Source organism: Pseudoduganella violacea, assembly GCF_014191875.1.
GTDB classification, from domain to species: domain Bacteria; phylum Pseudomonadota; class Gammaproteobacteria; order Burkholderiales; family Burkholderiaceae_D; genus Rugamonas; species Rugamonas violacea_A.
Map to the genome: position 1 here is coordinate 53,689 of NZ_JACHXD010000006.1, position 226,397 is coordinate 280,085.

Annotated in this window: 210 protein-coding genes, 1 tRNA gene, 1 other RNA gene and 1 riboswitch (1 of these 213 running past the window's edge); of the genes, 136 read left to right on the forward strand and 76 right to left on the reverse strand. The window is 63.8% G+C overall.

What is annotated here, in order from left to right; genetic code table 11:
- A protein-coding gene (locus FHS03_RS12200) for a glutamine--tRNA ligase/YqeY domain fusion protein (RefSeq protein ID WP_183441252.1) crosses the window boundary here: on the reverse strand, nt 1-58 show its beginning. The gene continues 1,709 nt to the left of window position 1, outside the view; 58 of the gene's 1,767 nt are visible here — the first part of the coding sequence; the start codon lies at nt 56-58; the stop codon falls past the left edge of the window.
- 134 nt (nt 59-192) lie between these two features.
- On the opposite strand from FHS03_RS12200, the gene FHS03_RS12205 reads away from it, so the two are divergent.
- The 4 genes from FHS03_RS12205 to FHS03_RS12220 are packed head-to-tail and all read left to right on the forward strand — an operon-like array spanning nt 193 to nt 2,680.
- Complete coding sequence (locus FHS03_RS12205; protein WP_176348552.1) at nt 193-486, forward strand: DnaJ domain-containing protein; 294 nt, start codon at nt 193-195, stop codon at nt 484-486.
- A 39-nt stretch (nt 487-525) separates the two neighbouring features.
- Nucleotides 526-1,029, forward strand: coding sequence for a hypothetical protein (locus FHS03_RS12210; RefSeq protein ID WP_183441254.1), 504 nt, complete (start codon nt 526-528; stop codon nt 1,027-1,029).
- Nucleotides 1,029-1,808 carry a hypothetical protein gene (locus FHS03_RS12215; RefSeq protein ID WP_183441255.1) on the forward strand — a complete coding sequence of 260 codons (780 nt, stop codon included), beginning with the start codon at nt 1,029-1,031 and terminating at the stop codon, nt 1,806-1,808. Before FHS03_RS12210 ends, FHS03_RS12215 begins: the two co-directional genes overlap by 1 nt.
- The gene (locus tag FHS03_RS12220; RefSeq protein WP_183441256.1) at nt 1,808-2,680 is read left to right on the forward strand and encodes a hypothetical protein; all 873 of its coding nucleotides are present in this window, start codon (nt 1,808-1,810) and stop codon (nt 2,678-2,680) included. Before FHS03_RS12215 ends, FHS03_RS12220 begins: the two co-directional genes overlap by 1 nt.
- Here FHS03_RS12220 and FHS03_RS12225 read toward each other — a convergent pair.
- On the reverse strand, nt 2,677-3,630 hold the full coding sequence (locus FHS03_RS12225; protein WP_183441257.1) for a LysR family transcriptional regulator: 954 nt from the start codon (nt 3,628-3,630) through the stop codon (nt 2,677-2,679). The genes FHS03_RS12220 and FHS03_RS12225 overlap by 4 nt on opposite strands.
- A gap of 105 nt (nt 3,631-3,735) precedes the next feature.
- On the opposite strand from FHS03_RS12225, the gene FHS03_RS12230 reads away from it, so the two are divergent.
- The 4 genes from FHS03_RS12230 (at nt 3,736) to FHS03_RS28395 (ending at nt 5,731) form a co-directional block, all read left to right on the forward strand.
- The gene (locus FHS03_RS12230) at nt 3,736-4,956 is read left to right on the forward strand and encodes an MFS transporter (protein ID WP_229426186.1); all 1,221 of its coding nucleotides are present in this window, start codon (nt 3,736-3,738) and stop codon (nt 4,954-4,956) included.
- Nucleotides 4,957-5,042: 86 nt separating this feature from the next.
- Entirely contained in the window at nt 5,043-5,234 is a 192-nt protein-coding gene (locus FHS03_RS12235) for a hypothetical protein (RefSeq protein WP_183441260.1), read from the forward strand.
- 182 nt (nt 5,235-5,416) lie between these two features.
- Entirely contained in the window at nt 5,417-5,596 is a 180-nt protein-coding gene (locus FHS03_RS12240; protein ID WP_183441261.1) for a hypothetical protein, read from the forward strand.
- A 9-nt stretch (nt 5,597-5,605) separates the two neighbouring features.
- Nucleotides 5,606-5,731: a hypothetical protein gene (locus FHS03_RS28395; RefSeq protein WP_260109977.1), complete on the forward strand. Its 126-nt coding sequence runs from the start codon at nt 5,606-5,608 to the stop codon at nt 5,729-5,731.
- Nucleotides 5,732-5,745: 14 nt separating this feature from the next.
- On the opposite strand, the gene FHS03_RS28400 is transcribed toward FHS03_RS28395, so the two are convergent.
- On the reverse strand, nt 5,746-6,327 hold the full coding sequence (locus FHS03_RS28400; protein ID WP_183441262.1) for a sugar O-acetyltransferase: 582 nt from the start codon (nt 6,325-6,327) through the stop codon (nt 5,746-5,748).
- A gap of 193 nt (nt 6,328-6,520) precedes the next feature.
- Here FHS03_RS28400 and FHS03_RS12250 point away from each other — a divergent pair, with 193 nt between their 5' ends.
- Nucleotides 6,521-6,847 (forward strand): hypothetical protein, encoded by a 327-nt coding sequence (locus FHS03_RS12250; RefSeq protein ID WP_183441263.1) that lies wholly within the window; start codon nt 6,521-6,523, stop codon nt 6,845-6,847.
- A 159-nt stretch (nt 6,848-7,006) separates the two neighbouring features.
- On the opposite strand, the gene FHS03_RS12255 is transcribed toward FHS03_RS12250, so the two are convergent.
- On the reverse strand, nt 7,007-8,263 hold the full coding sequence (locus tag FHS03_RS12255; RefSeq protein WP_183441264.1) for a CaiB/BaiF CoA transferase family protein: 1,257 nt from the start codon (nt 8,261-8,263) through the stop codon (nt 7,007-7,009).
- A gap of 162 nt (nt 8,264-8,425) precedes the next feature.
- On the opposite strand from FHS03_RS12255, the gene ugpQ reads away from it, so the two are divergent.
- The 8 genes from ugpQ (at nt 8,426) to FHS03_RS12295 (ending at nt 17,282) form a co-directional block, all read left to right on the forward strand.
- Nucleotides 8,426-9,178, forward strand: coding sequence for a glycerophosphodiester phosphodiesterase (gene ugpQ / locus FHS03_RS12260; protein ID WP_183441265.1), 753 nt, complete (start codon nt 8,426-8,428; stop codon nt 9,176-9,178).
- 101 nt (nt 9,179-9,279) lie between these two features.
- Nucleotides 9,280-11,889, forward strand: coding sequence for an alanine--tRNA ligase (alaS, locus tag FHS03_RS12265; RefSeq protein WP_183441266.1), 2,610 nt, complete (start codon nt 9,280-9,282; stop codon nt 11,887-11,889).
- Nucleotides 11,890-12,077: 188 nt separating this feature from the next.
- Nucleotides 12,078-12,305, forward strand: a complete 228-nt coding sequence (locus FHS03_RS12270; RefSeq protein ID WP_183441469.1) for a sulfurtransferase TusA family protein — start codon at nt 12,078-12,080, stop codon at nt 12,303-12,305.
- Between the two features lie 221 nt (nt 12,306-12,526).
- A complete protein-coding gene (locus tag FHS03_RS12275; RefSeq protein ID WP_183441267.1) occupies nt 12,527-13,276 on the forward strand; it encodes an electron transfer flavoprotein subunit beta/FixA family protein in 750 nt (249 codons plus the stop codon).
- 36 nt (nt 13,277-13,312) lie between these two features.
- Nucleotides 13,313-14,245: an electron transfer flavoprotein subunit alpha/FixB family protein gene (locus FHS03_RS12280; protein WP_183441268.1), complete on the forward strand. Its 933-nt coding sequence runs from the start codon at nt 13,313-13,315 to the stop codon at nt 14,243-14,245.
- A gap of 95 nt (nt 14,246-14,340) precedes the next feature.
- Nucleotides 14,341-16,131, forward strand: a complete 1,791-nt coding sequence (locus tag FHS03_RS12285; RefSeq protein ID WP_183441269.1) for an acyl-CoA dehydrogenase — start codon at nt 14,341-14,343, stop codon at nt 16,129-16,131.
- A 113-nt stretch (nt 16,132-16,244) separates the two neighbouring features.
- Nucleotides 16,245-16,526 carry a ribbon-helix-helix protein, CopG family gene (locus tag FHS03_RS12290; RefSeq protein WP_183441270.1) on the forward strand — a complete coding sequence of 94 codons (282 nt, stop codon included), beginning with the start codon at nt 16,245-16,247 and terminating at the stop codon, nt 16,524-16,526.
- Between the two features lie 138 nt (nt 16,527-16,664).
- Entirely contained in the window at nt 16,665-17,282 is a 618-nt protein-coding gene (locus tag FHS03_RS12295; RefSeq protein WP_183441271.1) for a LysE family translocator, read from the forward strand.
- Between the two features lie 69 nt (nt 17,283-17,351).
- Here FHS03_RS12295 and FHS03_RS12300 read toward each other — a convergent pair whose 3' ends face one another.
- On the reverse strand, nt 17,352-18,098 hold the full coding sequence (locus FHS03_RS12300) for a siderophore-interacting protein (RefSeq protein ID WP_183441272.1): 747 nt from the start codon (nt 18,096-18,098) through the stop codon (nt 17,352-17,354).
- A 132-nt stretch (nt 18,099-18,230) separates the two neighbouring features.
- Here FHS03_RS12300 and FHS03_RS12305 point away from each other — a divergent pair, with 132 nt between their 5' ends.
- On the forward strand, nt 18,231-18,860 hold the full coding sequence (locus tag FHS03_RS12305; RefSeq protein ID WP_183441273.1) for a TetR/AcrR family transcriptional regulator: 630 nt from the start codon (nt 18,231-18,233) through the stop codon (nt 18,858-18,860).
- On the opposite strand, the gene FHS03_RS12310 is transcribed toward FHS03_RS12305, so the two are convergent.
- The 3 genes from FHS03_RS12310 to FHS03_RS12320 all read right to left on the reverse strand — a co-directional run bounded on the left by FHS03_RS12310 (nt 18,857) and on the right by FHS03_RS12320 (nt 20,972).
- The gene (locus tag FHS03_RS12310; protein ID WP_371871660.1) at nt 18,857-19,852 is read right to left on the reverse strand and encodes a proline dehydrogenase family protein; all 996 of its coding nucleotides are present in this window, start codon (nt 19,850-19,852) and stop codon (nt 18,857-18,859) included. The genes FHS03_RS12305 and FHS03_RS12310 overlap by 4 nt on opposite strands.
- Before the next feature lie 151 nt (nt 19,853-20,003).
- The gene (locus tag FHS03_RS12315) at nt 20,004-20,423 is read right to left on the reverse strand and encodes an outer membrane lipoprotein (RefSeq protein WP_050409040.1); all 420 of its coding nucleotides are present in this window, start codon (nt 20,421-20,423) and stop codon (nt 20,004-20,006) included.
- Nucleotides 20,424-20,555: 132 nt separating this feature from the next.
- Nucleotides 20,556-20,972, reverse strand: coding sequence for an NINE protein (locus FHS03_RS12320; RefSeq protein WP_183441275.1), 417 nt, complete (start codon nt 20,970-20,972; stop codon nt 20,556-20,558).
- Nucleotides 20,973-21,189: 217 nt separating this feature from the next.
- On the opposite strand from FHS03_RS12320, the gene rpsP reads away from it, so the two are divergent.
- The 8 genes from rpsP to FHS03_RS12360 all read left to right on the forward strand — a co-directional run bounded on the left by rpsP (nt 21,190) and on the right by FHS03_RS12360 (nt 28,326).
- The gene (rpsP, locus tag FHS03_RS12325) at nt 21,190-21,435 is read left to right on the forward strand and encodes a 30S ribosomal protein S16 (RefSeq protein WP_176348672.1); all 246 of its coding nucleotides are present in this window, start codon (nt 21,190-21,192) and stop codon (nt 21,433-21,435) included.
- 15 nt (nt 21,436-21,450) lie between these two features.
- Nucleotides 21,451-22,008 carry a ribosome maturation factor RimM gene (rimM, locus tag FHS03_RS12330; RefSeq protein ID WP_221208128.1) on the forward strand — a complete coding sequence of 186 codons (558 nt, stop codon included), beginning with the start codon at nt 21,451-21,453 and terminating at the stop codon, nt 22,006-22,008.
- Between the two features lie 9 nt (nt 22,009-22,017).
- Nucleotides 22,018-22,764, forward strand: coding sequence for a tRNA (guanosine(37)-N1)-methyltransferase TrmD (gene trmD / locus FHS03_RS12335; protein WP_183441276.1), 747 nt, complete (start codon nt 22,018-22,020; stop codon nt 22,762-22,764).
- A gap of 108 nt (nt 22,765-22,872) precedes the next feature.
- A complete protein-coding gene (gene rplS, locus FHS03_RS12340) occupies nt 22,873-23,256 on the forward strand; it encodes a 50S ribosomal protein L19 (RefSeq protein ID WP_050409036.1) in 384 nt (127 codons plus the stop codon).
- Between the two features lie 61 nt (nt 23,257-23,317).
- Nucleotides 23,318-23,974, forward strand: coding sequence for a CoA pyrophosphatase (locus FHS03_RS12345; protein WP_183441277.1), 657 nt, complete (start codon nt 23,318-23,320; stop codon nt 23,972-23,974).
- A gap of 46 nt (nt 23,975-24,020) precedes the next feature.
- Complete coding sequence (locus tag FHS03_RS12350; RefSeq protein ID WP_183441278.1) at nt 24,021-24,980, forward strand: CobD/CbiB family protein; 960 nt, start codon at nt 24,021-24,023, stop codon at nt 24,978-24,980.
- Between the two features lie 191 nt (nt 24,981-25,171).
- Nucleotides 25,172-25,501 (forward strand): DUF3579 domain-containing protein, encoded by a 330-nt coding sequence (locus tag FHS03_RS12355; RefSeq protein WP_176348577.1) that lies wholly within the window; start codon nt 25,172-25,174, stop codon nt 25,499-25,501.
- Nucleotides 25,502-25,578: 77 nt separating this feature from the next.
- Complete coding sequence (locus FHS03_RS12360; protein WP_229426187.1) at nt 25,579-28,326, forward strand: M16 family metallopeptidase; 2,748 nt, start codon at nt 25,579-25,581, stop codon at nt 28,324-28,326.
- A 176-nt stretch (nt 28,327-28,502) separates the two neighbouring features.
- Here FHS03_RS12360 and FHS03_RS12365 read toward each other — a convergent pair whose 3' ends face one another.
- Genes FHS03_RS12365 through FHS03_RS12375 form a run of 3 tightly spaced genes read right to left on the reverse strand, consistent with a single transcriptional unit; the run spans nt 28,503 to nt 31,749 of the window.
- Complete coding sequence (locus FHS03_RS12365) at nt 28,503-29,525, reverse strand: lysophospholipid acyltransferase family protein (protein ID WP_183441279.1); 1,023 nt, start codon at nt 29,523-29,525, stop codon at nt 28,503-28,505.
- Between the two features lie 12 nt (nt 29,526-29,537).
- Nucleotides 29,538-30,497, reverse strand: coding sequence for a hypothetical protein (locus FHS03_RS12370; RefSeq protein ID WP_183441280.1), 960 nt, complete (start codon nt 30,495-30,497; stop codon nt 29,538-29,540).
- Nucleotides 30,498-30,522: 25 nt separating this feature from the next.
- Entirely contained in the window at nt 30,523-31,749 is a 1,227-nt protein-coding gene (locus tag FHS03_RS12375; RefSeq protein ID WP_183441281.1) for a hypothetical protein, read from the reverse strand.
- A 559-nt stretch (nt 31,750-32,308) separates the two neighbouring features.
- Between FHS03_RS12375 and FHS03_RS12380 the strand changes: the two genes are divergently transcribed.
- Nucleotides 32,309-32,704: a hypothetical protein gene (locus FHS03_RS12380; protein ID WP_183441282.1), complete on the forward strand. Its 396-nt coding sequence runs from the start codon at nt 32,309-32,311 to the stop codon at nt 32,702-32,704.
- Nucleotides 32,704-32,949 carry a helix-turn-helix domain-containing protein gene (locus tag FHS03_RS12385; RefSeq protein WP_183441283.1) on the forward strand — a complete coding sequence of 82 codons (246 nt, stop codon included), beginning with the start codon at nt 32,704-32,706 and terminating at the stop codon, nt 32,947-32,949. Before FHS03_RS12380 ends, FHS03_RS12385 begins: the two co-directional genes overlap by 1 nt.
- A gap of 22 nt (nt 32,950-32,971) precedes the next feature.
- Here the strand turns inward: FHS03_RS12385 and FHS03_RS12390 are convergent, their stop codons facing one another.
- Nucleotides 32,972-33,712, reverse strand: coding sequence for a GntR family transcriptional regulator (locus tag FHS03_RS12390; RefSeq protein WP_183441284.1), 741 nt, complete (start codon nt 33,710-33,712; stop codon nt 32,972-32,974).
- Between the two features lie 294 nt (nt 33,713-34,006).
- On the opposite strand from FHS03_RS12390, the gene FHS03_RS12395 reads away from it, so the two are divergent.
- The gene (locus tag FHS03_RS12395; RefSeq protein WP_183441285.1) at nt 34,007-36,670 is read left to right on the forward strand and encodes a TonB-dependent receptor; all 2,664 of its coding nucleotides are present in this window, start codon (nt 34,007-34,009) and stop codon (nt 36,668-36,670) included.
- Nucleotides 36,671-36,771: 101 nt separating this feature from the next.
- Complete coding sequence (locus FHS03_RS12400; protein WP_183441286.1) at nt 36,772-37,842, forward strand: acyltransferase family protein; 1,071 nt, start codon at nt 36,772-36,774, stop codon at nt 37,840-37,842.
- Here the strand turns inward: FHS03_RS12400 and FHS03_RS12405 are convergent.
- From FHS03_RS12405 to FHS03_RS12465, 13 genes are all read right to left on the reverse strand, one after another.
- Complete coding sequence (locus FHS03_RS12405) at nt 37,839-39,053, reverse strand: DUF5009 domain-containing protein (RefSeq protein WP_183441287.1); 1,215 nt, start codon at nt 39,051-39,053, stop codon at nt 37,839-37,841. The two genes, FHS03_RS12400 and FHS03_RS12405, sit on opposite strands and share 4 nt — an antisense overlap.
- 82 nt (nt 39,054-39,135) lie before the next feature.
- Nucleotides 39,136-40,446 carry a tetratricopeptide repeat protein gene (locus FHS03_RS12410; RefSeq protein WP_183441288.1) on the reverse strand — a complete coding sequence of 437 codons (1,311 nt, stop codon included), beginning with the start codon at nt 40,444-40,446 and terminating at the stop codon, nt 39,136-39,138.
- Nucleotides 40,447-40,539: 93 nt separating this feature from the next.
- Nucleotides 40,540-41,646: an ABC transporter ATP-binding protein gene (locus tag FHS03_RS12415; protein ID WP_183441289.1), complete on the reverse strand. Its 1,107-nt coding sequence runs from the start codon at nt 41,644-41,646 to the stop codon at nt 40,540-40,542.
- A gap of 4 nt (nt 41,647-41,650) precedes the next feature.
- On the reverse strand, nt 41,651-42,961 hold the full coding sequence (locus FHS03_RS12420; RefSeq protein WP_183441290.1) for an MFS transporter: 1,311 nt from the start codon (nt 42,959-42,961) through the stop codon (nt 41,651-41,653).
- Between the two features lie 47 nt (nt 42,962-43,008).
- The gene (locus tag FHS03_RS12425; RefSeq protein WP_183441291.1) at nt 43,009-43,827 is read right to left on the reverse strand and encodes a carbohydrate ABC transporter permease; all 819 of its coding nucleotides are present in this window, start codon (nt 43,825-43,827) and stop codon (nt 43,009-43,011) included.
- Nucleotides 43,827-44,687, reverse strand: a complete 861-nt coding sequence (locus tag FHS03_RS12430) for a carbohydrate ABC transporter permease (RefSeq protein WP_183441292.1) — start codon at nt 44,685-44,687, stop codon at nt 43,827-43,829. The genes FHS03_RS12425 and FHS03_RS12430 overlap by 1 nt, the downstream gene beginning before the upstream one ends.
- Nucleotides 44,687-46,018 (reverse strand): ABC transporter substrate-binding protein, encoded by a 1,332-nt coding sequence (locus tag FHS03_RS12435; RefSeq protein ID WP_183441293.1) that lies wholly within the window; start codon nt 46,016-46,018, stop codon nt 44,687-44,689. The genes FHS03_RS12430 and FHS03_RS12435 overlap by 1 nt, the downstream gene beginning before the upstream one ends.
- An 18-nt stretch (nt 46,019-46,036) precedes the next feature.
- The gene (locus tag FHS03_RS12440) at nt 46,037-47,050 is read right to left on the reverse strand and encodes an SIS domain-containing protein (RefSeq protein ID WP_183441294.1); all 1,014 of its coding nucleotides are present in this window, start codon (nt 47,048-47,050) and stop codon (nt 46,037-46,039) included.
- A complete protein-coding gene (gene nagA / locus FHS03_RS12445; protein ID WP_183441295.1) occupies nt 47,040-48,152 on the reverse strand; it encodes an N-acetylglucosamine-6-phosphate deacetylase in 1,113 nt (370 codons plus the stop codon). Before nagA ends, FHS03_RS12440 begins: the two co-directional genes overlap by 11 nt.
- Complete coding sequence (locus FHS03_RS12450) at nt 48,149-48,883, reverse strand: GntR family transcriptional regulator (RefSeq protein ID WP_176348596.1); 735 nt, start codon at nt 48,881-48,883, stop codon at nt 48,149-48,151. Before FHS03_RS12450 ends, nagA begins: the two co-directional genes overlap by 4 nt.
- A gap of 3 nt (nt 48,884-48,886) precedes the next feature.
- On the reverse strand, nt 48,887-49,756 hold the full coding sequence (locus tag FHS03_RS12455; protein WP_183441296.1) for a glucosamine kinase nucleotide-binding domain-containing protein: 870 nt from the start codon (nt 49,754-49,756) through the stop codon (nt 48,887-48,889).
- 279 nt (nt 49,757-50,035) lie between these two features.
- Nucleotides 50,036-51,370: a GIN domain-containing protein gene (locus tag FHS03_RS12460; RefSeq protein ID WP_183441297.1), complete on the reverse strand. Its 1,335-nt coding sequence runs from the start codon at nt 51,368-51,370 to the stop codon at nt 50,036-50,038.
- Nucleotides 51,371-51,509: 139 nt separating this feature from the next.
- Nucleotides 51,510-51,836 carry a hypothetical protein gene (locus FHS03_RS12465; RefSeq protein WP_183441298.1) on the reverse strand — a complete coding sequence of 109 codons (327 nt, stop codon included), beginning with the start codon at nt 51,834-51,836 and terminating at the stop codon, nt 51,510-51,512.
- Between the two features lie 139 nt (nt 51,837-51,975).
- Here FHS03_RS12465 and FHS03_RS12470 point away from each other — a divergent pair, with 139 nt between their 5' ends.
- From FHS03_RS12470 to FHS03_RS12485, 4 genes are all read left to right on the forward strand, one after another.
- Nucleotides 51,976-52,893 carry a LysR family transcriptional regulator gene (locus FHS03_RS12470; RefSeq protein WP_183441299.1) on the forward strand — a complete coding sequence of 306 codons (918 nt, stop codon included), beginning with the start codon at nt 51,976-51,978 and terminating at the stop codon, nt 52,891-52,893.
- 93 nt (nt 52,894-52,986) lie between these two features.
- Nucleotides 52,987-53,172 (forward strand): hypothetical protein, encoded by a 186-nt coding sequence (locus tag FHS03_RS12475; RefSeq protein WP_176348601.1) that lies wholly within the window; start codon nt 52,987-52,989, stop codon nt 53,170-53,172.
- Nucleotides 53,154-53,675 carry a hypothetical protein gene (locus FHS03_RS12480; protein WP_183441300.1) on the forward strand — a complete coding sequence of 174 codons (522 nt, stop codon included), beginning with the start codon at nt 53,154-53,156 and terminating at the stop codon, nt 53,673-53,675. The genes FHS03_RS12475 and FHS03_RS12480 overlap by 19 nt, the downstream gene beginning before the upstream one ends.
- A 33-nt stretch (nt 53,676-53,708) precedes the next feature.
- Nucleotides 53,709-55,493, forward strand: a complete 1,785-nt coding sequence (locus tag FHS03_RS12485; protein ID WP_183441301.1) for an ExeA family protein — start codon at nt 53,709-53,711, stop codon at nt 55,491-55,493.
- On the opposite strand, the gene FHS03_RS12490 is transcribed toward FHS03_RS12485, so the two are convergent.
- On the reverse strand, nt 55,487-55,843 hold the full coding sequence (locus FHS03_RS12490) for a hypothetical protein (protein ID WP_183441302.1): 357 nt from the start codon (nt 55,841-55,843) through the stop codon (nt 55,487-55,489). The genes FHS03_RS12485 and FHS03_RS12490 overlap by 7 nt on opposite strands.
- 181 nt (nt 55,844-56,024) lie before the next feature.
- On the opposite strand from FHS03_RS12490, the gene FHS03_RS12495 reads away from it, so the two are divergent.
- The 6 genes from FHS03_RS12495 (at nt 56,025) to FHS03_RS12520 (ending at nt 60,384) form a co-directional block, all read left to right on the forward strand.
- On the forward strand, nt 56,025-56,771 hold the full coding sequence (locus FHS03_RS12495; RefSeq protein ID WP_183441303.1) for a general secretion pathway protein GspB: 747 nt from the start codon (nt 56,025-56,027) through the stop codon (nt 56,769-56,771).
- A 50-nt stretch (nt 56,772-56,821) separates the two neighbouring features.
- Nucleotides 56,822-57,355 carry a molybdopterin-guanine dinucleotide biosynthesis protein B gene (mobB, locus tag FHS03_RS12500; RefSeq protein WP_183441304.1) on the forward strand — a complete coding sequence of 178 codons (534 nt, stop codon included), beginning with the start codon at nt 56,822-56,824 and terminating at the stop codon, nt 57,353-57,355.
- Nucleotides 57,356-57,420: 65 nt separating this feature from the next.
- On the forward strand, nt 57,421-57,627 hold the full coding sequence (locus FHS03_RS12505) for a YjfB family protein (protein ID WP_183441305.1): 207 nt from the start codon (nt 57,421-57,423) through the stop codon (nt 57,625-57,627).
- A gap of 249 nt (nt 57,628-57,876) precedes the next feature.
- Nucleotides 57,877-58,146: a BufA1 family periplasmic bufferin-type metallophore gene (locus tag FHS03_RS12510; protein WP_183441306.1), complete on the forward strand. Its 270-nt coding sequence runs from the start codon at nt 57,877-57,879 to the stop codon at nt 58,144-58,146.
- A 28-nt stretch (nt 58,147-58,174) separates the two neighbouring features.
- Nucleotides 58,175-59,920: an MNIO family bufferin maturase gene (gene bufB, locus FHS03_RS12515; protein ID WP_183441307.1), complete on the forward strand. Its 1,746-nt coding sequence runs from the start codon at nt 58,175-58,177 to the stop codon at nt 59,918-59,920.
- Nucleotides 59,921-59,922: 2 nt separating this feature from the next.
- On the forward strand, nt 59,923-60,384 hold the full coding sequence (locus FHS03_RS12520) for a DoxX family protein (protein ID WP_183441308.1): 462 nt from the start codon (nt 59,923-59,925) through the stop codon (nt 60,382-60,384).
- A 9-nt stretch (nt 60,385-60,393) separates the two neighbouring features.
- Here the strand turns inward: FHS03_RS12520 and FHS03_RS12525 are convergent, their stop codons facing one another.
- The 3 genes from FHS03_RS12525 to fumC form a co-directional block, all read right to left on the reverse strand.
- Nucleotides 60,394-60,678: a DUF883 domain-containing protein gene (locus tag FHS03_RS12525; protein ID WP_183441309.1), complete on the reverse strand. Its 285-nt coding sequence runs from the start codon at nt 60,676-60,678 to the stop codon at nt 60,394-60,396.
- Nucleotides 60,679-60,728: 50 nt separating this feature from the next.
- The gene (locus FHS03_RS12530) at nt 60,729-60,965 is read right to left on the reverse strand and encodes an RNA-binding S4 domain-containing protein (RefSeq protein WP_050409001.1); all 237 of its coding nucleotides are present in this window, start codon (nt 60,963-60,965) and stop codon (nt 60,729-60,731) included.
- A 73-nt stretch (nt 60,966-61,038) separates the two neighbouring features.
- Complete coding sequence (fumC, locus tag FHS03_RS12535) at nt 61,039-62,436, reverse strand: class II fumarate hydratase (protein ID WP_183441310.1); 1,398 nt, start codon at nt 62,434-62,436, stop codon at nt 61,039-61,041.
- Nucleotides 62,437-62,558: 122 nt separating this feature from the next.
- Between fumC and FHS03_RS12540 the strand changes: the two genes are divergently transcribed.
- Both FHS03_RS12540 and FHS03_RS12545 read left to right on the forward strand, forming a co-directional pair.
- Nucleotides 62,559-64,217, forward strand: a complete 1,659-nt coding sequence (locus FHS03_RS12540; protein WP_183441311.1) for a type IV pilus assembly protein FimV — start codon at nt 62,559-62,561, stop codon at nt 64,215-64,217.
- A gap of 364 nt (nt 64,218-64,581) precedes the next feature.
- Nucleotides 64,582-65,805: an aspartate aminotransferase type Ic gene (locus FHS03_RS12545; RefSeq protein WP_183441312.1), complete on the forward strand. Its 1,224-nt coding sequence runs from the start codon at nt 64,582-64,584 to the stop codon at nt 65,803-65,805.
- 181 nt (nt 65,806-65,986) lie between these two features.
- Here the strand turns inward: FHS03_RS12545 and FHS03_RS12550 are convergent, their stop codons facing one another.
- On the reverse strand, nt 65,987-66,253 hold the full coding sequence (locus tag FHS03_RS12550) for a flagellar protein FliT (protein WP_176348614.1): 267 nt from the start codon (nt 66,251-66,253) through the stop codon (nt 65,987-65,989).
- A gap of 173 nt (nt 66,254-66,426) precedes the next feature.
- Nucleotides 66,427-67,254, reverse strand: coding sequence for an HDOD domain-containing protein (locus FHS03_RS12555; protein ID WP_183441313.1), 828 nt, complete (start codon nt 67,252-67,254; stop codon nt 66,427-66,429).
- A 241-nt stretch (nt 67,255-67,495) separates the two neighbouring features.
- On the opposite strand from FHS03_RS12555, the gene FHS03_RS12560 reads away from it, so the two are divergent.
- The 3 genes from FHS03_RS12560 (at nt 67,496) to FHS03_RS12570 (ending at nt 70,489) form a co-directional block, all read left to right on the forward strand.
- Entirely contained in the window at nt 67,496-69,553 is a 2,058-nt protein-coding gene (locus tag FHS03_RS12560) for a M13 family metallopeptidase (RefSeq protein ID WP_183441314.1), read from the forward strand.
- Between the two features lie 9 nt (nt 69,554-69,562).
- Nucleotides 69,563-70,180, forward strand: a complete 618-nt coding sequence (locus FHS03_RS12565) for a class I SAM-dependent methyltransferase (protein ID WP_183441315.1) — start codon at nt 69,563-69,565, stop codon at nt 70,178-70,180.
- A gap of 102 nt (nt 70,181-70,282) precedes the next feature.
- Entirely contained in the window at nt 70,283-70,489 is a 207-nt protein-coding gene (locus FHS03_RS12570; RefSeq protein ID WP_183441316.1) for a CsbD family protein, read from the forward strand.
- A 79-nt stretch (nt 70,490-70,568) separates the two neighbouring features.
- Here FHS03_RS12570 and FHS03_RS12575 read toward each other — a convergent pair whose 3' ends face one another.
- A complete protein-coding gene (locus FHS03_RS12575; protein WP_183441317.1) occupies nt 70,569-72,782 on the reverse strand; it encodes a S9 family peptidase in 2,214 nt (737 codons plus the stop codon).
- Nucleotides 72,783-73,036: 254 nt separating this feature from the next.
- Nucleotides 73,037-74,422, reverse strand: coding sequence for an MATE family efflux transporter (locus FHS03_RS12580; protein WP_183441318.1), 1,386 nt, complete (start codon nt 74,420-74,422; stop codon nt 73,037-73,039).
- Between the two features lie 174 nt (nt 74,423-74,596).
- Here FHS03_RS12580 and FHS03_RS12585 point away from each other — a divergent pair, with 174 nt between their 5' ends.
- The 3 genes from FHS03_RS12585 to FHS03_RS12595 are packed head-to-tail and all read left to right on the forward strand — an operon-like array spanning nt 74,597 to nt 76,587.
- Complete coding sequence (locus FHS03_RS12585; RefSeq protein WP_183441319.1) at nt 74,597-75,277, forward strand: beta/gamma-crystallin; 681 nt, start codon at nt 74,597-74,599, stop codon at nt 75,275-75,277.
- Nucleotides 75,278-75,333: 56 nt separating this feature from the next.
- Nucleotides 75,334-76,269 carry a DnaJ C-terminal domain-containing protein gene (locus tag FHS03_RS12590; RefSeq protein ID WP_183441320.1) on the forward strand — a complete coding sequence of 312 codons (936 nt, stop codon included), beginning with the start codon at nt 75,334-75,336 and terminating at the stop codon, nt 76,267-76,269.
- A gap of 3 nt (nt 76,270-76,272) precedes the next feature.
- A complete protein-coding gene (locus tag FHS03_RS12595; protein WP_183441321.1) occupies nt 76,273-76,587 on the forward strand; it encodes a MerR family transcriptional regulator in 315 nt (104 codons plus the stop codon).
- Nucleotides 76,588-76,630: 43 nt separating this feature from the next.
- Here the strand turns inward: FHS03_RS12595 and FHS03_RS12600 are convergent, their stop codons facing one another.
- Both FHS03_RS12600 and FHS03_RS12605 read right to left on the reverse strand, forming a co-directional pair.
- A complete protein-coding gene (locus FHS03_RS12600; protein WP_183441322.1) occupies nt 76,631-76,924 on the reverse strand; it encodes a hypothetical protein in 294 nt (97 codons plus the stop codon).
- Between the two features lie 119 nt (nt 76,925-77,043).
- Nucleotides 77,044-77,961, reverse strand: a complete 918-nt coding sequence (locus tag FHS03_RS12605; RefSeq protein WP_183441323.1) for a LysR family transcriptional regulator — start codon at nt 77,959-77,961, stop codon at nt 77,044-77,046.
- Nucleotides 77,962-78,062: 101 nt separating this feature from the next.
- On the opposite strand from FHS03_RS12605, the gene FHS03_RS12610 reads away from it, so the two are divergent.
- The 3 genes from FHS03_RS12610 to pncB all read left to right on the forward strand — a co-directional run bounded on the left by FHS03_RS12610 (nt 78,063) and on the right by pncB (nt 80,856).
- Nucleotides 78,063-78,677: an FMN-dependent NADH-azoreductase gene (locus FHS03_RS12610; RefSeq protein WP_183441324.1), complete on the forward strand. Its 615-nt coding sequence runs from the start codon at nt 78,063-78,065 to the stop codon at nt 78,675-78,677.
- Between the two features lie 90 nt (nt 78,678-78,767).
- Complete coding sequence (locus FHS03_RS12615; protein ID WP_183441325.1) at nt 78,768-79,628, forward strand: cysteine hydrolase family protein; 861 nt, start codon at nt 78,768-78,770, stop codon at nt 79,626-79,628.
- Nucleotides 79,629-79,665: 37 nt separating this feature from the next.
- Nucleotides 79,666-80,856, forward strand: coding sequence for a nicotinate phosphoribosyltransferase (pncB, locus tag FHS03_RS12620; RefSeq protein ID WP_183441326.1), 1,191 nt, complete (start codon nt 79,666-79,668; stop codon nt 80,854-80,856).
- A 6-nt stretch (nt 80,857-80,862) separates the two neighbouring features.
- On the opposite strand, the gene FHS03_RS12625 is transcribed toward pncB, so the two are convergent.
- Entirely contained in the window at nt 80,863-81,165 is a 303-nt protein-coding gene (locus FHS03_RS12625) for a hypothetical protein (protein ID WP_183441327.1), read from the reverse strand.
- Nucleotides 81,166-81,322: 157 nt separating this feature from the next.
- Here FHS03_RS12625 and FHS03_RS12630 point away from each other — a divergent pair, with 157 nt between their 5' ends.
- A complete protein-coding gene (locus tag FHS03_RS12630; protein ID WP_183441328.1) occupies nt 81,323-81,565 on the forward strand; it encodes a hypothetical protein in 243 nt (80 codons plus the stop codon).
- 42 nt (nt 81,566-81,607) lie between these two features.
- On the opposite strand, the gene FHS03_RS12635 is transcribed toward FHS03_RS12630, so the two are convergent.
- The 3 genes from FHS03_RS12635 to FHS03_RS12645 all read right to left on the reverse strand — a co-directional run bounded on the left by FHS03_RS12635 (nt 81,608) and on the right by FHS03_RS12645 (nt 85,507).
- Nucleotides 81,608-81,907, reverse strand: a complete 300-nt coding sequence (locus tag FHS03_RS12635) for an antibiotic biosynthesis monooxygenase family protein (RefSeq protein WP_183441329.1) — start codon at nt 81,905-81,907, stop codon at nt 81,608-81,610.
- Between the two features lie 151 nt (nt 81,908-82,058).
- Nucleotides 82,059-84,146: a TonB-dependent receptor gene (locus FHS03_RS12640; RefSeq protein WP_183441330.1), complete on the reverse strand. Its 2,088-nt coding sequence runs from the start codon at nt 84,144-84,146 to the stop codon at nt 82,059-82,061.
- A gap of 149 nt (nt 84,147-84,295) precedes the next feature.
- Entirely contained in the window at nt 84,296-85,507 is a 1,212-nt protein-coding gene (locus FHS03_RS12645; RefSeq protein WP_183441331.1) for an MFS transporter, read from the reverse strand.
- A gap of 89 nt (nt 85,508-85,596) precedes the next feature.
- On the opposite strand from FHS03_RS12645, the gene FHS03_RS12650 reads away from it, so the two are divergent.
- On the forward strand, nt 85,597-86,040 hold the full coding sequence (locus FHS03_RS12650; RefSeq protein ID WP_183441332.1) for a winged helix-turn-helix transcriptional regulator: 444 nt from the start codon (nt 85,597-85,599) through the stop codon (nt 86,038-86,040).
- On the opposite strand, the gene tetR is transcribed toward FHS03_RS12650, so the two are convergent.
- A complete protein-coding gene (gene tetR / locus FHS03_RS12655; protein ID WP_183441333.1) occupies nt 86,037-86,624 on the reverse strand; it encodes a tetracycline resistance transcriptional repressor TetR in 588 nt (195 codons plus the stop codon). The two genes, FHS03_RS12650 and tetR, sit on opposite strands and share 4 nt — an antisense overlap.
- Nucleotides 86,625-86,706: 82 nt before the next feature.
- Here tetR and FHS03_RS12660 point away from each other — a divergent pair, with 82 nt between their 5' ends.
- The 3 genes from FHS03_RS12660 to FHS03_RS12670 all read left to right on the forward strand — a co-directional run bounded on the left by FHS03_RS12660 (nt 86,707) and on the right by FHS03_RS12670 (nt 89,240).
- Nucleotides 86,707-87,879: a TCR/Tet family MFS transporter gene (locus tag FHS03_RS12660; RefSeq protein ID WP_183441334.1), complete on the forward strand. Its 1,173-nt coding sequence runs from the start codon at nt 86,707-86,709 to the stop codon at nt 87,877-87,879.
- Nucleotides 87,880-88,009: 130 nt separating this feature from the next.
- Nucleotides 88,010-88,705, forward strand: a complete 696-nt coding sequence (locus tag FHS03_RS12665; protein WP_183441335.1) for a PEP-CTERM sorting domain-containing protein — start codon at nt 88,010-88,012, stop codon at nt 88,703-88,705.
- A gap of 133 nt (nt 88,706-88,838) precedes the next feature.
- Nucleotides 88,839-89,240 (forward strand): hypothetical protein, encoded by a 402-nt coding sequence (locus FHS03_RS12670; protein ID WP_183441336.1) that lies wholly within the window; start codon nt 88,839-88,841, stop codon nt 89,238-89,240.
- Nucleotides 89,241-89,437: 197 nt separating this feature from the next.
- Here the strand turns inward: FHS03_RS12670 and FHS03_RS12675 are convergent, their stop codons facing one another.
- The 10 genes from FHS03_RS12675 to FHS03_RS12720 all read right to left on the reverse strand — a co-directional run bounded on the left by FHS03_RS12675 (nt 89,438) and on the right by FHS03_RS12720 (nt 102,646).
- Nucleotides 89,438-91,555 carry a TonB-dependent receptor family protein gene (locus FHS03_RS12675; protein ID WP_229426188.1) on the reverse strand — a complete coding sequence of 706 codons (2,118 nt, stop codon included), beginning with the start codon at nt 91,553-91,555 and terminating at the stop codon, nt 89,438-89,440.
- Between the two features lie 111 nt (nt 91,556-91,666).
- Nucleotides 91,667-92,050, reverse strand: a complete 384-nt coding sequence (locus FHS03_RS12680; RefSeq protein ID WP_307729539.1) for a DUF2946 domain-containing protein — start codon at nt 92,048-92,050, stop codon at nt 91,667-91,669.
- Between the two features lie 66 nt (nt 92,051-92,116).
- On the reverse strand, nt 92,117-93,562 hold the full coding sequence (locus FHS03_RS28405; RefSeq protein WP_183441338.1) for an ATP-binding protein: 1,446 nt from the start codon (nt 93,560-93,562) through the stop codon (nt 92,117-92,119).
- Nucleotides 93,559-95,376 carry a DAHL domain-containing sensor histidine kinase gene (locus tag FHS03_RS12690; protein ID WP_183441339.1) on the reverse strand — a complete coding sequence of 606 codons (1,818 nt, stop codon included), beginning with the start codon at nt 95,374-95,376 and terminating at the stop codon, nt 93,559-93,561. The genes FHS03_RS28405 and FHS03_RS12690 overlap by 4 nt, the downstream gene beginning before the upstream one ends.
- Complete coding sequence (locus tag FHS03_RS12695; protein WP_221208130.1) at nt 95,373-96,326, reverse strand: cytochrome-c peroxidase; 954 nt, start codon at nt 96,324-96,326, stop codon at nt 95,373-95,375. Before FHS03_RS12695 ends, FHS03_RS12690 begins: the two co-directional genes overlap by 4 nt.
- 14 nt (nt 96,327-96,340) lie before the next feature.
- Nucleotides 96,341-98,476: an EAL domain-containing protein gene (locus FHS03_RS12700; RefSeq protein WP_183441340.1), complete on the reverse strand. Its 2,136-nt coding sequence runs from the start codon at nt 98,474-98,476 to the stop codon at nt 96,341-96,343.
- Nucleotides 98,477-98,492: 16 nt separating this feature from the next.
- Nucleotides 98,493-98,876 carry a response regulator transcription factor gene (locus FHS03_RS12705; RefSeq protein WP_183441341.1) on the reverse strand — a complete coding sequence of 128 codons (384 nt, stop codon included), beginning with the start codon at nt 98,874-98,876 and terminating at the stop codon, nt 98,493-98,495.
- A 62-nt stretch (nt 98,877-98,938) separates the two neighbouring features.
- Nucleotides 98,939-99,559 (reverse strand): response regulator transcription factor, encoded by a 621-nt coding sequence (locus tag FHS03_RS12710; protein WP_183441342.1) that lies wholly within the window; start codon nt 99,557-99,559, stop codon nt 98,939-98,941.
- Nucleotides 99,556-101,721 carry a sensor histidine kinase gene (locus FHS03_RS12715; protein ID WP_183441343.1) on the reverse strand — a complete coding sequence of 722 codons (2,166 nt, stop codon included), beginning with the start codon at nt 101,719-101,721 and terminating at the stop codon, nt 99,556-99,558. The genes FHS03_RS12710 and FHS03_RS12715 overlap by 4 nt, the downstream gene beginning before the upstream one ends.
- A gap of 127 nt (nt 101,722-101,848) precedes the next feature.
- Nucleotides 101,849-102,646: a hypothetical protein gene (locus FHS03_RS12720; RefSeq protein ID WP_183441344.1), complete on the reverse strand. Its 798-nt coding sequence runs from the start codon at nt 102,644-102,646 to the stop codon at nt 101,849-101,851.
- Between the two features lie 75 nt (nt 102,647-102,721).
- Between FHS03_RS12720 and FHS03_RS12725 the strand changes: the two genes are divergently transcribed.
- Nucleotides 102,722-103,159 (forward strand): T6SS immunity protein Tdi1 domain-containing protein, encoded by a 438-nt coding sequence (locus tag FHS03_RS12725; RefSeq protein WP_183441345.1) that lies wholly within the window; start codon nt 102,722-102,724, stop codon nt 103,157-103,159.
- Between the two features lie 55 nt (nt 103,160-103,214).
- Here the strand turns inward: FHS03_RS12725 and FHS03_RS12730 are convergent, their stop codons facing one another.
- Complete coding sequence (locus FHS03_RS12730) at nt 103,215-103,454, reverse strand: hypothetical protein (RefSeq protein ID WP_221208131.1); 240 nt, start codon at nt 103,452-103,454, stop codon at nt 103,215-103,217.
- 799 nt (nt 103,455-104,253) lie between these two features.
- Between FHS03_RS12730 and FHS03_RS12735 the strand changes: the two genes are divergently transcribed.
- Nucleotides 104,254-104,640 carry a BPSL0067 family protein gene (locus tag FHS03_RS12735; protein ID WP_183441346.1) on the forward strand — a complete coding sequence of 129 codons (387 nt, stop codon included), beginning with the start codon at nt 104,254-104,256 and terminating at the stop codon, nt 104,638-104,640.
- A gap of 66 nt (nt 104,641-104,706) precedes the next feature.
- Nucleotides 104,707-105,120 carry an STY0301 family protein gene (locus FHS03_RS28640; protein WP_371871673.1) on the forward strand — a complete coding sequence of 138 codons (414 nt, stop codon included), beginning with the start codon at nt 104,707-104,709 and terminating at the stop codon, nt 105,118-105,120.
- A 241-nt stretch (nt 105,121-105,361) separates the two neighbouring features.
- On the opposite strand, the gene ssrA is transcribed toward FHS03_RS28640, so the two are convergent.
- The 5 genes from ssrA to ompA all read right to left on the reverse strand — a co-directional run bounded on the left by ssrA (nt 105,362) and on the right by ompA (nt 109,117).
- Nucleotides 105,362-105,722, reverse strand: a transfer-messenger RNA (tmRNA) gene (gene ssrA / locus FHS03_RS12740).
- Between the two features lie 50 nt (nt 105,723-105,772).
- The gene (locus FHS03_RS12745) at nt 105,773-106,732 is read right to left on the reverse strand and encodes a hypothetical protein (protein ID WP_183441347.1); all 960 of its coding nucleotides are present in this window, start codon (nt 106,730-106,732) and stop codon (nt 105,773-105,775) included.
- Between the two features lie 107 nt (nt 106,733-106,839).
- A complete protein-coding gene (locus FHS03_RS12750) occupies nt 106,840-107,526 on the reverse strand; it encodes an HAD family hydrolase (protein ID WP_183441348.1) in 687 nt (228 codons plus the stop codon).
- Nucleotides 107,527-107,579: 53 nt separating this feature from the next.
- On the reverse strand, nt 107,580-108,275 hold the full coding sequence (gene ubiG / locus FHS03_RS12755) for a bifunctional 2-polyprenyl-6-hydroxyphenol methylase/3-demethylubiquinol 3-O-methyltransferase UbiG (RefSeq protein WP_050408969.1): 696 nt from the start codon (nt 108,273-108,275) through the stop codon (nt 107,580-107,582).
- 128 nt (nt 108,276-108,403) lie between these two features.
- A complete protein-coding gene (ompA, locus tag FHS03_RS12760) occupies nt 108,404-109,117 on the reverse strand; it encodes an outer membrane protein OmpA (RefSeq protein WP_050408968.1) in 714 nt (237 codons plus the stop codon).
- Nucleotides 109,118-109,558: 441 nt separating this feature from the next.
- Between ompA and gyrA the strand changes: the two genes are divergently transcribed.
- From gyrA to FHS03_RS12830, 14 genes are all read left to right on the forward strand, one after another.
- Entirely contained in the window at nt 109,559-112,198 is a 2,640-nt protein-coding gene (gene gyrA / locus FHS03_RS12765) for a DNA gyrase subunit A (RefSeq protein ID WP_183441349.1), read from the forward strand.
- Nucleotides 112,199-112,279: 81 nt separating this feature from the next.
- The gene (locus tag FHS03_RS12770; protein WP_183441350.1) at nt 112,280-112,810 is read left to right on the forward strand and encodes a DUF2059 domain-containing protein; all 531 of its coding nucleotides are present in this window, start codon (nt 112,280-112,282) and stop codon (nt 112,808-112,810) included.
- Nucleotides 112,811-112,822: 12 nt separating this feature from the next.
- Nucleotides 112,823-113,911: a 3-phosphoserine/phosphohydroxythreonine transaminase gene (gene serC / locus FHS03_RS12775; protein WP_183441351.1), complete on the forward strand. Its 1,089-nt coding sequence runs from the start codon at nt 112,823-112,825 to the stop codon at nt 113,909-113,911.
- A 48-nt stretch (nt 113,912-113,959) separates the two neighbouring features.
- Nucleotides 113,960-115,033 carry a prephenate dehydratase gene (pheA, locus tag FHS03_RS12780; RefSeq protein WP_183441352.1) on the forward strand — a complete coding sequence of 358 codons (1,074 nt, stop codon included), beginning with the start codon at nt 113,960-113,962 and terminating at the stop codon, nt 115,031-115,033.
- Nucleotides 115,034-115,051: 18 nt separating this feature from the next.
- Nucleotides 115,052-116,173, forward strand: coding sequence for a histidinol-phosphate transaminase (gene hisC, locus FHS03_RS12785; RefSeq protein WP_183441353.1), 1,122 nt, complete (start codon nt 115,052-115,054; stop codon nt 116,171-116,173).
- Nucleotides 116,163-117,065, forward strand: a complete 903-nt coding sequence (locus tag FHS03_RS12790) for a prephenate dehydrogenase (protein ID WP_371871662.1) — start codon at nt 116,163-116,165, stop codon at nt 117,063-117,065. The genes hisC and FHS03_RS12790 overlap by 11 nt, the downstream gene beginning before the upstream one ends.
- Before the next feature lie 27 nt (nt 117,066-117,092).
- Nucleotides 117,093-118,433: a 3-phosphoshikimate 1-carboxyvinyltransferase gene (aroA, locus tag FHS03_RS12795; RefSeq protein WP_183441354.1), complete on the forward strand. Its 1,341-nt coding sequence runs from the start codon at nt 117,093-117,095 to the stop codon at nt 118,431-118,433.
- An 11-nt stretch (nt 118,434-118,444) separates the two neighbouring features.
- Nucleotides 118,445-119,113, forward strand: a complete 669-nt coding sequence (cmk, locus tag FHS03_RS12800; protein WP_183441355.1) for a (d)CMP kinase — start codon at nt 118,445-118,447, stop codon at nt 119,111-119,113.
- Between the two features lie 109 nt (nt 119,114-119,222).
- A complete protein-coding gene (rpsA, locus tag FHS03_RS12805; RefSeq protein ID WP_050408959.1) occupies nt 119,223-120,899 on the forward strand; it encodes a 30S ribosomal protein S1 in 1,677 nt (558 codons plus the stop codon).
- Between the two features lie 19 nt (nt 120,900-120,918).
- Nucleotides 120,919-121,224, forward strand: coding sequence for an integration host factor subunit beta (locus FHS03_RS12810; protein ID WP_050408958.1), 306 nt, complete (start codon nt 120,919-120,921; stop codon nt 121,222-121,224).
- A gap of 101 nt (nt 121,225-121,325) precedes the next feature.
- On the forward strand, nt 121,326-121,631 hold the full coding sequence (locus tag FHS03_RS12815) for a LapA family protein (RefSeq protein ID WP_183441356.1): 306 nt from the start codon (nt 121,326-121,328) through the stop codon (nt 121,629-121,631).
- A 33-nt stretch (nt 121,632-121,664) separates the two neighbouring features.
- On the forward strand, nt 121,665-122,840 hold the full coding sequence (gene lapB, locus FHS03_RS12820; RefSeq protein WP_183441357.1) for a lipopolysaccharide assembly protein LapB: 1,176 nt from the start codon (nt 121,665-121,667) through the stop codon (nt 122,838-122,840).
- 8 nt (nt 122,841-122,848) lie between these two features.
- Nucleotides 122,849-123,793: a D-glycero-beta-D-manno-heptose-7-phosphate kinase gene (rfaE1, locus tag FHS03_RS12825; protein WP_371871663.1), complete on the forward strand. Its 945-nt coding sequence runs from the start codon at nt 122,849-122,851 to the stop codon at nt 123,791-123,793.
- Nucleotides 123,794-123,963: 170 nt separating this feature from the next.
- Nucleotides 123,964-124,437, forward strand: coding sequence for a ComEA family DNA-binding protein (locus FHS03_RS12830; RefSeq protein WP_183441359.1), 474 nt, complete (start codon nt 123,964-123,966; stop codon nt 124,435-124,437).
- Nucleotides 124,438-124,556: 119 nt separating this feature from the next.
- Here the strand turns inward: FHS03_RS12830 and FHS03_RS12835 are convergent, their stop codons facing one another.
- Nucleotides 124,557-126,314: an FAD-dependent oxidoreductase gene (locus tag FHS03_RS12835; RefSeq protein WP_183441475.1), complete on the reverse strand. Its 1,758-nt coding sequence runs from the start codon at nt 126,312-126,314 to the stop codon at nt 124,557-124,559.
- 119 nt (nt 126,315-126,433) lie between these two features.
- Between FHS03_RS12835 and FHS03_RS12840 the strand changes: the two genes are divergently transcribed.
- Entirely contained in the window at nt 126,434-126,976 is a 543-nt protein-coding gene (locus FHS03_RS12840) for a GNAT family N-acetyltransferase (protein ID WP_183441360.1), read from the forward strand.
- 51 nt (nt 126,977-127,027) lie between these two features.
- Nucleotides 127,028-127,930 carry a cysteine synthase CysM gene (gene cysM, locus FHS03_RS12845; protein WP_183441361.1) on the forward strand — a complete coding sequence of 301 codons (903 nt, stop codon included), beginning with the start codon at nt 127,028-127,030 and terminating at the stop codon, nt 127,928-127,930.
- A 59-nt stretch (nt 127,931-127,989) separates the two neighbouring features.
- Here cysM and FHS03_RS12850 read toward each other — a convergent pair whose 3' ends face one another.
- From FHS03_RS12850 to FHS03_RS12870, 5 genes are all read right to left on the reverse strand, one after another.
- A complete protein-coding gene (locus FHS03_RS12850) occupies nt 127,990-128,325 on the reverse strand; it encodes a hypothetical protein (protein ID WP_176348665.1) in 336 nt (111 codons plus the stop codon).
- A gap of 419 nt (nt 128,326-128,744) precedes the next feature.
- A complete protein-coding gene (gene mltB, locus FHS03_RS12855; protein ID WP_183441362.1) occupies nt 128,745-129,872 on the reverse strand; it encodes a lytic murein transglycosylase B in 1,128 nt (375 codons plus the stop codon).
- Complete coding sequence (locus FHS03_RS12860; RefSeq protein WP_183441363.1) at nt 129,869-131,929, reverse strand: transglutaminase TgpA family protein; 2,061 nt, start codon at nt 131,927-131,929, stop codon at nt 129,869-129,871. The genes mltB and FHS03_RS12860 overlap by 4 nt, the downstream gene beginning before the upstream one ends.
- Nucleotides 131,926-132,903 (reverse strand): DUF58 domain-containing protein, encoded by a 978-nt coding sequence (locus FHS03_RS12865; RefSeq protein WP_229426190.1) that lies wholly within the window; start codon nt 132,901-132,903, stop codon nt 131,926-131,928. Before FHS03_RS12865 ends, FHS03_RS12860 begins: the two co-directional genes overlap by 4 nt.
- A 34-nt stretch (nt 132,904-132,937) precedes the next feature.
- Nucleotides 132,938-133,858: an AAA family ATPase gene (locus tag FHS03_RS12870; protein ID WP_183441365.1), complete on the reverse strand. Its 921-nt coding sequence runs from the start codon at nt 133,856-133,858 to the stop codon at nt 132,938-132,940.
- A gap of 73 nt (nt 133,859-133,931) precedes the next feature.
- Between FHS03_RS12870 and FHS03_RS12875 the strand changes: the two genes are divergently transcribed.
- Entirely contained in the window at nt 133,932-134,861 is a 930-nt protein-coding gene (locus tag FHS03_RS12875; protein ID WP_183441366.1) for a histone deacetylase family protein, read from the forward strand.
- A 79-nt stretch (nt 134,862-134,940) separates the two neighbouring features.
- On the forward strand, nt 134,941-135,888 hold the full coding sequence (ylqF, locus tag FHS03_RS12880) for a ribosome biogenesis GTPase YlqF (protein WP_183441367.1): 948 nt from the start codon (nt 134,941-134,943) through the stop codon (nt 135,886-135,888).
- Between the two features lie 7 nt (nt 135,889-135,895).
- On the opposite strand, the gene FHS03_RS12885 is transcribed toward ylqF, so the two are convergent.
- From FHS03_RS12885 to FHS03_RS12895, 3 genes are all read right to left on the reverse strand, one after another.
- A complete protein-coding gene (locus tag FHS03_RS12885; RefSeq protein ID WP_183441368.1) occupies nt 135,896-136,705 on the reverse strand; it encodes a DODA-type extradiol aromatic ring-opening family dioxygenase in 810 nt (269 codons plus the stop codon).
- A 71-nt stretch (nt 136,706-136,776) separates the two neighbouring features.
- Nucleotides 136,777-137,697, reverse strand: a complete 921-nt coding sequence (locus FHS03_RS12890) for a hypothetical protein (protein ID WP_183441369.1) — start codon at nt 137,695-137,697, stop codon at nt 136,777-136,779.
- Entirely contained in the window at nt 137,694-139,898 is a 2,205-nt protein-coding gene (locus FHS03_RS12895) for a M1 family metallopeptidase (protein WP_183441370.1), read from the reverse strand. Before FHS03_RS12895 ends, FHS03_RS12890 begins: the two co-directional genes overlap by 4 nt.
- 93 nt (nt 139,899-139,991) lie before the next feature.
- Nucleotides 139,992-140,212: riboswitch (cobalamin riboswitch) on the forward strand.
- A gap of 93 nt (nt 140,213-140,305) precedes the next feature.
- Here FHS03_RS12895 and FHS03_RS12900 point away from each other — a divergent pair.
- The 4 genes from FHS03_RS12900 to FHS03_RS12915 all read left to right on the forward strand — a co-directional run bounded on the left by FHS03_RS12900 (nt 140,306) and on the right by FHS03_RS12915 (nt 144,058).
- Nucleotides 140,306-142,270 (forward strand): TonB-dependent receptor, encoded by a 1,965-nt coding sequence (locus FHS03_RS12900; RefSeq protein WP_183441371.1) that lies wholly within the window; start codon nt 140,306-140,308, stop codon nt 142,268-142,270.
- Nucleotides 142,271-142,412: 142 nt separating this feature from the next.
- Nucleotides 142,413-143,084, forward strand: coding sequence for a thiol:disulfide interchange protein DsbA/DsbL (locus FHS03_RS12905; protein ID WP_307729540.1), 672 nt, complete (start codon nt 142,413-142,415; stop codon nt 143,082-143,084).
- 1 nt (nt 143,085) lies between these two features.
- Nucleotides 143,086-143,391, forward strand: a complete 306-nt coding sequence (locus tag FHS03_RS12910; RefSeq protein ID WP_183441372.1) for a hypothetical protein — start codon at nt 143,086-143,088, stop codon at nt 143,389-143,391.
- Nucleotides 143,392-143,539: 148 nt separating this feature from the next.
- Nucleotides 143,540-144,058 (forward strand): ester cyclase, encoded by a 519-nt coding sequence (locus FHS03_RS12915; RefSeq protein ID WP_183441373.1) that lies wholly within the window; start codon nt 143,540-143,542, stop codon nt 144,056-144,058.
- Nucleotides 144,059-144,063: 5 nt separating this feature from the next.
- On the opposite strand, the gene FHS03_RS12920 is transcribed toward FHS03_RS12915, so the two are convergent.
- From FHS03_RS12920 to FHS03_RS12950, 7 genes are all read right to left on the reverse strand, one after another.
- On the reverse strand, nt 144,064-144,981 hold the full coding sequence (locus FHS03_RS12920) for a LysR family transcriptional regulator (protein ID WP_183441374.1): 918 nt from the start codon (nt 144,979-144,981) through the stop codon (nt 144,064-144,066).
- A 64-nt stretch (nt 144,982-145,045) separates the two neighbouring features.
- Nucleotides 145,046-145,957, reverse strand: a complete 912-nt coding sequence (locus FHS03_RS12925) for an efflux RND transporter periplasmic adaptor subunit (protein ID WP_183441375.1) — start codon at nt 145,955-145,957, stop codon at nt 145,046-145,048.
- A gap of 22 nt (nt 145,958-145,979) precedes the next feature.
- Nucleotides 145,980-146,180, reverse strand: a complete 201-nt coding sequence (locus FHS03_RS12930) for a DUF1656 domain-containing protein (RefSeq protein WP_050408937.1) — start codon at nt 146,178-146,180, stop codon at nt 145,980-145,982.
- A complete protein-coding gene (locus FHS03_RS12935) occupies nt 146,170-148,431 on the reverse strand; it encodes an FUSC family protein (RefSeq protein ID WP_183441376.1) in 2,262 nt (753 codons plus the stop codon). Before FHS03_RS12935 ends, FHS03_RS12930 begins: the two co-directional genes overlap by 11 nt.
- An 8-nt stretch (nt 148,432-148,439) precedes the next feature.
- Nucleotides 148,440-148,937, reverse strand: a complete 498-nt coding sequence (locus FHS03_RS12940) for a MarR family winged helix-turn-helix transcriptional regulator (RefSeq protein WP_183441377.1) — start codon at nt 148,935-148,937, stop codon at nt 148,440-148,442.
- A 49-nt stretch (nt 148,938-148,986) separates the two neighbouring features.
- Nucleotides 148,987-150,405, reverse strand: a complete 1,419-nt coding sequence (locus FHS03_RS12945) for an efflux transporter outer membrane subunit (protein WP_183441378.1) — start codon at nt 150,403-150,405, stop codon at nt 148,987-148,989.
- 23 nt (nt 150,406-150,428) lie between these two features.
- Nucleotides 150,429-150,683, reverse strand: coding sequence for a DUF4148 domain-containing protein (locus tag FHS03_RS12950; protein ID WP_183441379.1), 255 nt, complete (start codon nt 150,681-150,683; stop codon nt 150,429-150,431).
- A gap of 169 nt (nt 150,684-150,852) precedes the next feature.
- Between FHS03_RS12950 and FHS03_RS12955 the strand changes: the two genes are divergently transcribed.
- The 4 genes from FHS03_RS12955 (at nt 150,853) to FHS03_RS12970 (ending at nt 158,729) form a co-directional block, all read left to right on the forward strand.
- The gene (locus FHS03_RS12955; protein WP_183441380.1) at nt 150,853-151,224 is read left to right on the forward strand and encodes a hypothetical protein; all 372 of its coding nucleotides are present in this window, start codon (nt 150,853-150,855) and stop codon (nt 151,222-151,224) included.
- Nucleotides 151,225-151,334: 110 nt separating this feature from the next.
- Nucleotides 151,335-154,601 (forward strand): heparinase II/III domain-containing protein, encoded by a 3,267-nt coding sequence (locus FHS03_RS12960; protein ID WP_183441381.1) that lies wholly within the window; start codon nt 151,335-151,337, stop codon nt 154,599-154,601.
- 178 nt (nt 154,602-154,779) lie between these two features.
- Nucleotides 154,780-155,571 carry a hypothetical protein gene (locus tag FHS03_RS12965; RefSeq protein WP_229426191.1) on the forward strand — a complete coding sequence of 264 codons (792 nt, stop codon included), beginning with the start codon at nt 154,780-154,782 and terminating at the stop codon, nt 155,569-155,571.
- A gap of 92 nt (nt 155,572-155,663) precedes the next feature.
- Entirely contained in the window at nt 155,664-158,729 is a 3,066-nt protein-coding gene (locus FHS03_RS12970) for a heparinase II/III domain-containing protein (RefSeq protein WP_183441382.1), read from the forward strand.
- 65 nt (nt 158,730-158,794) lie between these two features.
- On the opposite strand, the gene sodB is transcribed toward FHS03_RS12970, so the two are convergent.
- Both sodB and FHS03_RS12980 read right to left on the reverse strand, forming a co-directional pair.
- Complete coding sequence (gene sodB / locus FHS03_RS12975) at nt 158,795-159,373, reverse strand: superoxide dismutase [Fe] (protein ID WP_183441383.1); 579 nt, start codon at nt 159,371-159,373, stop codon at nt 158,795-158,797.
- A 93-nt stretch (nt 159,374-159,466) separates the two neighbouring features.
- Nucleotides 159,467-160,465, reverse strand: coding sequence for a LacI family DNA-binding transcriptional regulator (locus tag FHS03_RS12980; protein WP_229426192.1), 999 nt, complete (start codon nt 160,463-160,465; stop codon nt 159,467-159,469).
- 190 nt (nt 160,466-160,655) lie between these two features.
- Between FHS03_RS12980 and FHS03_RS12985 the strand changes: the two genes are divergently transcribed.
- The 6 genes from FHS03_RS12985 to FHS03_RS13010 all read left to right on the forward strand — a co-directional run bounded on the left by FHS03_RS12985 (nt 160,656) and on the right by FHS03_RS13010 (nt 168,724).
- A complete protein-coding gene (locus FHS03_RS12985; RefSeq protein ID WP_183441385.1) occupies nt 160,656-161,897 on the forward strand; it encodes an extracellular solute-binding protein in 1,242 nt (413 codons plus the stop codon).
- A 29-nt stretch (nt 161,898-161,926) separates the two neighbouring features.
- Nucleotides 161,927-162,904, forward strand: a complete 978-nt coding sequence (locus FHS03_RS12990) for a carbohydrate ABC transporter permease (protein ID WP_183441386.1) — start codon at nt 161,927-161,929, stop codon at nt 162,902-162,904.
- A complete protein-coding gene (locus tag FHS03_RS12995) occupies nt 162,901-163,776 on the forward strand; it encodes a carbohydrate ABC transporter permease (RefSeq protein ID WP_183441387.1) in 876 nt (291 codons plus the stop codon). Before FHS03_RS12990 ends, FHS03_RS12995 begins: the two co-directional genes overlap by 4 nt.
- A 16-nt stretch (nt 163,777-163,792) precedes the next feature.
- Complete coding sequence (locus tag FHS03_RS13000; protein ID WP_371871664.1) at nt 163,793-165,106, forward strand: GH1 family beta-glucosidase; 1,314 nt, start codon at nt 163,793-163,795, stop codon at nt 165,104-165,106.
- A gap of 2 nt (nt 165,107-165,108) precedes the next feature.
- Nucleotides 165,109-166,185, forward strand: coding sequence for an ABC transporter ATP-binding protein (locus FHS03_RS13005; RefSeq protein WP_183441389.1), 1,077 nt, complete (start codon nt 165,109-165,111; stop codon nt 166,183-166,185).
- Nucleotides 166,186-166,270: 85 nt separating this feature from the next.
- Entirely contained in the window at nt 166,271-168,724 is a 2,454-nt protein-coding gene (locus tag FHS03_RS13010) for a TonB-dependent receptor (protein ID WP_183441390.1), read from the forward strand.
- 83 nt (nt 168,725-168,807) lie between these two features.
- Here FHS03_RS13010 and xseA read toward each other — a convergent pair whose 3' ends face one another.
- Nucleotides 168,808-170,166, reverse strand: coding sequence for an exodeoxyribonuclease VII large subunit (gene xseA / locus FHS03_RS13015; protein ID WP_183441391.1), 1,359 nt, complete (start codon nt 170,164-170,166; stop codon nt 168,808-168,810).
- 1,103 nt (nt 170,167-171,269) lie between these two features.
- Here xseA and FHS03_RS13020 point away from each other — a divergent pair.
- From FHS03_RS13020 to FHS03_RS13120, 21 genes are all read left to right on the forward strand, one after another.
- Complete coding sequence (locus tag FHS03_RS13020) at nt 171,270-171,875, forward strand: MotA/TolQ/ExbB proton channel family protein (protein ID WP_176348232.1); 606 nt, start codon at nt 171,270-171,272, stop codon at nt 171,873-171,875.
- An 18-nt stretch (nt 171,876-171,893) separates the two neighbouring features.
- Nucleotides 171,894-172,322, forward strand: a complete 429-nt coding sequence (locus FHS03_RS13025; protein WP_050408927.1) for an ExbD/TolR family protein — start codon at nt 171,894-171,896, stop codon at nt 172,320-172,322.
- A gap of 33 nt (nt 172,323-172,355) precedes the next feature.
- The gene (lpxK, locus tag FHS03_RS13030) at nt 172,356-173,429 is read left to right on the forward strand and encodes a tetraacyldisaccharide 4'-kinase (RefSeq protein WP_183441392.1); all 1,074 of its coding nucleotides are present in this window, start codon (nt 172,356-172,358) and stop codon (nt 173,427-173,429) included.
- Complete coding sequence (locus tag FHS03_RS13035; protein ID WP_107876951.1) at nt 173,410-173,586, forward strand: Trm112 family protein; 177 nt, start codon at nt 173,410-173,412, stop codon at nt 173,584-173,586. Before lpxK ends, FHS03_RS13035 begins: the two co-directional genes overlap by 20 nt.
- A complete protein-coding gene (gene kdsB, locus FHS03_RS13040) occupies nt 173,587-174,345 on the forward strand; it encodes a 3-deoxy-manno-octulosonate cytidylyltransferase (protein ID WP_183441393.1) in 759 nt (252 codons plus the stop codon).
- A gap of 123 nt (nt 174,346-174,468) precedes the next feature.
- Nucleotides 174,469-175,125 (forward strand): adenylate kinase, encoded by a 657-nt coding sequence (gene adk, locus FHS03_RS13045; RefSeq protein WP_183441394.1) that lies wholly within the window; start codon nt 174,469-174,471, stop codon nt 175,123-175,125.
- A 187-nt stretch (nt 175,126-175,312) separates the two neighbouring features.
- The gene (locus tag FHS03_RS13050; RefSeq protein ID WP_183441395.1) at nt 175,313-177,589 is read left to right on the forward strand and encodes a sodium-translocating pyrophosphatase; all 2,277 of its coding nucleotides are present in this window, start codon (nt 175,313-175,315) and stop codon (nt 177,587-177,589) included.
- Between the two features lie 103 nt (nt 177,590-177,692).
- Nucleotides 177,693-178,574, forward strand: coding sequence for a hypothetical protein (locus tag FHS03_RS13055; RefSeq protein ID WP_183441396.1), 882 nt, complete (start codon nt 177,693-177,695; stop codon nt 178,572-178,574).
- Between the two features lie 65 nt (nt 178,575-178,639).
- Nucleotides 178,640-179,398 (forward strand): 3-hydroxyacyl-CoA dehydrogenase, encoded by a 759-nt coding sequence (locus FHS03_RS13060; protein ID WP_183441397.1) that lies wholly within the window; start codon nt 178,640-178,642, stop codon nt 179,396-179,398.
- Nucleotides 179,399-179,461: 63 nt separating this feature from the next.
- Nucleotides 179,462-181,231, forward strand: a complete 1,770-nt coding sequence (ggt, locus tag FHS03_RS13065; RefSeq protein WP_183441398.1) for a gamma-glutamyltransferase — start codon at nt 179,462-179,464, stop codon at nt 181,229-181,231.
- 27 nt (nt 181,232-181,258) lie between these two features.
- Nucleotides 181,259-182,428 carry a patatin-like phospholipase family protein gene (locus FHS03_RS13070; RefSeq protein WP_183441399.1) on the forward strand — a complete coding sequence of 390 codons (1,170 nt, stop codon included), beginning with the start codon at nt 181,259-181,261 and terminating at the stop codon, nt 182,426-182,428.
- A gap of 33 nt (nt 182,429-182,461) precedes the next feature.
- On the forward strand, nt 182,462-186,694 hold the full coding sequence (locus FHS03_RS13075) for a hybrid sensor histidine kinase/response regulator (protein WP_371871668.1): 4,233 nt from the start codon (nt 182,462-182,464) through the stop codon (nt 186,692-186,694).
- 88 nt (nt 186,695-186,782) lie between these two features.
- A complete protein-coding gene (locus tag FHS03_RS13080; RefSeq protein WP_183441400.1) occupies nt 186,783-187,502 on the forward strand; it encodes a response regulator in 720 nt (239 codons plus the stop codon).
- A gap of 107 nt (nt 187,503-187,609) precedes the next feature.
- The gene (locus tag FHS03_RS13085; RefSeq protein ID WP_183441401.1) at nt 187,610-189,238 is read left to right on the forward strand and encodes an AMP-binding protein; all 1,629 of its coding nucleotides are present in this window, start codon (nt 187,610-187,612) and stop codon (nt 189,236-189,238) included.
- Between the two features lie 8 nt (nt 189,239-189,246).
- Complete coding sequence (locus tag FHS03_RS13090) at nt 189,247-191,628, forward strand: bifunctional salicylyl-CoA 5-hydroxylase/oxidoreductase (RefSeq protein WP_183441402.1); 2,382 nt, start codon at nt 189,247-189,249, stop codon at nt 191,626-191,628.
- Nucleotides 191,629-192,453 (forward strand): SDR family NAD(P)-dependent oxidoreductase, encoded by an 825-nt coding sequence (locus tag FHS03_RS13095; protein WP_183441403.1) that lies wholly within the window; start codon nt 191,629-191,631, stop codon nt 192,451-192,453. It abuts the gene before it with no gap.
- 8 nt (nt 192,454-192,461) lie between these two features.
- Complete coding sequence (locus tag FHS03_RS13100; protein WP_183441404.1) at nt 192,462-193,010, forward strand: MarR family winged helix-turn-helix transcriptional regulator; 549 nt, start codon at nt 192,462-192,464, stop codon at nt 193,008-193,010.
- The gene (locus FHS03_RS13105; RefSeq protein WP_183441405.1) at nt 193,007-193,861 is read left to right on the forward strand and encodes an enoyl-CoA hydratase family protein; all 855 of its coding nucleotides are present in this window, start codon (nt 193,007-193,009) and stop codon (nt 193,859-193,861) included. The genes FHS03_RS13100 and FHS03_RS13105 overlap by 4 nt, the downstream gene beginning before the upstream one ends.
- Before the next feature lie 3 nt (nt 193,862-193,864).
- Complete coding sequence (locus FHS03_RS13110; RefSeq protein WP_183441406.1) at nt 193,865-195,052, forward strand: acyl-CoA dehydrogenase family protein; 1,188 nt, start codon at nt 193,865-193,867, stop codon at nt 195,050-195,052.
- Between the two features lie 14 nt (nt 195,053-195,066).
- Entirely contained in the window at nt 195,067-195,471 is a 405-nt protein-coding gene (locus tag FHS03_RS13115) for a RidA family protein (RefSeq protein WP_183441407.1), read from the forward strand.
- 57 nt (nt 195,472-195,528) lie between these two features.
- Nucleotides 195,529-196,266, forward strand: coding sequence for a PEP_CTERM-anchored TLD domain-containing protein (locus FHS03_RS13120; protein WP_229426193.1), 738 nt, complete (start codon nt 195,529-195,531; stop codon nt 196,264-196,266).
- A gap of 21 nt (nt 196,267-196,287) precedes the next feature.
- Here the strand turns inward: FHS03_RS13120 and FHS03_RS13125 are convergent.
- Nucleotides 196,288-196,362 (reverse strand) — tRNA-Arg (locus FHS03_RS13125).
- Between the two features lie 134 nt (nt 196,363-196,496).
- Here FHS03_RS13125 and FHS03_RS13130 point away from each other — a divergent pair.
- From FHS03_RS13130 to FHS03_RS13245, 24 genes are all read left to right on the forward strand, one after another.
- Nucleotides 196,497-198,407 (forward strand): ATP-binding cassette domain-containing protein, encoded by a 1,911-nt coding sequence (locus FHS03_RS13130; RefSeq protein ID WP_183441408.1) that lies wholly within the window; start codon nt 196,497-196,499, stop codon nt 198,405-198,407.
- 105 nt (nt 198,408-198,512) lie between these two features.
- On the forward strand, nt 198,513-199,244 hold the full coding sequence (locus FHS03_RS13135) for a CAAX prenyl protease-related protein (protein WP_183441409.1): 732 nt from the start codon (nt 198,513-198,515) through the stop codon (nt 199,242-199,244).
- A 29-nt stretch (nt 199,245-199,273) separates the two neighbouring features.
- A complete protein-coding gene (gene epsL / locus FHS03_RS13140) occupies nt 199,274-200,512 on the forward strand; it encodes an XrtB/PEP-CTERM-associated polysaccharide biosynthesis outer membrane protein EpsL (RefSeq protein ID WP_229426194.1) in 1,239 nt (412 codons plus the stop codon).
- 16 nt (nt 200,513-200,528) lie between these two features.
- Nucleotides 200,529-201,911: an undecaprenyl-phosphate glucose phosphotransferase gene (locus tag FHS03_RS13145; protein ID WP_050408907.1), complete on the forward strand. Its 1,383-nt coding sequence runs from the start codon at nt 200,529-200,531 to the stop codon at nt 201,909-201,911.
- A 175-nt stretch (nt 201,912-202,086) separates the two neighbouring features.
- Complete coding sequence (locus FHS03_RS13150) at nt 202,087-203,025, forward strand: EpsD family peptidyl-prolyl cis-trans isomerase (RefSeq protein ID WP_183441410.1); 939 nt, start codon at nt 202,087-202,089, stop codon at nt 203,023-203,025.
- A 43-nt stretch (nt 203,026-203,068) separates the two neighbouring features.
- Nucleotides 203,069-203,857, forward strand: coding sequence for a polysaccharide export protein EpsE (epsE, locus tag FHS03_RS13155; RefSeq protein WP_183441411.1), 789 nt, complete (start codon nt 203,069-203,071; stop codon nt 203,855-203,857).
- A 29-nt stretch (nt 203,858-203,886) separates the two neighbouring features.
- Nucleotides 203,887-205,296, forward strand: a complete 1,410-nt coding sequence (gene epsF, locus FHS03_RS13160; RefSeq protein ID WP_183441412.1) for a chain length determinant protein EpsF — start codon at nt 203,887-203,889, stop codon at nt 205,294-205,296.
- 15 nt (nt 205,297-205,311) lie between these two features.
- Nucleotides 205,312-206,178 (forward strand): chain length determinant protein tyrosine kinase EpsG, encoded by an 867-nt coding sequence (gene epsG, locus FHS03_RS13165; protein WP_183441413.1) that lies wholly within the window; start codon nt 205,312-205,314, stop codon nt 206,176-206,178.
- Entirely contained in the window at nt 206,178-207,062 is an 885-nt protein-coding gene (xrtB, locus tag FHS03_RS13170) for an exosortase B (protein ID WP_183441414.1), read from the forward strand. Before epsG ends, xrtB begins: the two co-directional genes overlap by 1 nt.
- Nucleotides 207,059-207,742 (forward strand): exosortase-associated protein EpsI, B-type, encoded by a 684-nt coding sequence (gene epsI / locus FHS03_RS13175; RefSeq protein ID WP_183441415.1) that lies wholly within the window; start codon nt 207,059-207,061, stop codon nt 207,740-207,742. Before xrtB ends, epsI begins: the two co-directional genes overlap by 4 nt.
- Nucleotides 207,743-207,758: 16 nt before the next feature.
- Complete coding sequence (locus FHS03_RS13180; RefSeq protein ID WP_183441416.1) at nt 207,759-209,297, forward strand: hypothetical protein; 1,539 nt, start codon at nt 207,759-207,761, stop codon at nt 209,295-209,297.
- 32 nt (nt 209,298-209,329) lie between these two features.
- The gene (locus tag FHS03_RS13185; protein WP_183441417.1) at nt 209,330-210,061 is read left to right on the forward strand and encodes a glycosyltransferase family 32 protein; all 732 of its coding nucleotides are present in this window, start codon (nt 209,330-209,332) and stop codon (nt 210,059-210,061) included.
- Between the two features lie 3 nt (nt 210,062-210,064).
- Nucleotides 210,065-211,084 carry a glycosyltransferase family 2 protein gene (locus tag FHS03_RS13190; RefSeq protein WP_183441418.1) on the forward strand — a complete coding sequence of 340 codons (1,020 nt, stop codon included), beginning with the start codon at nt 210,065-210,067 and terminating at the stop codon, nt 211,082-211,084.
- Nucleotides 211,085-211,093: 9 nt separating this feature from the next.
- Entirely contained in the window at nt 211,094-212,392 is a 1,299-nt protein-coding gene (locus FHS03_RS13195; protein ID WP_183441419.1) for a flippase, read from the forward strand.
- Nucleotides 212,393-212,661: 269 nt separating this feature from the next.
- Nucleotides 212,662-214,893, forward strand: coding sequence for a heparinase II/III domain-containing protein (locus tag FHS03_RS13200; protein ID WP_229426195.1), 2,232 nt, complete (start codon nt 212,662-212,664; stop codon nt 214,891-214,893).
- 255 nt (nt 214,894-215,148) lie between these two features.
- On the forward strand, nt 215,149-216,492 hold the full coding sequence (locus FHS03_RS13205; protein ID WP_183441420.1) for a phenylacetate--CoA ligase family protein: 1,344 nt from the start codon (nt 215,149-215,151) through the stop codon (nt 216,490-216,492).
- A gap of 104 nt (nt 216,493-216,596) precedes the next feature.
- Nucleotides 216,597-217,112 carry a serine acetyltransferase gene (locus FHS03_RS13210; protein ID WP_221208133.1) on the forward strand — a complete coding sequence of 172 codons (516 nt, stop codon included), beginning with the start codon at nt 216,597-216,599 and terminating at the stop codon, nt 217,110-217,112.
- Nucleotides 217,109-218,179 (forward strand): glycosyltransferase family 4 protein, encoded by a 1,071-nt coding sequence (locus tag FHS03_RS13215; protein WP_183441422.1) that lies wholly within the window; start codon nt 217,109-217,111, stop codon nt 218,177-218,179. The genes FHS03_RS13210 and FHS03_RS13215 overlap by 4 nt, the downstream gene beginning before the upstream one ends.
- Nucleotides 218,176-220,164, forward strand: coding sequence for a heparinase II/III family protein (locus FHS03_RS13220; protein WP_183441423.1), 1,989 nt, complete (start codon nt 218,176-218,178; stop codon nt 220,162-220,164). Before FHS03_RS13215 ends, FHS03_RS13220 begins: the two co-directional genes overlap by 4 nt.
- A 15-nt stretch (nt 220,165-220,179) precedes the next feature.
- The gene (locus FHS03_RS13225; RefSeq protein WP_183441424.1) at nt 220,180-221,490 is read left to right on the forward strand and encodes a nucleotide sugar dehydrogenase; all 1,311 of its coding nucleotides are present in this window, start codon (nt 220,180-220,182) and stop codon (nt 221,488-221,490) included.
- A complete protein-coding gene (locus tag FHS03_RS13230) occupies nt 221,474-222,721 on the forward strand; it encodes a glycosyltransferase family 4 protein (RefSeq protein ID WP_183441425.1) in 1,248 nt (415 codons plus the stop codon). The genes FHS03_RS13225 and FHS03_RS13230 overlap by 17 nt, the downstream gene beginning before the upstream one ends.
- Nucleotides 222,722-223,720 (forward strand): UDP-glucose 4-epimerase GalE, encoded by a 999-nt coding sequence (gene galE / locus FHS03_RS13235; RefSeq protein WP_183441426.1) that lies wholly within the window; start codon nt 222,722-222,724, stop codon nt 223,718-223,720.
- A 32-nt stretch (nt 223,721-223,752) separates the two neighbouring features.
- Nucleotides 223,753-224,922, forward strand: a complete 1,170-nt coding sequence (locus tag FHS03_RS13240; protein ID WP_183441427.1) for a nucleotidyltransferase family protein — start codon at nt 223,753-223,755, stop codon at nt 224,920-224,922.
- Nucleotides 224,919-226,337, forward strand: coding sequence for a mannose-1-phosphate guanylyltransferase/mannose-6-phosphate isomerase (locus tag FHS03_RS13245; RefSeq protein WP_183441428.1), 1,419 nt, complete (start codon nt 224,919-224,921; stop codon nt 226,335-226,337). The genes FHS03_RS13240 and FHS03_RS13245 overlap by 4 nt, the downstream gene beginning before the upstream one ends.
- The last annotated feature ends 60 nt before the right edge of the window (nt 226,338-226,397 follow it).

Consider the following 226,397-nt stretch of genomic DNA (forward strand, 5'->3'; position numbering starts at 1 on the left):
TGTTACGCAGGAAATTCGATGCCGGTACGGGTGCAGCGCTGTTTTTGTCGTTGCTCATGTAAAAAGGACGGGAAAAGAGTCGAATATCGTGCATTTTACCGTACCGCGCGACCATCCAGCGGGACGGCATATGCTTTTCTATAGGATAATTCGTCTTTACACATTATCGGCAATCGGCCCCGGAGTTTCCTTATGGATAATTTATATAATGTGCTCGGTGTCGCGCCCAATGCTTCGGACGAGGAAATCAAGAAGGTTTACCGGTCGCTGGCCATGCGTTTCCACCCGGACCGCAACCAGGCGCCCGGCGCGGACGCCCGCTTCAAGGCCATCGTGAAGGCCTACGAGGTGCTGTCCGACCCCGTCAAGCGCGAAGAGTACAACCAGAGCCTGAACCACCGCATCGTCATCGATCCGGAGGCGGAGGCGTATCAGCTGTGGCGCTCGGTCTTCAGCCTGCACGGCGTGGGCCTGCCCGCCGCCTGAAGCCGCGCCACACAACATCATCCTGAAAGAAAATAAGCAATGAGTAGAGTACACCCTGAATTCGCCTATCAGTCGCGCGAATTGGGCGGCCAGATCGAAGGCATTTTGGGCGATCCGCCCGACCGCAAGAATTACCAGAACATGATCCAGGCCTTGGTGTCTGAATACGCGAGCGGCGCCGGCATCGAAGACCTGAACATGATGGCCTTCGCCCTGGTGGACCATATCGAGTTCCACGACCGGCAAACGATTCTGGAAGAAGCCGGCGATTTCGAAGACGGCGACGCGGCGCGCGTGTTCGCCGCCGCCTCCTGCTCCAGCGAGGCGGAAAAGATGTATGCCGCGCTGGAAGAGAACTACCCCGACCTGGGACGCCAGGCCATCATTACCGCCTTCCTGCACAAGCACCCGCGCCTGTGGTCGGAAGACGATGTGTCGCTCGACCAGCTGGCCGAGGGCGATGACGGCGACGATGGCGATGATGACGACGACGCGGTGAGCGACGATTTCGCCCAGATGTTCGATCAGGAAGGAGAGCAGTGATGTCCGATAACAGCAATCTGCCAGCCATCAGCAAGCAGGTGACGGAACTGGTGCTGGCCGGCTCCCTGAGCCACGCCGAGCAGGCTTTTGCCGAAGCGGCCGAACAGCACGGCGACCTGGCCGTGGTGGAAGTGCTCAACAATATTCCGCCGCATGTGACGGCGCTGCATATGGCCGGCTTCGACGGCGGCAAGCTGTCGCTGGCGACCCTGCTGGTGCCGCCCAAGGCCTGGGCGCAGAGCCTGGCCTATCTGGCCGCGACCTGGCCGGACGATCTGATCGAGGACGATCCCGAGCGCATCGCCGAATCGCTGTTCGCCCATATCCACGGCGTGGTCTTCGGCACCGAGGACGAGGAACGCCGCAATGAGCTGCTGCAGGAAGCATCGGCCACCGACTGGGGCTGCACCGCCTTCGCCATCCTGTTCTCGATGGCGCCGAAAGAGGTGCTGGAACTGGCCGGCGAGATCATCTCCAAAGGCCCGTACATCACCGGCCAGACCACCTCCGACAACGATGTGGTGCCGCTGGCGCTGGCCTTGGCCAAGGCCAGCGAAGATGGCTGGGACCGCGCCCTGTTCGAACTGTTCCCGGACTTCCGCCACAGCGCCGACCTGGCCGATGCCGAATTCAGCGACGACCCGGATGACGAACCGTCCTTCCTGCAGCGCTCCACCAAGGAGCTGCTGTACCGTCTGCGCAAACAGGTGCCGAGCACCCGCAGCACGGCGGCCAAGGCAGGCTCGCGCCGCAGCATGGGCACGGGGATCTTCAACTGATGCTGCCCGCACTCGTACAGGAAAGCCTGCCGCGCCTGACGCGCGCCATCAAGCTGCTGCCGGGCGACGAACGCCCGGACGCGGCGGTGATGCTGGCCGACGAGCTGACCGGCATCACGGCCATGGTGGCCGAGAAGTTCACTAACAACCGCACGGCCGAAGGCATCCAGAAGGCGCTCAACCTGACGGTGGGCGGCGTCTCGCTGGGCCTGGAGCAGCTGCTGGCGGTGGACAGCGACCAGGCGGCGCTCGACTTCCTGGTCGATAACGGCGCCGAAGCGGCCTTCCAGGCGGGCTTCCGCCAGTTGAAGGAGCTCTCGCAGATGCCGGAAGACACGCTGGTGGGCGAGTACGACCAGGACCCGGTGTATGCCCAGCGCCGCCTGCGCGACCTGTTCTTCGACATCTGCTTCACCGATCCGAACCAGAATTGGAACGGCCCGGACAAGTTCCAGACGCAGTTGAAACAGCGCCAGCAAGTGCAGGCCGTGGTGCGCCTGGCGAACTGGCTGCGCCGCCACAACAGCGAAGGCCCGGTCAAGGATGCCGACTTGAATGCGGAAGGCGTGATCGCGCTGTCCATCATCTTCGCCGTCGAAGGCGGCGGCCGGGTGGTGGCGCGCACGGGCCAGAAGGAGTTCGAGCGCTTCGTGAAGGCCGTGCGCAAGCACAAGCCCGACTTCGAAACCGGCTGGGCGGCGCTGGCCGCCGTGGTGCCGGTGCAGCACCACGCCGTGCTGCTCGACCGCATCGACCTGTATCGCCGCACTTGCACCGTGCTGCAGAAAATCCCCGGCCGCACGGCCATGAAAACCCTGTTCGCCGACCTGGAAAACTACGCCGGCTCCGAACTGGAAGCGGACTACGACTAAGTCCGGCCAGCCTGTCCCGCTTTCTTCGGAGAGCGGGATAGCGCATCCATCTCATCCAACTCATTGACCGCTTCGCGCGCCAGCGCGATAAAAGCCGCCACCAAAGGGCTGCGGTCGGTACGCCGCTGCGCCAGCCATAGTTCGGTGGTCGCCGCCGGATCGGCAATCGGACGATACACCACGCCCTCCATATGCATGCGGTTGAAGGAGTCCGGCAGCACCGACACGCCGCAACCGGCCGCCACCAGGCCGATGATGGTGGATGCTTCGCCCGCCTCCATGCCGATCTTCGGCACGAAACAGGCGGCGCGGCACAGGCGGAAAATCTGCGGATAAATCCCCGTCCCCGCGTTCTTCGGATACATCACGAAGGGCAGGCCTTGCAGCTCGCTGATCGCGACCCGCTTCTTGCGCGCCAGCGGAGAGCTGGTGGGCAGCACCAGCACCAGCGGATCGTGGCGCAGCTCGGTGATGGCTATGCCTTCGCCGATCGGCACTTCCGGCGGACGGATGAAACCCAGGTCCAGCTCATGCGCCTCGATGGCGTCGATCTGGTGCAGGGTGGCCAGCTCGCGCAAGGTCAAGGTCACCTGCGGAAAGCGCTGGCGGTACAGATTGATGACGCGCGCGAACAGCGGCGTGAACGGCGTGGAAAAGGTGAAGCCGATGCGCAGCTCGCCCGCCTCGCCGCGCTCGGCGCGCTGCGCCGTCAGCACCGCCTGTTGCGACAAGGCCAGCACGCGGCGCGCATCGGCCAGAAACAGCTTGCCCGCTTCCGTCAGCCTGACCCAGCGCTTGCTGCGTTCCAGCAGGCGCGCGCCGACTTCCGCCTCCAGCGCCTGGATTTGCTGGCTCAGCGGCGGCTGGCCGATGTGCAGGCGTTCGGCCGCGCGCGTGAAGCTCAGCTCTTCGGCGACGGCGACAAAGTAGCGCAGGTGGCGCAGTTCCATGGTTCGGTAATCGTTTTAAAGTATTAATGATGCTTCAAATATATATTGGACAGTAATAGTGCGCAATCCTAAGATAAAAGCATGCTTTTTGATGGAGGCCGTTCCATGTCCCGCACCGCTATCGCCGCAGGGAGTCGCGAGTTCAAGCGCACGAATCGCGCGTTGTTCTTCGGCGGCTTTTCCAGTTTCGCGCTGTTGTACTGCGTGCAGCCGCTGATGCCGGTGATGGCGCAGCAATTCGCCTTGACGCCGGCCCAGAGCAGCCTCTCGCTGTCGGTGGCGACCGGCGCGCTGGCCGTATCGCTCCTGGTATCGAGCGTGCTGTCCGACCGCCTGGGCCGCAAGCCGCTGATGGTGGCGGCCATGGCCACCGCCGCGCTGATGACCTTGCTGTGCGCCTTCGCCCAGGACTACCCCCAGCTGCTGCTGATGCGCGCCGCGCTCGGCATCGCGCTGGGCGGCATGCCCGCCGTCGCCATGGCCTACCTGAGCGAAGAGATCGAACCGGCCTCGCTCGGCCTGTCGATGGGACTCTATATCAGCGGCAGCGCCTTCGGCGGCATGGTGGGGCGGGTACTGACGTCGGTGCTCAGCGACTTTTTCTCGTGGCGGCTGGCGCTGGCCGCCGTCGGCGTCGCCGGCCTGCTGGCGGCGGTCGAGTTCTGGCGCAGTCTGCCCGCCTCACGCAATTTCCGACCGGTGCAGGGCGGCTGGTCCGCCCTGGCCGGCGGCTTGCGCCAGCATCTGGGCGACGATGGCCTGCCCTGGCTGTTCGCGCTGGCTTTCCTGCTCATGGGCTGCTTCGTCAGCGCCTACAACTACATCGGCTACCGCCTGCTGGCCGCGCCTTATCATCTGAGCCAAAGCCTGGTGGGCGCGATTTCCTTCCTCTACCTGATCGGCATTTTCAGCTCGGTCTGGGCCGGCAAGCTGGCCGACAAGCTGGGACGACGCGGCGTGCTGTGGATCGTGATGACGGTGATGGGCGCGGGTCTGCTGCTGACGCTGGCCGATAATCTGCTGCTGGTCGTGGCCGGCATGGCCCTGGCCACCTTCGGCTTCTTCGCCTCGCACTCGATCGCCAGCAGCTGGGTGGGCCGGCGCGCCCGCGCGCCGCAGGCGTTGGCCTCGGCGCTGTACCTGTTCTTCTACTATCTCGGCTCCAGCCTGGTCGGCTGGTTGTGCGGACTGGCCTGGTCGGGTGGCGGCTGGACCGGCGTGGTGCTGCTGCTCGCCATCTTCCTGGCGCTGGCGCTGCTGATCGCGCTGCGTCTGCGCAAACTTCTGCCCATCAGCGGTGCTACTCCCAGCCTCGCCACGACCTGAGCTTGCGCCAGCTCAAAGCGCACTTCCAAATCAATTGTGCGCGAAGGTAGTCTGCCTATACTGTGTAAACAAACAGTGGAGGCTATATGGGCAGCTCAATTAAAGTGACTGCTGAAGATGTTGAGGCAGTAGTGCAATCTCTGCGCGATGGCAATTTGCATTATCCCGGTCTGTCGAAGGAGGGAATAGAAATTGCCTCCCGCGTGAAGATCACCACGAAGGACATTAACGAAGCTTTTAAACGAGCGGTACAGGAGTTATATGAGAGGGAGCGGTAATGAACGCATTGCCGTCCTGCGAAATTTTCTCGCTGCTAGTCAACGATAAGTATGATGCGGCGGGGGCCTTTGCCTAGCTTCTATATAAGCGGCAGAAAAACGAGTTCCTGCACAACTTCGTTTCAGTGCATGGGCGGCCGCCTACGCAGGATGAGCTTGAAATATTTCACGCCGCATGTGGAGTGGAAGCGCAACTGGTTGCCTATCGTGAGCAAGGCGAGATATTGGCAACACGTTTTGCCCAGCAATTCCTGGAAAGGCATCTCCACGATGCCGAGGCCGACGTGCGTACAGCTGAGATCAGCAAACAAATTCATCGCATTGAAGACAAGCTCAACGAGCGGCGCACCCTTAAGGGCTGATTGATGGATGTGGGCGGCAATTTGCTGGTCAGCTTGCTGACCGTGTTTGTGGTGGGTGCGCTGTATCTCGGCTATCAGAATCTGGAACTGATCGGCGTGAAGGCAGGGCAGTACGGTGGCATGCGGGCCGAATAAGCCCACATGCCGCATCAATCCTGCGGCCCGATCTGGCGGATGACGCGGGCTGGATTACCGACCGCGACCACGTTGGCGGGAATGTTTTTGGTCACGACCGCGCCGGCGCCGATCACGCTGTTCTGGCCGATGGTGACGCCCGCCAGCACGATGGCGCCGCCGCCGAGCCAAACGTTGTCCTCGATCACGATGGGTTTGGCCGCCTCGTATTTAGCCATGCGCAGTTCCGGTTCCAGCGGATGCGTCGGCGTCAGTAACTGCACGTTCGGGCCGATCTGCACATCGCGGCCGATGCTGATGGTGCCCACGTCCAGCGCCACCAGGCCGTAGTTGGCGAAAGTATTGGCGCCCACGCTGATATTGAAACCGTAATCGATCATGAAGGGCGGCTTGATGTTCACGCCTTCGCCCACACTGCCCAGCATCTCATGCAGCACGCGCTGCGCCTGGTCCAGATCCCGGCCATACGCCGCATCGTACTCGCGCATCAGCAAAAAGGCGCGGCGGCTGGCGGCGCTCAATTCCTGATCGTCGGCGATATACAGATCGCCGGCCAGCATCTTCTCCTTCTGGCTGCGCGTGTCCTTGGTACTCATGAGAAATCCTTTGGTGGCATGAAAAGCCCTTGATGATAGTCGATGTCGCCCCGGCGCGACGCCGCGCCCGAAAACGCTTGCTGCGCTTGAGGCCGCTCAACGGCGTGGCGGCCGGCGGAAACTCTGGCGAACTCGACAAGTCATAGTCATATCGGCACAACCCGTGCTGCTTTGATGAAGAGGGAGAATCGTCATGCTGCAACAGAACGAAATGCGCGTCCGTTTCAACAGCCTGCAATTTGCCATTGGCCAAGCCGCGCAAGCCTGCTCGGCCGAGCGCAATCTACCCGGCGAGCTGCGCAGCTGCATCCAAAAACTGGACAAGCAATCGGATAACATGGTCGGCCTGATGGCCGGCAGCGACGGCGAGCGCATCCAAAGAATACTGGGCGATATGGAAATCCTTGGCAAGCGCGCCAAAACCGTCTGCAGCAGCGGCCTGCCCGTATCCGGCCAATTGAAATCCGCCGTCAACCAGCTGCACGGCGAGCTCTGCTACTTCCGCGAATGCCTGAACTAAGGCCCCGGTCCGCAAAAGACTTGCGCCAAATCAAACAATGTCCACCCTGGTGTCAGGCACTAAGGTCGGACATTCCTTGATCTATCTCAAACAATGTCCCACCCTGGTGCCTGACACCAGGGTGGGACATTTGCTGATGTAGATCAAACGCGGCGAGGATTAGAGGATGCCTTTGGCGCGCAGGGCGGCGATGTCCTGCGCACTGTGGCCGAGGACGTCGCGCAGGATTTCTTCGGTGTGCTGGCCCAGCAGCGGCGGGGCGGCGCCGCCGTCGGTGGGGGTGGCGGACATGCGCATCGGGCTGCGCACGAGCTTGACCTTGCCGGCCGTGGGGTGCGGGGTTTCGGTGACGATGCCGCGCGCCTGCACTTGCGGGTTCTGGAACACGTCGTGCAGGTCGTTGATCGGACCGCAGGGGACGCCGACTTCTTCGAGCTGGCTAATCCATTCGTCGCGCGTTTTGCTCTTGACCATCTCGGCCAGGATCGGCACCAGCACGTCGCGGTTCTGCACGCGCAGCGGGTTGGTCATAAAACGCGGATCGCCCGCCAGTTCGGTGCGGCCGCCCACTTCGACGAATTTCTGGTATTGGCCGTCGTTGCCGGTGGCGACGATGATGTGGCCGTCGGCGCAGGCGAAGGTTTGGTATGGCACGATATTGGCATGTGCATTGCCCCAGCGCTTGGGCGACTTGCCGCTGTTCAGATAATTACTGCCCATATTCGCCAGCATCGCCACCTGCACGTCGAGCAGGGCCATGTCGATGTATTGGCCTTCGCCCGTGCGGTCGCGGTGGGTGAGGGCGGCCAGGATGGCGATGGTGGAGTACATGCCCGTCATCAGGTCGGTCAGGGCGACGCCGGCCTTTTGCGGGCCGCCGCCGGGCAGGTCGTCGCGCTCGCCGGTGACGGACATCAGCCCGCCCATGCCCTGGATCAGGAAGTCGTAGCCGGCGCGGTGCGCATACGGGCCGTCCTGGCCAAAGCCCGTGACCGAGCAATACACCAGGTCCGGCTTCACGGCTTTCAGCGACTCGTAATCGAGGCCATAGCGTTTCAGCTGGCCGACCTTGTAGTTTTCCAGCACCACGTCGGCGTGTTTTGCCAGTTCACGGATCAGAGCCTGGCCCTCGGGCTTGGCGATGTCGACGGTGATCGAGCGTTTGCCGCGGTTGGCCGCCAGATAGTAGGCCGCTTCGCTGGTGTCCTTGCCTTGCGCGTCCTTGGCGTAGGGCGGACCCCAGGCGCGCGTGTCGTCGCCGCTGCCGGGGCGCTCGACCTTGATCACGTCGGCGCCCAGATCGGCCAGGTTTTGCGAACACCAGGGACCGGCCAGCACGCGGCTCAGGTCCAGAACGCGGAGATGCCCCAGCGCTTTGGCTTGGGCGGCAGGGGAGGGAGTCAGTGATGCGGGCATGGACTTTCTCTATAGGAGGCGATTGCGCCGGTGCGCTAGCTTAACGGTTGCGCGGCCCCGCTGCAACGAATGCACCTTAATATTGTGTCAAGCGTCTTGATGTCAACCGAGTCCGTGCTAAGGTGGTTAATTCCTTAGTGCTGAAAACAAGGATGTTTGCCTATGTGGCCTTACCCAAAAATAGTCGCGCACCGTGGTGGTGGCACGCTGGCGCCTGAGAATACGCTGGCCGGCCTGCGCGCGGGCCTGGCCTACGGCTTCCGCGCCGTGGAGTTCGATGTGATGCTGTCGCAGGACGGCATCGGCGTGGTGATGCACGATCCCGATTTCGGCCGCACCGTCTGGGGCCAGGGCCAGGTGGCCGAAACCAGCGCGGCCGCGCTGGCGAAGATGGATGCGGGCCGCTGGTTCGGCCCGGAGTTCCGCGGCGAGCCGGTGCCGCTCTTCCTCGAATTCGTCGATTACTGCAAGGAGCAGCGCATCTGGATGAATATCGAGATCAAGCCGGTGCCGGGCTTCGAGGAGGAAACCGGCAGCTGGGTGGCGCTGACCACGCGCGGCCGCTTCGGCGCCGAGATCGCGGCGGGCGACCCGGCCGCCATGCCGCTGCTGTCCTCATTCAGCGCGGTGGCGCTGGCGGCGGCGCGCGACGCCGTGCCCGAGCTGCCGCGCGCCTATCTGCTGGACTGCATTCCGGCCGACTGGGAAGTCCAGGCGCGCGAACTGGGCGCCGTCGCCATTCACACCAACCACAAGCACCTGACGCCGGCGCTGGCGCAGGCCATCAAGGCCGCCGGTTTCGGCCTGTTTTGCTATACCGTCAACGAGGCGGAGCGCGCGCGCGAAATTTTCGGCTGGGGCGTGGATGGCTTCTGCACCGACCGCATCGACCTGATCGGCCCTTCTTTTGCCTGAATCCCGTCCCAATATAGCTAGAGGCCGGCGCCCACCGCCGGCCCCTGACTATCACGTATAATCGACCCTTTGCACCAGCCTGCAACTTAAGCCAATACGACATGAAATCATCTGAAATCCGCGAGAAGTTCCTTAAATTCTTCGAATCCAAGGGTCATACGATCGTCCGTTCCAGCCCGCTGGTGCCAGGCAACGACCCGACCATGCTGCTGACCAATTCCGGCATGGTGCAGTTCAAAGACGTGTTCCTCGGCCTCGATACGCGCCCGTATTCGCGCGCGACCACCGTGCAGCGCTGCGTGCGCGCCGGCGGCAAGCACAATGACCTGGAAAACGTCGGCTACACCGCGCGCCACCACACCTTCTTCGAAATGCTGGGTAACTTCAGCTTCGGCGACTACTTCAAGCGCGACGCCATCCAGTACGCCTGGGAACTGCTGACCAAGGTCTACCAATTGCCGGCCGAGAAGTTGACCGTCACCGTCTATATGGAAGACGACGAGGCTTACGATATCTGGGCCAACGAAATCGGCGTGCCGAAAGAGCGCATCATCCGTATTGGCGACAACAAGGGCGCGCGCTACGCTTCCGACAACTTCTGGCAGATGGCCGACACCGGCCCATGCGGCCCTTGCACCGAAGTCTTCTACGACCACGGCGCCGACATCTGGGGCGGCCCTCCCGGCTCGGACCAGGAAGACGGCGACCGCTTCATCGAAATCTGGAACCTGGTGTTCATGCAGTTCAACCGCGATGAACAGGGCAATATGACCAAGCTGCCCAAGCCTTGCGTCGATACCGGCATGGGCATGGAGCGCCTGGCCGCCGTGCTGCAGCACGTGCACAGCAACTATGAAATCGATCTGTTCCAGAACCTGATCAAGGCCGCCGCGCGCGAAACCGGCGCCACCGACCTGGAAAGCAAATCGCTGCGCGTGATCGCCGACCATATCCGCGCCGCTTCCTTCCTGATTGTCGACGGCGTGATCCCAAGCTCGGAAGGCCACGGCTACGTCCTGCGCCGCATCATCCGCCGCGCGCTGCGCCACGGCCACAAGCTGGGCCAGGCCAAGCCATTCTTCTACAAGCTGGTGCAAGACCTGAACATCGAGATGGGCCAGGCTTACCCGGAACTGGCTGAAGCCAAGGACCGCGTGGCCCAGGTGCTGAAGGCCGAGGAAGAGCGTTTCGGCGAAACGCTGGAAAACGGCATGAAGATCCTGGAAGCGCAGCTGGCGAAAGATCCGAAGAACCTGGACGGCGCCACCGCCTTCACCCTGTACGACACTTACGGCTTCCCGCTCGACCTGACCGCCGACATCTGCCGCGAGCGCGATGTGGTGCTGGACGAGGCGGGCTTCACCGCCGCCATGGAAAACCAGAAGAAGGTGGCGCGCGCCGCCGGCAAGTTCAAGATGGCCGCCAACGTGGAATATAGCGGCGAGAAGAACAAGTTCGTCGGCTACGACCAGCTGCAGCACAACGCCAAAGTGATCGCCCTGTACGCCAATGGCGCGCCGGTGCAGGAACTGAAAGCGGGCGAGCAGGGCATCGTGGTGCTGGACACCACCCCGTTCTACGCCGAATCCGGCGGCCAGGTGGGCGACCAGGGTCTGATCCAGTCCGCCGGCGCCAAGTTCGAAGTGGAAGACACCCTGAAAATCCAGGCTGACGTCTTTGGCCACCATGGCGTGCTGGCTTCCGGCGCGCTGAAAGTGGGCGACGCCGTGGGCGCGGAAGTGGACCAGCATCTGCGCGGCCGCACCATCCGCAACCACTCGGCCACCCACTTGATGCACAAAGCCCTGCGCGAAGTGCTGGGTTCCCACGTGGCGCAGAAAGGCTCGCTGGTCGATCCGGACAAGGCGCGTTTCGACTTCTCCCACAACGCGCCGATGACCGCCGAGGAAATCGCCAAGGTGGAAGCCATCGTCAACGCCGAGATCCTGGCCAACGCCGCCACCCAGTCGCACAATATGTCCTTCGACGACGCCGTCAAGCATGGCGCGATGGCCCTGTTCGGCGAGAAGTATGGCGATGAAGTGCGCGTGATGGACATCGGTTCGTCCAAAGAGCTGTGCGGCGGCGTGCACGTGCACCGCACCGGCGATATCGGCCTGTTCAAGATCATCTCGGAAGGCGGCGTCGCTGCCGGTATCCGCCGCGTGGAAGCGGTGACGGGCGAGGGCGCGCTGGCGCTGGTGCAGTCGATGGGGCGCAAGCTGAACGAAGCTGCCGCCGCGCTGAAATCCAATCCGGAAGAGCTGACCGCCAAGATCGGCGCCGTGCAGGACCAGGTCAAGTCGCTGGAAAAAGAACTGGCGGCCCTGAAATCCAAGCTGGCTTCGGGCCAGGGCGACGAACTGGCTACCCAGGCTGTCGACATCAAGGGCATCAAGGTGCTGGCCGCGACCATGGAAGGCGCCGACGTTACCGCGCTGCGCGAAACCATGGACAAGCTGAAGGACAAGCTGAAGACCGCTGCCATCGTGCTGGCCTCGGTCAACGACGGCAAGGTGAGCCTGATCGCGGGCGTCACGGCCGACGCCATCGGCAAGGTCAAGGCCGGCGAACTGGTCAACTTTGTTGCACAGCAACTTGGCGGCAAAGGCGGTGGCCGCCCCGATATGGCGCAGGCCGGTGCACCAAATGCGGGCCCGCTGCCAGAGGCGCTGGCGGGCGTTGCAGCATGGGTTGAACAGCGCGTATAAGAGTGTAAAATGCGGGCCGCGCCCTAGGGGCGGCCCTTTCCGACTCGAATCTCTCGTTGTGAAGTCGCAACGGTGAAAGAACTATTTTGGTGCAGTGCGTCACGCCAGATGTTTTGGAGTAGTATGTCGGAAATCAGTACACATTTTGCGAGATATTGATGAGCGACACACTAGTAGACACCGCGATCATGGAAGTGCATAAAGAACTCGACGCCCGCGGCCTGAACTGCCCGCTGCCGATTCTGAAGGCGAAGAAAGCATTGGCCGAGCTGGAAAGCGGCCAGGTGCTGAGGATCATGGCCACCGACCCCGGTTCCGTGCGCGACTTCCAGGCCTTTGCCAAGCAAACCGGCAATGCCTTGCTGTCGCATGTGCAAAACGGCACCGAGTTCACCTTCCTGATGCAGCGCAAATAAGTCTTTCCGCAGGGCGGGGCGCTGTGGTTGCCCCGTCATGTCCGCCTGTTCTACCCAGTCTTACAATCCATCTTCAACCAGCCTTAAGCCAGTTTGCGCTAATTTTAGAAGCTTCGTACTAACAAAAAATCGCACGATCGTGCTTTAATTTGGTGCGACTCTAAAATTGCTCTTATAATCTAGCCCACTTTTCACATATTCATTTTTCCAAAGGCACAGCTATGAAAGTCTTGGTACCCGTCAAACGCGTGGTGGACTACAACGTCAAGGTGCGCGTCAAATCCGACGGCACGGGCGTTGATATCGCCAACGTCAAAATGTCGATGAACCCATTCGACGAGATCGCGCTGGAAGAGGCGACCCGTTTGAAGGAAGCCGGTAAAGTTACCGAAGTGGTGGCTGTGTCCTGCGGCGTGACCCAGTGCCAGGAAACCCTGCGCACCGGTATGGCGATCGGCGCCGACCGCGGCATCCTGGTGGAAACCGCGACCGAACTGGAACCGCTGGCCGTGGCCAAGCTGCTCAAAGCGCTGGCCGACAAAGAACAGCCGCAACTGATCATCCTGGGCAAACAGGCGATCGACGACGACTCCAACCAGACCGGCCAGATGCTGGCTGCGCTGCTGGGCTGGCCGCAAGCGACCTTCGCGTCCAAAGTCGTGCTGGAAGACGGCAAAGCCACCGTGACGCGCGAAGTGGACGGCGGCCTGGAAACCCTGTCCCTGACCCTGCCGGCCATCATCACCACCGACCTGCGCCTGAACGAGCCGCGCTACGTGACGCTGCCGAACATCATGAAGGCCAAGAAAAAGCCGCTGGATACCGTCAAGCCGGAAGACCTGGGCGTGGACGTGGCGCCGCGTCTGAAAACCCTGAAAGTCGTCGAGCCAGCCAAGCGCTCCGCCGGCATCAAGGTGCCGGACGTGGCAACCCTGGTGGCGAAACTGCGCACCGAAGCCAAAGTTATCTAAGCGCGGCCTGGCCGTCTAACCCTTATAGGAATCATCATGGTCGCATTAGTTATTGCTGAACACGACAACGCCAGCCTGAAAGGCAGCACCCACCACACCGTTACCGCAGCCGCGCAGTGCGGCGGCGAAGTCCACGTCCTGGTGGCCGGCAGCAATGCCGCCGCCGCCGCCGCCCAAGCCGCGCAAATCGCCGGCGTGACGAAAGTGCTGGTCGCCGACGCGCCGCATTTCGCCGATGGCCTGGCCGAAAACGTGGCCGAGCAGGTGCTGGCGCTTGCCGCTCCTTACTCCCACATCCTGGCGCCTGCCACCGCCTACGGCAAGAACATCCTGCCGCGCGTGGCCGCCAAGCTGGACGTGGCGCAGATTTCCGAAATCACCAAAGTGGATGCGCCGGACACCTTCGAGCGTCCGATCTACGCCGGTAACGCCATCGCCTACGTGCAATCGTCGGACAAGGTCAAAGTCATCACCGTGCGCACCACCGGCTTCGACGCCGCTGCCGCCACTGGCGGCTCGGCCGCCACCGAAACCGTGAGCGCCGTTGCCGATTCCGGCAAATCGGCTTTTGTCAGCCGCGAAGTGGCCAAGTCCGACCGTCCGGAACTGACCGCCGCCAAGATCATCGTGTCCGGTGGCCGTGGCATCGGTTCGGCCGAGAACTTCAAAGTGCTGGAGCCGCTGGCCGACAAGCTGGGTGCCGCCATGGGTGCTTCGCGCGCCGCCGTGGACGCGGGCTTCGTGCCGAACGACTGGCAGGTTGGCCAGACCGGCAAGATCGTCGCGCCATCGCTGTACATCGCCGTCGGCATCTCCGGCGCGATCCAGCACTTGGCCGGCATGAAAGACTCCAAGACCATCGTGGCCATCAACAAAGACCCTGAAGCGCCGATCTTCTCCGTTGCCGATTACGGCATCGTGGGCGATCTGTTCGAAGTGGTGCCGGAACTGATCAAAGAACTGGGCTGATTAAGCCGCGCTGCAGAGTGGATTGAACATCAAGAGCCACGCTGGCCTCGGGCACACAAGCCGGGCCACCGTGGCTTTTTTCTTGGAGAGATGAGATGAGCTATCAAGCACCATTGAAAGACATGCTGTTCGTGATGAACGAGCTGGCCGGCCTGGGCGCCGTGAACGCGTTGCCCGGCTGCGAGGACGCCACGCCTGAAACGGCGGAAGCGGTACTGGAAGAGAATGCGAAATTCTGCAGCGGCGTGGTCGCGCCGCTGAACCACGAGGGCGACAAGGAGCCGAGCTTCTGGAAAGACGGCAATGTCACCACCGCCAAAGGCTTCAAGGAAGCCTTCAAACAGTTCGCCGAAGCGGGCTGGCAGGGCTTGCAGCATCCGACGGAATTCGGCGGCCAGGGCTTGCCCAAGCTGGTCGGCACGCCTTGCGTGGAAATGCTGCACGGTTCGAACCTGAGCTTCGCCCTGGTGGCGCTGCTGTCCGACGGCGCCATCGAAGCGCTGCTGACCGCAGGCAGCGACGAGCAGAAAGCCACCTTCCTGGAGCCGCTGGTGACGGGCAAATGGACCGGCACCATGAACCTGACCGAGCCGCAGGCCGGTTCCGACCTGGCCGCCGTGCGCACCCGCGCCGTGCCGCAGGGCGATGGCACTTACAAGATTTTCGGCACCAAGATCTTCATCACCTACGGTGAGCACGATATGGCCGAAAACATCATTCACCTGGTGCTGGCGCGCACGCCGGACGCGCCTCCGGGCGTGAAGGGCATCTCGCTGTTCATCGTGCCGAAGTTCATGGTGAATGCCGACGGTTCGCTGGGCGCGCGCAACGACGCCCACTGCGTCTCGATCGAGCACAAGCTGGGCATCAAGGCCAGCCCGACCGCCGTGCTGCAGTTCGGCGACAACGGCGGCGCCATCGGCACCCTGGTGGGCGAAGAGAACCGCGGCCTGGAATACATGTTCATCATGATGAACGCGGCCCGCTTCGGCGTCGGCATGCAAGGCATCGGCCTGGCCGAGAACGCGTACCAGAAGGCCGTTGCCTTCGCCAAGGAACGCGTGCAGTCGCGCGACCTGGCCGGTTCCGCCGGTCCTGTTGCCATCATCAACCATCCCGACGTGCGCCGCATGCTGATGTCGATGCGCTCGCAGACCGAAGCCGCGCGCGCGCTGGCCTATGTCGGCGCGGGTCTGAGCGATGCCGCACACTACCACGCCGATGCCGACACCCGCGCCGCCAACCTGGCCGTGTACGAGTACCTGGTGCCGGTGATCAAGGGCTGGTCCACCGAGATGTCCGAGAACGTCGCGCGCGACGGCGTGCAGGTGCACGGCGGCATGGGCTTCATCGAAGAAACCGGCGCCGCCCAGCACTACCGCGACGCCAAGATCCTGACCATCTACGAAGGCACGACCGCGATCCAGGCCAATGACCTGGTGGGCCGCAAGACCGTGCGCGACGGCGGCAAGATCGCCAAGGGCCTGATCGCCCAGGTGCGCGCCACCGAAGCGGAGCTGGGCGCGCTGGACGGCTCCGATTTTGCCGCCATCCGCAAGCAGCTGGAACAGGGCAGCAAGGATCTGGAAGCGGTGGTCGACTACGTGGTGGCCAATATGAAGAGCGACATCAAAGCCGTCTTCGCCGGCAGCGTGCTGTATCTGAAGCTGGCCGGCATTGTGCTGGGCGGCTGGCAGATGGCCCGCGCCGCCGTCATCGCCCAGCGCAAGCTGGCAGCGGGCGAGGGCGATGCCGCCTTCTACAAAGCCAAGATCGCCACCGCGCGCTTCTTCGCCGACCATATCCTGAGCCAGTCGGGCAGCCTGCGCAGCGCCATCATCGACGGCAGCGCCGGCGTGCTGGCCCTGGACGAAGACCAGTTCTAAGCGGTTTTCTCGTCGGGTCCAAAAGCAGCCTCCGGGCTGCTTTTTTTTGTTCCGCTTATCCGCCTCGTGCTACATTGCTTGGATAAGTGGCGAAATTAACAGCGGAGTTAACTATGTCAACAACGACAATTCGCTTGCCGGAAGAGCTGAAAGAACGCGTGGACAAGGCCGCTGAGCGTACGGGAAAAACGCCGCACAATTTCATCCTGGATGCCATCGCGGAAAAGGCTGAGCAGGAAGAGTTGAAGGCCGACTTCGAAGCTGAAGCCGGTGTGCGTTTTTCGCGAATCCTGGAGACTGGTGAAACCATATCCTGGGCCGAGATGCGACGCTACCTTAAAGACCGCATGCAAGGCAAGGATGCGGCAATACCAGTGGCAAGCGTGAACTCGTGATCGTGCGCAAGTCACATGGCTATGTGGCCTTGTATGAGTATGTGGATGTAATCGATACGGTCTTTATCCTGGGCTTGCGTAGCCAACGTGAGGCAGGCTACGTCGGCTCCAGAATGTAGTCTCTTTATTGGAATGAGAATGGAACTCGCAACCCTGATGCTGTTCGTGCCGGCTTGCTTTGCGCTGAATATGGCGCCGGGTCCGAATAATCTGCTGTCGATCAGCAATGCCACGCGCTATGGCTTCCGCCTGTCCTGCGCAGCGGGGCTGGGGCGGCTGTTGGCGTTTGCCGGCATGATCGCATTGGCTTCGGCTGGGTTGGCGGTGGTGCTGCATACCTCGGAGCTGCTGTTCTACGGGATCAAGACCGTGGGCGCGGTGTATCTGCTGTACCTGGCATGGCAGTTGTGGCGCGCGGCGCCGGGGCGGGAGGGCGAGGCCGAGGCCGGCGTCGGCTTGCGGCAGCTGGCGCGCCAGGAGTTCCTGGTCGCGGCCGGGAATCCGAAAGCCATCCTGATCTTCACCGCCTTCCTGCCGCAGTTCGTCAATCCCCAGCAGCCAATGGCAATGCAGTTCGCCGTTCTCGGCCTGCTATTCCTGGTGCTGGAGATGGTGGCCATCGCCATCTATGCCTGGATGGGCACACGCCTGCGCCGCTGGTTCGCCCAGCCGAGCGGCAAGCGCATCTTCAACCGCGGCTGCGCGGCCTTGCTGGCCAGTGCCGGCCTTGGCCTGCTGCTGTCGCGCCGCAGCTGATACGGCTTCGTACTTGCGCGCCCGCAGGCGCTTCAGCATCGGGATGCGTAACAAGGTCATGACGCGCGCTTATTCGCGGTGATCGCGCTCGCCGTACTTCCAATAGGCCTTGGCCGCCACGCGATCCGCGTCCATCTCCAGCGTTTGCAGGAAGTGCTGGCGCAGGCGTTTCATGGCGGCCGACTCGCCCGCCAGCCAGACCTGGTCGAAAGGCGATACCGCCGCTTCGATGATGGACTGCGCCAGCAGGGCGCCTGGCGGCAGCTGGGCCGCGTCGGCCAACAGCCAGCGGGCGCGCAGTTCGGCGCGGGTGTTCAGGGGCTGCAGCTCATCGCGGTCGGCCACCTCGACCCACAGCCACGCTTCCACATTCTCGGGCAGGCTTTCCAGAATCGCCATCATGGCTGGCAGGGCGGTGGCGTCGCCGCCCAGCAGCAGCCGGCGCGTGTCCGCGCGCAGCTCGAAGCCGCTGTTGCGCGGGCCGCCGAAGACCACGGCTTCGCCAACTTGCGCTGTCGCCGCCCAGCCGGAGACCGGGCCGTCGGCATGCTCGCCGCCGTGCAGCAGCATATCGATGTCCAGCGTGCCTTGCTGATGGTCGAGGTGGCGGATGGTATAGGCGCGGCCTTCACCGCTCGGAATGAAGAGTTTGCCCCAGGCGCCTGGTTGCGCCACGCCGGCATAGTCGAGGAAGACCTCGATGTCCGGGCCGCCGAGGGTGATGCGGCGCATATGCGGCGTCACGCTGGTCACGGCCACGATTTCGGCCTGGCAGCGCATGGTCAGGGCTTTGGGGATGATGTCGCGTTCAGCCATGGCGGGCCTCCGCGAAAAAAGTTGTTGAGATGTGCATAAATCCGGTCCTGGCTTTAAAATACGAGCAATTGCTCAATGATTGACAGAATATGTGCAATTGCTCGCATTGAAAACTCGCGTTTGGAAAATCAGATGAAATCACTGCCACAGCCCCGTAAAATGCCGCGCCAGGCGCGTTCGCAGCATATGGTGGAGACTATTTTGGAGGCCACAGCTCGCGTTTTGGCCGAGCGCGGCTATGCCGGAACCAATACCAATGTCGTCGCGGAGCGGGCCGGCGTCAGCGTCGGCTCGGTCTATCAGTACTTCCCAAACAAGGATTCACTGATTACGGCGCTGCATGAGCGCCACGCCTCGCAGATGTACGCGGTGGTGGACAAGGTGCTCGATGGCGCCGGGGCGGGCGGCTTGCGCGCGCGGCTGGCGGATATGGTGCGCGCGCTGCTGGAGGCGCACCGCGTGGAGCCGGAGCTGCACAAGGTGCTGGAGAAGGAGTTTCCTTTTTTCGACGCGCCGCACGATGAGAGTCCCGCCGACCATAGCTTCTTCCGCCGTGTGCGCGAGCTGCTTGAAACCCATGCCGGCGAGATCGCGCCGCGCGACCGCGACCTGGCGACGTGGATCGTGCTGCGCACCCTGGAAACGCTGGTGCACGCGGCCGTGATCGACGCCCCCGCGCGTTTCAGCACGGAGGATATCGAGCAGAACATCGTCGACGTGCTGGCCGGCTACCTGATGCCGGGCGCGCCGCGCGCGGCTTAGGCGGCGCCTGGCGTCAGCAGGTCGACCACGGCCTGGTACACGCGCACCGGCTCTTCCGAAATGCGGTTCAGCACATACAGGAAGTGCTCGTCGCCGAACACCGCGTATTCGCGCGTGGGGAAGCCGCGGGCGCGCAACTCTTCGATCTGCTCCGTTCCCAGCCCGATCAGCGATTCGAACTCGTAGTTGCGCGGGTTGAGGTCTTCGCTGAAAGCCAGTGCGCTCAGCTCCTGCTGGATGCCGCGATCGTGCGTGGCGATCGAGCATTTATGGCCGCTGCGCAGCAGCTGCGCGCCGAAGCGGCGGTAAGCTTGCGCCAACTCAGGGCTGTTGCGCGCATAGGCGATGCTTTCCTGCTCCAGCATCGCCCCCTTCACCAGGCGGATGCGGCCCGGATAGCGCAGCAGCATCGGCAGGTCGTCCACGCTGCGATGCAGCTTGGCGGGCATGGTGATGCCGACATTATCCAGGCCGTCTTCTTCGTGCAGGCGGCGGTAGATGGCGTAGATCTGGCTGGTGCGCTCTGAGGCTTCCATTGAAATCATCACCTCGCGGCCGATATTGGCGGCGGCGCGCGCGATGCGGCGTGCATTGCGGTAGCCCAGCTCCTCATCGATCACCGAGCCAAGGTGGGACAGGTCGAAGGAGATCGAACAATTCAAGTCCTGGCGGCCGATGGCCGTGGTCAGCTCCATGAAGACTTCCGTTTCCGCCATCACGAACGCTTCGCTGCGGCAGCTCTCGCCCATATATTCGGCCGACGCCGCGTGGCCGGCCGCATTGATGCGCGCCACCCGCGCCAGCACATCCGTCACCTTCTGCCCCGCCACATAGCGCTTGGCTACGCGCTGCATGAAGGGCTGCAGCAGCGGATCCTTGCAAAACTTTTCCTTGGCTGCCTCATCCAGCGCCAGGGTGCGCAGGGCGATGGCAGCCTGGTCGACCAGCGGCTGCCATTGCGGCGGAAAAGATGGCGGGAGGTTTTCTTGCACGGTTGCTCCTTTTGTGTGGGGTGATCCGTTCAATAATGATGAACTTATGCTAACGCAATATGACATTTGCTGCCGAAGTTCGTATTTACTTGCGGTTCCGAGCAATAAAAAAGCAGCCCGCAGGCTGCTTTTGGCGTGGCGCTGGTGAGGCTTAGTTGCGCACGATGGTGTTGTTGGCTTTCTTGACGCGGTCGCCTTGCAGCATGCCGGGATCGTGGTCGAAGCTGAATTTCTCGGTCTTGCCGTTGTTGTAGCGGACGTTGATGTTCCAGGTTTTCACCTTGTTGACCTTGCCTTCGATTTGCTTGCCGGCGTAGGCGCCGCCGGCGGCGCCGGCCACGGTGGCGAGCTTGCGGCCGGTGCCGCCGCCGACCTGGTTGCCGAGCAGGGCGCCGGCCACGCCGCCGGCGATCATGCCGACCGCGCCGCCTTCGCCATCGCGCTCGGTGACTTGCACCGAGGTCACGGTGCCGCACTCATTGCATTTGGGCGAGGCCTTGCCTGGCTGCGCCACGGCGCCGCCAGCGGCCAGAGCCAGCATCAGCGGCAAAATGATCGAGCGCTTGTTCATGTTTCTTCTCCTGTTGTTGTGACTGGTAATCTGAGTATAGGTGACGAATTTCCAATTGGAATGTATGTCATTAACGTCCGGCAGGAAACGGACGTTGACCCAGGTTACAAGCCGTAACAGTTTGTCTTGGTGTCAGCCGTAGGCGCCGCCGGTGTAGAGCAGGTCGAACAGGCGCGCCAGGGTGGCGATCATGCAGCCGGCGCCCACCATCAGCGTGAGCACCAGGATCAGGGCCAGCGGCCAGCGCGAGTCGGATTGCTTGCCGGAGTCGGGATTGAAGCGGGCATCCCATTTTTCGTCGGACATCAGGCCCAGCACCAGGGCTTCGAGGAAGCCGACCAGCATGGACAGGATCAGCGGCAGCAGCTGGAAGAACCAGTCGGCCTGGGGCCAGGCCAGAAAGACCAGCAGCGACGCCAGCAGGCTGGCCGCATGCAGCCAGCCCCAGGGATCGCGCATGCCGCGCAGATAGAAGCGGTGCAGGCCCACGCCGCCCAGCAGGAAGGCGAGCAGGGTGGCGAAGGTTTTGTTCTTGTGCGAAATCGGCATGGCGCTGTTGCTTTTTCGTGGAAAGCTTGCAGTATCGGCCATATTGCCGCCCCGGGCCAGCATTTTTGCCTGCAAAGCAGTTGCCCCAGCCGCCGGAGTAGGGGATAATCTTGGATTACCTTGTTACTCACCCGCTGTCTTTAATGCTTGCTGGTCGCAGGAAAAGCGCGCTATAATCTGCGGCTTTTTCCGACTCAGCACACTTTTTGGAAATATTATGGTCGTTATTCGTTTAGCTCGTGGTGGCGCAAAAAAGCGTCCTTTCTATAACATCGTTGTAACCGATTCCCGCAATCGTCGCGATGGCCGTTTCGTTGAGCGTATCGGCTTCCACGATCCGATGGCTTCGGGCCAAGCTGTGCCTTTCAGCATGGCGCAAGACCGTCTGGCCTACTGGCAAGGCGTTGGCGCGCAAATGTCGCCAGCCGTTGCTCGTCTGGTTGCCAGCAACAAAGCAGCCTAAGTCTGCATCCCTGGTTTGACCGGCAAGACTGCATCCGGGGTGCAAATCCCCGATGACCTGGTTCAGGTAGGCTTTGTTTCCGGCGCCTATGGCGTGGTTGGTGGAATCAAGGTTCGTCCGTTCTCGGAAGATGCGGATGCCTTGCTGCATGTCGAAACCTGGTGGCTGGATAAACCCGGCGGCCTGCGCGACGTCGACGTCAAGCGGGCCAAGTTCCACAGCGGCGACGTTGTGGCGCAGCTGGTGGGCGTTGTGGACCGGAATGTGGCCGAGTCGCTGAAAGGCGCCTCTGTCTTCATTCCGCGCAGCCTTTTCCCGACGCTGCAGGAAGATGAGTTTTACTGGTCCGACCTGATCGGTCTGGACGTAGAGAATTTGCAGGGCGAACGCCTGGGGCAAGTGACCGATATGATGAGCAATGGACCGCAATCCATCCTGCGCATCACGGGTCCGGCCGCGGCGGGCGCCGAGGGTGAGGCGCAAGAGCGCCTGATCCCGTTTGTCGAGCAGTTTGTCATCACGGTGGACAAGGACGCGAAGAAGATTGTCGTGGACTGGGGCCTGGACTACTAAGCTACTGTCATGCAGTTCGACGTTATCACCCTGTTCCCCGAGATGTTCGCGGCACTGACGCAGTCCGGCGTAACCCGCCGCGCGTTCGAGCAGCAGAAGTGGGGCCTGTCGCTGTGGAATCCGCGCGATTTCACCACCGACAATCACCGCACCGTGGATGACCGCCCTTATGGCGGCGGTCCCGGCATGGTGATGCTGGCCAAGCCGCTGGAAGCGACCATCAACGCCGCCAAACAGCGGCAGATCGTGGCCGGCCTGCCGGCGCCGCGCGTGGTCTTCATGTCCCCGCAAGGCAGGCAGCTGACGCACGAGCGCGTGATGAACTTGAAGCAGGAACCCGGCCTGGTGATTCTGTGCGGCCGCTACGAAGCGGTCGACCAGCGTTTGCTGGACCGCTGTGTGGACGAGGAAATCAGCCTTGGCGATTTCGTGCTGTCCGGCGGCGAGCTGCCGGCCATGGCCCTGATGGATGCCGTGGTGCGCCAGTTGCCTGGCGTGCTGAATACCGACGCTTCGGCGGTCGAGGACAGCTTCGTCAACGGCTTGCTGGATTCGCCGCACTACACGCGGCCCGAGAATTATGAAGGTGTGGCCGTACCGCCCGTTCTGATGGGCGGCAACCACGCCGAGATCGATAAGTGGCGGCGCGAACGCATGCTGGAGGCGACCGCGCGCAAACGTCCCGATTTGCTGGACAAGGCCCGCGCCGCGGGCTTGCTGAGCAAACAGGATGAAAAGTTTTTGGCGGGTTTGTAAACCTGCTGTAGTACCGTGCGGGCAATGTCTGCCCGCGTGTTTAACCCCATCCTCTACTGGGCCGGTTCACTCCGTCGCGCCGGCAAGATGGTTATTGGAGTCTATACAATGGATCTGATTCAACAACTCGAGCAAGAAGAAATCGCTCGCCTGGGCAAGAACATCCCTGAGTTCGCGCCTGGCGACACCGTGGTCGTTAACGTGAACGTAGTCGAAGGCACCCGCAAGCGCGCCCAGGCTTACGAAGGCGTTGTGATCGCACGTCGTAACCGTGGCCTGAACTCGAACTTCATCGTTCGTAAAATCTCGTCCGGCGAAGGCGTTGAGCGTACCTTCCAGCTGTACTCCCCGCTGATCGCTTCGATCGAAGTGAAACGCCGTGGTGACGTACGTCGCGCTAAACTGTACTACCTGCGCGAGCGTTCGGGCAAATCCGCACGTATCAAAGAAAAACTGCCGACCCGTCGCGCAGAAGCGAAAGCAAGCGCGTAATAGCGTTCTGCCGGAATGGAAGGGGTGCCTCTGGTGCCCCTTTTTTCTTTTTGGAGTCAGCATGAGCAAGCCACTCGTCGATCCCAGTCAATGGCCGGTCGATTCCATCGCCGGCGAAGCGGCCGTCCTGCTGGAGCGCCTCGCGCCCGCATGGCTGCGCCAGCGCTTCGCCCAGCCGCCCGCATGGACGCCGGAGCTGCCCGACGAATCGACGCGCTTTCCCCGTCCGACCGCCGCCGCCGTGCTGGTGCCGCTGGTGCTGCGCGAGGAAGGCCTGGCCTTGCTGCTGACCCAGCGCACCGCCCACCTGAACGACCATGCCGGCCAGATCGCCTTTCCCGGCGGGCGCGCCGAGCCGGAAGACGGCTCGCCGGCCGAAACGGCGCTGCGCGAAACGGAAGAGGAAATTGGCCTGGCGCGCCGCCATATCGAGATTATCGGCCAACTACCCGATTATCTGACCGGGACCGGCTACCGCGTCACGCCGGTGGTGGGCCTGGTGCTGCCGCCGTTCGAGCTGCGCGCCGATCCCGGCGAAGTGGCCGAGATTTTTGAAGTGCCGCTGGCCTTCCTGATGGATGGCCAGAACCACCAGCGCCTGTCGGCCGAGCTGCCCAGCGGCCGCCGCAGCTTCTACGCCATGCCTTACGAGGAGCGCTTCATCTGGGGCGCGACGGCGGGCATGCTGCGCAATCTGTTTCATTTCTTGCGCGCATAGGCTATCGTAGCGGGCATTGCGGCATTGCTATCACAAAGGACGTTTGATGACTTTTCTTTCCATTCTTTGCGCGTTGTTGTTGGAGCAACTCAAGCCCCTGCGCGCAGATAATCCCGTCTATGCCGAAATCAAGAGCCTGGCGGTGCGTATGGAAACCTGGTTCAACGCCGGCCATGAGCGCCACGGCCAGATGGGCTGGTTCCTCATGATGGGCGCGCTGATGCTGCCCACCGCGCTGATTTACTGGGTTCTGCTGTACTACAAGCTGTATCTGGCCGCCTTCGCCTGGAACGTGGCCATCGTCTACCTGACCTTGGGCTTCCGCCATTACAGCCATTACTTCACCTCGATCCAGCTGGCCCTGAACGCCGGCGACGAGGCGGCCGCGCGTTCGCTGCTGGCCGAATGGACCAAGCAGGATACCGTGGGCATGGAAGTGAGCGAGATCGCCCGCGTTGCCGTGGAAAAATCCCTGATTACCTCGCACCGCAATGTGTTCGGCGTGTTCTTCTGGTTCCTGATGCCGCTCGGCCCTTCGGGCGCGGTGATGTACCGCGTCTCCGAATACCTGGCGCGCGCCTGGAACGAGCCGGAACATATGCGCAATGAAGCCTTCGGCGAATTCGCCGCGCGCGCCTTCTACTGGATCGACTGGATTCCGGCGCGCCTGACCGCCGTGGCCTTCGCCGTGGTCGGCAACTTCGAAGACGCCATCTACGCCTGGCGCAATTTCGCCCACCGCTGGAAGGATGAAGCCATCGGCATCATCCTGTCGGCCGGCGGCGGCGCCATGGGCGTGCGCCTCGGTTCGCCGCTGGAAAACGCGGCCAAGGTCGCGCCCTCCGACGCCACCACCATCGATATCGGCGATGTGGAGATCGACACGCTGCCGGGCGATGAGCCGAGCGTGCGCGCCCTGCAAAGCACCGTCGGCCTGGTCTGGCGCGCGCTGCTGCTGTGGATGCTGCTGCTGCTGTTGCTGTCCGGCGCGGTCTGGCTCAGTTAAGCGGGACGAACAACCTTTTCGCCGCCGAAGCGGCATACAATACGGCTTTGACGCGGGTTTCCTGCCCCTTGCGGGCATCGGGGCAGGGAAGTCGGCGTTTTTTCGGTGGAAAATCAGGTACTTACCTGTTTAGGTCTTCTATAAGATATAATACCTAAGCTTCTTCCACGTACCCTAGTTACAAGCCGCCTATGGCCAGCGAGTTCTTTATTCTTGGCGTTACCGCCGATGGCAAGCAGTTCCGTCCGAGCGATTGGGCCGAACGCTTGTGCGGGGTGATGTCCTGCTTCCGACCGGAAGGCAGCGGCGGGCGCCACGCCCACTTGCAGTTTTCTCCCCTTGTCCGCCCCGTGCTGCTGAACGGCACCAAGGCCGTCGTGGTCAGCAATGACCTGCGCGAGTTGGAGCCGATGGCCTACCACTTCGTGGTCGCTTTCGCGCGCGACAATAACCTGCAGGTGGTCGATGCCTGCCTGGTGCCGACGCCGGAAGAAGAGGCGCGCGCCCAGGCCAGTGCCTGAAGCGAGCCTTAAGCGCCGCCAATAACATTCGGGAACCGCGCCGGTTCCATAGTAGGATAGGGTTTTGCCTTTCCCGAATGTCCATGATTTCCTTCAAGCCGCGCTTCGGCGCCACCGTCTTGCTGGCCGGCCTGGCCTTCCTGCCACCGGCCTATTCCCAAACCCTGCCGCATGGCGTCGTCAAAGGCCCATCGGCCGAGGGCATCACCGAGTACCGCCTGCCGAACGGCCTGAAAGTGCTGCTGTTCCCGGACGCGTCGAAACCCACCGTCACCGTCAACGTCACTTATCTGGTCGGTTCGCGCCATGAGAACTACGGCGAGACCGGCATGGCCCACCTGCTGGAACACCTGATGTTCAAGGGCGCGCCGCGCAACCGCAACATCCCGCAGCAGTTCGCCGAACGCGGCATGGATTTCAACGGCACCACCTCGCTCGACCGCACCAATTACTACGAGGTGTTCCAGGCCAGTCCCGAGAACCTGAAATGGGCGCTGGATATGGAGGCCGAGCGCATGACCAAGTCCTTCATCTCGCGCAAGGATCTGGATTCGGAAATGACCGTGGTGCGCAACGAGTACGAAAGCGGCGAGAACGATCCCTTCGGCGTGCTGGTCAAGCGCATGCAGAGCGTGGCCTACGACTGGCACAGCTACGGCCGTTCCACCATCGGCAACCGCAGCGATATCGAGAATGTGCGCATCGAGAATCTGCAGGCTTTCTACCGCACCTGGTACCAGCCGGACAACGCCGTGCTGCTGGTGGCGGGTAAGTTTGACCCGTCCCAGACTCTGGCCTGGATCAGCAAATCCTTCGGCGTGATCCCCAAACCGAAACGCAAGCTGCCGCCTTTCTGGACGGTGGAGCCGGCCCAGGACGGCGAGCGCAGCTTTACCGTGCGCCGCAAGGGCGATATGCAGATCGTGGCGGTGGCCTACAAGATTCCGGCCGCCCTGCATGCCGACGCCGACGCCCTGGGCTTCATGTCCGATATCCTGGGCGACACGCCCAATGGCCGCCTGCATAAAGCCCTGGTGGAAAGCGGCAAGGCGGCGCAGATCTACAGCTTTAGCCTGAACGGCTACGCGCCCGGCCTGCAGGTGCTGGCGGCCTTGGTGAAGGCGGGCGAACCGGTGGAGCCGGTGCGCGAGCAGCTGGTGGCGGCGATCGAGAGTTTTGCCGCGCAGCCGCCGACGGCCGAGGAAATGGAACGGGTGCGCCGCAACGTCAGCAACGGCATCGAGAAGGCTCTGAACGACCCGCAGCAGGTGGGCGTGGCGCTTTCCGAACAGATCGCGCTGGGCGACTGGCGCCTGCTGTTCAAGGGCCGCGACGACCTGGAGAAAGTCACGGCGCAGCAGGTGAGCGAGGCCGCCGCCCGCTATCTGAAGCGCGACAACCGCACCGTGGGCCTGTTCGTCCCGGAAGACGCGCCGCAGCGCGCCGACATCCCGGCCGCGCCATCCGTGGCCGAGGTGATGAAGGACTTCAAGGGCAAGGATAGCGTGTTGACCTCGGAAGTCTTCGATCCGAGCCAGGCCAATATCATGGCACGCACCGAACTGAAAACCCTGGGTGGCCTGAAACTGGCGCTGCTGCCGAAGAAGAACCGTGGCGAGTCCGTGTCGGTGGAGCTGCGCCTGCACTGGGGCGACGAGAAGAATATGTTCGGCAAATCGCTGGTGGCCACCGCCACCGCGCAGATGCTGATGCGCGGCAGCAGCCAGTACAGCCGCGCGCAATTGGCCGACGCCTTCTCGCGCCTGAAAATGTCGGGCAGCGGCCCTTACCAGTTCGACACCACGCGGCCGAACCTGGAGCAGGCGCTGCGCCTGGCGCTGCATGTGCTGAAGAACCCCAGCTTCCCGGAAGCCGAATTCGAACAGATGCGCCAGCAGTGGCTCGTGTCCATCGAAGCGGCGCGCAACGATCCGCAGACCGTGGCGACGCAGGCGCTGGAAGAATATCTCGACCACTATCCGAAAGGCGACCCGCGCGCCGCCATGAGCATCGACGAGCAGCTGGCCGGCGTGAAGGCGCTCAAGCTGGCGGACGTGAAAGCGTACTACCGCGACTTCTACGGCGCCTCGCATGGCGAGCTGGCCATCGTCGGCGATTTCGACAAGGCGACCGCCGTCAAGGTGGTGGAGGAAGAGCTGGGCGGATGGCTGAGCAAAGCCGCGTATGCGCGCATCCCGAACAGCAATTCGGGCAAGGCGCCGCTGTACAAATTCATCGACACGCCGGACAAGGAGAACGGCTTCTACACGGCCCATATCGAGCTGGATCTGAACAAGGACGACGCCGACTATCCGGCGCTGGAACTGGCGAACTACATCTTCGGCGACGGCGGCATGAAATCGCGCCTGCTGGACCGCATCCGCCAGAAGGATGGCCTGTCCTACGGCGGCGGCTCCTCGCTGACGGCGGGCGAGAAAGACCGCGCGGGCGGCTTCTCGGTGATGGCGATCGCCGCGCCGCAGAACCTGAAAAAACTAGAAGCGGCCATCCGCGAAGAGCTGGCGCGCGCCGCCAAGGACGGCTTCACGGCGGCCGAAGTGGCGGGCGCCAAGTCCGGCTTGCTGCAGCTGCGCCTGCAAAGCCGTTCGAAAGACGAAGTGATCGCCGCCGCCTGGACCCGCTACCTGTATCTGGGCCAGACCTTCGAACGCAGCGCCCAGCACGAGGCCAAGCTGAAAGCGCTGACGCCCGAGCAAGTGAGCGCCGCCTTCCGCAAAGCCATCGAGCTGGGCAAGCTGAGCGTGGTCACGGCCGGCGACAAGGCCAAAGCCGCAGCCGGCGGCGCTCCCAACAGCGCCAAGTAACCCCACCGTTTGCGCCAAATCAAACAATGTCCACCCTGGTGTCAGGCACCAGAGTCGGACATTCTTTGATCTTTCTCAAGCAATGTCCCACCCTGGTGCCTGACACCAGGGTGGGACATTTTTTGTTTTAGATCAAAGAAGGGGGGCAATGATGCTGCCCTTTTGCGCGGTTGCCTTTAAAACAGGCCGCCGCCACCGGCCATTTGGCGTTGGGCCAGCTCGGCCAATGTGCGCTCCAGTTCCGGAATGGCTTGCTGAAACTCGGGCGCGGCCTGGCGTAGTTGTCCCAGCCAGCCCAGCTCTGACGGTGGCGCTAGGCGCAGCGTTTGGGCGAGCGCTCGGCCAACTTCGGGCAGCAGATACCAATGTTCGGGAGAGCGCCGGATCTGGCGCTCCATATCGCGGAACATGGCGCTTGCCAAAGTACGCATATCGATGTCCAGATCGCCGCAGCGCTCGATCTCAAGTGGTGCGCTCAAGCGCAGGGTGGTTTGCAGGCCTTCTTCGGGACAGGCGTAAATGCCGATGACGACGGCATTGCTTTTCAGCGCAAATAAAGATGCGCCAGCCATGGCCGGCACCAGGTGGCCGAAGAAGGGCACATAGCTGGTATGGCCAGTCACGCCCAAGCTGTCCGGCATAATCGTCAGCACTTCGCCGCGCCGCAATGCACGGATGGCTTTCAATGCAGCGCTGTTGTGATCGTTCGAAATCGGGGCATAGCCATAGCCCAGGCGGCCGAACAGGCCTTCCACATCGCCCATGGGATGGCTGGCCGGGAGTTGATTGTGGAAACTGTTGACGGTCTTAACGCGTCCGATTGTCTGAATCAGCTTGAGGGCGACAATCGTGAAATTTCCATAGTGAGGGGTGAACAGAACCACCGGCCGCTCGCTATTGCGCGCCAGGTCGAGATATTCCTGGCCCTCGACCCTCACATGCCGATACAGGAAGCGCTCCATACCTGACGCATCCAGCCGACCTAAGTGTCGGCGCAATTGCCGCCGCTGGTGCAGCGATAAATAATGGCGCCGGCATAGTTCATGGCAATCTTCCGCCGGCATATGCGGAAAGAGTCGGCGCATGGACTGACTGAAAAGGCGTTGTGCGGCGCCGCCTTTGCGGTAGGTGAATTGTGGTAGGGCCTGGCGCAGACTTTGGCGTGCCAAGAAAAGTAGTTCCGAACCGGTGTACTGCATGCGTGCTCCTGCTTAATGCGAATTGCGCATCTCTGTCAGACGGCTTTTAACAAAGGCATAGGTTTGAGCATCCAACTCCGAACCGGCTTGCCGCCAGGCGTCGAAGTAAGCCTCAAGCTGCTTCAGCTTGTCATTGCGTTCAAGTGCGCGATACTGCCCGCTGGCACGGTATAAGTGCTGCCAGCTTAGTGTCAGTTCCGGGAAAGTCTGCGCCATATTCTGCAAATGCCCGCTCAGCCAACCCATGCATAGGGCAAGTGCTTTGCCGGCGTTGGGGCCGTCGGTTTCGGCGCCTTCAAACTGCTGTAGTTGAAGGCAGGAGGCTCGTTCGGGATTTGGGGCCAGCGTCAGCATGGTTTGCAGGCCAAAGCAATATAGCAGTGGCTCCAACAAGGAAAAGGTACAGGACTTGCCGAGGAAATTCAAAGAGGCGGTCGTGCCATTGCCACGTGTATGCAGTTCCGGGAAGCTGATATATAGCACGGGCGCGCTGCCATCCGTGCGTGCCGCTTTGACGCGTTTAATGACATCGCGTGGCGGCATCGTTTGCAGCGCCTTGATTGGAGAACTCATCGCACTCATGGTATTGACTACGGCCTGGTTTTCAATCAAGACCGAGCGCCGGGCCAAGTCGGCAGGGATATTGCGTAACCATTGCAAGGTGCTCAGATTGAAGGGCAGGGCCAGCATGCAGGAGCCATGCTGCAGCAGGCGTGTGACTTCGATTGCCACAGCTGACAGCTGTGGCGCATCCGCTGGCAAGGCGCCTCGTTGTAACAGCAGCTTATAACTGCTCATGCCGGCTTGCGCCGTACTAAACGCATGCTCTTGCTGCAGGCCGAGGAAATGACGCAAGCCCATTTGCGCTAATTTAACCATACCGGTCTCCCGCTGGTTGCGGATTTCCTCAGCGGGATCTGCGATGGACAGCAGTTTTTCCAGGGGAGCGAGCAGTAGCTTTCGCAAGGACATCGTGAATTTCCTTTCGGGGCGCGTTCTAAAAACTCTGAGGGGAACTGATCGCGGCGGCAAGATCGCGCAGGACACGCAAGATTCTTTTAATCAGGAAAACACCGGTTAACACCAGCGCGGTCGGCCAGAGCAAGTCACGCATCAGATGCAGCACTGCGGATAGGAATTCCGCCTCGCCGCTGAACTCCTGAACGGTCTGCTGCATTTGCTGCGGCAGCTCGGTGAGCTGTCGTAGCAGTTCGCGTAGCAAAAAATGACCAAAGTAAGCGAAGTAGGCTCCGCTCAATAAAGTGTAGACGTGCAGGATCCATATTTGCATGGGGCGTTTATCCTGGCTGTTCGGACGACCAAGTATGCGCAACAGCAGGTTGACGGCATGACGGCGCATCTGTTGATGTAAATTATGTAGGCCGCTCAGGTCGGACAGCAGCCAGTAACCGTCGAATTTGAACATCGGGTTGAGCGTAAACAGCATGGTGAACGTGATCATCCATATCAGTTGCAGGATAAAGCTGTCGCCGCTGGAAAGCGCCCAAGCATCCAGACCAATCAGTAGCACGGCCTGGAAATATACTCCGCCCAGATCAACTACGGCGCGTTGGCGGCGTGTCAAGCGCCAAACAGGGCTCACGTCGGCAAACCAGGCGGGGAAAATCAGATAGAGCCCGATCCCGATGCCGCCATGTTGACAGCCGAAATAACGGCAGGCTGTGATATGGCCTAGTTCATGTAGCAGGCCGCTCAGCACCAGTAAAGTGAGCAGCAATGGAACGGTGCCGGCATTCTGCCAGTTGCTATGTACAGCCTGCATGGCTGCAGGTAGGGTGAGCAGGTGCAAAATGGCGAAGGCCGACAGCAGCATCGCAGCCACGCTTGGCCGGAATAGCCAAGCCAAGCGTTGGCCGAGCCTCGAGGCCAGTGCCGTTGGCAGCAGCTCCATGCTGATGAAGAAGGGGCGAACGCGATTAGTCGTAGGGCTGTCGCGTAGCAGCGCCGGCGGTAAAGTCTGTGCGCCCAGCTCATGCAGCTTGGCGGCGGACATGGGAGGACCGCCTTCGGCCGCAAAGGCTTGCTCCAGTTCGCTATCGCTTGAAGGCCGCCTGAGCAGCGCGAGTATTAATGCACGCGTCCCGGCTGAAATCAAAAAATACCGCCCCTCGCATTCCAGAAGGAAGCGAGGAGCGGCGTGCAAGGTTGTCCCATCATAGGGTGAAATCCGAATGCCGTCTTTGAGGAGGGGGGTAGGCTGCATGGATCAGGGTTGGACGGGAACAAACTACAAATTGCCTTTGTGTATTACCTATGGCGCGGGGTCACGCGTAGCGCAGCCACAAATTATCACTGAGACGGTTGGGGCTGTAACTGCCTCCATCTCAAAACGCGCCTCCAATTCTTCAATGAGGAAAGGAGTGTTTGGCTCTTCGTCAACTACGCGCTGATTTTCTGTACTTACGGTTTGCATGTCTAACTCCAGAAGTAATTCACTCCGACTTATGCCTTCTTACCGCAAGCGGTAACGCACCGGACTTTGCGCTGCCTCATCAGGCTGCCTTGTTGGGCTTTCCGAATCAGTTAGAATAAAGTGTATTACAGACATAATTTATTGTAAAGACATAAAAAATTATTGTTTAACGATGATTAATTCCTATATCTTAAGAAGTGGTCGGCCTGCTGTTAGGCGTCTTTGCAGTAGCTTACAGGGCATCCTTGTTGTATTTGTGGCATTGCAGATACTTTATTTCGCCTTGTCTTGGGGCTCGACAGAGAGCTACTACGTGATTTCTATACGCATGTATTTCTATCCAGAAGGCATGACCTTCGATGAGTTGCTTCATCTAAGCTTTGTTCACCGCTTGATAGGCATCGGGCTTGGACTCCCTGCGCTGGGCATGCTGCTCTACGCCGTTATACAGTTGAATAGTATTTTGGCTTCAATAAAAGAAGGTATGATTTTTTCCCTACGCACCATTGCCGCCATGCAGGCGTTTGCCGGGTCGCTTCTCCTCTATTTGGTGTTGGGCAACCTGGAAAAGCCGCTGCGTGCCTCGCTCCTCAACGCGATGTCGGAGGTGCCGCTGCTGAAGTTTTTTTTCACCCTCAACTCAAATGAGATTTTGCTGGTTCTTTTGTGCGCCTTGTTCTACGTTCTGACTGCCATCATGTATGAAGGCCGTCGTCTGGAGGAAGAAAACAAGGGGTTCGTCTGATGCCCATTATTGTCAACCTCGATGTCATGCTGGCGAAACGCAAGATCAAGTCCAAGGAACTCGCTGCCCATGTAGGAATCACCGAACAAAACCTTTCCCTGCTCAAGTCCGGCAAGGTCAAGGGCATACGTTTTGTCACGCTGGAGAAAATTTGCGAGCGCCTGGCCTGCCAACCGGGCGATATTCTGGAGTGGCAGCAGAGCGAGGGCGCGGAGGAGGACACCGCGCCGGCCGAATTGCTCTAGCAGGAAGGAAGTGGGTTGGAACTCAGGGCGTGCTGAGTTCGGCCACAAAGTCATACATATCGCCGCGGAAGATCGAGCGGCAAAACTCCACCGCGCGGCCATCGCGCAAAAAGCCCAGCCTTTCCACCGCCAGTCCCGCATCGCCTTGCTGCGCCTGCAGCAGCGCCGCCTGTTCCGCGTTCAACAGCAGGGCCGAGAGGCGCTGCAAGGCGCGCACCGGCCGGTTGCCGGCCTTCTCCAGCGCCTCGTACATCGAGACATCGACCGCGTCCAGCGCGGGCAGGGCGGTGGCGACAATCGTCGCGTACTCCAGGCACATCGGCACATCGTCGGCGAAGCGGATGCGGTTGAAGCGGTACACCGGCGCGCCGGGGCTGAGCCGCAGCCGCAGCGCTTCTTCCGGCGTGACCGTGCCTTCCGAGCGCTTCAGCCACACGCTGCGCGGGGTGCGGCCGCGCGCGCGCATGTCCTCGGAAAACGAGGTCAGTTTGGCGAAGTTCTTTTCGATGCGGGTGTTGATGAAATTGCCGGAGCCGGGGCGGCGCACCAGCAAGCCTTCGTCCACCAGGCCGTCGATGGCCTTGCGCACCGTGATGCGTGAGATCGACAGCTCGCTGGCCAGCTGGCGCTCGGCGGGCAAGGCTTCGTCGGGCCCGAAGATGCGTTTGTCGATGGCTTCACGCAGGGCGCGCTGTAATAACTGGTATAGGGGCAGGCTGCTGGTTTGCGCCATGGCCTCCATGATTTGTGCAAGTGATGTCATACCACTTTCTTTCTTGTCTCGTGCGGAGCGCGTGCCTGCGTGGCTCCATTCTTGTCAAACAACGTCTTTCGATAATACCAAAAAAAGACCATGCGACAAGCTGCCAGCCTACCGTGCGTGGCTGCAACACCGCATCTTCACTCTAGGCTTACTAAGTGTTGATAGTGCATTATGTGTTTTTTGTGCAACGTTTGAAAAAAATCTAATAACTGGTAGTGATTTGGTATTGAGTGGGGGTATATTGGCGTGCAATTGGTTTTATGCAATTCCACACAGCACAGCTTAGGAGGAGACATGAAGCGCAATCTGACCCCGATCGCCACTGCGGTCGCCATGCTCGCCGTCGCCAGCGGCGCGGCGGCGCAAACCCCGCCAGCCAGCCCCCAGGTCGACGAGTCGGCGGTGGTCACGGTGACGGGCGTGCGCGCCGCGCTGGCCCAATCGCTGAACCAGAAACGCAATGCCGATTCGCTGGTGGAGGTCGTGACCGCCGAAGATGTGGGCAAGATGCCGGACAAGAGCGTGGCCGATTCGCTGCAGCGGGTGCCGGGCGTGTCGGTGGCGACGGCCGGCGGCAGCGAGGGCGGCTTCGGCGAGAACGACCGCGTCAGCCTGAAAGGCACGCCATCCAATCTGACACTGACCACGCTGAACGGGCATACCGTATCGAGCGGCGACTGGTATGTCTCGAATATCACCAACGGCGGCCGCTCGGTCAGCTACTCGATGTTCCCTTCCGAGCTGATCGGCCGCATCACCGTGCATAAAAGCTCGCAAGCCAATCTGATCGAAGGCGGCGCGGCTGGCAATGTGGACATCGAAACGCGCAAGCCGCTCAGCTTCAAGAAGCCCCTCACGCTGATGGGTTCCGTGGAGGGCGTGTACAGCGAGGGCGCGAAGAAGACCGACGCCCAGCTCAGCGCCCTGGCCAACTGGAAGAACGATGCCGGCAATATGGGCGTGCTGCTGCAAGTGTTCGACGAGAAGCGCAGCCTGCGCCGCATCGGCCAGGAATTCCTGGCTTGGGCCAAGGTCGATAGCGCCCTGGCGCCGGAATGGGTGAAATCCAATCCGGAAGTCAACGGCAAATGGCTGTCGGTGCAAACCGGCACCGCGCTGTTCGAGCAGCAGCGCGAACGCAAGGGCGGCATGCTGGACGTGCAGTTCAAGGTCAGTCCCGATTTCAGCTTCGACATCAGCGGTTTCTATACCCGTCTGGACGCCGACAATATCAACGCCAACTTCATGATGGATGCGGGCCAGCCCCTGTCCAACAACGCCAACCTGGCGGGCAGCGGCGGCATCCGGCCGGCGGCGTGGACGATCAAGGGCGATACCATCACCTCGATCAGTTTCCCGGCGACTTGCCCCGTGGCCGATTGCAGCGATATGGGGACTTCGCTGCAAGACATCATTGCCCGTCCCGGCTCCTACAGCGATTCCAAATTCCTCAATCTGGACTGGCAATGGCGCGCCAACGAGCAGCTGAAGTTCAAGGGCCAGATCGGCACCACGCGCGGCACCGGCTATGCGCGCGATTACGGCTACGAGGCATGGCTGGCCTATGCCGGCACCAGCTTGACCACGTATGGCCTGGACCAGCCGGCCACAGTGATCGTGCCGAACGCGGGCAGCTTCCAGCCGCGCAGCGGCGCCAACTTCTTCAGCGGCTGGGCTTCCGACACCAAGGCCAAGGACAAGGAGAGCTATGGCCAGGTGGACGGGGAATACAAAACGCCGTGGGAAAGCGTGCCCACCCTGCATTTCGGCGCGCGCATGGCCAAGCATGACCGCGATCTGATCTGGCTCGCCGGCACGGTGGCGCCGGCGGGCGGCTTGGCGGCCAACCGCCCCAGCGGCCTGACCACCTTCCCCGACAGTCCCTTGCCGAATCTGCTGAACAAGGGCTGGACCTTCAGCGCCGACTCGATGAAAGCCTGGGGCGACAAGTATGTGAGCTTCGACACCCACGCCTACCAGAGCGAATTCAAGATCCGCGAAAAAGCTTCGGCGGCGTATGTGATGGGCGATCTGAGTTTGGGGCCGGTGCAAGGCAATATCGGCGTGCGTTTCGTGCGCACCCAGATCGATGTGGCCAACGGTTCGCCCAACGACCGCTGGGCGCCGATCGAAACCTCGCGCACGTATAACAATTTCCTGCCCAGCCTGAACCTGCGCACCGACCTGTCGCAGAACGTGGTGCTGCGCGGCGCGGCCAGCCGCACCCTGTCGCGCCCCGACATCGGCGCCCTTGGTTCGCTCAGCCTGAACGATCTGACGCTGGCGGCAAATGGCGGCAATCCGAAGCTGACGCCCATCCTGTCGAACAATGTCGATGCGGGCGTCGAATGGTACTTCATGCCGAAGTCGCTGCTGGGTGTGAATGTCTTCAATATGCACATGGCGTCGTATGTGACGTTCGGTTCATCGACGGCGGATTTCTATAACCAGTCCATGGGCCGCGTCGTCAGCTATACCATGAGTTCCGCGGTGAACACCAAGGCGCGCGTGCGCGGCATCGAGCTGCAGTATGTGCAGGACCTGGGTAATGGCTTCGGAGTAAATGCCAACTATACCTACGCCGACGGCAAGGAAACCGGCAAGGCGCCGCGTTCGGCCTGCGCCGATCTGGGCGACTGCAATATGGTGGGCACCTCCAAGCGCTCATACAATGCCGGGGTCTTCTACGAAAACAGCAAGTTCAGCGCGCGCGTCAACTACAGCTATCGTTCGGCCTTCCTGAATGGCCTGGACCGCAACAGCGCGCTGTATCAGGACGGAATCGGCACGCTGTCGGCCGCCTTCAACTACAATCTGACCGAAAACCTGACGCTGTCGCTGGAAGGCAAGGATTTGAATGATCCAACCCTGAAATCGTATGCCACCACCAAGGACCGCCCGAGCGCCTTCTATAAGAACGGCAAGCAGATCTTCTTTGGCGTCCGTGGCAAGATGTAAGGCGTCGGAAGGGCAATAGTAGTACGGGGCAGGACCGCGCGGAGTCCTGCCCTTTTTCATGCAGGAGCAGAAATGAGAAGTAGAGCAAGGGCGGCGACGCCATGAACAAGCCGCAAAGCCGTTATTTATCGCTGGATGTGCTGCGCGGCCTGACCGTGGCGCTGATGATCGTGGTGAACACGCCGGGCGACTGGGGTCATGTGTATGGTCCGCTGCTGCACGCCGACTGGCATGGCTTCACGCCGACCGACTGGGTATTCCCGACCTTCCTTTTCGTGGTCGGTAATGCCTTGGCCTTTGCGCTGCCCAAGTACGCGGAGCAGGGCGATGGCGCGGTGCTGGCGAAAGTGGGACGGCGCACCGTGCTGATTTTCCTGCTGGGCTTTCTGGTCTACTGGTTCCCGTTCACCGGGCCGCTCGATCATGTGCGCATCCCGGGTGTCTTGCAGCGCATCGCGCTGTGCTTCGGCAGCGCGGCGCTGATTCTGCATTTCTGCAAGGAGAAGGGCGCGCTGTGGTTCAGCATCGCCGCGCTGCTGGCTTACTGGCTGGTGATGGCGCTGTGCGGCGACTACAGCGTGCATGGCAATGCGGCCTATAAGCTGGACCTGGTGGTGCTGGGCAAGGCCCATATGTATGAGGAGGCGGGCGTGCTGTTCGATCCGGAGGGCTTGCTCAGCACCTTGCCGTCCATCGTCAACGTCATCGCGGGCTACTTTGCGGGACGCCTGATCCTGTCCCTCGGCGCCAGCTATGAAACGCTGGCGCGGCTGATGATGGCGGGCGTGGCCTGCGTCGGCGTGGCGCTGTGCTGGGATCTGGCCTTCCCCATCAATAAGAAGCTGTGGACCAGTTCCTATGTGCTGTTCAGCGTCGGTCTGGACCTGCTGATCCTGCCGCTGCTGATCTACGTGATCGAGATGCGCGGGCAGCGCCGCTGGACTTACTTCTTCGAGGTCTTCGGCAAGAACACGCTGTTCATCTATCTGCTGGCGCAGGTGGCGGCGACGGTGCTGTTCGTCACCGATACCTATGGCTGGATGTACCAGCATGTGCTGCTGGCGTTTGCGCCGCCCAAACTGGCCTCGCTGCTGTTCGCGCTGTTCTTCATGCTGGCCTGCTGGCTGGTCGGCTATGCGATGGACCGCAAGCGCATCTACATCAAGGTCTAGAAGCGCAGCTTGAGGCCGGCGCGGTTGGCGGCGGCCACCAGCGCCATCATGGCCAGCGTCATGGCGGCGGCGTTCAGCAGTCCGGGAACGCCCCCGCTGTGCAGGTAGGGCCACCAGATGCGCGGCAGATGCAGCACGGCCGCCAGCTGCTCCCACAAGTCCGGCGCGATATAGGCGAACAGCGCGTTGGCGCCCGCCGGCAGCAGGATGACGCTCCATCCCTGCCACTGCCACACATCGATCACGATATAGAACAGCAGGAACAGGCCAAGCACAATGGCGCTGCAGACCAGGGTATAGCTCTCCGTCGCCTGGATCTTGTTGATGCCGTGGTAGGGCCGCAGCAGCAGGCCGCACAGCAGCAGGCCAAGCGCAAGGAAGAACATGCAGCGGATGCGCTGACGGTGTTCGGCCGACGGCGATACGAACAGATTGCCGACCAGCGTGCCGGCCAGCACATTGGCGGCGGTGGAGCCCAAGACCTCGGGCAGGTTGACGAAGCCGTTCACCATCTGCTGCAGCCCGGCCAGCGCGCCCGCCTTGCACCCCATATACAGCGCGATCAGCATGGCCAGGGCGCCCATCAGCGCCGTGCCGTGGCCGCGCGCGGCCAGGTAGATCAGGCTGCACAGCAGGTAGGCCCAGCCTATCATGCCGAGGATGCCCCACCAGCTATGCTGCAGATACACGCTGCCGAATTCCGCGTTCAGCGTGCCGCGAAAACTGGCGAGCAGGAAGAGCATCAGCAGCGCGCCGGCCCAGAAGCTCCAGCCGTGCCGTGCCGACTGGCGCCACAACAGGATCATCGCCACATAGAACAGCAGGAAGTACCAGGCGCGCGGCAGCAGCGCGTGCGCCGCATCGTAGCGGTAAGCGTTGGCCAGCACCACGCCCGCCAACATCAGGCTGCCCGCACGCCACGCCAGGCGGCCCAGCAGCGGCAGCGAAACATGGCCGACGGATTTGTGCAGCGAGAGTGGAATGGCGATGCCGACGATGAAGAGGAAGCCGGGGAAGACCAGATCGGGCAGGGTGAAGCCATCGGCCTTGGCGCTGGCATGTTCCAGCCAATGCGGCATGCCCGGCATGCCCGCGATATAGTTCACCCAGATCATCGCGAGAATCACGAAGCCGCGAAAAGCGTCAAGGCTGAGCAGGCGCCGCGCCGGTGCGGCGGTGGAGTGGAGGGGCGAAGCGGAGAGTTCAGGCATCAGCAAGCTTCCGTTCTCAAACAGTACAGGCGAAAAAAAGCGGGCAGGGCTTGCGCCTCTACCCGCTGTGCCGGCGCCGCGCTTATTTGGCGGCGGTGGCTGGGCGGTTCACCCACAGAATCCAGTAGCGGGCCAGGTCGTTGCGGCCGTCGGTGCCGGTCACGGTTTCCAGGGTCTTGATGGCATCCTCCTTCTTGCCGGCCAGCGCGTAGGAGACGCCCAGGCGCAGCTTGGCGTCTTCCGCGTTTTTCAGGCCGCCCTTGGCGATACCTTGCTGGATCAGCTCAATACCCTTGTCGAACTGCTCCATGGTCACGTAGGCGTAGCCCAGGTTGACCAGGCCGGTGCCGTCCTTGGATTTCTTGGCCGAGGCTTCGCCGGAAGCGATGTTCTTGGTGTCGTCGGCGGCCTGGCGGTTGGCCTGGTCGCGCACCTTGCGGTGCTTGTCGGCGTTCGGGCCGGTGCCCAGCACGCCCAGCGCGTAGCCGGCGTCCATGGCTTTCTTGGCTTCGGTCGGGAAGCCGGCCAGCAGGGCCAGTTCCGCCATCTCGGTGTACTCTTCCGGCGCCATTTTCGATACGGCGGCTTTCTCCAGACGGAACACGTCCAGCGCGAAGCGGGTCGAGTAGGTGGCCTTGCCCTGGGTGCGGCTCAGCAGGTCCAGCCAGTAGTCGTCGGTCGGATAGTATTTGACCAGGTTTTCCATCGCCACCAGATAGGTTGCCGTGTCTTTCGACTTGGCGCCGATATTGGCCAGCAGTTGCAGCTCTTCCATGCTTGGCGCGGTGTTCGACTGCTGCTTGGCTGCCAGATCCTTCTGCAGTTCGGCCTTGGCGGTGGCGAAGTCGTTGTTGAAGTAGTAGGAACGCAGCACGTGCTGGCGGTTCTTGGCCACGTCGCCGCTTTCCTTGGCATAGCGGTTGAACCAGACGATGGCGTTGGTGTAGTCCTTGTTGTTGTAGTAGGTGGTGGCCAGCGCCTGAATGAAGTCGCCACGCTCTTTTTCGGACAGCTTGCCCGACTCGATCACGGCGGCCAGGCCGGCGGTCATCATCGGCTGGTTATTGGTGGCCGAACCCAGCGCCACGCGCAGGCGGTTCAACACAAAGCTTTCGTAGGCGGACAGGGTCGGCAGCGCCTCGCCCTGTTTGATGCGGCTTTCCACTTCGGCGTAGTTTTTTGCATCCATCAGCGGCTTGATGGCGGCTGGGTCGACCAGTTTGAACAGGTCGGGACGCACGGTATCCTGTTTTGCTGCTTCTGCCGCCGCCGCCGCCGCGGCAGCTGCCTTGTCTTTTTCCTGGGCGTGGGCGGTGCCGATGAAGGCTGGAGCGGCGTTCAGGCCGATGGCGGCCAGGAGCAGGCTGATGCGGGCGATGCGTGACTTGGACATGGCAAAAAAATCCTTAAGACGGAAACAAACTTCTATTGTCCCATAAATTTGGGGCATGACAGGTATTCAAGAGTGCGCAATTGTTACCAAAGCTTACGGGCGCGCATAGGCCCGTCCGGCGCTATTGAACAGCAGGCAGCGCTCGGGCGGCAGATGCAGCGCGGCGCGGCTGCCAGCCTGCAAAGGCGCCCCTTCCGGCGGCTGTTTGGCGGCCAGCATGTCGGGCGCGCCATCGAGCGTGGTATAGACGATGGACAGGTCGCCCAGGTACTCCACATGGCCCACGCCCACGTCCAGCACATTCGCGCCGCCGGTCCCGCAGGCTTGCAAGGCCAGGTGCTCGGCGCGCACGCCCAGGCTCACGGCGTCGCCGCGCTGCGCCTCGCCCGGCTGGACAGCCACTTCCACCAGCGCGCCGCCCGGCAACTGCACCGCCACATGTTCGGCGCCCACGGCGGCGATCTGGCCGGGAATGAAGTTCATCTTCGGCGAGCCGAGGAAGCCCGCCACGAACAGGTTGGCCGGATTGTTGTACAGCTCATGCGGCGTGCCGATCTGCTCGATATGCCCGCCGTTGAAGACCACGATGCGCTCGCCCAGGGTCATGGCCTCGACCTGGTCGTGCGTCACGTAGATCATGGTGGTCTTCAGCTCCTGGTGCAGGCGGCTGATTTCCACCCGCATCTGCACCCGCAGGCTGGCGTCGAGATTGGACAGCGGCTCGTCGAACAGGAACAGGCGCGGCTTGCGCACGATGGCGCGGCCGATGGCCACGCGCTGGCGCTGGCCGCCGGACAGCTCCTTCGGCTTGCGCTTCAGCAGCGGCGTGATCTGCAGGATGCCGGCGGCGCGCTCCACTGCCTCGCGCACGGCGGCAGCCTTGTGGCCGGCCAGCTTGAGCGCGAACGCCATATTCTCGTACACCGTCATATGCGGATACAGCGCATAGGACTGGAATACCATGGCCAGCTCGCGCTGGGCCGGCGGCACGTCGTTGGCCAGGCGCTCGCCGATATGCAGCTCGCCGGCGGTGATCTCTTCCAGTCCGGCGATCATGCGCAGCAGGGTGGACTTGCCGCAGCCCGAAGGCCCGACGAAGACCACGAATTCGCCGTCGCGGATCGCCAGGTCGATGCCGCGGATGACCGGGGTTTTATTGTCGTAATGCTTGACGACGTTTTTCAGGGTGACGCTGGCCATGCTGTCAGCTCGCGGCGGCGGCCTGCTGCTGCGGCGCCGCCTCCGGGCTTTTCTCCTTCGAATTCATGGGAATCAGTTGCGACAGGATAGTCACGGGCACGGCGCTGAGCAAGACCCACAGGAAGAAGGTTTGGTAGCCAAGCGCCATCTGGATATCGCCGCTGATCCATTTGAACAGCACGAAGCCGAGCTGCATGATGCCGGTCGAGAAAGCATAGTGGGCGGTCTGGTATTTGCCCGGCGCGACCACCTGCATCATGTACAGGATCAGGCCGACGAAGCCGAAGCCATAGCCGAACATTTCCAGGCCGAGAGCGATGCCGATGGTGGTCAGGTCGGTCGGCAGGGTGGTGGACAGGAAGTAGAACACCAGGTTCGGCAAGTTCATCGCCAGGATCAGGAAGAGAATGGCGCGCTTCAAGCTAAGCCAGGACGTGAAGTAGCCGCCGGCCACGCTGCCGACGATGAAGGCGATGGTGCCGGTGGTGCCGTACACGGCGCCCACTTCGGCCGTGCTCAGGCCCAGGCCGCCCAGATTGCGCGCTTCGCGCAGGAACAGCGGGCCGATGGTCTGCACCTGCGCCTCGCCGGCGCGGAACAGGATGATGAAGAGGATGGACACCCAGATGCCCGGCTTGCGGAAGTACTCGATGATCACGTCCTTCAGCGTGCGCGCCACGCCGGCCACCGTGTGGTTGTCGGTGACGGGATTGGGCGCGAGCGGCAGCGCCCAGCTGTGGTACAGGCCGAGCGTGATCATGGTGGCCGACAGGATCAGGAAGATCACGGTCCATGCCGGCACCACACCCTGGGTCTTTTCCAGGTAACCGGCCAGGATCACCAGGCCGCCCAGCGAAATGAAGCGGCCGGCGTTGAAGAAGGTGCCGGTCCAGCCGGCGTACTGCGCCTGCTGTTTTTCGGTCAGGCTGGCGATGTAGCAGCCGTCGCAGGCGATATCGTGGGTGGCCGAGGCGATCGCCACCAGGCCAAGACAGACGATGCAGAGCACCATCCAGGCCGGCAGGTGCAGGGCCAGCGCCACCAGGCCGAGACAGACGCCGCCGATCAGCTGGAAGCTGACCACGATCAGCTTTTTGCTGCTGGCCAGTTCGAGGAAGGGGCTCCACAGCGGCTTGAAGACCCAGGCCGCGCCGATATAGGCGGTCCAGTGCGCGATATCGTCGTTCGGCACGCCCATGCTCTTCAACATCATGCCGGCGATCAGCGCCACCGCGAAGTAGGGCAGACCTTGCGCGAAGTACAGGGTGGGTATCCAGGTCAGCGGGCTGCGGCCTGTGGATGTTCGGTTGTCCATTCTGCGTCGTCCTCTATATATGCTTGTGTAGTCGTGGGTTCTGCTGCTTACTTCACGGCCCCGTCCATGCCGCGCATGAAGAATCTTTGTGTGAACAGGAAGGCTGCCAGCGTCGGCAGAATGGTGAGCACCGTGCCGGCAGCGATCACGCGCGTGCTGCTGCCGAAGGTGCCGCGCAAATACAGCACGCCCACCGACAGCGGGAATTCATCCGGCTTGCTCATCACAATGGAAGGCCAGATATATTCGTTCCATGCCTCCACCGCCGTCAGGATGCCCACCGTCGCCAGCCAGGGCGTGATCAGGGGCAGCATGATGCGGCTGAAGATGACCCATTCCGAAGCGCCGTCGACGCGGGCGGCGTCGATCAGATCCTGCGGCACTTCCTCGAAAGCCTGTTTCAGCAGCAGGATAGCGACCGCCGTCACCACGTTCGGCAGGATCACGCCGGCATAGGTATCGACCAGGCTCAGTTTCGTCACCGTGATGAAGTTGACCAGGAAGTTCACTTCGGACGGCAGCACCAGCGTCGCCAGGATCAGGCCGAACACCAGGCGGCGGCCGCGGAAATGCATGCGCGCCAGCGGATAGGCGGCCAGGGAACATAGCACCAGCTTCCAGAACACGGTGAAGGCGGCGATCAGCACGGAATTCTTGAAGAAGGACAGGATCGGAATCACGCGGAACACTTCCTCGAAATTCGCCAGTGAGGGCGACTTCGGCCAGAAGGTGGGCGGGAAGGCGAAGATATTGCCTTCGGTGGACAGCGCCGTCACCAGCGTCCACCAGAACGGGAAGACACAGACCAGCGCGATCGCGCACAGCAGAAAATAGTGGCCGGCGGCCTTGAATGTGCGCGTTTTCATCAGCGGTGCTTGGGCTTCAGATAGCGCAGGCACAGCACGGCGATGCCGACGCAGAAAACGGAGACGACAAAGCTGGCGGCCAGCGCGCGCGGCAGCTTCAGGTGCTTCAGGCCCTGGTCATAGGCGTAGTACAGGGCGGTGAAGGTGGAGTTCATCGGCCCGCCCTGGGTCAGCACGTCGACCTCCTGGTAGGCCTTCAGCGCGGCCAGCACCGACAGGATGGAGCAGACCATGATGGTGGGGCGCAGCATGGGAATGGTGATCTTCCAGAAACGCTGCCAGCGGTTGGCGCCATCGAGGATCGCCGCCTCCTGCATATCGGCGGGCACCGATTGCAAGGCCGCCAGATACATCACCATATACCAGCCCAGGCCGCGCCACAGCGTCACGAACATGATGCAGAACAGGGCCAGCGTATCGTCCGACAGCCAGCCCACGGGCGCGTTCACCAGGCGCAGGGTGGTGAGCACATAATTGAGCGTGCCCTGTTCATGGAACATGAAGCCCCACATGATGCCGACCACGGACACCGTCGTCACCACCGGCACGTAATACGCCGCGCGGAACAGGCGGATGCCCGGCAGGCGGTTATTCACCAGCACCGCCAGCGCAATCGCCCCGACCTGCACGAAAGGCACCATCAGCAGGAACAGCAGTGAATTTTTCAGGCCCGTGACGAACATCTCGTTATCGAAGATGTACTCGAAATTCTCCAGCCCCACCCACCGCGTCGGCCGGATCAGGCTAAAGTCGGTAAAGGCCAGGTAAGAGCCATAGCCCACCGGCCAAAACGAAAACACCGCCAGCAGCACCAGCGCCGGCGCCAGGAACAGCCAAGCCTGCAAGCTTTGCCTACGCATCACAGCCTCCCCACAGTTGAGCCTGTGTCCACCTTGGTGCCTGGCACCAAGGTGGACACAGGCTGGGCTGTATGGCGCTGTTTGGCGAGCTTTTTGTTCCAGATGGCGACGGCGGCGTCGAGCGCTTGCTGGATGTCCTGGCGGCCGGTGACGCCGGCTTCGACGGCTTTGACCAGGGAGCGGCGCAGCTCGTCGTAGTCGGGAATGCCGGCCACGTACAGGGTGCGCGAGTGCGGCATGCTGACGGCGCCGGCGGCGACGGCTTTTTCGGCGGCGCCGGCACGCGGCGGCACGCTGACGAAGAAGGGATCGCGCGCGGCTTTGGCGGCGGCGGGGTAGACGCTGGCTTGGCGCGCGAATTCGAGCTGGTTGGCGTCGTTGCTCAGGTAGCGCGCGAACTTGCCGATGGCCGGCAACTGCTTGCTGTCGACGCCGGCGGGTACGGCGAAGTGGATCAGCCAGCCGCCGTCGGCAATGCCGGTCGGCCCCAGCGGCGCGGGGGCGACGTCGGTGATGGCGTAGATGTCCTTGGCGTCGGCTTCGATGCGCTTGACGGCAGTCGGCGGCGCCAGCAGCATGCCGAGACGGCCGCCTTTGTAGGCGGCGATGGCGGCGGGGAAGTTGTCTTCGGCGAACAGGCTGTCTTTCAGCAGCCCGCCGGCCTTGTAGGTGTCGGCCAGTTTGCGGATCAGGGCCACGTGGGCCGGTGAGTTGAAGACGGCGCGGCCGTTGGCGATCACGGGCAGGCCTTGCTGCATCATCAGGCCGTCGATCTTGGCGAGGGCGGGGCACAGGCCGGCCTTGCCGGTGCGCTCGGCGATCTGGCGCGCGAAGGCGAGCTGTTCGTCCAGGCTGCGCGGCGCGCGCGCGATGCCGGCGGCCTTGAAGATCTCGGTGTTGTAGGTGATGACGGCGACATTGCTGTACATCGGGAAGCCGTAGGTCTTGCCGCCGAAGTTCAGGTCCTGCAGCGCCGCAGGAAGATAGTGGCTGCGCGTTTCGGCGGAAAGCAGGCTATCGATGGGCGTAAGCAGGCCGTCGCGCGCAAATTCGTCGGCCCAGGGCACGTTCAGGTTGACCAGGGCCGGCGGCGTGCCGGCCACGATGCGAGTCACCAGCTTGGTCTGGATCACGTCCCAGGGGAAGTCTACCCATTCCACCTTCACACCCGGATTGGCCGCCTCGTAATTTTTAACGATGCCGTCAAAGTAGGGCGTGAATTTGGGCTTCATGCTGAAGGTCCAGAATTCGATCTTCTGCGCTGGCGCAGCCGCCACGGCGGCCGCGCAGCCCATGGCCATCAATGCGCTCAGCATGGTCTTGATGTTCATTGATGGCCAGGGTGGTGCTTAGTTGGTTTTGGTGACTTTGCTCAGGTGGCGCGGACGGTCCGGGTCCAGGCCGCGCGCCGCCGACAGCTTGGCCGCCATCACGTAGAAGGCCTGGATCGCCACGATCGGATCGAGGTCCGGCGTTGCCGCAACCGGCAGGGTCAAGTCGCGTTGCGCCACGTCGTCCGGCGCGGCCAGCAGCACGCGCGCGCCGCGGCCGCGCATCTCGTCGGCCAGGGCCAGCAGGCCGGCCTGGGTCGGACCACGGGTGGCGAAGATCATCAGCGGATAGCCTTCCTCGATCAGGGCCATCGGACCATGCTTGATTTCCGCGCCGCTGAACGCTTCCGCCTGCAGGGCCGAGGTTTCCTTGAATTTCAGGGCCGATTCCAGCGCCACCGGGAAGCTGATGCCGCGTCCCACCACCATGATGTTCTTGGCCGGGGCCAGCACGTCGATGGCGGAAGACCAGTCGGCCTGGGTGGCTGTCTGCAGGGCGTCCGGCAGCGCGGCCAGACCGGCCAGCAGCTCGGGATCGTTCTGCCATTGCGCTACCAGGCGCGCGCCGGCGACCAGGGAGGTGATGAAGCTTTTGGTGGCGGCTACGCTCTGTTCTTTGCCGGCGCGCAGCGGCATGGCCCATTCGGCGGCCTGCGCCAGCGGCGAGTCGATGTCGTTGACCAGGGCCACGGTGGTGGCGCCGCCGTCGCGGAAGTAGCGGATCGGTTCCACCACGTCCGGGCTTTGGCCGGACTGGGACACGGCGATGGTCAGCGTGTCGCGCGTGATGAGCGGCGATTTGTGCAGCGTGACCAGGGACATCGGCAGCGAGGCCACCACGCGGCCCAGGCGCGCCATGATCAGGTAGGCGATGTAGTTGGACGCGTGGTCCGAGCTGCCGCGCGCCACGGTCAGCGCGGTGGAGAAGGGCGTGCTCCTCAGTTTGCGTCCCAGCTCCGCGTAGCGCTCCGAATCGTTCGCCAATTGGTTGGCGACGCATTCGGCGGCGGACAGGGCTTCTTTAAGCATCATTGAGGTCACAACGTTCTCCTTCGATAATCACGGCTTTCAGTTTCAGGTCCCGATCCAGTACCACCAGATCGGCGTAGGCGCCGCGCGCCAGGCGGCCGCGGTCTTGCAAGCCGAGGTAATCGGCGGCATGGGTGGAAACGCGGGCCGAGGCGTCGGCCAGGTCGAGGCCAAGGCCGACCAGATTGCGCAAGGCCTGGTCCAACGTCAGCGTGCTGCCGGCCAGGGTGCCGTCCGGCAGGCGCACGCCGCCCATGCATTTCTGCACGGTGTGGCGGCCTAGCATGTACTCGCCGTCCGGCATGCCGGTGGCGGCGGTGGAGTCGGTCACGCAGTACAGGCGCGGAATGGCGCGCAGCGCGGTTTTGATGGCGCCGGGATGCACATGCAGCAGGTCGGGAATCAGCTCGGCGTATTCGGCGTGGGCCAGCGCGGCGCCGACCATGCCCGGTTCGCGATGGTGCAGGCCGCTCATCGCGTTGAAAAGATGGGTGAAGCCGACCGCGCCGTGTTCCAGCGCGGCCACGCCGTCGTCGTAGGAGCCGAGCGTGTGGCCGATCTGCACGCGCACGCCGGTGTCGGCCAGTTCGCGCACCAGTTCCAGGTGGCCGGCGATTTCCGGCGCCACCGTGATCACGCGCAGCGGCGCCAGCGATTCCAGACGCTGCACTTCTTCCAGCGTGGCGGCGCGCGCGAAGTTCGGCTGCGCCCCCAGCTTGCCGGAGTTGATGTACGGGCCTTCCAGGTGCACGCCCAGCACGCGCGCTTCGTTCTTGCCGCGCTGCTTGACGGCCTTGCCGATCGCCTGCAGGGCGATGTCGATATCTTCCGGCGGGGCCGTCATGGTGGTGGCCAGCAGGCTGGTGGTGCCGTGGCGGGCGTGGATGGCGGCGATGGCATGCACCGCGTCGCCGCCTTCCATCACGTCCTTGCCGGCGCCGCCGTGTACGTGCAGGTCGATAAAGCCGGGCAGGATATAGTCGTCATGGTTGGCCACCGGGTCCACATGGGCGCCCTGGATGTCCTGGATATGCTGGTCGAACGACAGCGTGCCGTGCACCCAGCCGTTGGGGGTCAGGATATTGCCTTTGATTGCATCGCTCATCTGCGCGACTCCGCTACGAATTCATAATAATCACTGCGGCAGTAGGAGTGGGTCAGCTCCACTGCCGCGCCGTTGTCCAGATAACTCACGCGCGTGATGTGCAGCATGGCCGTACCGGGAGCGATATTGGCCAGCTTGGCCTGTTCGATATTGGCGTTGATGGCGCGGATATGCTGCAAGGCGCGCATCGGCACCGTGCCGTTCGATTCCAGATAGCCGTACAGCGAATCGGTCACATGGTGCGGATTCGGCATGTACATGGCGGGGATGGTGGAGGTCTCGATCGCCATCACCACATCGTCGGCGGTGCGCAGGCGCTTCAGGCGCGCCACCGGCATATTCGGCGACAAGCCCAGCGACAGCAATTCCAGCGGCGCCGCCACACCCACTTCGCGCTGGATCCAGCGCGAACCGGCGGTAAAGCCGCGCTGGCGCAGCTCTTCCGAGAAGCTGGTCAGGCGCGACAGCGGCTGCTCCAGCTTGGGCGTGATATAGGTGCCCGAACCGCGCCGGCGCGTCAACATGCCGCGCTCGCACAGCATGTCGATGGCCTTGCGCGCGGTCACGCGCGAGATGGACAGCATGTCCGACAGCACGCGCTCCGACGGCAAGGCTTCGTTGGCGCGCCAGTCGCCATTGGCGATGCCGTCCGACAGCTTGTTCGCCAGCTGCATATACAGCGGCGTGTCGCTGTGGGCGTCGGGCCTGAAGTCGCTCAACTGAGCTAGCAAGGGCTACTCCTTTAAGTGTTGTTGGATCAGGCGCAGGCCGCCTTCGGCCGAATCGCCATGCGGGGGAACGATGCGCTGCAGCAGATCGACCGGCAGATAGGGACGCATCGGTTCGCCCAGGCCGCCGCACAGCGCGATCGGCAGCTTGTGCGAAGGGTCGAGCGCTTCGGCGATCAGGGCGACCTGCTGGCCGGCGTCGGTCAGGATGGCGCAGGCGGTGGCATTGCTGTCGGCATGCTGCAGCACCAGGCGCGCCAGCTGGGCGTAATTGGTTTGCGTGGCATGCGCCAGCCAGACCTGGATGCGGTCGCGGTTGCCGCCGCAAGCGTCGATCACGGCCTCGGCGAAGGCGCTGCCTTGGGCGCGGCCATCGATGACTTGCTGGATATGGTTGACGGCGCGCAGGCCGATCCAGGCGCCGCTGGCTTCGTCGCCGGCCGGGAAGCCCCAGCCGCCGACTTCGCGCCGCGTGCCGTCTTCCTGCAGGATTTCGCCCACGCTGCCGGTGCCGAGCGCGATGATGACGCCGGGCCGGCCCTGGTGCGCGCCGAGCACGGTGGTGAAGGCGTCTGTTTCGAGCGCCACGGCGCCGTAGCCGGGATTGGCTTCGACGAAATTGGCGGCCCACTGGTGGTTGTGCACACCGGCCAGGCCCAGCCCGACGGCGATCCGGCCGCGCGCGGGCAGCGCCAGTCCGGCGGCGGCGAAGGCCTTGGCGATAGCGTCTTCCACCGAGGCCCAGGCGCTCTTGATACCGTGCAGCAGGCCGGACGGGCCGCTGCTGCCTTCCGCCAGGGTAGCGCCGTCGAGGCGCGCCAGGCGGACACGGGTGCCGCTGCCGCCGCCATCCACGCCGATTAAGAATTCGATCATTTTTATATGGGGAAAAGAAGAGCTGTGGGGCACTATAGGGTTGCAAAACCAGCTTGTCAACAGGTATTTAACTGGTATTGTTAAACATCGAATTGGACTAGGTTTTGGTGTGTTGTATGGATGGGTAAGTAACTGTTTTTAAAGGTTATTTCCCATGGGTAAAATGGTATTATGTGTGGTATGGAATAATGCCACTTTCGGGCCCGGATGAGCCATTGAAAATGCAAAACGCCCGGCGCGCAGGCCGGGCGTTCTGGATAAGGGTAAAACTTAGGACGCTTACTCGCCGCGCCGCTCATGCGAACCGGCGCGGTCCACCAGCAGCAGGCGGTTCGGACTGCTCTTGCCGCGCACATTGACGACGGCATTGCCGGGACCGTTGACCACCACATCGGCACTGCCGGCCAGCAGACCACGTCCGTTCAGGCTGCCCGAACCGCTGAGGCGGGCATCCAGGGTATTTACCTTACCGCTCAGCGTGACGCCGCCGGGGCCGTTCATGGTGACTTTGGCGCTGTTGCACTCCGGGCTGGCGATCAGGTCGCCCGAACCGCGCACCTCGGCTTCCAGCGAATCGCTGACCTTGTTCAGGTGGATATTGCCCGGGCCGCGGCTGCGGGTCAGGGCGCGGCCCACTTGCAGGGACTTGGCGTTCAGGCTGCCCGAGCCGCTGACTTCGGCGTTCAGCGAATCGCTGCTGCCGGACAGTTCCATGCTGCCCGCGCTGCTCATCACCACGCGGCTGGTCTGCGCTTGCAGGCCGCGCGCTTCCAGGTCGCCGGAGCCGTGGATTTCGGCGTCGAACTTTTTGATGCTGCCGGCCACGCAGGCATTGCCCGCGCCCTTCAGCACGGCCGTCACGCTCTCCACCGCCAGCGTGCAGGCTTCCAGGTCGCCCGAGCCGGACAGGCTGGCGCGGATTTCGCGGCTGCGGCCACGCAGCGTCAGGTCGCCGGGGCCGTTCAGCACGGCGTTGATGCGGTTGGTGCGCACATCGCTGACTTCCAGGTCGCCCGAGCCGCGCATTTCCACATTCAGATCCTGGCTGATGCTGCCGGCGTGCGCATCGCCGGCGCCGTTCAGCTGCAGGTTCAGCGTGCCGACCCGCAGATTGGCGATGCGGATATCGCCGCTGCCATTGCCGTGCACGGTCAGATCCTGCACCGAGCCGGACGCGTTCACATCGCCGGCGCCGTTCACGTCCAGCCGCAGCGCAGTGCCCTGGAACTGTTCCAGATCCACATCGCCGCTGCCGCCCGCTTTCAGGCTGCGCAGGCCGGCTGCACCGATATACACCGTCACCGGATCGGCGCCTTTGCCGAACTGCAGGTGGAAGCCGTTGCGTTTGACGGGGCGCACGATCAGGGTGTCGCCGCTGACCAGGGTTTCGACCTGTTCCAGCTGCTTGCGCTGGCCTTTCAGCTCGACCGAGTTGCCGCCCTGGGCGCGCACGATCACACGGTAGGGGCCGGACAGCTCAATCGCGCTGAAGGCGCTGATGGCGCGTTTTTCCTCGGTCAGATCTTTCTCGCTGGCGGCATGGGCGAGGCTGGCGCCGCCGAGGCCAAGGGCGAGCAGGGAAAGGGCGATGGGGTGTTTGATCAGTTTTTTCATTTTTTTGTCACTGTTCAGGGCTGTGGAATCTGAACGATATGACAAAAAGACGCCGCTGTCCGCCGCCGTCGCGACGGAGCAGCAAATTTCCGGCCTCAGTTGCAGTAAACGATGGTTGAGCGGTAAGACCGGGACGGCTTCAGCGCGTCAGTTCCAGCTGGGTCGCCAGGGTGGATTGGTGGTGCTTGACGGCTTCCACGGCCTCGGCATGGACTTCGGCGCGGCTGCGGCCGACGGCCTGTGGCGCGGCGGACGGCGCGGCAGCGCTTGCGGCGGCGGCCTGGCCCGCGCTGGCGAGCTGGAGGTCGCCGCCCTTGCTCTCGGCCGTCCTGGCGGCTGTTGCCGCTGTTTTCGCCGGCTGGGCGGAGCTGGCGGCATCGGCGGGCGCGGCGCCGGCGCTGGATGCGGCCAAGGCGGCGAAGATGGTGGTGGCGCTCAGTGCGGCCAGCAGCTGGTTTGCGTTCATGGTGCTTCTCCTGATTGGCAAGACGGGCGGCTGCCCGACGATGGAGGCAGTTTATCGATTGCGATTCCCGCAAAAAAGGCGAATAATCGCAATGAACAATTTCTGAATCAGAAATGATAAGAGGCGGGAGACAGGAGCTATGGACAGGTTGCAATCGATGCGCGTGTTCGCCAAAGTGGTGGAGCAGGGCAGTTTTGCCCGGGCCGGCGGCGCGCTGGAGATGTCGAACGCCGTCGTCACCCGCCATGTGGCCGACCTGGAGCAGCACCTCGGCACGCGCCTGCTGAACCGCACCACGCGCCGGCTCTCGCTGACCGAAACCGGCCAGCACTATCTGGACCGGGTGCGCCAGATCCTCAGCGATATCGACGATGCCGACGCGCTGGCCGGCGCCGCCGTCAAATGCCCGCAAGGCACGCTGCGCATCTACAGCCACCTGGGTGTGGGGCAGGCGCGGCTGGCGCCCTTGCTGCCGCGCTTTGCCGCCCTGCAGCCGAATATCGTGCTCGACCTGACCCTGTCCGACCGCGCCGTCGATCTGGTGGAAGATGGTTTCGACGTCGGCTTCTTCACCGGCCTGCAGAAGATCGACAACTCCATGATCGCGCGCCGCCTGGCCACTTCGAATGTGATCCTGTGCGCCTCGCCCGGCTATGTGGCGCGGCGCGGCCTGCCGCAAACAGCGCAGGAATTGAGCCGCCACGATTGCCTGAATTACGCCTATGAGCAGCTGCGCCATTCCTGGCCCGTGCATTGCGGCGATTCGGAGGAGCGCGTGCCGATCACCAGCAAGCTCATTTCCAACGATACCGAGGTGCTGCGCCAGGCCGCCATCGCCGGCATGGGCATCATGATGCGCAGCTCCTACACGCTGAAGGACGATCTGGCGGAAGGCCGCCTGGTGCGCGTGCTGGAGGGGCATTGCTCGGGCAAGCTGGGCATCTTCATGGTGTATCCGAGCCGGCGCTTCCTGTCGGCCAAGGTGCGCGCCTTCACCGATTTCGTCGCGGCCCAATTCCCCGACCCGGAAGCCGATCCCTGGCTGGAGGAACTCTGATGCGGGCAGTTGTTTTGACGCCTCTTTCCCCAGGCGAAAACGTATGGGAATTTACGTCACAATGTCATAATGTGCTGGTCAGGGAGCACAACTATGATCAAGTACATAGGGAAGAGGACGACCGACGACGGCGGGACGATCTATGTGTTTCTCATCAATGGTTTGCAAAAGGAAATTCGGGAAAGCGCCTTGAAACAATATCCCGGCTGCTACGAAGCCTTGCCGGCTTCGGCCAAGGCGCAGATCAACGCAAACCGCGCATGGATGCGCAAGCTGTAGCGAGGGGCCAGCGTTCACGCGGCTCCCGGCGCCTGCTGCGCCCGGCGTTGGGCGCGGGCCTGCTGGCCCTGGCCGGCCTGGCGCAGGCCGAACCGCCCACCACCTTTGGCACCATCATCGGTTCCGGCCTGCTGTGCCAGGACCAGACGTCCAACCGCTACTACTTCGACTATATGGTGAAGTTCTTCGGCCAGCCTTACCGGCGCGAAGGCGGCGCCTACTGGTTCCGCACGCCCGATGCCCGGCTGTGGGGCCAGGAGATCCGCGAGGTCATGGTCAGCGACGAGAGCTATGCCTACAGTTTCGTCGGCGCGGTGGCCGAGGCCACGCCGGAGCAGGTGGAAGAGGCCATTCTGGCCCAGGTCGGCCTGCGGTATGCGAAAATCGAGAATTCGCGCTTTCCGGTAAGGGAGGCCAAGCCGGGTAGCCGCATCGTCTATTTCAATACCCGGTCCAAGATTTACTGCGCCAAGTTCAAGCCTCTGCCGCCAGCGCTGCGCTAGCGGCGGCTGGACTGGCCTCTCTCCAGGGTGTTCATGTACACGCAATTCTTTCAACTGAAACAGTCGCCGTTTTCCATCGCGCCCGATCCGCGCTACCTGTTCATGAGCGAACGCCATCGTGAAGCGCTGGCCCACCTGCTGTACGGCGTGGGCAGCGGCGGCGGCTTCGTCCTGTTGACGGGCGAGATCGGCGCGGGCAAGACCACGGTATGCCGCTGCTTCATGGAGCAGATCCCCGGGAATTGCAAGCTGGCCTATATCTTCAATCCCAAGCTGACGGTGGAAGAGCTGCTGCTCTCGGTGTGCGACGAATTCGGCATCACCTTGCCGCCGCAGGGCGCGGGCGCGGTCAGCGTGAAAGGCTATGTGGATGCGATCAATGCCTATCTGCTGGCCAGTCACGCCCAGGGCAAGAACAATGTGCTCATCATCGACGAGGCGCAGAACCTGTCGCCCGAAGTGCTGGAACAATTGCGCCTGCTGACCAATCTGGAAACCAGCGAGCGCAAGCTGCTGCAGATTATCCTGATCGGCCAGCCGGAATTGCGCGCCATGCTGGCGCGTCCCGAACTGGAGCAGCTGGCGCAGCGCGTGATCGCGCGCTACCACCTGGGTTCCTTGTCGGTGGACGAGGTGGGTAGTTATGTGCGCCATCGCCTGGCGGTGGCGGGATCGACTGGCGCCTCGCCTTTTGGCGCGAGCCTGATGACCATCATCCACCGCCTCAGCAAAGGCGTGCCGCGCCGCGTCAACCTCTTGTGTGACCGTGCGCTGCTTGGCGCTTACGTTGAAGGCAAGGCGCAAGTGACGCGGCAGATTCTGAACAAGGCGGCGCAGGAAGTGTTCGGCGGCGAAGGCGCGCCGCGCGCGCGCGGCGTCTGGCCGTATGCGGTGGCAGGCCTGCTGGCGGGCGTGGCGCTGACCGGTGCCGCCGCGTGGCAGTTGCTGCCGGCCGGTGCGGACAAGGGCGCGGCCGCCACCTCGGCCGCTGCGCGGACGGCGCAAACATCGAGCGGCAAGCTCGCCGCTACGCCGGCAGGACGGACGGCGACAGCTCAAGCGGCGCCCGCGAAAATGGCGCGGGAGCAGCCAGCCGGGGCGGCGAACGCGGCGCTTCCGGGTTCGCTGCCTGCGGCTTCCGCCGCGACCGGACCTGCTGCGGCATCGGTGGCTGGCGTGGCCGGCACGGTGGGCGGCGTGACGGCCGATGCGGCGCTGCGCCAGTTGTCGGCGCTGTGGGGCAGTGCGCTGGCCGACGGCGAGGGCTGCATGGCGGCGGTGAAGAAGAATCTGCGCTGCCTGCAAGGAAAAGGCGGCCTGGCCGAGCTGCGCCTGCTGGACCGTCCCGCCGCATTAAGGCTGCGCGGCGAAGATCCGATCACGGCGCGCTATGTGCTGCTGATGGCGCTGGACGCTAAACAGGCGACGCTGCTGGTGGGCGGCAAGCAGCAAGTCATGGCTTTGTCCGCGCTGGAAGCGGTAATGGATGGCGCTTACATCACGCTCTGGCGCGCCCACCGCAGCTGGCGTGACGAAGTGTCGGCTGGCGATCGCGGTCCCGACGTCGATTGGCTGGCGCGCCGCTTCGCGCAGATGCATGGCTTGAAAAAGCCGGCCGACAACCAGGCGCTGGAAGGGGCCACGCTGCGCCTGCTGCGCGAATTCCAGGGCGCGCAGGGCTTGAAGGCCGATGGCGTGGCTGGACCCAAGACCTTTATCCGTCTGAGCCAGCTCGCCGGCGTGCCGGAGCCGCGCTTGCGCGAACCGGTCAGGGTGACGGCAGGCGCCGTCAATGCGGAAGGCGCTAGCCCTCAGTAAGCGGCGCTTCTTGCCGGTTCGGGCGTGTCCGGGCGGCGGGCGTGCAGGGTTTGCAGCTTGTTTTGCAGCTGGCGTTCGGTGATGTAGACGAGCGCCACTTTTCCGCCCGCCTGTTGATACTGCACCTGATAGTAGGTGTAGGGGAAGAAGAGGCCGCAGCGCGCCGTCACGCGGCGCACCACGGTCAGCGTGGTGCCGGCCGGAATGCGCTGCTGCGGTGAGTGGCTATTGCAGAACAAGCCGCTGCGCGTGGCGGCATTGGCGGAAGCATCGGCGCTCAGGGTGCCCGTTTGAGCGAAGGTGAGAGGCGCCGCTAATGCGACGCAGCTCAGAAATAGAAGCTTGGACACGGCAGGCTTTCAGTAAGATTGTTCGTTGGCTACTGTGTATTTATGACAATTTGATTTCAATTGTGCCATGGGGACTGGAAATTGAATCTCTCCAAATGACATCTTTTGCGCAAATGACACACTCCTTAGGCTAGAGTATCGGGCGGCAAGTGCGCCCCTAGCGAGACCAGATTAAGAAACTATGTCCTATATTCTTGAAGCATTGCAAAAGGCCCAGGCCGAACGGCAGCTTGGCGAAGCGCCGACCATCCATGCCCCCACGCTGGAGCGCAGCGCCGCGCGTACCGCCCGCAACGGTAAGCGCCCGCTGGTGCTGGCCCTGATACTGATGTCGGCCGCCGTGGCCGGCCTGCTGGCCATGCTCCTGCGCTCCCAGCCGCAGCCGTCAGCGCCGCCTGCACCGGTGGCGGTGAGGACTCCGGCCCCTGCAACGCTGGCAGCGGCAACGCCGGCATCGGCCCAGGCTGAGTTCGCCGTTGCGCCTGTCAGCACAGCCGCCAGCGCCGCACCGGAACCCGCGGCGAGCGTGCCCATCGCCGCCGCGCCGGCCGCCGCGCCCGTTCCCGTGACAGCCCGCGATATGGCCGATGCGCCGAAGTCGGCGGCCAAGACGAGCGTCAAGGCGGGGCCCGCGCAAGCGGCAGTGGAAGAGGGCGGCAAAACGCAGGCCGCCGTTGCCCAGGCTGGCGAGCCGGAAGAGCGCGCCCAACTGCTGCGCGAATTGCCGGAGCCGATCCAGCGCGCCATTCCGCCGATTTCCATGAGCGGTTATATGTATTCGAAGAATCCGGCCGACCGCCTGATCCTGATCGACAAGGTGCTGCGCCGCGAAGGCGAGGAAGTGGCGCCCGGCCTGGTGCTGGAAAAGCTGCAAGCCAAGGGCGCGGTGTTCAGCTTCCGCGGCTACCGCTACCGCGTTCCCTATTGAAAGTCTGGCGCTGCGTATAATGGCGCCACGTCATCCAAGGGAGTACAGCAATGCAGCGAGAGAATTCCGCGTCCGCGCGCCGGGTGCTTGGCGTGGTGGGGCGTTCCGGCAGCGGCAAAACCACCCTGCTTGAATATCTCGTGACGCAGCTGGCCGAGCAGGGCCGTAAGATCAATATCGTCAAGCACAGCCACCACGATATCGAACTGGAACCGCCGAGCAAGGACAGCGCCCGTCTGCGCCGCGCCGGCGCCGCCGAGGTGATGATCGCCTCGCCCTACCGCTTCGCCGTGATCCGCGAGCTGCGCGGCGCCGAGGAGCCGGGCATGGAAGAGCAACTGTCCCGCCTCGCACCCGCCGACCTGACCTTGATCGAAGGCTTCAAAACCTGGCCCATGCCCAAGCTGGAAGTGTTCCGCCGCAGCGTGGGACAAACCCCGCTCTACCTGGACGACGGCAGCATCGTGGCCGTGGCCTCGGATGAGGCGCGGCCGGCCGAACTGCCCGCTAGCGTGGTCTGGCTCGACCTGAACCATCCGGAACAGGTGCTGGCATGGCTGTCCGAACGGCTGAATAATTTTTAAGCAAAAGCCTAAAGATTCCGGGGAAACGGTCGTTACAGAAGGATACGCCTCAATGGAGAACTCTCATGGACGTTTCAGGTATTGCCCGGCTGGCCACGACCATCGCTGACACTGGCCTTCGCCAGGAAGTCGGTATCGCCGTGGTCAAAAAAGCGCAGGAAGTGCAGGCATCGAGTGCCGCCGCCCTGATCGAAGCCATCCCGCCCGTGCCATCGGCCGGCTCCGCCAATCTGCCACCGAATCTCGGCACTCGCATCAACACCACGGCTTGAAGCAAGCAAGCCGCTGGCGGACGCGCCACCCCGGCGCGGCGCTGTGCTGCGCCGCACCGTCGAAATAATGAAAACCCGGCAATACGCTCAAGTGTTGCCGGGTTTTTTTCCGTTAGAATCCCTCGAGGTCGAGCAGCCCTGCCGGGGTAAAAAATCTAAAAAATCCGTGTAAGGATCGGCAAGGAGTCGGCGACTACCGTTCAGCCGCAGCATTTCTGCGTCTGACAGCTAACCCACAAGGAGATAAGCATGAACAAACGTCAAGCCCTGATCGCCGCCGCCCTGGCATCCGCCTGCGCCGTCGCCACCACCGCATCGGCCATGGACAACGCCAAAGCCGGCGATAAAGAGAAATGCTACGGCATCGCCAAAGCCGGCCAGAACGACTGCGCCTCGTCCAACGGTTCCCACTCCTGCGCCGGCCAGGCCAAGGCCGACAACGGCGCCACCGAATGGAAATACGTGGCCAAAGGTACCTGCGAAAAAGCTGGCGGCAAAACCGCACCGCCAGCCAAATAATCCGTACTTCCCGCTGCGCTAGCCCATCATGCAAGCCCACGCCGCTCCATCTGGCCTGACCATGCCAGGCGCTGGAGTGGGCTTGCGGGCGCCGCACTACCGCCAGTTTCTCGCACAGCGGCCGCGCATGGACTGGCTCGAAGTCCACACCGAAAACTACCTCGACCAGGGCGGCTGGGACTGGCATGTGCTGCAGGAATTGCGGCGCGACTATCCCATCAGCCTGCATGGCGTCGGCCTCGGCCTCGGTTCGGCGCGCGGCTTCAGCGCCGCCCACCTGGAACGCGTGCGCAGCCTGGCGCGGCGGATCGAGCCGATGCTGGTGTCCGAGCACCTGAGCTGGAACGCCGTCTTCGACCGCCAGCTCAACGACCTGCTGCCGCTGGCGCTGAACCATGAAGCGCTGGCGCTGCTCAGCGAACGCGTCGAACGCGTGCAAGAGCTGCTGGGACGTCCCATCCTGCTGGAAAACGTCTCCACCTACGTGCGCTTTGCCGATGACGCCATGAGCGAAGCCCAATTTCTCGCCGAGCTGGTGCGCCGCACCGGCTGCGGCCTGCTACTCGACGTCAACAACCTCTACGTCAACCAGATCAACCATGGCGAAGACGCGCTGGCCGCGATGGCTGCGCTGCCGGCCGGCAGCATCGGCGAAATCCACCTCGCCGGCCACCTGCGCACGCCCGAAGCCCTGATCGACCACCATGGCGACAAGGTCGCCGAACCCGTGTGGCAGCTCTACGAAGCCGCCCTGCAGCGCTTCGGCGTCCTGCCCACCCTGATCGAATGGGACACCGACATCCCCGCTCTGGACATCCTGCTCGCCGAAGCCGCCCAAGCCACCCGCCGCGCCGCGCCCTACAGCCCAGCCCGTGTCCACCATGGGGTCAGACCCCAAATCGGACACGAGCTGGGCAGTGACAGCCAGCGCAACAGCGGCTCAGTCTGTGTCCACCTTGGTGCCAGGCACCAAGGTGGACACGGGCTCGGCCATGGCGGCGCTGACTCGGCACCGGCTTTGGCGGCGGGGCAGCAGTGCTTTGCGCAGGCGCTGTTTGCGCCGGAGCAGGCTGAACGCTTGTTGCCGATGCTGACGGGGCCGCATCTGGCGCACCGTCTTGCGCTGTATCGCGGCAATTTGAGCGCGGCGTGGGAGAAGGCGCTGCATGCCGCCTATCCCGTCATCGCGCAACTGGTGGGTGCGGAGTTTTTTGGCGGCCTGGCGCGCGCGTATGGCCGTGCCCACCCTTCCGATGACGGCGACTTGAACCGCTTCGGCGCGCGGTTCGCCGCCTTCCTGGCGGACTTCGCGCCCGCCGCCGAACTGCCGTATCTGCCCGATATGGCGCGCCTGGAATGGCTGCTGCACCGCGCTCATTACGCGCCGGCCGCCGATGGCATCAGCGCGGCCGAGCTGGCCGCCGTGCCGCCCGAGACTATTGAGGCGCGCCGCCTGGTCCTGCATCCGGCTTGCGCGCTGAGCGCCTCATCCTGGGCCGTGGTGCCGCTGTGGCTGGCGCATCAGCCGGACAGCGCCCAGGCCTTTCCCGCGCGGATGGCGCAGGCCAGCTACGGCCTGGTCTGCCGCCCGCAGTGGAAGACGCAGCTGGTACCCTTAAGCGCCGCCCAGCACGCCGCCTTGCAGGTGCTGGCGCGGCAAGGCAGTTTCGGCGCCGCCCTCGACGCCGCTTTTGAGTTGGACGAAGAATTCGATGTTGCTGGCTCCCTCCAGCAATGGCTGACCCACGCAGTAATCATGAAAATCGGAGACTGAGTATGAATGCAATTCTGGGCCTGCACCGCCAACTGAGCCGTTATGACGCCAATCTGAGCGATTGGGGCGGCTCGATGCTCTCGCTGGTGCTGCGTTTCTATGTGGGGTCGCAGTTTTTCAAAGCCGGTCTGCTGAAGGTGAGCGACTGGGGCGCCACGCTGGCCTTGTTCAACGATGAATACAAGGTGCCGCTCTTGCCGCCCGATCTGGCGGCCTATCTGGGCGCGGGCGGCGAGCTGCTGCTGCCGGTGCTGCTGTTCGCCGGCCTGATGATGCGTCCGGCGGCGCTGGCGCTGCTGGCGGTGAACATCCTGGCCGTGCTGTCCTACCCGCAGCTGTTCGGTTTTGAATGCCCGGCCGCGCTCAACGATCATTTCTACTGGGGTGTGCTGCTGGTGGTGCTGGCCGTGTTCGGTCCAGGACGGTTCTCGATCGATTCCATCCTGGCGCGGCAAAAGCCCTAAGGTGCAGGGTTAGCGGAAGGCGCGCATGACCTTGTCCTCGCCCGTGGCGTCCTGAAATTCCTCATTGGCGGCACGGGTGGCTTCGATCATGCGCAGCAGCTGGGCGTCTTCAAAACGTTCCAGCTCCTCGTTCGCATTGAGCAGGGCTTGCGCCAGCTTGATGCGCGCAGCCTGGTACAGCATGCTGGTCTGGTGGTCGGTGTTTTTGAGCAGCTCTTCCGCGTTCTCGATGACTTGGCGCAGATCGCCAATCAAACGTTCCTGGTTGCGGTGATGGTCTTGAGGGCCGTCCATGGCGTTCCCCTTGATCTGTTTGACAATACTGCCCAACCGACCACGTCACCTTATGCACCGTCGCTACCGTCTCCCGGCACCACGGTGATGCGCACGTCGCCAAGGCTGATAACCTGGCCGGCGCGGATCTTGCAGGTCTTGCGCAGTTCCTGCTTGCCATCGACTTTGACCGCGCCGCTGGCAACCAACTGCTTGCCGGCGCCGCCGCTGTCGCACAGGCCGACTACCTTGAGCAGCTGATTCAGCTCGATGTATTCCGATGTCAATTCAAAACTAACTTTCTGCATTGTATCCTCATTGCGGTAACGTGTTGTGCCAGAACTCAACTGTCGTAAGAATGGCACAGCCTGCTTCAGGCGGCTAGCCTTGGGCGTTCGGCCTGGTCATCTCCAGCGGCACGATCCATTGTTCGAACTGTTCGGCGCTGACAAAGCCCAGGGCCAGCGCCGCGTCCTTCAGCGTGCTGCCTTCGTGCTGTGCCTTCTTGGCGATCTGGGCGGCGCGATCATACCCGATATGCGGGGCCAGCGCCGTCACCAGCATCAGTGAGCGCTCCATCAGCTCGGCGATGCGCGCGCGGTTCGGCTCGATGCCGCGCGCGCAATGCTCCTCGAAACTGCGCATGCCGTCGGCCAGCAGACGCGCGCTTTGCAGGAAGTTGTGGATGATCAGCGGCTTGAATACATTTAACTCAAAGTTACCGGAAGCACCACCGACGCTGATCGCCACGTCGTTGCCCAGCACCTGGGCGCACAGCATGGTGACAGCCTCGCACTGGGTCGGATTGACCTTGCCCGGCATGATCGAGCTGCCAGGTTCGTTTTCCGGGATGGTGATTTCGCCCAGGCCCGAACGCGGCCCCGAGGCCATCCAGCGCACGTCGTTGGCGATCTTCATCAGCGCCACGGCCAGGGTTTTCAGCGCGCCATGGGCGGCGACCAGCGCGTCGTGGCCGGCCAGGGCGGCGAATTTATTGTCGGCGCTGCGGAAGGGCAGTTGCAGGCGCGCTTCTAGCTCGGCTGCGATGCGGATGGCGTATTCCGGGTGGGCGTTGAGGCCGGTGCCCACGGCCGTGCCGCCGGCGGCCAGCTCCAGCACCGGCGGCAGGGCGGCGGCGATGATGCGCTCGGCGTAATCGAGCTGGGCCACATAGCCGGAGAATTCTTGGCCCAGCGTCAGCGGTGTGGCGTCCTGCAGGTGGGTGCGGCCGATTTTGACGATGTCGGCGAAAGCTTGGGCCTTGGCGTGCAGGGTGGCGCGCAGCTGGCCGATGGCGGGCAGCAGATTGCCGGACATGGCCTGGGCGGCAGCCACGTGCATCGCGGTGGGGAAGATGTCGTTCGAGGATTGGCCCTTGTTCACATCGTCGTTCGGGTGCAGCTGGCGCTGTTCGCCGCGCACGCCGCCCATCAGCTCGGAGCCGCGATTGGCCAGCACCTCGTTCATATTCATATTCGACTGGGTGCCGGAACCGGTCTGCCACACGGACAGGGGGAATTCGGCGCCCAGCTTGCCGTCCAGGACTTCATCGGCGGCCTGGGTGATGGCGGCGGCCTTGGCGGCATCGAGCAGGCCCAGGTCCAGATTGACCTGGGCGGCGGCGCGTTTTACGCTGGCTAAGGCGGCGACCAGTTCCGGCGGCATGCGCTCGGTCGAGATGCGGAAAAACTCCAGCGAGCGCTGGGTCTGCGCGCCCCAGAGGTGGTCGGCGGGCACGGCGATGGGGCCAAAACTATCACGTTCGGTCCTGCTTTCCATGGCATTCCTTTGGATGATAATAGGAGGACCAGTGTAGCGCTCCAGAGGGAAATCTGCCGGACGGCCTTCAAATTTGCAATTTTCGGCCGTTATAGAGTTACTCAATAGAAATTTGCCAAGCGATGATGCAGCTTTTACCCCGTTCTTCCCTCCGCCGCCGTTGGCGCGCGCTGCTGTGCGCCGCCGCGTGGCTGCCGGCCGCGGCCGGCGCTGTGGAGTTGGGGGAGGTGGTGGTGCATTCCCATATCGGCCAGCAATTGTCGGCCGATATTGAACTGGTCGATCTGACGGCGGACGAGCTGGCCGACTTGCAGGCGCGGCTGGCGCGGCCCGATGTGTTCAAGGGCGCCAGCATCAGCATGAATCCGGCGCTGTCCGGCTTGAATATCGCCGTCGTCAAACGCGACAAGCGGCGCGTGCTGCACCTGACCACACAGCGTCCCATCGACAGCGATTTGCTGCACATCTTCTTCGAATTCACTGGCGGCGGACGGCAGACCGTGCGCACCGCGAGCTTGTGGCTGACGCCCGATCCGGCACCGGTGCGCAGTGCCGCCGGCCCGGCCGATGGCGGCGATGGGCGGCCGGCATTGGCGGGGAATGCTGTGATGGCCGAGCTGGGGAAGCGCTCCGGTCCGCCGGAAACGTCCGCCGCCAAGCCGCCTGTCGCCAAAGCTCCGGCCGTCACGCCGCAGGCTGGCGCGCAACAAGCCGTCGTGTCGGTGACGCCGGTGAGCGCAGCGGCCAAATTGAGCAGCACGCCGCCGAACAGCGCGCCGCCGAATGCTGGGACGGCGTCCGCAGCTGGCGCTGCTGTTACGCCCAGCGATGCCGAGCTGTCGGCCGCCCTGGCGCGCGCGACGGCCAGACGGGCGGCGCATGCCATGCCGGCGTCCGCGTCGGCAGCTGTGCCGGTGCCCGGGAAGGGCAAAGACGCTGCGGCATCTGCGCTGGCCGTGCCGGCCAGCGTGGCCGCCATTAAGCGCGGCAAGACGGGAGGAGGGCAGTCGTGCTCGCCGGCCCAGCTCGATCAGCATCTCAAACAATGCGTGGCGTTGGATGCGCAGAACAGCGCGATCAGCAGCAAGCTCAATGATCTGGAAGGTAAGCTGAAGGTGTTGCAGACCGCCTTGGCTCCCGCCGCGCCGGCCGCGCATGGCGCGTCTACGGTCAAGGCTGCGGATGGCGTATCCGGCGCCAGTGCGGCGCAGGGCGCATCGACATCCGCTGGCGCGGCGAAAGGGGAGCATGCCGCCTCTGCTGCCGCGAAAGCTGATCATGCGCCTTCGGCAAAAACGGAGCCGGCCAGTTCGGCTGCGCAGGCAGCATCGGCGGCCAAAGCTGAGCACGATGCGCCGGCGACAGGAGAGCACGCGGCTTCGGCTGAGCATGCGGCCGCTGCAAAGTCTGAGCATGCTGCATCGGCATCGGCATCGGCATCGGCATCGGCTTCCGCCTCTGCTGCGGCCTCTGCTCCAGCCTCAGCGGCGGCGAAGGCTGCCAAGCCAGCCGCGCCGCCGGCGAAGCCGAAGCAAATGACCCGTTCGCGCCTGATGACAATGATCGCAGGCGGTGCCATTGCGCTGCTGGCCGTGATCGCCACGCTTGTCCACTTCGTGCGCAAACGGCGCGCCAGGATGTCGTCCGGTCCACTGAAAATTTGGCAGTCCTGGCGCAAGAAAAAACCGGAAGAGGCGGCGGTGGCCAAGGCTGAACCCAAGCCCGAGGAGCTGCCGCCCGAACCCGTGTTGACCGACATCGTGGAGCACGGCACAGCCTAGCTTCCTGCAAGTAATAGTCCTTAATGCCTAGTCCTATTTAGTGCTCGACACAAAAAAATAATCTGCGATATACTGGCTTCGTGGTCACTTAGCACCACAGCGAAAAACGGTTCAGGTTCTGGCGCAGTCACCAACGATAGCGTGGCGCGGCAAGCAGATAAGGTTGAGGAAACCACCTGTTCTGGAAGCGGTTCGCGATGCCTACTGTGGCGCGTGAACGCCGGATGCAACCGGCAGCTGGGCGACGCCAGGAGATACCTGGCGCTCGCTCTCCCCACCCCCTTCCCTGATTCCCAGTACAATGTCTTGCCCGGAATGTCATTCAGGGCGCCCGCGCGCCTGCGCTTTATCCTTGAAAGAGCTTATGACTTCCACGCAATCGCTGTACGACGCCTTCAAAGAACGCAAACTCAAACTCGATATGTCGCGCGGCAAACCCGCCCCGGAGCAGCTGGACCTGTCCAACGAGCTGATGGCGCCGCTCGACACCTACCTGGCCGCCGATGGCACCGACACCCGCAACTATGGCGGCGGCGTCGGCCTGCCCGAAGCGCGCGCCCTGTTCGCCGAGCTGCTGGCCGTGCCTGCCGCGCAAGTCGTGGTCGACAGCAGTGCCAGCCTGTCGCTGATGCACGACGTGATCGTCTACCACCTGCTGAACGGCGCGCCCGACCACGCGCCTTGGCTGGAGCAGGGCCAGGTCAGCTTCTTGTGCCCCGTGCCCGGCTACGACCGTCACTTCTCGATCTGCGAAAAACGCGGCATCAAGATGATCAACATCCCGATGGGCGACGACGGTCCCGATATGGACCTGGTGGAAAAACTGGTGGCCGCCGATGCGCGCATCAAAGGCATGTGGTGCGTGCCGAAGTACAGCAACCCCGGCGGCGCCGTCTACGCCGACAGCGTGGTGCGCCGTCTGGCCGCGATGAAAACCGCCGCCCCAGACTTCCGTCTGCTGTGGGATGACGCCTACCGCTTCCACCACCTCGGTGAAGAACGCATCGCCATTCCCGAAATCCTCGACGAGTGCGCCAAGGCCGGCCACCCCGACCGCGCCTTCGTGTTCGCCTCGACCTCCAAGGTCACCTGGGCCGGGTCTGGCATGGCCGCGCTGGCCTCATCCCCCGCCAATATCGCCTGGTGGACCGCCAATGCCGGCGTCCGCAGCATCGGCCCGGACAAGGTCAACCAGCTGCGCCACGTGCGCTTCCTGAAAAACGCCGACAACGTCGCCGCCCTGATGGAGCGCCACCGCCAGCTGCTCAAGCCCAAATTCGACGCCGTGCTCGACCAGTTCGGTAAATTGCTGGGCGACGTCGAAGGCGTGAGCTGGACCGTGCCGCAAGGCGGCTACTTCATCGACCTCGTCACCCCCGAAGGCCAGGCCCGCCGCACCGTCAGCTTGGCCAAGGAAGCCGGCATCACCCTGACCCCGGCCGGCGCCGCCTTCCCCTACGGCCGCGACCCGCTCGACCGCCACATCCGCATCGCCCCCAGCTTCCCCTCGCTGGCCGAGATCGGCGTCGCCGCCGAAGGCATTGCCTTGTCCCTGCGCCTCGCCATCGAAGAATCCCAAGACCTTTGATAATTCTCAAAGAATGTCCCACCCTGGTGTCAGGCACCAAGGTCGGACATTTGCTGATTTAGATCAAAGAATGTCCGACCTTGGTGCCTGACACCAGGGTGGGACATTGTTTGATTTGGCGCAAAGGGGAATGAAAAAAGCGCCCAGTGGGCGCTTGCTTCGGCGGGATGGCGGACGGGGATTAGCCGTTGAGCTGGGCCATCCAGGGTTCGGTGACGTCGCGGATGGCGCGGTCGTTGGCGAGGATTTGCTTGAGCAGCTCGATTTTGCGCTGGCGGGCGGCGCCGGCCAGGGCGGGTACGCCGCTCATGGTGGCGACCGAGGCGGCGGCACATTGGTTTTCCAGGCGGTCCAAACCGTTCCAGTCGCTCGCTTGCGCGGCAACGACCATTTTATTGGTCAGTCCGGCAATATTTTCGTACATCGAGAGGACTTCGCTGGAGGTCATATCGGGCCCTGAAAAGTGTAAATGGAGTACCGCTTGTCTGGGTTAACGTCGGCCTCGGCGGGAACTTTAGGGATTTTGGAAAATATTTTTAAGTATTTTTCTGACCTTGCAAAAAGAGAAAGCCGCTGCGGCCCCAACACAGGGCGGCAGCGGCCGGCAGGCAGCGCGGTGGGTTAGCGGATCAGCTCGTCCAGGCCGGCGCTCAACTCGTCAGGACTTGGCATTTCGTCAATCAGCGCATTCTCGGGCAAGCCCAGGGCGGCCGCGATCTCGGTCGGATAGCAGGCGGTGATTTCGTCAGGGCTGAGCTTGCTTTCCTCGATGCGGGCGCGCCAGGCGGCCAGATGGATCACGGCGGCCAGCTTGTTGGGCGGCGTGCGTTCCAGCGGATTGGGGAAGGCGGCGATGGTGTCGGCGAAGCTTTCCGGGAATTTCCAGCGGCGCGCCAGTTCGGCGCCGACGTCGGCGAAGCCGTAGCCGAAGGACGCTTGTTCGGCATCCAGGCGGCGCGAGTCGAGCGGGCCAGCCACTTTGTCCATCTGCATGGCCTGCTCCGGCATGGCGGCGTGCATCACCAGTTGGCCGATGGCGTGCATCATGCCGATGGTGAAGGCGAGGTCGGAATTCTCGCGCGTCTTCTTGGCGATCCATTTGGCGGCTACGGCGGTGTGCAGGCTATAGCGCCAGAATTGTTTCAGGTCCAGTCCGGGCACGGTCTTGAAGCCGCTCACCAGGCCCGAGCTGATGACCAGGGTGCGCACCGTGACAAAACCCAGCATCAGCACCGCGTCTTCCACCGTGCCGATGCTGCGCGACACGTGGTAGTAGGCGGAATTGGCCAGGCGCAGCAGCTTGGCGCTGAGCACCGGGTCGGCCGACAGCTTCTTGGCGATGTCCTCGGTCGAGACGCTGGCCTTGTCGAAACTGCTGATCAGCTCATCGACCACCTTGGGCGCCGTGGGCAACGCTGTGGGGTTCTGGAATAGGGCCTCAAGTTTCATATGTCTCTCCTGATTATTTGTGCGTTGCTGTAAGTGAACTATATAGGGATTCTCCGACGCGCAGAAGTGTTTTGTTAAGAGGGACGTGGCATTGCCGCACTGCATTCCGCGATTTCCGCACTTGGTCGGCCGTAGCTGCAGTTTGTCGCATGGTCCTCGCTGGAAAACGCCGGCTTGCCTACAGTCGATCCTGGCGCATTGTGCCAATAATTTGACCACGCAAATAAGAGGGGACCAATTTATGCAAGCTTTTATCCGGGCGTTGCCGCTGAAAACCGCCCTGGCCGTCGCTTTGTGCGGCGCCAACCTGAGCTTCGTTCCAGCCATCGCTGCCCAGGCTGCGCCGCCTGCGGCCGCATCGGCCAGCGTTGCCGCCGCCGTCCTGCCGGGCGACGATTTCTTCGGCTATGCCAATGCCGACTGGCTGGCCGCCACCGACATCCCCGCCGACCGCAGCAGCTGGGGCGCGGGCGCCGCCCTGGCCACGCAGACCAATGAACGCATCGTCAAGCTGATCGAAGCGTCGGCCAAGGCCGCGCCCGGTTCCGAGGCGCGCAAGGTGGCCGACTTCTACCGCACGTATATGGACGAGGCCGGAATCGAGGCGCGCGGCGCCGCCCCGCTGCACGCGGAACTGAAAAAGATCGCCGCCATCAAGGACCGCGCGGCCCTGGCGCGCGCCCTGGGCGCCAGCTTGCGCGCCGACGTCGATCCCCTGAACAACACCAACTTCTTCACCGAAAACCTGTTCGGCCTGTGGATCGCGCAGGGCTTGACCGACCCCGAACACAATATCCCGTATCTGCTGCAAGGTGGCCTGGGCCTGCCCGACCGCGCTTTCTACCTGGAAGACAATGAGCGCATGGCCAAGCTGCGCACGGCCTACCAGGCGCATATCGCCGCCATGCTGAAGCTGGCCGGCTACTCCGACCCGGAAGCGCGCGCCGCCCGCGTGTTCGAGCTGGAGCGCAAGATCGCCCAGTCCCACGCCAGCCGCACCGATTCTGCCGACATCCAGAAAGCCAATAATGTGTGGAGCGACAAGGACTTTGCCGCCAAGGCGCCCGGCATGGACTGGAAAGCCTTCTTCCGCAGCGCCGGCCTGGCGCGCCAGCAGAAATTCATCGTCTACCATCCGACCGCCATCACCGGCGCCGCCGCCCTGGTGCAGGATATGGCGGTCGATACCTGGAAGGACTTCCTCGCCTTCCACACCGTCAACCACTTCAGCGGCTACCTGCCCAAGGTCTTCGGCGACCAGCGCTTCGACTTTTATGGCCGTACCCTGAGCGGCACGCCGCAGCAGCAGGTACGCTGGAAGCGCGCCCTGATCGCGACCAACACCGCCATGGACGATGCCGTCGGCAAGCTGTACGTGGCCCAGGACTTCCCGCCCGCCGCCAAAGTGCGCGTGCAGGACATGGTGAAGAACATCGTGGCCGCCTTCCACCAGCGCATCGACAAGCTGGACTGGATGGCGCCCGCCACCAAGAAGGAAGCCCAGGCCAAGCTGGCCAGCCTGTACGTGGGCGTCGGCTATCCCGACAAATGGAAGTCGTATAAAGGCCTGGAGATCAAGGCCGGCGACGCCTTCGGCAACGCGCTGCGCGCCGAAAGCTTCCGCTACAAGCAGCAACTGGCCAAGCTGGGCCAGAAGATCGACCGCACCGAGTGGACCATGCCGCCGCAACTGGTGAACGCCGTCAACCTGCCGATGCAGAACGCGCTCAACTTCCCGGCCGCTATCCTGCAAGCGCCGTACTTCGACCAGCACGCCAGCGACGCCATGAACTACGGCGGCATTGGCGCCATCATCGGCCACGAAATCAGCCACAGCTTCGACGACCAGGGCGCCCAGTTCGACGCCGCCGGCCGTCTGCGCGACTGGTGGACCAAGGAGGATGGCGAACACTTCCGCCAAGCCTCGTCCGCCCTGGTGGCGCAGTACTCGGCGTATGAAGCCTTCCCCGACCTCAAGCTCGACGGCCAGCTCACGCTGAGCGAAAACCTGGCCGACCTGGCCGGTCTGGCTGCCGCCTACGATGCCTACCGCGTTTCGCTGGCCGGCAAGCCGGTCACGCCGGACGCCGACCGCCAGTTCTTCCTCGGCTATGCGCAAAGCTGGCGCGACAAGGAACGTGACGCCGCCCTGCGCAACCAGATCGCCACCGACGGCCATGCGCCCGCCAAATGGCGCACCTACACCGTGCGCAATCTGGACCCGTGGTACCAGGCCTTCGACGTGCAGCCCGGGCAGAAACTGTACCTGGCGCCGCAGCAGCGCGTGCGCGTCTGGTAAAGTAGGTGGATGGACAAGCGCATCGAACAGATCACCCGCCTCACGCTGGAACACTATGAACGCAACGCCCGCCAATTCCTGGAGGGTACGCGCGACCATGATGTGAGCCAGAATATCGCGGCCCTGCTCGATGCGCTCGAAGGCGCGCCGCCGTTCCGCATTCTCGACCTCGGATGCGGGCCGGGGCGCGATCTGCGCGCCTTCAAGGCGCTGGGCCACGAGCCGACCGGCATCGACGGTTCGGCGCAGTTTGTGGAGATGGCGCGCGAATGGAGCGGCTGCCCCGTGTGGCAGCAGGATTTCGTCGCGCTCGACCTGCCCACCGCCTATTTCGACGGCGTGTATGCCAACGCTTCGCTCTTCCATGTCCCCAGCGCGGCCCTGCCCGACGTGCTGCTGAAGCTGCACGCCGCGCTCAAGCCGCGCGGCGTACTGTTCAGCTCCAACCCGCGCGGCCAGAACGAAGAAGGCTGGAACGGCCCGCGCTATGGCAGTTACTACGATTACGCGACGTGGGAACGCTATCTGCTTGCGGCCGGCTTTGCAGCGCTGCAGCATTACTACCGTCCAGCCGGTTTGCCGCGCGAGCAGCAGCCCTGGCTGGCCAGCGTCTGGCGCAAAGCTTGAGCTGACTTGTGTTCGTGAGCGAACAGAACAGAATGTTATGCATCCTTAAGATGGACTCCGGTCACACAATCCTGTGTACAACTTACTACAAAGGAGTGCATCATGAACAAGGACCAGATCAAAGGTACGGCCAAGGAAATCGGCGGCAAAATCCAGCAGGAAGCCGGTGAGCTGATCGGCAGCTCCAAGCAGCAGGCCAAAGGCATCAAGAACCAGATCGAAGGCAAGCTGCAAAAAGGCGTGGGCGACGCCCGCGAAGCCGTGGACGATGCGATCGATAACGTTGTCGACAAAGGCAATCGCCAATAAGCCTGGCGCATAAAAAAAGCCCGCCGGCTGGCGCTGGCGGGCGAGAATGGCGCCGAAGCGCCACGAGGTCTTTACACCATCAATTCGTTTCCGGCTTCAGGTTCTTCTTGAAGTAGGCGTCGATATAGCTGTACACGTGCAGCTGGCCGGCGCGCGAGGAAATGCCGTGCTTGGCGCCCGGGTAAGTCATCAGTTCGAACTGCACCTTGCGGTTCACCAGCGCATCGATCATCTTGGTCGTGTTGGTGAACAGGACGTTATCGTCGGCCATGCCGTGGATCAGCAGCAGATTCGATTTCAGGCCGTCGACGTGGGCGAACACCGTGCTTTGCTTGTAACCGTCGGCGTTATCCTTTGGACGGTCCATGAAGCGCTCGGTGTAGTGGGTGTCGTACAACTGCCAGTCCGTGACCGGTGCCACCGACACGCCCATGGCGATCTTGTCCGACGCTTGCGACAGCAGGCGCAGGGTCATGAAGCCGCCATAGCTCCAGCCGAACACGCCGATGCGCTTGGCGTCGACGAAGCTTTGCTTGCTCAGCCACTCGATGCCGGTCAGCTGGTCTTCCACTTCCACCTTGCCCAGATTGCGGTAGATGGCGTCGGTGAAGACGCGTTCGCGGCGCGAAGAACCGCGGTTATCCAGGCGGAAGACGACGAAGCCTTGCTGCGCCATATATTGGTCGAAGTTATTGCCCCATTTGCGCGCCACGTGCTGGGCGCCCGGGCCGCCGTAGGTCGACAGGTAGACCGGATAGCGCTTGGCCGCGTCGAACTTGTATGGCTTGACCAGCGAGTAGTGCAGGGTCTGGCCATCCTTGGCTTTCAAGCTGCCGTATTCGGTCGGCAGATGGTCCGACTTGTACTTGAAGTAGGGGTGGGACTCGTTCAGCTCATTGCGCTCCAGCCAGCCCACCATGCTGCCGTCCGGGCGGCGGATGCTGACGTTCGGCGGCGTGGCCGGATCGGAGAAGGTGTCGACGAACACTTCGCCATTGCGCGAGAAGTTCGCATCGTGCCAGCCGTCGGCCTGGGTCACGCGCTTCGGCTTGTCGGCGTTGCTGCCGTCCAGGTTCAATGCATACACCTGCTTGTCGATCACGGCATCCTTATTGGACGAAACGTAGACGCGGCCAGCTTTTTCATCCACGGCCAGCAGGCCGTCGATGCCCCAATCGCCCTTGCTGACCGGGTGCAGCAGCTTGCCGTCCAGGTCATGCAGGTAGAGGTGGCGGCGGCCGTCGCGTTCCGACACCCACAGGAAGGCATTGCGCTTGCCGAGGAAGCGCGGCTCGTCCAGCACGTTGACCCAGGTCTTGCTGGTTTCGGTGATCAGCACGCGCTGGGCCAGGGTGGCGGCATCGACCGACACCAGCTCCAGCTTCTTCTGGTCGCGCGTTTGGCGCTGGAACAGCAAGGCCTTGCTGTTGGCGCTCCAGTCGGCGCGCACCAGATAGATATCCTGCTCGCCACCCAGATCCACCTCGCGCCGCTCGCCCGATGCCGGCGAGACGATGAACAGCTGCACCGCCACGTTCGGATCGCCGGCGGCCGGGTAGCGCTGCTCGATCACGTCGGTGCGGTCGGCATAGATTTCGAAGCGGCGCGCCACTGGCACTTTCGACTCGTCATAGCGCTTGAAAGCGATAGCCGAATCGTCGGGCGCCCAGTAATAGCCGCTGACCTGGTGCATCTCTTCCTGCGCCACGAATTCGGCCTCGCCGTTGTGGATGGCGGCGGCGCCGTCGGTGGTCAGTTGGCGCTCCTTGCCGGTGCTCAGGTCGAGCACGAACAGGTTCTGGTCGCGCACGAAGGACACATAGCGGCCCTTCGGCGAGATTTGCGGATCGATCACGGCGCCGGTGGCGACCAGGCGCGCGCTATCGGGTTTGGCCAGTTCCACCAGATACAGGTTGCCGGCGATCGGCACCAGCAGCTGCTTGCCGTCTGGCGACCAGCTATAGCTGATGATGCCTTTCAGGCTGGCGGTACGCTCGCGTTCGCGGCGCGCCTTCTCGGCGTCGGACAGATTCTCCTGCGGCACCAGTACGCGCGAATCGACCAGCAGGCGGCTCGACTTATCCTTCAGATTGAATTCCCACAGATCGAGCTGGAACTGGTCATCGGCGCGGCCGCGCAGGAACGTCACGCGCGCGCCATCGGGCGACACCTTCATCTTGCGCATGCCGGGACCGGCCAGCGCCGGATCACCATGGATACGGTCCAAAGTAAGACGCTCAGCCGACGCCGAACCGATGGCCATCAAAGCCAGAAAACAGAGAGAGAAACGCATGGTGATCCCGGACAAGGTAAAAGCCCAAAACGATACCAGACTCAGCCATATCTGACGACCCGCCGCGATTCGGAATCCATCTCCCGAAACCGACTTTCCTTCGGCCAAACCGCCACCCCACGTTTGATCTCCCTCAACAAATGTCCTACCCTGGTGTCAGGCACCAGAGCAGGACATTGTTTGCGCTGGATCAAAGAATGTCCGACCGTGGTGCCTGACACCAGGGTGGGACATTGTTTGATTTGGCGCAAACGTCAGGCGGGGCGCAGGCGTTGCAGGGAGAGGCGGTTGAGGTACCAGCTGAGCAGCAGGGCGGCGACCGTCAGGCCGAGGACGAGGCCGATCCAGAAGCCAGCCGAGGCCATCGGCGCTGCGGGACTGAGCGGGAACCAGCTCGGGGCCAGGCCGAGAATGTAGCCGATCGGTAGGGCGAAGCCCCAGAAGGCCAGCAGCTGGATCTTCATCGGCGGGCGCGTGACCTTGTAGCCGCGGATGGCGCAGGAGGTGGCGACCTGGGTGGCGTCGGAGAGCTGGAAGATGGCGGCGAACAGCAGCAGGTGGGCGGTCAGTTCCTGCACGGCGGCGTCGCTGGTGTAGGCGCGCGCGATTTCGTGGCGGAACAGGGCGATCAGGGTGGCCGACAGCACGGCAAAGCCGAGCGACATGGCGACGCCGACCCAGGCCGTGAAGCGCGCGCGTTCCGGATTGCCTTCGCCTATGGCCTGGCCGACGCGGGTGATCAGGCCGATGCCGAAGCTGACCGGCACCATGAAGACCAGCGAGGAAAAGTTCAAGGCGATCTGGTTGGCCGATACTTCGTTGACGCCGAAGCGCGCCACCAGCAGGCTGACGGCGCCAAAGGCGCTGACTTCGGCGAAGTAGGTGACGCCGATCGGCAGGCCGAGGCGCAGCATGCTCTTGATTTCGGCCCAGCAGGGACCGTCCCATTCGTGGAAGGGGTAGGTGTTCTTATAGGCCGGGGCGATGCGCACCCAGACCAGCATGGCGCCCAGCATCAGCCACATGCACAGTGCGGTGGAGACGGCGCAGCCGATGCCGCCCATCTGCGGCAGGCCGAATTTGCCGAAGATGAGCATCCAGTTCATGACGATATTGAACAGCAGGCCGATGATGGCGATCACCATCACCGGCTTGGTCTGGTTGATGCTGGTGCTGTAGCCGTACAGGGTGCGGTAGGCCGCGAACGCGGGCATGCCGAAGCTGATGATGTGCACGAACAGCGAGGCGCGCGCCGCCACCGCCGCGTCCATATTCAGGTGGTCGAACAAGAGCGTGGCCAGATTGGCCAACAGCATGGCGATCAGGCCGATGCCGAGCGCCTTCCACAGCGATTGGCGCACCGAATGCGGGATCTTGCCGTAGGCGCCGGCGCCCACTTCATGCGCCACCACGCTATTGATGGCCATCATGGTGCCGCTGACCGAGACCAGGACCATGGACCAGATCGAGGCGCCCAGCGATACCGCCGCCAGCTCGGCGGCGCTGGCGTGGCCGGTCATGGCCACGTCCGCCACCGCCATGCCCACGGTGGCCAGCTGCCCGATCAGCACCGGCCAGGCCAGGCGCCAGAGGGAGGCGGCTTCAGCGCGAACATTCGGTAAAGTGAAGGTATGTGGCATGGATCGGCAGTCTTCGGAGCGGAAAAGAGATAGATTCTAACCAGAATCCAGTTTTTCCGTCCGACAGCGCTGCAGGGTAGGAATTTGTTACACAGTCGTGTAGTCTAACGGGTTGCGCTCAGCGTTGAACAAGCAGCAAGCCGCGCGCGCGGAGCACCCTACGGAGATTTTGATATGAAACGCATGTTTACCCTGGCCAGCCTGTTGGCCGCCACCCTGATCAGCCAAGCCGCCTCGGCCGGCGAAATGACCCTGTACGCGCGTGAGGGCTTCCGCGGTTCCGAAGTGACGGTGTACGAAACCACCTCCAACTTCCGCGACCTGGGCTTCAACGACCGCGCTTCCAGCCTGGTGGTGCATTCCGGCGCCTGGGAGTTATGCGAGCACCGCGATTTCGGCGGCTATTGCGCCGTGTTCGAGCGCGGCGAATATGCCGACCTGCGGCGTTTCAATAACAGCATTTCCTCGGCGCGCGAAGTACAGGTGCGCAACCGCGACCGCTGGGGCGGCGGTGGCGGCTGGAACGATAACCGCGGCCGCGATGACCGCGGCCATGACCACGACTGGCGCGGCCGCGACCGCGATCGTGATCGCGACCGCCAGCAATTGCCGCCGGTCGAACTGTATACCGACTCCCGCTTCGAAGGTCCGAGTGTGAGCGTGCGCAGCAATATGCGCAGCCTGGTGGACCTGAACTTCAACGACCGCGTCAGCTCCCTGATTATCAGCGAAGGCCAGTGGGAGCTGTGCGAGCATGCCGACTACCGTGGCGAATGCGTGGTCTACGGGCCGGGCCGCTATCCGAATGTGGGCGGCATGAACGACCGCTTCTCTTCGATCCGGCGCGTGCGCTAAGCCCTGCGCTTTGCGGTATTCTGTGCTCTGCAGGATTCGACCTGGAGAGCACTTCCGTGGAATACAAGGATTACTACGCTGCGCTGGGCGTGGCCAAGACGGCCAGCGATGACGAGATCAAGCAGGCTTACCGCAAGCTGGTGCGCAAATACCATCCGGACGTCAGCAAGGAGCCGAATGCGGATGCGAAAACCAAGGAGCTGAACGAAGCCTACGCCGTGCTGTCGGACGCGGAAAAGCGCGCGGCGTACGATGAGCTGGGCCATGCGCGCCAGCACGGCGGCTTCCAGTCGGGCGGCGGCTTCCGCCCACCGCCCGACTGGGGCGCCGATTTCGACACCAACGCCGGCAACGACCGCGATTTCTTCGCCGATCTGTTCGCCCATGTGGGCGCGCGCCGGCGCAGCATGCGCATGCGCGGCGAAGATAGCCAGGCCAGCATCAGCATCAGCCTGCGCGACGCCTATCAGGGCGCTACCCGCACCATCAATCTGCGCATCCCCGAACTTGACGAGCGCGCCCGCGTGGTCACGCGTGAGCGCACGCTCGACGTGCGCATTCCCGTCGGCGTCACCGCCGGCCAGCAGCTGCGCCTGAGCGGCCAGGGCCAGCCCGGCACCGGCGGCGCCGAGGCGGGCGACCTGTTCCTGGAAATCCAGTTCGAAAGCGATCCGCATTACCGCGTCGAAGGGCGCGATGTGTACGAGACCGTGCCGGTGGCGCCCTGGGAGGCGGCGCTGGGCGGCGAGATCGACGTGCCGACGCCGTCCGGCAAGGTCAAGGTGACGGTGCCGCCGCAGTCGAAGAGCGGGCGCAAGCTGCGCCTGAAAGGGCGCGGCATTCCCGCCTCTGGACCGAGCAATGCGGCGGGCGATCTGTACCTGCTGCTGGAAGTGGCGCTGCCGCCGGCCGACACGGAACGCGCGCGCGCCCTGTATCAACAAATGGCGCGCGAACTGGCTTTCAATCCGCGCGCCGCGCTGGGAGGCTAGGCCATGGCAAGCGATGCAGCCATGCGTGGCGTCTTGCTGGAAGAGGCGGCGCTGACGCTGGAAGAACTGGCGCGGGTGTGCGCCGTGCAGCCCGACTGGGTGCTGCAGCATGTGCGGGCCGGCGTGCTGTTGGCGGATGCCAGCCAGGCGCGGGAATGCTGGCGCTTTACCAGCGTCGACCTGGTGCGCGCGCGCCAGCTGCTGGAGGTGGAGCAGGTTTTCGATGCGAATGAAGATGTGGCGGCGCTGGTGGTGGACCTGAGCGAAGAAGTGCGCCGCCTGAAGGCCCGCCTGCGCGTGGCCGGCATCGCCAGCTGAGGGCGAGGCGCGGCCAGGGCTGCGGTGCGGATGGCCTTAGGCCTTAGCGCCGTTTATCGTCCGGACCGAGGTTGCCGCCACGGTGCGGGGCGATGAATTCATCGTTTTCGTCTTCGGCCTGCTCGCCTTGGCGGCTGCCCGGTTGGCGCTGGGATTGCTGGTTGGCGTATGAGTCGCCCGATTGCTGGTTGCGCCAATCGTCGCTTTGTTCCTTGCGCGCCTTGTCCGACTGCTGGCTGTCGCTGCGCGTGCCGCTTTTCTGCTGCCCCTGCTGGTTGACGGACTGGAACTGCTCCTGTTGCTGATCCTGCCGGCCGGGCTGGTTTGGCTTAGTCATGATCTGCGTCTCCTGTTGAAAGGTTGCGGCGGCGCTGAAGTAGCCGCCATAACCATGCTAGGACGTGAACAGCCGGGTGTGTGTAGGCGCACAGGCTGCGCCCTTGTAGGAGCCGGCGCTCAGAAAATTGGGTGGGGCAGGGTATGGTCGAGTTCAATGAATTGCTGGATCAGCCAGCGCGTGGCCGGCCCCGGCTCCTCATCCTTGCGGCGGATCACGAAGAGCGGATAGTGGAAAGTGCCGCCGTCCTGGATTTTCAGCTCGACCAGGCGGCCGTTTTCCAGGTCGTCGCGCACCACCGATTCCGGCATGCTGCCCCAGCCGATGCCGCCGCGCAGCAGCGCGTGCTTGGCGCCCAGGTCGCCCAGGCGCCAGTCGCGCAAACCGAGCACGCCGAAATCCTGGCCTTCGGTCAGCTTGCTGCGGTCGGTCAGCACCAGTTGCAGATGCTCGCGCGCGACGGCGTTGGGAATGCCGCCGTCCAGCCGTGCCAGCGGATGCAGCGGCGAACAGACCGGCAGCAGCGTGGCGTGGCCGGCCGCCTCGCGTTCCAGCGCATCGGGCGTGTTGACGGTGTAGCCGCTCAGGCCCACATTGGCGCGCCGCTCCAGCACCATCTGCGTGACCGCGCCCAGCGCCTCGGTGTGCAGGCGCATGGCGACCGTGGGGAAATGCTCCTGGAAGGCGTCGAGAATCCGCACCAGATGGCAGGTGGGGAACATCACATCGACCACCAGCGAGACTTCGGCTTCCATGCCGGAACCGAGGGCTTTGGCGCGGGCGCGCATCGAGTCGACCCGCATCAGCACCGCGCGCGCGTCCGACAGCAGGGCTTTGCCGGCCTCGGTCAAGGTCGGCTTGCGCTTGCTGCGGTCGAACAGGGCGATATTCAGCTGGTCTTCCAGATTGGCGACCGTGTAGCTGATCACCGATTGCGTGCGGTGCAGGGCGCGCGCCGCATGGGCGAAGCCGCCATGGTCGATCACGGCGGTAAACACGCGTAATTGTTCGAGGGAGGGCAGGCCGGGGTCGCGCATATATCAAGAAAATCGATGGATTTGATTCAGATAAAACTGGTTTTCTCGATACTAAACGCGAACTAAGATGAACGCAATCCCCACCCCATCAGGAGTTCATCGTGGCAAATGTACTGTATATCAATAGCAGCGTGCGTAGTTCCGGTTCCCTGTCGCGTCAGTTGTCGGCCGAGTTCATCGCCAAGTGGCGGGCGGCCAATCCGGGCGACACCATCGTCGAGCGCGACCTGGCGGCGCAACCCGTGCCCCATCTGAGCGAGGACATGATGGGCGCCTTTTTCACCGCGCCGGAGCAGCGCAATGCCGCGCAGGCGGCCGTGGTCAAAACTTCCGATGCGCTGGTGGCCGAACTGTTCGCCGCCGATGTGATCGTGATCGGCGCGCCGATGTACAACTTTTCGATTTCTTCCACGCTGAAAGCCTGGATCGACCATATCGCGCGCGCCGGCCTGACCTTCAAATACACCGAGAACGGCCCGCTGGGCCTGGTGCAGGGCAAGAAAGTGTATGTATTCACCGCCAGCGGCGGCGTGTACAGCGACGGCCCAGGCAGCGGCTTCGACTTCCTCAGCACCTATCTGCGCGCGGCGCTGGGCTTCCTCGGCATGAGCGACATCCGCTTTATCCAGGCCGAAGGCGTGGCCGGGGGCGAGCAGGCGGTGGCCGACACCGTGGCCAAGGGCCGCCAGACCATCGAGGCGCTGCTGGCCGCTTGATGGCTTGAGGCCGCGGCGGCGGCCGTTTTTTGGTGGATTCCGTGGCAGCCGGTATCATGCTGGATACCAAGCGCGCCACGGAGTCCCGCAATGAAACGCAAGCTGCACCTTCTCGTCATCGACCCGCAGAACGATTTCTGCGATCTGCCGGACAGTTATCGTCCCGAAAACCCGGCCACGCGCACCCCGCATGCGCCGGCTTTGCCGGTGCGCGGCGCGCACCAGGACATGTTGCGCCTGGCTGGCTTGATCAATCGCGGCCGCCATGGCCTGAGCGAAATCAGCGTCACCCTCGATTCCCACCACCGTTACGATATCGCCCATCCGACCTTCTGGTATGCGGCCGATGGCGCGGCCGTGGCGCCTTTCACCGAAATATCCAGCGCCGACGTGCGCGCCGCGCGCTTTCTGCCGCGCGACCGCGAAGCTTTGCCGCGCGCGCTGTCCTATCTGGAGCAGCTGGAAGCGCATGGCCGCTACCGCCTGATGGTCTGGCCCGTGCACTGCGAAATCGGCTCCTGGGGCCACAATGTGCACGAAGATGTGCGTGCCGCCTATAACCGCTGGGAAGACGCGGCGCTGGGCGTGGTGACCAAGATCGCCAAGGGTTCGAATCCGTGGACCGAGCACTATTCCGCCGTGATGGCCGAGGTGCCGGACGACGCCGATCCCGATACGCAGCTGAACCGCGGCCTGATCGCCAGCCTGGCCCAGGCCGACCGCGTGTATATCGCGGGCGAGGCGAGCAGCCACTGCGTCAAGGCCACCACCGAACATGTCACCGATCATATCGACCCCGCGCGCCTGGTGTTGATCACCGACTGCATGAGCCCTGTGGCCGGCTTCGAACAGCAGCAGCACGGCTTCCTGCAGGCGATGCAGGCGCGCGGCGCGCAGCTGGCGCAATCGGGCGATGTGCTGCAAGAGCTGCTGACCAACGCCGGCCGCTGAGAAGCCTCTGCACCATCCCTTACTGGAGAACTACCGCATGATCCCCGTCGTCCGCAGCCTGCTGGAAACCGACCTGTATAAATTCACCATGTGGCAGGCGCTGTTGCACAGCCAGCCGAATTCGCATACCGAATACGAATTCGTCTGCCGCAATACGCCGGTCTTCCCGCTGGCCCAGTTGAAGGAAGAAGTCGAGGAGCAGCTCGACCATCTGTGCGCGATGTCCTTCAGTGAGGACGAGCTGTCCTATCTGCGCTCGCTGCGCTATATGAAGAGCGACTTCGTCGACTTCCTCACAGTGTTCCGTTTCCAGCGCAAATTCATCACGGTCGAAACGGATGGCGAGCGCCTGGTGATCCACGCCGCCGGCCCGCAGGTGCACGTGATGGGCTTCGAAATCTTTGTGCTCTACATCGTCAACGAGCTGTACTTCCGCCGTTTCGATGAAGAGTCGGCGCTGGAAGAAGGCCGGGCGCGCCTGCACGACAAGCTGCGCGCGCTGAAGGAGTTCGGCAATCTGCCGGGACTGCGCCACCCGTTTGAATTTTCCGACTTCGGCCTGCGCCGCCGCTTCTCGGCCGCCTGGCACGATGAAGTGGTGCAAACGCTGGCAGCCGAAGCGCCGCGCTTCTTCAAGGGCACGTCAAACGTCTACCTGGCCAAGAAGTTCGGCCTGTTCCCGATCGGGACCATGGCGCATGAATACATCCAATCCTTCCAGGCTTTCGGCGTGCGCCTGCGCGATTTCCAGAAGGCGGCGCTGGAGGATTGGGTGCAGGAATACCGCGGCGATCTCGGTATCGCCCTGACCGACGTGGTGGGGATGGACGCCTTCCTCGACGACTTCGACCTCTACTTCGCCAAGCTGTTCGACGGCCTGCGCCACGACTCGGGCGACCCCGTGCTGTGGGGTGAAAAGGCCATCGCCCACTATGCCGCGCTACGCATCGATTCAAACACCAAGCGCCTGGTGTTCTCCGACGGCCTGGATTTCGACACCGCCTTCAGCCTGTACCGCCACTTCGCCAACCGCATCATGACCGGCTTCGGCATCGGCACCCACCTGACCAATGATGTGGGGCTGACGCCGCTGAATATCGTCATGAAGCTGATCCGCTGCAATGGGCAGTCGGTGGCCAAGCTGTCCGATTCGCCGGGCAAGACCCTGTGCAAGGACGAGACCTTCCTCGCCTACTTGCGGCAGGTGTTTCACCATACCGCTTCCTGAACGCGCTTACGCCTCGCTGGCGCCGTAGTGGCGCATGATGGCGTCCGCCTGTTCGCGGTGGACGTCGTCATCGACATCGACGCTGAGCAGGGCGGCGGGGCTGGCGAGCGGCTGGTCGGTATGATCGGCCGCATCGGGCGTCAGCGAATCGAAGAGATTGCGCACGGCGCTGGTCGACGTATCGGCCTGCCGCGCCTCATGCCGGTTCACCTGCACCGCCGCCGCGCGCCAGCCGGCATTCAGCAGCGCTGCCCGCGCCTGCTCCGCGTCCGCGATTTCCTTGAAGTTGCGATGGATAGTTTTCGCCATAAAATCCTCCTTTCGCGCCATTATGCGCGCTTAGTCATAAAAGCATTGTTCGTTTCCATTGCGCTATCCGCCTACCAATTTCTTCTAAGCCTAGATAGTTTACATATGTTAATTTTAGTTGTATTGTCGCAAAGGTATTTGGCAAAGAAGGCAATTTATGGTCAAGGAAGTATTGCTGGTGTTGGCCTTGCTGGCATCCGTGCCGGTGGCGGCTGAGGGACAGGCAGCGAGCAGTCTGCCTTTGCGCAGTGACTTGCTTGAGAGCGCTGCAAGCAAGGAGAAACCGGCGCAAAAGCCCGAGCGCGCCAGCATTCCTGAAGAGCGCGTGCCTGAACCCAGTCCGATGGCCATCCTGGCCACGATCCTCTTGGGCCTGGCGCTGGTACGCATGAAGCATTGAGGACAGGAAGTGAAAACGGGGCGCAAGGCCCCGTTGTGTTGATCAGAAGCCGTTCAAGGCATTCTGCGTATGCTCGACCCTGGGTGGCGCGGCAAAGAAGGGGCCGACCAGCGCGCGCCAGGCGGTGAAAGTCTCGCTGCTGCGGAACTGCACGGTATGATGCTCCAGCGTCTCCCAGCCGATCACGAGGTGGTAAGTATCCTGCCGTTCGATGATGCGTTCCAGCCGCATCGACAAGCACCCCGGCGAAGCACGGAACAGCGGCACAGCTTCGCGCACCGCCGCCTCAAAGTCAGCATGGACATCGGGTTTGATCTGGATTTCAGCGATTTCATAAATCATAAGCAGCTCCGCAGTTGGCAACCGCCTATTCTGACACGAAATTCCGCCTCCCTACAGCCGAGCCAGCTTGCCAGCTCTTTGATCCAAATCAAACAATGTCCGACCCTCGTGCCTGACACCAGGGTGGACATTTTTTGATTTGGCGCAAAGCTTAGAAGTTGTAGCGGGCGGTGAGCTGGACGTTGCGGGGGGCGCCGGGCAGGTTCAGCAACTTGCTGCTGCCGTGGCCGGCGGCGATGTAGTTGCGGTCGAACAGGTTGTTGATGTTCAGTTGCAGATCGAGGCCGCGCACGCGGTAGGCCAGCATGGCGTCGGCCGTCACGTAGCTTGGCAGCGTCACCGTGTTGCCGGGGTTGGCAAAGCGGTCGGCTACGTAGTTGACGCCGGCGCCGGCGCTGAAGCCGCCGCCGAGCGCTTTGCTGACCCACAGGTTCATGCTTTGTTTCGGCGTCAGCGTGGGGCGCTTGCCTTGCACGAACTGGCCGTCATCCTTGGCGAAGGACTTGCTCACTTCCGCGTCCATGTAGGCGTAGCCGCCGAATACTTGCCAGCCTTGGCCCAGGTCGCCGGTGAAGCTCAGCTCCAGGCCATTGGTCTTTTGCGTGCCGATCGGGATCAGCTTGTTGCTGACCGGGTCGGTGGACTTGATATTCGTGCGTTCGAGCTGGTACAGCGAGGCGGTGGCCGAGGCGCGGCCGCCGAAGAAGTCGAACTTGGCGCCGATTTCCTTGTTGCTGGTTTCTTCCGGCTCGATATTGGCGGCGTTGGCGGCCAGCGGCAGGCTTTCGGCCGAGGGCTGGAAGGATTTGCTGTAGGAGACGTAGTAGGACTGGTCCTGGCGCGGCTGGTACACCAGGCCGGCGCGCGGGCTCCAGGCGCGGTCGGTGCGGCTCAGGTTGGCCTGGCCGGCGCGGCGCTCTTCGGTTTCCTGCTTGAATTTGTCGAAGCGGGCGCCGACCAGGGCTTTCCATTCCGGCGTCAGCGTGGCCAGATCCTGCACATAGGCGCTGGAAACGGTCAGGATGCCGAGGTTGTCGGTCGAGGGCGCGGCCGTCACACTAAAGGGCAGCTTCGGCGCAACTGGCTTGAACAGGTCGACGGTGGCGACATTGTTTTGGCTGCGGAACAATTGGTCCTTGTTCTGCTTGCCGAATTCCACGCCGTAAAGGATCTGGTGCGGCATGCCGCCGATCACGGCTTTCTGGACCAGTTCGGTCTGGTTGAAGATGCCGTCTTCGGCGCGCTTCACATTGCTGCGGTTGAGCGAGGCGGTCTTCGCCACTTCATTGACCGCGCCGACCAGGGTGTTGTTGCGGTCGAGCTTGTAGTCGTACTGGCGCAGGGCGTTGCGCAGGGTCAGGTTGTCGTTGATGCGGTGGTTCAGCACCATGCCGAAGGAGGTCACGCGCGACTGGCTGTAGTCGAAGTCGCGGGCATTGGCGGCGCCGTAGTAGGTCGAGGGATCGACATCGACCGCGCGGTCTTTATAGGCCGGGATGCCGAAGTCGGTCACGCGGCGGTCGGAGATGTATTCGGCTTGCAGCAGCAGGCTGGTGTCCGGCGTCAGCTTGAACAGCACGGATGGCGACAGCGCTTCGCGCTTGAGGAATTGCTGGTCGCGGAAGCTGTCGGCGTCTTCCTTGGCGCCGGTGACGCGGAAGGCGGCGCCCTTGTCCTCGAAGTTGCGGGCCAGGTCGAATTCGCCGCGCTTCTGGCTCCAGCTGCCGACGGTCAGGCTGACTTCGGTCTTGTCGATGCCGGGCTTCTTGGTGATGCGGTTGATCAGGCCGCCGGAAGAGCCGCGGCCGTAGAGCACGGAGGCCGGGCCTTTCAGCACTTCGACCTGCTCCACATTGGACAGGTCGCGGAAGTACATGGCGTCGTCGCGCATGCCGTCGATGAATTGGTCGCCCAGGGCGCTGAAGCCGCGGATGGTGATCTGGTCGCGCTGGCCGTCACCGTGAGACAGGCCGATGCCCGGCACGGCCTTCATCGCGTCCTGCATCGAGTGCGCGCCCTGGTCGCGCAGCAGGGTTTGCGGCACCACGTTCACCGTTTGCGGAATGTCGCGCAGAGGGGCGTCGATCTTGGTGGCGCTGGTGGCGCTGACCGGGTTGTACGGCGTTTCCTTGACGGCGCCGACGGTGACGGTCGGCATGGCCTGGTCGGTGCTGTCGGCGTGGGCGGGGAATTGCTGGAGGGCGAGGGCGATCATCAGCGCCAGCGGCGTCTTCTTCATGGGATTGTCCTGTTGTGGTGGAAGCTGGCTACGATCATCCACGCAGGACTTTGGCTGGCTTTATTTTTTTAAATGAGAATCATTAGCATCAAATTATCCCGAAATGACTACCTTGTTGCAAGTAAATGATGCAGTTTCGATGAGAAATATTAGGAAATTGCCTCACAGACAGCCTTGACTCTTGGTAAAGTCGCGCGCCAAAAGATCAGCGCGGCCAGGCTGACGCCCGCGCCCAGCATGCAGACGCCGCTCCAGCCATACGCCGCATGAATGCTGGTGGTGGCGATGGCGCCCGCGCCGCTGCCGGCGGCGTAGAACAGCATATAGCCGCCGATCAGCCGGCTGTGCGCCTGGCTGGTCCCGCTCAGGATCATGCTCTGGTTGGTTACATGCAGGGCTTGCGCCGCCAGGTCGAGCAGGATGATGCCAAGCACCAGCGCCGCCAGCGATGTCGCGCCCCAGGCCAAGGGCAGCCAGGCGGCCAGCATCAGCAGCAGGGCGGCGCCGCTGGTGCGCTGGCCCAGTCCCCGGTCGGCCAGGGCGCCCGCGCGCGCCGCGCCCAGCGCGCCGGCCGCGCCGATCAGGCCGAAGGCGCCGATGGCCGTGTGCGACAAGGCATAGGGCGGGGCGCTCAGCAGCAGCACCAGGGCGCTCCAGAAGATGTTCAGGGCGGCGAACAGCAGCAGGCCCAACGTGCCGCGTACCTGCAGGGTGCGTTCGGTTTTCAGCAGCGTGAACATGGACAGCAGCAATTGTCCATAGCGCAGGCGTGGCGCACTGTCGCCGGCGGCGGCAAGCTGCTGCTGTTGCTGCGGCAGGGCGCGGCGCAAGGCCAGCAGCATGATGGCGCTGAGCGCGGCCGACAGAAAATACACGGCGCGCCAGCCCGCCACATCGGCCACGGCACCGGACAACACGCGCGCCAGCAGCAGGCCCAGCATCACGCCGGCCTGCACGGTGCCGACCACCTGGCCCCGCTGCGCGGGCGCGGCCACGCTGGCGGCATAGCTGATCAGTCCCTGGGTCATTGCGGTGCCGAGCAGGCCCGCGCCCAGCATGCCGAGTAGCAGCAGGGTGGGCGAGGCGGCGCAGCCCAGCGCCAGCAGCGTCAGGCATAGAGCCAGCAACTGCGCCATGGTCAGGCGCTTGCGGTCGAGCAGATCGCCCAGCGGCACGAGCAGCAGCAGTGCCAGCGCGCAGCCGATTTGCGTGGCGGTGACCACCAGGCCCACGTTCGCATGGCTGAAACCGAAATCGGCGGCGAAGGCGTCCAGCAGGGGCTGGGCGTAATACACATTCGCCACGCTGAATGCGGCGGCGATGGCAAACAGCAGGACTAGACTGCGGGATAGGGCGGACATGGATGGCTTCCTTAATGTGGTTGCAAATTAAAACTGGTTGAAGCATAGGGAATGTAGTTTTAAAATGCAACCAAAACCATGGGGGAGATATGGGCAAGCAAAAGCAGGCGGAGTTTTGTCCGGTGGCGCGCACGCTGGATGTGGTTGGGGATCGCTGGTCCCTGCTGATTGTGCGCGACGCTTTCGACGGCATCCGCCGTTTCGGCGAATTCCAGCGCAACCTGGGCATTGCGCGCAATATCCTTAGCGACCGCCTGCAAAAACTGGTCGAAGCCGGCGTGCTGGAAGTGGCGCCGGCCTCGGACGGTACGGCCTATCAGGAATATCTGCTGACGGCCAGGGGCCGCGACCTGTTCACCGTGGTGGTGGGCTTGCGCCAATGGGGCGAGCACCATTTGTATGTCAAGGGGGAAGCCCGTTCGAGCCTGGTGGAAGCCGATAGCGGCAAGCCCGTCCCCCAGCTTGTCTTGCGCCGCCGCGACGGCAGCGCGCTCAAGCCGGAAGAGACGGTGGTCCGAAAAGTGCAGCCTTAAGCGGCGCCGTTCAGGATGAGGGCGAGGCCGGCTTCGAAGTGCTGGTCGGGGCTGCGCTGGCGATAGCGCTGCATGGCCGCCGCGAGTTGTGGGTAGGCGAGCACACTTTCATCGAGCGTGGCCGGATCGGGATGGTCGGCTTGCTCCTCCAGCACGCAGCCCACCACATAATGGGATATCGTAACGAGCAGATCGATGGCATCCCCCATGTCCATGCCGGCCTCGCAGATGAAACGCAGTTGCGCGTCCAGCGCGGGCAGGGTGTCGGGCACCGGCTCGCTGCCGGCGTGCAGGCGCGCGCCGTCGCGATAGGCGAGCAGGGCGCGGCGGAAGCTGCGCGCGTTCTCGCCGAGGAAGCTGCGCCAGTCTTCGTCCGCTTGCGGTAGGGTGCGCTGGTGGGCGCGCTCCATGATTTCCAGATTCATTGCGTCCAGCAGGGCGCGCTTATTCTTGAAGTGCCAGTACAGGGCCGGCTGCTGCACGCCCAGGCGTTCGGCCAGCAGGCGGGTGGAGAGCTTGTCCACGCCGACCTCGTTCAGCAGATCGAGCGCTGCGGCGACGATCTGCTTGCGTTCAACTTTCATGTTCCGATCCTGAAAAAAATTCTTTTGACACGTAAACTTTATCACCTATAATTAAATTTATCGATGATAAATTGAGCAAGATATGAACAAAGGACTCTACGCGGTCATGGGTTCGGTGGTGATCAGCGCCGCCGGTATCGGACTGACCATGCCCATCGTGCCGCAACTGATGCGCGACGTGGGCCACACTGCCGAGCTGGGCTGGCGCTTTGGTGCGTTTACCGGCCTGTACGCCTTGATGCAATTCATTTTTTCGCCGATCCTGGGCGCGCTGAGCGACCGCATCGGGCGCCGCCCCGTGCTGCTGATGTCGCTGGCCGGCTCGATGATCGACTATGTGCTGCTGGCGCTGGCGCCCTCGCTGTCGCTGCTCTTCCTCGGCCGCGCCATCGCCGGCATTACCGGCGCCAGCCTGGCCGTGGCTTCGGCCTATATCGCCGACGTCACGCCGGAGAACCAGCGCAGCCGCCGCTTCGGCCAGCTCAACGCCTGCTTTGGCGTCGGCTTCATCATCGGCCCCGTGATTGGCGGCCTGCTGGGGGAATACTGGGTGCGCGCGCCCTTCCTGGCGGCGGCGCTGCTGGATGCGCTGAACTTGGTCGTGGCCTTTTTCGTGATGCGCGAATCGCGCACGCCGCAAGCGGTGCCGGTACCCCTGAATCCGCTGGCGCCGCTGCGCTGGGCGCTGAGCTTTCCCGTTCTGCTGCCGCTGATGGTGGTGTATTTCGTGCTGGCCCTGGTGGGCGAGGTGGCCGGCACGGTCTGGGTCATGTATGGCGAAGACAAGTTCGCCTGGAGTTCCCTGACCATCGGCATTTCGCTGGCGGGCTTTGGCGTGTTTCACGCCGTGGCCCAGGCTTTCGTGGCCGGGCCTTTGTCCGAACGCTACGGCGAGCGGCGCACTCTGCTGATCGGGATTACGGCCGATGCGCTGGCCTATGCGGCGATCGCCTGGGCCACCGAGGGTTGGGTCGCCTTCCTGCTGCTGCCGGTGTTCTGCGTGGGCGGCATCGGCGCGCCGGTTCTGCAGTCGCTGATGTCGGCCGGCACCGATGCGGAGCAGCAGGGGCGTTTGCAGGGCGTGCTGGCCAGTATCGCCAGTCTGGCGACGATTATCGGGCCGGTCGGCATTAGCACCCTGTATTTCATGTCGCGCAGCACCTTCCCGGGGGCGGTCTGGCTGGGCGGCGCGGCCCTGTATCTGTTCAGCATGCCTTTCCTGCTGGGGCGGGTGCGCCGCAATGCGCAGGCATAAAAGTGTCGGATTTCTTTACACTTGCCGGATGCTGAAAAATCGGTTTTCTTTTAAAACAAAGACTTACAGATCTGGCATGCAACTTGCTCTATGCAAGCTTTAATTTGAAATTGCATAAAGGTAAGTAACGATGAAATTCGTAAAGTTTGCTGTTGTTGCGGCAATGATGTCGGCAGGTGCGGTACAAGCTGGCTCGATCCAGCTTCTGAGCAATGGCAGTTTTGAAACGGGCAATCTGAACGGCTGGACCACTTCGGGCCTGGGCAGCACTGGCACCTGCGCCGGCGCCGGGCGCGACTGGAATGTGGCCAAGGTTGGCAGCGCCACCGGTTGCTCGACGGTGGGCAATCCCATCGACGGCAGCTATGCCGCCTACGTCATGAACGATGGTACGGCCACGACCAAGTACACGCTGGCGCAGAACTTCTTCGTGCCGCAAGGCCTGAAGGAAGCCACCCTGTCCTGGAGCGACTCCATCGTGGCGAGCTACTCCGGCCAGGCGCGCAGCTTCAAGGTCGATATCCTGCAGGGTGCTACGCTGCTGGGCAATGTGTTCAGCTACGACATCGCCAGCGAAACGAATATGGCATGGGATGCGCGCAGCATCAATGTCAGCGCCTTGCTGGCGTCGCACCAGGGCCAGAACCTGACTCTGCGCTTCTCCAACTACATTCCGCAGACCTGGACTGGCGCAGCGGGCCTGGCCATCGACAATGTGTCGCTGAGCGCCAAAGTCCCCGAACCCAGCTCCCTGCTGCTGGTCGCCGCCGGCCTGCTGGTTGCCGGCTTCGCCCGCCGCCGCTGCACTCCCGCCGTGGCGCTGTAAGCGCATCCCCTCCGGCTGCCGCATTCAGCGGCAGCCTTTCACATACCACTGAGCCGGATTAAGAAGAGCCGTCCCTGCCTCGTTCATGATGGCAGGAGACGACTATACTTTTCAATGCAGGGGCGAGTGGTATATGAAATTCTCCAGAAGCAAATGGTTGGCGTATACCTTTCTCGTCGGACTGATTCCGGTCTTAATGAGGTTGCTTGTATGGGCCGCCGCCAAGGCCGGGAAAGTTGAAGCCTTTGCTGCGCCGGATTTTGTCTCGTTCGGTCTTGTCCTGCATATTTCCATCATCAATGAAATGGAGCAGCTTCCGCAAAGAGAAAAGAACTGGAAGGCAATACAAAACGGGACATCTATTATTTTTATCGCTTTGTATGGCGCGCTCTATGCGTTGGCCATTCTTGGCGGGAGGGGCGAGAATCTGGTTGATTCGTCGGCCGTTTTACGCAGCAGTGTCTTCTTTGTTTCATTATCAATAGCACTGAGCTTAAGTACGCTTCAGCGACTTTCAAGAGCGAGGACAAGATGAACACTTTACTTTACGTCATCACGTGCTTTGCCGCCGTACTCGGCCTTGGCGTTTCGATCTGGTCTTTTTTCGATACGCGCAAAAAGTACGGGAAGGGCTGCAATAAAGAGGAAGAAACATAATCTCTTCATAGGAAGCCTGCGCAAGCGCAGGCTTCTTCGCTTCGTGGGGATCAGATTGGCCAGTTGACGCCGCCTTTACTTGCCGCCGAAGGTGTAGGACAGGCCCAGCATCACGCTGCGCGGTGCGCCGGGCGTGTACTGGTTCTGGGTGTTGGGCGAGTAAACGCCAGCGCCGGAGTAGGAGCTGGAGGCTGAATCGGAGTAATGCTTGTCGCCCAGATTGCGCACATGGACCCAGGCTTCCCAGCCTGGCATGAAGCGGTAGGCGGCGCGCAGATGGAACAGCGCGTGGCCGGGATAGCGTACGGTATTGGCATTGTCCATCCAGTAGACGCCCTGGTGCACCGCTTCCAGCGCGATGCGCAAGCCCGGCATCGGTTTGTAGCCGATTTCGGCGCTGGTCATATCGCGCGGCGCTTGCGGCATGTCCTTGCCGCTGTAGTCCTGGGTGGCGGAGACGCGGTAGCGTTCATAGCGATGGCTGGCGATGGCGGTGCTGAAGCGCGCGTCGAGCGGGCCGTTGTCGTAGTTCAGGCCCAACTCCAGACCCTGGCTGCGCGTGCGTCCGGCATTGCGGTTCTCGCTATTGCCCGGCGTGATGGTGTAGCTGACGATGGTGTCGCGTCCCACCAGCCGGTAGAGCGAGGAATCCAGGCGCAGCTTGCGGTCGAGGAAGGCCAGGCGCAGGCCCACTTCCACGCTGCGGTAGGTGGCGGGCTGCAGGTCGGGAATGCCGGTCTTGCCATACATCTGGCTTACCTCCGGCGGCGTGAAGCCTTCGCTGATATTCGCATACGCATTGGCGTCCGCTCCCAGCACATAGCTGGCGCCCAGCTTGGGACTGAAGCGCGAGAAGCTGCGGCTCTCGTTCGGCGCGCCATAGTTGGCGCTGCCCTGCGGCGAGAGATTGTTGCGGAAGTCGTAGCGGATGCGGTCGGAGCGGCCGCCCGCGACCACGCGCAGCTTGGGCAGCGGCGACGCTTCCCATTGCGCGAAGATGGCGGTGTTGTCGATGTCGGCCTGGTAATCGCGCACACCTTGCGGCTGGCTGTCGTTGACGCGGGTATAGCTCAGATAGCGGCCGCTGGCCGGGTCGCGCACGATGCGCAGATTGTCGCTGTAATAGGGATTGTCGCTGCGGTCGATGTAGATGCCTGCGACCAGGCGCGAATTCAGCCAGGCGAATTCCTGCAGATGCTTCACATCCAGGCCGCGCGAATCGACGTGGTTGTTGTTCAGCGTTCCCTTGCAGATGCTGCCGCTGCAGCTGCCGATGGTGTAGCTCGGGATCTGTCCATGGTCGTTGCGGCGCGTGAACAGGGTGACGGTGGTGCTGCCGCCCGGCGTGGTATCGCCTTCCCAGGCCACGGTGCCGCGCGTGGTCTTGTCCTTGCGGTAGGTGAAGGTGTTCAGGCTCTTGCCGGGATTGTTCTGGTAATCGTTTTCGAACAGGCTGCCGGGCATGGCCGCATCGAGATCGGTGCGCACCAGCGTGGCGCGGACGATGCCCGCATTGCCCAGCGCATAGTCGGCGCGCAGGGTGAAGGAATCCTTGTCGCCGTAGCTGTACTCCTGCCAGTTGTTCGACGTGCGGCGCGAGCTGTAATGCGAGAAGCGCAGGCCGAAATCGCCCCAGGTATTGCTGGCCGCCGTGTCGTAGCGCGTAAAGCCGGACACGCCCTCATGCCGCACGCCGATGCGCGCATAGGGCGTGCGCGAAGGCGCGGCCGTCAGCGCGTTGATGGCGCCGCCCACGGCATTGCTGCCGTACAGCGAGGAGGCCGGTCCCTTTACTACTTCCACGCTGTCGCTGCCTGCGATATTCATTTCATTCAGCGAGTTGTGATTGAACACGCCCAGCGGACGGATAGGAATGCCGTCCTCCAGATACTGGTACACCGAACCGGTGCCGATGGGCTGGCGGATCGCCATGCTGTGCTGCTCATTGCCCAGGTCATTCCAGTGCACGCCGGCGACGCGATTCAGGATGTCGCCCATGGTCTTGGGCTTGTCGCGCTCCATCTCGCGGCCGCTCACGATGCCGATGGCGCTGGGCGTTTCGGATAGCTTGGTGACGGCGCGCGAGCCGCTGACGACGACGATTTCCATGCCGGGCGTTTCATCGGCGGCCATGGCGTTGACGGAGAAGGCGGACAGCACGGCGAGGCAGATGGCGCTGGGACGGTAGTTCATGATGTGCTTTCTTCTTTTAATGGCGTATTTGGCGCGGCGCAGGGCCACAGGCGGGCGACAAGGCGCGCGCAAACGGCCTGCTTCAATGCAGGTCAGACGGATGCTGCGGGATCAGGAATGGCTTGGCGGCGCGCGCGACTGCGCGGCGGACCAGATGAAGAGACGGCGTGGCGCCTGGTAGAAGAGGGAAGGGTATATCGCGCTGCCGGCTGCGGGATGCAGCGTCAGCGCCGGCGTGGGCGGCAAGCCCACGACATCGTGCTGGGTGAAGCAGAAGGGACAGTGTTCCAGATGCTGGGCGCTGTCGCCGGATGGCGCGCCGCCATCGTCGCCGATTTGGACGAATTTGGCGCCCTGCATGGTGCAGATCTCAGTCCAGCCGCTGTTGCCAGCTGGCGCCATGGCGCGCGAAACGGAAGGCACGAGCGCGGCGAAGAGGATCGCCATGAAGGCGAGCCAGGCGGCACAGCGTCGTATTGTTCCGTTCATATTCATACGCGGCCGATTCTAGCATGGGCCTGGCGCGCCGCCGAAAGGCGGCTGGGCCTTTCTTAATCCAGCTTAAGCCGGGCAGGCCTGTGCCGGCGCCCGTTCCTTTTGCCGCAGCGGCAGCAGGATGCGAAATGCGGTGCCGCGCCCCGGCGTCGATTGCACGTCAATGCGTCCGCCGTGATTGCGCACGATGCCGTAAGAGAGCGAAAGACCGAGGCCGGTGCCCTGGCCCAGCGGCTTGGTGGTATAGAAGGGATCGAAAATGCGCGGCAGTACCTCGGGCGCGATGCCGCAGCCGTTGTCGGCCACTTCCACCCAGGCTTCCGCGCCATGGCAGCCGGTGCGGATGGTGATCTGGCCGCGCGCCGGGCCGATGGCGTGGGCGGCGTTGATGACCAGATTCATGAATACCTGGTTCAGTTCGGACGGCAGGCACTCCACCATGGGCAGCTCGCCGTATTCCTTGCGCAGGTCCGCCACCTTGCGGATCTCGCCGGCCATGATGTTCAGCGTGGAGTCCAGGCCGCGGTGCAGATCGGCCAGCTCCCATGGCGAGCTGCTATTGCCATTGCGCGAAAAGTCCTTGAGGGACTGCACGATCTTGCTCACGCGTCCCATACCGTCCTTGGATTGCGCCATCAGCACGGGAATATCCTCGCGCAGGAAGGCCAGCTGGAACGGGGCGCTTTGCGGCAGCCGCGCCAGTCCGGCGGGCGCTTCGCAGCCGCCATTGCAGTTGTCGGCGTAGGCGTCCAGCAGCGCGAGCAGATTTTCCAGATACTCTTCCAGCACGCCGAAATTCGATTGCAGAAAACCGAGGGGATTGTTGATCTCGTGCGCCACGCCGCTGCACAGCAGGCCAAGGGAGGCCAATTTTTCCGATTGGACCAGGCGGCTTTCCAACTGCTTGCGCTGGTCGAATTGCTGCTGCAACTGGTGGTTGGCCTGCTGCAGTTCGGCGGTGCGGCTGGCCACGGCGCTTTCCAGGTTTTCCATGCGGCTGGCCGCTTGCCGGGTCAGCCGCCACTTCTCGGTCAGCGTATTGGCCAGCTGCTGCACCTCGATTACATCGAAAGGCTTGCGCAGGACGAGCAGGCGGTCGCGCGCGTCCAGCCGCGCCAGCACCTCCTGCCAGGTATGGTCGGAATAGGCGGTACAGATGACCACCTGCAGCGCCGGGTCGGTCTGCCACAGATGTTCGATGGTTTGCACGCCGTCCCAGCCAGGCGGCATACGCATGTCGACGAAGGCCAGGGCATAGGGCCGGCCGGCGGCCAGCGCGGCGGCGGCCATGCGCACGCCTTCCTCGCCCTGGCTGGCGCAATCGAGGGTAAAGGCTGGCATCGGCGCGGCGGCGGCAGCGGCATCGGCGCCGAACAGAAAGGCTTCGGCGGCATCCAGGGTGGCGTCGGCGGCGCTGGAGGACAGCAGGATCTTGCGGAAGTCCTCATGAATGGCTGGCATATCGTCGATCAGCAGCAGGCGGCGCTCGAAGGATTCGGATGGTGAATTCATGGCGTGCAGTCCTTGGCGGAAGAGTGGATGGGAAGCTGTAGGGTGAAGGTGGCGCCCGTGCCGGGGCCGTCGCTGGCTGCCTGCAAGCTGCCGCCCATCTCGCGGGCGGCCAGCACGCAGCTGTGCAGGCCGAAGCCGTGGCCGTCCTTGCGGGTGGTGAAGCCGTGGCTGAAGATGCGCGCCAGATTTTCGGCCGGGATGCCTTCGCCGCTGTCGGCCACCTGCAACTGCACGCTGTCGTCCGCGCTCTGGCGCAGGCGCAGGATGAGGCGGCGCTCGCCGGCAGCCAGGCCATCCATGGCGCGGCGCGCATTGCCCAGCAGATTGATCAGGATTTGCAGGACGCGGTGGCGGTCGAGCCGCAGCGGCGGCAGCGCGTGATAGTCGCGCATGATGGCGATGCCGTCCTGCTGGCCGGCCAGGCCGCTCATGCCCAGCGCTTCCTCCAGCAGATGGTCGAGGCTGCAGTCTTCGAGCAGGCAGGCGGCGCCGGCATAGGACTGCTGGGTGGCGATGATGTCCTTGATATGATCGATGCTGCTGGATAGAGAGTTCAGCTCGGCCAGCGCGTTTTGGCGTTCGGCGCCGAGTGCGCCGGCCAGTTCGTCAAGGTAGGCGGGCAGGCGCTGGCCGCGCTCGTCGCCGCGCAAAAAATCGACCCATTGCGCGCCCTGCTTGTTGATCAGTTGCACCGCCTTGGATAGGCCCGGCGCGCGCGAGTCGCGCGCCTGCCGCACCAGCAAGGAGACCGAGACGCCCACGCTGTTCAGCACATTCCCCACATTGTGCAGCACATTGGTGGCGATTTCCGCCATGCCGGCCTGGCGCGCCGCCGCCACCAACTGGCTCTGGGCCTGCTCCAGCTCCTGCGTGCGCAGGCGCACGCGCCGCTCCAGGTGTTCGTTGGCGTGCTGCAGGGCGTGGTTGATGCGGTTGATGATGCGGTGGCTGCGCAGCAGACGGATGGCGGCGTAGAGCAGCAGCGCCGCCAGGCCGGCCGAGAACAGCAGCAGATACAGCCGGTGCATATGGGCTTCGCCGGCGGCATGCTGTTGCTGCTGCGTCAGCAGGTTGTTGATCTCATCGAGATGGGCGGCGGTGGGTGCCTGCGCGATCTGGAGCAGCAACTGGCTCACCTGCGCATGTTCGCGCAGCACGGTGCGCACATGGGCCAGGAAAATGTCCAGCTTGAGCAGACTCTCGCCGCTCTGGCGCGAGCGGAAATCCAGCAGCGCTTCCAGCTCGGTTCGGACATTGACCATGTGTTCGGGCGCGGGCGCCTCGGTATACACCAGGGTGGCCAGCAGGACCGCGTTGACTGCGCTGCTTAGCTCACTCTGCGCCCGGCTGGACGCCGTCTTCTCGGGCAGCTCGGCGCCGGCGTCGGTGGCGGCCATCGGCAAGAACGCCAGGGAGTTGCGCAGGATGGCGTTGTGCGATTTGAATGCCTCGATGAGACGGGCTTTTTCCGTCATCGCCTGCTGAAAGGCGCGCAGTACCTGTTCCAGCTTTTTCTGCAGCGGCTCCGGCGCGTTTTGCTGCAGGACCGCCAGCTGCTGCGGCAGCGTGGCGACGTCGGGCAGGGGATCGACCAGGGCGTCGTAATTCTGATTGAGGCCGACCCGCGACTTCATCACGTTCAGCTCCCAGCTGGCGTCCAGCTGCTTCAGATGGCGCAGCAGCGCGAGATTGGCGAAATAGCTGGAGGCGTCGTAGTCGCGGCTCCTGGCATAGAACAGCAGCAGGGCGGCGGCGAGCAGCAGGCCCAGCGCGGTCAAAGGCAGCCAGCCTTTGCGCAGACGCGGGATCTTCATGGCTGTCCCCGCGGCGCGGCGCTTAGCGAGCCAAGAAACTGCGCGATCAGGCGCTTGTCTTCGGCCGATCCCACCCGTCCCAACTGATAGCGGAACATGATGTCGATCGCCTCTTCCAGCGTGGCGGCGGAGCCGTCGTGCAGATAGGGCGCGGTCTGCGCCACATTGCGCAGACTGGGCACCTTGAACACCTGGCGGTCCTCTTCGCGGCCGGTGCGCAGGAAGCGGCCCTGGGCCGCGCCGGTGCGCGCGCTGCGCGGCAGCAGATCTTCCATCACGCCGAATTTCTGGAACATATTTCCGCCCACGTTCGCGCCCTGGTGGCAGGCCACGCAGCCATACTGCTTGAAGCGCAGATAACCGGCTTTTTCGTTGGCCGTGATGGCTTTGCCGTCACCGCGCAGATAGCGGTCGAAGCGCGAATCGGGTGTGATCAGGGTGCGTTCATAGCTGGCCAGGGCGTTTTGGATATTGGCGCGCGTGACACCGTCCTTGTAGGCGGCATCGAAGGCGCGCCGGTAACTGTCGTCACGGGCCAGCAGACGCACGATGTCGGGCCAGGAACCGCCCATCTCCACCGGATTTTGCACAACCTGGTCGATCTGTTCTTCCAGCGTGGCGGCGCGGCCATCCCAGAACTGCTTGAAATTGAGCGCGGCATTCAGCACGGTGGGCGCATTCAGCGCGGTGGTCTGGCCGCGCCAGCCCAGCGACTGGCGCCGGCCGTCGGCGCCGCCCTTGGCCAGGTCGTGGCAGCTGGCGCAGGACACGCGCTGGTTGCCGGACAGGCGTACTTCGTGGAAAAGGCGGGCGCCCAGGGCCACGCGGGCTGGGTCCTGGCGCAGGCTGGCCGGCAGCGGCTTGATGGGTTCTTCCGCGACTTCGGCCGCGCCCTGGCCCGCCAGCAGCAGGCCAAGGCAGGCCAGGAACGGCAGCAGCATGGTTTTCATGGTCGTCTCCCGTCTCAGGCGTCGCTTTCGGCCAGGCCGTACAACTGCCAGTAATGGCGGAAGGCTTCGCGTAGATTTTCGCGCATGGTGCGGTTGTCCCAAGGCTTGGTGTAAAAGCGGTACAAGGCGCCGCGGTTGACCGACTCCACGATGGTGGCCAGTTCGGTCTGGCCGGAGAGGATGATGCGCAGCGTGCGCGGATACATGTCCTTGATGCGGTCCAGCAGCTCGGTGCCGCTCATCTCATCCATGCGCTGGTCGCAGATCACCACCTGCACCTCGTTGCAGGCCAGGAGATTGAAGGCTTGCGCCGCGCCCTGGGCGGTGAGGATGCGGTAACCGTCGTGGCGCAGCAGGCGTTCCAGCGCCGCCAGCACCATCGGTTCGTCGTCGATCAGCAGCACGGTGCGCTGTGGCGCCGCTGCCGGCGCGGCAGCCGCCACGGCCACGCGCCGTCCCTCCAGCAGCAATTGTTCGAAGCGCGCCGCCGGCAGCGGCCGCGAATAGTAATAACCCTGGATCTGGTCGCAGCGGCGCCGGCCCAGATAGGCCAGCTGCTCGGCCGTTTCCACCCCCTCGGCCACCACCTCCAGGTTCAGGTTGTGGGCCATGGCGATGATGGCCTCCACCATGGTGGCATCGCCCGGATTGCTGATGACATCGCGGATGAAGGCCTGATCGATTTTCAGCGTATCGACCGGGAAGTGCTTCAGATAGGCCAGGCTGGAATGGCCGGTGCCGAAATCGTCGATGGCGACGCGCACCCCGAGCTGGCGCAGCGCCGCCAGGATGCTGGCGGTGCGCGCCGTGTCGTCCATCAGGGCGCTCTCCGTCACTTCCAGTTCCAGCATGCCGGGTGCGATGCGGTAGCGCTTCAGCAGCGTTTCGATCAAGCCCTGCAGGTCGGCCTCGGCAAACTGGCGCGCGGCGATGTTGATGCCGATCTGCAGCGGCTGGCGCGTGAACTTGCGCCACTGCGCCAGCTGGCGGCAGGCTTGTTCCAGGATCCAGGCGCCGAGCGGCACGATCAAGCCCGTTTCCTCCAGCATGGGAATGAACTGGGCCGGCGACACCTGGCCGTGGCCCGGGCGGTTCCAGCGCAGCAGGGCTTCGGCGCTGACCATGCGGCCGCTGCTCATTTCCAGCTTGGGCTGGTAGTACAGTTCGAACTCTTCGTTCTTCAGCGCGCGCCGCAGCGCGCATTCGAAATCGAGGCGCTGCTGGGCTTCGATCTGCATGGTGTCGGTGAACAGGCGCGAGCGGCTGCCGCCGTCCTGGCGCGCCTGCCGCAGGGCGGTGCCAGCGTGCTTGAGCAGGTGGCCGGCGTCGCCCGCGTCGCCCGGATGCAGGGCGATGCCGATGCTGGCGCTCAGACTGACCTCGCTGTCTTCCAGGCGGAAGGGCGTGGCGCAGGCCAGGCGCACCACGTCGGCCTCGGCCACCTGCTGTGCCGGCGTCAGCCCGGCCAGCAACAGGGCGAATTCATCGTCGCCCAGGCGGCCCAGCATATAACCGGGCGGCGCATAGTCTTGCAGGCGCTGGACGAACTGGCGCAGCACGGCGTCGCCCAAGTGGCAGCCCAGGGTGTCGTTGATGCGGCGGAAACCATCCAGTCCAATCAGCAGCAAGGCCCGGTCGGCGCCTTGCGCCGCCGCCAGTTCCTGTTCCAGCTGGCTTTCGAACAAGGCGCGGTTGGGCAGGCCGGTGGCCGGATCGTGGCTGGCCAGGCGTCGCCCGAAATCGCGCGTGTCGCGGTACAGCAGTCGCACTTCGAGCAGGTGGTGGATGCGCGTCAGCATTTCCTGCACGTCCAGCGGCTTGCTCATGAAGTCGCGCGCGCCGGCCTGCAGGGCGCGTAGCTTGTGCTCCGGTTCGGCGGTGATGACCAGTACCGGCAGGTATTCGTCCAGTGCCATGGCGTGCAGGTTTTCCAGCAGGGTGAAGCCGTCCATCTCCGGCATGTTCAGATCGAGCAGGATCAGGTCGTAGCGCCGTTCGCGGTACAGGCGGCAGGCTTCGGCCGGCTGGGTGGTCGACTCCACCGCGGTATAGCCGGCGCAGCTCAGGATGTTCTCCATCAAGGCAATATTGCTGTGGCGGTCATCGACGATCAGAATGCGTGCCTGCTGCAGTTCGCTGAGGGGGATCATGGCATCTCCGACAAGATTAGGTAGGGGATCTGCTGGCGAGCGCTGCCGCCACCACGTCCAGCAGCTGGCGTTCGTCCATCGGTTTGGTGAGGTAGGCCTGCGGCGGATACCGCATGGCTTGCTGCTGGGCTTGCGGCGAATGCTGGCCGGTGACGACGACGGTGGCGATGTGCGGCGCCGTCTGCGCCAGGCGCGCCTGCAGCGTGAAGCCGTCCATCAGCGGCATGTGCAGGTCGAGTATCACGCAGCAGGGCTGCTGGCGCGCCATATCGGCCAGTAATTCGGTGCCGCTGGCATAACTGCGTGCCGCGATGCCGGCCGAGCGCAGCAGGCGCAGCACCGCCCGCCTGACCATATCGTCATCGTCCACGATTGCCACCCAGGGAGTAGAAGTATCCATGGCCTCAGCTTAGGCGCCGGGGCGGGAGGGCGGTATTGGACCTTGGTCCTATGCCGCCACTGTCAGGCGGGATGGGTGGGCTGTACCCGGTCGACCAGGCGCACCAGCGCGGTCAGCGAGCGCACCTGCATTTTCTGCATGATGCGGGCGCGGTGCACCTTGACGGTTTTTTCCACCATGCCCAACTCGGCGCCGATCTGCTTGTTCAACAGGCCTTCCACCAGCAGGGCCATGACTTCGCGCTCGCGCGGCGTCAGGCTGTCCAGGCGCTGCTGGATGCTGTGCCGCTCCTGGGCCGCGCCGCGCGCGCGCCGGTTGTCGGCGAAGGCGTGTTCGATGGCGCCGATCAGGCGCGCGTCGTCGACCGGCTTAGTGAGGAAGTCGGCGGCCCCCAGCTTCATGGCGCGGATGCCGGCATCGAGATCGCCCTGGCCGGTGAGGAAGATGGCGGGCAGCAGGCTGGGACGCTGGCGCAGCGCGTCCAGCAGATCCAGGCCATTCATGCCCGGCATGGAGAGGTCGAGCACCAGGCAGCCGGCGGCGTCGGCGTTGCCGCTGTCGAGAAAGGCTTGCGCCGAGAGATAGCTGTCCACCTCGAAACCGGTGGCGCGCAGCAGCCGGCCCAGCGCCTTCAGGATTTCGGGCTGGTCGTCCACCAGGAAGACGCGCTGCGGACTGTTCATGGCAGTTCCGGCAGGCTCAGATGCAGGCAGGCGCCGCCGCCGTCGCTGTTTTCCGCCCACAGCCGGCCCTGGTGGGCCTGGACGATGCTGCGGCAGATGGCCAGGCCCAGGCCCATGCCCTGGCTCTTGGTGGTGAAGAAGGGTTCGAAAATGCGTCCCAGCTGCGTTGGCGGGATGCCGGGGCCGCTGTCCTGCACGTCCAACTGCCACTGCTTGCCGTAGCGCCGGCTGCGGATGGCGATCTGGCGCTGGGCGGCCGGCGTGGCGGCCATGGCGTCGCAGGCGTTGATGATCAGATTGATCAGCACCTGCTGCAGTTGCACGCGGTCGGCCTGCAGGCGCAGGGTGCCGCCCGCCAGGTCCGTGTGCAGGGTGACGCCATGGTGGATCAGGTCAGCGCGCAGGATGTGCAGCACGTCGCTGAGCAACTCGTCGGCCACCACCGGCTGCAGCACGCTCTCCTGGTTGCCGATCAGGCTGCGCAGGCGGCGGATGATGGCGCTGGCGCGCTCGTCGGCCTCGATGATGTCGTGCAGGATGTCGCGCAACTCGTCCAGGTCGGGACGCGGCTGGCGCAGGAAGCGTTGCGCCGCCTGGGCGTTGCTGAGAATGGCCGTGAGGGGCTGGTTCAGCTCATGGGCCAGGGTGCCGGACAGCTCGCCCAGCATGGCCACGCGCGACAGGTGGGTCAATTCTTTTTGCTTTTGCAGCATGTCGAGTTCGGCCTGCTTGCGCGCCGTGATGTCGAGCGAAACGCCGCGCACCAGGGTCACCTGGCCGGCGCTATCGCATTCGGCCTGGCCCTGTGAGCTGATCCAGCGTTCCGCGCCGTCCGGATGGTGGATGCGGAATTCCAGCTCGTAGCGGCCGCGCGGCTGGACCAGGGCCGCTTCCGCCGCCGGCCGGTCTTCCGGATGGATGCGCCCCAGTACGTCGGCCATGGTCAGGGTCTGGCCGGGAGGGAAGCCGAACAGCGCGCGCCAGGTGTCGGACACCCAGATCTCGTGGCGCAGCTGGTCGCGCACCCAGATGCCCAAGCGCGCCGCCTGCGCCGCCAATGTCAGCCGGTGCTCGCTCTCGCGGCTTTGGGCCTGGGCCGTGCGCACGCTGGCGGCCGCGTCGCGCATGGCTTGCGCCAATTCGCGCGCCTCGCGGATGGCCAGCGGCGGCAACTCCGGCATATCGCCGCTGCCGGCGGCCAGGGCGGGCGGGATCAGCGCGCGCACCGAATGCGCAATGCCGCCGCCGACGCGCCAGGCCAGCAGCAGTCCTAGGGCCAGGGCGGCCAGGGTGCCGGCGATCAGCCAGCCCAGCGAATGGCGCAGGCCGGCGGTCAGCTCGGCGGTGGGAATGCCGAACGCCACCGTCCAGCCGGTGCGCGGCGAGCGGCTGTAGACGGTATACACCGGCAGGCCGTCCAGGGCGCGGCCTTCCAGGCTGCCTTCGCCGCGCACGGACAGGCTGTGCAGCAGTGCTGGCGTGGCGCTCTTGCCCACGTATTTGGCCGCCTCGTGGCTGCGCGCCACGATCTTGCCGCGGCTGTCCAGAATGGCGGTGCGCCAGGTGGCCGGCAATTTTTGTTCGGCCAGCAGGCTGGTGAGGTGGGCCGGCGTGGCGGTGGCGTTCAGAGTCATGACGATGGCGCCGTCGCGCCGGATCGGCACGCCCACGGTATAAATCAGCTGGCCGGCCAGCGGGCCGGGGAAGAGGTCGGACACGCCGCCGCGCCCGGTCGCCACGATGCGCTTGAGCAGGGGCGTGCCGGGCAGGCGCGGCAGCGGCTCGCCATAGGCGCGGCGGGTGGACAGCAAGAGTTTGCCGCTGGGATCGACCAGCACGATGCTGTCGGCGTGCAGATTGCCCAGTGCGTCGCGCGCCCGCGTGTGGAAGCCGGCCAGGTCGCCCGTCATCAGTTGGCGCGAAGTACCGAGCGCCTGCAAGGCCGCCTGCAGGCTGTCGAATTCGCGGTCCACGCCGGCGATGGCGGCCTGGGCCTGGGTGACGGTGCTGTCGATCAGTTGTTGGCGGCCGCGCTGGTAGAACTCGACGATGAGGAAGGCGGCCACCAGGGACAGCGGCAGGACGCAGCCCAGCACCAGCAGACCCAGGGTGGCGCGCACGCCGGGCGCATCCTGTCGCGTGAAGTATCGGCCGATGCGCATATCGAAGGGCGGAATCCTGGGCGGGCTGGTTTACGGTGGATAAGGCCTATTGTAGTGAAGCCAAAGAAGAATGCTATCGAGATCTGCGCTAGCGATTTACAAGTTGTTGCCTTTCTTCGCCGCCGGCTTACGGCGCGCGGCGGCACAGCCCCGTGCACTCCGCGTTTTCCATGGCTTGGAGGATGCGCAGCAGGGCGTCCTTGAAGGCCGGTGCGCTATTCAGGAGGCGCATCCGGGCCAGGGCGACAATGCGGCTGCGGTTCTCCAGCGGCAGCGCGGCCGCGTACACCGGCGCGACTTCGGCCAGCGCGCCCACCATCTTGAGCTGGTTCGCTTCGCTGACCGTTGGGTCGCCGATGCCGCTCAGGGCGCCGAGCATGCTGGTGAACAGCCCATTCTGCGTCATCGCCAAGCCGCGTTGCCGCGCCTCGTTGAATTCATCCGGCTTCAAGGTCGTCAGGAACTGTTCCAGCACGGGCAACTGCTTGCCCATGCATAGGGTCGTCATGGGCATCAGTTGCGCGATCTCATCCTGATAGCTGTGGATGTTCTCCCTTGAGGCTGCGGCTACCGCGGCGGATAAAGCCGCTGCATCCTTATTGCTGCGGTCGATGCGCTGCAGGTTGAACATCATGTAGTTCATCATGGTTTTGGTCATTTCCCCGCACAGCAGGCTGAGCTCACTCATATCGCCCGGCGTAAAGCTGCGGGAATCGAGGAAGCGTTGCCGGTCGGACAGCAGGGTAATCAATTCCTTGCCCTCGCCGCTGGCCATGCGCGGCGGCTCCTTGCCCTCGCGCTGGGCGGTTTGGCTTAGCGCCACCAGACGGTTGGCGGCGCGGGCATATTCCTCCAGTTCGCCGGCCGAGGCGAGATGGCTGGCGGCGAGCAGGGGCAGCAAAAGGAGTTGGAGCAGTCGTTTCATGATGATAGGCGTTAAAATAATTTCTGATCAGTAATTTTATCAGTCGGCGCGATGGGGGCCGGCAAGAAAGAGCGCATGGATATCATCAAAGAGTTGAACGAGAGCTGGGGCTGGGCGGGACTGCAGGCGCAGGCGGTGGTGGGTGAAAATGATTTCGGCAATCTGATCATCAAGGATGAGCAGGGCAGCTATTGGCGGCTGATGCCGGAAGAGTGCGGCTGCGCGGTGGTGGCGCCCGACCGCCAGGCGCTCGACGTGCTGTCGGCCGATCATGAGTTTTTGCAGGACTGGCATATGTCCGGGCTGACGGCGATCGCCCGCGAACATTGTGGCCCTTTGGGCGAAGGGCGCAAGTACTGCCTCAAGATTCCTGGCGCGCTGGGCGGGGAGTATAAGGCGGAGAATCTGGCGAGCGCGCCTTTGCATGAGCTGATCCGCCTGTCGGGCGATCTGGCGCGGCAGATGCAGGGGCTGCCGGATGGGACGAAGGTGAAGTTGAATATGGTGGATTGACGGCTGCTTAATGGGGACTAATCCATCTGAACCCTCAGTAAGGCTTTCGTGTCCCTCAATGCCGATGAAGCGCCTTCCATGCCGCATATTCAGATGGGCGTAAGCCATAGCGCGCCAGCACTCCTTCGTGCAGTCGCCGAAGCTCCTCGACGATCAGTGCCTGCACCTGTGGCTGCCCCGGCTCCGGAACGCGCTCCGCGACGGATCGCTGAATATTGGCAAGTGGATCACACTCGGGATGTGTGATGACCTCGCGGATGTGCCGTTCGCCCGCCAATGCCGGGGTGTCTGGCAAGAACTGCTGCCAGAGTCAAGCCGTTCTTGGATGCCCGGATGCTGTTCAATAAGTCTGTGGTGGAGGACATAGCGTTGGTGGCGCCGTTTGCGGGACTGTGGCGCAGTTATGGCGCAGTTCGAAAAACTGCGCCATTTTGGGACTGCCAAGGGGATTAAGATTGAGAGGGAAATACGAAGCAGGCATCTGCTGCTTCCTAGCTTTGTATCTGGCCATCTTGGGGATGTCGCACTTTGGGCGCTGTAGCATGAGCGGTGGCAGTATCTAAAGCACCATCATCTATTTCGATGATGCATGACCATGCCGACTGTTCCCTCGTGAGAATGACCTTTGTAACCGCGATGCGGTCAATCGTATTCAGCATATCGATCACAGCAGTCGCTGCGTTGCTCCCATCATGCTTCTCGATGAAAACAAGCCTTAAGGCAGCATCAACTACCTTGGGTACTTTGCCATATTTCTCCCACTTCGCCACCGCTTGCTCGGTATAGCCGAATAGCTTGCCAAGGGATTTTTGAGAAAGTAGCCGGGCGGTACGGATATAGCGGAATTCCGCACCGCTCCTCTCAATCCATTGCGGTAACTACGATCAAGCTTGGATCGTCATCGTTGATTGCTGCCACTACAGCGATATTACGCTCGGCGCGCTCTAGCCAGCGCCAGTGGCCAGCTATCTCACAGAGTTTGAGTCTGCGCAACAGCCCGTCGTACATATGTACAGAGCTTGAGCCTGTGTAAAGGCCGCCCTTCAACCCCTCCTAGTCTTAGGACATACCCGGTCCCGGAAGGAGGTGTGGAAATGTCTTATGTCTATCCCAAAGCGGCAGAGCTCAGTGGTCAGCCCGTTGTCGGTACTCGCCAGTGTGTGGCACTCGTGCAAAAGTATGCGGGTGCGCCTACAACGCCACATTGGCGACAAGGCGAGGCTGCCCTCGGCAGTGTAAAGCTGAGAACTGGCACTGCAATCGCCACCTTCGTAAAAGGCCGCTACGCAAATCGCGCCCATGGGAATCATGCAGCCCTTTACATCCGCCAAATAGCAAGCGGCATCGTTGTCGCGGACCAATGGAAAGCTGACAAGAAAACCGAGATTTCAGTGCGCATCATACGGTCCCTGGGCAAGGATGGAAGGGGTAATTTCATTAAGCCTAGCGACAATGCAGACGCATTCTTTGTCATTGAATGAAGGTGGATCGCAATGAGGTTCAAACTCAATTTCCAACAGCGCGTCATAGCAGGAAGGCTCGCGTGCATGGTGGTGTTGGCGGACTTCGCTGTACCTGCATCGGCCGCGCCCTCTGGGCCTGTTCTTGAGTGCCCTCAATTCATTGAGCAGAAGTCAGTGCAGATCTCGAATGCGCCATCGGGTTGGACTACGTTTGTTCGTGCGCCCTTGTATCTGCATGGGGCAGCGCCAATGAGCGGCCCGCCTGAAGAGCTGGGAGAACTCGCGGAATTCAGTCAGAAGCGGGAAAAAGGCGTGTGGATTTACACTTATCAACTTGATGCGCCGTTTCCAGCTGGGAAGTGGCTTGCTTGTACTTATGGGGAGTCCGACCAGGTTACGCTTGGAAAGAGACTCGATGACAATACTCGTGTTTGTTCTTTCAGATACCAGAAGGGGAGGCACGTTGGCGAAAACATTATCGCCATCGCTTGCAAGTAGCTGTTCATGAACCGTCCGCTACCGCGGACGCGAAATCGCGCTGCGATTTCGTGAATGGGCGAATCGGAGAGCCGCCCGCTTGCAAGCGGGCGTCGCTGCGCGGGCGGCTCGCATGCGAGCCGAATTCCCCGCTTCGCCCCGCGTCCGTGCCGGACGCGGATTCATTTCCCGCCAACTCTGCGCTAGCGAACAAAAAATTAGGCCCCCAAGCTTGCGCTTGGGGGCCTAATTTTTTGTTCGGTGGTGGAGACGGCGGGAATCGAACCCGCGTCCGCAAGCACTCTACAGACAGTTCTACATACTTAGCACTATCTTTTAATTTAACCAGCACAACGCGAATGTGCACGCTTTGTACTGGCGATTCACCTTAAATTTAGCGCTGATCCAAGTGACCCGTAGCAGCGCGATTCCCTGTAAATGACTCCTCAGCTTTTAACGGCCCGCCCCAGGGAAGAAGCGTTGAGGAGCTAACAGCCCTTAGGCTGCCAGTGCGTACGAGTTATCGTTTGCAGTTAGTTTGTTTCTGGGTGTATTTACGAGGTAACCAGCCCTCGGTATGCCCTGTTCTGCTTTGCAACCCACGTCGAAGCCAGGTCGTCCCCACAGAATCTTCATTGTAACCGATTCCGCAACAGTGTGCACCTGGCGGCGCCTATGCTTCCAGACTAACCAGGGGCCGCCCTTGCTCGGCCAGGCGCTCGACGGCGACCAGACCTTCAGTGAAGCTGCAGGCGAACAGGTGGCGCCGGGATTTTTCCACCTCGGCCGATTCCAAGTCGTAGAAGTCGTTGGCTTCCTTGAAGCCGAGGTCGATGGTCAGGCGGTCGATCATATAGGCTTCGTGCAGGCTGCGCAGGCGCTCGCGCCGCAGCCGGTGTTCCTGCGGACTGCGCGCGTCGGCGCCTTCGAAGTAACGGATCAGCGCCGCTTCCAGCACGTCCATCTGGCTGCGCTGCGAGGCTTGCTCGGCGAATTCCTTGGCTTCGGTGTCGACCGCGACATTGAAGTTTTGTACGAGCAGCAGGGTGTCATAATCCTGGGCGTTGCTGTCGCATAGATTGCTGACGGCCATCAACCGGCCCTTGGCCAGGCGGCCGGCCGGGTCGCGCGTCTGGCCGACGTATTGCACCTTGCTCGGGTAGTGCAGGCCGGTGTCGTGGCGCTGCATCAGGTCGTGGATGGTGAAGGTTTCCGTCATCGAGCCCCAGTTCAGGGTCATGTACTTGTCGTAGAGCTGAATCAGGGGTTTTTTGAAGGTGGCTTCGAACGGGGTCTTGAGTTCGACCGTGATCGTGCTTTTGCGCTCGTCGCCACCGAGCAGGATGGGAATGGTCAGCTTCAGGGAAAAAAAGCCCCAGCTGGTGCTGCGTTTGGGGTCGAAGCGCAGGCGCGGCCGGGCGACCAGCATGAAGATCAGGCGCTTTTCCATCGTCGCGTCCAGCGCGAACTGCATGCGGCGCTGGTAGCGCCCGATCGGGTCGTGGAAATCGGCCACCTTGGGGTCGTTGATCAGGTCGTACCAATAAAAGCTGGTTTCACTGACCGTAGCGTCCCATACCTGCGGAGCACTACTTCGTGGCAGTGCTAGCTCCGCTGCGTCATCGCTCGACATACTGTTCTCCGGACTCTTCGGTAATACTACGTATTGACTCTAATATCCGTATAGTACGCCTGTTGATTGCCATATGGCAACTTAATGTTGCAAAAAAATACTTGTTATCAGGCGGCTAGCGGCGCCGCCGCAACGGTGGCGCGGATCAGGGCCAGCAAGGCGTCCGGCGTGGGCAGCAGGTGGTCGGCGCCCCAGCTCGACGGCTCGCTGGCGCCGCAATATCCCCACTGGCAGGCGACGGTGGCCATGCCGGCGGCACGGCCGGCCTGGATGTCGCGCAGGTCGTCGCCCACATACCAGCATTGCTCCGGCGCCAGCTGCAGGCGCGCGGCGGCTTCCAGCAGCGGGGCGGGGTGGGGCTTGGGATGGGCGGTGGTGTCGCCCGACACCACACAGCCGGCTTGGTGCAGGCCGATCAGCGGCACCAGCGGCTCGGTGAAGCGGGCCGCTTTATTGGTGACGATACCCCAGCTCAGGCCGGCGCTTCGGATGCCCTCCAGCAGCTCGCTCACGCCCGGGAACAGGGTGCTGTGCACGGCGATGGCGGCTTCGTAATTGGCCAGGAAGCCCACGCGCAATTCCTCGAAACCGGCGTCGCCGGGCGTTAGGCCGAAGGAGGCGCCGATCATGCCGCGCGCGCCGGCCGAGGCGGTCGGACGCAGCACCTCATACGGCGTCGGCGCCAGGCCGCGCTTGCTGCGCAGCAGATTGATGGCGGCGGCCAGGTCGGGCGCGGTATCGGCCAGGGTGCCGTCCAGGTCAAAGAGGATGGCGCGAGGGGCGGAAAGGCTCATGGTGGGGAAGGGGCTGGGATAGGAGGCGGGGCGGCCGCAGCCGCCCTTAGTGTTTACAGTGGACGGGTGGCGGCGACCAGGTAGTTGACGCTGGTGTCGTCGTTCAGCGAGTAGATCTTGGTCAGCGGGTTGTAGCCCATGCCTTTCAAGCCTTCCACCTGCAGGCCGGCGCTGCGGATGTCCTGGCTCAATTCGGCCGGGGTGATGAATTTCTCATAGTCGTGCGTGCCCTTGGGCAGCAGGCGTAGCAGGTATTCGGCGCCGATCACCGCGAACAGATAGGCTTTCGGATTGCGGTTCAGGGTGGAGAAGAAGACCTGGCCGCCCGGTTTCACCAGGGTGGCGGCGGCGCGCACGATGGCTGCCGGATCGGGCACGTGCTCCAGCATTTCCATGCAGGTCACCACATCGTACTGGCCCGCTTCCTGGGCCGCCATTTCTTCGGCGGCGACCAGCTTGTAGCGCACCGGCACGCCCGATTCCAGGCTGTGCAGATCGGCCACTTTCAGGGCTTTTTCCGACAGGTCGATGCCCGTCACCTTGGCGCCCTTGCGCGCCATCGATTCGGCCAGGATGCCGCCGCCGCAGCCGATGTCGATCACGTTCTTGCCCGCCAGCGGGGCGCGCGCGTTGATCCACTCCAGGCGCAGCGGATTGATTTCGTGCAGCGGACGAAACTCGGAAGTGGGGTCCCACCAGCGATGGGCCAGCTCACTGAATTTTTGCAGTTCTAAAGGATCGGCGTTCATAGCCCGCATGATAGCCGCATTTTGCCCCACGCCAAAGCCGGGATGTCAAAAACGCGATAGGCGGCGGAAAAAGGCCAAAAAAAACCCCGCCGAAGCGGGGTTGGGTGGCGTGAGCCGAAGGGGGCTGATTACTTCTTGGTGCCCACGACTTCGATTTCAACGCGGCGGTTTTTGGCGCGGCCAGCGGCGGTCTTGTTGTCGTCGACCGGCTGTTTCTCGCCCTTGCCTTCGGTGTACACGCGGTTGGCTTCAACGCCTTTGGAGATCAGATACGCTTTCACGGCTTCCGAACGACGCACGGACAGTTTGTCGTTGTAGGCATCGGTGCCCACGGAGTCGGTGTGGCCGACGGCGATGATGACTTCCAGGTTGATGCTGCCCAGTTTCGACGCTACGTCGTCCAGCTTGGCTTTGCCTTCTGGCTTCAGCACGGCTTTGTCGAAGTCGAAGAAGGCGTCAGCGGCGAAGCTCACTTTTTCCGAGGTCGGAGCGGCTACTGGAGCGGCTACAGGTGCTGGGGCTGGTGCCACTGGCGCTGGGGCTGGTGGTGGCGGAGGCGCCACGCACTTGCCGTTTTCCAGCTTCTCTGGCTCAACGCAGATTGGCAGATCGCAGCCTGGCACGGCATCAGCCGGGGTCCAGTAGCCGGTGCGCCAGCACAGGCCGAATGGATCGCGGGCGATTACGCCACGTGCATCTTGCACATAGGCGCTCTTAGGCGTTGCCGCCTTGATGTCTTGGGTCACAGGGGCGAAAGGGGGCGCGGTTGGCTTTTCTTGTGCCAGTGCCGATACCGACAGAACTGCCGAGGCGGCAAAGATGGTTGTAATGAGTTTTTTCATATTTTTTCTTTCCTTTCGGGGGTGATATCCGCAGAAAAACTGCGCGACGTATTTGTTGCCTGGGGCGAATACTACCATGGCTGCCCCAGCTACACTAAATCCCACCCGTCGCGCTAGCCTCCCGATTGCGAAACATGCAATTAACTTCTCGTCCATTTTGCCACAGCCGGGAAAATCCTACATTTCTGGAGAAATCAGACGGCGGGGCGCGTTCGACCAAAATGTTGTTTTCGTGCAACGGGCTGGCGACGATGATAATTGGTAAATATGTCCTCGCCATGACATCGCGCAACATGCGCCAAACGCGGCTGGGAGCGGGCCCGGGCCGGAATTGCGCTGGGGACAGGAGCGCCATGCTAAAATCGTAGGCTTGTCCTGTCTGCCAGCTGTAGCGCACCGGACGGGCAAGCTAAACCAACGTCACAGAAGATCGACCCGCCAATGGATCAATTCGCAAAAGAAACAATCCCCATTTCCCTCGAAGAAGAGATGCGCAAGAGCTACCTCGATTACGCCATGAGCGTGATCGTGGGCCGTGCCTTGCCGGACGTGCGGGACGGCCTGAAGCCGGTACACCGCCGCGTGCTGTACGGCATGCATGAACTGAATAATGTGTGGAACCGGCCTTACGTGAAGTGCGCGCGCGTGGTCGGTGAAGTCATGGGTAAATACCACCCGCACGGCGACGCCTCGATCTACGATACGCTGGTGCGCATGGCGCAGGACTTTTCCCTGCGCTACACCCTGGTCGACGGCCAGGGCAACTTCGGTTCGGTGGACGGCGACAACGCGGCGGCCATGCGTTATACCGAGTGCCGCCTGGACAAGATTTCCAGCGAATTGCTGGCCGATATCGACAAGGATACGGTCGACTACGCCCCCAACTACGACGGCAAGGAAAAAGAACCGACGGTTCTGCCGACCCGTCTGCCCAATCTGCTGATCAACGGCTCCTCCGGTATCGCGGTGGGCATGGCGACCAATATCCCGCCGCACAATCTGTCGGAAGTGATCAAGGGCGCCCTGCACGTGCTGGCCAACCCGGATTGCTCGATCGACGAGCTGATCGAACTGATCCCGGCGCCCGATTTCCCGACCGCCGGCATCATCTACGGCGTGTCCGGCGTGCGCGACGGCTACCGCACGGGCCGCGGCCGCGTGGTCATGCGCGCCAAGACCCACTTCGAGGAATTCGGCAAGGAAGGCGGCCGCACCGCCATCATCGTCGACGAGCTGCCTTACCAGGTCAACAAGAAGTCCCTGCTCGAGCGCATCGCCGAGAACGTGCGCGACAAGAAGCTCGAAGGCATTTCCGATATCCGCGACGAGTCCGACAAATCGGGCATGCGCGTGGTGATCGAGCTGAAACGCGGCGAAGTGCCGGAAGTGGTGCTCAACAATCTGTACAAGCAGACCCAGTTGCAGGACACCTTCGGCATGAATATGGTGGCCCTGGTCGATGGCCAGCCCAAGCTGCTGAACCTGAAGGAAATGCTGCAGTGCTTCCTGTCGCACCGCCGCGAAGTGGTCACGCGCCGCACCGTGTTCGAACTGCGCAAGGCGCGCGAACGCGGCCACATGCTGGAAGGCCTGGCCGTGGCGCTGGCCAATATCGACGATTTCATCGCCATCATCAAGGCCGCGCCGACGCCGCCGATCGCCAAGGCGGAACTGATGCAGCGCGCCTGGGATTCCTCCCTGGTGCGCGAAATGCTGGCCCGTACCGGCGAAGAAGGCCAGGCGGGCATTGAAGCTTTCCGTCCCGAGCACCTGCCGAAGCACTACGGCATGCAGGCCGATGGCCTGTACAAGCTGTCCGACGAACAGGCGCAGGAAATCCTGCAAATGCGTCTGCAGCGCCTGACCGGCCTGGAACAGGACAAGATCGTCAACGAGTACAAGGACGTGATGGCGCAGATCGCCGACCTGCTCGACATCCTGGCCAAGCCGGCCCGCGTGACCGCCATCATCGTCGATGAGCTGAACGCGTCCATGCTGGAATACGGCGAGAAGGACGAGCGCCGCTCGACCATCGAGCACAACGCCACCGACCTGGAAACGGAAGACCTGATCACGCCGCAGGACATGGTCGTGACGCTGTCGCACATGGGCTATATGAAGGCGCAGCCGATCTCCGAATACCGCGCCCAGAAGCGTGGCGGCCGCGGCAAGCAGGCCATGGCGACCAAGGACGAGGACTGGATCGACCAGCTCTTCATCGCCAACACGCACGATTACATCCTGTGCTTCTCCAACCGCGGCCGCCTGTACTGGCTCAAGGTGTGGGAAGTGCCGCAAGGCTCGCGCAACTCGCGCGGCAAGCCGATCGTCAATATGTTCCCGCTGCAGGACAACGAGAAGATCACCGTGGTGCTGCCGCTGTCGGGCGAAAACCGCAGCTTCCCGGAAGACCACTACGTGTTCATGGCCACCAGCCTGGGCACCGTGAAGAAGACGCCGCTGAAAGACTTCAGCAACCCGCGCAAGGCCGGCATCATTGCCGTCGACCTGGACGAGGGCGACTTCCTGATCGGCGCCGCGCTGACCGATGGCGCCCACGATGTGATGCTGTTCTCCGATTCCGGCAAGGCGGTGCGCTTCGACGAGAACGATGTGCGTCCGATGGGCCGCCAGGCGCGCGGCGTGCGCGGCATGAACCTGGAAGAAGGCCAGAACGTGATCGCCCTGCTGGTCGCCGAGAACGAGCAGCAGTCGGTGCTGACCGCGACGGAAAACGGCTTCGGCAAACGCACGCCGATCACCGAATACACCCGTCACGGCCGCGGCACCAAGGGCATGATCGCCATCCAGACCAGCGAGCGTAACGGCAAGGTGGTGGCGGCGACCCTGGTCGATTCCAGCGATGAAATCATGCTGATCACGACCGGCGGTGTGCTGATCCGCACCCGCGTGGCCGAGATCCGCGAGATGGGCCGCGCCACCCAGGGCGTGACCCTGATCGCGGTGGAGGACGGCACCAAGCTGTCCGGCCTGCAGCGCATCGTGGAGGCCGATGCCGATGAGGTGGAGGAGGGCGGCGAAGCCGATGGCGGCGCCGCACCGGAAGCGCCGGCTGAGTAAGACGGCAGCAAGGCGGGCCCGGTCTGAATATCTCGGATCGGGCCCGTAGTGTTTTTAACCCGTTGTAAAACGCATAAGCTTATGAAGAAAATCCTTGCAAGCCTGTTGATCTCCCTCGCGTTTGCCGCCGGCCAACCCGCTCTGGCCCAGAACGCCCCGGCGCCCGAGCACACCGCCGCCATCAAGGAATTGATGGACGCGATGAATTACCGCACCATGATGACGGCGCTCATGCAGCAGATGGTGCAAACCCTGCCCGAGATGATGCGCAATACCGCCGAACAGTCGATCAGCGATAATCCCCGGCTGGATGCGACGGGCCGGCGCGCCGCGCTGCTGGCCATGGAGGCCGATCTGCCCAAGGCGGTCAGCACCATGCAGCAGGTCTTGTTGAGCCCGGAGTTGATGGATGAAATCATGGCCGAAATGATTCCGCTGTACGCGCGCCATTTTACGGTCGATGAAATGCGCCAGATCGCCAACTTCTACCGCACCCCGGTGGGACAGAAGTCATTGCGCGAAATGCCGCAGCTGATGACCGAAGGCATGCAGATCGGAGAGAAGGTTATTGGCCCGCGCGTGCGCAAGGCCATTGAATCGTTGAAGAATTAAGGAGCCGCCGCCGTGACGAACATCTACAACTTCTCCGCCGGCCCGGCCGTGCTGCCGAAGGAAGTGCTGGCGCAGGCCGCCGCCGAAATGCTGGACTGGCATGGCAGCGGCATGTCCGTCATGGAGATGAGCCACCGCGGCCCGGAATTCATCTCGATCTACCGCGCCGCCGAGCGCGACCTGCGCGAGCTGCTGGCCGTGCCGGACAATTACCGCGTCCTGTTCATGCAGGGCGGCGGCCTGTCGCAAAACGCCGTGATCCCGATGAATATGCTGGGCCATCAAGGCCCGGACGCCACCATCGATTTCATCCAGACCGGCTCCTGGTCCAGCAAGTCGATCCAGGAAGCGGGCCGCTACGCGAAAGTGAACGTGGCCGCTTCGGCCAAGGCGGACGGCTTCACCCACGTGCCGCCGCAGTCGGAATGGCAGCTCACGCCGGACGCCGCCTACCTGCACATCTGCACCAATGAAACCATCGACGGCGTCGAGTTCAACTTCGTGCCGACGGCGCAGGGCGAGACGCCCATCGTGGCCGATATGTCTTCGCACATCCTGTCGCGCCCTGTGGACGTCAGCAAATACGGCGTGATCTTCGGCGGCGCGCAAAAGAATATCGGCCCGGCCGGCGTCACCGTCGCCATCGTGCGCGATGACCTGATCGGCAAGGCCTTGCCCTTCTGTCCCTCGGCTTTCGACTGGAAGAACGTGGCCGAAAACGAATCCATGTACAACACGCCGCCCACCTACGGCATCTATATCGCCGGCCTGGTTTTCCAGTGGCTGAAAAAGCAGGGTGGCGTGGCGGCCATGGAACAGCGTAATATGGAGAAAGCGGCGCTGCTGTACGCGGCGCTGGACGCCGACGATTTCTACCAGAATCGGGTGGCAAAGGAATACCGCTCGCGCATGAACGTGCCGTTCTACCTGCGCGACGAATCTCAGAACGAAGCATTCCTGGCCGGCGCCAAGGCGCGCGGGCTATTGCAACTGAAGGGCCACAAGTCCGTCGGCGGCATGCGGGCATCGATTTACAACGCGATGCCGATCGAGGGCGTACAAGCGCTGGTCGATTATCTGAACGAGTTTGCGGGCCGCTGAAGCGTCCATGGGCGCCGCGCCCGCAGTCCAAACCCTAGTATTCAGACCATGACAGACAAATTAAAACCCTTGCGCGAGAAGATCGATGCCATCGATGCGCAAATCCTCGAACTGCTGAACCAGCGCGCCCAGGTGGCGCAGGAAGTCGGCCATGTGAAGGCCGAAACCATGGCGCCGGTGTTCCGTCCCGAACGCGAAGCCCAGGTGCTGCGCGGCGTGGCCGAACGCAACCCCGGCCCGATGGGCAATGTCGAAGTGCAGACCATTTTCCGCGAGATCATGTCGGCTTGCCGCGCGCTGGAAAAGCGCGTCACCGTGGCCTATCTCGGCCCGGCCGGCACCTTCAGCGAACAAGCCGTGTACCAGCAGTTCGGCACCGCGGTCGAAGGCCTGCCTTGCGCCTCCATCGACGAGGTGTTCCGCGCCACCGAGGCCGGCACCGCCGATTTCGGCGTGGTGCCGGTGGAGAATTCCTCCGAGGGCGCGATCAACCGCACGCTCGACCTGATGCTGCAAACCAGCCTGACCATCAGTGGCGAGGTGGCGATCGCCGTCCACCACAGCCTGATGACGCGCACCGGCGGCATGGATGGCGTGAGCGTGATCTGCGCCCATTCCCAGGCCCTGGCCCAATGCCAGGTCTGGCTCAACCTGAACTATCCGAACATCGAACGCCGCGCCGTCGCCTCGAATGCCGAGGCGGCGCGCATGGCGGGCGAAGACGGGTCGATTGCCGCCATCGCCAGCGAACTGGCCGGCACGCAATACAAGCTGGGCGTGGTCAAAGGCCATATCCAGGACGACCCGCACAACCGCACCCGCTTCGCCGTGGTCGGCCATCTGCACACCAACCCGTCCGGGAAGGACCAGACCTCGATCGTGCTGGCCGTCCCGAACAAGGCAGGCGCCGTCTACCAGCTGCTGGCCCACCTGGCGAAGCATGGCGTGTCGATGACGCGTTTCGAATCGCGTCCCGCGCGCATGGGCACCTGGGAGTATTATTTTTACGTCGATATTGAAGGCCACGTACATAACCCGTCCGTGAGCAAGGCGTTGGCTGAACTCAAGGACAACGCTGCCTTCTTCAAAGTGCTGGGCTCCTACCCGACCAGCCTCAACTGACTTTAAGAGAAGATATCTATGTCCAAGCAATTCGGTCCTGAATACGTTCGCGCCATCGCCCCCTATCAAGCCGGCAAGCCCATCTCCGAGGTGGCGCGCGAGTTCGGCCTCGACGAGGCCAACATCGTCAAACTGGCGTCCAATGAAAATCCTTTCGGCGTGCCGGAATCGGCCAAGCAGGCCATGGCGCAAGCCGCCGCTGAACTGGGCCGCTATCCCGATGCCAACGGCTACGAGCTGAAATTGGCCCTGTCCAAGCGCTACGACGTGCCGATGGAGTGGATCACGCTCGGCAACGGCTCCAACGACATCCTGGAAATCGCCGCCCACGCCTTCGTGGAAGCCGGCCAGTCCATCGTGTATTCGCAGTACTCCTTCGCCGTGTACGCGCTGGCCACCCAGGGCGTCGGCGCGCGCCATATCGCCGTGCCGGCCAAGGCCCACGGCCACGATCTGGACGCCATGGCTGCCGCCATCCAGGACGATACCCGCCTGGTCTTCATCGCCAATCCGAACAATCCGACCGGCACCTTCGTCAAGGGCGCCGAGATCGAAGCCTTCCTCAAAAAAGTGCCGTCGCATGTGGTGGTGGTGCTGGACGAGGCCTACAACGAATTCCTGTCCAAGGAAGACCAGTACGAATCGGCGGCCTGGGTCAAGCAGTACCCCAACCTGCTGGTGTCGCGCACCTTCTCCAAAGCCTACGGCCTGGCCGGCCTGCGTGTCGGCTTCGGCCTGGCGCAGCCGGGCATCACCGAGATGATGAACCGCATCCGCCAGCCCTTCAATGTGAACTCCCTGGCCCAGGCCGCGGCCATCGCCGCCCTGAACGACAAGGACTTCCTGGACAAGAGCGCGCAGAACAACGCCGCCGGCTACCAGCAGTTCGTGGAAGCCTTCGAGCAAATGGGCCTGGAATACGTGCCGTCGCACGGCAACTTCGTGCTGGTCAAGGTCGGCAACGACCTGGCGGCCGGCGCGCGCGTCAACCTGGCGCTGCTGAAGCAGGGCGTGATCGTGCGTCCGGTGGGCAACTACGGCCTGCCGGAGTGGCTGCGCGTTTCCATCGGCCTGCCGCAGGAAAACGCGATCCTGATCGCGGCGCTGCAAAAGGCTTTGGCGGGGACCCGTGCTGAATAAAGTTGTTATCTACGGCGTTGGCCTGATCGGCGGCTCGTTCGCGCGCGCCCTGAAAAAGGCCGGCGCCGCGCGGCATATCGTCGGCATGGACCGCTCCCAGGACGCGCTGCGGCGCGCCTTGGAGCTGGGCATCATTGACGAGGTGGGCGGCGCGCTGCCCGCCGTGCTGTCCGGTGCCGACCTGGTGCTGCTGGCGGCGCCGGTGGCGCAGACCGAACGCATCCTGGCTTCCATTTTGCCGCATCTGGGGCCGGACACCGTCATCACCGACGCCGGCAGCACCAAGAGCGATGTGGCGGCCGCCGCGCGCAAGGCATTGACGGACAAAGTCGCCCAGTTCGTGCCGGGCCATCCGATCGCTGGCCGCGAAACCAACGGCCCCGAGGCCGCCATCGATGATCTGTACCAGGGCAAGAAAGCCGTGCTCACGCCGCTGCCGGAAAACCCGGCCGCCGCGGTCGAACGCGTGGCCGCCGCCTGGCGCGCCTGCGGCGCCATCATCCATACCCTGACGCCGGAAGAGCATGACAAGGTGTTCGCCGCCGTCAGCCATCTGCCGCACCTGCTGGCTTATGCCCTGGTGGACGACGTGGCGCGCAAGCCGCATGCCGATCTGCTGTTCCAGTACGCCGCCAGCGGTTTCCGCGACTTCACCCGCATTGCCGGCAGCTCGCCCGAAATGTGGCGCGACATCAGCCTGGCCAATCAGGCCGCGCTGCTGACCGAACTGGATGCCTATCTGGCACAATTGACGCAAATACGCGCCAGTCTCGCCGCCGGCGACGGCGCGGCCCTCGAAACCACCTACGCCAACGCCCAGCGCGCGCGGCGCCAGTGGATCGAAGCCATTGAAACGGCGGAAACGCCGCAACCGCAAGACCTGGCCGAATGAACCGCAACGAATCGAAGGATTGATGGCATGACGCAAACCGCATACCCCGAACACCTCGACCTGAAACCCGTGCCGCGCGTGCAAGGCGTAGTGCGCCTGCCAGGCTCGAAAAGCATCTCCAACCGCATCCTGCTGCTGGCCGCCCTGGCCGAAGGCGAAACCCGCGTCATCGACTTGCTGGCCTCGGACGATACCCAGGTCATGCTGGCGGCCCTGCGCTCGCTCGGCGTGCAATGGCAGGAAGCGGCGGGCGAAGGCGGCTCCACCGTGCACCGCGTGCTGGGCGCTAACGGCAATTTCCCGAAACGCCAGGCCGATCTCTTCATGGGCAATGCCGGCACCGCCATCCGCCCGCTGACGGCGGCCCTGGCCGTGATCGGCGGCGACTACAAGGTGCATGGCGTGCCGCGCATGCATGAGCGCCCCATCGGCGATCTGGTCGACGCGCTCAACGCGGTGGGCGCGCATATCGAATACACGGGCAATCCCGGCTATCCGCCGCTGCACATCCTGAGCGGCGAGTTCAAGACGCGCGAGCTGTCGGTGCGCGGCAATGTCTCCAGCCAGTTCCTGACCGCGCTGCTGATGGCCGCACCGCTGATGGCGCGCAGCGAGCCGGTGACGATCAAGGTGCTGGGCGAGCTCATTTCCAAGCCCTATATCGAGATCACCCTGAACCTGATGCGCCGCTTCGGCATGCGCGTGGAGCAGGATGGCTGGCAAGCGTTCACCATTCCGGCCGGCCAGTGTTACCAGAGCCCCGGCACCATCCACGTCGAAGGCGACGCCTCCTCGGCCTCCTACTTCATGGCGGCCGGCGCGATCGGCGGCGGTCCGGTGCGGGTGGAAGGCGTGGGCCGCGACAGCATCCAGGGCGATGTGCGCTTCGCCCAGGCCATGGAACAGATGGGCGCCACCATCACCATGGGCGAGAACTGGATCGAAGCCAGCGCCAGCGCGCCGCTGAAGGCTATCGACGCCGACTTCAACCATATTCCCGACGCCGCCATGACCATTGCCGTCGCCGCCCTGTACGCCGAAGGCACCAGCACGCTGCGCAATATCGCCAGCTGGCGCGTCAAGGAAACCGACCGCATCGCCGCCATGGCCGCCGAGCTGCGCAAGCTGGGCGCCACGGTGGAAGAGGGCGCCGACTACCTGCGCGTGACGCCGCCCGCCGTCTTGAAGGCGGCCGCCATCGACACCTATGACGACCACCGCATGGCGATGTGCTTCTCGCTGGCCACGCTGGACGGCGCCGTGCGCCGCGGCGCCGAGCTGCGCATCAACGACCCGAAATGCGTGGCCAAGACTTTCCCCGAGTATTTCACCGCCTTCGCGGCCATCGCCCGCAAGGATAGCTTCTAAAAGTTTCACATATGCCTACATCGCAGATTCCTGTTATTACCATCGACGGCCCGACCGCCTCCGGCAAGGGCACCGTGGCCCAGCGCGTGGCCGACCAGCTCGGCTACCACCTGCTCGATTCGGGCGCCCTGTACCGCCTGACCGCGCTGCAGGCGCTGCGCCGCGGCACTGACCTGGCCGACGAGCATGCGCTGGCCAAGCTGGCCGAACATCTGCACATCAGTTTCACGGGCGAGGCCATCTTCCTCTCGCACGAAAATGTGACCGACGCCATCCGCGCCGAAGAGGTTGGCAATACGGCATCGAAAATCGCCGCGCTGCCGGCCGTGCGCCAGGCGCTGTTCGCCCTGCAACTGGGTTTCCGCAAGGCGCCCGGCCTGGTGGCCGACGGCCGCGATATGGGCACGGTGATCTTCCCGCACGCCACCTTGAAGGTGTTTTTGACCGCGAGTGTGGAAGCGCGCGCCGAGCGCCGCTATAAGCAATTGATTGCGAAGGGAATTCCTGCTAATATGGAAGGTCTCTTGATGGATTTGAAAGCGCGCGACGACCGGGATACCCACCGGGCCATCGCGCCGCTGGTCCCCGCAGAGGGGGCGCACGTGCTCGATACCTCGACTATGACGGCTGACGAAGCCGTGGTTCAGGTGCTGGCCTGGTATGCGGCCATCGGGAAATAAGTAGTGGTGTGGCGGCAGGCTCTGACTGCCGCTGCGTGTCGTTAACCTAACCCAGTTGAAGCCGCACCCTGCGGGCCTTACTGGCTAACCTGGAAGTAATATGTCTAATATGGAAAGTTTCGCAGCCCTCTTCGAAGAGTCCTTGTCCCGTCAGGATATGCGCTCCGGCGAAGTGATTTCCGCTGAAGTCGTGCGTCTGGACCACAACTTTGTGATCGTCAACGCCGGCCTGAAATCGGAAGCTTTCATCCCTGTTGAAGAATTCAAGAATGACCAGGGCGAACTGGAAGTCAAAGTTGGTGACTTCGTTTCCGTGGCCATCGAATCGCTGGAAAACGGTTTCGGCGATACCATCCTGTCGCGCGACAAAGCCAAGCGTCTGGCTTCGTGGCTGGCACTGGAAAAAGCAATGGAATCCGGCGAAATCGTCGTGGGTACCGTCAATGGTAAAGTTAAGGGCGGCCTGACCGTTCTGACCAATGGCATCCGCGCTTTCCTGCCAGGTTCGCTGGTGGATACCCGTCCAGTCAAGGACACCACCCCATTCGAAGGCAAAACCCTCGAATTCAAAGTTATCAAACTGGACCGCAAGCGTAACAACGTCGTTCTGTCCCGCCGCGCCGTGATCGAAGCTTCGATGGGCGAAGAGCGTCAGAAACTGATGGAAACGCTGAAAGAAGGCACCGTGGTGACCGGCGTGGTGAAAAACATCACCGACTACGGCGCGTTCGTGGATCTGGGCGGCATCGACGGCCTGCTGCACATCACCGACCTGGCATGGCGTCGTGTGCGTCACCCATCCGAAGTGCTGACCGTGGGTCAGGAAATCACCGCCAAAGTGCTGAAATACGATCAAGAGAAGAACCGTGTTTCGCTGGGCGTGAAGCAACTGGGCGACGACCCATGGACCGGTCTGTCCCGTCGCTACCCGCAAGGCACCCGTCTGTTCGGTAAAGTCACCAACCTGACCGACTACGGCGCGTTCGTGGAAGTGGAACAGGGCATCGAAGGTCTGGTGCACGTGTCCGAAATGGATTGGACCAACAAAAACGTGGCGCCAAACAAAGTTGTTCAACTGGGCGACGAAGTGGAAGTCATGGTTCTGGAAATCGACGAAGAGCGTCGTCGTATTTCGCTGGGCATGAAACAGTGCAAAGCCAACCCATGGGATGACTTCGGCATGACCCACAAGAAAGGTGACAAAGTCAAAGGCGCGATCAAATCGATCACCGACTTCGGCGTGTTCATCGGTCTGGCCGGCAACATCGACGGCCTGGTTCACCTGTCCGACCTGTCCTGGACCGAGTCCGGCGAAGAAGCCGTGCGCAAGTTCAAGAAAGGCGACGAGCTGGAAGCCGTGGTTCTGGCCATCGACGTCGAGCGCGAGCGCGTTTCCCTGGGCGTGAAGCAGCTGGAAGGCGACCCATTCAACAACTTCGCCGCCATGAACGACAAAGGTTCGCTGGTGACCGGCACGGTGAAATCGGTTGAGCCAAAAGGCGCCGTGATCCAGCTGTCCGAAGAAGTTGAAGGCTACCTGCGCGCTTCCGAAATCTCCCGCGACCGCGTGGAAGATGCCGGCACCCACCTGAAAGTGGGCGATTCCGTGGAAGCCCTGGTCATCAACATCGACCGCAAAGCACGCAGCATCCAGCTGTCGATCAAGGCTAAAGACAATGCCGAGACCGCAGAAGCTATGCAGAAGATGGCAGCTGACAGCAGCGCCGCCTCCGGCACCACCAGCCTGGGCGCCCTGCTGAAAGCCAAGTTCGACAACAAGAACTAAGACTTTCTGCGATTAGTCGATGACCAAGTCCGAATTGATCAACCGCCTGGCTGAGCGTTATTCTCAGCTGGTGGCCAAAGATGCGGAGTATGCCGTCAAGACCATTCTCGACGCGATGACCGGCGCCCTGGCGAGCGGTCAACGCATCGAGATCCGCGGTTTTGGCAGCTTTGCTCTGAACAGCCGGCCGCCGCGCATTGGCCGCAATCCGAAGTCCGGCGACAAGGTGATGGTGCCTGAAAAACGGGTGCCCCACTTTAAACCGGGCAAGCAGTTGCGTGAGCGGGTCGATGCGATGGTCGGGCAGCCGATCATCGAGGACTGAGTCTCAGGATAGTCGGGGGCGGGCTGCGGCCCGCCCCTTGTTCGATCTGAAAGAGCGGCGTCCGTGGATGCCGTTTTTTTTATGGAAGCAGGAAGCTGAAGATGAAAATCTTATCAACGGTATTCGGTGTTGTACTTTTCGTCCTGTTCTTTGGTTTTGCACTGAAAAACACCCAGGAAGTGGATCTGCACTTCTTCCTCAACTATGAATTGCGCGGCCCCCTGGTGCTGATGCTGCTCGGCTTCTTTGTGGCCGGCGCGGCCCTCGGCGTGCTCGCCCTGACCCCGACCGTCTTCCGCCACCGGCGCGAAGCGACCAAACAAAAGACCACGATCCAGTCGCTGCAGTCGTCGGCCCTGCAGGCCGCCACCCCGACCCAGCCGGACAGCGTCAACGTGCAGCAGTAATGCCGCCTCTCTCCCTCTAAGCATAAGTACTCCATGGATTTTGAACTCTGGTGGTTACTGGGCATTCCGGCCTTCTTCGCGCTGGGCTGGATCGCCGCGCGCGTCGACATCCGGCAGCTGGTGTCCGAGTCGCGCACCCTGCCGCGCGGCTATTTCAAGGGCCTCAATCATCTGCTCAACGAGCAGCCGGACAAGGCCATCGATTCCTTCATCGAAATCGTCAAGCTCGACCCGGAAACGGTGGAGCTGCATTTCGCGCTCGGCAATCTGTTCCGCCGCCGCGGCGAAACCGAGCGCGCCATCCGCGTCCACCAGAACCTGCTGGCCCGTCCGGACCTGCCGGCCGAGGAGCGCGCCCACGCCGAATATGAGCTGGGCCAGGATTACCTGAAAGCCGGCCTGCTGGACCGCGCCGAGGAAACCTATAAGCGCCTGATTGGCAGCTCCTACGAAGTACAGGCGCGGCGCGCCCTGCTGGAGATTTTCCAGCGCGAGAAGGAGTGGGAGCGCGCCATCGAAGCGGCCGTCGCCCTGCAGGAAGCCGGCGCCGGCAACCGCCAGAAGGAAATCTCGCAGTTCTATTGCGAACTGGCGCAGGACGCGCTGGTGCGCATGCATCCGGAAGACGCCATGCCGCTGCTGGACAAGGCGGTGCAGGCCGACCGCAGCAGCGTGCGCGCCACCATCCTGGTCGGCGATGTGCAGCTGGCGCAGGGCGATGTGGCAGGCGCGCTGGCCACCTGGCGCCGCGTCGAGCACCAGAGCGTGCCGCATACGGCCCTGCTGGCGCAGCGCCTGATGGACGGCTACCGCAAGCTGGGCAAGGCCGAGGAAGGCGTCAGCCTGCTCAAATCCTATCTGGAACAGGCCTCTTCGATCGACCTGCTGGAGGTGGTGTTCAAGGCCGTTATCGAACTCGATGGCGTGGAAGCGGCCAAGCAACTGGTGGTCGATGAGCTGCGCCGCACGCCGACCCTGCTCGGCCTCGACAAGCTGCTGGAAGCGCGCATGATGGATGCGCCGGCCGGCGTGGTGTCCGAACTGTCCCTGGTGCAGAACCTGGTGCACAGCTACACCACGCGCCTGGCGCGCTACCAGTGCGGCCACTGCGGCTTCAAGGCGCGCCAGTTCTACTGGCATTGCCCGGGATGCAGCCGCTGGGATTCCTACCCGCCGCGCCGCAGCGAAGAATTGAACGTAATGAACTGAGGCTTATCGTGAGCACTACCCTGACTACTTATCAAGCGCCGGCACTGGATAAAGTGCGCATCCTGGTCGTGGGCGACGTCATGTTGGACCGCTACTGGTTCGGCGATGTCGGCCGCATCTCGCCGGAAGCGCCGGTGCCCATCGTGCGCATCGAGAAGCGCGAAGCGCGCCTGGGCGGCGCCGCCAACGTGGCGCGCAATGCCGCCGCGCTGGGCGCGCACGCCGGCCTGCTGGGCGTGGTCGGCGCCGACGAAGCCGGGGCTGAAGTCGAGCACCTGCTGCACGGCGGCGGCATCCACAGTTACCTGAAGCGCGACGAAGCCATCTCCACCATCATCAAGCTGCGCGTGATCGGCCGCCAGCAGCAGATGCTGCGCATCGATTTCGAGGAAGCGCCGAGCGACTCCGTGCTGCGCAATAAGCTGATGCAGTACAAGACCCTGCTGCCGGACTACGATGTGATCGTGCTGTCCGACTACGCTAAGGGCAGCCTGGTGAACGTGGCCGACATGATTGCCTCGGCCCGCGCCGAAGGCAAGGTGGTGATGGTCGACCCCAAAGGCGACGACTTCTCGCGCTATGCCGGCGCCACCGTGCTGACCCCGAACAAATCGGAATTCAAGCGCATCGCCGGCAGCTGGTCGAGCGAGGAGCAGCTGACCACCAAGGCGCAGAACCTGCGCCAGGAACTGCGTCTGGACGCGCTGCTGCTGACCCGTTCGGAAGAGGGCATGACCCTGTACACCGAAAACGATACATTCCACATGCCGGCCGACGCGCGCGAAGTGTTCGACGTGTCCGGCGCCGGCGACACGGTGATCGCCACCATGGCCGCCATGCTGGGCGCGGGCGTAAGCTGGCAGGAAGCCGTGCAGACGGCCAACCGCGCCGGCGGCATCGTGGTCGGCAAGCTGGGCACGGCCACCGTCACGCGCGAAGAGCTGTTCGGCTAAGCGCCACTGGCTTTCTTGATAAAACCCGCAAGTTTCCGCTTGCGGGTTTTTTCTATGCGCATGCAAGCTTGAGCAAGCGCAAACATTCACTGTCAACCAAGACGCCGGCGGCCCGTTAAAGAAGGCACAAGGCGAGCGCGCCTTGCCAATCACCCTAACGGAGGAATGACATGTTCAAGAAACTCATGCTGGCAGTTGCAACCCTGATTGCAACGATGGGCTTTGCGTTCGCCCAGGTCGACGTCAACAAAGCCGATCAGGCCGCGCTGGACAGCGTGAAGGGTCTGGGCCCGGCCAAAACCAAGGCCATTCTGGACGAGCGTAACAAGAACGGCGAATTCAAGGACTGGGCCGATCTGGAAAAACGCGTGAAAGGCATTGGCGCCAAGAGCGCCGCGAAGCTGTCCGAAGCCGGCCTGCAAGTGAACGGCAAAGCGCTGGACGGCGCCGCCGCCAAACCGGCCGCCGACAAAGCCGCCAAGGCCGATAAGGCAGGCAAAGCCGAAGCCAAGGCGGACGCCAAGGCGGACGCCAAGGCGGACATGAAAGCCGACAAGGCGGAAAAAGCCGCCAAGCCAGCCGACATGAAAGCGGCTGACGCCGGCAAAGCTGCCGACGCCAAAAAAGATCCCGCCAAGAAATAAGCCGTACCCGCCCCACCAAGAACCCGGACTTGCTCCGGGTTTTTTTAGCCCTACGGCCGAGCCCGTGTCCACCATGGGGTCTGACCCCAAGGTGGACACGGACTGAGCTGTGGTGCGGCTCAGGTGTTGACGGGTTGGGTGGCGAGGAAGGCGTGGATCTGGGAAACGACGGCGGCGCCTTCGCCGACCGCGGCGGCGACGCGCTTGGTGGAACCGGCGCGCACGTCGCCGATGGCGAAGACGCCGGGGACGCTGGTTTCGAGCGCGGCGCGCTGTGGCTTCTCGGGCGGGCGGGCGCCCTGTTCGAGCTTGGCGCGGCATTCACCTTTGTTCACGTCGAAGCCGGTGCGGATGAATCCTTGCTCATCTACCTCGACGCCGCAGTCGTGTAGCCAGGCGGTGTTGGGGTCGGCGCCGATGAAGAGGAAGACGTGGCAGACATCGTGGTGGAATTCCTGGCCCGTGTCGTTGCAGCGGAAGCTGACCTGGCGCAGGCCTTCCTCATCGCCTTCGAGCGCCGTGATTTCGGTGTGCGTGTGCAGCTCGATGTTCGGCGTGGCCTTGATGCGGTCGATCAGGTAAGTGGACATGGTGGCCTTCAGGCCATCGCCGCGGATCACCATATGCACCTTGGCCGCATGGGCGGAGAGGAAGACGGCGGCCTGTCCGGCCGAGTTGCCGCCGCCGACCAGCACCACTTCCGACGATTTGCACAGATTCGCTTCGATGCGCGAAGCCCAGAAGAACACGCCCTTGCCTTCGAACTGCGCCACATTGTGCAGGGCGGGGCGGCGGTAGCGCGCGCCGCAGGACAGCACCACGCTGCGCGCCTTGACCTGCTTGCCGTCGGCCAGCTCGATGCGCAGCGGATACTGGTCGCACAAGAGGCGCATGGCCGGCGCGGGAATCGCCACTTCGACGCCGAATTTCTGCGCCTGCACGAAGGCGCGGCCGGCCAGCGCGCCGCCGGAAATCCCGGTGGGGAAGCCCAGGTAGTTTTCGATGCGGGCGCTGGCGGCGGCCTGGCCGCCGAAGGCGTGGTTTTCCAGGGCCAGCACCGACAAGCCTTCCGAGCCGGCATACACGGCCGTCGCCAAGCCGGAAGGGCCTGCGCCGACCACGATCACATCCCAGACTTTTTCCTCATCCAGCTCGGGCAGCATGCCGAGGCAGCGCCCCATCTCGGCATTGCCCGGATTCTTTTTCACCGTGCCGTCCGGGCACACCACCAGCGGCCAGTCCTCGGCCTTGGGCTGGTAGTACTCGACCAGCGCGGCGGCCTGCTGGTCCAGGTTCGGATCGAGCAGGGAATGCGGATGGCCATTACTGGTCAAGAAGCTTTGCAGCGTATGCAGCGAGGCATGGCCGGCCGGCGCCACAAGCAGCGGCCCGCCCGAATTCAGTTCGATCAGGCCGACGCGGCGCAGGATCAGGGCGCGCACAATGCGTTCGCCCAGCTCGGCCTCGGCGATCACCAGGGCGCGCAGATTCTCGGGTGGGATCACCAGCACTTCCACTTCGCCCACGGCGTGGGCATTGACCAGCGAAGGACGGCCCGCCAGCTGCGCCACCTCGGCCGTGAATTCGCCGGGGCCATGTTCTACCAGCAGGGCCGAATTGCCCAGGCCATCGTAGCGGTTGATCGCCACGATGCCCGACAGCGTGACGAGCATGCCATAGCTGGTGTGGCCCGCTTCCAGGATGCGCACGCCATTGGCATAGGTGCGCACGGTGCCGAAGCGGTGCAGGCGTTTCAGCTCCTGCGCCGTGAGCACGGGATTCGATTGGTGGCGGCGCGATTCCAGATTTTGCAGGCTGGGCGAAACCGGCTCGTCGCGGTTCGCTTCGGGTACAAATTCCTGTGGGGTCAGCTGCATATTGGCCATGATGGCTCCATCTGGTGTTTTAGGTGAAAAGCAAATATCGATATGACCGGAAGTCTATCCGATTGTGCTATGTTTTGCTTTCAATTCACCTTCATCTTGAAAGGATATACATGCCCGCCATCCGCGCCGCCGAAGCTGCCGACCTGCCTGTTTTTTTCGACTATCTGAATGAACATTTGTCCGGCAATGGCGGCAATGGCGCGCCGCTGTTTCAGCCCATGGCGCGCGGCAGTATTTTCCCGGACGAGAAGCGGGCGGGCTTTGCGCAAGGCTTGGCGACGGCGCTCGACCAGCCGGGCTGGCGCCGTCTGTGGCTGGCCGAAGGCGAGAACGGCATTCTCGGTCATATCGATCTGCGCGCGCGGCCGGAAGGCGCGGCGCGCCACCGCTGCCTGTTGGGCATGGGCGTGCACGAGCAGGCGCGCCGCTGCGGGCTGGGCATGGCCCTGCTCGACGTGGCCATTGCCTGGGCCGGCGAGAGCGCGCGGCTGGAATGGGTGGACCTGGAAGTGCTGGGTGCGAATGGGCCGGCGCGTGCCCTGTACCGCAAGCGTGGCTTCGTGCAGACGGGCGAAATGCCCGACCTGTTCCGCATCGACGGCGAACGCCTGGCGTATATCTATATGAGTTTGGCTTTGTCCGCCGAGCGATAGGACGCGACTGCGATTAAAATGGCTATTTTGGCGAACCAAATCTGAACGAAGATGGCTTATAAGACAATTGCCGATACGATCGGCAACACCCCGCTGGTGCAGCTGGTACGCATCCCTGGCGCCGAGGCGGCGGCGCGCAACAATATCATCCTGGGTAAACTGGAAGGCGACAATCCGGCCGGCTCGGTCAAGGACCGCGCCGCCATGTCCATGCTGCGCCGGGCCGAAGAGCGCGGCGACATCAAGCCGGGCGACACCCTGATCGAAGCGACCAGCGGCAATACCGGCATCGCGCTGGCGATGGCGGCGGCCATCCGCGGCTACAAGATGCTGCTGCTGATGCCGGAAAACCTGAGCGAAGAACGGCGCCAGAGCATGGCGGCCTACGGCGCGCAAATCATCCTGACGCCACGTACCGGCGGCATGGAGTATGCGCGCGATATGGCCGAGCAGATGCAGAAGGACGGCAAGGGCGTCATCCTCGACCAGTTCGGCAACGCCGACAATCCGCGCGCCCACTACGAAGGCACGGGGCCGGAAATCTGGCGCGATACGCAAGGCCGCATCACGCACTTCGTCAGCGCCATGGGCACCACCGGCACCATCATGGGCGTGTCGCAGTATCTGAAGGAGCAGAACGCGGATGTGCGCATCATTGGCGCCCAGCCGGAAGAAGGATCGCAGATTCCAGGCATCCGCAAATGGCCGGAAGCCTATATGCCGAAAATTTTCGACAAGGCGCGCGTCGATCAGGTGGAGTATGTGACGCAGGCGGCGGCGGAGCGCATGGCGCGTCGTCTGGCGGCGGAGGAGGGCATCTTCTGCGGCATCTCGGCAGCCGGCGCCTGTGAAATTGCACTGCGTGTGTCGCAGACCGTGGAGAACGCCACCATCGTGTTCATCGTCTGCGATCGCGGCGACCGCTATTTATCCACGGGCGTGTTCCCGGCATAAATCAGCAGAGCGCCACCCCCTTCCCCTGGATAAGGGGGAGGGTGCTTGCTCAACCAAGCTTATTCAGCTTTTGGGCTTTCGCCTTCTTTTGGTTTGAACTGTTTGTCGCTGATGCGGAACTTGTTGCGGCGGTCGCCCATCAAGTAACGCAGGTCACGGATACTCAGATCGCTCACCTCGTGCATGCGGATCAGCAGCGAAGCACCCACCGGCAGGCGGTGGTGGCGGATTTTGCTGATGACCGGTGGCGCCACTTCCAATGCGCGCGACAGGGCGGCATCGTTTTTCAGACGCAGGTTTTCGATCAGGGTATCCAGCAGGCGGTTAGGGTTGTACTGCAGCAGATCGTCGCCTTCCGACTCGCTATTCATATCAATACCGACTTGGTTTGTCATGTCGTCTGTTCCTTGTAAAGTTGTCCTGCAGGGTGAAACACTCGGAGCTCATCTTGCTGCGTTAATGTTCTTCCTTCACCGAGGAACGAATTCACACACGGACGGATTCCGGGATAACAAGTTTCATAATATATACACAATTGTACAACATCAGGGTAGCTCGTACTTAAAAGCAACAAAAAATAGCATATTGCTCTCAAGTGCGTTGTCCTATCGCAACATTGTGTGAGAATTCTACCGCAATTTTTGTGATAAGGTAATGCAAGTCATGATTTGCAAATTGTGCAACATTGATTATAAGGCAGTAAATGCCGAATCGCCGCACGATGACATCCGTGCGGCAATTGCTTTTAACCTGCTATTGTTTCTATTGCACAATACATGCTGCAAAGAAATATATCAAGACTCTTTACTCTTCCTTACAACTCTTTCCGGCTCAGGCTCACGGCCCGTCCGAGCTCCACCACCGACATGGCATAGAAGTAGCTTCGGTTGTATTGCGTGATGGCGTAGAAATTCGGCGTGCCGACCCAGTATTCGGTTGGATCGGAGCCGTTCTGCAAGTCCACCAAGCCATACAGCATGCCTTCCGGTAAGGACGAGGTGGTGACGACGCCGGCCGTGGACAAGTCTTCGCGCCGGTATTTCGCTTCCAGGCCCTGGTTCACGTAAGCTTCCCAGGCACGGCTGGGTGAAACGCGCGCCGTGTAGACCAGCGGGCCGGCCTGTTCGCGCTGCCAGCCGTGGCCGACCAGGAAGGCGGCCACGCTGCCGATGGCGTCGCCGGGCGAGTTGCGCAGGTCGACCTTGCCGTCGCCGTCGAAATCGACGGCGTATTTCGCGATATTGCCGGGCATGAATTGCGGCAGGCCGACGGCGCCGGCATAGGAGCCGAGCAGGGCGAACGGATCGCTGCCGGTGCTGCGCGCATACAGCAGGGTCGCTTCGAGCTCGCTGCGGAAGAAGGCCATGCGCGCTTCGCGGTTGGGCGCCAGCGGATAGGCGAAGGCCAGCGTGGTCAGCACGTCCATCACGCGGAAGCGGCCGGTGTCGCGGCCGTAAATGGTTTCCACGCCAAGAATGCCGACAATGACTTCGGCCGGCACGCCATACTGCGATTCGGCGCGCGCCAGCGTGTCGCGGTGCTGGTTCCAGAAGGCCACGCCGGCATTGATGCGGATCGGTTCGATAAAGCGGCTGCTGTAGGCATGCCAATTCTTCGGCTTGCCCGGCGGCGCCGGCTTCACCAGCTGCACGGCGGCATCCACATAGCGCACTTGTTGCAGCATGGCGTCCAGCTCCTTGCGCTCGAAGCCGTGCTTGCTCACCATGTCATCGAGGAATTGTTGCACTTCCTTCCATTGGCCGAAATTCACGAATTCGCCGGTGTAATCGATGCCGGGCGCCTTTTTGGCGACCACGGCCTTGGCGGCTTTTTTGACCTTCTTGCTTTGCGCGGCCAGCAGTTCGGCCGGGACCAGGGCGGCGGCGGCCACGGCGGCGGCCAGCAAGGACAGGGCCAGGATACGGGGTTTGGAAAATTTCATCGAGATTGCATCAACAGGGTGTTCAGCCGTTTGACTGAATGGGTTCGACCACCGCTGTCCGGCACGCCATATTGCAGGGCGCCGTACAGCTCCAGAAATTCTTTCATGGCAGCTTTTTTATCCTCGGGCAAGGCGGCGGCCAGGATGCGCGCGGCATAGCTGCGCGGGCCTTCGTCGGCCGCGCGCGGCAGGCCGCGCCGCGCCATCTGCCGGCAGAAAGCCTGGTAGGCCGTGTCCACGGGATCGCGTCCACGGCCGGCGCGCAGGCGCTGCGCGGCGAACAGCAGCAGGGCCACCAGGACCAGGCCGAGCGCACTGCGCCAGTTGCCGAGCGCGAAATTTAGTTCCGCAAGGAAATTTCGCTGCCTTTCTGGATTGTAATCCAGGACCCATTGATTCCAAGAATTATTTATCGCATTGGCATTAAAACGCAGCCAGGAAAGCCACGATTCGCGGTCGTTTTGCAAGTCCACCAAGCCGGCCAGCCCCTCCAGGCCGAAGGGCGGCTCGGCCGGGATGGCGCGCGCCAGGCTTTGCTCGACGCGCTGCGGAGCAACGGCGGCGGTGGGATCGACGCGCTGCCAGCCTTGTTCGCCGAGCCAGACTTCGGCCCAGGCATGGGCGTCGGACTGGCGCACGAGCAGGTAGCCGTCGACCGGATTCAGCTCGCCGCCCTGGTAGCCGGTGACCACCCGCGCCGGAATGCCGGCCGCGCGCATCAGGTAGACGAAGGCGCTGGCGTAATGCTCACAAAAGCCGGCGCGGCTGGCGAACAGGAATTCGTCCACCGCGTCGCGGCCCAGGGCGGGCGGCGTCAGGGTGTAGCGATACGGCTCGCTGCGGAATTTGCGCAGCACGGCGCGCACCGCTCCCTGCGGGTCGTTCAGCGCGCGCAGGCTGGCCGCCAGTTCCAGCGCGCGCGGATTGAAGCCTGGCGGCAGCTGGCGCCATTGCGCCGTGCGCGCCGGACTGGCCTCGCCCTTCAGGCTGAAATCGGGGTAAGCCTTGGCGCGGTAGCGCAGGCGCTCGTGCAGCGGTTCCAGCACATAGCTTTCCAGCTCGTCGCTGCTGCGCAGGCGCTGGCCGGGGATGCTCAGATCCGGCTCGGTGAATTCGAGCGTGAACAGGAAGCGCTTGCCGCTCGGCTCCATGGTGATTTCGTGGCGGATGCCGGGGCCGCGCAGATGGATGCTGAGGCCCGCCGGCAGGCCGCCGCGGTACAGCGGACGGCCGCTGCGGGTCCAGGTGCGGCCGTCGTAGTTGCCGAGCACCACGCCGCGCCAGTACAGCTGGTTTTGCCGTGGCCGGGGATCGAAGAAGCGCACGCGGAAGGCGATGTCGTCGGAGGCGGCAAGGCTGGACAGGCTGCCCGGCGCCATCGTGTCGGAAATGCCGGTGCGCCCGCTGCGCGCATCGCCCGGCAAGCCCCATAGCGGCCCCTGGATGCGCGGGAAGGCGACGAACAGCAGCAAGCCCAAAGGCGCGGCCACCAGGAAGATGCGCGCCGCCATCAGCAGGCGCTGTTTCAGCGGCGGCACGATGCCGGTGTACTGGAAGGTGACCAGGGCTGTCAGCAGCATGACGATGGTGGCCATCATCGTCAACGCGGTGAAGATGCTTTGCGAGTAGAAGAAGTCGGTCAGCAGCAGGAAAAAGCAGAGGAAGACCACCACATACAGGTCGCGCCGCGCCTGCATTTCCAGCAGCTTGAAGGCCAGCAGCAGGGCCAGCATGGCGACGCCGGGATCGCGTCCCAGTAGGGTGCGGAAGGACAGGTAGACGCCGCCCATGGCCAGCACCGACACCGGCAGCAGGATCCACAGCGGCGGCAGGCGGCGGCCCAGCAGGGTGATGGCGGCGCGCCAGGCCAGCGTGAGCGTGGCGGTGACGCTGGTCCACAGCGGCAAGTGGGCGAAGTGCGGCAGCAGCACCATCAGCGCAGCCAGTAGCAGGAGCAGGGTGTCGGCCTTGTCGCGCGTCATGCGCGCCACCAGGCCCAGTACCGGCGTCGGCGTGGCTGGCGGCAGGGCGCCGATGTCGGGCGGGGCGGGCTTCATGCCGCCCCCTCGCCGCCGTACAGGGCCAGGGCGCGCAGACAGGCGGCGCGGTGGGCCTCGCCCAGCGCGGACGGGAAATGCTGCTGGCCGAGGCGGAAGGCGTAGGGCAGGGCGCGCTGCTCGGCTTCCAGTACCCAGCGCGTCATGCGCGACAGGCGCAGTTCCAGATCAAGCGTGGGTGGCAGCTGTGCGAAATCGAGACTCAGCTCGGCCACCGCGCCGCCTTCGAAATGCTTGGTCAGCAGCTGGCCGCTGGCCGGATCGAGGCGGGCGATCTGGCGCCAGGCCAGGTGGCGCATCGGATCGCCCGGCTGGTAGCTGCGGATGCCGGCGAAATTGTCCAGGCCGACCTGTCCATGCCCGTCCTCGCTGGCCGCGCCGCTGGTGGGCAGCGGCGGCGCGTCATATTCGGGGAAAGGATAGACCAGCACCTTCAGGTCGGGCAGCCAGTAGCTCCAGGCGCCGAACAGGCCGAGCGGAAAGCGCGTGAACAGGCGCACGCGCGGCGCCGCCAGCCAGCCGCGCCGTGCGGTGGGCGCGGCCAGCACCACGCTGGCGCTGGCGCCGGCCAGCACATCGGCCACATGGCGCGGCGCGCCCTGTTCCTGGAAGCCGAGCCAGACGGCGTAACGGTCGCGCCGTCCCGGGTTATGCAGATGCAGCTCGAATTGCGCCTCCTCGCCCGCGAACACGGGCTGGGCGCGGCCCGGCGCCAGGCGCAGCAAGCCCAGATTGCGCGCCGTCATCACCATATCGGCCACGGCGCAGGCGCCGGTGAAAAAGGTCAGCGCGAAACCCAGGCCGAGGTTGTAGTTGACCGCGCCGATCAGCATGATGAGCAGCAAGCCGCAGAAGGCCAGGCCGGCGCGCGTGGGCAGGATGAAAACGCGGCGCATCACCAGCAGCACTTCGCCCGGTTCGCGCGGGCCAAGCTGGAACAGCCAGCGGTCGCGCGCCCGCTTTGCCGCCGCCATTGCGCCTGCGCCTATCATGGCCCGCTCATCGTCCTTACAGCGGCACCGACTTCTGCAGCTGCAGCACCAGGTCGCGGCTGCCCAGCGCCACGCCCTGCGCCGATTTCAGCGGCCGCAGACGGTGGGCGCAGACCGGCACCAGCATGGCTTGCACGTCTTCCGGGATCACATGGTCGCGCCCTTCGAGCGCGGCCCAGGCGCGCGCGGCCTGCAGCAGCGCCAGCGCGGCGCGCGGACTGAGTCCCTCGGCAAAGGCGCCGCTCTGGCGCGAAGCCTGGGCCAGCGCCTGCACATAGTCGATCAGCGCGGGCGCGGCGTGGATCTGGCGCAGGCTTTGCTGCGCGGCTGCCAGTTCGGCCGGCGCCATCAGGGCCGGCAGCGTTTTGAGCATGCGGCGCCGGTCCTCGCCCATCAGCAGGGCGCGTTCGGCGGCGGCGTCGGGATAGCCGAGCGAGAGGCATATCAGGAAGCGGTCCAGCTGCGATTCGGGCAGCGGGAATGTGCCGATCTGGTGGGTCGGGTTCTGGGTGGCGATGACGAAAAACGGTTCGGGCAGCACGCGCGTCACGCCGTCGACCGAGACCTGGCGCTCTTCCATCGCCTCCAGCAGGCCCGATTGCGTCTTGGGAGTGGCGCGGTTGATTTCGTCGGCCAGCAGCACCTGGGTGAAGATCGGGCCGGGGTGGAAGGCGAAGCCGCCTTTTTCGCGGTCGTAGATGGAAATGCCCGCCACGTCGGCCGGCAGCAGGTCGCTGGTGAACTGGATACGGTTGAACTGCAGGCCCAGCGATATCGAGAGCGCATGCGCCAGCGTGGTCTTGCCCACGCCCGGCACGTCCTCCACCAGCAGGTGGCCGCCGGCCAGCAGGCAGGTCAGCGCTTGCCGCACTTGCAAGTCCTTGCCGACGATGACCTGGCCAACCTGCAGCGCAACATTATGGAATTTGGCGTACATGGTATCCTGTTAAGTCCCCGGCTGATATGGGGTAGGGCTAGATTACCGCCATAGGCACACAGACACAAGCGACATGAGCACAGCAATTTACAGTCATCCCGACTGCCAGCGCCATGAAATGGGCGAGTGGCATCCCGAATCGCCGGCGCGGCTGCAAGCCATCGCCGACCAGCTGATTACTGCGCAAATCGACGCCTTCCTCGACCACCGCGAAGCGCCGCTGGCCGACGTGGCCGATATCGCCCGCAACCACACGGCCAACGCCATCGCCATCGTGCGCGACAACCGTCCGTATCCGGGCGAGAGCCACTATCCGATCGACGCCGACACCTCGATCAACGCCTACAGCTGGCAGGCCGCCTTGCGCGCGGCCGGCGCCGCGGTGGCGGCCACCGACGCCGTCATCGATGGCGAGATCGACAACGCCTTCTGCGCGGTGCGCCCGCCCGGCCACCATGCGCGGCCGACCGAGCCGATGGGATTTTGCCTGTTCAATAACGTTGCCATCGCCGCCAAGCATGCGCTCGACGTGCGCGGCCTGGAACGCGTGGCCGTGATCGATTTCGACGTCCACCACGGCAACGGCACGGAAGAGTCGCTGCGCCATGAGCCGCGCGCGCTGATGGTGAGTTTTTTCCAGCATCCCTTCTATCCCTACACCGAGGCCGATCCGATCTCCGAGCACCTGGTGAACGTGCCGGTGCCGGCCCATACCAAGGGCGAGGCGGTGCGCCAGCTGGTGCAGGAAAAATGGCTGCCGGCCCTGCATGCCTTCCAGCCGCAGATGATCTTCATCTCGGCCGGCTTCGACGCCCACCGCGAGGATGAACTGGGCGGCATGGGCCTGGTGGAGGCGGACTATGTGTGGATGACGCAGCAGATCATGGACATCGCCAAGCTGTACGCCAAGGGCCGCATCGTCAGCTGCCTGGAAGGCGGCTACAGCCTGTCGGCCCTGGGCCGCAGCGTGGCGGCCCATGTCAAGACCCTGGCCGAACTCTAGGCGGCCTGCCGGGCAAATAGGCAGCGGCGCCCCAAAACGGTAAAATAGCGGATTGTTCGACAGATTTAGAAGGCAGAAGATGGCAATCCAATGGTTCCCGGGGCATATGGCGGCCGCCAAGAAAAAGGCGGCCGAGCAGATGGCGGACGTCGATGTGGTGATCGAGGTGGTGGACGCCCGCTTGCCCGAGGCCAGCTGCAACCCGCTGGTGGAGGAGCTGCGCAAATTCCGCGGCCGTCCCTGCCTGAAGATCCTGAACAAGGTCGATCTGGCCGATCCCGACGCCACGGCGGCCTGGGTCACGCACTATGAGCGCGATCCGGACGTGACGGCCTATGCCATGACGACCAAGAAGCCGGCCGACGTGGCGCGCGTGATCGACAAGGTGCGCGCGCTGGCGCCGCACCGCGGCCAGCCGACCAAGCCGCTGCGCATGATGATCATGGGGATTCCCAACGTCGGCAAATCGACGCTGATGAACGCGCTGCTCAAGCGCCGCGTGGCCAAGGTGGGCGACGAGCCGGCCGTGACCAAGCAGCAGCAGAAAATCTACCTGGACCTGAACACGGTGCTGATCGACACGCCCGGCCTGCTGTGGCCGAAAATCGCCATGCCGAGCGATGGCCTGATGCTGGCCGCCAGCCACGCCATCGGCGCCAATGCGCTGATCGAGGAAGAGGTGGCGGTGTTCCTGGCCGAAGAGCTGCTGCGCCGCTATCCGGCGCTGCTGAAGGCGCGCTATGGCCTGAAGGTGGAAGCGCTGGACGGCATCGGCGTGGTGGAAGGCGTGGCCATGCGGCGCGGCTACCGCGTGCGCGGCGGCGAGCCGGATTTCGAGAAAGCTTCGCACATGCTGCTGCAGGATTACCGCAGCGGCGTGCTGGGACGCATCTCGCTGGAAACCCCGCAAACGCGCGAAGCGGCGCTGGCCATCCACATCGAAGCGGAGCGCGTCAAGGCCGAAAAAGCCGCCATCAAGGCGGCCGAGAAGGAAGCCGAACGCATGAAAGGCAAGCGCGGCACCTGATGCAGCCTTAGCCTGCCGCCGCGCCGAAGCGGAAGCTCGACACCGCCAGCGCGCCGAAGAAATCATCCTCGTGGTATACCTCGTGCGCGGCCTCGTCTTCGGCCGCGCCGGCCGCCACCATCAACGGCAGCAGATGCTCGGCGCGCGGATGGGCGGCCCGCGCCGACGGCGCGTTTTCCCAATCGAGCAAAGCCGCGCTGCGCTGTTGGGGCGGCAAGGCCATGACGGCGCGCAGCCAGGCGTCGAAGGCATGCGAGGCTGGCGCGCCATGGCCGTTGAACTGGCGCAGATTGTGGTAACTGAGGCCGCTGCCGACGATCAGCACGCCCTCGTCGCGCAAGGGCCGTAGCGCGCGGCCCGCCTCGATATGCGTGAGCGGATCGAGGCCGTGCTGGAGCGAGAGCTGCACGATCGGCACGTCGGCCTCGGGAAAGGCAGGGTACATGGCGCTGAAGGTGCCGTGGTCGAAACCGCGTTGCCCATCGAGCAGGGCCGCATGGCCGGCAGCCTGCAGCAGAGCGCGCACGCGCCCGGCCAGCGCCGGATCGCCCGGCGCGGGATACTGGATCTGGTAGGTGTGCGGCGGAAAACCCGAGTAATCGTAAATCATCGGCGGACGCGCGCTGGAAGACAGCGTGAATCGCGCCGTCTCCCAGTGCGCCGTGACGACCAGGATTGCCTTCGGCTTGCCGCCGATCTGACGCGGCAGGTCGCGCAAGGAGGCGTCCAGCTTGTCGTAAGTGTGGCCGAACTCCGCGCGCATGAAGGGCCAGGGGCCGCCGCCGTGGGACAGAAAATAAGTGGCTAAAGTGCTCATATCGAACCTGTGCTATCGAGCCTTTACTTTAGCCTTCGGCCACCTCTTTGCCAATCCTGAAAATATCGCAGTCAGGCATCGATACTTTCGATAGCCGGCGCCTTGACCTTGGCCGCCTTGGCCACGCCGCCGCCATGGCGGGCGTTATCCGCCTGGGCCAGCGCGATCAGGGCGAACAGACGCGCGCTGCGCATCCAGGCCAGCACCAGCACGATGGCCTGGGTCAGCAGCAGGCCGCCGATAAAGCCGATGACCTGTCCGGTCGGCGCGTTGACGCGCGCAATGCCCAGCAAGGCGGCCAACAGCAAGCCGCCCAGGCTCAGCGCCAGATACAGTCCCAGCACCGTGCCCGGATAGCGCGCCAACAGCTTCAGGCCGCGCCACCAGGCCTTGACGGCCGAATTGCGGCGCTTGTCGATGGCGAGCGCCGCGCGGCCCGCATCCAGCGTCAGATTGGCGAAGGCCAGCAGCACGATGCCGGCGATGGTCGCCAGCAGGGCCGCATTCTCGGCGCTGGAAGCCAGCACCGCCTTCTCGCCATGGCTCTCGGCCAGGGCATGCAGGCCTTGCGCCGCACCCAGCGCCAGGCCCACCGGCACGATGGCCCAGATCAGGGTGCGCAGCAGACGCGGATACTCGGCCAGACCGCCCGACCACAGGGCGCGGAAACCGAGCACCTGGTGGCTGCGCGCCGCCGTGATCACGCTGCCGCACAGCAGCGGCGACAGCAGCAGGGCCAGCACGGCGCTCAGCAGCGCGCCGTTGCGCACGCCGCCGCCTTGCTCGCGGAAGCCATGGATCAGGTCCGCCAGCGCCGGATGGTTGAGCGAGGTGGCCAGCTCGGGCGCCAGCACCGAGTGGCTCAGCACATTCAGGTATTGCCAGACGGGCAGGGCCAGCACCAGGGACGGCAGCAGCGTCACGCCGCACCACAGCACCAGCAGCCGCCATTGCAGGGCCGCGCGCGCGGCCTGGATCAGATGGGTTTTCATAAGGTCGCAATCAGGGTGTACAGGGTTTGCGCCAGGGCGGCGAGGTCGAAGCTCCAGCGGCGCTGGGCGCGGCGGTCGGCTTTCAAGGTCTGGCTGTCATCGAGCTTGTTGATATCGAGCAGATGCTTGCCTTCCGGGTCCAGCGTGGCGGAAACGGCTTCGCTGTTGCGGGTCCACTCGAAACGGCGCCAGCGCTCCTCGCCCTCGAACTTCACGGTTTCGCTGCTGCCGTCGGCAAAGCGCACCTGCAGGGTTTGCGGCACGGCCGCGCCTTTGCGCTTGACCACCACCACCGTGTGGTAGGGGAAGGGGCCGCTGCCCTCCTTAGCGTCGGGATGGGCCTTCGCCCATTTTTCGCGGATCTCGTCGGCCTGTTTTTCCACCGCTTCGTTGCTGAGCAGGATGCGCTTGCCCTTGCCGGCGTGGCTGCCCGGCTGCGGCAGCACTTCCTCGCTGCTCAGGCTATCGATGCTGTCGTCGACCTTCGAGACGGCGTATACCTGCTGGGCGAAGACGCGCTCCACGGTTTTGCGCTGGCCGGTCGTCTCGGCCAGGGTTTCGCGCAGGTCGGCGATGCTCGGATGGCGGAATTTCCACAGCCGGTAGTATTCCTTGAAGCCGCGTTCCAGCGCCTCCTTGCCGATCTCTTTTTCCAGGTCGAGCATGGCCAGCGCGGTGCGCGAATAGACCGGGTTGATGCCCTGCAGGCGGTCCATGGCGTTGGCGCCCAGCGCATCGGCCGGGAAGCTGAGTGGCGTCAACAGGCGCTGCACCTGGCCGAATTCCCACACCGGATTCAGGCCGAGGCGCTGCATCCAGGGTGGGGCCAGGTGGAGATCGCGCCGTTCGGCGCGCGTCATGCGGGTGTTCCAGAACTGGTTCAGGCCCTCATCGAGCATCGGTTCCTCGAACTCGTTGTTGGCCAGGATGCCGTAGAAATAGCCATGGCCGAATTCGTGGATGGTGACGAAATCCAGGCCGAAAGCGCCCAGCGTGTCGGGCTGCAGGTCGGGGATGCCGTCGGCGGTGAAGAAGGTCGGGTATTCCATGCCGCCCGCTTCCTGCGCGTTATGCGGCGGGATCACCACGGTCACGGTCTGGTAGGGATAGGGGCCGAGGGTCTTCGAATAAAAGTTCAGCGCATCCTTGGTCGCCTTCATGGCCGGCGCCGCGTTGGCGGCGTATTCGGGCGGGAACAGCACCTTGATCTCGACCTCGGGACTGCCGGGGAAGGTCCAGGTCCCGGTCAGCGGGGTGGCGGTGCGGCTGTCGGCGGTCCAGGCGAAATCGTGCACATCGTCCTGCTTGTAATGGTGGGTCAGCATGCCGTCTTTTTCCACCGGCGCGCCCTGGCGCTGGCCGGTGGCGCCCACGGTAAAGGCCTTGGGCACGGTCAGCTTCACGTCGTAGCTGCCAAAATCGGCATAGAACTCCGACTCCATATGGAATTCATGCACATTCCAGCGCGGCGCGGTGGCGCCCCGTTCGCCGGCCAGTTCCAGCACGCCGATCTTGGGGAACCATTGCCCCACCAGGTGGAAGGTTTCGAAGTAGCCGGTGCGCGCGACCACGCGCGGCAGCTGGTCGAAGAAGGCGATGTCCAGCGTGGTGCTGGCGCCGGCTTGCACCGCCTGCGGCAGATCCAGGCGCACCACGGTCTGGTCGGTGTCCGGGCCGCCGTCGGGCTGGACGAAGGACCAATCGACCTTGGCGCCGTTCTGTTGCACGCTGCGCAGCTCGATATAGCCCCAGTCCCCGTCCTTGGTTTCCACGCCGGAGCGGAAGCCACGGCCGCTGCGCCGGATCTCGCTGTGGAAGGTGCTGTTGGCGTTCTGGAAGGCGTTCAGGTACAGGTGCAGATAGACGCTGCGCACCGGCTGGTCGCTGCGGTTGCGCCAGGTGAGTTTCTGCTGGCCGCTGACGGTGTGCTTGACCGGGTCCAGCGTGGCCTCGATCTGGTAGTTCACCACCCGGTCGGAGAGCGTGGCTTCATTGCCGCTGCGCGGACCGCCCCAGGCATTGGGCGCGCTGGGCGTGGTCACGGCGGCGGCGTTGGCGGCGGCCAGCGGAATGCCGGTATCGGTGGTGGGCTGCGGCACGGCGACGACCAGGGCGCCCTGGGCGTACAGCAGCGATTGGATTGCCAGCCCGGCTACCACGGCAGTGGCAAGCAGGACCTTCAAGATGGGACGCGGTTGCATGGTTCTCCTTTATTGGAATGTAAAGAACTGCAAGCAACAATATATTCACCTTGCTAACAAAAAGCCAATATTTTTCGAGCAAGTGTGGTAAGCGTATAATGGCGGGGTTTTGGTGCCCGCCTCCTGTTCATGGATGCGGTTAAACGGGAAAAATGGAGTCGCCCCGCGCGGCCAACATTTGCTGCCCCCGCAACGGTAAGCAAGCGCCGTCCGCATCGGACGGCAGGACGGACCAAGAACCACTGCGCTGGCGCAGGAAGGTGGTCCAGCCCTCGCTTGCCAGCCCGGATACCGGCCAAGACAGGTGGAACGCGCCGCTGCGCGCCTTCCGTTCGACTCCTGCTGCGGGGAAGCGGCTGGAGGCTGAGGCCATCCTCTTTTTCCAAGCGCTCCGGCGCCACCATTTTATGAGCTATATCGTTTCCCGCCGCGCCCTGGCCGCGGCAGTTTCCCTGTGCTTTGCCGCCGCTCCCGCACTGGCGCAAACCGTGACCCAGACCTTGGGACCCGTCGTCGTTACCGGCTCCCGCTTCGACAGCAATCCCGGCCTGGCCCCGATCGGCGCCACCGTGATCACCGCCGCCGAGATCCGCCGCGCCGGCGCCAGCGATGTGAACCAGGCCATCCGCAAGGTCGGCGGCGTGTACGGCCGCCAGGCGCTGGACGGCAGCCCGAACTTCGGCCTCGACCTGCGCGGCTTCGGCAGCGACAGCAGCCAGAATATGGTGGTGCTGGTGGATGGCGTGCGCATCTCGGAAAATGAGCTGGTCGACGCCATCATGTCCAGCATCCCGATCGATTCGGTCGAGCGCATCGAAATCACGCGCGGCGGCAGCAGCGTGCTGTATGGCGACGGCGCCACCGGCGGCGTGATCCGCATCGTCACCAAGCGCCCGTCGGGCCAGGGTACGCACGGCAGCGTGTTCGCCGAAGCGGGCCAGTTCGGCCTGCGCGAAGCGCGTGGTTCGGTATCGCAGAGCTGGGACGGTTTCGCGCTCGACGCCTCGCTCGGCGCGCTGGACACCGACAACTACCGCGACAACAACGCCTACAAGAAACGCAATTTCACCGGCGGCGCGCAATGGACGCTGCCGGGCGGCCGCATTGGCCTGCGCACCGAAATCCTGCGCCAGGACGGCCGCCTGCCCGGTTCCCTCAGCCAGGCCGAGTTCGAATCCACGCCGCGCAAGACCAATGAACCGCATAACTTCGGTTCGGTCGACAGCGACCGCTACGTCGGCTTCTACGAGCAGAAATTCGGCGCCTTCGACCTGGCCGCCGAACTGGCGCACCGCAAGAAGGACGCCAGCGGCAGCTACTTCTATGGCGGCAAGCTGTCCACCACCAACTACGACACCAAGCAAACCCAGTTCTCGCCGCGCCTGCGCCACACCAGCCAGTTCGGCGCTGTGCAGAACGAAGTGGTGACGGGCATCGATCTGATGCGCTGGAACCGCGTGGTCGATGGCTCCTTCTCCAAGGCCGACGCCACCCAGCGCTCCAAGGCCTTCTACGTGCGCGACGAAATGAAATGGGCCGGCCCGCACGAAGCGCGCCTGGCCTTCGGCGCGCGCCGTGAACTGTTCGACATCGATTCGGTCGATCCGGTGCCGTATTCGACCGCCAACTACCACGACAAGCGCGGTCTGAACGCCTGGGAAATCCAGGGCAGCTACGCCGTCCTGCCGGAACTGACTCTGCACGCCAAGGCCGGCCAGAGCTACCGCGTGGCGAATGCCGACGAAAACGGCTTCACGCCGAAAGCGAATGTGGCGCTGAAGGCGCAAACCTCGCATGACCTGGAGCTGGGCGCAAGCTATGCGCTGAACGGCTACAAGCTGGCGGCGCGCGTCTTCAAGCATGAGCTGAACAACGAGATCTACTACGATCCGACCGCCACCCCTTACGGCGGCGCCAACAGCAATCTGCCGCCGACCCGCCGCCAGGGCATCGAACTCGATGCCAGCGCGCGCCTGGCGGCCGACTGGCAGCTGAGCGGCCACTATCAGCACGTGAAGGCTGAGTTCACCGAAGGCGCGCTGGCCGGCAAGGAGCTGGTGCTGGTGCCGAAGAATGTGCTGAGCGCGCGCCTGGCCTGGACACCGTCCAGTGGCCAGAGCGCCGACGTCGGCGTGCAGTGGGTCGACAGCCAGCGTTACGGCGGCGACTTCCTCAACACTTGCAACGCCCGCATGCCGTCCTTCACCACCTTCGACGCCCGCTATGCGCGCCAATACGGCCCGTGGGAGGTCGCGCTGTCCGGCCAGAACCTGGGCGACAAGCGTTACACCACGGCGGCCTTCTCCTGCCGCGGCGGCATCTATCCAAGCGATGGCCGCCAGCTCAAGCTGTCGGCGCGCTACGACTTCTGAGCGCGGCCCTAGGCCGAGCTTAGGCTTCAAAGCGGCTTAAACCCGCCTTAAAATGGCCCCCCGGACGGGATTTTTGTCCGGCGGGGCCATTTTTGCCTGCAAAAAGTGTTAATCTGCCGCCGTCTATAACTCGATAAAAAGGATGACCATGCGTTACCTGCGCTTCATGCTTGCCGCCGCTACCCTGGCCTTTTCCGCCGCTGGCGCCTCCGCCGCCGAACCGGTGAACGGCACCGAATACAAGGTTCTCGACACGCCAGTGCGCAACGATACCGGCGCCAAGGTCGAAGTGATCGAGTTCTTCATGTACTCCTGCCCGCACTGCAATTCCCTGGAACCGCTGATGTCGGACTGGGTCAAGAAGCAGGGCGACAAGATCGTCTTCCGCCGCATCCACTTCGCCTCGAGCGACAAGGACCCGCATGCCCACGCCTACCTGACCCTGGAAGCCATGGGCAAGCTGGAAGGCGTGCATGACAAGATCTTCCGCGCCATCCACGTGGAGCGCAACCGCCTGCGCAGCGACGACGCCATGACCGACGTGGTCGTGAAAGCCGGCGTGGACAAGGCCAAATACCTGGAATACTTCAATTCCTTCGGCGTGCAGACTAAAATGAAGCGTTCCAACCAGCTGGTCAGCTCCTACAAGGTTGATAGCGCCCCGACCATCGTCATCGATGGCCGCTTCGTGACCTCGCCAGCCCAGGCCGGCCGTCCGGGCCAGCCGGAGAGCGTATCGATGCAGAATACGCTGGTCGTGATGGACTATCTGGTCGCCAAGGCCGCCGCCGAGAAGAAAGCAGGCAAGAAGTAAGATGGACAGCAAAGAAGAAGGCCGCATGAAGATGTACCGGGAGTCCGAACCGGACGAAACGCGTCTGTTCGAACGCAGCTCGGTCAATCATGCCGCCTGGACGCTGCTGGCGCTGACGCTGGCCCTGTGCGGCTGGCTGATGGTGGCCCTGGTCAATGCCGAGAACCAGCGTTATGCGCTGGCCAGCGGCATGTGCCAGGACCAGGTCTTCAAGGGCGGCATCGACAAGGTGTGCCTGGCCAAGGCGCGTTCGCGCGAGCACTGGTGGCAGCACCTGGGCCATGCCATGACGACCTTCAAGCCCTGAGCCGCAGCCCGCGCGTCCCGAAAAAGCCCGCATCGCGCGGGCTTTTTCTTTTTCAAACGGCACAAGAAGCTGCTTCAAACGGCAGACGCATTCCGCGCCGCCGCGCTGGAACCGACAATGGCGGCACCATTCATTTACAGGAGCTTCCATGTCCCGTCTTGCCATTTTTGCCGCCGCCCTGTTGCCGCTGGCCGCCTTCGCCGCCGCCGACAGCCTGCCCGTACCGCAGAAGAGCTTCACCGGCGGCTCGCCCGCCGCGCTGGAACAGGTCATGCTGGCGGCGCGCCGCTATGCCGCTTTCTGGAACAGCGGCGATCCGGCTTTGGCGCGTGAGGCGCTGGCGCCGGAATTCACCGACCGCACCCTGCCGCCCGGCCGCGCCCAGGGTCTGCCAGGCCCGTTGCAAGCCAGCCAGACCTTCCGTGCCGCCGTGCCGGATCTGAAAGTGGAGATCACCGATCTGGTGGCGGCAGGCGACCGCGTCACCCTGCGCCTGCATTTCACCGGCCATTTCAGCGGCCAGTTCGGCAAGGTGCAGGGCAAGGGCCAGGCCATCGACTTCCAGGCTTTCGACTTGTATCGCGTGCAGGATGGCCGCATCACCGATAACTGGCACCTGGAAGACAATCTGACCCTGCTGCAGCAGATGGGCGTGATCGAGCAGTAAGCGGCTTACGCTGCCGTCGCGCAGCGCTCCAGCAGGAATTCCACCAGCAGCGCGATGCGCGGCGGCTGGAAGCGGCTGCGCCGGTACAGCAGATTGAGCGGCACGCTTTCGCGGAAATAGTCGTCCAGCACCGTCTGCAGGCGGCCGGCGCGCAGATCGTGCTCAATATCGAGCAGGGATTTATAGGCGAAGCCCTGGCCCGCCAGCGCCCATTTGCGGATTACCTCGCCGTCATTGCTTTGATGGCTGCGCTGCACGCGCACCGTGCGGCGCGCATCATCTTCCAGATAGCGCCATTCGTGCATTGGTCCGCTGGCCGTCACCAGCACCAGCGCCGGCAATCCAGCCAGCTGTTCGGGGTGTTCAGGCGCGCCGCAGCGTTCCAGCAGCGCTGGCGCGGCGCAGACCACACGCCGGTTCGGCAGCAGCGGACGCGCCACCATATCGCTGTCCGGCAGCAGGCCATAGCGCACCGCCAGGTCGATATCGTCCTGCACCAGATCGGACGTGGAGTCGCTCAGCGACAGGGCGTATTGCACGTCCGGATGGCGCTGGCGGAATTCCTCCAGCCATCCCAATAGCAGATTGCGCCCAAAATCCGAGGGCGCTGAAATCTTCACCAGCCCGCGCACCGCGCCTTGCGCCTGCAGGCCTGCTTCCGCCTCGGCCATCAAGGCCAGCGCCTGTTCGCAGTAGTGGCGGTAATGGCGTCCTTCCTCGGTCAATCGCAATTGGCGCGTGGTGCGCTCGAACAGCCGCGTTTTCAATCCCGCTTCCAGACGCTGGATGCAGGCGCTGGCGGCGGCGGGGGAGAGGCCTTGCTTGCGCCCGGCGGCGGAAAAGCTGCCAAGGGTGGCGGCGTCGAGAAAGAGGCGGATGGCGCTCAAGCTGTCCACGCCATGGCTGTCGATACTGGCACTCATTGCATGCATCCTTGCTGCGGTTGCGGGAAGGGGGCGCCCGCATTCCCCCGCAGTGTAACGGATGTCAGGCGCCGCGTGGGGCGGTGGCCTTGGCCGGCGCGGCCGCCGTGGTGGTCTTGCTGTCGAGGATGACGGTGCAGGTGGTGCCCGCCACCAAGGTCAGCTCCTTGGGCTGCTGGTCGATATGGATGCGCACCGGCACGCGCTGCGCCAGCCTGACCCAGCTGAAGGTCGGGTTCACGTCGGCCAGCAGTTCGCGGCCGGTGCTGGCGTCGCGGTCGGTGATGCCGCGCGCGATGCTCTCGATATGGCCGTGCAGGGTGGCGTCGCCGCCCATCAGCTTGACCTGCACCGGCGCGCCCGCTTTCAGCAGCGGCAGCTTGGTTTCCTCGAAATAGCCGGCCACGTAGAAAGAGTCGCTGTCGATCACCGCCAGGCGCGCCACACCCACGGCGGCGAAATCGCCCACATGCACGTTCAGGTTGGTCACATAGCCGCTGACCGGCGCGCGCACCACCGTGCGTTCCAGGTTCAGTGTGGCCAGATGCACGGCTTCCGTGGCGGCCCGCACCTGGGCGCTGGCGCCGTCCATGGCCGATGTTGCGCCTTCGCGGCTTTCGGCCGAGACCACGGCGTCGTCCAGCGCGGCGCGGCGCTTGGCCTCGCGCGTGCGGCGGCCTTTCTCGACCTGCTGCGCGGCCAGCAGCGAGCGCGCCTGCTCCAGCGCCGACTGGTAGCGCGCCGGGTCGACCACGAACAGCACATCGCCCTTGCGCACGAACTGGTTGTCGCGCACATGCACCTCGGTCACGGCGCCGGCGACGTCGGCGGTGATGTTCACCACGTCGGCCTTGATGCGGCCGTCGCGCGTCCAGGCCGATTCCATATACTGGTCCCACGCCCCCTTGCCGAACCACAGCGCGGCCCCCAGCAGCAGGGCGGTGAGGACGAATCGGAACAACTTGCTAGCACTCATAACGGGATTCCCTTCTTGTGTTTTATTGGTATAGGCCCATGGTCAGGGCGCTGAAGATGCAGACCAGCAGGCAAAGCCGCACCAGGGCCGGATGCAGCAGGCGGCGGTAAACGCCGGCATGGCCGAGCACCCAGTCCAGCAAGCCTTGCAGCAGCAGGCTGGCCAGGAACAGCGGCAGCAGGGTGGGAATGAGGACGCCGAACAGCGACACTTCACGCGGCATGGTGGACTTCTCCTTGGGTTTGGGGCATCTGGTCGAGCAGGGATGTGTAAATCGAATGCAGGTCGGTGAGCGCCGTCTGCAGGCGCTCAGCGCGCGCTGCCGACGCTTGCGGCAGCGCGGCGCGTACGGTGACGCCGGCATGCAGCAGCGAAGTGATGGCCAGCTCGCAGCGGCCGCGTTCGGGCTGGCGGAAGTAATTGGCCAGCGCATCGACCGCCTGCTGCAAGGCCGTGGCGACCGGCCCTTGTGCCGAAGTGGCGATCAGGGCGCGCAGCTCGATGATCGAATGGCCCAGCTCCAGCAGGGTCAGGCCTTGGCGCACCACCAGCCGCGCCGGCGCGCCGGGCGCGGGACCGGAGGCGGCGTTGAGCTGGTTGAGCAGATCGCGCACGCGGTTGTCGAAGCGGTGGCGCAGCCGGGCCGTCCATTCCTGGCCGGGGCCGAAGCACAGCAACAGGCGTGGCAGCAGGCCGCCGCCGGCCGCGCGCAGGTGCAGGCGCAGGCCGCGCGTGGACGCCGTGCACAGGGCCAGCGCCTCGCGCCACAGCGCCGCCGCCACGTGCTCGCGGTTGCCCATGGTGTGCTCGGGCAGCAGCACCATGAAGATGATGAAGGACAGCAGCACGCCGCCATTCTGCGCCAGCGTGATGTTGAGGAAGGAGGCGATATCGTAGTGCATCTGGTTGGCCGGCGCGATCACCTGGGCGCTGAACAGGATGATGCCGACGCCCACGCCCGCCTTTTTCGGATTGGTACTCAGATAGCTGCCGTAGGCGAACAGCGGCAGCGAGGCCAGCACCAGCATGGGAAAGCCGCTGGCGCGCGCCACCAGGAAGAACTCGACGATAAAGGACAGCGGCCAGGCGATCAGGAAGCCGGTCAGGATCTGCTTGACCATGGCCGTCGGGCGCGGCGAGGACGAGCACAGCGCGCAGAAGATGGTGGTCATCAGCAGGGCGGTGGAAGCGTGCGGCCAGGCCATCCAGTACCAGAGCACGGCCCCGCCCAGCAGGGCGGCGGCGGCGCGAAAGCCGCTGGCGAGCACGATGCCGGGCGGCGTCTTCGGCTTGTAGGCGCGCGGCTCGCTGACCTGACTGCGCTTTTGCCGCGTCAGGCCGTCGTAGCTGGCGTGGAAGGCGGACAGGTTGGCCGCGAAGCGTTCCAGCAGCTCCACCGCCGTATCGAAGTCGATCTGCCATTGCGGCGTGAGGCCGGCCAGTTCCTGTGCCGCGCCGGCATCATCCTCCTTGGCCGCCTTGGCCGCCTCGGCCAGGCGCTGCGCCAGTTCGGCGCGCGCGGCGGCGATGTCCTGTTCCAGCGCCGCCATGTCGGGCGGCACATCGTCGGCCAGCGCTTGCGCCAGGCGTTGCTGCATGGCTTGCAGCAGCCGCGGCGCCGGCGAATCCGGTTGCAGGTGCAGGCGGTGCAGCAGGCGGTGCAGGGTGTAGAGCGTGGTCAGGGCCGTCATCAGCGCCGCGTTGAAGGCATGCAGCTGGCGCGTTTGCGAACGGGCGTGGGCCGCTTCGAAGAAAGCGGCGGCGCGGCCCGATTCCAGCGCGGCGATGTCGGCCGCGAAGCGCAGGTGGGTCAGTTCCGCCTCGGCAGGCGACAGGCGGCGCTCCAGCACTTCGCGGCAAAAGCCCACGAAGCTGTGGCGGCGCGCCTGCACGGTGCGCATCAGCTGGGCGTTGTGGTGGCGCGGGAACAGCGCGTCGTTGACGACGGTGGCGCAGATCACGCCCAGGCTCACTTCCGTCAGCCGGGTGACGGCCAGCAGGAAGGCGCCGGCCGGCGCGTCGATGGCGGGAATGGCGATCATGCAGGCCGTATAGCCGGCCAGCACGAAGCTATAGGATTGCTGGTTGCGGTACATGGCCGCGCCGCCGGTGCACAGCCCCACCCACAGCGCCAGGCCGATGAACAGCAGCGGCGTCTGCTGCGGAAAGACGGCGATCAGCAGCAGGGCGCTGGCGCAGCCGACCACGGTGCCGAGCAGGCGGTAAAAGGCTTTTTCCAGCACCATGCCGCTGCTGGGCAGGGCCAGAATGAAGGTGGTGGTCATCGCCGTGCTGGGCGAATCGAGTCCGAGGCGGAAGGCCAGCCACAGGGCGGAGAAGGCGGCCAGCATGGACTTGAGCACGAAGATCCAGTGCTCGCCCTCGCCGGCCTGCCATTCGCGCGCCAGCCTGACCAGCTGCTCTCGTGTACTTGCTATCGGTGTGGCGGGAGGAGCGGCTGGTTCAGGGTTCATAAAAAGCGCTATAAATTATTTTCAAAATTATCCAGCTGGCGCTTGAACAACTGCTCCTGCTGGCGGATATCGTCGGCGCTGAAGCCGTCGTAAGCGCGGGTGGTGCGGTCCCAGACTTCGGGCATGACCTGCTCCACGATCTTGCGGCCGGCGTCGGTCAGCGAAATCATCACGCAGCGGCGGTCGCCGGGGCGGTTGCCGCGCTGGATCAGGCCCTGGTTTTCCAGGTCGTTGCAGACCCGGGTCAGGTTGGCCGGCTTCTCCATGCACGCCTCGCCCAGGGTGGACGCGGTCGAGGTTTCGCCTTCGGAACCGTACAGCACCGCCAGCACCATATAGCTGGCGTCGACCAGGTCGTATTTGCGCAGCACCGCGTTGGACAGATCCTTCATCTGCTTTTGCACGTGGTAGGTCATGCGCATCAGACGCACCAGATCCTCCGGAAAGTCGGGGATGCGGCCACGGATATTTTTCAGGCGCTTATTGGTCGCGTCGAAACTGCTCATTGCGCACTCCTGTGCAAAATACTAAAGATTAAATTGTACTATCGTTGCACTAGGGGAAATCCAGTTTTATGCCTCCCCCCAGGGCCGCCATCAGCGTGGCGTAGGTATCCATACAACGACTTTGGACTTGCAAGAGCTGCTGTTGTTCATTCAGCAGAACCAGGCGCGCGTTGAGCATGGCCAGCGCATCGTTCATGCCGGCCTTGTACGAGCGCTCGGCCAGATCCTGCGAGCGGCTCGCCGTGCGCATGGCCTGTTCCGCCAGCTTTTGCTGCTCGCGCTCGGACTGCATACGCGCCACGGCGTTGGCCACTTCGGACAGGGCTTGCACCAGCGTCGCGTTGTACTGCTCCACCGCCATATCGTATTGCGCGCTGCGGTTGCCGAGCTGGCTGCGCAGGCGGCCGCCGTCGAAGATGGGCAGGCTCACGGCCGGCGCGATGCCGCGCGTCTGCGAGGCGGCGTTCAGGAATTTGCTGAAGCCCAGCGATTGCAGGCCGGCGAAGGCCACCAGGTTGATGTTCGGATAGAAGTCGGCGCGCGCGGCGGCAATGCCGTGGCTGGCCGCCTCCACCCGCCAGCGCTGCGCCACCAGGTCGGGACGGCGCGCCACCAGTTCGGCCGGCAGATTGCCGGGCAGGCCGTAGCCCGCTGGCAGGGCCGGCGCAGGCCGGACGATCGCATCACCGTCGCCCGGCCCTTTGCCGATCAGGGCCGCCAGCTGGTGGCGCAGCAGGGTCAGGCTCTGGCTGAGCTGTTCCTGCTCGCGCCGCCCGGCAGGCAGCGTGGTTTCAATGGCCGCCACATCGGCCTCGGTGGCCAGGCCGGCGGCGTGGCGGCGGCGCACGATGTCGAGAATGCGCTGGCGCTGGGCCAGGCTGTCGGCCACCGCGTCGTGCTGGGCGTGGGCCAGCCACAGTTGCACATAGCTGCGCACCACGGCCGTTTCCAGCGACAGGCGCGCCAGCTGGGCTTCGGCCGCGGCCATATGGGCTTCGTCCAGGGCGGCGGCCAGCAGGTCGCGGTTGCGGCCCCACAGATCGAGGTCATACGCGGCGGTGACGCTGGCATTGTTGCGCCAGGCCCAGTGGCCGGCTAGCGGCGGCGGCGTGCTGCCGTGGGCGGAATAGCGCTCGCGGTTGGCGGCGGCGCTGGCGTCGACGCGCGGCCCGGTGGCCGCTTCGGCCGCGCCGGCGACCGCCTCGGCCTGGCGCACGCGCGCCTGGGCCACCTTGAGGCTGGGATTGTCCTGGATGGCGGCGGCCACCAGGCGGTCGAGCTGCCGGTCGCCCAGGGCTTGCCACCATGTCTCCTCTGGCCAGGCGGCGGGCGGCGCGGCCGCGATGGCGGCGCCGGTGGCCAGTTGCGCGGCGGGCGTCAACTGCGCCTGCGGCTTGATCGAACCCATGTCGGCACAGCCGGACAGGGCAAGCAGCAGCAGGGCGGCGGGGGCGCGGAAACGCAGCATGGGCCTGGCTCTCTTTCGTGGAATTACTTGGCGTAGTGCTTGGTGGTCTGGGCCACGTCCTGGTCGGCTTCGGTTTCGATCAGCTTGCCGTTGCGGCGCGCTTCGAGGAACTCAGCCTTGACCTGTTCGCGGCTCAAGCCTTGCTGGGCGGGCGCGGCCTGGCTGGCGGCAGCGGCCAGCGGGGCGCTGCTGGCGGCGGTGGTGTTGCTGTCGGCGGCAAAGGCGGCGCCGGCGGCGGCAAGGGTCAGGATGGCGGCAAATACTTGGGTGGTTTTCATACGGTTCTCCTTCGGGAGTGGTGAGCATGAAGATAGTATATCTGTGAAAAATACATTTATGAAATAAAAAATTCCAATCGATGCCATTGGGAAAAACAATCAGGGGTGCGCCGCCGTCCGCCCCGCTTTGTTAGAGTGGACCTGCGTTTTTCACCGGCAGGAGGTCATCATGGCAGGCAATAGCAGTCTCGATCCCGACAACTTACCGGCCACGCCCGACCGGGTGCTGGGCAAGGGCCATGGCACGGGCGCCCTCGGCCCCAGCGACAGTTCCGACTCCGGCAGCGACGTGCAGGGCGCGCCGGGCCAGGGACCGCGCGAGCATGGCGGCGTGCAGCAAGGCACGAATGAAGACAGCGGCAGCGCGCCCACGGTCGGCGCCGATCTCGGCGATACCGATCTCGACAGCGATACCGACCGCAAGGGTACCGGCGAACGCGCCGCCGCCGGCCGCGATACGGTGGCCCCGGACGGCGCCGATATCGATGTCGACCATATTGAAACGGCGCCGTTGAGGCAGGAGGGCATGGCGCCGGACTAGGCGCCTGGATGTGATTTTTGGATAGAAATTCGATCTTGCTTTTTCGGTAATATCATCCCTACTGGCAACTCCGAAAGATCGAATGTTCGCGTTGTACCGCGGCGTCCGCCGTGTCACTGCCCACCGCTTGCGCCGGTGCGTGGCTTCCTGGGCCATGCCTGGCGCTTTGTGCATTCGCCCGCCGTTCCCGGGCATGCCTTCGCTCTCCCGGTTTTTCCAGCATCTGCCGGCCATGCCGGCGCCATCCCTCCCTCCTCAAAATGAGAAACTCCATGCGAATGAAATTGCTCTGCCGCCTTGTGGGCGCAGCCTTACTTCTGAATGTGCAAATCAATGCGATGGCGGAAATGCCGGGCTCCGTCAAAGCCGTGCATCCGCATGTCGGCTTGCTCAAGGAAGATGTCGACCGGGTGCGCAATTCGCTGGCATTGACGGCGCCGGATGTTTTTCCCGCCATGCAGGGCCGGATGCGCTTTAGCATCACCCCGCGGCGCAAGGCGCTATCCGATCGCCTCGAACAGGCGATTTTTGGAAGTATCCAGACCAAGAAAAACGGCTTCTTCATTCGCCATGTCGATGGTGATTCCGCGGACGGGAAAAAGATCCGGTTTCAGCTCGGGTTTCAGGATGCTGCGATCGACACGTATGCCGCCTCGCGCACTTTTGAACTGGAGGCGGATAAGGATGTCACGATTGAGCTGAGCTGGGACAGTGTCTCGGTGATCCTCACTGTCAATGGCACATCCTACAACTTGAAATGGGCTGCCAGTATGCCCTCGCCATGGTCGGCTAAAGACCAGCAGTATGTCTTTGGCGGCCGGACCGATGAAGTCATCAAGGACTTCAAGCTATGGAATGCCGCCAGCCAGATCGTTGCCCAGCATGATTTTCTGGATCTGGAATTGCAGGAGCCTGTCCAGGAATATTTACGCTCGGTCGATGCCGACTGGACGACGCTGCAAGGCTGCGCGCAGGTCGCCACACCGACCCGGCAAAACGGTTCGCTCTGCGATCTGGCCTTCCAGGGCCGCGGGACGATTACCGGGGCGGCGCGCCGTTTTGCGCTGGCCTACCTGCTGACTGCGCGGCCGCACTATATGGCGGCGGCGCGCCGTTTGGCCGACCAGATGTTCCTGCTGAAAGACAACGTCACGCAAGGCTTGCACGGTCAGCAGCTGAAGCTGGCGGTCGGCGGCGAATGGGCCATGTCTTCCCGCGTCGGCGCCATGGGCATTCTGTACGACTGGCTGTACGACACAATCGATGATCGCGATATTCCCACGGGCGCCGCTTTCGAAGGCCATAACCTCGGCAATTACCGCACCCTGCTGGCGCAAAACATCAAAGACACCATCGCCGCCAATCATGTGGGCAGCAGTGACGACCTGATCGGCCATATTTGCGGACAATATGCCACGCTCTCTACCAGTCCGCTGAATTGCAATGGGACGATGCACTGGGAAGAGAATATCAATCCCTCGATCGCTCCATACTACATTGCCGGCCATCACCAAAGCGCGATCGCCGGTACCGTGCAGGGCCTGCTGGCCATTGCCCATGACGACGCTTCCGTGCTGCCCTTGCTGAAGACCATGTATGGCCATTTCGAAAACGGCTTCATGCCGGCACGGGCCTTCATTTCTGTTGACGGCGGCAGCCAGGCTGCTTTTTCCTATGGCCTATCGGACATGCCGGAACGCGTGCGGCTGTGGGGCAAAGGCCTGGAAGGCACCGGCAGCGAGCCGGTTCTTCCCGGCGACTGGATGGCCCAACTGATCTATCCGTATATCTATGGCCTGCGCCATGATTACAGCTTCCCGGCCCGCGGCGACAACTTCGATTTATCGCTGAGGGACGGGTCAACCGGCCCGATGGCGCTGGCGGCCATCGTGGACAAGCAGGATCCGGCGGTGCTGGCTTTCTACCGTCAGCAGATCAAAGTGGCGCGGCGGTCGGTCTTAGGGGCGCCGTCGCGGCGCAATGTTGATCAGGCTCTGCTGGGCGAGCGCTTGAACTTTTCCTTTGCCGGCTATCCCGAAGGACGTATTGAAGACCTGCCGTTGTCGCGCCACTTCCGCGTCGCCGGCCTGGTGTTGATGCGTGATAGCTGGGATTATGCCAACGCGACTCTGCTAGACTTTAAAGCGACGTCCTTCGTCAGCGAAAACCACCAACATCTGGACCAGAACAGCTTCTCGTTGAACTATAAGGCGCCGCTGCTGCTGGATACCGGCCTGTACGACGAGTATGGCACCAAACACTGGCAGAACTATTACATTCGCACCATCGCGCACAACAGCATTGTCGTGTTCGATAAGGACGAGCAGTTCGTCTTCAGCAACAAAGTCCTGAGCAATGACGGTGGTCAGTGGTTCAATGACCGTCCGACCTATCCCACTTTGGCACAGATCCAGCCGGGTGGCAGCAATGCCCTGCATGGCGTAACGGCGTTCGAGGAAGGCGGCGATTACAGCTACGTCGAGGGCAATGCCAGCCGCGCCTATTCGCAGAATAAGATGGACCAGGAGAGTGGCTTTGTGCGCAGCATCCTGTTCCTGCGCGAAAACGATCGCAAGCCTGTGGTGCTGGTCTTCGACAGCGTGCGCACCAAGAACGGCCTGGCCGCCACCTCCCTGCTGCACACGGCGGCCAAGCCGGCGTATGCCGTGGGCGCCGACACCTTGGGCGACGGCCGCTACCAAGTCAAATTCGCGCCGAATACCGCCCGCGTGGCCACTATCCGCAACGGCGGCGGCATGCTGAACGTGCAGATGCTTCTGCCGCAGAACGCCGATGTGGTGCAGGTGGGTAGCGAAGGTGCGGGCGGCAGCGATTGCGCACAAGTGCCAGGCAGCGCTAGCCAAGCCCAGAACGCCAAGGATTGCCGCTTCATGGTGCGTGAGTTGCAAAGCGATGGTACCAGCTACAAATGGCGCAACTATCCGTACTTGCCATCGCAAAACCAACCGGGCGATGTTGGCGCCTGGCGCCTGGAGATTAGTCCTGCCGCCGCGCCGGCCGATGGTGAGGCGCAGTATTTCCTGAACGTGCTCGATGTCGCCGACAACGACCAGGGCACGGGTTTGGCCTCACCGGTGAAAGCCGAGCGTCTGGCCGCCAGCGATGCCGGGACCGAGGCGGTGCTGGTGCAGGAGCACCTCATGGTCCTGTTTAACCGCGCCAGCACGCCAGCGGGACGTTATGGCTGGAAAGCGCCATCGAATTACGGTGCCCTGATCGCCACCGGCCTGAAGCGCAATACCGAGTATGCGCTGAGTGAAGCAGCGGTCCCTGGCGGCTATACCTTCAAGCTGGAAGAGAAGGTTGGCGGTGGGTTGTTCAGCTCCAAGGACGGTGTGTTGCGCAAAGGCCGCTAAGTCCAGCGCCAGCTTGGCCGGCAACGCAGGGAAGTGCCGTACCGGCCTGCCCCACGCGTAGTCTGTGCCTGGCTTTTGACCGTCTGTCGCAGCCGGTGACCGTTTGTCGCATAAAAACGTCTCGGAAAGATGGTTTTTTGCTACGCTTGTGTCTCGCTATCAACAAGGAGACGCTGTAATGCAAGGTGCTTTCAACTGCCGTACCCGTTTGTTACCCGTGGCCGCCGCCAGCGCGGCCCTGCTGCTGGCCTGTGCCATGCCGGCGCAGGCGGCCGATGGCTTGTCCGATCTGAAGGCGGCACTGGCCCGGCTGCAAGGCACGGCCCCGCTCAAGGCTGCGCTGGAAACCAAGACCTGGCGCCGGATCGGTGAAGGCAAGGAGGTGGAAGAAAGTTCGGGCCAGGCCAGCATCGGCCTGGAAGAAAACGGCCAGGGTTTGCAGCTGATTTACGGCAAGGACGTGCTGGCCCGTATGGACAGTGAACAACGCGCCCAGGTCAAGAATCCGAATGCCAAGGCGCCGACGCTGAGCGTGGCGCGCGAACTGAGCCCGATCGAACTGCGCACCATGACGGCCGCCGCCGCCAATCTGGCGCGCCAGTTGGAGCGCGTGACCTACAAGAGCGAAAAGACGGCCGTGTACAACGGCAACCAGGTGCGCCAGCTGACCTTCTCGGTGCCGCTGGAAACGCTGAGCGACCGCGACCGCAAATACATCAAGGACTTCGACGGCACGTTCGACCTGTGGATTGCCGCCGACGGCACGCCGCTGGCCAGCCACACCCTGGTCAACGGTTCGGGCCGCGCCTTCGTCGTGGTCGGCTTCGACTTCCGCCAGGAGGAAGACGCCGTGTATGGCGTGTCCGGCGACCGCCTGCTGATGCTGCGCCGTGACAGCAAGCGCAAGCAGTCCGGCGGCGGCGACAAGAGCGATGAGCGCGTGGTCAAGACCTTGCAGCCGACGGCCTGATTTATTTCGGCAAGTGTGAGTATTGGATAGATAGTTTCTGCCTGCCGCTCTTTACCATGTCGCTTTTTCAAGCTTATTGAAAGGTCAATGACATGGTTCTGAAATCGCTCTGCCGCGCCATGGCGGCGGCATTCCTGGGCGGCCTGCTGGCCGTTCCGGCGCTGGCGCAGATGCCGGGGCCGGTAAAAACCGAGCATCCGCGCTTGCTGGCAAGCCAGTCCGACATCCAGCAGCTGCGGGACTCGATCATGCAAGGCGAGTTTCCCAGCGAAGGCGGCAGCATCACGGTCACTTTCACGTCCCAGTTGATCAAGCCGGCGGACGACGCCTACGCCATCCTGTTCGGCGCTTATGAGGGGCCGGGTGGCGACCGCCTGTTCATCCGGCACGTCGAAAGTGCGTCCGAAGCCACGGCACGTTTCCAGGCCGGCATGATCCGCGCCAACGGCACCGCGATCGGCGCCATGAGCTTCGCCGCCAAGCCGGACGCGAACGGCAATATCACCGTGGTGTTCAAGTGGAATAAGGCTGCGGGCACCGCCTCCGCCTCGCAGAACGGGAATCTGCTGTTCAGTGTGAGCAACAATGCCGATGTGAAGGCTTGGTCGCCCAAGCGCAATAACTTCCTCTTCGGCCCCCGGATTGGCGAGCAGATCAAGTTTGTGGAAGTCCAGGATGCGCAAGGCAAGAGCGTGCACCAGGCCAGCGGCATCGATTACGATTTGCACGGCAGCCTGACTTCGCTCTACATCACCGCTGACAAGATGCCGGGCTGGCTGGCCGCCTGCTCGTCCACTGACCTGACGGGAGCAGGCGTCTGCAATGTCGCCACGGCCGGGCGCAATGTGCTGATCGAGACGGCCAAGAATCTGTCGCTGGCGTACAAGCTGTCGGACAATCCCAACCATCTGACGGCCGCCAAGGCCTATGCCGACCGGGTGTTGAAAGCGCCCGTCAGCAATGGCGGCGAATGGTCGATGAGCTCGCGCGTGGGCGCCCTCGGCGTGCTGTATGACTGGCTGTATCTGGATCTGGGGCCGCAAGCGGTGGCCGGTGATGCGGCGCGGCGCAGCTATAACCAGGTCTTTGCCGACACGATCAAGGCCACCGTCGCCAGTAGCGTGCCGGAGAAGGACAATCTGGTCGACTCCACCTGTGGCCACGGCAACACGTTCTCGGCCAGCCGATTCGATTGCGAAGTCGAGCCGGTCTACGAAAACTGGAGTCCCGCTTCGGGCAAGCCGAGCATCTCGGCGCTCTATCTCACCGGGCATAATATGAGCGCCGTCAGCGGCATGGCCATGGGACTGCTGGCGATTGCCGACACGCATACGGAAGTGCTGCCCATGCTGAACACGGCGTACAAGCATTTCCAGTATGGTTTTGTGCGGGCGCGCGAGCAGGTATCGGTGGACGGCGGCAACCATGTCGGCTATGGCTACAACGCCTCGGGTGAGGTGGCCGAGCGCCTGCACATCTGGCGCAAGGCGCTGGCGACCGATAGCGCCACCGAGGTGCTGAAGGCGGACTGGCTGCCCAAGATGATCTATCCCTTCATCTACGGCCAGCGGCATGACAACACCTTCCCCGCGCGCGGCGACGTCTTCACCTTCAATGCCGGTTTCGGCAATCTGGCGGCGTTGGCCTTGAGCGCCGCCGCCCTCGGGAATGATCCGGTTGCCATGGGCTATTACCAGAATCAGATCAAGCCGGTGCGCCAGCGCAGCGAACGGATTCCCTTGCTATGGGAGCGCATGCTCTATCCCGCCACGGTTGCGCCGGCCGGCGTCGAAAGCCTGGAATTGGCGCGCCATTTCCGCACCGCCGGTTTCGTGACCATGCGCGACAGCTGGGATTTTGCCCAGGCGGCCATGCTCGATTTCAAATCGACCTCCTTCATCAGCGAGAACCACCACCACATGGACCAGAACAGCTTCTCGCTGAACTACAAAGCGCCGCTGTTGCTGGACGCCGGCCAGTACGACGAATACAACACCCCGCACTGGTGGAACTACTATACCCGCACCGTCGCGCATAACAGCATCCTGGTCTTCGATAAAACCGAGGTTTTCAAGAGCGATAAGGATGCGCTGTTGAGCAACGACGGCGGCCAGTCGCTGGGCGGCCGCTCGCGCTACCCGACGCTGGAACAATTGAAGGAAGGGCAGTCGCATTGGCTGCAGGGCGTGACCGCTTTCGAAAACGGCGACAGTTACAGCTACACGGCGGGCAATGCCAGCCGCGCCTATTCGGCCAACAAGCTGGAGCAGGAAAACGGCTTCCTGCGCCATGTGCTGTTCCTGCGCGATCCGGCGCGCCGCTACGACGCCGCCAAGGCCAAGCCGATTATCCTGGTCTTCGACAGCGTGCGCACCAAGAACGGCCTGGCCGCCACCTCCCTGCTGCAGGCGGCGAACAAGCCGGCCAGCAATGCCGGCGAAGCCGATGAAGGCAATGGCCGCACCGCGCTGGCTTTCGCCGATAGCGCGGAGCGCCGCACCACCATCCGCAACGGCGGCGGCATGGTGACGGTGGAAACCTTGTTGCCGGAGCAGGCGCGCGTGGTGCGGGTCGGCCTGAACGCCAACGAGAGCGGCCAGTGCCGGCAAGCGCCGCTGAAGGATGAAACGGCGCCGGTGTTCAGCAATGATTGCCGCTATCTGGTGCAATACCCGGTGGGGAACGGTCAATTCGCCTGGTATAACTACCCCAACGATCCCAGCAAGGTCAATGTGCAGAAGGCCGATGCCGGCGGCTGGCGCCTGGAAATTTCCCCCCTCACCGCGCCCGCCGCCGGCCAGGCGCAGTACTTCCTCAACGTCCTGAATGTGGCCGACAACGATGGGCAAAGCGGCCCGGTCAACCGCTCGGTGGCCAGGCGCCTGAACCGCGTCAACGAGGCAACCGAGGCGGTGCTGATTCAGGACCGGCTGATGGTCTTGTTCAACCGCGGCGTCGCGCCGGTTGGCGCCTACGGCTGGACGTCGGCCAGTGGCTATAGCGAAATCCTGGCAACCGGCCTGAAAAAGAATGCCGCCTATGTCTGCCGCCGCCAGAGCAAGGACGGCGTCTACGTCTACAAGGTGGAGGAGAGCGCGGACAGTGCTGCCCGCAACAGTTCAGGCGAAGGTGTGCTGAGCTGCACGGCACAGGGCTGAAACCTGCGCTGAAATAAAGAAAGCCCGCAATTGCGGGCTTTCTTTGGTGCGGACCAGAACTAGGCTCAGGCGAAGTTCTTGGCCACGAAGTCCCAGTTCACCAGGTTCCAGAAGGTTTCCACGTACTTCGGACGGGCGTTGCGGTAGTCCACGTAGTAAGCGTGTTCCCACACGTCGCAGGTCAGCAGCGGCTTGTCGGTGGTGGTCAGCGGGGTGGCGGCGTTGGAGGTGTTCACGATGTCGACCGAACCGTCGGCCTTTTTCACCAGCCAGGTCCAGCCGGAACCGAAGTTGCCGACACAGGACTTGGTGAAGGCTTCCTTGAACGCGTCGAAGGAACCCCATTTGGCGTTGATGGCGTCAGCCACGGCGCCCGTTGGCGCGCCGCCGGCGTTCGGCGCCATGCAGTTCCAGTAGAAAGTGTGGTTCCAGACCTGGGCGGAATTGTTGAAGATGCCGCCGGAGGATTTCTTCACGATCTCTTCCAGGGACAGGTTCTCGAACTCGGTGCCTTTGATCAGGTTGTTCAGATTGGTGACATAAGCCTGGTGGTGCTTACCATAGTGGAACTCCAGCGTTTCCTTGGAGATGTGTGGTTGCAGCGCATCCATTGCATACGGCAGAGGTGGCAGGGTATGTTCCATTTGTCATTCCTTATTAGTTAAGACGGTACGTCTGTTTTTTGGCGAAACGGTCATTATTGTAAACGCTAAGCCGCGAGCCTGCTCGCCGGCGTGTCAGCGGCGGCGCGTGGTTTCGCGCACCACCAGCTCCAGCGGCGGAATGGCCGCCTGCGCCGGCTCGCCATTGATCAGGCGCAGCAGCGAGTGGGTGGCGATGCGGCCCATATCATATAAGGGCTGGCGGATGGTCGTCAGCGGCGGCGTCGTATAGGCGGAGCCGGGCAGATCGTCGAAACCGACCAGGGAAACGTCGTCCGGCACGCGGATGCCCTTGCGGTAGAGGCAGAGCCGCACGCCATAGGCGCTCAGGTCGTTGGCGGCGAAGACGGCCGTGAACTGTTGCTGGCTGTCGAGCAGGTGGCTGGCCGCCAGCAGGCCGCTGTTCTCATGGAAGTTGCCTTGCACGATAAGGCGCGGATCGGCCTTGATGCCCGCTTCCTCGAGCGCGCGGCGGTAGCCTTGCAGGCGCTCGGCCGCATCGACATTGTCTTCCGGTCCGCAGACGAAGGCGATGCGGCGGTGGCCCAATTCCAGCAGATGGCGCATGGCCAGCCAGGCGCCGTACTCGTTATCGAGCTTGAAGCCGAGCGCATGGCCGGTCTTCAGCGCGCGCCCGGTGGACACGATGGGACGCTGCCGGGCGAACTGCAGCACCGCCTCGTCGGCCATGCGGCCCGAGAGCAGGATGATGCCGTCGACCTTGCGCGCCAGCAGCAGGCGGATGCGCGCGGCCTCCTCCTGCGCATCCCAGTGGCCGCTGACGATGACCGAGGCATAGCCGGTGTCTTTCAGGCCGTCATCCACGCCGCGCAGGGTCTCGTCGAAGAAGGGCGAAGAGATATCCTGCACCACGATGCCGATGGTATGCGAGCGGCCCTTTTTCAAGCCCTGGGCCATCTGGTTCGGCGCGAAGCCGGTGCGGGCGATCGCCGCCATCACCGCCTGGCGCTTCTCATCCGACACCTTGGCCGTGCCGTTCAGGATGCGCGACACCGTTGAAGGCGACACCCCCGCCTCGCGCGCCACGTCCAGCAAGGTGCTGGGGGAAGCCATACCGTCATCCATCCAATGCCATCCAATCATGAAAACCTTTTCATTTCTAGCCTACCACGTTTGCCTTGCCGCCGGGGGGCGTGGCCGGATTGCGACGAAGGAGTTGACTTCTTTTTAAGCAGGGTGTTAAATGGCTGCACTTATGAAAACGTTTTCATGAAAAGAAAACGCCCACAACGGAGACAACTTGATGAAGCATCGGATTTTTGCCGCTGCGCTGCTGGCCGGCTTGTCGGCGGGCGTGGGCGCGGCGTCTGGCGCGCTGACCGTGGCGTCTTTTCCCGATCTGGACCGGGCCGTGAAGACGGCGCTGCCGCTGTGGCAGAAGACCCACCCGGAGATCCCGGTGAAGCTGGTCAGCCTGCAGATCGAGGATCACCATAATTCCATGACCACGGCGCTGGCGGCCGGCGCGCGCCTGCCGGACGTGATGGCGATCGACTTCGGCTATATCGGCATCTTCGCCGAATCGAAAGGGCTGGAGGACTTGCTGCAGGCGCCCTACGGCGCGGGCCAGTACCGCAAGCAGTTCGTGTCCTACACTTCGGCCCAGGCTACGGGCTCGCGCGGCAACCTGGCGGCGCTGCCGGCCGATATCGGCCCGGGCCTGCTGTTCTACCGCAAGGATCTGCTGGACAAGGCGGGCGTGGGCGAGGCCGAACTGACCCGCTCCTGGGAATCGTATATCGAAGCGGGCAGGAAGCTGAAGGCGGCCACCGGCGTGTACCTGCTCTCGCGCGCCGCCGACCTGAAGGACATCTATATCCGCGCCAACCTGAAAGACGGCGAAGGCCTCTACTTCGGCGACAAGGGCAGGGTGCTGGTCGATACGCCGCGCTTCGCGCGCGCCTTCGAACTGGCGAAGGCCGCCCGCGCGGCCGGCATCGACGCCAAAACCGTGCTGTGGACCAGCGAATGGTCGGAAGGCTTCAAGCGCGACAAGGTCGCCAGCCAGATGATGGGTTCCTGGCTCAGCGGCCATTTGAGCAAATGGCTGGCGCCCGGGTCGGCCGGCAAATGGCGCGCGGCGCCGCTGCCGGGCGGCGCGCTCGCCTCTTACGGCGGCTCCTTCTACGCGATTCCGAAGAAGGCCGCCAACAAGGAGGCCGCCTGGGAGTTCATCAAGTTCATGACCATCAACAAGGAGGTGCAGCTGAACGCCCTGCGCGAGATCGCCGCCTACCCCGCGCTGACGGCAGCCCATGCCGACGCCGCCATGGACGAGGCCCAGCCTTATTTCGGCGGCCAGAAAACGCGGCTGCTGGCGCGCGACGCGGCGGCCCGCATCCCGGTGATTCGCGTCGACAAATACGACACCATGGCCAATGAAGTCGTCAACGCGGAACTGGACAAGGTGCTGGTGCAGAACAAGGACATCAAGACCGCGTTGCAGGATGCGAAGGACTTGATCGAACGCCGGGCGCGCCGCTGATGGCCCGTCCTCAGCCACAAGGAGAATCCATGACTTCCCCCAGCCTGGCCCTGGACGGCGCCGTGCCGCGCCGGTCGCAGCGCCGCCGCTTCGACGCGAAGAAGTGGGCGCCGTATCTGTTCATCAGCCCCTTCTTCATCCTGTTCGGCGTTTTCAGCCTGTTCCCGCTGCTGTTCTCGGTCTACCTCTCGTTCAACCAGTGGGACGCGGCCAGCGGCATCACGGCCATGCAGTGGGTGGGGCTGGAGAATTACCGCTTCGCCCTGAACGACCCCTGGCTGTGGAAATCGCTGGGCAATACGGTCTGGCTGGCGCTGGCCTCGGGCGTGCCGCAGCACCTGGTGGCGATCCCGCTGGCGGCCTATATCCACCACGCCTTCCGCCGTTCGCGCAACGCGGTGATCGGCCTGTACTTCCTGCCCTTCATCACCTCCAGCGTGGCGATTGCCATGGTGTTCAACACCCTGTTCTCGCGCGAGTACGGCGAAATCAATCTGCTGCTGCGCGCCCTGTCCCAGATGCCGCTGCTGGGGGCACTGTTCCCCGCCGAGCCGATCGACTGGCTGAATAGTTCGGATTTCATCAAGCCGGCCGTGGCCTTCGTCATCTTCTGGCGTTACCTGGGCTGGAATATCGTGCTGTATATCTCGGCCCTGCAAACCATTCCGCGCGACCTGTACGAAGCGGCCACCATCGACGGCGCCGGCAAGCTGCAGCAGTTCTGGCATATCACCTTGCCCCAGCTGCGGCCCATGATGTATCTGGCGGTGATGATGACCATCATCGGCAATCTGCAGATCTTCGAGGAACCCTTCATTCTCGCCGGCGAGTCGGGCGGGGCGGGGCAGGCGGCGCTGACGACCGCGATGTTCGTCTACCGCACCGCGTTTTCCACCGGCGACTTCGGCACCGCTTCCGCCATGTCCTGGCTGCTGTTCCTGTTTATCGCCGCCGCCAGCTGGGGCAACAGCCGCCTGTTCAACCGCAAGGAAGGAGGCGAGCGATGAGCGCCGCCATGACTGCCGCCATGCCGCCGCGCATGCGCGACCTGAATCCGGCCCAGCGCGCCGCGCGCCTCGGCGCATGGCTGCTGGTCGGCACGGGCGCGCTGCTGATGATCATGCCCTTCTATTTCATGTTCGTCTTCGCCACCCATACCAGCGCCGAGATCTACAGCTTCCCGCCGCCGGCCTGGTTCGGGCCGGACGCGCCGGGCAACCTGAAACTGCTGGAAGAGCGCCTGCCGTTCTGGCGCAATATCGGCGTCAGCCTGTACGTGGCCCTGATGCAGACCGGGCTGACCTTGTTCTTCTGCTCCCTGGCCGGCTACGCCTTCGCCATGTACGAGTTCCGCTTCAAAAAGCCGCTGTTCGCCCTGGTCATGGCCTCGATGATCATCCCGGCCTTCATGAATATGGTGCCGACCTTCATGCTGATGGACTTCATCGGCTGGCTCGATCAGCCGCGCGCCCTGTACGTGCCCGGCGCGGCGGGCGCGCTCGGCATCTTCTTGATGCGGCAATACATCGCCAGCGCCATTCCCAGGGAACTGGTGGAGGCTGCCCGCGTCGACGGCTGCGGCGAATTCGGCATCTACTGGCGCGTGGTGCTGCCGTTGGTGGGACCGGCCATGGGCACGCTGGGGCTGATCACCTTCATTAATTCCTGGAACAACTTCATCACGCCGCTGGTGGTGATGCGCTCCGTCGAAAACTACACGATTCCGCTGGCCCTGCGCAGCATGCAGGCGCCCAACGATACGGAGTGGGGCGCGCTGATGGTGGGCGCCGCCATTGCCGTGCTGCCGCTGCTGATCATGTTCATCATCTCGTCCCGTCGTCTGATCGAAGGGCTAACCCAAGGCGCCGTCAAAGGCTGATCCAACCATGACATCCATGAGCAAACTCACATTCCCGCCAAGCTTCGTCTGGGGCGCCGCCTCCAGCGCCTACCAGGTTGAAGGAGGCGCGGCCGAAGGCGGCCGCGCGCCGTCGATCTGGGACACCTTCACCCATACGCCCGGCAAGATCATCGACGGCAGCAGCGGCGACGTGGCGTGCGACCATTACCACCGCTATGCGGAAGACGTGGCCATCATGGCCGCCATGGGCGTGCAAGCCTACCGCTTTTCCATCGCCTGGCCGCGCGTGCAGCCGCTCGGGCAGGGCGCGTGGAACGAGGAAGGCTTTGCCTTCTACGGCCGCCTGCTCGATGCGCTGGAAGCGCAGGGCATCGCCGCCCATCTGACCCTGTACCACTGGGACCTGCCGCAGGCGCTGGAAGAGCAGGGCGGCTGGCGCGTGCGCGCCACGGCGCGGCATTTCGCCGCTTACGCGGCGGAGGTGGCGCGCCGCTTCGGCCACCGCGCCGCCACCATCGCCACCCATAACGAACCGTGGTGCACCGCCAATCTGGGCCACGGCGTGGGCCAGTTCGCTCCGGGCGAAGCCAATCCCGCCGTGGCGGTGCAAGTGTCCCATCATCTGCTGCTGTCGCACGGCTGGGCCATGCAGGCCATGCGCGAACTGGGCGTGAAGGCGCAGCTGGGCATCGTGCTCAATCAGTGGACCTCCGACCCGGCCACCGCCTCCGCCGCCGACCGCGCCGCCGCCGATTTCGAATGGGCGCGTTCGGTCGCCTGGTTCATGGACCCGATCTTCAAGGGCCGCTACCCGGAGCTGGCCCTGCAAAAACTCGACACCTCTCTTTTGTCGATTCATGAAAACGATTTCACGGCGATTCGGCAGCCCATCGACTTCCTCGGCGTGAACTACTACTTCCGCCATTTCGCCAGCACCGAAACGCCGCCGCGCCAGCCCGAGGGCGCGCTGGGCTTCACCGACATGGGCTGGGAAGTCTATCCGCAGGGCTTGACCGAACTGCTGCTGCGGCTGAAGGCGGAGTATCCGCTGCCGCCCCTGTGGATCACGGAAAACGGCATGGCCAACGCCGACCGGCCGCAGGAGGGCCAGGTGCACGACCAGGCCCGCATCGAATACGTCCAGCTGCATCTGCAGGCGCTGCAGACGGCGATGCAGGCCGGCGTCGATGTGCGCGGCTATTTCTACTGGAGCCTGATGGACAACTTCGAATGGAATTCCGGCTACGCCAGGCGCTTTGGCCTGGTCTACGTCGATTACGCCACCCAGCAGCGCACCCTGAAGGACAGCGCCTACTGGTATCGCGGCCTGATCGCGGAGCAAAGCTGAGCATGGCCGCCATCTCCCTGCGCGGACTGCGCAAATCCTACGACGGCGGGCCGGAAGTGGTGAAGGGGCTGGACCTGGAGATCGCCGATGGCGAATTCATGGTCTTTGTCGGCCCTTCCGGCTGCGGCAAATCGACGCTGCTGCGCATGATCGCCGGACTGGAAGAGATCAGCGCCGGCGAACTGCTGATCGGCGGCGCGCTGGCCAATCGCCTGGCGCCGGCTGAACGCGGCGTGGCCATGGTATTCCAGAGCTACGCCCTGTATCCGCATATGACGGTGCGCGAAAACATGGGCTTTGCGCTGAAGATGGCGCGCGTGCCGGAGCGGGACATCCGCATCGCGGTCGACCGCGTGGCGGACATCCTGCAGATCGCCAGGCATCTCGAGAGCAAGCCGCGCGCGCTGTCGGGCGGAGAACGCCAGCGCGTCGCCATCGGCCGCGCCATCGTGCGCCAGCCCAAGGTCTTCCTGTTCGACGAACCCCTGTCCAATCTGGACGCCTCGCTGCGTGTGCAGACCCGCATCGAACTGGCCAGGCTGCACAAGGAGCTCGGCACCACCATGGTGTATGTGACCCACGACCAGGTGGAAGCCATGACGCTGGGCGACCGCGTCGCCGTCTTCAACGGCGGCTATATGGAGCAGGTGGGCGCGCCGCTGGCGCTCTACTCGCGGCCGCGGACGCGCTTTGTGGCGGGATTTATCGGCGCGCTGCGCATGAACTTCCTGCCGCTGCGGGAGATCAGCGAGGGCGCGGCGGTGGTGTCGGAACGCTGCCGCATTCCGCTGCCGCCAGCGGCCGGCGCGCCAGGCGGCGCGGTGCTGGGCGTGCGTCCCGAGCATCTGAACATCGTCGCGCCGGAGCAGGGTTGCCCGGCCCGCGTCAACCTGATCGAGCAGCTGGGCGACGCGCAGATCGTGCACGCCACGCTCTGCGACAGCCCGCACACGGTCGCCATCAAGCTGCACGGCGGCCAGCGCCTGCCGCTCGAACCGGAGCAGTTGATCGGCTTTGTTCCCGAACCGGACAGGGTTTTCCTATTCGACCGGGCCGGCCGCGTGCTGGCCCCGCACTAAACACAGGAGGTGACGACCACGCACGCGCTGCAATAGCCGGTAGAGCTATGAGATATTCCCCAATCAAGGAAAGAGGATGACATATATGAAGCACGCGAAAAAGAAAGTGATCTGCACGCTGGCGCCGTTCGCGCTGATGCCCTGCGCCGCCCTGGCCCAGGAAAACGCCGCCGCCCCGGCTCCGGCGCAGGCCGCGCCGCCAGCCGCCACGGGCGCGCCGGCCGATATGGAACGCATCGTGGTCACGGCCACGCGCCGCAACACCTTTGTGCAGGAAACCCCGCTGGCCGTCACCGCCTACAACCAGGACACGCTCGCCAACAACCAGGTCAAGGACCTGGCCTCGCTCACCACCATGGTGCCCAGCCTGACGGTGGAGCAGCACGGCGACTCGGGCGGCGTGCACGTATACATGCGCGGCGTGGGTTCGGCCAATCACACCGAACTGGGCGACCCTGCCGTCGCCTTCTATGTGGACGGCATCTATTCGCCGCGGCCCCAGGGCGCGACGGCGCTGATGTATGACCTGAGCCACGTCGAAGTGGCGCGCGGCCCGCAAGGCACGCTCAATGGCCGCAACTCCACCGCCGGCGCGGTGAACCTGGTGTCCGGCGCGCCGGCCACGGACCGGATTTTTGGCTCGGGCAGCATCGTCGCCGGCGACCGCCACCGTCTGCAGACCCAGGGCATGATCAATATTCCGCTGGCCGGCAATGTGGCCCTGCGCGTGGCCGCCATCAAGGACAGCCACGACGGCTACGTCGATTTCCGCGCCGGTTCCAACGTGCCGCCCGGCGCGAAGCAATACGGCGCCGAGGACAAGATGGGCGCGCGCGCTTCGCTGCTGTGGAAGCTCACGCCCGAGTTGCGCGCCACGCTGATCGCCGACTACTACAAGGACCAAGGCGCGGGCAACGTCTACCTGGCCGCCGAGCCGGCGCCAGGCAGCGAGCTGCGTTCGGCCCTGATCGACTCCCCGGGATCGCTGGAGCAATCCATCATGACCTGGAAGGGCAAGCTCAATTACCGGCCCAGCGAAGCGCTCGACTTGACCTATCTCGGCAGCTGGAGCCGCTACCAGCGCCGTAACGTCAACGACGCCGACGCCGGCCTGTTCCCCGGCTTCAAATCCGAGAACCGCACCGAATGGGCCAAGTTCGACAGCTACTCCCACGAATTCCAGGCGCGCTCCGACAGCGACGCCCCGTTCCAGTGGGTGGCCGGCGTCTTCCTCTTCGGCGAAAAAAACAAGGTGCGCTTCGACATCGACCGCAGCCAGGTGGCGCAAGCCACGGTGGACCAGGACCTCGCCGCCGGCAACGTCATCTTCGTGCGGCCCACGGTGGGCGAATACGCCTCCGCCATGTCCTTCATCCAGGGCAACCGGCAACTGAAATCGCGCGCCGTCTTCGGCCAGGTCAGCCAGCAGCTCAGCGACAGTATCAAGCTGACGGCCGGCGCGCGCTACACCAAGGACCACAAATTCGATATCGGCGGCCAGAATTGGGCCTGCCCCAACTGGCCCGCCAACACCCCGCGCGGCACCACCGTGCTCACGCCCGACCAACTGCGCCAACTGGTCACGCCCGGCACGGGCTTGATCAACACCCACAATATCGGCCCGGGCGGCGTCATCTCCGCCGCGGCCTGCGGCAACACGCCCGGCGACAACACGGCCGACCTGCGCTACGGACAAGCCACCTGGCTCGGCCGCGTTGAATACAAGCTGCGGCCCGAGATCCTGCTGTTCGGCTCCGTCACCACCGGCTTCCACTCGCCAGCGATCGGCGACGGCGGCGCCACCACCAAGCCCGAAAAACTCACCAGCTACGAGATTGGCTTCAAGTCCGACCTGCTGAACCGCGCGCTGACGCTGAACATCGACGCCTTCCACATGAAATACAAGGACAAGCTCGAATCGCAAGTCGTCAACAGCGTGCTCGCCAACTTCAACGCCGCCGGCGCCACGGTGCGCGGCATCGAAGCCGAATGGACCTGGCGGCCGACGCGCTCCGACCGTCTGAGCGGCAACGCCACCTGGCTCAAGGCGCGCTACGACGACTTCCTCTCCTGCGACGTCGACAGCGCGCGCGCCAACGGCCAGGTATGCGGCGCCAGCGCGCCCAATGTGAATGTCGGCGGCAGCGTCATGAAGCACGCCCCGACCTTCGCCACCACCTTGCAATACGAGCACGACTTCATCACCGGCGGCGGCCTGCTGACCCCGCGCATCTCGGCCCACTACGAAGGCGCAACCTTTGTCGGCGCGGGCGCCTTCAGCAACGACGTCCCCGGCCACGCCGGCGTGAAAAAGCAGAAAGCCTACAGCACGCTGGACCTGAGCGTGCGCTACCAGCCCGCCAACAAAGCCTACACCGCCGAAGTGTTCGTGAACAACGCCACCAACAAGGACGTCAAGCTCGACGTGGTCGAATTGTGCACCGACACCGGCATGCCCTGTCAGCCGCGGCAGCAAATCTACGGCGCCTTCTACAACGCCCCGCGCAGTCTCGGCGCCCGCCTCAGCATGAAGTTCTGATCCACGTCAACCAATGTCCCACCCTGGTGCCTCGGCGGCCCCGCCTGACACCAGGGTGGACATTGTTTGATCTGGCGCAAACGTTAGAGGGTGGGTTGGATGGCAGCGAGGGTGACTTGGGCGCTGCCTTCGGCGAGGCGGACGGTCAGGGCTTCGCTTGGCTTGAGCTGGCGCGGGCTGCGCAGGATGCTGCCTTTGGCATCGCTGAGGATGGCGTAGCCGCGCTCCAGTGTGCGCTGGGGATTGAGCAGCTCGAGTTGCGCGCTCAGGGCGTTCAGCGTTTCGCGCTTTTGCTGCAGCTGGCTTTGCATGCTGACGCTGCCGCGGTGCTGCCAGGCGGCCAGGCCGGCGCGGGCCGGACGCACGTCGGGGCGCTGCGCGGCAAGACTGCCGGCCAGGCGCTCCAGAGCGTGACGGGCCTGGTTCAGCGGCGCGTGCTGGGCATGCCGCATGGCGGTGGACAGGGCTTGCAACTGCAGCCGCTGTTGCCGGATGCGCGCGCTGGGACTGAGCAGGCGGCGCGTGCAGTTGTCCAGCGTCTGCGCGGCGTCGCCCAGGCTGCGGCGCATGGCGCGGCGCAGGTCGGTGGCGTCGGCGCGCAGCGAGGCGAGCCAGTCGGCGCGCGCGGTGGCGGCCAGCTCGGCGGCGGCGGTGGGGGTGGCGGCGCGCAGGTCGGCGGCGAAGTCGGCAATGGTGAAGTCGGTTTCGTGGCCGACGCCGGACACCACCGGCATGCTGCAGTTGGCAATGGCGTAGGCTACGCTTTCGTCGTTGAAGCACCACAGGTCTTCGATGCTGCCGCCACCTCGGCATACCAGCAGCACATCGCATTCGGCGCGGCGCGAGGCGGTGTTGATGGCATGCACGATCTGGGCCGGCGCCTGCTGGCCTTGCACCAGGGCCGGGTAGAGAATCACGTTGACATGGGGCGCGCGCCGCCGCAGCGCGGTCAGCACATCGCGCAGCGCGGCCGCTTGCGGGCTGGTGACGATGCCGATGGTGCGCGCGAACATGGGCAGGGCGCGCTTGCGTTCCTGCGCGAACAGGCCGGCGGCCGTCAGCTTGTCCTTGAGCCGCATGAACGCTTCAAACAGATTGCCGACGCCGGCGCGGCGGATCGCTTCCACATTGATCTGGTAGTCGCCGCGCGGCCCGTACAGCGTGACCAGGGCGCGCACCTCGACTTTGTCGCCTTCGCGCGGCACGAAGCCGGCGTATTGGGCGCGGCCGCGGAACATCACGGCGCGCACCTGGGCCGCGTCGTCCTTCAAGGTGAAATACCAGTGGCCGGAGCTGGCGCGCGTGAAATTCGAGATTTCCCCGGATATCCACGTCAGCGGGAAAGAGCGTTCCAGCAGGCGGGCGACCGCATTATTGAGGGCGCTGACCGTCATCACGGGCGGCTGGTCGGGGGCGTTTTCAGGCAGGAGGCTGTTATTCATGGCGGGAACTGTCCACATATTCTGGCGGCGGTCATGCTTATGTCACATATCAAGCAGACAAGCAAGGATTTTTTGTAAACGATTGATTTTTAAGGAGAAAGCCGGGTGCTACATTCCCGAGCATTTCAGAAATTTCCTTATAGATCAAGCACTTTGCTGGCAGGGGTGGCGGTTACGCACAAAGATATCCACAGAAATTGTGCGGAACTGGGGGCAAGTTCAGGCCACTTTTTCCGAAGCAGAACAGGTGTGCTAAAAATTTACGCATAGAAATTTTCGATATATAAATCAAACACTTGCATCTTTGTACTGGCGCTTGCTCACAATTTTATCCACAGAAGATGTGCAGAAATCCACCGTGCCACCTGTACAGCTGAACGCAGCCAGCTCCGTGCGCTACCCGTAAAAATGCCTGCCTAAAATTTGGGCTGAGAAGGTTTTTCCTTTTAAATCAAGGGCTTTACCGCTTGTTCTTGCCTTTGCTCACAATTTTGTCCACAGAATTTGTGCAGAAGCGATGAGTTATCCTCATTTTGCTGCTTTCCCCAAGCTGGTAGCTCTGAAATTGCCGCAAATCCGGCAATTTCCTGCCAATGCATTTTTTTTGCGCAGGGAAGGAAAGTTCTTTTAAATCAAGGGCTTTACCTTGCATCCCGCGCCTTGCTCACAATTTTGTCCACAGAATTTGTGCAGAACTGCACAGTTGATCCATTTGGACTGTACAGTTGCTGATGCTTAATTTGTGAGCAGTCCGACTATTGCATTGTAAATCAATAGCTTAACCATGCTTACTGCCTATTGCTCACACTTTTGTCCACAGATTTTGTGAAGAACCGTACAGGTAGTGCTGGGGAAAAGCCTTGCTACTAAATTGCGCAACCTGAAAAAATCCTTATAAATCAATGCTATTCCTGTGAGTAATTCGGTTTGCCAACAACTTTGTCCACAGTTTATGTGGGCAAACTGGGGAAAAGTCGGGGCGGGGCCGGCGTGGCCGGGGGCGGGGGCTGGCTGGGGCGGGCGGCGCGCCACTTGCCGAGCGCCGTGCAACACGCTACATTGCGCGTTTAGGCAAAAAGCCGTCCCATTCACAGGAGTAAGTCTTGCTCGCCATCTTCCAAGCCGCAGGCTGGCCTATCTGGCTGTTGCTGATCGCGTCCATCGTCGCCACCGCCCTGATCATCGAACGCCTGCTGTACCTGCGCCGCGCCCGCATCCTGCCGCGCGGCCTGCTGGATGAAGTGGTCAAGATTTACCGCGGCGGCAATATCACGCCGGACATCATCGACAAGCTGGAAAAAAATTCGCCGCTGGGCGTGGTGCTGTCCACCGCGCTGCGCAATATCGACGCGCCGCGCGAAGTCATGAAAGAGAGCATCGAGGAAGCCGGCAGCGGCGTGGCCCATATGCTGGAGCGCTTCCTGACCACGCTGGGCACCATCGCCACGCTGGCGCCGTTGATGGGCCTGTTCGGCACCGTGGTCGGCATGATCGAAATCTTTGGTTCGCAGAACGCGCAGGGCGCTAATCCGGCCCAGCTGGCGCACGGCATTTCGGTGGCGCTGTACAACACCGGCTTCGGCCTGGCCATCGCCATGCCGACCCTGGTCTTCTACCGCCACTTCCGCGCCCTGGTGGACAGCTTCATCATCGAGATGGAGCAGCAGGCCATCAAGTTCGTGGACGTGGTCCACAGCGCGCGCAAATAAGCGGGAGGCGGCATGGCCATGAACTTCCGCCGCGGCAGCAAGCGCGAAGATCCGGAGATCAACCTGATCCCGTTTATCGACGTGTTGCTGGTGATCCTGATCTTCCTGATGGTGACGACCACCTACAGCAAGTTCACCGAGCTGCAAATCACCCTGCCCACGGCCGACGCCGAGAAGGCGAAAGACAAACCGCATGAGCTGAACGTGACGGTGGACGCCAAGGGCAACTACACCATCAACAATGTGCCGGTCTCCTTCCACGACGTGGCCGGCTTTGCCGAAGCGATGAAGTCCGCCGCGAAAGAGGGCGGAGACAAGGCGCCCGTGGTCATCGTCAACGCCGATCAATTCGCCATGCACCAGATGGTGGTCAATGTGATGGAGGCGGCGCGCATCGCCGGCTTCGACAAGCTCACCTTCGCCGCCCAAACCGGCTCCGCCAAATAAACCGCTGCGTCCCTTGCGGCGCGGCGCAGCCTTATGCCGACTACCTCTCCGTCCGCGCCCTCGGCGCTTGAAACCACGCTCACGCGTGCCTGGCTGCGGCGCGGGCCGCTGGCTTGCGCCCTGTGGCCCGTATCCCTGCTGTTCCGCGGCCTGGCTGGCCTGCGCGCCGCCGCCTATAAGCTCGGCCTGAGCAAGTCCGAGAAGCTGCCGGTGCCGGTGGTGGTGGTGGGTAATATCTTCATCGGCGGCACCGGCAAGACGCCGCTGACGATCTGGCTGGTGCAGGCCTTGCGCGCGGCCGGCTTCACGCCGGGCGTGGTATCGCGCGGCTTCGGCAGCAAGGACGGCGTGCCGCGCCCCGTCGGCACGGCGTCCACGCCGCGCGAGGTGGGCGACGAGCCGGTGCTGATCGCCGCCCGCACCGGCTGTCCGGTGATGGTGGGACGCAGCCGCGCGGCGGCGGGCAGGGCGCTGCTGGCGGCCCATCCGCAGGTGGACATCATCGTCACCGACGACGGCTTGCAGCACTACGCCTTGCAGCGCGATGTGGAGGTGGTGCTGTTCGACGGGCGCGGCGTGGGCAACGGCTGGACCCTGCCGGCCGGTCCGCTGCGCGAACCGCCCTCGCGCCGCCGCGATTTCACCGTGGTCAACGCGGCCCGGCTCACGCCGGGATTGCATAGCGCGGTGGCCGGCGCCGCCCCGGTCTGGCAAATGACCCTGGCCGGCGACATGGCCGAGCGCCTGCAAAACCGCAGCGAACAGGCCACGCTGCCTGAGCTGGCGCAGCGCGCCCGCAGCCAGGGGCTGCGCGTGGCCGCCGCCGCCGGCATCGGCAATCCGGCGCGCTTTTTCGGCATGCTGAAGGCGGCCGGATTCGAGCTGATCGAGCTGCCCTTGCCCGACCATCACGACTTTCTCGACCGTCCTTTCGCGCAACTGGAGGCCGATCTGATCTTGATGACGGAGAAGGATGCAGTAAAATGTGCGCAAATTGAAGAACTGAGGAACGATCCGCGCCTGTGGGTGGTTCCGGTGGCGGCGCGCATCGACGGCGCGCTGGCCCAACAAATTGTGGAGAAATGTCGTGGATGCTCGTCTGCTTGATATCCTGGTCTGCCCCGTTTGCAAGGGTCCGCTGGAGTACGATAAAAAGGCCCAGGAAATGATTTGCCGCGGCGACCGCCTGGCTTTCCCGATCCGCGACGGCATCCCGATCATGTGGGCCGATGAAGCCCGCACCCTGCAGGACGCGGTGGAATAAGTGTCCTTCATCGTCATCATTCCGGCGCGCCTGGCTTCGACCCGGCTGCCGAACAAGCCGCTGGCCGACCTGGGCGGCAAGCCCATGGTGGTGCGCGTGGCCGAGCGCGCGCGCGCAGCGGGCGCCGAGCGCATCATTGTCGCCACCGATCATGACGATATCCGCGCCGCTTGCGAACAGCATGGCGTGGAAGTGTGCATGACACGCGCCGACCACCCCTCCGGCACCGACCGTATCGCCGAGGTGGCGGCCAAGCTGAATCTGCCGGCCGACGCCGTGGTCGTCAATCTGCAGGGCGACGAGCCGCTGATCGATCCGCAACTGCTGGCCGCCGCCGCCGCCCGCATCGGCGCCCAGGTGCCGATGGCCACCTGCGCCCATCCGCTGCACGACGCGGCCGACGCTTTCAATCCGAATGTGGTGAAAGTGGTGCTCGACAAGCAGGAACGCGCGCTCTACTTCTCGCGCGCCACCATCCCTTGGCACCGCGACGCTTTCGCCGCCGGGCGCGCCGAGACCGCTGCGCTGCCGGCCGGCTATGTGCCATTCCGCCACATCGGCCTGTACGCCTACCGCAACGACTTCCTGCAAGCCTATCCCAAGCTGGAAGCCTCGCCGCTGGAGTCCATCGAAGCGCTGGAACAGCTGCGCGTGCTGTGGCATGGCCATCCCATCGCGGTGCACGTCACCGACTCGGCGCCCGCCGCCGGCGTCGATACGCCGGAAGACCTGGAGCGCGTGCGCCAACATTTCGTTTAAGGCTTTATCAAATTTGCATGGCCGCACGCCCGCAAAGTGGCGTTCGGGCTGGTTTTTGTGGTAAGTTTCGTAGCAAGCCAGTCAATCTAATCACAATATTCAAATCGTTTTTTAGGAAACTTCATGCGTCTCATTCTGTTAGGAGCTCCCGGCGCCGGGAAAGGCACCCAGGCCAACTTCATCAAGGAAAAATACAATATTCCGCAGATTTCCACTGGCGATATGCTGCGCGCGGCAATCAAGGCCGGCACCGAGATGGGCCTGGCCGCCAAGAAGGTGATGGACGCTGGCCAACTGGTGTCGGACGAGATCATCATCGGCCTGGTGAAAGACCGCCTGCAAGAAGCCGATTGCGCCAATGGCTATCTGTTCGATGGCTTCCCGCGCACCATCGCCCAGGCTGACGCCATGAAGGACGCCGGCGTGAAAGTGGACTATGTGCTGGAAATCGCCGTGCCTGACGAATCGATCATCGAGCGCATGGACGGCCGCCGCAGCCATCCGGCCTCTGGCCGCGTCTACCACGTCAAGTTCAATCCGCCTAAAGTCGCAGGCCTGGACGATGTGACCGGCGAACCGCTGGTGCAGCGCGACGACGACAAGGCTGACACCGTCAAGAAGCGTCTGGACGTGTACCACACCCAGACCGAAGTCCTGCTGGGCTATTACAATACCTGGGCCAATTCGGGCGACGCCAACGCGCCGAAATACCGCAAGATCGAAGGCCTGGGCGCCGTCGATGAAATCCGCGAGCGCGCATTCGCGGCGCTGTCCAGCTAAGAACGAGCAAAGCGAACCTCGATGGTTCGCTTTTTTTTCGCGCCGCTTCGCCCGGCGCCGTCACGGCCCCCTGGCCGTATCAGGTTTTGCAGTACGCAGTTTGGTTGGCCGCATCTGCCTATCCGGCGGGTAGCGGTTTTCTGAGTTCGTTACGTATGCTTGATTCCAATATGAAGGGGGAGGTCTGATGGCAGCAAGTCTATGGTTTGCGATAGCGTGCGGCATCATTGCCGTCATCTACGGTTTATGGTCGCGCAGCTGGATTCTGGGGCAGGAGGCGGGCAATCCGCGCATGCAGGAAATCGCGCTTGCCATCCAGCAGGGGGCGGCCGCCTATCTGGCGCGGCAGTACCGCACCATCGGCCTGGTCGGCGTGGTGCTGCTGGTGGCGATCTATCTGCTGCTGGGGATGCAGACGGCGCTCGGTTTCCTGATCGGCGCGCTGCTCTCGGGCGCTTGCGGTTTTATCGGCATGAATGTGTCGGTGCGGGCCAATGTGCGCACGGCGCAGGCGGCCACCGTCGGCATGAACGAGGCGCTCAACGTCGCCTTCAAGGGCGGAGCCATCACCGGCATGCTGGTGGTGGGCCTGGGCCTGCTGGGCGTGTCCCTGTTTTACCTGCTGCTGACTTCCCTGGCCTCGGGCAGCTACCCGAATCCGGGCCTGACCCAGCATGACATCATCAAGCCTTTGATCGGCCTGGCCTTCGGCGCTTCGCTGATTTCCATCTTCGCCCGCCTGGGCGGCGGCATCTTCACCAAGGGCGCCGACGTGGGCGCCGACCTGGTGGGCAAGGTCGAAGCGGGTATCCCCGAGGACGATCCGCGCAACCCGGCGGTGATCGCCGATAACGTGGGCGACAATGTCGGCGACTGCGCCGGCATGGCGGCCGACCTGTTCGAAACCTATGTGGTGACGCTGATCGCCACCATGCTGCTGGGCGCCCTGATGATCGCCAATGCGCCGCAGGAAGCCATCATTTATCCGCTGCTGCTGGGCGCCGTGTCGATCCTCGGTTCCATCGTCGGCTGCTCCATGGTCAAGGCCAAGCCGGGCAAGAAGATCATGTCGGCGCTGTACACGGGCCTGTGGTGGGCGGCCGGCCTGTCGCTGATCGGCTTTGCCGTCGTGACCTGGATGGTCTGGCCGGACGACGATATGCGCTACAAGATGCTCGGCTCGACCGTGGTCGGCATCGTGCTGACCGGGCTGATGGTCTACATCACCGAGTACTACACCGGCACCGACTTCAAGCCGGTGCGCCATATCGCCGAGGCTTCCACCACCGGCCATGGCACCAATATCATCGCCGGCCTGGGCGTGTCGATGAAAGCGACGGCCTGGCCGGTACTTGCGGTCTGCGTCGCCATCCTGGTCTCCTACAAGCTCTCCGGCCTGTACGGCATTGCGATCGCCGCGACTTCCATGCTGTCGATGGCGGGCATCGTGGTGGCGCTGGACGCCTATGGCCCGATCACCGACAACGCCGGCGGCATCGCCGAAATGTCGGGCATGCCGGACTCGGTGCGCGCCATTACCGATCCGCTCGACGCGGTGGGCAATACCACCAAGGCGGTGACCAAGGGCTACGCCATCGGCTCGGCCGGCCTGGCGGCGCTGGTGCTGTTCGCCGACTACACGCATGCGCTGGAATCGGTGGGACGCTCGCTGACCTTCGACCTGTCCAATCCGATGGTGATCGTGGGCCTGTTCATCGGCGGCCTGATTCCCTATCTGTTCGGCGCCATGGCGATGGAAGCGGTGGGCCGCGCGGCCGGCGCGGTGGTGGTGGAAGTGCGCCGCCAGTTCCGCGACATCAAGGGCATCATGGATGGCACGGGCAAGCCGGAATACGACAAGGCGGTGGATATGCTGACCGCGTCGGCCATCAAGGAGATGATCATTCCTTCGCTGCTGCCGGTGCTGGTGCCGGTCCTGGTCGGCATGCTGCTTGGCCCGGCCGCGCTGGGTGGCCTGCTGATGGGCACCATCATCACCGGCCTGTTCGTGGCGATCTCGATGACGACGGGCGGCGGCGCCTGGGACAACGCCAAGAAATACATCGAGGACGGCAATTTCGGCAGCAAGGGTTCGGAAGCGCACAAGGCGGCCGTGACCGGCGATACCGTGGGCGACCCGTACAAGGATACGGCCGGTCCGGCGGTCAATCCGCTGATCAAGATCATCAATATCGTGGCCCTGCTGCTGGTGCCGCTGCTGCCGGCCACCGGCTGGCTGTCGGTGACGATGCTGGCGCCGGTGCAGGCCCAGGCGCCGGCCCACGCCACCATGCCGGCCAAGGCCACGGCGGTTGCGCCGACGGTGGCGCCGCCACCCCAGGCTGCAGCGGCGGAGACGGTGGCCGCCGTGCCGCCGCAGGCTTCGGCCGCCGATGCGGTGGCAGCGCCCGCCGTGTCGGCCGATGGCGCCACGCCCGCTCCGGCGCCCGTTCCGGCGCGTTAAGCGCCAAGCGCCGTCCTTGCCCGCCGGTTGCGGGCAGGGTGGCGTCTTCCTTTGAGGGGGAGGCGGGCGTATGATGCCGATATTGCATCCGCCTGGAATTTTCATGATCGTCCGTTCTCTCCTTCTGCTCCTGGCCAGCGTCTTGCTGCTGGCCTGCCTCGGCGCCAATGCGGCGCCAGCTTCGGCCAGCGCCACGGCCAAGGCGCATCACAGCCATGCCAAGGACAAGGCGAAGGCAAAAGACGAGGCCAAAACCAAGCCTGGCAAGAGCGCTGCCGCGGCCAGGAAATCGGCGAAGGAACCGGCGCAGGAGCCGGCTAAAAAACTGGCCAAGGATGCGGCCAAGGACAAGGCGAAATCCAGGACCAAGCCGGCGGCAGCGCCCGACGCCGCGCATGCTGCGCCGAAATTGGCGAAAGCTGTTGTGGCAAGCGGCGCCGCTCCGGCGCAGCAGGAGCGCAAGCCCTTCGCACTCGCCCCGGCCTCCGCACCGGCGCAGGCGACGCCGGCCAGCGCCAGCCTGCAAAGCGCGTCAAGTCCGGACTCCGTGTATCCCGCCATTCCTGCCATGACGGCCAAGGAAAAAGCCGCCTACGCCCGTCTGCCGGTCTGCAAACTGAGCGCGGACGGCACGCGCCTGGCGGTCGAGCCCTGCCGCACGGCGCCGCAGCGGCGCGATGCGCCGCATCGCAGCGTCATGCCGCAGATGCCGCGCGTCCCGGCCGCCGCGCCGCCCGCAGGCCCGCAGCTGGTGCTGCCCAGCGCCGTGCTCGATAGCGGCCGCGCACCGGGTTCCGGCCCCTCGTTCACGCCGTCCGCTGCCAGCGGAGCGGCGCAGGACAACCGCCCCGTCCCCGTGGCCAACTGCACGCCGGGCGGCTGCACCGATATCCATGGCAACCGCTACATCGGTTCCGGCGCCACGCTGACCACGCCCACCGGCAAATCCTGCACCAACACGGGTGGCTGGATTCAATGTCATTGATTCGGCTACAATAAGCCCCACTTGACGTTAACGTAAACGTCATCCAATCCGAGATAGGGGACGACATGCAGATCAAAGACAGTGTATTCATCATCACCGGCGGCGCTTCCGGTCTGGGCGCGGCCACGGCGGCCATGCTGGTACAGGCGGGCGGCAAAGTGGTGCTGGCCGACGTGCAGGTGGAGGCGGGCGAAAAGCTGGCCGCTGAACTCAAGGGTACATTCGTCAAATGCGACGTCACCTCGGAAGCGGACGGCCAGGCCGTCGTCGCCGCCGCCAAGGCCCTGGGCACGCTGCGCGGCCTGATCAACTGCGCCGGCGTGGCGCCGGCCATGAAAACCGTGGGCAAGGATGGCGCCCATCCGCTCGAACTGTTCCAGCGCGTGGTCAATATCAATCTGGTCGGCACCTTCAATATGTGCCGTCTGGCGGCCGAAGCCATCGCCCAGAACGAGGCGCTGGAGCACGGCGAGCGCGGCGTCATGATCAACACCGCCTCGGTGGCGGCTTTCGACGGCCAGATCGGCCAGGCCGCCTATGCCTCGTCCAAAGCCGCCGTGGCGGGCCTGACCCTGCCGATGGCGCGCGACCTGTCGCGCAACGGCATCCGCGTGATGACCATCGCCCCCGGCATTTTCGAAACGCCGATGCTGCTGGGCATGCCGGCCGAGGTGCAGGACGCGCTGGGCAAGATGGTGCCGTTCCCATCGCGCCTGGGCAAGCCGGCCGAATACGCGCAGCTGGCCAAGGCCATCATCGAAAACGTGATGCTCAACGGCGAGACGATCCGCCTGGACGGCGCCATCCGCATGCAGCCGAAATAAGGTAGCATGCCAGAATCATCGGACGCGCGGCTTCGGTCGCGCGTTCGCGTTTCTGGAGAAGATATGTTGCGACCGCATTCCCTGGCCTTGGCCGCCGCCCTGCTGGGCGGCCTGGCCCACGCCCCCATCCACGCGCAGGAGCGCGCCCCCGAAATCGCCACCGGCTATGCCGAAAAAGCCGGCTGGACGGCGCAGAAATACATGGTGGCCGCCGCCAATCCGCACGCCAGCGAAGCGGGCTACCAGATGCTCAAGCAGGGCGGGGCGGCCATCGACGCCGCCATCGCCACCCAGCTGGTGCTGACCCTGGTCGAACCGCAATCGTCGGGCATCGGCGGCGGCGCCTTCCTCATGTATTACGACGGCAAGCGCGTGCAGGCTTACGACGGCCGCGAAACCGCGCCGGCCGGCGCCACCGAGCGCCTGTTCCAGGACGCCGATGGCAAGCCCGTGTCGCGCAGCGTGGGCGTGGTGGGCGGCCGTTCGGTCGGCGCGCCCGGCGTGCTGCGCATGCTGGAGCTGGCGCACAAGGAGCACGGCAAGCTGGCCTGGGACAAATTGTTCGAACCGGCCATCAAGCTGGCCGAGGAGGGCTTTGCCGTCAGCCCGCGCCTGAACGCCTTGCTGGGCTGGGACGCGCACCTGCTGCGCGACCCGGTGGCCGCCGCTTACTTTTACGACGCCGACAAGAAGCCGCGCCCGGTCGGTTATGTGCTGAAAAATCCCGAGCTGGCGCGCAGCCTGCGCGAGATCGCGGCCGGCGGCGCCGACGCCTTCTACAAGGGCCGCATCGCGCGCGACATCGCGGCCAAGGTGAACCAGCATCCGACCAATCCCGGCACTTTAAGCGAGGCCGATATCGCGGGCTATCAGGCCAAGCAGCGCGATCCGGTCTGCAGCGACTACAAGCGCTGGACCGTGTGCGGCATGCCGCCGCCATCCTCGGGCGGCATCGCCATCGCGCAGATGCTGGGCATGCTGGAGGCGAAACCGCTGGCCGCGCACCTGCCGGTGAAAGGCGTGCCCGACGCGGAAGCGGTGCACCTGTTCACCGAGGCGGGCCGCCTGGCCTACGCCGACCGCAACCGCTACGTGGCCGACACCGACTTCGTGCCGTTGCCGGGGCGTGGCCTGGCGGCGCTGCTCGATAAATCCTATCTGCGCCAGCGCGCCGCCCTGATCGGCGACAAGTCCATGGGCCGCGCCAAGGCGGGCGTGCCGACCGACCTGAAACTGGCCTGGGGCAGCGATAGCGCCATCGAAAATCCCTCGACCTCGCATCTGGTGGCGGTCGATGGTTTGGGCGGCGGCTTGTCCATGACGACGTCGGTGGAAGACGCTTTCGGCTCGCGCCAGATGGTCGACGGCTTCCTGCTGAATAACCAGCTGACCGATTTCTCCTTCGATTCGGCCGACGAAAACGGGCCCATCGCCAACCGCGTGCAGCCGGGCAAACGGCCGCGCAGCGCCATGTCGCCCACCCTGGTGTTCGACCAGGAGACGAAGAAGCTGGTGCTGGCCACCGGTTCGCCGGGCGGCTCGGCCATCATCAACTACGTGGCCAAGGTGCTGGTCGGCACCCTGGACTGGAACCTGGACGTGCAGCAGGCCATCAGCCTGCCCAACTTCGGCAGCCGCAATGGTCCGACCGAGCTGGAAGCGGGGCGCTTCCCGCCCGCCGTGGTGGACGTGCTGAAGGCCCGCGGCCACGAGGTGCGCCAGTACGAGCAGAACTCCGGCCTGCAGGGCATCCAGCGCCTGCGCCGCAACGGCAAGGAAGTGTGGTTTGGCGGCGCCGATCCGCGCCGTGAGGGGGTAGTGAAGGGCGATTAGCAAGCCTAAACGTGTTAATCTAGAGCAATGGGAAGCAAAAAGAAAACAGGCTTGATCCTGACCGGGGGCGGTGCGCGCGCCGCCTACCAAGTCGGGGTGCTACAAGCGATATCGGAGATACTGTGGGAGGAGGGCTGGCCGCCGGCGCGCAACCCTTTTCAGATCATCTGCGGCACCTCGGCCGGCGCCATCAACGCCACCGCCCTGGCTTGCCGCGCCGACAACTTCGGCGAGGGCGTGCAAAAACTGCTCGACGTCTGGAGCAATATCGAAGTCAGCCAGGTCTACCGCGCCGATTCGCTCGGCGTGATCCGCTCCGGCGCGCGCTGGCTTTCCCTGCTGTCCTTCGGCTGGCTGCTGCGCAAATGGCGCGCTTCGCCGCCCAATTCCCTGCTCGACAACACCCCGCTGGTCAACCTGCTGCACCGCATGCTGGACTTGCCGCGCCTGGACGCCGTGCTGCAGGAAGGCTTGCTGCACGCGTTGGCCGTCACCGCTTCGTCCTATACCGGCGGGCAGCACATCACCTTTTACCAGACCGCCGCCGACATCGCGCCTTGGGTGCGCATGCAGCGCGTGGCCATGCAGGACCAGATCGGCGTCGAGCATCTGCTGGCATCGTCGGCCATCCCCTTCATCTTCCCGGCTACGCCGCTGTACCTGGGCGGCCACCGCGAATACTGCGGCGACGGTTCGATGCGCCAGTTGGCGCCGATCTCGCCGGCCATCCACCTGGGCGCGGCCAAGGTGCTGGTGGTGGGGGCGGGACGGTTGACGGAGCCGGCGCGCCAGGCCACCGAATCGGCGCGCTATCCGAGCCTGGCGCAGATCGCCGGTCATGCCATGTCGTCCATCTTCCTCGACAGCCTGGCGGTGGATATCGAACGCCTGAACCGGGTCAACCAGACCTTGTCGGTACTGCCTGAGGAGCTGCTGCAAAAGACCCCGCTGCGGCCGGTGGAGCTGCTGGTGATCGCGCCTTCCGAGCGCCTGGACGATATCGCCACCCGCCATATCGCCAGCCTGCCCGCGCCGATCCGCACCATGCTGTCCGGGATCGGTGCCACGGAGACGCGCGGCGCCGCATTAGCGTCCTACCTGCTGTTCGAATCGACGTATACTTCCGAATTGATCCGGCTCGGCCAGCGCGACACCCAGGCGCGCAAGGCCGATGTGCTGGCGTTTTTTGCCTCCTGAGCCGTGGCTGTGTTTATCCAGGACCGATTGTTCGTGCTGCTCCCATTTCGACGCTACTGCCGCCAACTGTTGCTCCCCGCCCTGCTGGCGCTGGCGGGCGGCCTGCTCACGGACGCCCAGGCCGGGCCGCCGCCGCGCACCCTGCGCTTCGAGCAGCTGAATGTGGATGATGGCCTGGCCCAGGAATCGGTGCTGGCCATCATGCAGGACCGCCAGGGCTTCATGTGGTTCGGCAGCCAGGCGGGCCTGAGCCGCTACGACGGCTACCGCACCGTGGTGTTCCGCCACGCCGTTTCCGATCCGCATAGCCTGGCCGAGAACTGGGTCAAGGCGCTGCACCTGGACCCGATCGGGCGCCTGTGGGTGGGCACCGACGGTGGCCTGGACCGCTACGACCCGGTGACGCAGAAATTCAGCCACTACCTGCCGGACGAACCGGTCAAGCGCGGCAACGGCAACCGCCATGTGGGCGCCATCATCGACGACGGCATCGGCGCGCTGTGGGTGGGCACTTCCGACGGCTTGCAGCATTTCGATCCGGCCAGCGGCCGCTTCACCATTTATCACCACGAGCCCAAGGAGGCGGGCAGCCTGATGAGCGACCAGGTCAATGCCTTGGCGCGCGACGCGGCCGGCCGCCTGTGGGTGGGGACCGCCGCCGGCGTCGACATGCTGATGCCGGGCGCCAAGCGCTTCCGCCACTTCCCTTTGCAAGTGGGGAAGAACGGCCGCGGCGAGTCGGTGATCTCACTGCATGTGGATAGCAAGCAGACCTTGTGGGTGGGGAGCGTCAGCGGCGTCGAACAGTGGAAGCTCGATGGCGACGGCGTGCCGCACCGGCGCCGCATGGGCCTGGCCGAAGGCTTGCCGCCCGGCCCGGTGCCGGCCATTTACCAGGACAGCGAAGGCACGCTGTGGGTCGGCACCCAGCGCCATGGCCTGTTCCGCTGGCGCCCCGAGGACGACCGCTTCGTGCAGTACCGCCACCAGCTCAGCGATCCGCACAGCCTGTCGGACAATTACGTTTCCTCGCTGTTCCGCGACCGCGTCGGCACCCTGTGGGTCGGCACATGGTACGCGGGCGTCAGCCGCGTCGACCTGGGCAGCGGCGGCTTTGCGCGCCTGGTCAAGGATCCCGACCGTCCGCGTTCGCTCAGCGACAACCGCGTGCGCGCCGTCCTCGATGCCGGCAACGGCAAGCTTTGGCTGGGCAATAACGACGGTCTGAATTACTTCGATCCGGTCAGCGGCGAAACCATCTTATACCGCCTGGCTTCTCTGGCCGACAGTGTGGTCACGGCCATGTGGCGCGATCCGCAGGGCATGCTGTGGGTGGGCGGGCGCACCGGCATGCGCCGCTTCGATCCGGTCACGCGCCAATTCAGCAGCCTGCTGTTCTCGCGCGGCGATCCGGATAGCGACCACCTGCGCTATATCTACGGCGACCGCAGCGGCGTACTGTGGATTTCCTCGCGCGGCGGCTTGCACCGCTACGATCCGGCCAGCGGCGGCACCCAGACCTTCCGCCACGATCCGGCCGACGGCAACAGCCTGGCCGACAATATCGTGCGTCCGGTGCTGGAGGACAGCCGCGGCAGCCTGTGGGTCGGCACCTTCAACGGCCTCGATCTGCTCGATCGCAAGACCGGCCAGTTCCGCCACTTCCGCCACGACCCGGCCGACCCTTCCAGCCTGAGTCACGACGAGGTGCACTATCTGTACGAGGACGCGGGCGGCGTGCTGTGGGTGGGCACGGCCGGCGGCCTGAATCGCATGGAATTCGGCGCCGACGGCAATGTGAAGTTCCGCCGCTACCTGCGCAAGGACGGCCTGGCCGACGACGCCATCGCCGCCATCCTGGCCGACGACGCCAACAATCTGTGGTTGTCCACCAATACCGGCTTGTCGCGCCTGAATATCGTCACGGGCCAGATCCGCAATTACTCGGGCACGGACGGCACCATCGAGGGCGCTTACTTCGACGGCTCGGCGCTGCGCGCGCCGGACGGCAATATGTACTTCGGCGGCTTCAACGGCCTGACCGCCTTCGCGCCGAAAGAGGTGAAGGAGAACAGCATCGCGCCGACGGTGGCGATCACCGACTTCCAGGTCTTCAACAAGTCGGTGCGTCCCGGCCAGAGCGAAAACGGCGGCATGCTGCGCAACGCCATCGAATACACCAATGCCGTCACGCTGCAGGAGAGCGACACCATGTTCTCGCTGGAGTTCACGGCCTTGCACTACGCCGCGCCCAAGCGCAACCGCTTCGCCTACCAGTTGCAGGGCTTCGACCGCGACTGGGTGGTGACGGACGCCAGCAAGCGCTTCGCCACCTACACCAATCTGGACCCCGGTACTTACACCTTCCGCGTCAAGGCCGCCAACAAGGACGGCATCTGGAACGATAACGCCGCCACGCTGGAAATCACCATCTTGCCGCCGTTCTGGAAAACCTGGTGGTTCCGCAGCCTGATCGTCTTGACCCTGCTGGGCAGCGCCGTCATCACCTATCAGGCGCGGGTGCGCGGCCTGCGCCGCCAGCGCACGCGCCTGGAGCAGCAGGTCAGCCTGCGCACGGCCGAGGTGGAGCTGAAGAACAAGCTGCTGCAGCAGCAAAAGCGCGAACTGGAGCAGCGCGACGAGCGTCTCAGCTACGCCAAGCAGAAGGCGGAAGACGCGACGCGCCAGAAGTCGGAATTCCTGGCCAATATGAGCCACGAGATGCGCACCCCGCTGGCCGGCGTGATCGGCATGCTCGGCTTCGCGCTGCGCGACAGCCATCTGGCCGAGGGCACGCGCGAGCAGATCGAGCGCGGTCAGGCCAATGCCCAGTCGCTGCTGACCATCATCAACGATTTGCTGGACTTCTCCAAGATCGAGGCCGGCAAGCTGACCATCGAGAATATCGACTTCGCGCTGGCCGGCACGGTGGAGAACGTGGTCAGCCTGTTCGAAGAGCAGGCGGCGGCGCACAGCGTGGGCTTCGCGGTGGAATTCGGCAAGGGCTTGCCGCCTTTCGTGGTGGGCGACCCGACCCGCCTGCGCCAGGTGCTGGTCAACCTGGTCGGCAATGCCTTCAAGTTCACCCAGCGCGGCCATGTCTCGCTGCGCGTGGAGCGCCTGCCGGAAAGCGTGCTGCGCGAAGGGCGCGCCTGCAGCCAGATCCGCTTCACGGTGGAAGACACCGGCATCGGCATCCCGGCCGAAGCCATGCCGCGCCTGTTCCAGAAATTCGAGCAGGCCGACAGCACCACCACGCGCCGCTACGGCGGCACCGGCCTGGGACTGGCCATCTGCCGCCAACTGGTGGAGCTGATGGGCGGCGAGATCGGCGCCGTCAGCACGCCGGGCATCGGCAGCGTGTTCGCCTTCACCCTGCCGCTGCCGGACGGCGTGGCGCCGCCGCTGGTGCCGCATATTCCGCGCGAGCCGCACAGCCACCAGCTGCGCGTGCTGTGCGCCGAGGACTTCCCGACCAACCAGATCATCATCCGCATGATGCTGGAAGATCTGGGCCACAAGGTCGATATCGTCGGCAACGGCGCGCTGGCGGTGGCCGCCTGCGCCCACGCGCGCTATGACCTGATCCTGATGGATGGCCGCATGCCGGAGATGGACGGCCCCAGCGCCACGCGCCTGATCCGCTCGGGCGGCAGCGACGCCGCGCCGGTGCGCGACCAGGAGCTGATGATCATCGCGCTGACGGCCAATGCCAGCGAAGAAGACCGTAGCCGCTACCTCGCTTCCGGCATGGACGATTTCCTGACCAAGCCGATCGACGAGGCGGCCCTGCATTTCCAGCTGAGCCGCGCCATCGAACGCCAGCTGCAGCGCGGCATCCTGTTGCCGGAAATGCCGCTGCATTCCCCGCCCGGCCCGAGCGCGGCCGAACTGGACGCCATGTTCGGCGTGAGCACGGAGCCTGAGCACATCGTGCTGCCGCGCGGCGCGCCGGCTTCGCCGCCGCGCGTGCTGGCGCGCGAGATGCTGGACCGGCGCCTGCTCGACGCCTTCCTGGCCGATCTGCCGGAGCGCCTGGCGGAACTGGATGCGGCCATCGCCGCCGCCGACGCCGATGCGGCGGGGCGCCTGTTCCATGGCTTGAAAGGCAGCGCCGGCTACCTGGAACTATCGGAGTTGCAGGCGCTGGCCGGTGAATTGGAACGGGCGGCCGACCGCGCGCTATGGGCCGCCGTCACCGCCAAGCTGCCGCGCCTGCGCGAGCTGCTGCAGCAATTGGCGGCGGGCGGCGTGCGGACCAATTGAAAAACATGCACGCTGGATATAGGGTAAGATTGCCTGGCCGGGTCACAGCAGGCGCACACTGACGGTGACAGGCACAGGAGAGGATTGAATGAGAGTTCTGGTGGTAGATGATGACGTTGTCTCGCGCATGGTGCTGATGCACCTGATCGATAGCTGCGGCAAATTCGATATCGTGGAAGCGGAAGACGGCGCCGATGCCTGGCAACAGCTGGAAGGCGGCTTGCGTCCTGCAATCTGTTTTTGCGATCTGCGCATGCCGCGCCTCTCCGGCATGGAACTGCTGCAGCGCGTAAAAGGCGATGCCGCCTTGAGCACCATGCCTTTCGTGCTGGTCTCCTCCGCCACCGACACCGACACGGTGCAGCAGGCCACCAAGGCCGGCGCCGCCGGCTATATCGTCAAACCCTTCCAGGCCGACCAGGTGCGCGTGCACCTGACCGGCTTTCTCGACCAGGCCGCGAACGGCTACCAGCATGTGGCCGAAACCCCGGCCGAAACGCAGCAGCGCCTCGGCATCAACGGCGACCGCCTGCTGGTCTACCTGACCGGCTTCCAGAACCAGCTCACGGCCGCCAGCGCCGAACTCGATGCGCTGTTCGCGCGCGATGAGGTGGGCGAGGCGCGCAACCGCATCGAACGCCTGCATGCCGGCTGCGTGACCCTGGGCCTGCACGGCGCCGCCGCCGCGCTGGAACGCTTCCGCCGCGACGTGCCGCCGGAACTGGAGGCGGTGCAAGCGGCCTTGTCCGACGTGATACGGGCCGTGATTCACCAATCCGCCCTGGTGCGTCAAATCAGTTTGGGTTGAATGCGAGGCCGCCGCCACGGCGGTGAAAGCTCTTGTGGATGAATTAGTTTAGGTTTAAAGTATCTGCTTGCGGACTGACTTGAACCGACCATCCAATCAGGGCGACCATGAACAGATCATCTGCACCACTCGCGCCTAGCGCGCACCTCGACCCGTTCGCGCGCGATCATCTGCCGCCATGCGAACAGTGGCCGGAGCTGCTGTTCGACCTGCCGGAGCTGGATTACCCGCAGCGCCTGAACTGCGTGGCCGAACTATTGGACAAGGCGGTGGCCGGCGGCGGCGGCGCGCGTCCGGCCCTGTACGGCGAGCATGAGCGCTGGAGCTATGCGCAGCTGCAGGAGAAGGTGAACCGCATTGCCGCCGTGCTGCGCGGCCCGTTGGGACTGGTGCCGGGCAACCGCGTGCTGCTGCGCGGCGCCAATCATCCGCTGATGGCGGCCGCCGTGCTGGGCGTGCTGAAAGCCGGTTGCATCGCCGTACCCACGATGCCGCTGCTGCGCGCGCGCGAGCTGGGCGCGATCATGGGCAAGTCCCAGGTCAATGCCGTGCTGTGCGCCGACGGCTTGCGCGAGGAAATGGAACTGGCGCCGTCGCGGCCCGAACGCACGCTGTACTTCCATGGCGGCGCGGGCGCGGGCTCGCTGGAAGCGCTGATGGCGGACCAAGGCCCGCACTTCGAAGCTTGCGATACGGCGGCCGACGACGTCTGCCTGATCAGCTTCACCTCCGGCACCACCGGCGTGCCGAAAGGGACCATGCATTTCCACCGCGACGTGCTGGCCATCTGCGACTGCTTCCCGCGTCATACGCTGAAAGCCGACGGCTCCGACCTGTTCATCGGCACGCCGCCGCTGGCCTTTACCTTCGGCCTCGGCGGCTTGCTGCTGTTTCCCCTGCGCGTGGGCGCCGCCGCCGTGCTGCTGGAAAAGCTGACGCCGGAAACCCTGTTGCGGGCGATCGCCCAATACCGCGCCACCATCAGCTTCACCGCGCCCACCTTCTACCGCCAGATGGCGGCGCTGGCGCCGCAGCACGACTTGTCCAGCTTGCGCAAAAGCGTGTCGGCCGGCGAGGCGCTGCCGCTGGCCACGCGCGCCATCTGGAAGGAAGCCAGCGGCCTGGCCATGATCGACGGCATCGGCGCCACCGAGATGCTGCACATCTTCATCTCCGCCTCCGGCGAGGACATCCGCCCCGGCGCCACGGGCAAGCCGGTGCCGGGCTACCAGGCTTGCATACTCGATGGCGAGGGCAAGCCGGTGGGGCCGGGCGTGATCGGACGGCTGGCCGTCAAAGGGCCGACCGGTTGCCGCTATCTGGCCGACCCGCGCCAGAAAGACTATGTGCTGAACGGCTGGAACCTGACCGGCGACGCCTACGAGATGGATGCCGACGGCTATTTCATCTACCGCTCGCGCACCGACGATATGATCATTTCGGCCGGCTACAATATCGCCGGTCCCGAGGTGGAGGAGGTGCTGCTGCGCCATCCCGCCGTGGCCGAATGCGGCGTGGTCGGCAAGGCCGATGCGGAGCGCGGGCAGATCGTGGAAGCGCATGTGGTGCTGCGTTCCGGCTTCGACGCTTCGCCAGCGCTGGCGGCCAGCCTGCAGGAATTCGTCAAGGCGCAAATCGCCCCGTATAAATATCCGCGTTCGGTGCGCTTCACGGCGGCCTTGCCGCGCACGGAAACAGGAAAGCTGCAGCGCTTCAAGCTGCGCAGAGCGGAATAAGGAAACGCATGAATATCGTTTGCATAGGCGGCGGCCCGGCGGGCCTGTATTTCGGCCTGCTGATGAAAAAGCAGAACCCCGCGCACCGCATCACCGTCATCGAGCGCAACCGGCCTTACGACACTTTCGGCTGGGGCGTGGTGTTCTCCGACCAGACCCTGGGCAATCTGGTCAACGCCGACGAGCCGACGGCGCGCGCCATCCTGCAAGCCTTCAACCACTGGGACGATATCGACGTCTTCTTCAAGGGGCAGAAGGTGACCTCCGGCGGCCACGGTTTCTGCGGCATCGGCCGCAAGCGCCTGCTGAACATCCTGCAGCAGCGCTGCGAGGAGCTGGGCGTGGAATTGCTGTTCAAGACCGAGGTCGAGGACGACCAGGAAATCGCGCGCCGCTACCAGGCCGACCTGGTGATCGCCGCCGACGGCTTGAACAGCCGCATCCGCAGCCGCTACGAAGCGACCTATCAGCCGCAGATCGAAACGCGGCGCTGCCGCTTTGTGTGGCTGGGCACGAAGAAGAAGTTCGAGGCCTTCACCTTCGTCTTCAAGGAAACGCCGCACGGCTGGTTCCAGGCCCATATCTACCAGTACGACGGCGACACCTCGACCTTCATCATCGAAACGCCGGAAAGCGTATGGCGCGCGGCCGGCCTGGATCAGATGAGCCAGGAACAGGGCGTCGCCTGGTGCGAGCAGCTGTTCGCCGACCAGCTGGACGGCCATGCGCTGATGTCGAACGCGGCGCACCTGCGCGGCTCCAGCAGCTGGATCGCTTTCCCGCGCATCGTCTGCCAGCAGTGGGTGCGCTGGAACGATGGCGTGCCGGTGGTGCTGATGGGCGACGCCGCCCACACCGCGCATTTTTCGATCGGCTCCGGCACCAAGCTGGCGCTGGAGGACGCGATCGAGCTGGCGCGCTGCTTTGCCGCCGAAACGGATATCGCCGCCGCGCTGGCTGGGTACGAAAAGGCGAGGGCGGTGGAGGTGCTGAAGATCCAGAGTTCGGCGCGCAACTCGATGGAATGGTTCGAGAACGTGCAGCGCTATACCGCGCTGGAAGCGCCGCAGTTCGCCTATTCCATGCTGACGCGCAGCCAGCGCCTGTCGCACGAAAACCTGCGCCTGCGCGATGCGGCCTATGTGGCCGATTACGAAGCATGGTTTGCGCGGCGCGCGTTCGAACAGGCCGAGTTGCCGGCGCCGGCCGAGTTGCTTGAGCGGCCGGTGCCGCCCATGTTCACGCCCTACAAAGTGCGCGGCCTGGTGCTGAAAAACCGCATCGTCGTCTCGCCGATGGCGCAGTACAGCGCGGTGGACGGCACGGTGGGCGATTTCCACCTGGTGCATCTGGGCGCGCGCGCCATGGGCGGCGCGGCGCTGGTGATGGCGGAAATGACCTGCCCCTCGGCCGATGCGCGCATCACGCCCCATTGTCCCGGCATGTACACGGCGGAGCATACCGCGGCCTGGAAGCGCATCGTCGGCTATGTGCATGCGCATAGCGACGCGAAGATCGGCGTCCAGCTTGGCCACGCTGGCGCCAAAGGGTCCACCCGCGCCATGTGGGAAGGCATCGACCAGCCGCTGGGCAGCGATAACTGGCCGCTGCTCTCGGCTTCGCCGCAGCAGTACCTGGAGGGCGTGTCCCAGCTCTCGCGCGCCATGACGCTGGAAGACATGCAGCGGGTGGAGGACGATTTCGTGCGCGCCACGCTGGCGGCCGACCACGCTGGTTTCGACTGGCTGGAGCTGCATTGCGCCCACGGCTATCTGCTGTCCTCCTTCATTTCGCCGCTGACCAACCAGCGCGGCGACGAATTCGGCGGCAGCCTGGAAAACCGCTGCCGCTATCCGCTGCGCGTGTTCGCCGCCATGCGCGCCGTGTGGCCGGTGCACAAGCCGATGAGCGTGCGCATCTCGGCCCACGACTGGGTGGAAGGCGGCATCACGCCGGAAGACGCGGTGCGGATCGCGCGGCTGTTCAAGCTGGCCGGGGCCGACGTGGTCGATTGCTCGTCGGGCCAGGTCAGCAAGCAGGAGAAACCGGTCTTCGGCCGCATGTTCCAGACGCCGTTCGCCGACCGCGTGCGCAACGAGGCGGGCATTGCCGCCATGGCGGTCGGTTCCATCTTCGAAGCCGACCATGCCAACGGCATCATCGCCGCCGGCCGCGCCGATCTGTGCGCGGTGGGCCGTCCGCATCTGGCCAATCCAGCGTGGACGCTGACGGAGGCGGCGAAAATCGGCTACCGTATGGTGGCCTGGCCCAAGCAATACCTGCCCGGCAAGCAGCAGCTGGAACGCAATTTGGAACGGGAAAAACAACTGGCGGCCGCCAGCGGCGGCCTGACGCCGCAGCAGGTGGCGGCAAAATTGCTGGAGGGTTGAATGAGCAGTCCATTGAACGAAGTCAAATCCCTGGCGGGCCGGCACGCGCTGGTGACGGGTGGCGGACGCGGCATCGGCGCCGCCTGCGCCCGCGCCCTGCTGCTGCGCGGCGCCAGCGTGACCCTGGCGGGCCGCGATGGCGCCAGGCTGGAACAGGCGGCGCTGGAGCTGCACGCGTTGCTGGCCGATGAGCCGGCGCTGGCCGAGAGCTGCCGCGTCGCCATCCGCACCATGGACGTGGGCGACGAAGCCTCGGTGCGCGAAGGCTTTGCTGCTGCAGCCGAGCGTCTGGGCCGCATCGATGTCCTGGTGAACAACGCGGGCCAGGCGCATGCCGCGCCGTTCCTGAAAACCAGCGGCGAGGACTGGCGGCGCATGCTGGAGGTGAATCTCGGCGGCGTGTTCCACTGCACCCAGGCGGCCTTGCCCGCCATGCTGGAGTCGGGCTGGGGACGCATCGTGAATATCGCCTCCACCGCCGGCTTGACCGGCTACCGCTATGTGAGCGCCTATACCGCCGCCAAGCATGGCGTGGTCGGCCTGACGCGCGCCCTGGCGCTGGAAGTGGCGGCCAAGGGCGTGACGGTGAACGCGGTCTGTCCCGGCTTTACCGAAACCGATATCGTGAAGGACGCCGTCGCCAACATCATGCTGAAGACGGGACGCAGCGAGGAGCAGGCGCGCGCCGAACTGGCGGCCGGCAATCCGCAGCAACGCCTGATCCAGAGCGAGGAAGTGGCGCATGCCGTGGCCTGGCTTTGTCTTCCCGAATCGGGCGCCATGAATGGCCAAGCGCTGGCCGTCGCCGGCGGCGAAGTCATGTAAGGAAGCCCATGCCTCTCAATGACAACCCGGAGCAGGAGCGTGCCGGTGACGCGCCGGCGCCTTTGCCGGAACCGGTGCTCGATCTGGCCAGCCGCCTGACGCAGGATCACCACCAGGCGCTCAAGCTGTGGCTGCGCATGCTGTCCTGCACGGTCAAGATCGAAAACGAAATCCGCGGCCGTCTGCGCGCGCAGTTCGGCATCACCCTGCCGCGCTTCGATCTCATGGCCCAGTTGGAGCGCTATCCGCAAGGCTTGCGCATGGGCGAGCTGTCGCGCCGCATGATGGTCACGGGCGGCAATGTCACCGGCATCACCGACCAGCTGGAGCAGGAGGGGCTGGTGCAGCGCGTGGCCGATCCGAAAGACGGGCGCGCTTTCAGCGTCATGTTGACGCCGGCCGGCCGCAAGGCCTTCGCCAAGATGGCCGAGGTGCACGAAAGCTGGGTGGTCGAGCTGCTGCGGGATATTCCCGGCGACGACAAGGGCCGGCTGATCGAACTGCTCTCCGAAATGAAGGGGCATCTATATGCCCGCAATGGAAAGGACAAACCATGAAGTATCTGCAAGGCGAGCCGCACGCGCTGCCGGGCAACCACCAGCCGCTGGCCAGCTATGAGGCGCGCCATTTCCTGTTCGCGGTGGAGGCGGGCGTGGCGACGCTGACCCTGAACCGCCCCGAGCGCAAGAACCCGCTGACCTTCGATTCCTACGCCGAGCTGCGCGAGCTGTTCCGCGCGCTGGCCTATGCCGGCGATGTGAAAGCCATCGTCATCAACGGCGCGGGCGAGAATTTCTGTTCGGGCGGCGACGTGCACGAGATCATCGGCCCGCTGACCAGGCTCGACATGCCCGGCCTGCTGGCCTTCACGCGCATGACGGGCGATGTGGTGAAAGCCATGCGCGCCTGTCCGCAGCCCATCGTGGCCGCCATCGACGGCGTGTGCGCCGGCGCCGGCGCCATGCTGGCCCTGGCTTCGGACATCCGCTACGGCACGGAGCGCAGCAAGACCGCCTTCCTGTTCACGCGCGTCGGCCTGGCCGGCTGCGATATGGGCGCCTGCGCCTTGCTGCCGCGCGTGATCGGCCAGGGCCGCGCCGCCGAATTGCTGTACAGCGGCCGTTCCATGTCGGGCCTGGAAGGCGAGCGCTGGGGCTTCTTCAACAATCTGTACGCGCCGGAAGCGCTGCTGGCCGAGGCGCAGAATTTTGCGCGCAGCCTGGCGCAAGGCCCGACCTTCGCCCACGGCATGACCAAGAAGATGCTGCAGCAGGAGTGGAATATGGGCGTGGACGAAGCCATCGAGGCGGAAGCGCAGGCCCAGGCCATTTGCATGGCGACCAATGACTTCCACCGCGCCTACCACGCCTTCGTGGCGAAACAGAAACCGCGGTTCGAGGGGGATTGAGGCATGGCCGATAAAGACTATCTGGGTTGGCCTTTCTTCGAGCCGCGCCACGCCGCGCTGGAACGGGAGCTCGACGCCTGGGCCGCAGAGCAGGTGCGCGCTGCGCATGGCGCGGATGTGGACAGCGCTTGCCGCCAACTGGTGCGCCAGCTGGGCGAGGCGGGCTGGCTGCGCCATGCGGTCGGCGGCAGCGCCCATGGCGGTGCGCTGGACGCCATCGATACGCGCGCCATCTGCCTGATCCGCGAAACCCTGGCGCGCCACAACGGCCTGGCCGATTTCGCCTTCGCCATGCAGGGCCTGGGTTCGGGCGCCATCAGCCTGTTCGGCGATGCGGCGGCCCGGCAGGCCTGGCTGCCGCGCGTGGCGCGCGGCGAGGCGATTGCCGCCTTTGCGCTGTCCGAACCGCAGGCCGGTTCCGACGTCGCCGCCATGCAGTGCGCCGCCGCGCGCGAGGGCGACAGCTATGTGCTGAACGGCGAGAAGACCTGGATCTCGAACGGCGGCATCGCCGATTTCTACGTGGTGTTCGCGCGCGACGGCGCGGCCGAAGAAGCCCAGGGCACTCAGGCGCGCGGCACGCGCGGCATCAGCGCCTTCATCGTGCCGGCCGATGCGCCAGGCCTGGAAATCGCCGAACGCATCCAGGTGATCGCGCCGCATCCGTTGGCGCGCCTGCGCTTTGACAACTGCCGCATCCCGGCCGCGATGCGCCTGGGTGAGGCGGGGCAGGGCTTCAAGGTGGCGATGGCCACGCTCGACGTGTTCCGCACCTCGGTGGCGGCGGCGGCCCTGGGCTTCGCGCGCCGCGCGTTCGACGAGGCGCTGGCCCATGCGCGCCAGCGGCCCATGTTCGGCCAGACTTTGGCCGACTTCCAGCTGACCCAGGCCAAGCTGGCGCAGATGGCCACCGCCATCGACAGCGCGGCGCTGCTGACCTACCGCGCCGCCTGGCAGCGCGACCAGGGCCGCAAGGTGACGAAGGAGGCGGCCATGGCCAAGATGACGGCCACCGAAACGGCGCAGCAGGTGATCGACGCCGCCGTGCAGATGTTCGGCGGCCTGGGCGTGGTCAGCGAGCATCCCGTGGAGCGCCTGTACCGCGAAATCCGCGCGCTGCGCATTTACGAAGGCGCCACCGAAGTCCAGCAATTAATCATCGCGCGCGAGCTGCTGCGCGAGGCGGCTTAAACAAGGAACCGAGCATGCAGATACTTCAACCTCCGGGCTGGCCCCGCCCGCGCGGCTATGCCAACGGCATCGCCGCCCGCGGCAAGCAAGTCTTCGTCAGCGGCATGGTGGGCTGGGATGAGCAGGGGCGCTTCCAGACCAGCGACTTCGCCGGCCAGGTGCGTCAGGCCCTGCTGAATATCATCGCGGTACTCGCCGAAGCAGGCGCCGGGCCGGAGCATATTGTGCGCATGACCTGGTATGTGGTCGATAAAATAGAGTATGTGGCGGCGTACCGCGCAATTGGCCAGATCTACCGGGAACTGGTCGGCGCCCACTATCCCGCCATGAGCGCGATCGAAGTCAGCGCTCTTATTGAAGATCAGGCCAAGGTCGAAATCGAAGTCACGGCTGTTGTGCCGGATATGCTAAATTGCTGAAAAAACATTCACGCATGGCAAACAAAAAAAACAACATGTTATAGTTGGAAACATTTCTTGTTGTTAAAGGTGCCTATCATGCAGAAACTCTTTCCATCCACTGTCACCGCCAGCCTGCTGGCGGTTTCTCTGTTGGTTGCCAGCACCGGCGCCGCCGCCGCCACAACCCTGCTCAGTGCCAAGGAGCAGGCCCAGTTGTCCGCCTGGCTGGGCGAGGGCAGCATTGCGCTGACCAATATTTATACTAAAGCAGCAGGCCATACCGCGAAGGATTTTCATGCGGCGGTGGATGGCCGGGGGCGCACTTTTTCCGTCATGCAGGCAACGGACAGCAATGGCCAAACCTGGCTGGTGGGGGGCTACAATCCGCAGAGCTGGACTTCGTCCGGCGCCTACAATGTGACCGAGAACCAGGCTGACCGCAAGGCCTTCCTCTTCAATCTGACCAGCGGCAAGCTGCACCGTCAGACGCCGAAGGCGAATGGCCTGGATGCGGTGGGCGCCTACCAGACCTATAACGACGCGAAATATGGTCCGACGTTCGGCTGGGGACATGATCTGTATGTGCCGGATGACCTGACGCACGGCGGCTATTCCTTGATGTACTCCTACATCAATCCCTATGCGCCCGATACCAACGCCAGTTTGCTGAACGGTGCGCCGTTCAATGGGTTTAACGTCACCTACGGCGCCATTGAAGTTTATAACATTGCCGCCGTACCGGAACCTGCCGCGTATGGCATGCTGCTGCTCGGAATGGGACTGTTGGGCTGGGTGGCGCGGCGCAAGGCTTAAGTGCGGAGGGGGGGGGCGGTTTGGTCCCCCCGACTGGAATCGAACCAGTATCCCACGCTTAGGAGGCATGTGCACTATCCATTGTGCTACGGGGAGGACGCAAGGCGAGCGCAATTATAGCTGACAGATCGGCAAATGTTAGTAGCAATTGCGCGCTGCCGGTACAATGGCGGTTTCGATCATCCCCAGCCGCCCGCCGACCGCAGCAGGGCGGCGTTTCTGAATCCGCTATGGCAGTCATTTCCCTCACTTCCGCGCAACTGGCGTTCGGCCACGTCGCGCTTCTCGATCACGCCGAGTTCTCCCTCGAGAGCGGCGAGCGCGTCGGCCTGATCGGCCGCAACGGCACCGGCAAATCCTCGCTGCTGAAAATCATTTCGGGCCGCGTCAAGCTGGACGATGGCCTCCTGGTCATGCAGCAGGGCGTGACGATCGCCTATGTCGAGCAGGAACCCGTGTTCGAGCCGGAGATGACGGTGTTTGAAGCCGTCGCCTCCGGCCTGGGCGAGTTGCCGGCGCTGCGCAAGGAATACGATGCGCTGACCAGCCAGTTCGGCCAGGGCGACGACGAGGCCCTGATGGAGCGCATGCACGAGATCCAGCTGCAGCTCGACGCGGCCGACGCCTGGAATCTGGGCAACAAGGTCGAACAGACCCTGGACCGCCTGAATCTGGGACCCGCGGCGCAGATGAAAACCCTGTCGGGCGGCATGCAAAAGCGCGTGGCGCTGGCGCGCGCCCTGGTGGCGGCGCCCGACGTGCTGCTGCTCGACGAGCCGACCAACCACCTCGACTTCAGCTCCATCCTGTGGCTCGAAGGCTTGCTGCGCGATTTCAAGGGCAGCGTGCTGTTCATCACCCACGACCGCTCCTTCCTCGACAATGTGGCCACCCGCATCATCGAGCTCGACCGCGGCCGTCTGCTGTCCTATCCGGGCAACTTCAGCACCTACCAGACGCGCAAGGCCGAGCAACTGGCCATCGAGGAAATCGAGAACGCCAAGTTCGACAAATTCCTGGCCCAGGAAGAAGTCTGGATCCGCAAGGGCGTGCAGGCGCGCCGCACGCGCGACGAGGGCCGGGTGCGCCGTCTGGAGCGCTTGCGCGACCAGCGCGCCGCGCGCCGCGAACAGCAGGGCCAGGTGCGGCTGGAAGTGTCCTCGGGCGAGCGCTCGGGCAAGATCGTGGCCGAGCTGGACACCGTCAGCAAGGCGTATGGCGCGAAAACCATCGTGCGCGACTTCAGCGCCACCATCCTGCGCGGCGACAAGGTCGGCCTGATCGGCGCCAATGGCGCCGGCAAGACCACCTTGCTCAAGCTGATCCTGGGCGAGGAGGCGGCCGATGCCGGCACCATCCGCCAGGGCACCAAACTGCAGGTCGCGTATTTCGACCAGATGCGTAGCCAGCTCAACGAGGAAGCCAGCCTGGCCGACACGATTGCGCCGGGCAGCGACTGGGTCGAGATCAATGGCCAGCGCAAGCATGTGATGAGCTATCTGGGCGACTTCCTGTTCGCGCCCGAACGCGCCCGGTCGCCGGTGCGCACCCTGTCGGGCGGCGAGCGCAACCGACTGTTGCTGGCGCGCCTGTTCGCCAAGCCGGCCAATGTGCTGGTGCTCGACGAGCCGACCAATGACCTCGACATCGATACGCTGGAGCTGCTCGAAGAGCTGCTCGAAGATTACCAGGGTACGGTCTTCCTGGTCAGCCACGACCGTATGTTCCTCGACAATGTCGTGACCCAGGTCATCGTGGCCGAAGGCGAGGGCGCCTGGCGCGAATACATCGGCGGCTATAGCGACTGGGAGCGCGTGCGCGCCGTGGCGCCGGCCGCGTCCGCCAAGGCGGAGGCCAAGGCGGAGCAGAAGCCGGCCAAGGCGGCAGCGGCGCCGCTTGCTGCGCCTGCAGCAAAGGCGAAAAAGCTCAGCTTCAAGGAACAGCGCGAGCTGGACGAATTGCCGCAGCTGATCGCCAAGCTCGAAGACGAGCAGAGCGCGCTGAATATCGCCCTGTCCGATCCCGACTTCTACAAGAAGACGCCGGCCGAAGCGAAGCGCTTGAACAGCCGCATCGCCGAGATCGAAGCGGAGTTGCTGGCGGCCCTGGAGCGCTGGGAGGCCATCGAATCGCGTCAATGAGTTAGCTGATGAGATGAAAGATTTCTTTTCTACATCATTCGTGCGCTGCACCAGCGCATAATATTGTAATATCTGCAAACTCCGCAACGGAACCGCAGATATCGCATGAAAACCCAGCAGTCAGACCCTACCCGGCCGGCCGCCGCGCAGCCAGCCGGGCCGGACAGCGCGCCCGCGCGGCAGCCGGCGCTGGTCCGCATTCTTCCCTTTGCCGCGTACATGGCCTGCATCGCCATCGCCGACCTGCTCGACCGTTTTGGCCTGGCGGCGGCGGAACTGCGCTGGCTGTATGCAGTCAAAATCGGCGTCGTGCTGGCGCTGCTGTTCGCTTGCCGCCGCCATTACCGCGAGCTGGCGTGGCAGCCGCTGGGCGCGCGCGGCTGGCTGGCGGCCGTGGCCAGCGGCTTGCTGGTGCTGCTGCTGTGGGTCCATCTGGATGCGGCGTGGATGCAGATCGGCACGCCGGCCGGCTTCGACCCGCGCGGCGCCGGCGGCCAGATCGACTGGCCGCTGGCCTTGGTGCGCATTGCCGGCGCGGCCCTGGTGGTGCCGCTGATGGAAGAGTTGTTCTGGCGCTCCTTCCTGCTGCGCTGGCTGGAGCGGGCCGATTTCCTGAAAGTGAACCCCGCGCACGTAAAATTTAAAGCTTTTATTGTCACGGTGATATTATTCGGCCTCGAACACCATTTGTGGTTCGCCGGCATGGTGGCTGGCGCCGCCTATGGCCTCGTATACATGCGCAGCCAGAACCTGTGGTCGCCCATCATTGCCCATGCCGTCACCAATGGCGGCCTGGGGGTTTGGGTATTGATGACGGGTAATTGGTCTTTCTGGTAAGCGGCAAGCATCTACTCAATAGAAAAAATATGACACTTTCTTCAACCATGAGCAAGCGCCGCGGCGCGCTGCGTGTGCTGCCGCTGGCCCTGCTGGCCGCGCTGGCCGCGCTGGCGCAGGGGGCGGCGCACGCGGCCATCAGCGACACCCTCCACCCCTTTGTCTCCCTGGGTTATACCCATGACGACAATCTGCTGCGCCTGCCGGATGGCGTGCCGGGCCTGAAGGGGCCGCGCGGCGACAATATGCGCCAGGTGCAGGCCGGCTTGCTGCTGGAGCGGCCGATCGGACGGCAAAAGCTGACGGCTTCCGCTAAAGTTTCACGCGTAACTTTCGATCACTACGATCAACTCGATTATAATGGCAAGGATTTTTCCGCCGACCTGGCTTGGCAGCTAGGCAACCATCTGGATGGTCATATCGGGACGACCTATAACCAGACCCTGACCCCGTTCACGGATTACCACACCGACGAGCGCAATCTGCGCACGCAGCGGCGGCATTACGTGGATGGCGGCTGGCGCTTTCATCCGAGCTGGCGTTTGCGCGCCGGTTTCAGCCGCTACAAGTACAACTATGATCTGCGGGCGCAAAGCGTGAATGACCGCACCGAGGATCTGGCCGAGGCCGGCATCGATTACCTGGCGCCCAGCGGCAGCCGCATCGGCCTGGTGGCGCGCAAGCTCAAGGGGAAATACCAGAATCCCCGGCTGCTGAACGGCCGGCCGGCCTTCGGCACCAGCTGGGACCAGGATGAAATCAAGGCCAATGTGTACTGGCTGGCCAGTGGCGTGACCCAGGTGACGCTGCTGGCGGGCTGGGCGCGCCGCAACTATGACTTCTTCCCGCAGCGCGAATCGAGCGGGTTGAACGGCCGGGTCCGGGTCGACTGGCGCCCGCTGGGCAAGCTGCGCTTCGCGGCCCAGGGCTGGCGCGAGTTCGCGGCGGTCGAAAGCGCCTTTTTCAGCAATAGCTTGAACCGTGGCGGCAGCCTGGAGGGCACCTGGGATATATCGGCCAAGCTGCAAGCGACGGCCTCGACCCGGCGCGACCGGCGCCGTTTCGAAACCCTGGGCGGGGTGGCCTTGCCCACCGGGGATAGCGGCGATGCGATCCGCTATAACGCGCTGGGTCTGATGTATGCGCCCCAGCCTTCGGTCCAGATCGGCGTGAATGCCTTCCAGGAACGCCGGACCGGCAATGCTTTGGTAGGTACGGGTTCGTTTAAGGCGAATGGTGTGTCGGTAACGGCCAGCGCACAGTTTTAATGGCATTAAGTAAAAAATGACGGTTAACGATATTCCTCTGATTTCCTTCTTCCAGCGCGTGCTGGATCCGCTGATCATTATGGGCACGCTGTATGTGGCCGCGATGCTGTTCGGCGAACCCTTTACCGGCTACTCGCTGGTGCTGATGATCCTGGCCTTCTTCATCTCGTCGGCGGTATACCAGCATGTCGACCCCTACCGCACCTGGCGCAGCGGCCGCATGCTGGCGTATTCGCGCGATATGTTCGTGGGCTGGATCGTGACGGCCCTGATCCTGGTCTTCCTCGGTTCGGTCAGCGGCCTGGCTTACCACTACGACGAGGACGTGGTGCTGGCCTGGTTCGTCGCCACCCCCTTCGTGCTGCTGTTTAGCCACCTGGCGGCGCGCAAGCTCGGTTCCGACCCGGCCGAGCCGAGCGAGGTGCGTTCCGTGCTGATCATCGGCGCCAACGACGTCGGCCTGAAATTCGCGCGCACCATCGAGCGCCACCCGAACCTGTTCATGCAGGTCAAGGGCTTCTTCGACGACCGCACGGAAGACCGCCATCCGGCCGAACTGAAGCATCCGATGCTGGGCAAGATGGCCGACGTGGCCGCCTATGTGCGCGAAAACAATGTGAAGATGATCTTTATCAGCACGCCGATCTCGGCCCAGCCGCGCATCCGCAAGCTGCTCGACGATTTGCAGGACACCACGGCCTCGGTCTACTTCCTGCCCGATATCTATGTGTTCGACCTGATGCAGGCGCGTTTCGACAATGTCGGCGGCATGCCCGTGATCGCCATCTGCGAAACCCCGTTCACCGGCTTTAACAGCATGGTCAAGCGCGCCAGCGACATCGTGCTGGCGGCCCTGATCCAGCTGCTCCTGCTGCCGATCATGGCGGTGATCGCGCTGGCCGTGAAGCTCAGCTCGCCCGGCCCCATCATCTTCCGCCAGCGCCGCTACGGCCTGTACGGCGAGCAGATCATCGTCTACAAATTCCGCTCGATGACGGTGGCCGAGGATGGCGCGAAAGTGGTGCAGGCGACCAAGAACGACCAGCGCGTGACGCGCGTCGGCGCCTTCCTGCGCAAGACTTCGCTCGACGAGCTGCCGCAGTTCATCAATGTGCTGCAAGGCCGCATGAGCATCGTCGGGCCGCGCCCGCACGCGGTGGCGCACAATGAGCAGTACCGCAAGCTGATCAAGGGCTATATGCTGCGCCACAAGGTCAAGCCGGGCATCACCGGCTGGGCCCAGGTCAATGGCCTGCGCGGCGAAACCGAGACGCTCGACAAGATGGAAGCGCGCATCCGCTTCGACCTGGACTATTTGCGCAACTGGTCGCTGTGGCTGGACTTGTGGATTGTCATGAAAACCGTGAAAGTGGTGCTGGACCGCGAAAACGCCCACTAATTCCCCTTTATTAACAATAATTTAAGCCGGATCAGCAGGCAGCAGTGTATAGTCGCGCACTGTTGACTCGGCGTTGTATTTTTGTCTCGCTTGTGATATTTTTGCAAATATTTTTGGTGCGTACTTTCCTGGCACGGTGCAGGGGCGCAATCAATCCTGGAGGAATAAATTGACTATGATTAAAACAAACAGGAAAGTGCTGTGCACCGCGCTGGTGCTGGTGCTGGCGGCCGGCCTGAGCGCCTGCGGCAGCAAGGAAAAGAAGGCGGGCCAAGCCCTGGCCAGCGTCAATGGCGAAGAAATCACCGTGCTGCAGCTGAATGAAGAACTGCAGCGCGCCGGCGTGCAGGCAGCCCAGCAGGAAGAGGCCAGCAAGCAATTGCTGGAAGCGCTGATCGACCGCCAGCTGCTGCAGAACGAGGCGCAGAAGGAAAAGATCGACCGCGACCCGAAAGTGCAGCAAGCCATCGAACGCGCCAAGGCCCTGATCGTGGCCCAGGCGTATATGCAAAAGCGGGTCGGCAATATCGCCCGTCCCACCAAGGAGGAGGTGGAAGCCTACTTCAAGCAGCATCCGGAATTCTTTGCCAACCGCAAGGCCTTCGATCTGCGCCAACTGGTGATCGCCAGCGAAGACATGAACGACGAGCTGAAGGCGGCCATGGACCAGGCCAAGTCGCTGGACGAGGTGGCGGCGTGGATGGACGGCCACAAGGTCAAGTACGCGCGCGCCCAGGTGGTGCGCAGCAGCGCCGACCTGCCGCCTGAACTGAGCGGCAAGCTGCTGGCCATGCCGAAGGGCCAGCTGTTCATCATCCGCGAAGGCGCGCGCACCATGCTGATGGCGATCGCCGACACCAAGGAGGCGCCGGTGACGCTGGACGTGGCTTCGCAGCAGATCGAACAATTCCTGTTCAATAAGAAGAACAAGGAAGCGGCCGACGCCGAAGTGAAGCGTCTGCGCACCAGCGCCAAGATCGAGTATCTGGGCAAGCAGAAAGCGCCGGCCGCGGCGCCGGCTGCGCCGCTGGCTGCACCGGCGGCCGCCGAAGGCGCGGCCGCGGCCGACCCGCTGGGCAGTTCCGCCGAGCGCGGCGTGGCAGGACTGAAATAAGCGCCGGCAGGCGCGGCGAATTCATAAATAGATAGGACAAAAAATGAAACGATTGATGATGTGGATGACGGCGCTGCTGCTGTCGCTGGCCGCCGGTGTGGCGGGCGCGGCCGACAGCCCGCTGGGGCCGGGCGACGTGCTCAAGATTTCCGTGTACGGCAGTCCCGACCTGGGCCTGGAAACCAAGGTCACGGAAAGCGGCCAGATCACCTTCCCGCTGCTGGGCCAGGTGGACGTGGGCGGCCTGAGCGTGGCCGCGGCCGAGAAGAAAATCGGCGGCCTGCTCGAAGGCGGCGGTTATATCCGCAAGGCCCAGGTCAATATCCTGGTGACGGCCCTGCAGAGCGCGCAGATTTCGGTGCTGGGCCAGGTGAACCGTCCCGGCCGCTATCCGCTCGACGGCAAGCGCAGCATCATGGAAATGCTGGCCCTGGCCGGCGGCCTGGGCGCGGAAGGCGGCGACAGCGTGACCTTGATCCGCAAGCGCAACGGTGCGACCACCAAGGAAAGCGTGGACATCGTGGAAATGGTGCGCAATGGCGACCTGAACCGTGACCTGGAACTGGGCGCCAACGACGTCATCTACGTCGAGCGTGCGCCGCGCTTCTATATCTATGGCGAAGTGCAGCGTCCCGGCGCCTTCCGTCTGGAACGCGCCATGACCGTGCTGCAAGCCCTGTCCGTGGGCGGCGGCCTGACCCCGCGCGGCACCGAGCGCGGCATGCGCATCAAGCGCCGCGACGCCAGCGGCAAGCTGCAGATCATCGACGCCAAGCACGACGATGTGCTGCAGATGGATGACGTGGTGTACGTCAAAGAAAGCTGGTTCTGACCACCGCGCCATTTTGAAGAGAGCATGACATGAACTTTTCCCAACTTTTGCTGATCCTGCGCGCGCGCAAGATCATTCTGATCACGACCTTGCTGGTGGTGGTGTTTGCCACCGCCGTGGTCAGCGCCCTGCTGCCCAAGACGTATAAGGCGACCAGCTCGCTGCTGCTGAATTACAAGGGCATCGACCCGTTGACCGGTCTGACCATGCCGGGCCAATTGTTGCCCGGCTATATGGCGACCCAGATCGACATCATTTCCAGCAAAAACGTCGCGCTGCGCGTGGTCGACCAGCTCAAACTGGCGGAAAGCCCGGCCGTCGTGGCCCAGTTCAATGAGGCGACCAAGGGCCGCGGCAATGTGCGCGACTGGCTGGCCGACCTGCTGCTGAAAAAGCTTGAGATCGAACCGTCGCGCGAAAGCTCGGTCATCAATCTGAGTTTTAACGGCAGCGACCCGCAGTTCGTGGCCGCCATCGCCAACGCCTTCGCCGAGGAATACCAGCGCGCCAGCATCCAGCTCAAGGTCGAGCCGATCAAGAAAGCCTCGGCCTATTTCAACGAGCAGACCAAGCTGCTGCGCGACAACCTGGAAGCGGCGCAGAGCCGGCTCTCCAAATACCAGCAGGAGCATGGCATCGTCAGCGTCGACAACCGCCTGGACGTGGAGAGCACGCGCCTGAACGATCTGTCGGTGCAGCTGGTGGCGGCCCAGGGCCAGGCCGTGGAAGCGCAGTCGCGCCAAAGCATGGCCAAGGGCCAGCGCTCGGCCGAATCGCCGGACGTGGCGACCAATCCCCTGATCCAGAACTTGAAGATCAGCCTGGGCACGACCGAATCCAAGCTGGCCGAAGTGGGCCAGCGCCTGGGCCGCAACCACCCGCAATACCTGTCGGCCCAGGCCGAAGTGGACAAGCTGCGCAGCGAGCTGCGCGAGCAGATGCAGGTGACCTCGAACAGCGTGGGCAATAACGCCCAGATCCTGTCCGAGCGCGAAGGCGCGATCCGCGCCGCGCTGGCGGCGCAAAAAGCCAAGGTGCTGGAACTGAACCGTACCCGCGACGAGATGAATGTGCTGCTCAAGGATGTGGAAAGCGCCCAGCGCGCCTTCGACAACGCCTCGCAGCGCTTCTCGCAGACCAAGATCGAGGGCCAGGCCGACCAGTCCGACATCGCCGTGCTGAATCCGGCCGTGGCGCCGCTGTCGCCGTCCGGCCCGCGCGTGATGATGAACACCCTGCTGGCCCTGTTCCTGGGCACTTTGCTGGGCATGGGTTTCAGCCTGCTGGCCGAGATGTTCGACCGCCGCGTGCGTTCGGAAGCGGATATGAGCGAGATGCTCGGCATTCCCGTGCTCGGCACGGTGGCGTGGAAAGCGCCAGCCCATCCGCGCTACCGCCTTATCAATTCCCTTTTGCCGCGCCAGCTGCGCTTGAACTAAATCATGGGTGAACAGATGAACCAGCCTATCCACGCGCAATTTTCCGCGCCGGCCCGCGACTCCAGCATTGGCGGCCTGCTGCTCGAATCCGGCAAGATCACGCCGGAAAATGCTGAACGCGTGCTGCGCATGCAAAAAGAACTGGGCATCCGCTTCGGCGAGGCCGCGCTCAAGCTGGGCCTGGTGACCGAAGCCGATATCCAGCAAGTGCTGGCGCGCCAGTTTGACTATCCCTATCTGCAGCCCGGCGAAGGCAAGTATGCGCCAGAACTGGTGGCGGCCTTCCAGCCGTTCAGCCCGCAGGTCGAGAAACTGCGCGCCGTGCGCAGCCAGCTGATGCTGCGCTGGTTCGCGCGCGGCCGCAAGGCGCTGGTGGTGGCCGGCGTCAATCCCGGCGACGGCGCCAGCCTGTTCGCGGCCAATCTGGCCATCGTGTTTTCCCAGCTCGGCGAAAACACCCTGCTGGTCGACGCCAATCTGCGCAAGCCGCGCCAGCACGAGATTTTCCAGCTGAACAACCGCCAGGGCTTGTCCGACGTGCTGGCCGGGCGCGCCGACCTCGATGCGCTGACGCGCGTGCCGTCCTTCCTCTCGCTGTCGGTGCTGGGCGCCGGCACGCAGCCGCCGAATCCGCAGGAATTGCTGAGCCGTACCAGCTTTGCCGCGCTCAACGGCCAGCTTGAGCAGCAGCACGATGTGGTGCTGTACGACGCGCCGGCCCACACCGTGGGCTCGGATGTGCTGGCGGTGGCGGCCCGCGCCGGCGGCGTGCTGCTGGTGGCGCGCAAGAACCACACCCAGCTGGCCGATATCCATGCCATGAGCGAGCAGCTGACCCAGGGCGGCGCCCAGGTTGTCGGTTCGGTCCTGGTGGAATTCTGATGAACGATATGGTGCGACGTAGCGCGCTTGCCGGACTGGCCCTGTCGCGCCAGGCGCTGTGGGAAGCGGGGCCGATTGCGCTCGGTTTTGCCTTCCTGCTGCTGCCTTCGCTGTACGGGCTGTTTACCGGCATCTGGTCGACCGAAGACCAGGCCCATGGCCCCATCATCCTGGCCTTGTCGGTCTGGCTGCTGGCGCGCAAGTGGCCCGCGGCCCTGGCCGCGCCGCGCACGGGCGGGCAGGGCGTGGGCGCCGTGCTGTTTGTGCTGGGCCTGTTGATGTATATGGCCGGCCGTTCGCAGCAGATCCTGGCCTTCGAGATCGGCTCCTTCGTCGTGCTGGCCGTGGCCATCGTGCTGATCAAGCTGGGCGGCGCGGCCTTGAAAGTGCTGTGGTTCCCCTTCTTCTTCATGCTGTTCATGGTGCCGCTGCCCAGCGCGGTGGTGGCGGCCCTGACCATGCCGATGAAGATGGCGGTCTCGTATGCCACGGAAACCCTGCTGTTCTGGGCCGGCTACCCGATCGCGCGCAGCGGCGTGATCTTGCAGATCGGCCAGTACCAGCTGCTGGTGGCCGATGCCTGCGCCGGGCTGCAAACCCTGCTGACGCTCGAAGCGCTGGGCCTGTTTTACCTGAACGTGGTGCGCCACACCTCGGCCTTCCGCAACACCATGCTGGCCCTGCTGATCATTCCGATCTCGTTTACCGCCAACGTGATCCGGGTGCTGACCCTGACCCTGATCACCTATTACTTCGGCGACGCGGCCGGGCAGGGCTTCCTGCATGGCTTCGCCGGCATGGTCTTGTTCATCAGCGCCCTGGTGCTGATCATCAGTCTCGATTCGGCATTGCAATATTTCATTAAGAGGCGGACCGCGGCATGAATCGCTCCATTCTCATCAGCTGCATTCTCGGCGGCGCCCTGGTGCTGTCCAGCGCCGGCGCGCGCTACTTGACGCCGACCGTGAAGGTGGCCGACGGCCGCCCGCCGGTGGTGCTGGAGCAGGCGATTCCGAGCCGCTTCGGCGACTGGGAAGAGGATAAGCACCAGATCGGCGCGGTGGTCAATCCGACCACCCAGGCCGAGATCGACCGCATTTATGCCCAGACCCTGGCGCGCACCTATGTCAACCGCAAGGGCGAGCGCATCATGCTGTCGATCGCCTATGGCACCGACCAGAGCGACAATCTGTCCGTGCATTTCCCCGAAGGCTGCTATGGCGGCCAGGGCTTCGCGGTCGGCCCGACCGTGCGCGGCACGCTGCAAACCGGCGCCGGCACGGTGCCGGTGGCGCGCCTGACGGCCAGCTTGAATGGCCGCATCGAGCCCATCACCTACTGGGTGGTGGTGGGCGAGCAATCCGTGGACAGCTCCTGGCAGTTGAAAAAGGCCAAGCTGGCGTACGCGCTCAAGGGCCTGATTCCGGACGCCACCCTGATGCGCGTCTCGAGCATCAGCGCCGACAGTGAGCGCGCCTTTGCCCTGCAGCAGCAGTTCGTCAATGACTTGCTGGCGGCCCAGCCGCCGGCGGCGCGGCGCCACTTCGCCGGGCTGGGGCAATAAGTAGCGAAGGACGCTGATGAAATTCCCGCTTTTCCGCCTGGCCGGCGCACCGGCCCGGCCGCTCGCCACGCTACGGACTCGCTTGCCGAGCCTGGGCCTGACGGCTGTTGTCTTGTGCTTGACGCTGCTGGCGCTGCTGCTGGGGGCGATCATTGCCCTCGGCTCGATCCAGATGACCATCACCTTCAGCGCCATGCTGCTGGCGCTGCCCGTGCTGTTCATGTTCAGCACGCGGCAATTGTTGCCGCTGTTGTTTGTGCTGACGTATCTGGTCCAGGGCGCGATGGTGGAGTTCCTGCACATGCGCATCGGCACCTGGATCACCAGCGCCCTGGCCGGCTTGCTGCTGGTGCGCGCGCTGCTCGAGTTATTGCAGCTCAACCGCTTCAAAGAGGGGCGGCCGCACGCGGATAGCCGCCCGGCCACGGCCGTGTATTTTGCCGGCTGGATTTATCTGGCGTTCTTCATGTTGAGCCTGTCCCAAGGCGAGGCCACCACCTTGCAGCGTATTTCCGCCCTGCGTTTCGCCATCCCCATGTTCGGTGTGCTGTTCGCCCTGTTCTGGTTCCGCTGGCCCATCCAGCGGCTGCAAATGATTTGGTGGCTATTGCTGGGCATGATCGTGCTGCAGTTGCCCTTGGTGGCATACCAGCACTTCGTCCTGGCCACGGCGCGGGACTGGGACTTGGTGACCGGGACGTTTGGCCACGGCTTGAGCGCAGTCCTGGTGCTGACCACGTTGGCAGCCATGGTCTATGCGCTGGCGCGCTGGCAGCATGGCGTCTCCAGTCACGTCTTGCCGGCGCTGATCGTGCCGACCGGCTTACTGATCTTGTTGCTGGGGGAGGTCAAGGCCATCGTGTTCTGGTTGCCGCTGGCCATCGTCATTGTGCTGCGCCGCCGCGTCTTGCGCAATGTGGGAACCCTGATCATGTACGCGGTATTTGCTCTGGTGTTTGCGGTGGGGACTTTTAGCGCCTACAAGGCCATGTATTGGGGCGAGAAAGCGGTTGCTGGCAATACCATCGAAGAAAAGCTTGAACGTACCGGCGGTTATTTCTTTGACGTGCGCCAGATGAATTTCCGCAACGGCGAAGTCAGCCGCGCCGCCTCACTCTACCTTTGGTATACCGATCCACAGCCGGGGGTGCCGGAGCGCCTGATCGGTTATGGTCCCGGCGCCAGTCTTACCAGCGCCGGAACCGGTAAAGGCGTGGTGGCGGCCCGCTATCGGACCTTATCCATCAATTCCACGGCGGTCACCCAGTTGTTATGGGATGTTGGCATCCTGGGCTGCATCGCTTTCCTCGCCTTCCTGGGCCTCGGGGTGGCGGCGGGATGGCGCTTCATGCAATCGGGCCGTGGCAACCCGCAAGAGCGGGCCATGGTCGATACGGCTTTGACCATGCTGGTACTCTACGGCACGACGGTGATTTATAACCGCAGCCTGCTCGACGAACCCACCATGCAGCTGCTGTTCTTCTTCTGCCTGGGCTGTATCGTGCAGTTCTGGCGTTTCGGCAGCACCGCTGGCCGCCCGGCGGCGCATACCTGACATAAAGGAGCGGGCCCGGCCCGTGATTCATCATGATTCCCAAGATTATCCATTATTGCTGGTTTGGTAACGGCAAACCAAGCATCCTGCACCAGCGTTGCATCGACTCCTGGCGCCGGTTCTGTCCGGATTACGAGGTACGCCTGTGGAACGAGCAGAATTCCGACTTGGAGAATGCCTATTGCCGGGCGGCGATCGCCAAGAAAAAATGGGCTTTCGTTTCTGATTGGGTGCGTTTCGATGCCCTGTATCGGGAAGGTGGGATTTATCTCGATACCGATATGGAGCTGATCCGCCCCCTCGATGGCGTGATCGACTACCCGAATTGCGTGATGGCGCGCGAGAGCCGCCGCTCCGTGGCGACGGCGTTTATCGCTTGCCGCGCCGCCGATCCGGTGATGGCGGCCGCGCGCCAGGTCATTTTGGCGGAACTGGCACCACGTAAGGTGTTTACCACTTCGCCGCTGATCGTTGGCCGGGCTATCGACCTGGCGGGAGCGGCCAGCACCACGGTGCTGACGGAGAAGTCCTTCTATCCCTTCAACCCGTATGATCACGAGAATGCCCTGAATGCGCGCCAATTCATGTATTCCGATGTGACGGCGGAAACGGTGGGCATCCATCACTATGGCCTGAGCGCCGGCTGGGCGGACGGACGGCTGCAGCGGGCGGCGCGTCGCCTGCTGGGCAAGGCCGGGCTGCGGCCGGCCTGGCGAATCGCCTTCGACCTGTTCCCGCCCTCGACGGCGCTGGCGGCGCGGTAAAGCATGCCTGCGATTTCAGTGGTCATGCCGGCCTACAATGCCGCCGCCTTCCTGCAGGAAGCCATCGACAGCATTCTGGCCCAGACCTTTACCGATTTCGAACTGATCGTGATCAACGATGGTTCGACCGATGCCACCGTCAGCTTGCTGGCGCAGCAAAGCGATCCGCGCGTGCGCGTGGTCGACAATGGCGTCAACCGGGGGCTGATCTATACCCGCAATCTCGGCATCGATCTGGCGACGGCGCCCTTCATCGCCTTCCTCGATAGCGATGACTTGGCGTTCCCGCAGCGTTTGCAGCGGCAGTACGATTATCTGCAGCAGCATCCCGAGGTCGATGCCGTGGGTTGCTGGTCGCAGCCCATTGATGCCGAGGGACGGCCGCGGCCGTACGCCTGGCGCTTGCCGGGCGATAGCGATTTCGTCAAGGCGACGCTGCTGTTCCGGGCGTATATCAGCACGCCAGCCTTCTTTGTGCGGACCGAGGTCATGCGCGCGCTGCGCTTTTCGCCTGAGCATGATCTGGCGGAAGACTACGATATGTACACGCGCGGCGTGCAGCACTACCGCTTCGTCAATCTGCCCGAAGTCTTGATCGCCATCCGCATTCACGGCAACAATATCACGCGGCTGAAAAAAGACCGGCTGGCGCAGAATATGAACGCCATCAGCGCCAAGCTGTTGCGGCGCCTGGAGATCGAGGCGAGCGAGGACGAGCTGCGCCTGCACCGTTATATCGAATGGCTGGACGAGGCCCCCGCCCAGGTCTTGCAGCGCAGCCGCGCGTGGCTGGCGCGCATCGTCGCGGCCAACCAGCGCTGCGGCTTATATGAGGCGCGCGCGCTGCGCCATGCTGTGGCCGAGCGCTGGTTTGCCGTCTGCAACGCCAACAGCCATGCCGGCCTGGGCGTGCTGCTGGCCTGGTTGCGCGGACCGCATTCCTGGGGCGGCGTGCTGGGGCCGCGCGACTACCTGAAACTGTGCGCCAAGACGCTGCTGGGCAGCCTGCGTCGGCGTGGATAAGGATTGTTTTTGAAGTCAAGTATCTTTAGTTTCCTCTGGCTGGCCAGCGAAAAGCTGGTGCGCATCTTTACCGGCGTTTTCGTCGGCCTGTGGATCGCGCGCTATCTGGGGCCGTCCCAGTATGGCGTCTACATGTATGCGCTGGCCTGGGTCGGCCTGTTTAACGGTATCGCCTGGTTCGGCGTCGGGGAAAACGTGATCCGCAACCTGGTGCGCAATCCGGGCAGCGATGACGAGGTGCTGGGCGCGGCGTTTGCCATCCGCCTGATCGGCTCCCTGATGGCCGGCACGCTGGCGGTGGCCGTCATGTATGTTTCCGGCCGGCGCGAGGCGGAGCTGCTGCAACTGGTCATTCTGATGAGTCTGGCCATTCCGTTTGCCGAAACCCCGGCCGGCATCTTCCTGTTCTTCCAAAGTAAATTGGCCATCGCCATGCCGGTGATGCTGCAAAACGGCGTGCGCCTGGCCGCTGCCGCGCTGCGCATCGGCCTGATCCTGGCCGGCTGCAGCCTGCCCTGGTTCGGCGCGGCGGTACTGGTCGAATCGGTGGGCATTTTCCTGGTCCTGTTTGGCTTGTATCTGGCGCGCGGCGGCCGCCTGTCGACTTGGAAATACAGCTGGGAAGGTATCCGCGCGATGATGATCCAGGGCACGCCGATCGCCATTTCCGCCTTGATTTCGAGCTTGGCGGCGCGCATCGACCAGTTGATGCTGGGCTGGTTTACCGACTTCGTCCAAGTCGGCATGTATGGCGCGGCCCTGCGCTTTTCGGAATTCTGGTGGACTTTCGCGCCCATCCTGATGAACTCGCTCTCGCCCAAATACATTTTCAATATCGAAGATCCCCAGCAGATGCAGCGCAATATCATGCGCATCAAGGCCGCCATGCTGGCCATCAGCCTGGGACCGGTGCTGCTGATCCTGCTCATCGGCGACTATGCGATTCCCTTGCTGCTGGGCCAGCAGTACGCGGCGGCCCTGCCCGTGCTGTATGTGCATATTTTCATCGCCGTGTTTGTGTTCTTCGATGCGCCGCTGGCCCAGTATTTACTGGCCGGCAACCGGCAAAGTCAGCTCATCTGGAAGTCGGTCTTCATGTTGGGCGTCAATGCCCTGCTCAATTTATGGCTGGTGCCGCTGCAGGGCGCGGTCGGCGCCGCGCTGGCGACATTGTGCGCCTATGCTCTAACCTTGCTGGTATTTTATCGCCTGGTGCCGGCGTATCGGGATTTAGGGCAACTCCAGCTCGGTTCGCTGGCTTTCATCTGGCGTCTGGCGCGCGGCCGGGAACGCTGGAGAATCGGCTGAACCTGCTTGAGATGCGACAGTCCCCGCACTGAAACAAATCCCGCCTTGGAGCGCTGCTGGCTTGCCGGTAAGATGGGCTTCTTTATCCACGGCCACGGCGGGAATTTGCAGAAGGTTGCCACTAGACAACGAACATTGCTTTTGATTCGTGTATAGTACGGCCTGGTTCCAACTGCACGCTGATTTGACCGGATCATTGAAGGCGGCGGCCCGCGCGCGGCAGCGCGTGGGAGAGCATCCCCGATGCTGAGTTTTCATGGAGACTTCAAATGACTTTCGGCAATAACATACTTGCTAGCATGATCGCGCTGGGTTTGGCGTCGATCGCGGTTCCCAGTCATGCGGACTGGGCCTTGTCGGCCGATCCGATCGCGGTCAAGCCGCGCCCGGAGCAAATGCAGGTGCAGCCGCAGAACCCGCCGGCCTTCACCTGGTCGCGCCATCCGCTCAAGCCGGCCAGTTACACGGTGGAAGTGAAGTCGGGCAGCGCGGTGGTGGCCACCTACACCACGAAACGCAATTTCTACCTCCCTGCCAAGGCGTTCGCTGCGGGCACCTATACCTGGCGTGTGACGCCCTCGACGGTGGAAGCCTGGTCGACCCCGCGTACCTTTGTGATCGACTCGACGTCCAAGGTCTTCGAAGTGCCGGAATCGGAAGTGCTGCGGACCAATGCCATCAAGCACCCGCGGCCGCGCATCCTGCCCAAGGAGTTCATGCCCGTCGCGCAATGGTCGGCGGCCATGAAAACCGACCGCGGCGCGGCGCTGACCCGGTTGACCAATGAAGTCACGGGCCGGATCACCTCGTTGGTGCCGATCCGCGATACGGACTGGGTGATGTTTACCACCACCACCGCGTCGGCGGCGCGCTCGGCGCAGGATACCGATATCCGTACCAAGATCGGCTTGGCGGCGCGCCAAGCGGAGGCCGCGGCCCTGTTGTTCCGCCTGACCGGCGATGTCAAATTCCTCAACGAAGCGCTGTTGCGCGGCGACCAGCTGGCGGCCCTGAATCCCTACGGCACCACCAGCTACAGCAACCAGGACCAGGCCACGCGCCAGATCGCGTTCTCGCTGGCCAAGTCGGTGGATTTGATTTACGACAAGCTCGACGCCACGCGGCGGGCCGCCTGGCTGAAAGCCATCGAGCAGCGCGTGGCCGTGATTTATGCCGACCTGGCCGGTGGTGATGGCCGGATGGACCAGTACCCCTTCGATTCGCATGGCGGCAGTAATCTGGGCTATGTGTCCGTGATCGCCGCGCTGCTGGTCAACGAAATTCCGGCAGCCCAGACCTGGTTTGATTTCGCCGTGCGCGCCTTCATCCATTCGACCTCGGTCTGGAGCGGCCCGGAAGGTGGCTTCTCTCAGGGCACGGCCTACGGCACGTATACGGCCGACATCTTGCTGCAGCAATGGCAGCCGCTGGGCGAGGCGTTGGGCTTGAACCTGTTCAATAAACCCTGGGCCATCGGCTTCACCAATTACATGATGCACTTCCTGCCGCCAGGCAGTCCGGGCAATGTGTTTGGCGACGAGCGCGAGATCATTCCGAACTGGGGCTTGACCAAGGCCTTCGCCTCGCGCTACACCACGCCGACGGCCGCCTGGTACGCGAAGAACCAGCTGGGCGATGAAAACGACCTGACCTTGCTGACGGCCCGCTATCCTTTGCCGGTGCAGACCGTGACGACGGCCGTGCCGCCGGCCAATGCCGCGCTGTACCCGAGCATCGGCTGGGTCGCCATGCACAGCAGCATGGCCGACCGCGCCCGCACCTCGCTGTACTTCAAGTCCAGTCCCTATGGTTCCTACAACCATAGCCACAGCGACCAGAATTCCATTGTTCTGAACAGTGGCGGGCGCCGTCTGCTGATGGAAGCGGGTTATCAGGACTACTATATGTCGCCGCTGGTGACCAGCTGGTATCGCCAGACCAAGGCCCATAACGCCATCACCTATGACGGCGGCGTCGGCCAGTTCACTCAGGGCACGGGCGAAAACCTTGGTTACAACGGGCGCATCACGGCCTTCAGCACGAGCGCCGCGCTCGACTACGCGGAAGGCGACGCCACCCCGGCCTATGCCGGCAGCCTGAGTGCGGCCATCCGCAAAGTCTGGTATTTGCGCGGCCAGGATGCGGTGGTTGTGTTGGACAAGATCAGTTCGCCGGCCGCGCATAAATTTGAATGGAATATGCACGCCGCCGGCCCGATCAAAACCGAGGCGCCCGCTAAAGTCGCCATCACCAATGTGGACCGCTCGGTCTGCCTGACGGATCTGAGCAGCGGCTCGGTCTTCGAAACGCGCAGCGGCCCGCCGCCGAAGGCTGGCATGGTCGAAAACCATGGTGCTTATGTCAAGACGGCGGCGGCCACCAGCGCCGAATTCCTGGTCGTGCTCGACGTCGGTTGCAAGCGCCCGGCGGTCACGCTGACCAACACGGCCTCGGGCCGCACGCTGACCATCGGCACCCAGACGCTGAACCTGCCCAAATAAGCCGGGGAGGGCGGATGAAAAACGGTTGCGTTAAAGCAACCGTTTTTTTTTGCGCGGCGCAGCAGCGGCAGCCCATCCGCACGATAGAACTGCGGCGCTGAGCGTGGCCGGTTTTCGTTTACAATCTCCTGGACAAGATTGCAAAAGTGGCAAATTGCTGCCGCCACAATTGTATTTTTGTTGACATTGTGTTATTGTTTGGCACTGCCTGTGCCGGTGGTTCCGAGCGCCCCCTGATTCTTCCACGAGTTTCCGATGTTAGCTTCCCTGCGAAAAGAAGTGCTGTATGGTGGACGCGCCTTGTTGCGCGACAATTATTTGAGCCGGCGCCTGATGTGGCGCCTGGTGGGCCAGGAACGCCTCGCCCCCGAGGCTTTGCAAGACTTGCAGCATCGGCTTTTGCGGCGCAGCATGCAAGCGGCCGTCGCGGCCTTGCCCTACTACCGCCATATCCGCAGCGATTTCAGCGCGGCGGAAGCGCCGCAAGCCTTGCGCGAACTGTTTCCCGTGATCGACAAGCCGACCTTGCTGCAGCAACCCGCTGCCCTTTACCCGCACGGCGGGCGCAAGCGGGTGTGGGAAGCCTGGGGCAAGACCAGCGGCACCACGGGCTCGCCGCTGACCATTATCCGCAGCATGGCCTCGGTGCAGATGGAGCAAGCCTTTATCAAGCGCCACTGGACCTGGGGCGGCTTTCACGACGGCATGCGGCGCGCCAGCCTGCGCGGCGATCTGGTGGCCGCGCCCGAACGGCGCCAGCCGCCGTTTTGGTTTTACAACCGCTATAACCAGCAACTGCTGCTCTCGTCGCGCCACTTGAACGAGGCTTGCGTCGATGCCATCATCGACGAGCTCGAGCGCTTTGCGCCGGCCATGCTGCAAGCCTATCCGTCGACCGCTTACACGCTCGCGCAATTCCTGCAGCGGCGCGGCCGCCGGCTGCGCATTCCGGTGCTGTTCAGCGCCTCGGAACCGCTGTATCCGCACCAGCAGGAGCTGATCGAGCAGTGGCTGGCGCCGAAAATCATGGACATGTATGGCATGGCCGAGCGGGTGGCATTCGCCACCCAGTGCGAACACGGGGAAACCCATATCAATCCCGATTATTCATATGTGGAAATCCTGGACGAGCAGGGCCGGCCGACCGAGGACTACGGCCACATCGTCGGCACCACCTTCCATAATCTGAGCCAGCCGCTGCTGCGTTACCGGCTCAGCGACCGCAGCCGCTGGAAGCCGGGGCAGTGCCGCTGCGGCCGGCCTTTCCCCATGATCGAATCCGTCACCGGCAAGCTGGAAGACGCCATTACCGGCGGCGATGGCGCGTTTGTCAGCCCCTCGGTGCTGACCTTCGCGTTCAAGGGCGTGCAGCATATCCGCAAATCCCAGGTGGCGCAGACGGCGCCGGGCCAGTGGGAAATCCGGCTGGTGCCCGATGCCGGTTTCAGCGCGGCCGACAGCGAACTGCTGTTGCGCAATATCCGCGAGCTGGTCGACGCCACCGTCCAGGCCCGCGTCGTCCTGCGCGACGAGCTGCCCAATACCGCGGCCGGCAAATTCCGCTGGGTCGTCAATGAAAGCCCGCGCAGCTCTTTTTAAGTGAGACCATTATGTTATTTCGAATTGCCGTTGCAGCTTTCGGTTCCGACTGGAAGCTGAAGCGTTTATGCGCCGAATGCCGTACTCCCTGGCTGCGGCGGGTGTTGATCAAGCTGTATGGCCTGTACCAGTATGAGAACGGCAGTTCGATTGCCTGGGATTCTCAGTTTGCTGGCGAACCGTGCTTTCCGCATGGACCCAAAAGCATTTTCGTTTCAGGTGGCGCCAAGATCGGCCGCAATTGTGTGATCTTCCAGCAGGTGACGATCGGTTCAAATACCTTGCCCGGCTCCAAAGGCATGGGCGCGCCGACGATCGGAGACAATTGCTATATCGGCGCAGGCGCCAAGATCGTCGGCGCCGTGCGCGTCGGCCACAATGTGCGCATCGCGGCCAATGCCGTGGTGTACGAGGATGTGCCCGACAACAGCGTGGTGCTATCGGGCGAGCAGCGTACCGTGACACGCGCGGCACCGCTGGACAACCGCTTTTACAGTTTCCGCGGCCGCTGGATGTTCTTCAGTGATGGCGCCTGGACGCCTGTGGTCGATGCCGCGGTGCTGGCTGGCTTGAGTGGGGGACAGTTGCGCTCGCCCGCCCAGCAGGAGTCCCAGCCATGAAGAAAATCCTCATGCTCGGCACCGGCCTGCAGACCATGGGCGGCGTGGCCGCCGTGATCCGGGTGTATGCCGAGGCCGGCTTGCTCAGCCGCTTTGATATCGCCTATCTGGGCACCCACCGCGACGGCGGCAAGGGCGCCAAGCTGGGGGCCATGCTGGGCGCCTACGCGCGTTTCGTCGGCATGCTGTGCCGCGGGCAGCTGGGCCTGATCCATGTGCATGTGGCCTCGCGCGCCAGCTTTTGGCGCAAGTCCTTCTTTTTCCTGCTGGCCTTCCTGTTCCGGATTCCCGCCATCCTGCATTTGCATGGCGGCGAATTCGCGCTGTTTTATGGCCGCGAGTGCGGCCCGGTGCGGCAGGCGCTGATCCGCTTCATTTACAACCGCGCCAGCCGGGTGATCGTGCTGTCCGAGGCGTGGCAGCAATGGGTGCGCGGCATCAGCCGCAATCCGCACGTGACGGTGATCCATAATCCGGTTGTCATGCCGGCGTCCATGGTGCCGTGGGCGGCGCGCCGCGCCGGCACGGTGCTGGCTTTGGGGCGCCTGTGCAAAGGTAAGGGCAGCTACGATTTGCTCGAGGCGGCGGCGCAACTGGTCGCGGCGCAGCCAGACTTGCAGCTGCGCCTGGGCGGCGATGGCGAATTGCCGGCCGTCGCGGCCCGGGCGGCGCAACTGGGGCTGGCCGAGCATCTGCGCTTGCTGGGCTGGGTCAGTGGCGTGGATAAGCAAGCGCAGCTGGAACAAGCCAGCGTCTTCACGCTGCCGTCCTATAACGAAGGCTTGCCGATGAGCGTGCTGGAAGCCATGGCGGCCGGCCTGCCCGTGGTCACCACGCCCGTCGGCGGCATTCCGGATGCCGTGACCGATGGCGTGGAGGGCTTCCTGGTTCCGCCCGGCGATGTCGCGGCGCTGGCCATGCGCCTGCAACAGTTGCTAAACGATACGCAGTTGGCGCAGCGCATGGGCGAGGCGGGGCGGCGCAAGGTCGCCACGATGTTTGCGACGCAGGCCGTGCTGCCGCAGCTGGAAAAAATGTACACCGAATTGGGATTCGCACCGAAATGACCTCCTTAGCGTGGAAGCTCAACCGCCTGAAACTGATGGGCGCGCCCGAAATCGCCTGGCGCGTGCAGCAACTGCTGCAAAAGAAGGCCAGTAAATTCGGCCTGGGTCTGGCGGCCCGGGCGCCGGCGCCGGACCTGGGCCGCCTGGGGGCGGCCTTTGTCGGCGATGCCGCCGCCGGCGTCGATCAAGCCACCGTTTGTGCCGCCGCCGACGCCATCCTGGCCGGGCGCTGGAATGTGTTCGCCCTGCGCGGCTTGCCGCTGGGCTTCCCGCCGCAATGGAACCGCGATCCCAAGACCGGCACCACGGCGCCCATGCAGTTGGGCAAGCTGATCGACTACCGCAGCGAGCGCGTGGTGGGCGATATCAAGTATCTGTGGGAGCCGAGCCGCCACCTGGAACTGGTGACGCTGGCCCTGGCCTGGCGCCTGAGCGGGGAGCGCCGTTATGCGGAGGGCGCGCGCGAGCTGTTACAATCCTGGCTTGCGCAATGCCCGTATCCGCAAGGCGTGCACTGGACCAGCTCGCTGGAACTGGCGGTGCGGCTTTTGAACTGGGCCTTTGCCTGGCAACTGCTGGGCGGCAAGACGTCCTTCCTGTTCGAAGGGGAGGGCGGCCAGCGCTTCCTGCGCCAGTGGCTGGACAATGTCTACCAGCACTGCCACTTCATCCGCGGCTATTTCTCGCGCCATTCCTCGGCCAACAACCATTTGTTCGGCGAATACATGGGCCTGTTCGTGGCGGCCGTCAACTGGCCGTGCTGGCCGGAGGCGGCGCGCTGGCAAGCCCTGGCCCAGCGCGGCCTGGAAGAAGAAGCGCTGAAACAAAACACGGAAGATGGGGTCAATAAGGAGCAGGCCATCTATTACCAGCACGAGGTGATGGACATGATGCTGCTGTGCCAGCGCATCGGCGCGGCCAATGGCGTCGGCTTCAGCCAGGCCTACCGCCAGCGCCTAGAGCGCCTGGCCGAGTTCGTGGCGGCCCTGATGGATGCTGGCGGCCATGTGCCGATGACGGGCGACGCCGACGATGCCCAGATGGTGCGCCTGGGCTACGAGCCGGGCTGGTGTCCTTACCGCTCGCTGCTGGCCAGTTGCGCGCTGCTGTTCGGCCGGCCCGACTTCAAGGCCAAGGCGGGCCGTCTGGACGACAAGAACCGCTGGCTGTTCGGCGCGGCCGGCGCGGCGCGCTGGGACGAACTGGGCGCGGCCGGGCCCGAGCGGCCGGTGCTGGCTTTCCCGCAGGGCGGCTACTACCTGCTGGGCAAGGATTACGGCCAGGCCGGCGAAGTGCGGCTGGTGGCCGATTGCGCGCCGCTGGGCTATCTGTCGATCGCGGCCCACGGCCATGCCGACGCGCTGGCGTTTACGCTGTCGCTGGGCGGCGAAGAGTTTTTGATCGATCCCGGCACCTATGCCTACCACACGCAAAAGCTGTGGCGCGACTATTTTCGTAGTACCGCCGCCCACAACACGGTGCAGGTGGATGGCCAGGACCAGTCCGAGATCGGCGGCAATTTCATGTGGTTGCGCAAGGCGACGGCGCGGCTGCTGGCCCATGCCGCCACTGGCGAGTTGCAAGTGTTCGAGGGCGAGCACGATGGCTATACCCGGCTGGCGGATCCGGTGCTGCACCGCCGCAAAGTGGAATTTGATTCCAATCGGAACGCCCTTGTTATTAAAGATATATTAGAATGCCGGGGCGAGCACGCGCTGGCCCTGCATTGGCATTTCGCCGAAGGCTGCCAGGTCCAAGGCACGCGCAGCCAGCTCAGTATCGAGGGCGAGCGGGCGCGACTGAATATGCGCTGCGAGTTCGGCGCCGGGGTGGAATTGCTGCGTTGCAGCGAGTCGCCGCCCGCGGGCTGGATCTCGCGCAAGTTTGATGAAAAAGCCGGCATCAGCACCGCCATCTGGCGCGGTAAGATTGTTGGCACAACGGAAATCGTGACTGTCCTGGAATGGCAGTTCAAGGCACATTAATAGAGGAGTAATATCTTGAAAATCAGTATCTTTGGCCTGGGTTATGTAGGGGCGGTGTCCGCCGGCTGTCTGGCTTCCGACGGCCATACCGTGATCGGCGTGGACCCCAACCAAACCAAGGTGGACCTGATCAATCAGGGTACGACCCCGATTATCGAAAAAGACATCGGCGAGATGATCGCCGCCACCGTCAAGAGCGGCCTGCTGCGCGCCACCACCGATGTGCGCGACGCCGTGCTGGGCAGCGACATGTCCCTGATCTGCGTCGGCACCCCGTCCCAGCTCAATGGCAACCTGGACTTGAGCCATGTGCGCAAGGTGTGCCAGCAGATCGGCGCCGCCATCAAGGACAAGGCCGGCTTCCACGTGGTCGTGGCGCGCAGCACCATGCTGCCCGGCTCGATGACCTCGGTGGTCATCCCGGCCCTGGAAGAAGCGTCGGGCAAGAAGGCCGGCGTCGACTTCGGCGTCTGCAACAACCCCGAATTCCTGCGCGAAGGCACGGCGGTGTACGACTACTACCACCCGCCGAAAACCGTGATCGGCGAAACCGACGAGCAGGCCGGCGCGCTGCTGGTCAAGCTGTACGAGAAGATGGACGCGCCCCTGGTGCGCACCGACGTGGCCACCGCCGAAATGGTCAAGTACACCGACAATACCTGGCACGCGGTGAAAGTGGCGTTCGCCAATGAGATCGGCAATATCTGCAAGGCGGTCGGCATCGATGGCCACAAGGTCATGGAAATCTTCTGCCAGGACACCAAGCTGAACCTGTCGCCCTACTATATGAAGCCGGGCTTCGCCTTCGGCGGCTCCTGCCTGCCGAAAGACGTGCGCGCGCTGACCTACAAGGCGCGCAGCCTGGACCTCGATCTGCCGCTCTTGAATTCCGTGCTGCCGTCGAACCAGAAGCAGGTGGAAAAAGGCTTGAAGATGATCGTCGACAAGGGCGCGCGCAAGGTCGGCATCCTCGGCTTCTCGTTCAAGGCCGGCACCGACGACCTGCGCGAATCGCCGCTGGTCGACGTGATCGAACATCTGCTGGGCAAGGGCTACGAGCTCAAGCTGTACGACAAGAACGTCAACCTGGCCGCCCTGACCGGCGCCAACCAGGATTACATCCTGAACCACATCCCGCACATCTCCAAGCTCATGGTCAATTCCATGGACGAGGTGCTGGACTTTGCCGACACCGTGGTGATCGGCAATGGCGCGGCCGAATTCAAGGCCGTGCCCGCGCGCCTGAAAGCCGGCCAGCAACTGGTTGACCTGGTGCGCATCAGCGCCGAGCAAAGCGGAGGTCAGTACGATGGCATCTGCTGGTAAGCCGCGCCGCGTCCTGATCCTGGTCGAGAACCTGCCGTCGCCGTTCGACCGCCGCGTCTGGCAGGAAGCGACCACCTTGCACGCCAATGGCTACGAGGTGTCGATCATCTGCCCGACCGGCAAAGGCTATGAGTCGCGCTACGAGGCCATCGAGGGCATCCATATCTACCGCTACCGCCTGCCGCTCGAAGCGGAAGGCGCGAAAGGCTATGCGATCGAGTATTCGGCGGCCCTGTTCCACACCTTCCGCCTGGCGTGGAAAGTGCTGTTCCAGCGCGGCTTCGACGTCATCCACGCCTGCAATCCGCCCGACCTGCTGTTCCTGATCGGCGGCTTCTTCAAGCTCACCATGGGCAAGAAGTTCCTGTTCGACCACCACGACATCAACCCGGAGCTGTACGAGGCCAAGTTCGGTCGCCGCGACTTCTTCTACAAGCTGATGGTGCTGTTCGAGCGCTGGTCCTTCAAGACCTCGGACGTGTCGATCGCCACCAACGAGTCCTACAAGAAAATCGCCATCGAGCGCGGCGGCATGGACCCGGACAAGGTGTATGTGGTGCGCAGCGGTCCCAAGCTGGACCGCCTGCGCGTGCTGCCGCCGGTCGAGCGCCTCAAGAAAGGCCGCCGTTTCCTGGTTGGCTATGTCGGCGTGATGGGCGCGCAGGAAGGCATCGACCTGCTGCTGGAAGCGGCGCGCCACCTGATCCAGGTCATGGGCCGCACCGATGTGCAGTTCGGCCTGGTGGGCGGCGGTACCTCGCTCGACCAGATGCGCCAGATGGCGGCCGATATGGGCATCGCCGACCACGTGACCTTCACCGGCCGCGTGCCCGACCAGGACTTGCTGGAAATGCTGAACACGGCCGATGTCTGCGTCAACCCCGACGTGGCCAACGATATGAACGACAAGTCGACCATGAACAAGATCATGGAATACATGGCGCTGGGCAAACCCATCGTCCAGTTCGACCTGGTCGAAGGCAAGGTGTCGGCACAGGAAGCCTCGCTCTACGCGCTGAAGAACGATCCCATCGATATGGCGCGCAAGATCGCCGAACTGCTCGACGATCCGGAACGCCGCGCGCGCATGGGCGAGTATGGCCGCAACCGCGTGGTCAACGAGCTGGAATGGGAATACGAGGCGCCCAAGCTGCTGGCCGCCTACGAACGCCTGTACTCGGCCAATGCGCCGCTGCCGAACGCCGTGCCGCCTTACCGCAAAGGAAGCTGAATGAAGATTCTGGTTACCGGGGGCATGGGTTATATCGGCTCCCACACCTGCGTCGAATTGCTGCAGGCCGGCCACGAGGTCGTGGTGTTCGACAATCTGTCCAACGCCGATCCCGCCGTGGCCGAGCGCGTGGCCCGCATCGCCGGCCGCGCCTTCGCTTTCGTGCAGGGCGATATCCGCGACCGTGCCGCGCTGGCGGCCCTGTTCGCCGCCCACCGCTTCGATTCGGTGATCCATTTCGCTGGCTTGAAAGCGGTCGGCGAATCGGTCGAGCAGCCGCTGCGCTATTACGACAACAATATCAGCGGCAGCGTGGCGCTGTTCGAAAGCATGGCCGCGGCCGGCGTCAAGTCGCTGGTGTTTTCCTCGTCGGCCACGGTGTATGGCGATCCGGCCTCGGTGCCGATCACCGAAGACTTCCCGCTGTCGGCCACCAATCCCTATGGGCGTAGCAAACTGGTCATCGAAGAGATCCTGCGCGACCTGGCCAAGTCCGACGCCAGCTGGCGCATCGCGCTGCTGCGCTACTTCAATCCGGTGGGTGCCCATGAAAGCGGTCTGATCGGCGAACAGCCGAACGGCATTCCGAATAATCTGCTGCCGTATGTGGCCCAGGTGGCCGAGGGGCGGCGCGAATTCCTCAGCGTGTTCGGCGGCGATTACCCGACCGTGGATGGCACCGGCGTGCGCGACTACATCCACGTGGTCGATCTGGCGCGCGGCCATGTGCGCACGCTGGACAAGCTGGCGACAGGCCCGGGCGTATTTACCTACAATCTGGGAACGGGACGCGGCAACAGCGTGCTGGAAATGGTGCGCGCCTTTGAAGCGGCCAGCGGCCAGCCGGTACCTTACCGCATCGTGGCGCGCCGCGCCGGCGATGTGGCGGCCTGCTATGCCGATACCGAGCTGGCTGAACGCGAACTGGGCTGGCGCGCCGAATACGATATCGGCCGCATGTGCACCGACGCCTGGCGCTGGCAGTCCTCGGCAAAATAAAAACACCGCGCAAACGCTACAAGGGGGTTTAGATGAAAGCAATGATTCTTGCGGCCGGCAAGGGTACGCGTGTGCGCCCGCTCACCTATGAATTGCCCAAGCCCATGATTCCCATCCTGGGCAAGCCGGTGATGGCCTATCTGGTCGAGCACTTGGCGCGCTATGGCATCACGGAGATCATGGTGAATGTGGCCCATCTGCATGAAAAGATCGAAGAGTATTTCGGTGAAGGCCACCAGTACGGCGTGCAGATCGGCTACTCCTTCGAAGGCCATACCAATGACGAGGGCGAGATCGTGCCCGAACCGCTGGGGTCGGCCGGCGGCATCAAGAAGATCCAGGAATTCGGCGGTTTCTTCGACGAAACCACCATCGTGCTGTGCGGCGACGCCTTGATCGACCTCGACATCAAATCGGCGCTGTACGAGCACCGCCGTAAAGGCGCCCTGGCCACTGTGATCACGCGCGAAGTGCCGTGGGATAAGGTCAGCAGCTATGGTGTGGTGGTCAGCGACGAAGACGGCCGTGTGCGCGAATTCCAGGAAAAGCCGGCCCAGGACGCGGCCAAATCGAATTGCGCCAGCACCGGCATCTACATTTTCGAACCGGAAGTGATCGACTTGATCCCGTCCGACCGGCCCTTCGACATCGGCTCCGAGCTGTTTCCGCTGCTGGCCGAGCGTGGCCTGCCGTTCTACAGCCAGACGCGCAAGTTCAACTGGACCGATATCGGCAGCGTCAAGGATTACTGGGAAGTGCTGCAAAGTGTGCTGATGGGCGAAGTGGCGAATATGGCTGTGCCCGGCATCCAGGTGCAGGATGGCTTGTGGGTGGGCCTGAACACCAGTATCGACTGGGGCGACGGCACCATCATCGAAGGCCCGGTCTACCTCGGTTCCGGCGCGCGCATCGATGCCGGCGCCCACATCGTCGGCCCGACCTGGATCGGCCACGGCAGCCATATCTGCTCGGGCGCCAAAGTGGTGCGCAGCGTCTTATTTGAATATACGCGGGTGTTACCGGATGTTACCCTTAACGAATTAATCGTGTTTAAGGATTATAGTGTGGACCGCGCCGGCGAAATGAAGCAGCTTTCGCAGAACGATACGGACGGCTGGGCCAATGCGCGCGACCGCCGCGCTATCCGCCGCCGTCCGGAAAACGATAACGAATACCTCCATTTAGAACAGAAAAAAGCATGAAGATTTATCCCGTAATTCTGTCCGGCGGCGCCGGTACCCGTCTGTGGCCGCTGTCGCGCGCCGTCTTGCCCAAGCAGTTGCTGCCCCTGGTGTCGGATAAGACCATGCTGCAGGATACGGCGCTGCGCCTGGCTGGCCGCCCCGACCTGATGCAGCCGCTGATCGTCTGCGGCAATGAGCACCGCTTCCTGGTGGCCGAGCAGATGCGCGAAGTGGGCATCAAGCCGCTCGGCATCCTGCTCGAGCCGGTGGGCCGCAATACCGCGCCGGCCGTGGCCGCCGCCGCCCATTATCTGCAAGCGATCGACCCGGACGCCGTGATGCTGGTGTTGCCGGCCGACCACGTGATCGCCGACGTCGACGCCTTCTACGCCGCCATCGTGCGCGCCAGCGCCCTGGTGGCCGACGGCGCCCTGGCCACCTTCGGCATCGTGCCGACCGGCCCGGAAACCGGCTATGGCTATATCAAGAGCGGTGAAGCGCTGGCCCAGGGCGAGCAATGCTTCAAGGTCGAGCGTTTCGTCGAGAAACCGAACCGTGAAACGGCCCAGGGCTTCGTCGACGCCGGCCATTATTACTGGAATAGCGGCATGTTCCTGTTCCGCGCCGACGCCTATCTGAAGGAACTGGCCGCCTTCCAGCCGGCCATCGCCAGCGCCGCCGAGCAGGCCGTGGCCAAGGATTACCGCGACCTCGACTTCTGCCGTCTGGACGAAGCGGCGTTCACCGCCTGTCCTTCCGACTCCATCGACTATGCGGTGATGGAGCGCACCCGCCACGCCGTCGTGGTGCCGGCTTCGATCGGCTGGAGCGATGTCGGTTCCTGGTCGGCGCTGTGGGAAGTGCAGCCGGGCGACGCCCAGGGCAATGTGACGCGCGGCGATGTGTATCTGGACAATGTGTCCGGCTCCCTGGTGCGCGCCGAGAGCCGCATCGTGGCCGTGGTCGGCGTGCAGGATCTGGTCGTGGTGGAAACCAATGACGCCGTGCTGGTGGCGCACAAGGACCAGGTGCAGCGCGTCAAGCAGATCGTCGAACACTTGAAGGACAAGGACCGTACCGAGCACCTGCACCACACCAAGGTCTACCGTCCATGGGGCTGCTACGAAGGCATCGATATCGGCGAGCGCTTCCAGGTCAAGCGCATCACCGTCAACCCGGGCGGCAAGCTGTCGCTGCAGATGCACCACCACCGCGCCGAGCACTGGGTGGTGGTCAGCGGCACGGCGCGCGTCACCTGTGGCGACAAGGTCAGCCTGCTGACCGAAAACGAGTCGACCTTCATTCCGATCGGCATGAACCACCGTCTGGAAAACCCGGGCAAGGTGCCGCTGCACCTGATCGAAGTGCAGTCGGGCAGCTACCTGGGCGAGGACGATATCGTGCGTTTCGAGGACGTGTACCAGCGTACCTAAACCGCCCGCGCTAAAAAGGCCGGAAAGCGCCCGCAGGGTGGCTGCCGGCCTTTTTCTTTT

What these genes read in the sequence shown, in the direction of transcription:
- FHS03_RS12645 (WP_183441331.1), bottom strand. Translation starts at nt 85,507, where the DNA reads ATGTCCGCCCTATCCCGCAGTCTAGTCCTGCTGTTTGCCATCGCCGCC.
- FHS03_RS12385 (WP_183441283.1), top strand. Translation starts at nt 32,704, where the DNA reads ATGCCCATTATTGTCAACCTCGATGTCATGCTGGCGAAACGCAAGATC.
- FHS03_RS12725 (WP_183441345.1), top strand. Translation starts at nt 102,722, where the DNA reads ATGGATATCATCAAAGAGTTGAACGAGAGCTGGGGCTGGGCGGGACTG.
- FHS03_RS12910 (WP_183441372.1), top strand. Translation starts at nt 143,086, where the DNA reads ATGGACAGCAAAGAAGAAGGCCGCATGAAGATGTACCGGGAGTCCGAA.
- FHS03_RS13100 (WP_183441404.1), top strand. Translation starts at nt 192,462, where the DNA reads ATGCCTCTCAATGACAACCCGGAGCAGGAGCGTGCCGGTGACGCGCCG.
- FHS03_RS12390 (WP_183441284.1), bottom strand. Translation starts at nt 33,712, where the DNA reads ATGACATCACTTGCACAAATCATGGAGGCCATGGCGCAAACCAGCAGC.
- FHS03_RS12305 (WP_183441273.1), top strand. Translation starts at nt 18,231, where the DNA reads ATGAAATCACTGCCACAGCCCCGTAAAATGCCGCGCCAGGCGCGTTCG.
- FHS03_RS13090 (WP_183441402.1), top strand. Translation starts at nt 189,247, where the DNA reads ATGAATATCGTTTGCATAGGCGGCGGCCCGGCGGGCCTGTATTTCGGC.
- FHS03_RS12295 (WP_183441271.1), top strand. Translation starts at nt 16,665, where the DNA reads ATGGAACTCGCAACCCTGATGCTGTTCGTGCCGGCTTGCTTTGCGCTG.
- FHS03_RS12930 (WP_050408937.1), bottom strand. Translation starts at nt 146,180, where the DNA reads ATGCCGCGTGAAGTGTCGCTGTTCGGCGTCCTCATTCCCACCCTGCTG.
- FHS03_RS12635 (WP_183441329.1), bottom strand. Translation starts at nt 81,907, where the DNA reads ATGATTTATGAAATCGCTGAAATCCAGATCAAACCCGATGTCCATGCT.
- FHS03_RS12940 (WP_183441377.1), bottom strand. Translation starts at nt 148,937, where the DNA reads ATGAGCAGTTTCGACGCGACCAATAAGCGCCTGAAAAATATCCGTGGC.
- FHS03_RS13005 (WP_183441389.1), top strand. Translation starts at nt 165,109, where the DNA reads ATGGCCGCCATCTCCCTGCGCGGACTGCGCAAATCCTACGACGGCGGG.
- FHS03_RS12280 (WP_183441268.1), top strand. Translation starts at nt 13,313, where the DNA reads ATGGTCGCATTAGTTATTGCTGAACACGACAACGCCAGCCTGAAAGGC.
- FHS03_RS12550 (WP_176348614.1), bottom strand. Translation starts at nt 66,253, where the DNA reads ATGACCTCCAGCGAAGTCCTCTCGATGTACGAAAATATTGCCGGACTG.
- FHS03_RS12475 (WP_176348601.1), top strand. Translation starts at nt 52,987, where the DNA reads ATGATCAAGTACATAGGGAAGAGGACGACCGACGACGGCGGGACGATC.
- FHS03_RS12715 (WP_183441343.1), bottom strand. Translation starts at nt 101,721, where the DNA reads ATGCGCATCGGCCGATACTTCACGCGACAGGATGCGCCCGGCGTGCGC.
- FHS03_RS12745 (WP_183441347.1), bottom strand. Translation starts at nt 106,732, where the DNA reads ATGTCGAGCGATGACGCAGCGGAGCTAGCACTGCCACGAAGTAGTGCT.
- FHS03_RS12630 (WP_183441328.1), top strand. Translation starts at nt 81,323, where the DNA reads ATGGTCAAGGAAGTATTGCTGGTGTTGGCCTTGCTGGCATCCGTGCCG.
- FHS03_RS12660 (WP_183441334.1), top strand. Translation starts at nt 86,707, where the DNA reads ATGAACAAAGGACTCTACGCGGTCATGGGTTCGGTGGTGATCAGCGCC.
- adk (WP_183441394.1), top strand. Translation starts at nt 174,469, where the DNA reads ATGCGTCTCATTCTGTTAGGAGCTCCCGGCGCCGGGAAAGGCACCCAG.
- FHS03_RS13215 (WP_183441422.1), top strand. Translation starts at nt 217,109, where the DNA reads ATGAAGAAAATCCTCATGCTCGGCACCGGCCTGCAGACCATGGGCGGC.
- FHS03_RS12230 (WP_229426186.1), top strand. Translation starts at nt 3,736, where the DNA reads ATGTCCCGCACCGCTATCGCCGCAGGGAGTCGCGAGTTCAAGCGCACG.
- cysM (WP_183441361.1), top strand. Translation starts at nt 127,028, where the DNA reads ATGGCTTATAAGACAATTGCCGATACGATCGGCAACACCCCGCTGGTG.
- FHS03_RS12890 (WP_183441369.1), bottom strand. Translation starts at nt 137,697, where the DNA reads ATGAAAACCCATCTGATCCAGGCCGCGCGCGCGGCCCTGCAATGGCGG.
- FHS03_RS12720 (WP_183441344.1), bottom strand. Translation starts at nt 102,646, where the DNA reads ATGAAACGACTGCTCCAACTCCTTTTGCTGCCCCTGCTCGCCGCCAGC.
- FHS03_RS12710 (WP_183441342.1), bottom strand. Translation starts at nt 99,559, where the DNA reads ATGAACAGTCCGCAGCGCGTCTTCCTGGTGGACGACCAGCCCGAAATC.
- FHS03_RS12570 (WP_183441316.1), top strand. Translation starts at nt 70,283, where the DNA reads ATGAACAAGGACCAGATCAAAGGTACGGCCAAGGAAATCGGCGGCAAA.
- FHS03_RS12345 (WP_183441277.1), top strand. Translation starts at nt 23,318, where the DNA reads ATGAGCAAGCCACTCGTCGATCCCAGTCAATGGCCGGTCGATTCCATC.
- FHS03_RS12415 (WP_183441289.1), bottom strand. Translation starts at nt 41,646, where the DNA reads ATGGCCAGCGTCACCCTGAAAAACGTCGTCAAGCATTACGACAATAAA.
- FHS03_RS13130 (WP_183441408.1), top strand. Translation starts at nt 196,497, where the DNA reads ATGGCAGTCATTTCCCTCACTTCCGCGCAACTGGCGTTCGGCCACGTC.
- FHS03_RS12530 (WP_050409001.1), bottom strand. Translation starts at nt 60,965, where the DNA reads ATGCAGAAAGTTAGTTTTGAATTGACATCGGAATACATCGAGCTGAAT.
- FHS03_RS13150 (WP_183441410.1), top strand. Translation starts at nt 202,087, where the DNA reads ATGATTAAAACAAACAGGAAAGTGCTGTGCACCGCGCTGGTGCTGGTG.
- FHS03_RS12735 (WP_183441346.1), top strand. Translation starts at nt 104,254, where the DNA reads ATGTCTTATGTCTATCCCAAAGCGGCAGAGCTCAGTGGTCAGCCCGTT.
- pheA (WP_183441352.1), top strand. Translation starts at nt 113,960, where the DNA reads ATGACAGACAAATTAAAACCCTTGCGCGAGAAGATCGATGCCATCGAT.
- rpsP (WP_176348672.1), top strand. Translation starts at nt 21,190, where the DNA reads ATGGTCGTTATTCGTTTAGCTCGTGGTGGCGCAAAAAAGCGTCCTTTC.
- FHS03_RS12605 (WP_183441323.1), bottom strand. Translation starts at nt 77,961, where the DNA reads ATGCGCGACCCCGGCCTGCCCTCCCTCGAACAATTACGCGTGTTTACC.
- FHS03_RS12640 (WP_183441330.1), bottom strand. Translation starts at nt 84,146, where the DNA reads ATGAAGAAGACGCCGCTGGCGCTGATGATCGCCCTCGCCCTCCAGCAA.
- fumC (WP_183441310.1), bottom strand. Translation starts at nt 62,436, where the DNA reads ATGGAAAGCAGGACCGAACGTGATAGTTTTGGCCCCATCGCCGTGCCC.
- FHS03_RS13080 (WP_183441400.1), top strand. Translation starts at nt 186,783, where the DNA reads ATGAGAGTTCTGGTGGTAGATGATGACGTTGTCTCGCGCATGGTGCTG.
- FHS03_RS12520 (WP_183441308.1), top strand. Translation starts at nt 59,923, where the DNA reads ATGAATGCAATTCTGGGCCTGCACCGCCAACTGAGCCGTTATGACGCC.
- FHS03_RS12470 (WP_183441299.1), top strand. Translation starts at nt 51,976, where the DNA reads ATGGACAGGTTGCAATCGATGCGCGTGTTCGCCAAAGTGGTGGAGCAG.
- FHS03_RS12405 (WP_183441287.1), bottom strand. Translation starts at nt 39,053, where the DNA reads ATGCCTGAACTCTCCGCTTCGCCCCTCCACTCCACCGCCGCACCGGCG.
- FHS03_RS12615 (WP_183441325.1), top strand. Translation starts at nt 78,768, where the DNA reads ATGAAACGCAAGCTGCACCTTCTCGTCATCGACCCGCAGAACGATTTC.
- mltB (WP_183441362.1), bottom strand. Translation starts at nt 129,872, where the DNA reads ATGAAATTTTCCAAACCCCGTATCCTGGCCCTGTCCTTGCTGGCCGCC.
- FHS03_RS12770 (WP_183441350.1), top strand. Translation starts at nt 112,280, where the DNA reads ATGAAGAAAATCCTTGCAAGCCTGTTGATCTCCCTCGCGTTTGCCGCC.
- hisC (WP_183441353.1), top strand. Translation starts at nt 115,052, where the DNA reads ATGTCCAAGCAATTCGGTCCTGAATACGTTCGCGCCATCGCCCCCTAT.
- FHS03_RS12935 (WP_183441376.1), bottom strand. Translation starts at nt 148,431, where the DNA reads ATGAACCCTGAACCAGCCGCTCCTCCCGCCACACCGATAGCAAGTACA.
- FHS03_RS13025 (WP_050408927.1), top strand. Translation starts at nt 171,894, where the DNA reads ATGAACTTCCGCCGCGGCAGCAAGCGCGAAGATCCGGAGATCAACCTG.
- FHS03_RS12900 (WP_183441371.1), top strand. Translation starts at nt 140,306, where the DNA reads ATGAGCTATATCGTTTCCCGCCGCGCCCTGGCCGCGGCAGTTTCCCTG.
- epsG (WP_183441413.1), top strand. Translation starts at nt 205,312, where the DNA reads ATGAACCAGCCTATCCACGCGCAATTTTCCGCGCCGGCCCGCGACTCC.
- FHS03_RS13095 (WP_183441403.1), top strand. Translation starts at nt 191,629, where the DNA reads ATGAGCAGTCCATTGAACGAAGTCAAATCCCTGGCGGGCCGGCACGCG.
- rpsA (WP_050408959.1), top strand. Translation starts at nt 119,223, where the DNA reads ATGGAAAGTTTCGCAGCCCTCTTCGAAGAGTCCTTGTCCCGTCAGGAT.
- FHS03_RS12410 (WP_183441288.1), bottom strand. Translation starts at nt 40,446, where the DNA reads ATGTCCAAGTCACGCATCGCCCGCATCAGCCTGCTCCTGGCCGCCATC.
- FHS03_RS12395 (WP_183441285.1), top strand. Translation starts at nt 34,007, where the DNA reads ATGAAGCGCAATCTGACCCCGATCGCCACTGCGGTCGCCATGCTCGCC.
- galE (WP_183441426.1), top strand. Translation starts at nt 222,722, where the DNA reads ATGAAGATTCTGGTTACCGGGGGCATGGGTTATATCGGCTCCCACACC.
- FHS03_RS12675 (WP_229426188.1), bottom strand. Translation starts at nt 91,555, where the DNA reads ATGAACTACCGTCCCAGCGCCATCTGCCTCGCCGTGCTGTCCGCCTTC.
- FHS03_RS13060 (WP_183441397.1), top strand. Translation starts at nt 178,640, where the DNA reads ATGCAGATCAAAGACAGTGTATTCATCATCACCGGCGGCGCTTCCGGT.
- cmk (WP_183441355.1), top strand. Translation starts at nt 118,445, where the DNA reads ATGCCTACATCGCAGATTCCTGTTATTACCATCGACGGCCCGACCGCC.
- FHS03_RS12205 (WP_176348552.1), top strand. Translation starts at nt 193, where the DNA reads ATGGATAATTTATATAATGTGCTCGGTGTCGCGCCCAATGCTTCGGAC.
- FHS03_RS12670 (WP_183441336.1), top strand. Translation starts at nt 88,839, where the DNA reads ATGAAATTCTCCAGAAGCAAATGGTTGGCGTATACCTTTCTCGTCGGA.
- FHS03_RS12695 (WP_221208130.1), bottom strand. Translation starts at nt 96,326, where the DNA reads ATGAAAACCATGCTGCTGCCGTTCCTGGCCTGCCTTGGCCTGCTGCTG.
- FHS03_RS13145 (WP_050408907.1), top strand. Translation starts at nt 200,529, where the DNA reads ATGACGGTTAACGATATTCCTCTGATTTCCTTCTTCCAGCGCGTGCTG.
- FHS03_RS12600 (WP_183441322.1), bottom strand. Translation starts at nt 76,924, where the DNA reads ATGACTAAGCCAAACCAGCCCGGCCGGCAGGATCAGCAACAGGAGCAG.
- FHS03_RS12955 (WP_183441380.1), top strand. Translation starts at nt 150,853, where the DNA reads ATGGCAGGCAATAGCAGTCTCGATCCCGACAACTTACCGGCCACGCCC.
- FHS03_RS12585 (WP_183441319.1), top strand. Translation starts at nt 74,597, where the DNA reads ATGAAACGCATGTTTACCCTGGCCAGCCTGTTGGCCGCCACCCTGATC.
- FHS03_RS13105 (WP_183441405.1), top strand. Translation starts at nt 193,007, where the DNA reads ATGAAGTATCTGCAAGGCGAGCCGCACGCGCTGCCGGGCAACCACCAG.
- FHS03_RS13230 (WP_183441425.1), top strand. Translation starts at nt 221,474, where the DNA reads ATGGCATCTGCTGGTAAGCCGCGCCGCGTCCTGATCCTGGTCGAGAAC.
- alaS (WP_183441266.1), top strand. Translation starts at nt 9,280, where the DNA reads ATGAAATCATCTGAAATCCGCGAGAAGTTCCTTAAATTCTTCGAATCC.
- FHS03_RS12680 (WP_307729539.1), bottom strand. Translation starts at nt 92,050, where the DNA reads ATGAATATGAACGGAACAATACGACGCTGTGCCGCCTGGCTCGCCTTC.
- FHS03_RS12505 (WP_183441305.1), top strand. Translation starts at nt 57,421, where the DNA reads ATGGACGTTTCAGGTATTGCCCGGCTGGCCACGACCATCGCTGACACT.
- FHS03_RS12440 (WP_183441294.1), bottom strand. Translation starts at nt 47,050, where the DNA reads ATGATGCTTAAAGAAGCCCTGTCCGCCGCCGAATGCGTCGCCAACCAA.
- FHS03_RS12400 (WP_183441286.1), top strand. Translation starts at nt 36,772, where the DNA reads ATGAACAAGCCGCAAAGCCGTTATTTATCGCTGGATGTGCTGCGCGGC.
- FHS03_RS12865 (WP_229426190.1), bottom strand. Translation starts at nt 132,903, where the DNA reads ATGGCGGCGGCAAAGCGGGCGCGCGACCGCTGGCTGTTCCAGCTTGGC.
- FHS03_RS28405 (WP_183441338.1), bottom strand. Translation starts at nt 93,562, where the DNA reads ATGAATTCACCATCCGAATCCTTCGAGCGCCGCCTGCTGCTGATCGAC.
- FHS03_RS12495 (WP_183441303.1), top strand. Translation starts at nt 56,025, where the DNA reads ATGTCCTATATTCTTGAAGCATTGCAAAAGGCCCAGGCCGAACGGCAG.
- FHS03_RS13135 (WP_183441409.1), top strand. Translation starts at nt 198,513, where the DNA reads ATGAAAACCCAGCAGTCAGACCCTACCCGGCCGGCCGCCGCGCAGCCA.
- ugpQ (WP_183441265.1), top strand. Translation starts at nt 8,426, where the DNA reads ATGTGGCCTTACCCAAAAATAGTCGCGCACCGTGGTGGTGGCACGCTG.
- FHS03_RS12870 (WP_183441365.1), bottom strand. Translation starts at nt 133,858, where the DNA reads ATGTACGCCAAATTCCATAATGTTGCGCTGCAGGTTGGCCAGGTCATC.
- FHS03_RS12255 (WP_183441264.1), bottom strand. Translation starts at nt 8,263, where the DNA reads ATGCCCGCATCACTGACTCCCTCCCCTGCCGCCCAAGCCAAAGCGCTG.
- FHS03_RS12985 (WP_183441385.1), top strand. Translation starts at nt 160,656, where the DNA reads ATGAAGCATCGGATTTTTGCCGCTGCGCTGCTGGCCGGCTTGTCGGCG.
- FHS03_RS12525 (WP_183441309.1), bottom strand. Translation starts at nt 60,678, where the DNA reads ATGGACGGCCCTCAAGACCATCACCGCAACCAGGAACGTTTGATTGGC.
- FHS03_RS12810 (WP_050408958.1), top strand. Translation starts at nt 120,919, where the DNA reads ATGACCAAGTCCGAATTGATCAACCGCCTGGCTGAGCGTTATTCTCAG.
- sodB (WP_183441383.1), bottom strand. Translation starts at nt 159,373, where the DNA reads ATGGAACATACCCTGCCACCTCTGCCGTATGCAATGGATGCGCTGCAA.
- FHS03_RS12355 (WP_176348577.1), top strand. Translation starts at nt 25,172, where the DNA reads ATGGCCAGCGAGTTCTTTATTCTTGGCGTTACCGCCGATGGCAAGCAG.
- FHS03_RS13245 (WP_183441428.1), top strand. Translation starts at nt 224,919, where the DNA reads ATGAAGATTTATCCCGTAATTCTGTCCGGCGGCGCCGGTACCCGTCTG.
- FHS03_RS12705 (WP_183441341.1), bottom strand. Translation starts at nt 98,876, where the DNA reads ATGGATACTTCTACTCCCTGGGTGGCAATCGTGGACGATGACGATATG.
- rplS (WP_050409036.1), top strand. Translation starts at nt 22,873, where the DNA reads ATGGATCTGATTCAACAACTCGAGCAAGAAGAAATCGCTCGCCTGGGC.
- FHS03_RS12430 (WP_183441292.1), bottom strand. Translation starts at nt 44,687, where the DNA reads ATGCGTAGGCAAAGCTTGCAGGCTTGGCTGTTCCTGGCGCCGGCGCTG.
- xrtB (WP_183441414.1), top strand. Translation starts at nt 206,178, where the DNA reads ATGAACGATATGGTGCGACGTAGCGCGCTTGCCGGACTGGCCCTGTCG.
- FHS03_RS12575 (WP_183441317.1), bottom strand. Translation starts at nt 72,782, where the DNA reads ATGCGTTTCTCTCTCTGTTTTCTGGCTTTGATGGCCATCGGTTCGGCG.
- FHS03_RS12480 (WP_183441300.1), top strand. Translation starts at nt 53,154, where the DNA reads ATGGATGCGCAAGCTGTAGCGAGGGGCCAGCGTTCACGCGGCTCCCGG.
- FHS03_RS13085 (WP_183441401.1), top strand. Translation starts at nt 187,610, where the DNA reads ATGAACAGATCATCTGCACCACTCGCGCCTAGCGCGCACCTCGACCCG.
- ubiG (WP_050408969.1), bottom strand. Translation starts at nt 108,275, where the DNA reads ATGAACGCCGATCCTTTAGAACTGCAAAAATTCAGTGAGCTGGCCCAT.
- FHS03_RS12370 (WP_183441280.1), bottom strand. Translation starts at nt 30,497, where the DNA reads ATGTCCTTGCGAAAGCTACTGCTCGCTCCCCTGGAAAAACTGCTGTCC.
- FHS03_RS12875 (WP_183441366.1), top strand. Translation starts at nt 133,932, where the DNA reads ATGAGCACAGCAATTTACAGTCATCCCGACTGCCAGCGCCATGAAATG.
- epsE (WP_183441411.1), top strand. Translation starts at nt 203,069, where the DNA reads ATGAAACGATTGATGATGTGGATGACGGCGCTGCTGCTGTCGCTGGCC.
- FHS03_RS12465 (WP_183441298.1), bottom strand. Translation starts at nt 51,836, where the DNA reads ATGAACGCAAACCAGCTGCTGGCCGCACTGAGCGCCACCACCATCTTC.
- FHS03_RS12990 (WP_183441386.1), top strand. Translation starts at nt 161,927, where the DNA reads ATGACTTCCCCCAGCCTGGCCCTGGACGGCGCCGTGCCGCGCCGGTCG.
- FHS03_RS12215 (WP_183441255.1), top strand. Translation starts at nt 1,029, where the DNA reads ATGTCCGATAACAGCAATCTGCCAGCCATCAGCAAGCAGGTGACGGAA.
- FHS03_RS12920 (WP_183441374.1), bottom strand. Translation starts at nt 144,981, where the DNA reads ATGAGTGCCAGTATCGACAGCCATGGCGTGGACAGCTTGAGCGCCATC.
- FHS03_RS12815 (WP_183441356.1), top strand. Translation starts at nt 121,326, where the DNA reads ATGAAAATCTTATCAACGGTATTCGGTGTTGTACTTTTCGTCCTGTTC.
- FHS03_RS12970 (WP_183441382.1), top strand. Translation starts at nt 155,664, where the DNA reads ATGGTTCTGAAATCGCTCTGCCGCGCCATGGCGGCGGCATTCCTGGGC.
- FHS03_RS12555 (WP_183441313.1), bottom strand. Translation starts at nt 67,254, where the DNA reads ATGAAACTTGAGGCCCTATTCCAGAACCCCACAGCGTTGCCCACGGCG.
- FHS03_RS12945 (WP_183441378.1), bottom strand. Translation starts at nt 150,405, where the DNA reads ATGCTGCGTTTCCGCGCCCCCGCCGCCCTGCTGCTGCTTGCCCTGTCC.
- FHS03_RS12290 (WP_183441270.1), top strand. Translation starts at nt 16,245, where the DNA reads ATGTCAACAACGACAATTCGCTTGCCGGAAGAGCTGAAAGAACGCGTG.
- FHS03_RS12860 (WP_183441363.1), bottom strand. Translation starts at nt 131,929, where the DNA reads ATGAAGCCCGCCCCGCCCGACATCGGCGCCCTGCCGCCAGCCACGCCG.
- FHS03_RS12580 (WP_183441318.1), bottom strand. Translation starts at nt 74,422, where the DNA reads ATGCCACATACCTTCACTTTACCGAATGTTCGCGCTGAAGCCGCCTCC.
- tetR (WP_183441333.1), bottom strand. Translation starts at nt 86,624, where the DNA reads ATGAAAGTTGAACGCAAGCAGATCGTCGCCGCAGCGCTCGATCTGCTG.
- FHS03_RS12950 (WP_183441379.1), bottom strand. Translation starts at nt 150,683, where the DNA reads ATGAAAACCACCCAAGTATTTGCCGCCATCCTGACCCTTGCCGCCGCC.
- FHS03_RS12565 (WP_183441315.1), top strand. Translation starts at nt 69,563, where the DNA reads ATGGACAAGCGCATCGAACAGATCACCCGCCTCACGCTGGAACACTAT.
- FHS03_RS12425 (WP_183441291.1), bottom strand. Translation starts at nt 43,827, where the DNA reads ATGAAAACGCGCACATTCAAGGCCGCCGGCCACTATTTTCTGCTGTGC.
- FHS03_RS12965 (WP_229426191.1), top strand. Translation starts at nt 154,780, where the DNA reads ATGCAAGGTGCTTTCAACTGCCGTACCCGTTTGTTACCCGTGGCCGCC.
- FHS03_RS12895 (WP_183441370.1), bottom strand. Translation starts at nt 139,898, where the DNA reads ATGCAACCGCGTCCCATCTTGAAGGTCCTGCTTGCCACTGCCGTGGTA.
- FHS03_RS13070 (WP_183441399.1), top strand. Translation starts at nt 181,259, where the DNA reads ATGGGAAGCAAAAAGAAAACAGGCTTGATCCTGACCGGGGGCGGTGCG.
- FHS03_RS12365 (WP_183441279.1), bottom strand. Translation starts at nt 29,525, where the DNA reads ATGCAGTACACCGGTTCGGAACTACTTTTCTTGGCACGCCAAAGTCTG.
- FHS03_RS12925 (WP_183441375.1), bottom strand. Translation starts at nt 145,957, where the DNA reads ATGAGTGCTAGCAAGTTGTTCCGATTCGTCCTCACCGCCCTGCTGCTG.
- FHS03_RS28400 (WP_183441262.1), bottom strand. Translation starts at nt 6,327, where the DNA reads ATGAGTACCAAGGACACGCGCAGCCAGAAGGAGAAGATGCTGGCCGGC.
- FHS03_RS12885 (WP_183441368.1), bottom strand. Translation starts at nt 136,705, where the DNA reads ATGAGCACTTTAGCCACTTATTTTCTGTCCCACGGCGGCGGCCCCTGG.
- FHS03_RS28640 (WP_371871673.1), top strand. Translation starts at nt 104,707, where the DNA reads ATGGTGGTGTTGGCGGACTTCGCTGTACCTGCATCGGCCGCGCCCTCT.
- FHS03_RS12750 (WP_183441348.1), bottom strand. Translation starts at nt 107,526, where the DNA reads ATGAGCCTTTCCGCCCCTCGCGCCATCCTCTTTGACCTGGACGGCACC.
- FHS03_RS12840 (WP_183441360.1), top strand. Translation starts at nt 126,434, where the DNA reads ATGCCCGCCATCCGCGCCGCCGAAGCTGCCGACCTGCCTGTTTTTTTC.
- FHS03_RS12235 (WP_183441260.1), top strand. Translation starts at nt 5,043, where the DNA reads ATGGGCAGCTCAATTAAAGTGACTGCTGAAGATGTTGAGGCAGTAGTG.
- FHS03_RS12850 (WP_176348665.1), bottom strand. Translation starts at nt 128,325, where the DNA reads ATGACAAACCAAGTCGGTATTGATATGAATAGCGAGTCGGAAGGCGAC.
- FHS03_RS13010 (WP_183441390.1), top strand. Translation starts at nt 166,271, where the DNA reads ATGAAGCACGCGAAAAAGAAAGTGATCTGCACGCTGGCGCCGTTCGCG.
- ompA (WP_050408968.1), bottom strand. Translation starts at nt 109,117, where the DNA reads ATGAAAAAACTCATTACAACCATCTTTGCCGCCTCGGCAGTTCTGTCG.
- FHS03_RS12270 (WP_183441469.1), top strand. Translation starts at nt 12,078, where the DNA reads ATGGAAGTGCATAAAGAACTCGACGCCCGCGGCCTGAACTGCCCGCTG.
- FHS03_RS12350 (WP_183441278.1), top strand. Translation starts at nt 24,021, where the DNA reads ATGACTTTTCTTTCCATTCTTTGCGCGTTGTTGTTGGAGCAACTCAAG.
- FHS03_RS12375 (WP_183441281.1), bottom strand. Translation starts at nt 31,749, where the DNA reads ATGCAGCCTACCCCCCTCCTCAAAGACGGCATTCGGATTTCACCCTAT.
- FHS03_RS12380 (WP_183441282.1), top strand. Translation starts at nt 32,309, where the DNA reads ATGACCTTCGATGAGTTGCTTCATCTAAGCTTTGTTCACCGCTTGATA.
- aroA (WP_183441354.1), top strand. Translation starts at nt 117,093, where the DNA reads ATGACGCAAACCGCATACCCCGAACACCTCGACCTGAAACCCGTGCCG.
- FHS03_RS12700 (WP_183441340.1), bottom strand. Translation starts at nt 98,476, where the DNA reads ATGATCCCCCTCAGCGAACTGCAGCAGGCACGCATTCTGATCGTCGAT.
- xseA (WP_183441391.1), bottom strand. Translation starts at nt 170,166, where the DNA reads ATGAATAACAGCCTCCTGCCTGAAAACGCCCCCGACCAGCCGCCCGTG.
- FHS03_RS13180 (WP_183441416.1), top strand. Translation starts at nt 207,759, where the DNA reads ATGAAATTCCCGCTTTTCCGCCTGGCCGGCGCACCGGCCCGGCCGCTC.
- FHS03_RS12435 (WP_183441293.1), bottom strand. Translation starts at nt 46,018, where the DNA reads ATGAACATCAAGACCATGCTGAGCGCATTGATGGCCATGGGCTGCGCG.
- FHS03_RS12460 (WP_183441297.1), bottom strand. Translation starts at nt 51,370, where the DNA reads ATGAAAAAACTGATCAAACACCCCATCGCCCTTTCCCTGCTCGCCCTT.
- FHS03_RS12420 (WP_183441290.1), bottom strand. Translation starts at nt 42,961, where the DNA reads ATGGACAACCGAACATCCACAGGCCGCAGCCCGCTGACCTGGATACCC.
- FHS03_RS12360 (WP_229426187.1), top strand. Translation starts at nt 25,579, where the DNA reads ATGTCCATGATTTCCTTCAAGCCGCGCTTCGGCGCCACCGTCTTGCTG.
- FHS03_RS12915 (WP_183441373.1), top strand. Translation starts at nt 143,540, where the DNA reads ATGTCCCGTCTTGCCATTTTTGCCGCCGCCCTGTTGCCGCTGGCCGCC.
- FHS03_RS12625 (WP_183441327.1), bottom strand. Translation starts at nt 81,165, where the DNA reads ATGGCGAAAACTATCCATCGCAACTTCAAGGAAATCGCGGACGCGGAG.
- FHS03_RS12225 (WP_183441257.1), bottom strand. Translation starts at nt 3,630, where the DNA reads ATGGAACTGCGCCACCTGCGCTACTTTGTCGCCGTCGCCGAAGAGCTG.
- FHS03_RS12665 (WP_183441335.1), top strand. Translation starts at nt 88,010, where the DNA reads ATGAAATTCGTAAAGTTTGCTGTTGTTGCGGCAATGATGTCGGCAGGT.
- FHS03_RS13110 (WP_183441406.1), top strand. Translation starts at nt 193,865, where the DNA reads ATGGCCGATAAAGACTATCTGGGTTGGCCTTTCTTCGAGCCGCGCCAC.
- FHS03_RS12320 (WP_183441275.1), bottom strand. Translation starts at nt 20,972, where the DNA reads ATGCCGATTTCGCACAAGAACAAAACCTTCGCCACCCTGCTCGCCTTC.
- FHS03_RS13205 (WP_183441420.1), top strand. Translation starts at nt 215,149, where the DNA reads ATGTTAGCTTCCCTGCGAAAAGAAGTGCTGTATGGTGGACGCGCCTTG.
- FHS03_RS12835 (WP_183441475.1), bottom strand. Translation starts at nt 126,314, where the DNA reads ATGCAGCTGACCCCACAGGAATTTGTACCCGAAGCGAACCGCGACGAG.
- FHS03_RS13000 (WP_371871664.1), top strand. Translation starts at nt 163,793, where the DNA reads ATGAGCAAACTCACATTCCCGCCAAGCTTCGTCTGGGGCGCCGCCTCC.
- FHS03_RS12690 (WP_183441339.1), bottom strand. Translation starts at nt 95,376, where the DNA reads ATGAAGATCCCGCGTCTGCGCAAAGGCTGGCTGCCTTTGACCGCGCTG.
- FHS03_RS13115 (WP_183441407.1), top strand. Translation starts at nt 195,067, where the DNA reads ATGCAGATACTTCAACCTCCGGGCTGGCCCCGCCCGCGCGGCTATGCC.
- FHS03_RS12220 (WP_183441256.1), top strand. Translation starts at nt 1,808, where the DNA reads ATGCTGCCCGCACTCGTACAGGAAAGCCTGCCGCGCCTGACGCGCGCC.
- FHS03_RS12560 (WP_183441314.1), top strand. Translation starts at nt 67,496, where the DNA reads ATGCAAGCTTTTATCCGGGCGTTGCCGCTGAAAACCGCCCTGGCCGTC.
- FHS03_RS13185 (WP_183441417.1), top strand. Translation starts at nt 209,330, where the DNA reads ATGATTCCCAAGATTATCCATTATTGCTGGTTTGGTAACGGCAAACCA.
- epsL (WP_229426194.1), top strand. Translation starts at nt 199,274, where the DNA reads ATGACACTTTCTTCAACCATGAGCAAGCGCCGCGGCGCGCTGCGTGTG.
- bufB (WP_183441307.1), top strand. Translation starts at nt 58,175, where the DNA reads ATGCAAGCCCACGCCGCTCCATCTGGCCTGACCATGCCAGGCGCTGGA.
- FHS03_RS13190 (WP_183441418.1), top strand. Translation starts at nt 210,065, where the DNA reads ATGCCTGCGATTTCAGTGGTCATGCCGGCCTACAATGCCGCCGCCTTC.
- FHS03_RS12455 (WP_183441296.1), bottom strand. Translation starts at nt 49,756, where the DNA reads ATGATCGAATTCTTAATCGGCGTGGATGGCGGCGGCAGCGGCACCCGT.
- lpxK (WP_183441392.1), top strand. Translation starts at nt 172,356, where the DNA reads ATGCCGACTACCTCTCCGTCCGCGCCCTCGGCGCTTGAAACCACGCTC.
- epsF (WP_183441412.1), top strand. Translation starts at nt 203,887, where the DNA reads ATGAACTTTTCCCAACTTTTGCTGATCCTGCGCGCGCGCAAGATCATT.
- FHS03_RS12485 (WP_183441301.1), top strand. Translation starts at nt 53,709, where the DNA reads ATGTACACGCAATTCTTTCAACTGAAACAGTCGCCGTTTTCCATCGCG.
- ylqF (WP_183441367.1), top strand. Translation starts at nt 134,941, where the DNA reads ATGGCAATCCAATGGTTCCCGGGGCATATGGCGGCCGCCAAGAAAAAG.
- FHS03_RS12275 (WP_183441267.1), top strand. Translation starts at nt 12,527, where the DNA reads ATGAAAGTCTTGGTACCCGTCAAACGCGTGGTGGACTACAACGTCAAG.
- FHS03_RS13050 (WP_183441395.1), top strand. Translation starts at nt 175,313, where the DNA reads ATGGCAGCAAGTCTATGGTTTGCGATAGCGTGCGGCATCATTGCCGTC.
- FHS03_RS12980 (WP_229426192.1), bottom strand. Translation starts at nt 160,465, where the DNA reads ATGGCTTCCCCCAGCACCTTGCTGGACGTGGCGCGCGAGGCGGGGGTG.
- gyrA (WP_183441349.1), top strand. Translation starts at nt 109,559, where the DNA reads ATGGATCAATTCGCAAAAGAAACAATCCCCATTTCCCTCGAAGAAGAG.
- FHS03_RS13200 (WP_229426195.1), top strand. Translation starts at nt 212,662, where the DNA reads ATGACTTTCGGCAATAACATACTTGCTAGCATGATCGCGCTGGGTTTG.
- FHS03_RS12995 (WP_183441387.1), top strand. Translation starts at nt 162,901, where the DNA reads ATGAGCGCCGCCATGACTGCCGCCATGCCGCCGCGCATGCGCGACCTG.
- FHS03_RS12650 (WP_183441332.1), top strand. Translation starts at nt 85,597, where the DNA reads ATGGGCAAGCAAAAGCAGGCGGAGTTTTGTCCGGTGGCGCGCACGCTG.
- lapB (WP_183441357.1), top strand. Translation starts at nt 121,665, where the DNA reads ATGGATTTTGAACTCTGGTGGTTACTGGGCATTCCGGCCTTCTTCGCG.
- epsI (WP_183441415.1), top strand. Translation starts at nt 207,059, where the DNA reads ATGAATCGCTCCATTCTCATCAGCTGCATTCTCGGCGGCGCCCTGGTG.
- FHS03_RS12250 (WP_183441263.1), top strand. Translation starts at nt 6,521, where the DNA reads ATGCTGCAACAGAACGAAATGCGCGTCCGTTTCAACAGCCTGCAATTT.
- FHS03_RS12905 (WP_307729540.1), top strand. Translation starts at nt 142,413, where the DNA reads ATGACCATGCGTTACCTGCGCTTCATGCTTGCCGCCGCTACCCTGGCC.
- FHS03_RS12545 (WP_183441312.1), top strand. Translation starts at nt 64,582, where the DNA reads ATGACTTCCACGCAATCGCTGTACGACGCCTTCAAAGAACGCAAACTC.
- FHS03_RS13055 (WP_183441396.1), top strand. Translation starts at nt 177,693, where the DNA reads ATGATCGTCCGTTCTCTCCTTCTGCTCCTGGCCAGCGTCTTGCTGCTG.
- FHS03_RS12315 (WP_050409040.1), bottom strand. Translation starts at nt 20,423, where the DNA reads ATGAACAAGCGCTCGATCATTTTGCCGCTGATGCTGGCTCTGGCCGCT.
- FHS03_RS12300 (WP_183441272.1), bottom strand. Translation starts at nt 18,098, where the DNA reads ATGGCTGAACGCGACATCATCCCCAAAGCCCTGACCATGCGCTGCCAG.
- FHS03_RS12210 (WP_183441254.1), top strand. Translation starts at nt 526, where the DNA reads ATGAGTAGAGTACACCCTGAATTCGCCTATCAGTCGCGCGAATTGGGC.
- FHS03_RS12285 (WP_183441269.1), top strand. Translation starts at nt 14,341, where the DNA reads ATGAGCTATCAAGCACCATTGAAAGACATGCTGTTCGTGATGAACGAG.
- FHS03_RS12595 (WP_183441321.1), top strand. Translation starts at nt 76,273, where the DNA reads ATGGCAAGCGATGCAGCCATGCGTGGCGTCTTGCTGGAAGAGGCGGCG.
- FHS03_RS12510 (WP_183441306.1), top strand. Translation starts at nt 57,877, where the DNA reads ATGAACAAACGTCAAGCCCTGATCGCCGCCGCCCTGGCATCCGCCTGC.
- trmD (WP_183441276.1), top strand. Translation starts at nt 22,018, where the DNA reads ATGCAGTTCGACGTTATCACCCTGTTCCCCGAGATGTTCGCGGCACTG.
- ggt (WP_183441398.1), top strand. Translation starts at nt 179,462, where the DNA reads ATGTTGCGACCGCATTCCCTGGCCTTGGCCGCCGCCCTGCTGGGCGGC.
- nagA (WP_183441295.1), bottom strand. Translation starts at nt 48,152, where the DNA reads ATGAGCGATGCAATCAAAGGCAATATCCTGACCCCCAACGGCTGGGTG.
- FHS03_RS12830 (WP_183441359.1), top strand. Translation starts at nt 123,964, where the DNA reads ATGTTCAAGAAACTCATGCTGGCAGTTGCAACCCTGATTGCAACGATG.
- mobB (WP_183441304.1), top strand. Translation starts at nt 56,822, where the DNA reads ATGCAGCGAGAGAATTCCGCGTCCGCGCGCCGGGTGCTTGGCGTGGTG.
- pncB (WP_183441326.1), top strand. Translation starts at nt 79,666, where the DNA reads ATGATCCCCGTCGTCCGCAGCCTGCTGGAAACCGACCTGTATAAATTC.
- FHS03_RS13240 (WP_183441427.1), top strand. Translation starts at nt 223,753, where the DNA reads ATGAAAGCAATGATTCTTGCGGCCGGCAAGGGTACGCGTGTGCGCCCG.
- FHS03_RS12540 (WP_183441311.1), top strand. Translation starts at nt 62,559, where the DNA reads ATGATGCAGCTTTTACCCCGTTCTTCCCTCCGCCGCCGTTGGCGCGCG.
- FHS03_RS13220 (WP_183441423.1), top strand. Translation starts at nt 218,176, where the DNA reads ATGACCTCCTTAGCGTGGAAGCTCAACCGCCTGAAACTGATGGGCGCG.